Origin of the sequence: Halobacteriovorax sp. JY17, from assembly GCF_002753895.1 — a bacterium.
Taxonomy (GTDB): Bacteria; Bdellovibrionota; Bacteriovoracia; order Bacteriovoracales; family Bacteriovoracaceae; genus Halobacteriovorax.
Genome location: NZ_NJER01000002.1, coordinates 461,370 through 692,055 on the forward strand (window position 1 = coordinate 461,370; position 230,686 = coordinate 692,055).

Sequence of the window (230,686 nt, forward strand, 5' to 3'; positions counted from 1 at the left end):
AACACTTGGAAGGTTAGGTACTGTTGGTAATTTTGCAATAACGACAGCATTAAAGTCAGCTATGGTCGGAGGGTCATTCTGGGCAGGTACACAAGTTGGAAATATGTTTGGTGCTTGGGTGGATACTATGGCAGACAACAGCCCCAATTCATTCCTTAATGATATTGGGTTTGGTTCTGGAGATTTCAACTCTACACCTAAAGACACATTTTCAATAAGTGATACATTTGATTCGTACTTTGGTGGTGAAAATGAAGATAATTCAAGCTCTGGTGGCTTAAACTCAGATAATTATTCATTTGGAGATTATTCGTTTGATTAAGGAAATATTATGACTGATTCAATTTTACATAAACTTGGATTTTCTAAAAGGTTTTACACTGGTGCGTTTCTGGGCTTAACAAGCCTTATCTCTGCTTGGGTAATATGGAGTTACTTATCTTCGGGGTATCAGGGAATAACATTTATTTTAGTCTTATTCGGGATTCTAACACCTATTTTAGTCTTTAGATCAATTAAATGCCCAAAATGTAAGAACAGGTTTCTGTGGAATTTCTTCAATAACTCAAAGGTAACTCCTAAGGGCTTTAGTCCATTCAAATCCCCTTTTTGTCCTGAGTGTGGCCATAACCCATAAGGTAACTATGAATAAGATTAAATTTCACTTGATGTTCTTGGTTATAATTTACTTGGTTGGAGTAATTTTTTTATTCTTCTCAGGAAGTATGATCGGGATAGAGATAACTAAAAAGAACTGGCACTATTATCTAGTAATTTGGCCACTTGTTATTGGAGCACTTGAGTTGATATTATGTTTCTTTTGGGAAAAATTTGATAAAAGTGGTATTGGTAAACTTTATAACTCCTTACCATCCTTGGTTAAAGGAGCGTTACTTATTATCTTAGTTATGATAACTCTCTTTTTGATCATGTACATTGCAGACAAATTCAATATATCTATTTGATTCTTTAGTTGTATGGACTAACCATTTCCACATCACTCGCTTGAATCTGCCCATAGTAATTTACCGTCATAGTAATGCTTTTATGTCCTAGAAGGGCCTGCAGAGCTTACTTAATTATTTTTTAGAGAGTTGAGTTTAATCCAAGTTTAGGTAGAATAGAGTTAAAGAAGGTAAAAGAACTTGAGTCAAAACTCGTTTGGAGTTTTGCTCACCTTTTTGAAAATCCATTCTTATCAGGTGAAGGATTATACTTTTCTAGTTCTAGAACATTGAGCTCTCATCATGGTGAGTGGCTAACATTGCTCCACTTTCTTTTTTATACCTAGGTCCAATTGAATGAACTGTAGAATTTACATTTTAATGCGGTGCGCATGCGTTGTGTGATATGAACTCCTTAAATTAAATAAAGGAGCCCATATGAAAAAGACACTACTCGCCCTTTCTCTAGGATTTTGCACACTTACCTCACTTAACGCGCAAGCGGAGTCAAAAGCAGCATTTTGCGCGAATAAGAAATCTATAAAATCTCTTAAATTGCAAGTTGAGGATCGAGACAATCTCTTGGCCTTTAGAAATCAAGGTGGGCTTGTTAATGGTGGAGTTTGTTGGTGGCATAGTCGTTTTCAAAGAAATGCCATGGTTATTGCTAGGTTTAGACCAGAGCTTGATTATCCAAGTGAGAAGGAAGTTGTAAAAATCATTAAAGCAATAAGAAAGGGAAAGAAGGTTGTCGAAATCGGTGGCTATGAAAATATAAATGATTTCTCCTATGCTAACGCTGCTCATATTCAGGCCGAGCTTGAGAAATGGCAAAAAGGTGATGGATTCCTTAGACAGCAATGGGCGGTAGGCCTTTGGGGATCGAGTGAGATCTCTGAAGAAGAATTTAAAGAGAGAATGGATGACCTTTACACTTATGTTAAGAATGAAGGAAAGATCGCCTATCAAATGCTTCAGATTAAGGGTGTTACCTCTCATGCGTGGCTAGTTTTTGATATTGAAAAAACAACTCAGGGTTATGAAATTCAAGTTTTAGATAGTAATTATCAAACAGCTCAGACTTACTCTTATACAGAGGGAATGACATCTTTTCATCATGCTTATTATGGAAGTTTTGTTCCGTACACAGGTAAAAAAGGTGAGTATGAAACAGCACTTAAGGCCGTTTCAAAATATTGTAATAAGTAATTCTCTTAATAGAGTCTGCTAGGTAAAAGCCTAGCAGGCTTAATGAATCTCAAGCTCTTTAGCAGTTCTAATTGTTCCAATATCACTTTCAGTATAGGCGTTAAATGGATCGTCCTTTAGGTCCTCAGCTGTCATCCTCTTTATCCAAATGATATAACCGTCTTCAGTGTTCCAAGAATAGAAACCATCTTTCCTAACGTCAGCTACCTTTGTGAGTCCAAAAGTTTTCTTAGCGGCAGCTACGGCTTCTGCGAAGGCATTTTTTGAAGGTCTATACTCATAGGACATGTGCTGAACAAACGGCTTTCCACTCTCGTCGGTGAAAACTTGAGCATGGAAGTATCTCGTTCCTGGGAGTGAGTTATTTGTTCTAATAACAGTCATGCTACCCGTATAAGGATTTGAATCTTTGGTGGAGACTACTTCGAGCCCACTCTTGGTTAAAGTGTCTTTTAATGCGTCAACATCGACTTCTTTATTTGCAAAGCTAGAGGCAATTTCTCCAAGCTCTACTAGAGATTCTCCTGCCTGATCTCTTGGAATGTCTACAACTTCAACTTCAAACCCTTCGTCGTTGTTGCCATGATCGTGTCCATCGTGATTTGCAGACTTCGTTTGTTCTGAGTCTTTAGTCTTAGTTGTAGGGGAAGAACTTTGAGTGGACTTATCTTTAGTTTTCTTGACGGGGGCACTTGTGTGCTCATCGTGATCATGTTCATCTTCTTGAGTGTGATCAGAACGCAGAAAGGACTGGGTAAAGTAATAGCCCAGTCCTAGAATTATAATTATGAATGTAATTTTCTTCATTAAAACTTTCCAGATTCCCACTTTTGTAAGTAATGAGTTGGATCTAGTAAGTCACTTCGTCTTTGGAACTTATTTCCCTGTGAAGAGAGAGAACCAGACTTAGTACCTTTGAATAATTCAAAGTGCAGCATCGGGCGACAGCAGTTCGAATTCACTTTTCCCATGTATCCAACTCGTTGACCCATTTTAACCTTTTTTCCGTTAGAAACGCCACTTTCTTTTTTACCTGTCATTTCTCCGTATCTCACAACAAAACCGCCGCTATGTCTAACTTCTAGAGCGTAAGTACCCTGATAGAAGTAGTATAGGTCTCTAAGTACGACTCCTGGAGCAACCGAGAGAATCGGCTCGTCCTTATATCTATAAAGATCACAAGCTGCGTGAGATCTCGTTCCGCCACCTCTTCTGGCATTGAACATTCTCATTCCTGAAGTGTAGCTATGTGTTGGTGTTTTCACTGTTGGAAACTCGCAACATTTTGGATCATCTAAACCTGTAATTTCAATATCTCTTGCAACGTTAATATCAGATTCACTTCTTAAGTATTTGCAGTCAGATTTCTTTTGAACGTACTTACTTGCTACCCAACCAATTGTTTGGTCGGCTTCTTCTCTTTCTGAAAATTGAACTTTAATAAATGTGTAAACAACTCCATCAAGAGTGATTTCTTTTTCTTCTGGCTCAAAAGACTGAAACTTTTTAACTTTCTCTCCAGTGTGTGATTTGAAGATCACTTTATTTAAGTCTTCATTCCTAACATTTAAAGTATTACTTGGAACGCAGACAACATCTTCGAAAGAACCTTTCGATTCTATTGGAGTAGTCTTATTGATAATAGTACTTACGTCTTTATTATTTCCTGCGGCTTTTTCTATTTCATTATTTTTAATGACTTCCCTTTCGAACTCTTCAGTACTTGTAAGAATTTCTTCATTCTCAACAAATTGATTCTCATCATTTGAGAGTAGAGTTTCTAAATCGTAAGAAGTTTCTGCATCAACAAGATCTAATTTTAGTTTAGATATTGGAGTTGTTCTAATATCTGCTAAAATTTTAGATTCATCCCAGTAAACTCCAACGAAAGCAGAAGGTGTTTCTTCTTCTGATAGAGTTTTATAGACTCTAAAGAGAGTGTAATCTCTTCCTTCATTCTTACCAGGGCAATTAAGATTATAGTAACTACCTTGTGACTCTGCTAACCAGTATGATGAATTATGCTTTGAAATAATATTTCTTTGTTCAATTGGAAGATTAGAGTGTTCAACTTCAAGTATATAATCTTCAATTGGAAGAATTGATTTCTTAAATAGGTAACCTTGATCAAGTCTTTGAGAGAACCATCTATTAATGTGAGCATTTGTATTCTTGTTAACACCTACAACTTCAACTTTCTCGTAGTTATTCTTCTTCTTGCCATCAATTGATTTAATGATTGATCCATTAACTAAGTGTGACTGCCTTACACCATTATAGTTTCTTAGATTTTCAGTATTGCTACTCTTCCAACCCGTGAAGTTACTAATCTTGAATGGAGTAGATTTAGATGGAGAAATTTTACAACCTGCCGCAGGAATTAATCCTTCTTGATTATCCCAAAGGTAAATTGCTGGATTAGCAAAGGCCTGGGAGCTCAGAGTGGCGAGTATAGGGAGTAAGTAGAGTAATTTCTTGTTCATCATAGACGTTTCTCAGATTTAATTAATAATGCTCTTAGTATAAGGAAAATTGGGAGCTAGACGGGGGACTTTGAAATAATTGCAAAGGGTGTAAAAAGAATAGACAGTGGGGGATCCCATGTATTTTGGGCAGAGGATTTTCTAATCTTCACTCTTTAGATATTACCTTTTCCCCTCTATCTCATTGAAAATAAAAAAGAGAAAAGAATTAAATAGTAATTATTACTTTGCATATGTTATCTAGAGGCTCATTGGAGATATACTACTGATATGAAAGGAATATTAATCTTACTAACTATATTTATTAACCTCTCAATTTCTGCGCTAGAGGTGAATATTGGAGTTGAAAACTCTTGGCCTCCCTACGCTGATGAGAATGGGGAGGGTATATCTTCAAATATTGTGATTGAAGCTTTTAAAGAAGTAGGTGTAAAGGTGAAGCTCCACATTTTTCCCTATACTCGTATTATGGAGATGACAAAGAGGGGAGAGCTCGATGGTTGTTATAATGTAACTAGAGATAAGAGTACGAACACAAACTTCATCTTTGGAAAAGAGCCAATTCTAAGAACAACAGCTTCTTACTATCAACCAGTAAACACTCCTTATAAGAAAGAATTAATTGCTGGAGATAAGATTGCTCTTATGAGGGGATACCAATATGGTGATGAGTTTGAAAAAAATAAAGATAGCTACATTGAGACCAGAGTAAATACGCAAGAGCAAATTTTAAAATTACTTGAAAGAAATCGAGTAAATGTTGCAATTCTCGCCGATGGAAGTGCAAATTTTCATATAAAGAGATTGAATTTAGAAAATGTTATAAAGAAAGGAGCCGTTCATTTTAATTTGGAAGTCTTCCTTGCATTTTCTAAAGAAAGTAAGAATTCAAAAAAGTTGGCAGCGCTCTTAGATAAGGGAATTAGTAAATTAAAGAAGAAAGGTGTCTACGAAGACTTACTTCTTGGAAAGAAAAAGGGCCAAAAATCTTTGGCCCAAAATCCTTAAGAATTTTTAATTAAATCACTGACAAATTTTATTTGCTCTTCACTGGTAAAAGCACTAATTGGAAGGCAGAGAGTTCTTCCTGCAAATGCCTTTGCGTTCTCGTCTTCACCCTCATGACCTCTAAATGGAGTCATCTCACTTATGGCCTGGTCATAGAAAGGAGTTGTAGATACGCCATTGTCGGCTAAGACCTTTGCAAGATTAGCTCTTGTCTCTTTACTGTCACATTGAACAGGATAGAGGTGCCATGATGATGTTTCTAGAAAACTTACAGGAAGAAGTTTTACCTTCGATCCTTCTAAGTGCTTGTGATACATCTTCGCAATTTCTTTTCTTGATTTATTATATTCTTCAATCATTTCGAGTTTCTTGTAAAGAACAGCTGCTTGAATATGATCACAACGAGAATTTCTCCCGTACATATGCTCGTCGCCTCTTCCATGGTTTCCGATCGTTTTAATTTTCTTGTAGAGATCCTCTGTTGGAACTAGTACCGCTCCTGCATCGCCAAAAGCTGCAAGGTTCTTTGTAGGATAGAAAGAAAAAGTTGAAAGATTATTTGAAGAACCAACAGGACCAGAAGGAAGAAAAGTTCCTTGTGCTTGGGCAGCATCTTCAATAATTTTAACTCCTCTTGGATTACAAATATCTTCAATTTCTTTTATAGGAGCAGGTAGTCCGTAAATATGAACAGGAATAACTGCTTTTAGTGCGTGAGCTTCAATCATCCTCTCTACCGATTTAGGGCAAATTAAACCATTTTCTGGATTAATGTCGATATAGACAGGAGTTGCGCCTCTATTTAAAACTGCTTCAATTGTTGCGTAGAAAGTTATTCCTGGAACACCAACTTTATCACCGTGGCCGATACCTAAAACTTCTAATGCAATTTCAATCGCATCTGTTCCGTTGCCAACCAAGGCGCAGTAATTTGCTTTTTGCATAGATGCAAAATCTTTTTCGAATTTGTGGTTATACTCACCTTCTGCGAAGGCGTTGTTGTCAATGATTTCTCCGATGATATCTTTGACCTCTTTTCTAAATTTCTCATTGTGTAAATTTTGAAAGTCGTAAAATGAAATTTCCATCTCTATAGTCCTAGGATAAAGGTATATAAAATGGAGTATAACAGCGTTTTTTTCTAAGAGCTATATGCTTTCTAAGGCACAAAGTGTTAGTTCTTCTTTGTCCAGCTCTCTAATATTTGAGCGGCTTTCTTGGCCATTTGAGGATCTTTAAGTTTTGAATTAATAGATTTTATGTAGGCTTCTATTTCGGCCTTCTCATTCACTGATTGACTTTGACCTGTAGTTTTTGGTCTTTCTTGCTCAGCAGTTGCTAGGGATAGAGCAGGACGGGCCTGCTCTTTAACTTTCTTATCTTTGAATAGATTTTGTATTTTCTTTAGTCCCATAGTGTAACTTACGCCGCCACTTCAGGAGTTCTCTTAGATTTTTGGTAGAATTGAACAACTTTGTCCATATGGTCTTCAATGATTTCGTATAATTCTAATTTTGTTTCTCTAGGATCCATTCCTTCTGGCATGGCAGAGTAAATGACCTCTTCGTTAACTTCTGTAAAAACATACCAAGTGTTACCAAGTTTTTGGAATAGGACTTCTGATTGTGCTTGTACTTGTGTGTTTTGAGTTGTCATGTAGTGCCCTCCGTTCTGGACTGTAATAGATTCTCATCCTGAGACTCTTATTGTTTCTACATAACTTATCGATGTTCCCTGTCAAAACTTTAGACATTTTTTCATGAGGTAAGTTGTCGAAAATATTGACACTTTTGAAGTTTTTTTTTAGTTGAGTGGTTTAGTCTGCTTTAGTAATTAGCTTGGATACCCATATAGAGGCTGTAGGTAGCACTAAAACCAAAATCGACTTGATTAGATTCATTCCAAAAGCTCTCAATTTGCGCTTCACTCTTTGTTGTTAGGGAGTAGGGAAGATTGAAATTTGTTTCTGCACCAAAGACAAAATCAATTCCTGTCTCGGGAATAAAATCTCTAATATTGTAAGAGAATCCTAGCTTTGGTGTAATAGAATAACCGCTGAATAATCTCTCTTCAAAATTATCTGATCTTGTTGATTGCTCAACAGAGTAGCGGTGAAGATTGTAAGTAAATGCGCCGTAAGTAGATAGAGATCTATTTTCTGTTCTATAGACATCGTAAGATATGTAGGGACCAACTCCAATCTCTCCATGAGTTTCTTGGGCGGTTCTATCGTTAGTGATGAAGTAAACACTTCTCTGTCCATGTATTTGTAAAATCCCTCCAAAGTAGAGTCTGTCATACGAATCGAAATCAACCTTTCGTGTATAGGTTGTAACGAATGAGTAGCGACTTCCAATATCTTCTTCTAAAATATTTGACCCATAGTTAAATCCTGTCTTGCTCGCTGGACCCATTCCAAAACTCATAGAAGCTCTGGCCTTATTTTGCGCAACAAGTGGATAACCTTTCTCTAGAGGTTCTTCTATTCTATAGTCTGTAGGGTCGTAATCGGCGTAGGAATTCATCTGTACTTCTGATTCTCTCGCATCATTGTAAATGACTTTGACAAACTTCTTTGGAATCCAAGCATCTTGTCCAGCCGTCGTAAATGTTTTTAGAAATTCAACATCTTCTCTTTCTTCGTTGAGTGCTAAGCCTTCAGAGTTTACATTATAATTCACGGCCCAAGGGCTTCTAACAATACCTTGTCTATGAATAACTAAATTTCTTCCCTTTCTAACTCTTTGAAGAACTTGAGACTTTAGTGATGGCCGTTTTAAAAGAGGAGCTTCTAAGACAATCACTTGAGCTTCAAGAGCAAAGATATGGGAAGATAGAATAAAGAAGAAAAATATTTTTAAAGCATCCATGTATATTGATATCCCACTGTAAAAGCATTTTGGTTCATTGATTCTTTCTCATTTGAAAAGCTCGATTGACCTTGAAGCTCACCTTTTATTGAAGTCTTTATAAAAGAACTTTCAAAACCGAGAGAAAGGTTTCCATAATTTGTTTTATAAACGCCCTCAATTCCCGCAATCCATGCAAGACTTGAGAGCTGGGCATCGCCAAGTTCTGAGCTTGCATTAAAACTTAGCGACTTTTTCACAGCGAATTGAGTATTGAAATTAAAGTTAGTAGTTTTAAAAAAGTCATACTTTATTGTTGGGCCAATAGATATTGCCTTCCAGATAATAGATTCTGAATCGCTCTCGGCTTTTCCCGATTGATAGTCGAAGGCCATCCCAAAATCAATTGGGAGAAGTGAATTGAAATATCCTTTAAGGCTAATGGAATTTGATTTCGCAGCTTCAAGTTTACTACTGGCAAGAGTATTCAAAGATTTAAAGTCTGTGGTTTCACTTCTATAAAGTAAGTGAAATTCAACTGGGATAGTTCTATCAACTATGTGGTAGCGACTCTTCTTTGGATAAATTTTATTTCCAGGAATAGTTGATCTGATCTTTATTACTTCTTCTATGAACGCCAAGTTTTTCGTAAGTGTCTTGTACTTAATTTCATTTTTCTTATTATAAATATATGACCACTTTCCACCGTAGAAAACTTCTCTTGCAGAGACGAATAACTTTTCTTTATTCTTTAAAACCTTTTCTCCGTTCACTTCATATATAGGGGACTGCTTCATTAACACAGCATAGAGTTTTGTTGGAGTTTGTGGTGTTTTTCTAATAAACTCTTTAGGAATATATTTCTTATATTTTTGATCGTCGGTATCTAGAACATCTGAAAGAGAGTCTAGCGATTTGAAGTTAATATCTTCATCTAGGAATTGATCGAGAGCATCTGTCGAAGGTTCAACTATTGCAATCTCATTAGCAAAGCTTGCACTAGATAAGAGAAGAGAAATACAGAAACTAACAATTATCTTCAAGCCAATCCCTCGCTACTGAAAATGATTTCCAATTTGATTCGTATCCAAAACTCTCTCTTGTAACTTCTTTTAAGAGAAGCCATTTATAATCTTGGTGCTCTTCACGACTAATTTTTATTTCTATTTCTTCCTCTTCAACCTTTGCTAAAAAGACTTTCTCTAGAACATCTTTTTTCCATCTATCAGTAAACTCAAACTGAAGATTGAGTTCAACGAGGGTTGCAACGATTCCTGTCTCTTCTTCGAGTTCTCGCTTGGCCGCGCTATAAAAGGTCTCTCCTTCATCAACGGAGCCAGTAACATTTTGCCAATATTCATCTCGGTCTGTATTGGTTTGCAATAGGAGTAATTTATTTAGATTTTCTCCGCCAATGACTACAACTTGAATTTTTCTGTGAGTTAGATTTTCCATACTTTATTATAACCCATACGGGAAAGTAGTGAGTTAGCGGACAAAATGTTTTACGCATGGCAATGTAGGGATCATTTTTAAGTAGTATTTTCTACGCGTCATGGCCCTGTTTCATTGCTACTCAGTGAGCAAAATGATATGAATATAGAACTATGGCGGACATAAACACTTTTCTACACACACTAGCAACGTGTCTACCGGGATTTTTAATTGGAGTTGTATTCCACGAATACGCCCATGCTTACGTGGCCACAAAATTTGGTGACGATACTCCCGAGCGATACGGTCGACTAACACTGAACCCAGCATCTCACGCAGATATTATGGGGACTATTATCTTTCCTATTGGTTTGATGGTTTTTGGTATGACTCCTTTTGGGTGGGCAAAGCCAGTACCAGTGAACCCTGCTAGATTTAAAAAATATAAAATGGGATCGTTCTGGGTAGCTTTTGCTGGGCCTGGAGCAAATATTATTATTTCTATTCTTTGCTCATTTCTCTTTGTTCTAATTTCATTAAAAGTGCCGGCGACAATTGGATTTAAAGATGCCCTTGTACAAATGCTTAGATATTCAGTTCTAATAAACTTAGTTCTTGCAGTATTTAACCTCATTCCATTTCCTCCTCTTGATGGATCGAAAATGGTAATGGCCTACTTAGATTACAATGCAGCTAGAAAGTATGAAGAGCTTCAAAGGTTCACATTTATTTTCTTTATTTTATTATGGACGACAAATATATTCTCTTACATGTTGAGACCAGTTTTTGGACTATCTGACATGCTTACGGGAATGTTTTATATGCTTCTAAGCTAACGATCGGAGTATTTGATGCTGGATACAACTATTCAGGTTAAAACAGATAATTTTGATGGGCCCCTAGGGCTTCTGCTCTTACTCGTTCAAAAAGAAGAGATGAGTGTAAAGGACTTAGATCTAACTAAGATTACAAGTCAGTACTTAGGTTATATCGCTGAAATGCGCGAACTGAACTTTGACGTTGCTGGTGATTATCTCTACCTTGCAGCAACTCTTCTACTTTTAAAGTCAAAGAGCTGTATTACTGAAGAAGAGCAGGAAAGACTTAAGGATCAAATCGGAGACGGAGAAGGACTAAATATTACTTCTCAGTCTGAGTTAATTAGAAGACTGGAAGAACTTCAACACTTTCAAAAAATGGGTGAGAAGCTTTGGGGATTACCAAAGCAGAATGAAGATATTTTCGTAAAACCAAAAGTTAATCGTAAAGCAATTGTGAACTCAATACTTACTCCAATGGAGCTTGATAAGTTGACTCTATCGATGATGGACTTCTTATTTAGAGAAAAGAGAAAGTATACGGTTGTTAAAAGAGATAGACTCTCTATTAAAGAGAAGCTTGTTTTCTTAAAGCAACATTTGAGCGTCGGGCAAAAAACGACCCTGCAAGACCTTCTTGATAATGATGGTGGAGCAAATCTTGATAATAAGGTTATCACTTTCATTTCACTTCTTGAGCTTGCAAGGCTTCAGCGTCTTGAGGTTTTCCAAAATGAAGATCTAGGAAGTGTCTATGTTGATGTTGTTAGATCTTTAGAAGATTTTGATGTGACACAAGCAGATGGTTTTGAAGATGAAGACGAGCTAGCAGAGAAGGCCATTAGTGATGAAATTGCTAATACAATTGCTGCAAACGGTGTTGAAATTTCAGAAGAATTAAATGTTAAAGCAGAGCCTGAACAGGTAAATGAAGAAGTCATTCTTCAATAATATTTTGAGAGAGATATATGAACGAAACAAACGAAACAGAAATGATTAATGATGAAATTCTAAGTCAGATTGAAAATGTTGTCATAGAAGATGAATTATTAGAAGTATCGGACGTTGAAATTGAAGAGCAAGAATTAAGCCCTGTTCTTCCATCAGATCTAGATCTTGAATATCCTACAATGGAAATGAGCTCTGAAGAGACACATGAAGTGTTAGAAGAGCCTGAAGTTTTAGATGAAGAGCAAGAAGATAAGCTATGGCAGGCCAGGACAGGTCTAAACTTTGAAACTCTCTGTGGTGCTATTGAAACAATTATCTTCATGAGCGATAAGCCAGTTGCTCTTGCAAAAATAAGAAATCTAATCGACGAGGATCTTCCTCTTCGTGTCGTTCACGGATCTCTTGAAAGACTTCAAAATGAATATGAATTAAAGCATCACGGAATTCGTCTGCAAGAAGTTGCTGAAGGTTACCAGTTTAGAACAAAAGCTACTTACTCAAAATATGTTCAAGACCTCTTTAAAGTAAACTCTCTTGTACTTTCTCCAACAGCGTTAGAAGTACTGGCGGTAATTGCCTATAAGCAGCCAGTTTCTAAAATTGAAGTTGAAAAAATTAGAGGGGTAGACTCTTCTCATATTGTGAGAGGACTAATGGATAAGAGACTTGTAAGAGTTACGGGAAGATCCAATGAAGTTGGAAGACCTGTACTCTACGGAACAACTACAGAGTTCTTAGAAGTATTTAATCTCTCTAACCTAGATCAATTACCTCCTGAGCATGAGCTTGAAGAAATGAGCCAACAAGAAATTGGAAAGATTTCTGATATCAAAACAATTGTTCATAACGGAGAAAAGAATAAGTTTTCTTTCGATGAAATAGATGAGCTCGACGCTCTTTCTGAAAAGATTAAGAGTATTGATTCAGATACTAATTTTACAAGATCTTTAAAATTAGAAGAAAGAAAGCGTAAATCGGAAGAGGGTGAGGTTATTAAGTCTGCATTCGATCTTCTTGAAGAGCACTTAGATAATAGACTTGTCTCGAACGCTAATGAAGATTCACTAGCTTCGGAAATCTTTACTGCGATTACTGATCCTCAAGTCATTAAAGATCTAACTGCTGGTCCATTTAATATGCCAGAGCTGATCGATGAAGAAGAGGAAGATGACTTCCAAATGATTGATCTTGATACTGGTGAAGTTATCACAGACGACCTTGAAGATGATGGAAGTATTGCTGATCCTAATGAAATTGTTGAACTCGATGATGACTATGACATGCTTGTTGATATAGAGATGACTGAAGAAGAGATCAAAGAAATATCAGAGGCCACTGGCCTTCCAATTCTCCCTGCTGATGATGAGGTTGAACCAACTGTCGCAAAAGAAAATACAATGGCCGCTCAGGCAGAAGAGGCGGCGACAAACCTCTTTAGTGATAATAATGATGAAGCAGCTTCTCTAGCTGCGGCCTTAGATGCAGCTTTTGCAAATCTTACAGGCTCAAGCTTGGACGATAGTGACTTTGAAGAAAGCGGAGATGATGTAGAAGAGAAATCAAATGATATTGATAACTTGAGCTTCATGATTTCTGAAAAAGCAAAAGATCTAGACCTAGATCTAAGCTTCTTAAACGAAGATAGCGACACTAAGCACGAATAAATTTCTCACAATATTGACTTAAGTTTGGGGCGGTAGTAGATTGCCCCAAACTTATACAGGTCTCATCAGTGAGATCATATCTATTAATCTAAACGGCCGAGATGGCAGATTAGGAGTTCAAATGTCTGAATTAAGATTACAAAAGTACATTGCTGATTGCGGAATTACTTCAAGAAGAAAAGCGGAAGAGCTTATCGTTCAAGGTAGAGTTCAAGTAAATGGTGACACCGTTAGAGTTCTTGGAACTAAGGTTAACCCTGATATTGATGCTGTTATTGTTGATGGGCAAATTGCTGACCTTGGAAGTATTGATAAGGTTTACCTTGTTATGAATAAGCCAAGAGGTTACGTCACAACAGTAGAAGATCCTGAGGGAAGAAAGACTGTAATGGATCTCTGTAAAGAAGTTTCAGAAAGAATTTATCCAGTAGGAAGACTTGATTATCTCTCTGAAGGATTACTTCTTTTAACAAACGACGGTGAAGTGGCCAATATGGTTATGCACCCAAGTTTCAATATTACGAAAGTTTATGAAGTAAAAGTTTTTGGTTCTGTGACTGAGACAATACTTAAGAAACTCAGAAATGGTGTTCAGCTTGAAGAAGGTTTTGTTAAACCACTTTCAGTTAGAGTTATTAAGCAACTTCCAAATAAGACTTGGGTTGAATTTAGACTTGGTGAAGGTCGAAATAGAGAGATTAGAAAAATTTGTGAGGCGTGTGGTTTAACAGTTGATAAGCTTAAGCGTGTGGCAATTGAAGGTCTAACTGTTGAAGGAATAGCTCCAGGTAAATCTAGATATATTTCTAAGAAGCAACTTCTGAATTTAATTGGAGTTGATGCTGACGGAAAGAAATTGGAAGGTGACAGAGTTTGGATGTCTTCTAAGAAAACTGTAAACTTAAAAAAGAAAGGTGTTCAAGCGGGAACTGCTGCTGATGATGAAGCCTGGATTAAGTATAGAAAAGAAACGTACTTTAAGTCAGTCAAAGAGCTAGACGAAAGACGTAAGCAAGAAGAAGAGCAGGCTAGAGCGGCTTCACTTGCGGCAAGAGACGAGGCTCACTTTGCACGTAAGAAGAAGAAAGCTCTTCGTGAAAAGAAGAAAGCAGATGCTAACTATAAAGCTCCTCATGCCGTTATCGTAGATTAAATCATTGGGCTGTCTTAGGAAAACCTACGACAGCTCTGTCTTTACTTTATTTCATTATAAATTTTTTCAGCAAGTAATCGATAACCTAATGGAGTCAGGTGATCATCATCTTCTAGATATGTTTCTCGATCCTTCTTCTTTATCAACCGGCTAAAGTAAGTATTATTATCAATTAATTGTAATTGAAACTTTTTAGAGACCTGGTCAATAATTCTATTTGCACTACTATAGTCAGAAGGATAATTCATCGTGATTAGTTGAAAATTATACTTCTTGCTAAGATCTACAATCTGTTTCCAAGCTTCAAGTCGTAATTTGTCTGTTTGAGCAAATATTTCTTTTCTATTGTGAACTAGAGTATAAAACTCTTGGAAATATTTACTCTCTTTGATTGAGGGTTCATTTTTTGCCATTAAATCTAGCTGAGCCAAAATATCTTTAGATTCTAATTCACTCTGAAATTGAAATGTTTGAACAATTCTAAAGTAGGCATCATCATGTTCTCCATTCCAGAAATGTAGAGGATCAAAACTTGAAAAATCTAAAATCCACTTTAGAGCTTCGTCATGCTTAAGATCAGAAGTTAAAATTTTAGACATATAAAGAATGAGTAAGTGCATTGTTTGAGTACTATTGGCCTTATCAATATATGCCATATTATTATTAAAGTACTCTTTAAATTTTAAAGTAAATTGACTCTTAATTTTTTTAAGCTCCTTATCCTTAGTTTTTTGATCTATATCACTCCCTTTGAGAGTTTTGAGCTTAATGTAATTATTCTTAGCGGTATTAAATCCTTCCTTTTTATTTTCTCCGTTATTCTCTATCCCAGTCAGTCTTTTTTGAATAAAGTAGTGGCGGATATGGCGAACTACTTTGTAGATACTTAATGTTCTGTACCAAGGTGATAAATTTACTTCATACCAATTTTGTTTTTCAGTTGGATTATCTTTGTGGAATCTTTCAAAATTATCAGCAGCACCAATCAGTACGATTACTTTTGTTGGTTTAATATTTATATTATCTGGATCGGTAAAGAAGTTAGTAAGTCTTTTTAGAACTCCAAAAGTGCTGTCTTCACATATTCCCATATTAAGAACAGTTGAAGAACTATTGAAAAGACTATAAAGCTGGTGTGGATAGCTAAACTCTCTAAGGACGTTACCAGCATTTGTAAATGAATCTCCTATTGAGAGAATTATTTCATTACTTTTCTCTGCACTATAGTGTTCATAGACATCATCTCTTAGATAATCTCTACCTTCTTCTTTCGCTAAATATGTTGTTTGAAAGCTTAGGTTGTAGAAATGACCAATCGTCTTTAGTGAAACCTCAACAACGAAGAGTGTGATGCTTAAGCTAATTATTGAAAGCGAAATTTTAGCGAATAAATTATTTTCAAGTTTCTTTTTCATATATTTACCATATCTCTAATTACTAATTATTTAATTATAAAGGTAAGATAGAAAAAGTGAAACTTATATCTGATCTAGTACTTTCTGTATAAGCTTCTCTTGATTCTCAATAGATTCATTTTTTAAAATTTCTTTTTCAAAACAATCGGAACAGTCTTGATAGGCCTTCTTCAATTCTCTGCACTTTCCTGAATTACTTAAGCTATCTAGAATAGATGTCGTCTCCTTGACGGAAACTCCTTCTACTTCACGGTTGTCACCACTTATTTTTTTTCCAGCTATGAAGGCAAGAGCATTTTCCTTATCTAAGCTACAAGTAAAGTAGATTTCACTATAAAGTTTAGGATTGTATAGACTTTGAAGTTCTCTTAATCTCTCGTTTAACGCATTTGAATCGCTAAACTGATTAGTTGCGAGTTTCCATCTTATATCTTTGATTTCTTTGTCGTATAAACTATTTTGAGAGAATAAACTCTGCGCTTCCTTTTCAGAGTATTTACATGCACATCTCTGATTAGGACTTTTCACTGAACATCTTACGAGATAGTTAAAAAAGTAATGGGCAGGCATTCTCTGCTTACATAGTTTCTTATCATCTACACCATAGAGCGTGTATTCCGCAGTGGTGCTATTTCCTGGAGTTTTTCCCATCTCTGTACCAAGAGGAATATACATTCCTCGACTTGTTTCTAGACCAATAGACTTTGAAGTTGCCGCTGCATAGAGCTGACGATGATAAACTCTGATGGAGGACTTTCTACCATCACTATAACTAAGATGATCAATCTCTTCATACTTAGTAGAGGATTTGTCTCTTGGTATATTTGGTATTTTAATTGGTTCATCTTTAAGTTTTAAGTCTTTAGTTTTAGATTTATTAATACTTCCATCTTCGTTAAAAAATACATTCGCCCCATTGGCGAGCTTCATCGAAAATGATCCATCATCATTTGTGATAAGTTTTAATTGATGGTTATTGGGAAAGAGTTGGTATCCTTTATAGGATGTCCCCGAGCTGTCTGTTGGTCCAGTGCCATAGCTATTATGAATGAGTATTTTTCCATTCGTTTGAAAAATCCACTCTCTTGTTGCTTTGAATTCTTTGTCCGAGTAATTAAATTTTCTACTATCACTTGAAGTTTCTACTGAAAAGGAGCAGACACCATTTAAATTATTCACTTTAATCTTTGTTTGAGAGTTAATGCTGATCTCTCTTTCTTTTAATTCACTACAAGTAAATTCTTTTGAAAGAGCTAGGTTTGGAATAAGTAAGATTATTATAATAAGTAGTTTTTTCATATAACCTTGTCGGAATAAAAAAGGCCTTATTTAGAATAAGGCCTTTTTATATTAAGTATTTATTTGAGTTAATTGTCGTAATTGATAACCGACGAACTGGTGATGTGCTCTTGAAGAATATCCATAGAATATTCTAGGGCCTGTTGAGCGTAAGGAATATTATCTACTCCTTTTAGGTCCTCTGCAAAGTGGGCCTTCTTGATAATTGAGGCACACATTCTCATGAATTCTGCACTTCCAGTAAAGAACTCTTCTTCATCGTCTGTGATGAGTACGTGTTGTAACATCGTATTAATAGATTTTATTAATCTAATCTGAGAATGAGTTAACTCATTCGTATCAATTTCAATGAAGATCTTTTCTCTTTTTGAAGTGGCACCGCTCATAAATAATCCTTCTTTTCCAAGTTTATTGGTGTATCTACTTACTCTTCGCCAGATCTCTCAATATTTTTAGCATTTTAAGTTGGAGTAAAATACTTTTTTTGCCAGAGCAGATTAATGGTGGACAAAAGAAGTTATCTATTTTATTATGACCTCACTTTCGAAAGTTCCTACTTTCAATAATTTAACGCGGGATGGAGCAGTCAGGTAGCTCGTCGGGCTCATAACCCGAAGGTCGCAGGTTCGAATCCTGCTCCCGCAACCAATTTTCTTCACATATTAAAATCAAAGCAAAGAAATACAATTCACGTGTTTTCGGTGTGTTCTCTTTCCAATTCGCCTTCAATAGTTAATCATAGGGTTAGTTTAAGGAGAAACCATGCCTAAGAAAATTGAACATGAGCTAACTGCTCATGGTGAAACTAGAGTCGATGAATATTACTGGATGAGAAATCTAGAAGAAGACAAAGACGTTAAAGAGTTCCTTATAGATCAAAATAATACATTAGAAGAATACCTAGAAGATACAAAAGCTCTTCAACAAGAGCTTTATGATGAGATGAAGTCTAGAAAGAAAGAAGTAGATCAAACTGTTCCTGCAAAAGACGGTGATTACTATTATTATGACCGCTATGTAAAAGGTGGAGAGTATCCAATCTATTGCAGAAAACTTGGTGAGAATGGGACTGAGGAAATTCTTATAGACGTAAATGAACTGGCCAAAGGTCAGGAATATATGGATGTTGGCGCTTATAGCGTTTCTCCAGATGCGAAGCTCATCGCCTACACTGTAGATGATGAAGGTGATGAAGTTTATAAACTCTATATTAAAAACTTAGAAACTGGAGAACTCTTTAGCGAAGTAATTGAAGACTCTTATAGTTCTATTTGTTGGTTCAATGATAGTAAGAGTTTTTGCTACAATGTTTTAAATGAAAAGCTTCGCCCTTATGAAGTCCGCTTACATATAGTTGGAACTAAAGTTGAAACAGATATCGTTCTATACACTGAAGAAAGTGGAGAGTACTTCGTTCACTGTTCAAAGGGCAATGACGAGAAGTATATTTTCATGATGAGTGCGGGAAGTATCTCTAGTGAATACTCTTATATAAGTGCTGATGACTCTAGTGGTGAAGTTAAGCTTATTCAAAAAAAAAATGCTAGTTTTGAATATGATGTCGACCATCACAGTGGCTATTTCTATATTCTCACAAATGATGAACACCATAACTTTAGAGTTGTAAAATGCCCTGTTGAGGATTGCTCTAGAGAGAATTGGGAAGAAGTTATCTCCGGAAGCGATGAGCGCTATATCTTAAATTATGAGTCCTTTAAAGACTTTGCTGTAATGACTATTAAGGAAAATGGGTTAAAGAAATTTCAAATTATTCATCATGACACTGGTAAATCTGACTTTGTCGAATTTCCTCAATTGGCGTACTCCGCCTCCGAAGGGGACAATTTTGAATATAAAACGAATAAGTTTAGATTAAACTATTCATCTCTCAATACTCCTTGGTCTGTTCTTGAATACGACATTACTACAAAGAAAATTGCAGAACTTAAAAAACAGGAAATTCCAGACTTCAATTCAGATGATTATATTGTTGAGAGACTCTTCTTAGAAGTAAGAGATGGCTCAAGAGTTCCTGTCTCAACACTTAGAAAGAAATCAACTTCTTTAAATGGTGAAGCACCTCTATTTGTCTATGGCTATGGGTCTTATGGTCACTCTGTAGAGCCAGGCTTTAGAGACGATTATCTCTCATTAATTGAGAGAGGTTTCAACTTTGCGATTATTCATCCGCGCGGGAGTGCTACGCTTGGAAGATCTTGGTATGAGGAGGGGAAATTCTTAAAGAAGAAAAATACTTTCTTTGATTTTGTGGATTGTACAAAATCTCTCTGCGTTCTTGGTTACGCGCGAGAAGGAAACGTCTTTGCAATGGGTGGAAGTGCTGGAGGTCTTTTGATGGGTGCCATTACAAATATAGCACCTACTCTTTATAAGACCATCGTCGCCCAAGTTCCTTTTGTAGATGTATTAACAACCATGCTGGATAAAGATCTCCCGCTAACAGAGCTCGAATATAAAGAGTGGGGAAATCCTGAATATAAAGAGTATTATGATTACATTAAATCATATTCGCCTTACGACAATTTGGCCGAAACAAGTTACCCAAATATCTTAGCGACAGCAGGACTTAATGACCCGAGGGTGACTTATTGGGAGCCCGCAAAATGGGTGGCCAGAATCAGGGATAGAAATCTTGGAAATGCTCAGATCCATATGTATACAAATATGGATGCGGGACATGGAGGAGCAAGCGGTAGGTTTGAATACCTCAAAGAGGAGGCCATGGTTTTCTCATTTGTTTTAAAAAATTTCGAGTTAAACTAATTTTAAAACGGGTATTCAGTAGCTTAGCTAATATTAAACAGAGTTAAGTTATTGAATATTTTTCAATTCACTGGCCGTCTGCCGCATTTTGTCGTAAACAGTGTCCTAAGAATTAATATTCAGACGAATAGTGGCATCTCGGTGATTGTGAAAAATCAATCTTTCAGTAGGTGAGTAAGGGAATTACTCTTTGGGTAGCGCGCTAATGTCTGAGCTAACAACCAAAGGTGAAAAATGAACTTTACTGACTTTACTCTGCCAGAGTCGTTGCTTCGTGCACTCGAAGACAAGGGCTACAAGACTCCAACTGACATTCAAGAAAAAGCAATTCCTCTTCTTTTAGAAAAGGATACTGACTTTGTTGGACAGGCACAAACAGGAACAGGGAAAACTGCAGCTTTCTCTCTCCCTCTTCTAGCTAAAATTGATAGAAGCTGTGGGGATGTTCAAGCAATCGTACTAAGTCCTACGAGAGAGCTTGCAAACCAAATTACAGAAGAGATGAGATCTTTCTGTAAGCATGATTCTATTAAATTACTTTCTGTCTACGGTGGTGTCCCACTTGATGGACAAATTAGAACTCTTAAGAAAGGAAGACCACAAGTGATTGTTGGAACTCCTGGACGTGTACTAGATCTTATTAAAAGAGGTGTTTTAAAGCTAGAGAACGCAAAGCTTGCTGTTCTTGATGAAGCGGATGAAATGCTTGATATGGGGTTTATTGATGATGTGAAGACAATTCTTTCTGAACTTGGAGACAAGAAGAAGACTTGGATGTATTCAGCAACTATGCCAAAGCAAATTTTAAATCTAATTAAAACTTACTTAGATAATCCTGAAGTTATCAAGATTGATAAGAAAACTCTAAGTAATGAAGACATTGAGCAGAAGTATTTCTTAATTAAAAGAGGAAACTTAGGCGAAGCGGTTTGTAGAATTTTAGATTCTCTTTCTGATTACTATGGAATTGTTTTCTGTAGAACAAAAGTAGATGCAAAGAAACTATCTGATGAATTTAACTTTAGAGGTTTCCCATCAGATGCACTTCACGGTGATATGTCTCAAATGCAAAGAGATCTTACAATGAGAGCTTTCAAGAAGAAGAAAGTGAAACTTCTTGTTTGTACAGATGTTGCAGCTAGAGGAATTGATGTTGATAACCTAACTCACGTTATCAACTACGGTCTTCCACAGGATCTAGAGTCTTATGTTCATAGAATTGGACGTACAGGTCGTGCAGGACAAAAAGGATCAGCTTATACAATCATTGATAGTTCTGAGAAATTCAGAATTAGAATGCTTGAAAGACTAATGAATACAAAAATTGAGCAAGGAACACTTCCAACAGTTGCAGAGATTAAAAATACTCTTGTTAAGAATGAAGTTGTTAAGCTAGAAGCTGTTGCGGCGAAACTTTCTGAGTCAGAACATATTGATTCAAGCTTCTCTGTTTTTGAAGAATCTTTAAAAGATATGGAAAAAGATGCGCTTGTAAAAGTGATGTTTAACTATATGTTCAAAGAAAGTATGGATAGCTACTCTAAGAAGTCTAGTATTGAAATGGGAAGTGGCGATAGAAATGATCGCAATGACCGTAATTCAAGAGATCGTGGTGAAAGAAGAGAGAGACCAGAAAGAGGTGATAGACCTGAAAGAGCTCCAAGAGCTGCTCGCGGTGGAGCTGGTTTTGCAAGATTCTATGTCGGTGTAGGTAAGAAGCATGGAATAGATCTGAAAGAGTTCTTATCATCTGTTTCAGGAGCTACAGGAGTAGAAGAAAGAGAAATCAGAAGAGTAGACTTAAAAGATCAGTTCTCATTCTTTGAAGTTTCAGACCAGTATAAAGAAAAAGTTCTTCTTGTTGCTAAAGTTTCTGCTGGTGGACACACTGGTGTTCTTGAAGCAACAAAGGCCGGACCAGCGCCTAGAAGAGATTCTAGAGGTGGTGGACCGAGAAGAGACTCTAGATCTGGTGGCGGGAATAGAAGATCAGATCCAAGCAGTAGAAGAAACTCTTTTAGAACATCTTCAAATAATGGAGAAGGTTCTTCTAGGTCATATAATAGAGATTAATCTCTTATGAATAAAGATTACGACGTCATCATCATAGGTGGAGGAGCGGCTGGATTAATGGCCGCTTCTGTTTGTGCTAAGAGAGGAAAGAAGACTCTTCTCTTAGAAGCAAATAAAAACCTCGGTAAGAAAATTCTTATTTCTGGTGGTGGCAGATGTAATTTTACAAATCTATTTGCAACTCACGAAAATTTCTTAAGTCAAAACCCACATTTTTTTAAATCTGCTTTAAAGAGATATAGTCCCTATGATTTTCTAGACTTAGTTGAAAGCTATGGGATTGAATATGTAGAGAAGGCTCAAGGGCAGCTATTTTGTAAGAATTCTGCCAGAGACATTGTCAATATGCTTGAGAATGAGTGCAAGAAATATGAAGTAGAAATACTTTTAAATAGTCCAGCCCAAAGTATCCATAAAAGAGATAATTTATTTGAAGTGAGAACGTCGGGAGAAGAATTTAACTCGAAGAGCTTAATTATTGCAACAGGTGGTCTTCCAATTTCTCAAATTGGCGGTAACGACTTTGGTCTTAAACTAGCGAGGAATTTTGGTATGAGTACCACCTCGGTGGAGCCAGCACTTGTTCCTTATAAGCTAAGTGAGTCCCTTCTAAAAAAAACGAGTTTACTATCAGGAGTATCTCTTCCTGTTAGAATATCGAATTCCAAGATAAGCTTTGATGAAGACCTTCTCTTTACTCATAGAGGACTGAGTGGGCCTGCCATTTTGCAAATTTCACTTTATTGGAATAGTGGTGAAAGTGTTAATATTAACTTTCTTCCAAGCATAGACCTAGATGACTTACTCTCTTATAAGAGGTCACACCCTAAAAGGTCGATAGATACATTTTTGAAGGGACAACTTCCTAAGAAGTTTGTTGAGTTTTGGTGCGTGAAAGAGTCATTGTCACTAACTGATAAATTAGCGGATTATTCAAATGATTCATTAGGTGCAATTCTTGATAAATTAAAAAACTTTGAAATTACACCCGTGGGAACGGAAGGATATCGAAAAGCAGAGGTCATGAGAGGGGGAGTTTCAACTGAAGAGCTGTCTTCAAAGACTATGGAGTCTAAGACAGTATCGAATCTCTATTTTATAGGAGAGGTGGTTGATGTTACAGGACAGCTTGGCGGATATAACTTTCAATGGGCCTGGGCATCAGCGCATGCCGCAGGCCTAAGTGTTATTTGAGATAAATATAGATATACGGATTATCAACTTTCAAAGTTTCTGTTTCCGATTTTTCAAGCTCTTGAAAAAGTTTATTTTTAATATTTATAAAACTAGCTTTGGCAGTATCAACTTTAATAGAAACTCTCTTCTTATCTACTTCATAAAGAGACTTTCCAGCAATTGTAACATTAGCGCTAATTCCCATGTTGACTTTACCTTTAAAGGTAAAGGCATTTTTTTTGACTGCAAGAGTAGCATTGTTAACAGTAACTTCGCTTGCATTAATTCCTTCGAATCCTGGAACGTCTACAAATAGGTTATAGACCTCGGAGAGCTTACTACTTAAGAGTGACGAAACATTAAAGCTAGAATTCGTTAGGCAGGCATCTAATAATTGAAGACCATAATTTCCTGAATGTTCTCTATTTAATGTGCAATTTCCAATAAACTTTTTTATATTCATCTTTGAACCAGTAATTTCGCTATCAAACGTATTCAATGATGCACTCATCTTATTGAGATTGGTTTTATAATTAATACCATTCCATTTCGCTTCTTCAACATCATTTACAAAAGAAGGTGGATTTTTAAAATGAAATTCTTTATCTCCATATTGAAGAATATATCCGTCTTCTACACCCTTAAGTTCGATATTAATCGTCGAAGTAATTGACTCGGGTACTACTAACTTACTCGCAGTAGCTGTTCCATCAGGCTTCTTGTAGCTTCCAGTAAAGTTAGAGATCTCCACATTACTAAAGTCTGCGTATGCACTTGTCATGGCAAATATAGCCGTCCCTACGATGAGATTTCTCATTCTAACTCCTAATTAAATTTATACTTATCGACTGAATCGAAGACTTTGAGGGGATTCTTTATTATTTATCAACATTTAATTGTTGAAGGTAAAAAAGTTCTTTAATATAGAATTATAGATAGGAGATTAAAGTGAAGAAAATAATTTTTACTGGTGGAGGAAGTGGTGGTCATGTAATGCCTGCAATAACTTTACTTAAAGAATTAATTAATGATGAGAATTACTCTATCTATTATATAGGTGGACGCAATAGTATAGAGAGGAATTTAATAAGTGAATTCAATATTAAATACGTACCAATATTTACGGGAAAGCTTCGAAGATATCTTTCTTTAGAGAACTTCACTGACATTTTTAAAATCATTCTTGGAACAATTCAATCTTTCTTTTTTCTACTATTTAAATCTAGAGATACTCTCATTTTTTCAACAGGAGGATTTGTCTCTGTTCCCGTTGTTGTGGCTGGAAAACTTACAGGAAAGAAAATTTTTATTCACGAACAAACTAGTCGAGTGGGTCTAGCTAATAAAATTTGCTCTATTTTTGCTAACAAAGTTTTTGTAAGTTTTGAAGAATCATTGAAGTTTTTTCCAAAGGAGAAAACGATCCTATCTGGTTATCCAATACGTAGAGAATGTTTTGATACAAGTTTAAACTTTAGTGAATTTAAAGGAATAAGTTTAAGTCAGCCAGATCGACCAATTCTCTTTATTACGGGCGGTGGAAATGGGTCTCTTCTCTTAAATGATTTAATTAAAGAAGATATAAAGTACTTAGAAGATCATTATATTACTATTCATCAAGTTGGAAAAAAATTTATTTCTGAATTTGAAAAATTGAAAACGGATTCATATATTCCCGTTTCTTTTATTGGAAAAGAAATAATAGATATTATGAAATCTTCAGCGATCATTATTTCTAGAGCTGGCGCGGGGACAGTTTGTGAATTAATGGCATTACAGAAGAGAAGTATTTTTGTTCCTTTAAAGATAGCACAGCAAAATGAGCAGTATCATAATGCGATGGAAGCGAGTAGAAAGCTTGGCTCCCTTGTCATTTCTGAGGATGAGCTTCTAAATCTAAGTATAAAGACAATTCTTTCAACCTTTAATAACCAACAGTTTGAAAATAAAGGTGAATTTTCAATATCGGCAACGGACTTATTAGTCGAAGAAATTAGAAGGGCCTGAGAAAGTGTGAGACTTTATAAGAACTTTCTTTCACACTAGTTTCAGTGGTTTATAGAGAACTGTGAAAGAAAAGTATATGTAAATAATGCACCATGGTGTGCTTTCGGTGTTATTCATTCCTATAATTTAAATAAGAAATAGTTCTCACTAACAGGATGTGTACATGAGAATTTTAATTTTACTTCTCTCTCTTGCTCTCTTTACTTCGTGCTCGAAAGATTCCCCCTTAAGTAATTCTCTTCCAGGCTCTAACGATAAAGACCCAGGAGTTGAACCAATATCTGCATTAGCTTTTAAAGTTGTTGGAGACTATAGCGGAAATACTTGGAGGAGCGAGTGGACTCAGTTTATCTTTAATAGCTTAGATGAGCAGAGTTCAGGACTTCTCGAAAATGAAATTAATCTAGCTGATCTCTCTGTGATTAATTGCCTAAAGTTTAATTCTCTTTCTAGAAATGAAAAGAAAATGTTTTGGGCCCTCTTTATGTCTTCAATTTCTCATTTTGAATCAAGCTTTAATCCTAATGAAAGGTATTGGGAGAGATCAATGAGAAAGTATTCAGAGGGATTATTTCAATTGAGTACTAGTGATTCTAATTACTATTCATATTGTAATGTAGATAGTTCTAATATTTTAGACCCAGAGGAGAATATTAGTTGCGCGGTTTCTATTTTAGATATTCAAATTGAGGGGTCAAGTAGAAGAGAGCCTGGAAGACTATTTCCGACTTCCTATTTTTATTGGTCTGTTTTAACTAGAGATACTACAAGGGTAAAAGTTCAAAAATTCTTTAAAGAAAGAGTTTCTGAACATCTTCCTTTTTGTAGTTAATAGTAATAAGAGAAAGAGCCTTCTGATTGATAACTTCCTCTTTGCCTAGCATGATCAAGAGTTATTGCAGCAGACTTAGAGATTGAATATCTTAATCTAGATCCGTACTCATAAGTCTTTTTCACATGAGCGGGAAATCTCCACTTGTAATTACCAAAGAATCCAAATTTAAGACTTCTTTCAGAGTTAAAAATTAGTTCCGCTTCTGGGCCAATACCAAAGCGATACCCTTCTTTTGACAATTCCTTATGAAACTCAAGATCAGAAGACATAAAGAGATAAGTTTTAAAAAAGCTTCCCATAAGAGCTGCTCCTCCACCAACTTCTAAGTTTGGAGCCAAGCAGTTATCACAGGAGTTATCACGAATTGACTTTGCTCCTAAGTCGAATTTCCAGGAGATATTAGAGAAGAACTTTTGTATTGGGCTTAGAGAAATAACTTTTACTAAGCTTAATTTATCTAAGTAGAGTTTAGAAGATTTTCCTTCTAAATCATCTTTTGAAAAATACTTAAGCTTAAAATTCATCATTTCCATAGTTGCTTGTGGATTTTGTCCAATATCCGAATCATAGAAGTCATGAAGTGTTGATCTATGAGAGAAAGTTTGAAAGCTTCCTCTTTTGTTATCATCACCGTAACCAAGAGTGACTCTTCTTGAGTGATGACCTAGTTCAGGTCTTTCATTCTCTGGAGTGATGTAAACTTTTGCCATATTTTGAACTCCTGTCTCTGCTCTGCTAACTAAGAGTTCTTGTTTCCATTTCATTGCTTCTTTTTCTTCTAAAAGAATTTCTTTACTATTTTTATAGTCCAAATAATCAATGGCCGTATCTAAAACTTTTGCTTTTGTTTCATTTGATGAAGAATTTAAGGATTTAGCTGATTTACTTTCAATGACTTCTTTAAATAGCTTCTCTTCTTCATTTGTTAATTCTGAAACAGAGAGCTTGGCCTTTCTCATTTTTGAAGGTCTATACCCAATACGTCTTACAAGTCCTTTCGTTTTTGTAATAGTTTTGATTGTATCGACAGGAAGTACAAAAGTTGGATTTCTTTCAGAGAGATTCCACTTTTCATTAGCTACATCTAAAAGGCCTAGCATATGGTATGAACAATTTTCTGTGAGATAGAAGTAGTTAAAATAAGTTTTACCCATCTCCCAAATGTGAGCGACGATTGTATCGACTTCTTTTTGAGTAAGATTTAGATCATAACTCCAAAGGTCTCTTGACTCGTAGTCATTGTATTCTCTAACTTTATAGAAATAAGGCATGGCCGCAAACTCACCTTTGAAGCCTCCCGCAAATCCTAGGATAGCATAGAGTAGGGCGTTACTAGTTGTGACAGTTGCGGAGTAGTTGACAGCGTAGTCTAGTAGTTCTGAATTTTGATCTTCCTCAGCACTCGAGCGGATATCTTTATTTAGCCTCATAAAAGTATGACCAAAGGCAGAAGCCGGAGTATCTAAGTAGTAAGATGAAAAAATAATTGAAACTGATTTTGCAGAAACTCTCTTTCTGAACTGCTCAAACTTCTCACAGTTTGCACCGATATCTTTATTCGTGATGAGTCCTGTCTCTAGAAGGAAAATAGTTCTAGCGGGGAAGCGGCACTCAGGTCTTTCAGAGCTATCCTTGAATGAAGACTTATCCTTTTTAAAATTTTCAATATTAGCTTCTAGTTCTAGTTTTGGATTTCCTTTTCCGTCTTTATGAAAAAAGAAAGTAGGTTCATCTGCTTCACTTGTATAGCCAGAGAAAATATTTGGTTTATAGTGAAGAAGATTTAACCATCTCTTGCTGTGAGCAATTTCTTGATTTGAAATCGTAGCTTTGATAGTGAATGAAGTGAGAAGTAATATTAAGAGTAGTGCCTTTTTCATGGCAAAATAATATCACTGGAAGCGTGATGCTTCCAGTGAATTTGAATTATGATCTAATTAGATACAAGCTTTATTTGTTTCGATAACGTTTCTGATGCTCATGTCAATTGAAGAAGCTTCAGTGTTGTCAGCAGAAAAGATAGTCTTGTAGTTCTTTTGAAGAGCTGATCCAACTGCCTTAAGGTTTGTACAACCGTACATTCTTGATAGAGAAGCAAGAGTTGCACCTTGTCCACGAGCGATGTCGTTAGAAAGAGCTACTTTGTTTGCTTTGATAAATACAGCGTTTGCTTGTCCGCCCATACCGTCTAGTTCACAGTTAGATGTACCAGAAGTCATACCAAAAGTTGCGTTTCCTGAAGAACCATTTGTAGTTGCTCCAAGAACTTGGTGCATTAAGCTTGATCCGTCAGTAAAAAGAGTAGAACCTAGTCCACAACCTTGAGCTTGGTAAGAAGCTGCTGATGCAGAAACAGAAATTAAACCACCTGCTACTAAACCTAAAATAAGTTTTTTCATTCATTCCTCCGTGAAAAAAATTAGTTATTGAATGTTTTCAATTACATAAAAATGTAGCAGAGATCAGGCCCTGCTACAATAGGAAAATTAAAGAAATTTTATTAATACCTGACTAGATTCTTAAGATATAACCACGAGACTTTATCGTTTTAATATATTGAGAGAAAGGTTTAAGTTTCTTTCTAAGGTTAGAAAGGTGAGTATCAATATTTTGATTTTGTACGTGGACATTTGGCCATAATAAATTCGTAATATAGTCTCGACTAAAAATTTTATTTGGATTTTTTGAAAGCAGGTGAATAATTTTAAATTCAATTGGTGTAAGCTGAATTTTCTTTTCACCAATTTCTGCCATCTGAACTTCTGTGTGTAAAATAAAGCCATCAAAAGTTATTTTCTCTTCAACGGACTTTGTACCTTTCTTTGTCACAATTTTATTTTTAATTCTTGCGACTAATTCATTTAGAGAAACAGGTTTAACAATAAAATCATCAGCACCAAGTTCCATTCCTTGAACAACAACATCTTCAGAAGGATCACCTGTAAGAAAGATTACAGGGATTTCAGGATGAGTATCTTTAAACTTCCCGTAGAGTTCAAAGCCATTCATGTTTGGCATATGTAAATCAAGGATAACAAGATCAGTTTTCTTAGAGTTTAAGTAACCAATTAACTCAATAGGGTTTTGAATCAATTCAAGGTCAAAATTTGTTTCTAATAATTCTCTATAGCTTAAGAGGTTATCTTCTACATCATCAACTATGGTTACGTGCATTTTTTCACCCATAATTTACTCCGAGGTCATTCTTGTTGTATGCTAACTTTAGAAAGTATTTTTCTTAAGGTTAGTTATCTAAGTTACTTTATTTATATATAAATTTAAGACTCATATGTTTGAGTGTCAATGAATTTAGTTTTCTAAGGTAAATAAGTGGAGGCTTCTTTAGGTTGTGGAGAGTTTGATGAAACAAGTTGTTGATATTACAAAATGGCAAGAAAGACTACAGAGCTTCGCAGTAGAGAGAGATTGGGAGCAATTTCATAACCCAAAGAATTTGGCGATGGCATTGAGCGTGGAAACTTCAGAGCTGCTCGAAATATTTCAGTGGTTGAGTTTAGAGCAAAGTGAAAAATTAAGTGATGATTTAAAATTAAAAGTAGAGCATGAAGCCGCAGATATTCTTCTTTATTTAATGAGAATAACAGATCTCTTAGATATAGATCTTGCTGGAGCCTTGGAAGAAAAATTTAGACTAAACGGTGAGAAGTACCCCTTAGAATTATCACGAGGTACAGCTAAAAAATATAGTGAATTAAAGCCCGAGTAAACCTTTCTTGAGACCTTCATCGATTGCATTCACAAACCAAACTGAAAGCATTGCTTTTGAAAAGTCTCCACCTTCAATTTTTGTAAGTTTTTTTTCATTAATAGTTGATTCAACACCGTCAGCTAAAAAGTTAAATGTCATGACTTGTCCTTTTTTGATGTCGCTGAAGTAAGTATAGAAAGTGTTAATTCTCTCTTGTAGCTTTGGAAGGTCCTCTTTAGGAGTGGCATTTTTGAAAGCCTCTTTCCAGCCCCCGATTAAATCATCAGCATCAACATCTCTTACAAACTTCATTATTATTTGCTTTGGAGCTTTATCATTTAAGAAAGTGTTATAATCTGAGCTCTTCTTTTCCATGTAGAGCCCACCAACATAGACTTTGATTCCAAGCCATGTGGCCTTTCTTGTTCCTAGACCATTTAAGACAAGTTCTTTACCTGAGAGCTTAACTGTGTCTGGAAGTGTTACTCCGTCTTGAGTTGCAGAAAAAACATTTACACTAAGTAGTACGAGAATTGAAAAAATAATAGATTTCATGAAAATCTCCTTATGAATAGAATTTCTTATATTCTAACACTAATCGAGCTTTTCTAAAGAGAATAAAAAAGGCCACTATTTCTAGTGGCCCTTCTATTATAAAAATAAATTTTTGAAAATTACTTTCTTTCACCTCTAACAACAGATCTCTTGTTACAAGCAAGTTCTTTCTTTCTAACTCTGATGTTAATTGGAGTAACTTCTACCCACTCATCATCGTCAATCCAGTCCATTGCCCACTCAAGTGTCTTCTTAGGAACTGGAGGTAAAACAATATTTACATCTTTACCGGCAGTTCTCATACTTGAAAGGTGCTTCTCTCTGATACAGTTAACGTTTGTATCGTTAACTCTTGTGTGTTCACCAATAACCATTCCTTCGTAACACATATCACCTGGCTCAACGAACATCTTACCGTTGTTAAGAAGGTTAAATAGTGCATATGGAGTTATTTTTCCAGCACGGTCAGAAATAATAGCTCCATTTTGTCTTGAAAGCATAATTCCTGCAAATTCACCGTAACCAAGGTATTCAGAACTAATTAATCCTTCCCCTCTAGTATCAGTTAGGAAAGTTGATCTATATCCAATAAGTCCACGAGAAGGGATTCTAAACTCTACTCTTGTTCTATCTTCACCGATTGGCATCATATTACCCATGATACCTTTTCTTATCGAAAGCTTTTCAGTGATAGGACCTGTACAGTCACTTGGAATATCTACTACAACGTTTTCATATGGTTCAGTCTTTGCACCATTTTCATCAGTGCTAAAAAGAACTTCAGGTCTTGAGATCATTAGCTCGTAACCTTGTCTTCTAATTTCTTCAAAAACGATCGCAAGTTGAAGTTCCCCACGTCCTTTAAGTTTTAAAACCTTTGGGTCATCAGTACCTTCATATTGAAGAGCAACGTTTAATCTACAAGCTTCTTGAAGAAGTTCTTCAAGTTTTCTTGATGTAAGGTATTCACCCTCTTTACCAGAATTTGGAGAAGTGTTAACAGAAACGTTTACAGAAACTGTTGGTGGCTCAACTGTAATTCTTTCAAGTGGAGAGATATCTTGTGGAGAACAAATCGTGTCACCAATAGCGTTCTCTGAAGAACCTGCTACGATAACGATTTCACCAGCAGAAGCTGAGTCTACTTCTTTAAATCCAATTTTGTCATAGATTTGAATTGAGGAAACTTTAAATGATTTATTCTTTCCAGCTTCATCACAACGAATAAAGTTTTGGTTCTTTGTGATTGTTCCTCTACTGATTCTTCCTACTAGAAGTGCACCAAGGTACTCAGAGTAAGAAAGATTCGTCACTAGAAGTTGAAGGTTTTCACCTTGTTCAATTTGAGGTTCAGGGTAGAAGTCAGAAACGATGAAATCTAAGATAGGATTCATGTCACTTCTTTTTTCCGCAGGATCTAATGTTGCCCAACCTTCTTTTGCAGAAGAATAAATAATTGGAATATCTAAATCGTAATCTTCAAGTCCAAGTTGATCGGCCATTTCTAAGAATAGATCTTCAATCTCACCTTTAACTTCTTCGATTCTCTCGTCAGGTCTGTCGATTTTATTAATGATGACACCAATTTTAATTCCACGAGCTAATGCTTTTTGAAGAACGAATCTTGTTTGAGGAAGCGGTCCCTCGGCAGCGTCTACTAAAAGTAAAACACCATCAACCATCATAAGTGATCTTTCAACTTCTCCACCAAAGTCAGCATGGCCTGGAGTATCTAGAAGATTTACTCTGAAGCCTTTGTAGTCAAAAGCACAGTTCTTAGCTGTAATTGTAATACCTCTTTCTTTTTCGATATCACCTGAGTCCATAACTCTTTCAGAAACTTGTTCTCTTTCACCAAAAGTTCCAGACTGCTTTAATAGCTCATCTACTAGCGTTGTTTTTCCATGGTCAACGTGAGCGACGACGGCAATGTTTTTCAAATTAGACATACAATTTCCTATAGGCTATGATGCTTGTTGTTAAAATATTAATATTTTTCACCCATACTAATGGAAGTGATGGGCTTTGTAACTTAAAAGATTGCGCTATGATTCAATTGAATAACATTTCTAAGGCCTTTGGCGGGCAAACTCTTTATGAAGACATTTCATTTATATTAGGACCGAAAGAGAGGATAGGCCTTGTCGGTAGAAATGGAAGTGGTAAGTCCACACTTTTTAAAATTATAACTGGTGAGCTCTCTCACGATGGGGGCTCTATAAATGTCCCCAAATCCTATAAAATTGGTTACTTAAGGCAGCATCTTGAATTCTCAAAATCATCGGTTCTAGAGGAGTGTATCCAATCCCTCGCTAAGGAAGAGGAGTTTGATCACTATAAGGCCGAAAAGATTTTGTCAGGATTAGGTTTTAGTGAAGAGGATATGAGCGCTGATCCTTTGAGCTTCTCTGGCGGTTATCAGATTAGAATTAATCTCGCGAAATGCTTATTAGAGGCTCCTCATCTCTTACTTCTAGATGAGCCTACAAACTACTTAGATATTATTTCACTTAGATGGCTTAAGAATTTTTTAAAGAACTATCAAGGAGAAGTTATTCTCATTACCCATGATAGAGACTTTATGGACGATGTTGTTACTCACACAATGGGGATAAGTCGTGGTGGACTTAAGAAAATAAAAGGTGTTACTGCAAATTTCTATGAACGTCTTATTGAAGATGAACTTGTTTATGAGCAAACTAGGGCCAATCAAGAAAAGAAAAAGAAAGAGCTAATGTCTTTTGTCGATAGATTTAGGGCCAAAGCTTCTAAGGCAACACAAGCGCAATCCAGATTAAAGCAACTTGAAAAAATGGGAACGATGGATGAGTTGGCCAAAGAAGGAAACCTTGGCTTCTCCTTTCGTTACACGGAATGTCCCGGAAAAGTTATTTTAACTGCTGATGATCTTTCTTTTTCTTATTCTGGTAGTGACGATGAACTTCTCTTTAAGAATTTGAAACTTGATATTAAAAGAGAAGATTGCATTGGAATTATTGGTAAGAATGGTAAGGGAAAATCTACGCTTTTAAATGTTTTAACAGGTGAGCTAAAACAAAATTCTGGAGAAATAAAATATCATCCTTCTGCTCAAGTAGGACACTTTGGTCAAACGAATATTAATAGACTTTCGGAAGGTATGACTATTGCTTCTGAAGTAGCCTCTTCAAACACTGAACTTTCTTTTAGCGAGGTTCGTTCAATTTGTGGAAGTATGATGTTTGAAGGAGACCTTGCAGATAAGAAAATTAGCGTTCTATCTGGGGGAGAAAAATCGAGAGTAATGCTTGGAAAAATACTTGCCCATAAATCAAATATTCTCTACCTCGATGAGCCTACCAACCATTTGGATATGGAAGCTGTGGAAACTCTTTGTGAGAAGCTTGAAAAATTTCCAGGCGCTATTGTTCTTGTTACCCACAACGAAATGTTTCTTCGAAGACTTGCTAATAGACTTGTCGTTTTTAGAGAGGGAGGAGCAGAAGTTTTTGAAGGAAATTACGATGAGTTCTTAGAAAAAGTTGGATGGGATGAAGACATTGTTCAAACTGCAGAAGTGGTAAAAGAAGAAAAGTTTTCTAAGAAAGATTTAAAAAGACTTCGAGCAGAATTAGTATCTGAAAGAAGTAAGGAGTCTAAACCATTTAGAAAGAGAATGGATGAATTAGAAAAGGATATTTTTACGAAAGAAGAGAAGATCGATGAAATAAATAATTCACTTATTGAGGTAAGTTCATCGGGAGACGGCAGTAAGATAACTGAACTATCTAAGAATTTAGGTGTTTTACAAAAGCTTCTTGATATTGAGTATGATGAATTATCAGAACTCACAGACAAGTATGAGGAAATACAAAAGAGTTATGAAACTAGGCTAAATGAACTAGAGCTTTAACTTTTGTCTAAAGAAATTTAGTAAATCTTAAGAAGAATATTCTTGGAAGAGAGTGTGAAATAGTTGAAGATATCTCTATGAAAAAACTAAGCCAGAATAAGATTATTGAAAATTTCTCTAACAACTTTAATCTAACTCCAAGAGAGACAGAGATTGTTGGAGAACTTTTAAAACAAATGACGAGTACAAAGCAAATTTCTGAATCATTAGGAATTAGTACATCGACTGTTCGTAATCATTTTGAAAATATTTTTAGAAAAACAAATTGCGAAAATAAATGTGAAGTGGCTGTTCTTGTTTATAAAGAACTATTCTCTAAAATGAAAACATTTCAATCTCTTGCTAGAACTCCGAAGGTCCTTGTTGTGGAAGACAATGAAGTTATGTGCGAAGTCCTAGCGAACTCTATCGAAAATCTTGGAATGAGTGCAACGAGAGTAACTGACCCAGAAGAAGTTCTACCTCTTCTTGCGTCTGAACGATTTGATTGTGTTATTTCTGATATTAGGATGCCAAATAAAGATGGCGTCGAACTCTTATCTGAGATAAGAAAGTCTCATCCTATTTGGCCATTTGTTATTCTCGTTTCTGGGCATCATGATTACGATATTGATGAGCTTCTAAATTTTGGAGCAGTGGCTTATGTTCCAAAGCCTTTTAAAATTGATGAAATTTTTAAGTTAATTTCGGATTATTTTATTGATGACTTAATACAGAGAAATAAATCTATGGTTAAGAGTAAGGAAATCCTTAGAGACTTCGAAAAAGAGATCTTAGATTTAACAAAAGTTTCTGTCGGTACTGGTGGTGCTTTTATTTCTTTTTCTGATCTTCCTTGTATTGGGACAGCTGAGGTTGGAAAAATTTATGACTTTAATGTAAAGGTTGAAGAGCAAGTTGCAACAATTAAAATTGCAGCTGAAGTCGTTTGGAAAAAAGATATTGGAGAAATTAATCCTGGCGTTGGAGTACGCTTTGTTTCTCTAACTCCTGAGGTGGATAGTTTCATTAAGAAGTATATTAGCCAAAATAGTATTTCGAGTTTTATTCCAAATATCTAGTTTATTATTTTCTTTGCCAAGAATGGTACTTTCGAACAAACTCAAGAAGTTTCTTTGGCTTTCTCTCACTCTTCCAAGCTCCTGCGAGATATTTATTCGCTTCTCCCATCGTTGGATACATATGAATTGTTCCAAGAATCTTATTGAGACCATAGTTATTCTTCATCGCACTTATAAACTCCAGTAGTAAATCGCTTGCGTGGTTTCCAATAATGGTTGCACCTAGAATTTTATCACTACCTGGAATAGTTAAAACTTTTACAAATCCATAGTCTTCACTGTCGGCGATGGCCCTATCGAGATCGTCAATATTGTATTTCGTAATTTCATACGCAATTTCTTCCTCTATACACATCTTCTCATTCTTTCCAACAGTGGCAACTTCTGGATCAGTGTAAGTGGCCCAAGGAATAACAGAATAGTCGACCTTGAATTTCTTAAAGCGTCCAAAAAGCCCATTTACAGCGCAGTACCAAGCTTGATGAGCCGCTGTGTGAGTAAGCTGGAAAGGACCAGCAACATCACCGCAGGCAAATATATTTGGAAAATTTGTTTGGAGAAATTCATTTGTTTCAATTGTTCCATTCTTTCTAAGTTTTACGCCAATTTCTTTTAGTCCAAATCCATTTGTATTGGCCTTTCTTCCAATAGCGATAAGAACATCAGTGAATTGAACTTCTACGTCCTGACCTTGGTACTCACAGATAAGAGACATGGGCTTAAATTCCTTGGCCCTGTGACCAGTGAGAATATTGACTCCTTCTTTTGAGAGTCGCTCTTGCAGTGCTATCGAAACGTCAGAATCTTCTTTAGAGAGAAGAGTCTGAGACATTTCTACAAGAGTCACTTTAGACCCAAGTCTTGAAAAAGCTTGAGCTAACTCTACTCCTATTGGACCTCCTCCTAGAATGAGAAGATCTTTTGGCAATTTCTCAAGCTCCCAAATATTGTCAGAAGTTCTTATATGAGCAAGTTCTATACCTTTAATTGGAGGAACAAAGGGCCTAGCTCCTGTGGCGATGGTTATATTTCTCGTTGTCAGTATTCTTCCATTAACTTCTACTTCCCAGGGGGAAATAATATTGGCCTTACCCGTAATGCAGTCGACACCTAGTTGAGTATACCGCTCAATGGAATCATGGGGTTCAATCTTCTTTATAATAGATTTCACTCTATCCATAACGTCCTTGAAATTAAACTCTACTTTGATTTCTTTAATTCCAAAATCATTGGCCCTTTTAGCATGGTGAATGACACTTGCTGATTTAATTAGGGCCTTAGAGGGAACGCATCCAGTATTTAGACAATCTCCTCCCATCTTTCCTTGTTCTATGAGGGCTACTTTGGCATTGACTGTCGCTCCAATATAAGAGGTAACAAGACCTCCTGCTCCAGCTCCAATTGTTATCATATTATAGTCATAACTCTTTGGTCTTTTGAAAGGACCATAAACTCTTCTTGTCTTGTAGATTGTAATAATTTTCTTAGCGATAAGTGGGAAAATTGCAAGTAAGGAAAATGATAGAATTAGTTTTGAATTAAGAATTCCACTTACAGAATCTAGTTTTGATAATTGAACGCCTGCATTCACATAGACAATGGTACCAAGAAGCATACCTGCTTGAGAAATAAGAAAGTAGGTGGTCATTTTTATTTTGGTAAGCCCCATCGCTAAGTTTATTAAAAAGAATGGGAAGGCAGGAATTAACCTAAGAGTAAGAAGATAGAAGTGTCCATCTCTTTCAATACCTTGATTGATTACTTTAAGAGTTTTATTAAATTTTCTTTGAACGAAGTCTCTAAGTAGAAAGCGTGCCATGGCGAAGGAGAGTGTCGCTCCGATCGTGCTTGCAAAGGAGATGATAATTGTTCCTTTTACTAATCCAAAAATAGCTCCACCTGCTAACGTTAGAATAAGTGCTCCAGGTATAGAGAGTGCTGTTGCTAGAATATAGGTAATTGAATATATGATAATTGTTCTTAGAGAATTCTGCGCGTAGAAGTCATCTAAGAGTTCTTTATTTTCTTTTAGAAAATCTAATGTGAGATAGTGGGTGAGATTAAAATATTTAGCGCAAAGAAAAGCGGTAACTATTATCAGTAGTAGTAAAATCTTTGATATATTTTTTTTCATAAGTTTATTCTTTCTTATCAGGTATTAATATTAGTGAAACTGAATTCATACAATAACGCTTTCCTGTGGGTTCTGGACCGTCTGAGAAAACATGACCCAAGTGAGCTCCACATCTAGAGCAGATAATTTCAGTTCTAGTCATTCCAAATTTTGAATCATCAACTTCTGTTACAGCACTCTTAGTGATCGCTTGCCAAAAACTAGGCCAACCAGTTCCCGATTTATACTTTGTTTTTGAAGTGAATAAGTGTTGTCCACAATTTGAGCAAACATAGACTCCCGCTGTTTTAGAGTCCCAGTACTTTCCTGTGAATGCTCTCTCTGTTCCAGCTTCTCTCGTTACTTCATATTGAAGTGGACTTAGAACTTTCTTCCAATAGGTCTTATCCTTCGCCTTCCAGTTGATTGTATCTGGATTTAAGGAAGAGAGATGGCTGTCCTTATAGTCTTTACCTTCTCCCGCTGCAGATGTTTTGAAAATATTGAGCATACATCCCGAGAGGAGCACTGAGGCCATAATTAGTAGAATAATTTTCTTCATATGAGATCTCCTTATCGCTACTAATTAGTGTAAAAATAGAGCCTTTTGTGACAATTTATTTAAGTCGCTGTTTTCTATAGAACTTTATCGCTATCATTAAGAGAGCACTTAAAAGTAGTAGTCCAGAAACACCAATCCACATAGACATAATATTTTGCAAGATAACTAAGAAAACAATGGCAAAGAGAAGAACGGTTGCTACTTCATTCCACATTCTGAGTTTGGTCGAGCTAATTGTGTAAGTATCTCTTTGAAGATTTAAAAATATTCTATGGCTTAGAAGGTGATAAATATAGAGAAGAAGAACAAAGAATAATTTTGCTAGCAGCCATGGGTGGTCAGAAATTGGAAAGTAAACATGTATTAAACTAGGACCAAAAATCAGAGTTAAAATCGCTGAAGGCCATGTGATTCCATACCAGAGTCTTTTAGACATAATCTTAAACTGAGAAGTAAGGATATCTCTTTCAACTTGATTTCGCTCTTGCGCTTCAGTTTGATAAATAAAAAGTCTGACAATATAGAATAGACCTGCAAACCAAGTTACAATAAAAATAATATGTAGTGCTTTTAAATATGGGAAAGCTTCCAAGAGAAATCCTTTTTCTTCATATTTTAGCATAATTGTATAAGGGCGAGTAGGGGGAAGAGTGATGGAATTCTATATTTTTAGACACGGTCAAACTGACTGGAATAAAGTCAAAAAAGTTCAAGGAAAGACGGATATTCCATTAAATAATTTTGGGCGAAAAGAGGCGTTAGCACTGAAGGACTATTTCAAGAATATTAATATTGAAGCTGTCTATTCCTCAGACTTGCAAAGGGCCCATGAGACGGCAAAAATAGCATTTGATTCAAAAGAGATCGCAATTGAAACAACGAGTTCTCTACGTGAAGCAGACTTTGGAGAGGTTGAGGGAATGCTCCTCAATGATTTACTCGAAAAGTTTTCAACTAAATTTTGGGATATTCATATTGGTGGAGAAGAAGCAGATGACTTTTCATATCCTGGAGGCGAGTCAAGAAAAGAAGTAAGAGAGAGACTTATTTCCTTTATAGATAAATTAAGGGGAGAGGCAAAGTTTAAGCAAGTGGCCTTAAGTACTCATGGTGGAGCCCTTAGAAGTATTATTCATCACTATCTTCCTAACGAGAGTGAACTTGTAAAAATTCCTAATTGTGTAGTCTACAGAGTTAGCTTTAAAGGAGAGGAATTTAAAGTGGAAGGACCTTTTAATAATGAGGATGATAGTTGCTACAATTAAAAACTTTGGGCCACGACTGTGACCCAAGGTTGAAGTTACTTATGTGTCGGAGCGCCTGCTAAATTCTTTTGATAGAACTCACCAAAGTTTTCCATTTGCTTATGAAATGAGCTAGCTAACTCTTTAGCTTTCTCAGTATAAGCTGTCGAATTTTCCCAAGTTTGTTGCGGCATGAGAAGCTCTGTTGGAACTTCAGGAACCGCACAAGGAATTGCTAAATTGAAAATAGGATCATTCTCAAAAGCAACTTCGTTTAACTTATTTGCTTGAATTGATCTAATAATCTTTCTTGTAACCTTTAGAGGGAATCTCTGTCCTACACCGTAAGCTCCACCAGTCCAACCAGTGTTGATAAGCCATACTTTTATATCGTACTTATCAAGGTAGTGACCAAGAAGATCTGCGTAAACACTAGGGTGTCTAAGCATAAATGGTGCTCCAAAGAGAGGAGAGAAAGTTGCCTGTGGCTCTTGTACTCCAATTTCTGTTCCCGCTAATTTTGCTGTGTAACCAAGAACAAAGTAGAACATCGCCTGTTCTTTTGTAAGTTTAGATACTGGAGGAAGAACTCCAAAAGCATCCGCACAAAGAAAGAATATATCTTTTGGAATTTTTCCTTTAGACGATGTTTCAAGCTCTTTAATAAAACTTAGTGGGTAAGATGATCTACCATTTTCAGCAATAGACTTGTCATCAAAATCAACTTTTCCAGTTTCTTCATCTAGAACAACGTTCTCTAGCATTGCTCCAAATTTATTTGAAGCATCCCAGATTTCGGGTTCAGTGGCCTTAGAAAGCTGATAAGTCTTAGCGTAACAACCACCTTCAAAGTTGAAGATACCTTCATCACTAAGTCCGTGCTCGTCATCTCCTATTAGATAAGTTCCCTCATCTGTTGAAAGAGTTGTCTTACCTGTTCCAGAGAGACCAAAGAAAACTGATACGTCTTCATTTTCTAAACGAGATGCTCCCGAGTGCATTGGGAGGATTTTCTCTTCTGGTAGTCTGTAGTTCATTGCTGCGAACATACTTTTCTTGATTTCACCTGCGTAAAGAGTTCCACAAATAATTGTCGTATTAGTATCAAGACAAGTTACGATTGCCGTTTCAGTCTTTGTTTCAAACTCTGCTGGATCAAGCTTTAGTTCAGGAGCATGAAGAATTGTATAGTCAGTATTATTGAATTCTCTTACTTTTTCTCTGAATAAGTGCTTTGAAAAAAGTGCGTGCTGTGGGTGAGAAGTTATAAGTCTTGCCCCAATATTATATTTCTGATGAGCACCAACAGATCTCTCTGTAATGTATAAGTCTCCAGCAGCATTTAGATAATTGATCACTTTGGATTTAAGTGCTGCAAAAGTTTCAGCGCTCATTGGATTAAGATTATTTTCCCACCATACTGGACCAGTTGTCGTTTCAGTCTTTACTATATATCTATCTTGCGCTGATCTACCTGTGTGTTTTCCTGTGAGAACAGTGAGGGCCCCGTCAGAAGTAAGTCGTCCGTATCCTTTTCTGACTGCTTCAGCGACTAAGAAACTTCTTGGTGAGTCTAAGTGTATTTTATGCTCTCCGCGCTCAGTATTGATTCCTAATTCTTTGTAGAAATTATCCATTTTGAATCTCCTCTTGTTCTAATTCAGTGGTGGATAGATTTAGCAAAAGCTTTTGCTAATAATATGTATTAGATTGAATGTGAGATACTAAACTGGAATTATCTATTTGGCACCCCTAAAATATGGACCTAGAGGCATCTTTTTTCACATATTTCTCCTTGAATCTTTTGGCGAAGTGAGTAAGTTGTTATATAACTAAAACTATAAAAAATAACATCTTGCGCAAGGTTCTAAGTCAATGAAAAGTCTTACTTCTAGAGAGATCAGAGAAAAATTCCTCTCTTACTTTGAAAAACATAACCATTTAAAAATTAAAGCATCATCTGTTGTACCACAGAACGATCCGACTCTTCTCTTTATCAACTCGGGAATGGCACCTCTAAAGCCATACTTTCTTGGAAAAGAAGAGCCACCTAATAAGAGATTATGTAATTTTCAACCGTGTATTAGAACGAAAGATATTGATGATGTAGGGGACAGACACCATCTCACAATTTTTGAAATGATGGGATCGTGGTCTATTGGAGACTACTACAAAGACCTCGCCTGTTCACTTGCTTATGGATTATTAGTCGATGAATTAGGGTTTGACCCTAAGAGATTATACTTCACTGTCTATGGTGGAAATGAAAGTTTAGGAATTGAACCAGATAACGAATCAGTTGAAGCATGGAAGAAGTGTGGGGTTCCGGCCGATCATATCGTGATGCTTGGTGATGATAATTTCTGGGGACCTGCCGGAGAGACTGGGCCATGTGGTCCATGTACGGAAGTCTTCTTTGATTGTGGACCAGAGTATGGAATTGAGTATAAGCCAGGTGGGCACTTTGATGATGTTTCAAGATATATAGAAATTTGGAACGCAGGTGTTTTCATGGAGCTTAATAAGAAGAAAGATGGAAGTTTCATTCCTCTTCCTCTTAAGTCTGTTGATACAGGTTCTGGGTTAGAGAGACTTGCGATGGTGATGAATGGTCACGACTCAGTTTATGAGACTGACCTTATGCAACCATTAATGGATATTTCGCATAAACTTTTAAATTCTAATGGAAGCGAAGCTTCGATGAAGAAAGCGAGAATGCTAACGGATCATATTCGTGCAGCAGTTTTCATTTTAAGTGAAGGCGTTGCCCCATCTAATGAAGGTCAGGGTTATATCCCAAGACGATTAATTAGAAAGTGTGTCGCTGCTCTCATGGCAAAGAAAGTGGAGAAGATTGATTTCTCTGAAATGGTCGATGTGATTGTTTCGATGATGAGTGATTACTACCCACAAATTAAATCTGCAAAAGATATGATTTCTTATAACTTAAATAATGAAATTAATGACTTCATTCCTACTGTAAAAACAGGTTTAGAGTTAATTGAAAAAGAATTATCAGAAAATAAATCTTCAAATAAAATTTTTCCTGGAAAGATTGCATTTGAACTCGTAACAACTCACGGTCTTCCACTTGATGTTTTAAAGTCTGACCTATCAGACAGAGGAATTGAATTAGACGACGCTGAGTACGAAAAGTGCTATGAAGAACATAGAAAGACTTCCAGAGTTATTTCAAGAAAAGGTGGTTCTGCAGATCAAGAACAAATCGAAGCTCTAATCTCAAAACTTTCAACTACTGACTTCGTTGGATATGAAACAGAGAGTACGACCTCAAAAGTAAATATGCTAATTAGTGAGAATGAAGTTGTCGAATCTGTGAATGAAGGTGAGAGCTTTCTCTTTACAACTGTGAAGACTCCTTTCTATGGAGAGTCGGGTGGGCAAGTTGGAGATTCTGGAATCGCCAAGAATGATCACGCAAAAATTGAAATACTCGATACAATGAAAATTGGAAAGATCCACGTTCATGTAGCTAACGTTATGTCAGGTAAGTTAACTTCAGGTGAAGAAGTTGAATTAACTGTTGATAATGAAGTTCGTGCAGATATTAAGAGAAATCACTCTGCGACTCACTTACTTCACGCGGCCCTTCACAAAGTGGTTGGAAAGCACGCTGTCCAAAAAGGGTCACTAGTTAGATCTGATAGACTTCGTTTTGACTTTCAAAATCAGACATCTGTTTCTAAAGACGATTTAGATAAGATCGAAGCTCTTACTAATCAATGGATTATGAATAATACGGCGGGGGAAATTGATCTTCTCGATTATGACGCTGCTATTGAAAAAGGAGCTATCGCTCTCTTTGGTGAGAAGTATGATTCAAAAGTTAGGGTCATCGCATTTGGCGAGAACTCAGTAGAACTTTGTGGAGGAACTCACGTTTCTAGGACAGGTGATATTGGACTCATGCTTATAACGGGAGAATCTTCTGTTGCAAAAGGGATTAGAAGAATTGAAGCTGTGACAGGTAGAGAAGCTTATAAACTTTTACAAGAAAGAAATAATATTCTTAGAAAGACAAGTGAACTTCTAAGCGTTAAGCCAAATGAGTTTGAAACAAAAATTCAAGAGTTAAAAAAGAAGTCATCGGTGAAAAAAGAAGCACCTAAGAAAGTTTCAGCTAGTGAAGCAAAGTTTGAAAATGAAAGTAAGATTGAAATTTCAGGAGAGAAATTCTTTGTTGCTCAAATGAATGCTGATGCCCAAGTTTTAAAAGACCTTGGAGACCAGCTTTTAGCAAAGGGTGAGTATAAGATTATTTGCCTCGCAGGAAATGATGGGAAGACTATTAGAGCTTTTTCTTGGGTTGGCGATGGTCTAAATAAGAAAGTTAAAGCGGGAGATCTCTTAAAAGAACTCTTGAAACCAGTTGATGGAAAGGGCGGAGGAAAGCCTCACTTTGCTCAAGGTGGCTCACCGGATGTTGCAGGAATGGATAAGATTTTTTCAAATATTGCAGAGGTAGAGAGTTTTCTAAAAGGAAAATTATAAATGGCACTGAATAAGAAACCATATAAAGGGACTAGAGATTTTTTTCCTGCTGATAAGAGAGTTCAGGATTATATCTTTAATAAAATGAAATCTAGTGCTGAAGCTTTTTCTTTTGAAGCTTATGAAGGGCCAATGCTTGAAGAGGTCGCCCTTTACAAAGCGAAGTCTGGGGAAGAGCTAATTAACGAGCAGATTTACTCTTTTGAAGACCGAGGAGAGCGTTTCGTCGCAATTAGACCTGAGATGACTCCAACGGTTGCGAGAATGGTTGCTCAAGTACACCGAGAGATTCCTAAACCTATTAAATGGTATTCTATTCCAAATCTCATGCGCTATGAAAAGCCGCAAAGAGGGAGACTCAGAGAACACTGGCAACTCAATTGTGATATCTTTGGAGAGGTTGGTAGAAGTGGGGAAATTGAAATTCTTCAATTAATTACGCACTTATTTGAAAGCTTTGGAGCAAACTCAGAGCATTTTGAAATTCTCATCAATGATAGAGAGATAGTTAATATCGTCTTCAATGACTTAATGAAAATTGATGAAGAGACTTCCTATAAACTTTATAAAATAGTGGATAAAGCAAAGAAAGTGAAGCCAGAAGGCCTTCAGAAAATGATTTCAGAGTTGTCTCTTACTCAAGAGGCCGAAGATATTTTTAAGACGTATCTTGCGATTAAAAACTTTGATGAGCTCTTTTCATTCTTAGAGAAGTCTGGTTTTTCCGATAAAGGAGCAGGCTTTAAAGAGCTTTCTGATATCGCAACAGCTATTGGACTTAAAGATTACTTAGTCTATGACCCAACAATCGTTAGAGGTCTTGACTACTATACTGGAATAGTTTTTGAAGTCTTCGATAAGAACCCTGAAAATAGACGAGCACTGTGTGGAGGAGGGGCCTACGCAAACCTTCTTCAAATTTTTAATGAGAATCCAGTTCCTGGGGTTGGATTTGGACTTGGCGATGTGACTCTTACTGACTTCTTAACAACACACAAGCTTCTTCCTGACCTTTCAAAGAACGATGTAGATATTTATCTTACTTTTCAGTCAGAGAGTGCTCTTGCTAAGAATTTTGAGCTATCAGCTAAGGTTAGAGAGTTTGGTTTTAAATCTTTAAATTCTCTTGAGCCAGTTAAATTTAAGAAGGTTTTTTCTAACGGCGAAAAATTTGGAGCGAAATTTGCTTCAATTCTTGGAGAAAAAGAATTAGAAGAAGGATTCTTCCAAGTGAAAAACCTTGAGACAAAGGAATCTTTTGATATCAAGTTTACGGAGCTAGAGAAGTTAAGAGAAATTTTAAAAGCTTAGACTTATCCTATACAATTTCTAATTATTCGCTTTTTCGACTATAATGACTCCAAATCTAAAGGAGTCATTATGAATAAGTACCTAACCATTTTCTTTTTACTTTTTCTCGTTTCATGTGCGAGTTCAAATAAACTATCTTTCGATAGCGAGCTATCAGAATTTAAATACCCTCACGCAGTTGAAACATTTGAATTTTCTTCACAGAGACAAGATTTGAAAATGAGGTATATGGATATTGGTAAAGAGAATAAGAAAACTGTGATTCTTCTTCATGGAAAGAATTTCTCTGGATATTACTTTGAGAAAATAATGAACGAACTTGAGACTAAGGGTTATAGAGTAATTGTTCCAGATCAAATTGGATTTGGAAAAAGTACAAAACCAGAACACTACCAATATTCCTTTGCTCAACTTGCAAGAAATACTCATGCACTCTTAAGGAGTTTGAATATTGAAAAATATACGGTTGTGGGTCACTCCATGGGAGGAATGCTTGCGGTTCATATGTCTACGATGTTTAAACTAGAAGTTCAAAAGCTTGTTTTAGTTAATCCGATTGGGCTTGAGACTTACTTAGATCTTGTTGAATTTAAAGATCCAGAGTTCTTCTATGGAAATGAGAAGAAGAAAACAGTTGAGATGTTTAGAAATTATCAGAAAAAGAATTACTACGATGGTGCTTGGGATGAAAGCTATGAAGAGCTACTTACTCCATTTAAAGGGTGGAGAAATGGAAGTGATTGGGAGCTAGTTGCTTGGAATAATGCTCTAACATATTCACCAATTTTCTCTGACGATATAGTTGAGAAGTTTTCAAAAGTTAAGGCGCCGATCGTCTTAATCAATGGAACAAGAGATACCACTGGGCCAGGTAGAGGGTGGAAGCGTCCAGGTGTTACAAAGACTATGGGTGATTATAAGAAATTAGGGAAGGCCATTAAAAAGAAGAATAAGAAAGTCCAGCTCATAGAGCTGAACGGATTAGGGCATATGCCTCAATTTGAAGATTATGAGAGATTTTCAAAAGTATTCTATCCTCTCTTCTAATCCCTTGTTGCTTTAAAGAGAACCTTACCTTCTTTACTAAAGAGGGTGAGGTGGTTTCTCTCTGTCTCAAAGCGATGAACAAGTGGAAGAGATTGAAAGAATAAGAATTCATAATTATTTAATTTTCCAAAACAGAGTTTCTTCGTTGAGCCAGACTGTGAAATCATGACTTCACTTCCTTTCACTTTGTAGGTTGCAAAGTAATTATTACAGCTTGAGTTACCTCCAAGCTTATCTTCCATTTGAAAATTGAAATGGGAATCTACTTCTTTAGGAATTTCTACATTTTGAATATTAGTAACTTTCCACTTGCCTAAAATATTTTGATTCTTTGCTTCCTTGATCGTTGCACATGAGAATAGAAAAATTGAAGTAATAAATAGAATAGTTTTCATTATTAGTCCTTTCGTAGAAATGTGAGAACTATTCTATCACTTATAAAAAAGAGATCAAATGCTAATTATTTCCAGTTAGAATAAATGATGTGATGCTTGCCATCCTTAGAATCGTAAACGGCTTTTGAAGAGCTTCTAAGGTGATCTGAATCTAGCTCAGGAGAGATTCTTACTAATTGATAATTCCCAAAGTGTTTAACTTTAAAAGAAACTATTCGTTTTTCTAAATGAATGGAATTCTTTCCTAGAATTCCGATGGCCGACTCTTTATGGCCAGTTTGGGAATGATAAAGTATGTGAAGATTCTTAGGGTCTATTCCGTCTTTAAGCTTAAAACTAACTTCAAGTGGAGTGCCTTCTTTAAAATTGGTACTACCTTCTGTTGGGCGAATATTTAAAGGTGCTGAAATTGGAGAAGACTTTTCAATAATGCTAAAGTTCTGAGTAAATTTATCAGTTACTAAATCTTCTCCTCTATCAACTAAAATATCGATAGGGTCAGTCAGTAAGAATTGATGATGTTTAACTGAGGCTCCGGATGGTGCATCTGAAGTATACATAATTAAGCCAGCTTCTTCGCTATTTATATGATTCATATAATTCCTAACGAATACTGCAACTACAATAATGAGAGCTAAAGTTATGTACTTACTTTTATTATTAAAAATTTGAATGAAGTCACTTACCATTAGTTAATTCTATTAGATATTCCTAAGAGTAATGTGCCCACAGTCTTAATTCTTTATCCAAATTGTGTCAAAATATCTGACTAAAGTGCTTTAAACCAATTTTCCCATACTCTATCTGGAGAAGAGACATCGAATTTAATTGATTGATGTTCACCCCTTAGAACATCTCGAGGAAGTTGATTGAAGAATTTCTTAAAGGCCCTTGAAAAACTAGATTCACTTTCAAATCCTGATTCGTAAGAAATTTGAGAAATAGTTTTATTTCCTCCATTTTTCATGGAGAGAGTTCTAAAAGCTTTTATGAGTCTTCTCTCTTTTACATAGCTCATTATCCCACCATTCTGTGTAGGAAATAACCTATAAAGAGTAGACTTTGTAAGATTAAACTCAACAAGTATCAAAGGAATACTTAGGTTTGAATTTCCTAGATTGTCCTCAATATAATTTTTAATTTTAAAAATGAGAGCGACATTCTTACTAGGAGCATAGCTGTCTGTGACTTCATTTGGATTATAAGAAATTGCTGCACAAACCATGTCCACGCTAGGGCTAACTATTGAGTGGGCAGAGTCATTTGTAATTTTACTTATATTAGCCTGAAGAGAGAGCATATGAGACTGAAGTAAGGAAGCAAATGGATTGAGCTTAGTATCCAAGATTTTTCCATGAAGAATATCTTCATTTGGAACCTTTTCTCTTAAGAGTCTTCTAGGAATTACTAACGTTAGATTTCTAAATTTCCTATTAAAGGCCTTCCATGGTCTGGAAGTATCTATAACAATTAGTGATCCTGGACTACAGTTAAAGTGATCGTTATTTAACTCTCTCGTTGTATCTCCTTCTATAAACATTTGAATGAGAATATGATCAAGACCATCATTGGCAATTTTAGATTTTGTTCTCTCAAAATATTGGTCTAGCGTTGTGCAATCGATGAGCATAATTTCACTTAGAAGAAAGCTGTGAATTTGAGCTTCAAAGAGGTCTTTATTTGTTTGATCTGTATTTGTGTCAAAGACAACGCCCATGCTTTCTTTATAAGCTTCTATCTTCTCTTTGTCTGAGTAGGTAGAAGTCTTAAAAGTAGAATAGGGAACATTCTTGGACAAGATGGTGCCTTTTCGTGAGTAATTATTTATCTAAAGTGAATTTTTTCTCTTAATTTGTTGCTTGGCTACTTAAGAAAACATAAAGTTTTTATAGCTAAGTAAGTACTGTTATTATAAGAATGTAATTCAGCTATTTAGGGGAAGTTATATGAGTGATGCAAATAGAGATTACGTAATTTTGGCCGGAGGATGCTTTTGGGGGATGGAGCAACTTTTTCAAAAATTCGAAGGTGTCATTGATACGGATGTTGGTTATACGGGCGGAAAGCTAATAAATCCAACATACAAAGACGTTAAAACTGGTGAAACAGATCATGCTGAGGCAATAAAAATTACCTTTGATACAGATAGAACTAATTTAAAGAATATACTCCACTTCTTTTTCAAAGTTCACGACCCGACAACAGTTAATAGGCAAGGAAATGATGTAGGAACTCAATACCGTTCAGCAATTTTTGTTCGTAATAATGAGCAACGCATTACTTCAGAAGAAGTGATTAAAGAAGTTGAAGAACTAGAAAGATTTAAAGGATCAGTTCAAACAAACCTAGAAGATGAACGTGAGTTCTATTTGGCAGAAGACTTTCATCAAGATTATCTCTTGAAGAACCCAATGGGTTATACTTGTCATTTTGTAAGAAAATAAAAACTATGGGAGGTGTCTATGCTACGTAGGTTCCTGTTCGTCGAGTCAAACTCTTAGATTGTTAATGAACTTATATATGTCTATAATTTCAGTCTATGAAAAAACTAATTCTTACCTCTCTCGTTTTATTTAATATCAATACTCATGCATCAGTAGAAGATTTATTTCTAAAGTCTCTTAAGAGCTCTAATGAAGTAAATGTAATTAACCTACAGGAAAAGAAAACACTTTCAGAGTTAGATAGCACAGTCTCCACTCTCTATCCTTCTATCAATCTCGTTAATTCAAATAAGTATGGAAATAATTCTTATCAGACAAAGTCTGGACTTAAGAAATTTGATAGCAGCGTAGCTCTCTCTTTTGAGCAAGACCTTTTTCAAGGTGGAGCAGAGTTCTCTATTTATAAATTAAATAAAATAATTCCTAAAAAAGCTATGGCCTTAAAAGAGCAGAGACTTGCTGAGTACTTTGCTCTTTTTAGTACATACTATTTTCAACTTTCTTCAGCATTAGAAGAGAAGAGAGAAGTCACTAAACTCCTGGTTAACCTAGAGAGAAGAGTTAAGCTTGTAAAGAAGAGAACGAAAATTGGTAGAGATCGTAAGGCAGATTTCTTGGCCCTTGAGTCTCAACATGACAGATTGAAAGCGGACCTATTTGCGACAGACAGTAGGCTAGAAGAAGCAAAAACAAACTTCTTGAATTTTTCAGGACTAAAGAGCGCAGGGAACTTTGAAAATAGAATTGATCCTCTCACGCTTTCTCTACAAGAAGAAGTTGATCTTGGAAAAAGACCTGAACTGAAGAGTCTTGAACTTGAATATGAAACATCAAAAGCAAGAGCACAAATTGAGAAATCAAATTATTTTCCACAAGTTTCTCTTGGATCAAATTACTACTTAGATAAGACGTACACTGGGAGAGATAACTGGGACGTTACTCTAAAACTTACGATGAATATTTTTGATTTTGGAAAAACATCATCTTCAGTTGAAACACAAAATATTCAGGCGATGATAGATAGATCTAGATTTGAGTATAAAAAAGTAAATTCTAATCGTGATTGGGATAACTTTGTAAAAGTATTTAATCACAAAAAGAGTCAGCTTATCTCTCTTAAGAGATCTCTAGCGCAAATTAAAAAATCCTATGCTGAACAAGTTAAAGATTTAGATAAAGGTCTCGTTGCTCAAATTGATGTAATTAGATCTCTTGATGATGTGATTAATTTAGAAAAACTTTATATAAATGCAGCTCTTGAGCTCAAATCATTATACTACCAATCGAAAGCGTACTTGGGTGATTATCCTAAAAACTAAAAAGGTTTAAAATGAATATTTCAGAAATTTCAATAAAGAATCCTGTCTTTTCATGGATGATAATGTTCTCCCTTATTTTATTTGGAATTCTTGGATTTAAAAATTTAGGAATAAATGAAAATCCGGATGTGGATTATCCATCTGTTTCTATTTCTTATTCTTATGATGGAGCAACCCCAGAGGTTGTTGAAAAAGATATTTTAGAGCCTGTTGAGTCTGTACTTGTATCAATGCAAGGTGTGAAGGATATGACTTCTACTGCAAATAGGGGCTCAGGACGAATCGAACTTGAATTTACGTTAGATAAAGATATTGATTTTGCTCTTCAGGAAGTTCAGACACTACTTGGACGAGCTCAGAGACAACTTCCTGATTCAGTAGAGACTCCAACGGTAACAAAGTCAAATGCGGCAGATGATCCGATTCTCTATCTCGCAATTACTTCAAAAACATTGAAAGAGAGAGAGCTTAATATTCTCTTCAAAGATGGAATTGTGGATAGGCTTACAACAATTGAAGGCGTTTCTGAAGTACGAGCTTTTGGTTCAAGAGAGCCAATGATGAGAATTGATGTCGATGCGAAGAAGTTAAGAAATTATCAGCTAACTCTTACTGATATTATTGATACTCTTGCTAGAGAGCATGTAGAGCTTCCTGCTGGAAAGTTTGAAACTTCTGAAAAAGAAGAGAGCTTAAGAGTATTAGGAGAAGGAAGAACTGAGAAAGAATTTAGAGAAATGATCATTAGTAAGAGGGGAGGGAGAGCGAACTACGTTCCTATTACTCTGTCTGATGTGGCAAATATTTATCAAGGCGTTGAAAATAGAACACGAATATCTAGAGTTGATGGGATTCCATCACTATCAATGCCAATTTATAAGCAACGTGGGGCCAATGCTGTAGATGTTGCAGATAGAGTTAAGGAAAGAGTTAAAGAGATTAGTGAGTCTCTTCCGGAGGGAACAAATCTAACAGTGAACTTTGACCGAACTCAATTTGTAAGGCTCTCAATTGATGAATTAATCCAAAACTTAATTATTTCAGCACTACTAACATCATTTGTGTGTTGGATTTTTCTAAATTCATTATCAGCAACATTTAATATCCTACTTGCAATTCCTACAGCAATTATTGGAACTTTTGCTTTCATGCATATGTTTGGGTTTACGTTAAATACTTTTTCTTTCTTAGGATTAACATTGGCCATTGGGATAGTGGTCGATGATGCGATTGTGATGCTTGAAAATATTGTTCGTTACGCTAAGATGGGTCATGATAAGGTTCAAGCTTCATTTAAAGGAAGTAGAGAAATTACCTTTGCCGTTCTTGCAACAACAGCGGTTCTTATCGCTATCTTTGCTCCTATTTCACTCATGCCAGGTATTGAGGGACGATTCTTTAGGGAGTTTGCTCTCACTCTCTGTGTTGCAGTTGCCCTCTCGTCTCTAGAAGCACTTACCCTTGCTCCGATGAGGTGTTCACAATTTCTAAATGTGAAATCAAAAGGAATCTTCATCCACCACTGGGTTGATAGAGCGGTAGAGAGTTCAAAGACTCTCTATGTAAAATGTTTGAAGGGAGCCCTTAAGCATAGAATTCTAGTTCTAAGTATTTCTACGATTGTATTTCTATTATCACTACTATCTTTAAACCATATTAATAAAGAGTTCGCACCAGAGGCCGATAGAGGCTTTATGTTCGTTGTCTTTATGGCGCCCGATGGGAAGAGTTTGGATTATACAAATGAGAAAGTTAAGCAATATGAAAAGATTGTAATGGCCAATGAGAATGTTCAAAGAGTAATTATCTCCGTTGGTGGAGGCCGAGGGATTTCATCTGGAAATAGAGGTTTTGGAGTAATTATTCTAAAAGATCAGGATAAGAGAAAGAAGAGCCAGTTTGAAGTTGCTTCAGATATTAGAAAAGAGTTGAAGGCGATTGAAGGAATTAGAATTATTGTTAGAGACCGCCTAGGTTCAGCTATTAGTGGAAGAAGAGGGAGTCCTGTTGAGTTTACTATTACAGGGCCTAACCTTGCTGTGCAAAGAGAGTTATTTGGAAAGTTTCAAAAGGAAATGAGTGACTCAGGACTGATGGTTGGAATTAGATCTGATGATACAGGTGAACTTCCAGAAGTACATATTGTACCTAATAGATTAAAGGCCCAAGAAAGAGGAGTTGAGATTAATACAATTGCTCAAACTCTAAATGTTGGAGTCGGTGGTGTGACAGGTGGTAAGTATACAGAGGGTGGAAGAAGATACGATATCTTTGTTCAACTTAAAGAAGAAGATAGGTTACCTGAAACAATTTCTTCTCTTCTATTGCAAAATAACCGTGGAGAATTTGTAACACTAACAGATGTTGTCGATATTGTCCCGGCCTTTGGACCGCAAAGTATCTACCGAGAGAATCGTACGAGAGGTGTGAGAGTTGATGCAAACTTAGGTGATAATGTCACTCAGAGTGAGGCCTTTGCTTTTATCAAGAAAATCGCACCCACAATTCTTCCAGCAAAGTACAATATAAATTTCTCCAAAGATCTAAATGAATCTTTAATCAGTATTGTACTAATTATGGTTTTAGGCCTTGTGATTGCTTACATGGTTCTTGGAAGTCAGTTTAACTCTTTCCTTGACCCTATAACTGTTTTTCTAGCCGTTCCATTTGGACTAACGGGATCATTCTTAGCATTACTCGTTACAGGTCAAACGTTAAATATTTATTCAATGATTGGTATACTTCTGACTATGGGAATCGTGAAGAAGACTTCAATTCTCATTGTAGAGTTTTCAAACCATTTGAGAGACGGTGGGATGACTGTAGAAGAAGCTGTTCTTTCAGCTTGTACGACGAGATTTAGACCAATTATTATGACTACATTTACCACACTTGCTTCTGCTGTTCCTGCTGCCGTTTTAACAGGAGCAGGATCGGAGACTAGAATGCCAATGGCATTAGTGATATTAGGCGGAGTATCACTGTCGACAGTATTTACATTAATAGTTATCCCAACTTTCTACACTATGATTGCTAGAGAGAGACGTAAGATTCTAGTAGAGGAGTAAGAATGACTAAGTACTTTAAAGATGAAGAAAAAGTTAGGGCGCTTACTCCTTCTCAATTTGAAGTCACACAGAGAGATGGTACGGAGAGGGCCTTTACTGGAGAGTTTTGGGACTCTAAAGAAGAAGGACTCTATGTTGATATTGTTTCAGGTGAACCACTCTTTACTTCATTAGATAAGTTTGACTCTGGATGTGGTTGGCCTAGCTTTACAAAGCCTGTAAATGAAGAATTTATTACTGAGCATAGTGACGATAAATTCTCTATGAGAAGAGTTGAGGTGAGATCGAAGTATGGAGACTCTCACTTAGGTCACGTTTTTCCTGACGGTCCGGGGCCAGATGGTCTTCGCTATTGTATAAATTCAGCTTCTCTTAGATTTATTGCCAAGAGTGATTTAGAAAGAGAAGGTTATTCAGAATTTTTAGAACTTTTCAAATAGCTATATTAAATCTTTTATTTTGTAGTCTTTTAGTTCTTTTAGAAATGCCTTTGTTGCTTTAGATAGCATAAATTTAAGCTTACAGCTTGGAGAAAGGTTACATGTATTAGTTTCTTGATTGAAGCATTCTACAATTTCCAGATTCTCAACTCTTTTAACTAAATTTCCTACAGATGTATTTTTCATTTTCTTGTTAAATTCAATACCACCCTTTGGTCCTGGTACAGTTATGATATAGTCAAGTTCTGACAGAAGATTGACTGCAACACTTAGATGGTTCTTAGAAATACGATAAGTATCTGCTATTTCTTGAATTTTAGCCCTTCTATTTACTGTTTGTAGATAGATTAAGGTTCTTAGGCAGTAGTCTGTTTTAGTTGTCAATTTCATAAAATCTTCCTTCTTTATTCTTTACATTAATATATTTAATATGTATTGATATATTTTATATATATGAATATAGTGTTCTTATAAATTTAATTGGAGTAACAAATGAAGAAGTACTGGTGGGGTCTACTAAGTGTTCTAGTAGTAACATTTACAATTTTAGGATTTTACGGAAGTGAGATATATAGGCAAGCACCACCTATATATAAGAATATTCAAACGATAACAGGAAAAACTCTTTATACTGAAAAAGATATTTTAGATGGCCAAGTCGTTTGGCAATCAATTGGTGGACAACAAATTGGTTCAATATGGGGGCATGGTGCATATCAAGCTCCAGATTGGACTGCTGATTGGCTTCATAGAGAACTTGTTAGCTTTCAGTCAATAACTTCTTTAGAAAAATTTGGTAAGGAATTTGAAAAATTGAATGATCTTGAGAAAGCTCAAGTTAAATCTATTACTCTTGATGAGTATAGAAAATCAAAAGTTGTTAATGGGATTGTAACAATTTCTGAAAATAGAGGAAAAGCTTTTGAGGAGACTAAGAAGTATTATATGTCTCTTTTTAGTAATTCTGAAGAACTTAGAGCAACAAGAATTGCCTATGCAATTCATGAGGAAGTATTACCATCAGTTCTAAATAGAGAGAAGATGATGTCTTTCTTTCATTGGTCAACTTGGGCCGCTTCAGCAAATAGACCTGAGAAAAATTATACTTATACAAATAATTGGCCACACGAACCAATTATTAATAACGTTCCTACTTCTGAAAATATCTTCTGGTCTATTTTAAGCGTTGTTATTCTTATCTTGGCCCTTGGTCTTCTTATTTGGTTTTATGCTTTTCAAAAAGATGGAGATGAATTAGAGGCAGAACTACCTAAGAAAGATCCTCTTAAGAATTTTAATGTAACGCCATCAATGAGGGCCCTTTGGAAATATTGGGCAACGGTTATTCTTCTCTTTATTTTACAAATTGGATTGGGGGGAATTCTTGCTCATTACACAGTTGAGGGGCAGGACTTCTATGGAATTCCTATTTCTACAGTGCTTCCTTATTCTGTCGCTAGAACTTGGCATATTCAAATAGCTCTTTTTTGGATTGCTACTTCATTTCTTGCTTCGGGACTATTCCTTGCTCCAATTGTTAATGGAGGAAAGGATCCAAAGTATCAAAAACTGGGAGTAAATATACTTTTTGGAGCTCTTCTCGTTGTTGTATTTGGTTCTTTGACTGGAGAGTGGCTAGCGATTCATCAGAAAATGGATTTGGGGCTTAGTTTTTGGTTTGGACACCAAGGTTATGAGTATGTAGATCTTGGACGATTTTGGCAGATATTATTATTGGTCGGTCTTGGTATATGGCTTTTATTAATGCTTAGATGTATTGCACCTGCTCTTAAAGTTGCAAAAGACTCAAAGCAATTATTACTTTTATTTACAGCATCAACTGTTGCAATCGCTCTCTTCTATGGTGGAGGTTTGTTCTACGGGGCAAGAACTCATATAAGTATAATGGAATTTTGGAGATGGTGGGTTGTTCACCTTTGGGTAGAAGGATTCTTTGAAGTTTTTGCTACAGTTGCTATTGCATTTATTTTTGTAACACTTGGATTAATTAAGCCTAAGTCAGCAACAAAGGCTTCATTACTTTCAACTTCTATCTTTTTAGTCGGTGGAATTCCCGGAACATTTCACCACTTATACTTCAGTGGGACACCGATTTCTGTAAGTGCTATTGGAGCATGTTTCTCGGCCCTTGAAGTTGTTCCTCTCGTTCTTGTAGGTTTTGAAGCATTTCATAATTTCAAACTACAAAGTGTTACAAGTTGGATGCAGAATTATAAGTGGCCAATTACTTTCTTCGTTGGAGTTGCATTCTGGAATTTGGTAGGAGCAGGAGTTTTTGGATTCTTAATTAATCCTCCGATTGCCCTCTACTATCTACAGGGGTTAAATACGACTGCGGTACATGCTCATGGAGCTACATTTGGTGTGTATGGAATGCTATCTTTAGGTTTAGTTCTTTTGATTGTTCAAACTTGTTTTCAAGAAAAAGAATGGAACTCTAAACTAATGAATTATTCTTTTTGGGGATTGAATTTAGGATTAGGATTAATGATCGTTATGAGCTTGTTGCCGATTGGGCTTATTCAATTTCAAGCTTCTCTTGAGCATGGTCTTTGGTTTGCTAGAAGTTCCGAAGTAATGCAAACAGATTTAATTCAGAACTTACGTTGGATGAGAGCAGTTGGAGATACTATCTTTGCGATGGGTGGAATATGCTTTGCTCTTGCAGTCATTGAAAGAACAGGGATCTTAAAGCAAATAAAGTCGTAAAAAATTAAAATGCCATCTCTTACTTTGTATTAGATGGCATTTCAATTGTTCTAATAGGGAATGGAATTGTAATACCATTTTGATCGTAGATTTTTTTTATATTAATTATTGCTTGATGTCTGGCATTTAAAAAGGTTTGATTCTTTGGGTAGTACACCCATACTTTAGCAGTTAAATTAATTGAGCTATCTCCAAATTCTTCAAAATGTACTTCAACTTCATTCCCTTCAACTCTTCCTTCTATTGATGAAAGTGCCTCTTTCGTTACTTCTGTGACTTTTTCTAGGTCATCAGAATAGGAGACTCCTACTTTTATATCTAATCTTCTCTTTGGTGTTGTGGTTAAATTAGTAAAAGGCTTAGTGAACATATCTTTATTAGGGATAAGAACCTCTAACCCCTGAAAAGTCATAATACTTGTTGTTCTAAGGCTTATCTTGATAACTTCTCCGAAGTAATTTTCGATCTCTACAATATCTCCAACTTGATAGGGTTCCTTGAAAGCAATGAAAACTCCCGAGACAAAGTTAGATGCAATTTCTTGAAAAGCGAAACCAAGAGCAAGTCCAATGACCCCAGCTCCGGCAAGTAGGGATGTGACAGTCTTATCTAGGTGCAGTATTTCAAGAGAAATAAAGAGACCAATAGTTAAAATTGTTAAATAGATGATAGAACCAAAGAGGTCTCTTATTGTTTGGCTTTTAGAAATTCTTTTAATAACTTTTGTAAAAGCTTTTTTTACAAAGTGAGCAAGTACCAGAAAGAGAATGAAAATGAAAATAGAAACAATAAGGTTTGGGATTACTTTTATTGCCGAGTTTGTCCACGTTCCAATTTTTGTTTGAAGTATGGACGCTATCTTTTCTAAATTTAAGTAATCTAACATTTTAAATTCCTTTTAAAATTCTAGTGAAGTTGCTGTGTAAACTTCGCCTAAGTTATTTCCTGCTTTAAGTTTATGAACGTATCTTGCTCCAAAACTTATTGGTAGTATTCTAAAGAACTTAGACTCTAGCTCAAGTTCTAAACCAGTACTATTGTAGGTATCATTTTTGAGGTTAGACTCTAATTTAGTACTATCGAAGAAAGTATTTATTGTCGCTCTTCTTAGGTAGTAAATTCCCCAGAGATCAAAGTCAGGAGTGGCCAAGGGAAAAGCATAATTTGCAGTCACTTTCTGATAGTGAGGGATGCTTTCATATTTATAACCTCTAGAAAAGACATTTCCTAGGCGATTGAATTGAGTTGGAAGAAAGCGGTAGGAGTTGATATCATTTTTTTGCTTTTCTTCACTATAAGTAAATTTAAAACCATCATGATTAAAGAATCCTGGTACTTGAACTTTTCCTGAATGAAAGAATCGATAAGAAGAGTCTCTATCCTTAATGTTTCCTTCTGCATTTTCATATTTCGCAAAGTATCCAAAAGACCAAGGAGACATTATTGATCTTGCTGTCAGATCTTTAGAGAGATCAGTATAGAATTCGACAGAAGAGTTTTTGAAGTATCTATTGCCATAAGTAGGTCTTGAAACAGTTGCCTTGTACTTTCTTGTGTCGACATACTTTCCTGAGAAAGTAAGAGCATTGGTGAATGTGTATAAGTTCTTTTTATAAGTGTAAGGAAGTGTCATGGAGAGACCCGCCTGTTTTTCTTTCCACACAAGTATGTCTTCACTATTGAAGAAGTCCACTTCTCTATTTCTTATTTCTCCACTTATTTGAAAAACTGGATAGAACTCACTGTAACTCATGCTAAATTGAGTATAGTTTTGATCTTCATTCCCATCTTTACCAACTTGAGCAAAAATCCCCATTGTGTTTAAGTAGTTATTTGTATTGGCAGAAAGTCCAAAACCATTTCCTGCAAAGAAGCTCCACGAATGGGGCGTGACTAAGGCCTTATCAAGGTCACCGTAGTTTTCACTACTATATTTCTTAGGAGAACTTTGTCTTAGACTTACTTGATCTTTAAAAAGAACAGGAGCGAAATTATTATAATTATCTGAAGGATTTTGACCAAGGTAATTATAATCTACAAGTTCAGAAGATTTAATGGGAGAACACTTTGTAATCGGAGTCACTTTAATGTGTGAACCATAGGCATCTTCATTACTATAGAAAATATTCTGATTGTTTGCAGATGGAGATGTTGCATTGAAGTCTACATCCGTACATTTTGAAATCATCTTATCTGCGGTAATCTTGAAGATTTCAGTAACACCTTTATATTGAGCTTCAAAGAATGTTTCATTTCTTTCATTTATATATAAAGAACTTATATTATTTCTAGATTTAGGGAGAATCGTATTTGATTTCTTAGTCTTTAGATTCATTTTGGAAATATATTTATAACCGGCAGGATCTGCTAAAATGGCCATGACCTCATCTGAGTTTAATGGGTAAACTTCGACAAGAGTGTCTTTATCAAAACTCGTAGAGAAAATCTTCTCTCCTTTTAAATCATATTCGGATAAAGTCCATTTTAAGTCATCATTAAATTCTGAAACCAAAATACTCTTATTGTCTCTGCTAAAGCGAGGATTATAGAGTCTTTTTCCTGATGTGATTTTACTTTGTTCACCAGTCTTAAGGTCGATAAGAACTAGGTCAGAACTTCCTTTGTAGCCGTATCTTGCATTCGGTAAGAACTGTGAATAAATTGCTTGTTCTCCTCGTATATCAATTTTACTCATGCCTTTAGAAAAAGGTATTTCTGCAACGACTTCTTTCTTTACTCCTGTCTTCTTATAAAGTGTCCAGTAAGTATCCATAGAGTAGTGGAGATAGTAGGTTGATTTCCCATCATTGAATGGTGAAGTATTTTCTCGGTAATCGACTCTATTTTCAGAATGACCTTTAATATCTTTAGACCAAGTGGTCTTTAATTCATTCATCGTTTCATCGTAAAATTTGAAAAAGTCTTGTCCAGATACATGTTTAAATGCGTGGTAAAGTCTGTATGGATGAGGGAAATAAGAGATTTCTTCAGCGACTTTCTTCCAGAAATCTTCTCCAAACTTCTTAGTCGCGCTTGAGATGAGAATGTATCCAAAAGGGTAATGATTTGGAAGTCTGGTATTATAAGAGCCGTTGACGAGTTCATCATAGGTTGGAATTTGATCACTTGTAACAAGAGCTTTTAGCCTAGAGAGAAATTGCGGTGCTCTACCACGGCCAGTATCTGTATACTTTGTTTCTGCCCAGACAGCATCACCTTCAAAGAGCCACGGTTGAGTTCCAATGAATGTCCCAATCATCTGACCTGTGTCACCAAATAGCCAGCTCAAGAACTTAATAGTCTTCATATTAAAATGGTCAAATTGTTGAACATGTCTATATTCGTGAATTGCTAGAGTTTGATACCATTCTGCAGAGCCAAGACTTGTGGAGAACATGGATGAACTAAACCACTCACTTCTTCTTGGAGCGAGGCCCACAAAGCCATTGGGTTGGGCGACTTCAGGGCGAATGATAATTGGAACTTTCTTGGGATTTGTTATTCCGTAAGTTAGTCCAACGACTTTTGAATAGTGTTCAATGAGGTTGGCAATATAGTCAGAGTCTCTTCCGAGATAGTCAGGATAAATCAATTTCACATGATCGTTTTCAATAGTTTTCCAGTTAATAGAGCTTGAGCTCTGCCCTAGATCAGCTTCTTGAAAAGCTTGAGAGAAAGCATGTCCGGAAAATAGAATACTTAAAAGTAAAACGAACTTTGTCACTTGGGTCTACCTTGGTAAGGGTTTAATTTTAAATAATTTTTAGAATAGTTGAGAACCTTTTGCAAGTTTTACGCCTAGTGTTGTCATCGTGGTTTTATTTTGGGTGTCAGCTTCATTTTATGATAGAATTTCCTATATAATAGTTTAAAACGAGGAAGAGTATGAACGTATCAGAATTCATGACTAAGGATGTAATCTCTTGTACTGAAGATAATACAGTAGAAGAAGCTGCAAAAATAATGTGTGAAAAAGGTTTCAGTGTGATGCCTGTTGTAGACTCTAGTGGAGATTTGGTTGGTATACTTACTGAATCGGACTTTATTGGAAGAGATGCTAATATACCGCATGCACTAGCTTCGATTAAGACCTTATTTGGACAAAATTTCTATTTTAGTGATGTTGAAGATATTTACAAAAAATCCAAGCAAAAAAAGTTATCAGAAATAATGACTACAAATGTGAAAACAGTTAAGGCTGAGCAAACTCTTTCAGATGTTGTTTCTTTAATGTCCCACAATCATCTAAAGAGAATTCCTGTTCTTGATGGGAAGAAACTTGTAGGAATGATTACAAGAAAAGATCTATTAAAAGCTTATAATAAATTAGTTTAAATATTTTGAACTCCCTCTCATTATTTTTTGAGAGGGAGTTCAGTCTAAGAATTATACTTGTGATTGAGTCTTTATAGGTTTAAATAATTCGATTAAGTAGATTAATGTGAAACCTACTACCTGTGAAATCATAATCGCAATCAGAATGAGAAGAAGTATTCCCGGTCTAGAGCGAACTCTATCGAGTCTTTCAAATTCAAGAATATCAATTTTATTTTGAATATAAGTCTTTTGAAGGCCAATCTTTGCGAGCTTATCTCTCAGGCCCTCGTAAATTTTAAATTCAAAGTGATAGTTAGCCTTTATCTTCTCCATTTCTTGTTCAAATGGAACTAACTCTAGCTTTTGATTACTTATTTTCTTTAAGTATCTTTTACTAGTAGATATTTTGATACGAAGAGCAGAGTTCTCATCATTAAGTTGCATAATTCTCGCCTTAACTCCAAATTTTGACTGGTTCTTAGAGTCAGTTCTTTCCTTTTTTTTAAGCTTTTTTATTGTTGAATTATTCTCTGATATCTTTATTTGAGAATCATTAATTTGTTTTTTTAGACCACTTAGGTACTTTGTCCCTTCACCTTTTTCTTCGTTTAGTGAGATAACATTTCTTTGCTGCATTTTCTGTATGGAAGAGTGTTTTAAATCATTTAGGTTATTAAGAGTGTGGTCAATTTCACTTTGAAAGTATAGTTCCGCTTCATTGTATTCCTTCATTTCTCGAACTGTTAGATAATTCTTCGCAACGATGAGGCCTTGGTTAACGATAGTAGTGGATAGTATTCTTCTATTAGAGTTCACATTAAAGAAAATCTGCCCACCTTTATTAAGGCGAAACTTCAGCTTTGATCTTAAGTTACTTGCTAGGCCTTGGTTATTATCTTTAAAGGAATTAATGTAGTTACTTATCTCGGAGTCTTCTTGCTTATTTGTCTTAAAATGATCTGCTAACTCTAGAAAGAAATCATTTGTTTCAAGAAGGATTATGGCCCTTTCTGCAGGATTTATATTCTGTTGGCTCCCTACAATTGTGTCTAGAAATGATCTTAATTGACTATTTTCAGAGGTTTTTATAAGGAGTTTCCCTTGAGCTGGGTAGGTTGGAAATCTCTTATGTCTGACAACGGCAATTAGAATACAGCAAAGAGCAAGAATAAGTAGAAACTTCCATTTTGAAAGGAATATTTGTAATATTTCATACATTGAAATTTCATCATTCATCTTAAGAGCCATATCTTCTAAGTTATTGTTAGTTTATTATCGACACTAAAAAAAAATAACTTAGAAGAAGGTTTTATTTAGGAAAAAAATTGGTAGGATATTTAATCAATAACTTATAATGGGAATTATTTATGAAATATATTCGTTCTTTTTTAATAGTGTATTCATTATTCTTAAGTTCTAGTCAGGTATTTGCTCAGAGCTTTAATGCAGGGGTGGGTTTTGGAAAACCATCTGAGTTTGTATTTCAGTCATATAAGAATCAAGAGCTTATTTCTCTTCGTCTTTTGGGAGCAGTTAATAAAGCTGGGCTCTATCATGTTCCTAAAGATATTAAACTCATTACTCTCTTATCTCTTGCTGGAGGAACAAGTAAGGATGCAGAAGTCGAACAGATCATGATCGGGAGTGAGTCTCGAAAAGAAGTCATTAAGGTGAATTTATACGAGGCCATTAATGAGCAAGCTCATAGAGAATATGAATTTAATTCGAATGACACGATTTTTGTAAAGCATAAGAAACCTTTCATTAGTAACGACTCATGGAAAATTATCTCAGTAATAAGTGTTCTTCTAACTACTGCTTTAACAGCTATTGCTATTGATGATAAAATTTGAGTCACTAAATTATCCAGCGAGTAAGGTATCTGAAAAACTTTGTATATTCTTACTCGGGCTGATATTTGTTTCTAAAATTTCTCTAAAGTATCTCAAGGTTCCGCGAAATGTTCCCTACCTTATCTTTCAGCATGGATTACATCCTTATATAAATTTCGCTTTAAACTTCTTTGTAGGTGCTTTGATTTTATTTTACTTTGTTAGGAGAAAGAGGCATCACAAATTTAAACATCAGTATATATTCTTATTGATAATAACAGCTTCTGTTTTATTAATTCAGACATTATTTCAAATTGCTTTCGTCCACCCATTTAATTCATGGGTTCTACAATTTGGAGGACTTGTTATAGCCTTAGCATTGATTCAAATATATGGTGTGATGATTCCAGACATTTTCTCTGTTGATAAATTTGTAAAAACGATAAGAAATATTGCTGTACCTCTTGTTATTATTTCAGTGTGCTTGATTCCTGTGTTTAATATACAACTCTTTAGAGGGGGGCGTTTCATTGGAGTTTTCAAGCATATTCCTCATATGGTTTCAGCTTCAACCTTTGCTTTTATATTTTACTTTCCTCAAATTTTTAATCCTAAGATAAATATTTTAAAGCGCTATCTTACAATATTTATTCTCTTTATAGCTGTTTTCTTAACAGCAACGAAGGCCGCCATGATAACAATTCTCATTGTCTCGGGAGTTGGGGTATTGACCTTTGGAAATAAAGACAAGAATACTCGCATTTTTAAATTTGTCTTTGTTGTTCTAGGGGCGCTCTTCTTTCTCCTCTTTGGTGCTCAGCTGACAACCTTTCTCTATGAGGTTGCTTCTGGTCAAACTGGATTTCTGATGAGACCGGCTCAAGATGGAATAGCTACTCGAATGGAGGAGGTTACTCGTGGACTCCAGATGTTTATGGAGCATCCAAATTTCGGGCAGGGGATCCTCTATAAATTTATGAGTAAGTCAGGTATCGACGTTGGGGGCTATAACTCATTTAAAGATCCACATAATATCTTTGTATCTGCAGGAGTTATTGGGGGATGGCCATTTATGGGAGTGATCATAATAGGCTTTATCCTTATGATTGTAGGGAGTTTTCGAGGAATATTAAAAGGGGATCAAAGTACGCAGGTTGCAGCTATCTTTCTACTCTCTCACATTCCTGTTTTCGTCATTTATCATGTACATTTATCCCTTGGGGGAATGGGAGATCGGATGTATTGGCTTATTTTCGGCTACTTAGCTCTCAAGCTAGGGGAGAGTAATAAAAAAAGCGTGTAAAACTTTTAATTTTTTCTTCTAAATTTCACAATTGTGCTATAAGTTCCACGAAATCAAACCAAGGAACGACCATGAAAGCTGTTAGCAAGATTGACTACGCAATCATCTCTTTAATCTGTATTATTTTTATAATGAGTGTTCAGGCGCAACTATAAAAGTTGCGCTTTTCTCATTTTCCAATTATTTGAATTCAAGCTGTAAAAAATACTTTTAAAATCCAATGTCGCTCATGAGTCTTAATCTTGGACTCTATTCTTCAAACTAGTAAATTTAAAAATTTGAGATTCGGAAGATGGTTGAACCAAGTTTAAGAAAGGTGGAAGGATATAGCAGAAAAAAGCTTACTGAACACTTTTTAAAACCTATTAACACAATTAATTTTTGTTAAAAAGGCGACCATTTAAAAAGTTCAATAAGGGTTACCGCCTTTGAGTTCTTTCACTCAAAAATTAGCTGAGAGAAATTAGCCTCATTTTTTCAGACCAATTTTTCTGCGATTAGGTGCAAGCTTTGGAGAAATTTGTACTTCAATATCATCAAGTCTTTCAAAGACGATTTTGAAAAGTTTATGAGTGCCTTGTTCAAGTTTATCAACTCTGCCTTCGACTGAATTTTCCATAGCAAGAAAGCTTCTGAGCTTGGTAAAAGTTCTCATGATGGCGATATTCACTTGGATGGCCTGTTTACTATTTAAGACGGTTGATAACATTGCTACACCATTTTCAGTAAACATCATTGGCTTGCTTCTTCTTTTGTAACTCCAGCTATTTATGTTGTTTGAGGTCGCAAATTGCGACCGCAAAACGTCTAAGTCATCAGAATTACATTCAAGCATGAAGTCCTCTGGAAAACGCTCAATATTTCTTCTAACTTGCTCATTTAGCCTTTTGGTTTCAACTCCATAGAGTTTGGCCAAATCGCTGTCGAGTATAACTCGCTGGCCTCTAATTTCATAAATCATGTTTTGAATTTGATCGATTGGAAAATCCATAAAGCTTCCTCCTGTGCAAAGCAGGAGAGAGTATTAAGAAAATTATTGAGAGGCTATTTTTGTATGGGCTACAGGACGAGTTTTTCCATTTTTGAAATGAAGCTATTCTTTAAATACTTAAGTGAATAATTCTATAAAATCTGTCTCAACTATATAAGGGGTTAGAAAGCTTTGATGGTTCGAATAATTTGACAGATGGTGGCCCGGGCCGGACTTGAACCGGCACGCCCGAAAGCAACGGATTTTGAATCCGTCGTGTCTACCATTTCACCACCGGGCCATTTGTATTGGTATAGTAGGAACTATGGCCATAATAGTCAATAATTTACTCGCGTATTTTACATTGATGCGAGGAGTAAGACTTCTGAATCGCCTTACTCTTTCTCTCAACTATGGGCCTTTTTGTAATGAATAAGCACTCTTTTTTTAAGTAAATTATATTTGTATTCCGAATAGATCTTATGAAGAAGAAATCACTTTTAGAGATAAATAGAGAAGTCATAGAGTTAGTCCAAGGGATAAAGATCTTAGATAAAATAAGTTGGCCTAAGGAAGTTGAGAGAGATTTCTTCGATAGTCGTCTAAGAAAATCAAAATTTAAAATAGATTTCAAATATCCTAAATATGATTTCCATGATCAAAGAGAGAGATTAGAAAAGTTAAAAAAACTAGTTTCTAGCGAAGATCCATTATATCAATTTACTGCTTCTACTATAGAGAGCTATTGTAAATCTTTCGATATGATACATTCTGTGGGCTCAAAAGATTTTGAGGATTTAAGTATTGAAGTCTATGGTAAGCCGACTCACTTACTCTTTGGAAGTAAATACTCTCATCTTGAAACAGCGAAGATATTTATTAAGTCCTTAGAAGATTATGAACATCCTTATATGAAAGATGTTCAAAATCTTATTTCAGCTAAAGATCTTAGAAAGAAGTTGCAAAGTGAGTCGACAAAGTTCTTTGGAGAATATTCTCCTTCAGTAACCTTGAGTGACACTCTTGTTTCTAAGGCCGCGGCAGGAAAGAGTTATGTTAGATTAAGAAAAGGAGAGATGTTCACCGGCTATGACCATGATCAGCTTCTTGTTCACGAAATTATGACCCACTCACTTACTGCTATTAATGGATCTCTCCAAGAGAAGCTCCCTCTTCTTTCAATGGGAGCCGCTAGAACAACTAAGACCCAAGAAGGGCTTGCTACATTTTCAGAGATCATTACAGGCTCGTTGGATTTAAGCCGTCTAAAGAGAATTTGTCTGCGAGTAATTGCTCTAGATATGGCCTTAAATGGGGCAGACTTCTACGAACTCTTTAATTTCTTTCTAAGTCATAATAGTGGTAATGAAAAAGATTGTTATTTATCGGCATCTCGAATTCTTAGAGGTGGCTATGCTTCTGGTGGAATTTGTTTTACTAAGGATGGTGTTTATTTAGAAGGACTCATTCGAGTGCATAGCTTTTTTAGGTGGGCGTTTAAGTCTGGTAATTTAGATTTAGTTCACCTCTTATTTTGTGGAAGATTGGATATCAATGATATTTTTCTATTAAGCCCTTCTTTAGAAAATGGAGATATTTCAGCACCTAAGTTTTTACCAACTTGGTATACGAATATAGATCTCTTCGCAGGAAAGCTTGCTTTCTCTCTAATCTTAAATGGGATTGACTTAGATTTAGTTGAGAAGCATTTCTCAACTAAAAATCTAAAAGCAGCTGCTTAGTACTTATCTCTTAATTTATTTTTTAAATGTGAAAATTTTTCTATAATATTTTTTAGCTCGTATCTATTGATTCCTGGAACTTCATGATTATCTAAGCCTGTCATAGTATCAGAGTAGCTTAGGGAATTTAAAATAGCTTCCTCTGTAGCTTCGATAACTGCTCTATAGGCACCATTCATATGATCTTCCATAATGACATTGAGTTTTGAGTGAGGTTTCTTATTATCGTGTTTTAAAATATTTCCTGTCGAAAATCCAACGACAATTTCTCCACTACCATGTGCCGCAATTGTCCCAACTCTTCCAATTCCTAGAGCCGCACGCTTACAGAGTCTATTGATCTGATTTACAGTACAAGGTATATCGGTTGCAACGACAACAATAATTGATCCATAATTATCAACTCTCTTCTTGTAGTCTCCTTGTAGTGGCTCTAGAATTTGTCCAACAGGGTACCCGTCAATTTTCATATCCTTCATGTAACCAAAATTTGACATCACAAGCACTCCGACTGTGTAGTCAATTCCTTCAATGCTGACAATTCGGCTAGAGCTTCCAATTCCACCTTTTAGATCACAGCAGACCATTCCTGTTCCGCCGCCAACTGAGCCCTGAGGGAATTTACCACTCTTGCAATCTTTGATGGCAGAGAGGACATGCTTTTCTTCAATATGAAAGTTAATGCTATCATTTAAAAAACTATCATCACATTCCCCAACAACGGGAATGATGACGTATCTCTGATCCCAGATTTTATTAAATTTCTTACTCATCCATTTACTTATGCCTTGGCCTACGTGACCAACTGACATTGTATTAGTTAAAGCGATGGGGGTTTCTAGAATTCCCCATTCTTTTATTTGAGTGATTCCTGAAAGTTCTCCGGCACCATTTAGGATGAAGCTTCCAGCAATCAATTTCTTATTGAAAATATTCTCGTTTGGCATAATGACTGTTACACCAGTTTTAATATTTTCTTCTTGATCGAGAGTGCAATGACCAACCTTAACGCCTTTAACATCTGTGATTGAGTTGAACTTTCCCGTAGGCATTTCTCCAATCTTTACACCTAATTCGCGCACTCCTTGTGGAGGAATATAATTTTTCATTGTTGTGCACTCTTTCTCCAGCGTCTTATTGCTGGCTTTAAAATTTGATCGATTAATTTGTTGTAATTAAGTCCATTCTTATTAGCAATAATAGGAAGGTCGCTGAAGTCGGGGCTTAACCCTGGTAGAGGATTCACTTCAATAAAGTAAATCTTCTCATCGCTAGTAATTCTAAAATCAATGCGAGCAACATCACGACACCCTGTTGCTTTAAAGATTCCCTTTGATGTCTTTAAAAGTGCTTTCTTCAGTTTATCATTAAGTTCAGGAGGACTGATCACTTGAAATTCACTATTATTAAGAGGGTCATCAATTTGTTTTAATTCATAGGAATATACTGGGAATTCACTATTTCCTTTGAAAACAATCTCACTAATACCTATTACTTTAACTGTAGAATTTTCAAGTAAACCAACTGTTACTTCTCTTCCTGTAATATATTCTTCTGCAAGTAGTAGAGAACTAAAGTCGCTGAATCTTTCATTAATAAATGATTTAAGTTCTTCGTCACTATTAACAACAGAGTTATTATATATTCCTTTGGATGAACCTTCTTGGTTAGGCTTTACAATTATTGGATAGGTTAAATCGTGGACATACTTCTGAGATCTAGGATTAATGAGGGCCGATCTTGGAACGTAGAATCCTGATTGAGCAACAATTTTTGAAGCGATTGACTTATTGAGGGTAAGGCATAAGCAAGTAGCGTCACTTCCAGTGTGTTCAATACTCAAGAGGTCACATAGGGCAGGGACCTGGGCCTCTCTTGAGGACTTGTTAATTCCTTCGGCAATATTAAAGACAACATTGATATTCTCTCTTTCAAGATTTGTTGCAAGGTCTTTATTCGCTTCAATCATCTTACAATCAAAACCATTAAAATCAATAGCTTCCTTTATTGCGTTAACGGTATCTTGAGAGTCAAACTCTGCTTCAATCTCATAACCATCTTCACCTGCTTTCTTTCTTTTAAGATTGTAAACAAGAGCAACATTTGGTTTCGCTTTCTTTAATGGTCGAACTTTCTTTATTCCAGAGTTATTAGAACGATTTGTAGCAGCTTCAAGAATTTTACTTATAGTCTGTCCATAGTCTAATCCAAGTAGTGAGGTTGCTGCAAAGATTCCAGCGCCTTCTTGTAAGCTTGGAAGAGCGTTGACTTCGATAAAGTAAATATCCCCTGTGGGGGTGACTCTAAAGTCTGCTCTCGCCATATCATTAATTCCAAGAGATGAGACGACTACTTTCATATATTCTTTAATTTTTAGATTTGCATCTTCTGAAATTTCAGCTGGACAGAGAACACTAATGAGATCGTCGTCACCATTTTTCATTTCATAGTCATAAATATTTGACCCGTTCACAGCGGTTCCAACATATTCAATAGGCTCTAAAACCCCATCATGACCTAGACCTGAAATATAGGGAATTGTGATATCCTTTCCCTCTATATAGTCTTCTACAATTAATCCATGAGAGAATTCTTTTAGAGATGCTTTTGCATACTTTAGAAAAGATGTCTTATCTTTACACTTTGAATCTTGCGTAATTCCTTTTGAGGAGCCTTCAAAGTTTGGTTTAACAAATACAGGGTAGTTTAACTCATCTGCAATTAGATCTATTTCCTGTGAACTTGAAATAAAGTATCCCTTAGGGGCGGGAACACCTTTGGCCATCACGACACTTTTACAAAGAAATTTATCTAGAGTTAGAAAACACGCATAAGGTCCTGAGCCAACATATTTTAGATTAAGTTGTTCAAAGACTGTAGGTGCATAGGCTTCTCTTCCCATGCCAATATAGCCCTCAGCTGTATTAAAAATAATATCAGGATTTGAGTTCTTTAAGAGATCTATCCATTTACCATCTTTCGTCATTTCTACAGGAACTACTGTATGAGTTTCACCTTTCAAACCCTCTGTTATTGATGCGATAACGTCTTGAGTGTCGAATTCAGCCTCTTCCATGGAAGTGGATCTTTTTAGGTTGTAGACAAACGCAATTTTCATAAGCAACTCACTATTTAGTAAAAGTGTTGATTTAGACGAATAATAGCTGATGTTTAAATTGAAAGAAAGAAAAAGGAGCTTCTCTTAGAAGGGGAGCTGTTTCAGAAGGCTCCCTACTTACTTTCTAGGTTTGACTAATAAATAGACAATTACTTGTAAATCTTTCAAGTACTTAAAATATGGTTGATGCGCGACGCGTTTGTTGGTACTTTTTCATATAATTTATTGAGGATAAGTACTATGGATAGAAGACCACTGAAAACAAGGGGCGCTAGTTGGGCCAAGAATCTTGCTGCAAGTTTAGCACAGCTTGGATTAACTCCAAATCTCATCTCTCTATTGAGTGTGGTCTTTGCATTTCTCGTTTTATTTGCAGGTAGTTTGGCCAAGTCAAATCCGTCTTACTTCTTAATTTGTGCGGGATTAATACAGCTTCGACTTTTGTGTAATCTTCTTGATGGAATGGTTGCTGTTGAGCACGGGAAATCTTCTGCTAACGGAGAGTTATTTAATGATGTTCCAGACCGATTCGCAGATATTTTCATTATAGTAGGAGCAAGCTTTTCAATTGTTGATGATGGTTACGTTATAAGTCCATTAAACCTTGCTTGGATTGCTTCGAGTCTGGCAGTGATCACTGCTTATATTAGAGTTCTTGGGAAATCTCTTGGAACAAGTTCATACTTTATAGGGCCAATGGCAAAACAGCATAGAATGTTTTTGTTAACGCTTGCTCTGATCATTGAATTCTTTCTCATAGGAAGCTCATTTTCAACGAAGATCCTCTATATCGCATTAGTGATTATTGCTACTGGAAGTTTAGTGACTACTTTTAGAAGGCTGAGAATAATTTCTTCTGATCTCTTAAAGGGAAATCTTAAATGACACAATCAATTTCTGAACTGACTGGGTTCACTTCCTTATTTTCTGAAATTATTATTGGGATATATGCTCTCTTGGTTATGTTCACTCTCATCTTTATCCCTTGGGAGAAGATGAAACCTTCTAAGGGGATGCACGAGATAGTTTTAAGAGTGTATTCTTGGTGGGCGATTTTAATTCTTGCTACTGTTATGTTTCTACTACCCGGAACAATTGCTCTTATATTAATTATACTTCTAACATATATTTCACTAAGAGAATTTCTCACAAAACTCTCAGTCACAAATCACTTTAGAAGCACACTCTTCTTTGTTTATTTGGCAATACCAATTCAATACTACCTTGCTAAGAACGGAACAACTTATAGTTTCAATTCTTTTATTCCGGTTTATATGTTCTTCTTAATCCCTATTGTTAATATATTAAATGGCGAGTATGAGAAATATTTAGAGTTTAATGGAAAGGTTTTTTGGGCCACGATGTTAATCGTCTATGGTTTTTCTAATATTACATTCCTTATTCATCAAGGTGAAATAAGGGGATATATAGGTGAGCAAAACCTCCTGATACTACTAATTGTCTTTCTTACTCAAATTAATGACGTTCTTCAATTCCTTTGGGGAAAAACAATTGGTAAGCATAAGCTAAGTCCAACAATAAGCCCAAATAAGACAATTGAAGGATTTCTCGGAGGAGCAATAACATTAAGTGCTCTGAGTTTTTCTTTATCAAGTTACTTGCCTTTTGATAGCTCCCTTGAGGCTGCCGGCTTTGGATTTCTCTTAAGTGTCTTTGGATTGCTTGGGGATTTAAATATGTCTGCTGTTAAAAGAGATTTAGGAGTTAAAGATATGGATGATCTTATTCCTGGTCATGGTGGAATCCTAGATCGTCTAGATTCTCTTTCTTTTACGCTACCGTTTACTGTGCATTATCTACTTTTAAGAGGATATTTATAATGGAAAATTTAGCATTTATTATTAGAGTCATTCTTTTTAAAGGGATACTCGCTCCTTTTGTGAAAATCATTCTCGGAGTTAAATTTCGCTATGACGAAAAACCATCATTTGATAAGTCTAAAATTATTGTAGCTAATCATAGTAGCCATGTTGATGCGATAGCAATCCTTTGTAGTCTTTCAATTAGAGACTTAAAAAGAGTTCACCCTGTTGTGGCGAGAGATTATTTTTACCGTAATTCTGTTACGAAGGTATTTGCCAAACTTTGCTTAAATTCAGTGGCAGTTTCAAGAGATAGACAATTTGAAAATCCTCTTCATCAATGTGAGAAGCTTTTAGAAAAGGGGCATTCTCTGATAATTTTTCCCGAAGGTACAAGAGGAAGCTCAGATGAAATGAAAGAGTTTAAAAAAGGTGTTTCAATTCTTTTAAAGAAATATCCAGATGTTGAATTTGTTCCAGCTTTCTGTGAAGGGTTTGGAAGGATTCTTCCAAAAGGGCAATGGCTTATTTTACCATCTAATTCATCACTGAAAATTGGAAAGAGTAAGAGAGTTGATCAGGAACTAGAGATAAATGATATAACTAGTTTCATTAGAAAAAGCATTTTAGATTTAAAATTTTAGGAGAGTTTCTTGAAAGATCAACTTGTTCCAGCTTTACTTTATCTCGTTGCCGCCTTTATTGGAGCAATTGGACAATATGCTTATAAACTTGGTGGAAATAAGCTAAGTGAAGTTCCTGTCTATATGAACTTTCCTCTTATTCTAGGTATTCTTTTATTTTGTTTGGTAATGGTATTGTTTGTAGTTTCTTTTAAGTTAGGTGGAAGACTAAGTGTTGTCTATCCGATCTATGCAACAACATTTATATGGGGAACACTTATTGGAGTCTTTGTTGATAAGGAAGTTGTATCTGTAAATCAGATACTTTGCACTCTACTTGTTGTTCTTGGTTCTGCTGGAGTGGCTTACTTCGCTCCAGCAACAAATTAAGCTATCTCTTTACGTAACTAGTCGGGTCTTGCTTGTAAAAACCTTGGAGCTGATCGTATAGGTCTGGATGCTTTCTCTTGAAAGTTATTGGTTTCTCAAAGAAAGACTCGGTGATAACAGCAAAGAACTCAGCTCCGCTTGTTGCTCCGTACTGGTCTATAAAAGTCTTATGATGGTGTTTAATATCATCTTTTAAGTGATTAAACTCCGAAGACATAATATTTGCCCAGGCTCGGTAAGAGGAGTTTGATGAAAGTCTAGGTGCTCCATTGACTATTCCTGTTTCTGAGTCGAGTTGATGGGCAAACTCATGCAAGACAACATTTCTTCCACTGTGAGGGTTAAGCGCTTGTCCTTTAACGCTGTCCCATGCGAGCACAACTGTTTTTGTATGATGGTTTGATTCTCCAATTCTTGCTTCTTTTTTTGAAAGAGAAAAACCGCCCGCAAGAGGTTGGCGAATTTCGGAGCAAAAAGTTGTTTCATATATTACAATTGTATTAACGTTTGGGAAATAGTCTTTGGGCCTATGTAGAAGTAAGAGAGATGCTTCTGCACAGATAAGAACCTTCATTTCTTCTGTTACCAATAATCCATGAGCACCAATAAACTCTTTCTCATGATAGAGAATCTTTAAAGTTGCTTCTAGTTCTCTCTTATCTTGCTCATTGAGAGTTATATAAAGAGGCATTTCTTTATTTAGTATATCAAGCCATTCTTTAGAAAACTCCATTTCTAGATATTTCTTTCTTCTTCTATTTTTAAACCAATTAAACATTTTCTTCTCGCTTGCTTTACGAAGTAGATATTAGTTTCTATATTTTATAGAAAGTACTGGCTTATTCAAGACTCAAATGGAGAATACATGGAAATTCATTCGCTAGCTTATTTATTTCTGATGACTCTTTTCTTAGTTATTCTATTTTCTAAGAGAGTTATGAGAAATAGAGTGTGGACTGCGACGATGACTCCTCTAGCATCTATTATCGGGAGTGGATTTTTAATTGCTGCTCCTCTTTTAAATGAGCTAAGTGGGGATAATGCTCCATACCTCATGTTGATCCTCTGTATTGCTTCTTTCTGTGTAGGAGAAGTTATAAGATGGAATATTATGAGTGTTGAATCTATTGTTGAAAAAGGGGCTGGAAGTAAGAAAATACTTCTAAGTGAAAAAGTAGGTGAGTGGGCACTTGCTTTTGCTTACATTTTATCGATTACTTACTATCTCTATTTATTTTCTTCCTTCTTTCTTAGAATGACTCACATTTATAATCCTGTAATTGAAAAAGGTGTCGTAACTTTACTCTTTGTAGGGATTTCATTCTTCGGGCATCAGCATGGGCTAAATTCTTTAGAAAAGATTGAGTCAATTTCAGTTAATGTAAAACTTTCTATTATCCTAACGATATTAGTTGCTCTAGGTGTTTACCATTTTTCTCCAGAAGCCTCAATTGAAGTGATGAAAGAAACAAAAGATTTTAACTTTGATACCCTATTTATTTCTTTAGGATTATTAATAATGGTACAAGGCTTTGAGACTAGTCGATATCTATCTGAAAAATACTCTGGTGCTCTTAGAGTAAAGAGCATGAGAAATTCTCAAATAATAAGTTCCATGATTTATATGCTTTTGATTATATTATTTATTCCCGTTTTTGATCATCATCCTTTAGGGGAAAAAATAAGTGAAACATCTGTCATTGATATTGGGAAGTTTGTCTTTGTCTTAGCTCCTACTTTTCTCTTTGCTGCAGCAATGTCTAGTCAGCTAAGCGCAGCTATTGCTGATATGGGAGGAGGCGGAGGTCTTTTTAGTGAATTATCAAATAAGAGAATAAACTCTAAAAATGCCTATCTTCTCATTGCAGCATCTGGAATATTTCTTGTTTGGACGTTTGATATATTTAAAATTATTTCGTTTGCCTCAAAGGCATTTGCACTTTATTACTCTTTTCAGTGCCTGAGCTCAACTCTTTATCAATTTAGAAAGAATCACGTGAAGTTTGTATTCTCCATCCTTGTCGGAACTCTTTGTTTAGGAATATTTATTCTAGGTAGACCTTTTGAGTAGAAATTATAATTTTAACTTTAATAACTCAAGGGCTTCTTTAGTTGAAAACCTAAGGAAATCATCTTTTAGGTGTTTTTTTAACTCTGCATTATCGATCACGCAGCTAAATTTTATGTACTCAATGAGGTAGTCTGGAAAGTTCCAGATTTTCTTTACAGCAAGAGTCATAGGGGAGAGAGTTATGAGTGGAATCTTAAAAGTAGGAAGACCAATGATTTCCTTTGCTTTCTTTATGCTTACAACTTCATCTGGCGCAACATTATAAATTCCTGTCGGAACTTCCTTTAGTGATCTTGCAAGAATATTTGCCATATCGAACTCATGTATGAATTGAAACATTGGATTAAAGTCAACCCCTAGTGGTACATACTTTGTTGTGAGGTATTGGCTCATAGAGTTTCTTATTTGTGGCCCAATAATACTACATGGCCTAAGTACTACGGTTTCAATTCTATGTTGATTCTTCCACATCCAGTTAGTGGCAAGTTGATCCATTTCAGTCACATCACGAAGTTCTGGATGTTTAATGCTTGCTTTTAGAGGAGCATCTTCCGCAATGAAGGTTGGGTTGTCGGATAAAGCACCATAGACATGATAAGTACTAAGAATAATCATTTTCTTTACATCAAATTTCAGAGCGAGCTCTAAGATTCTATTCGTTCCCATAATATTTAAATCTAATCTTTGTGCGAGATTTGATTTATTAGAGTAGGCGTGACTCATTCTTGCTAAGTGGTATACTGCGTGAAATTCATTATCTCTAAAAAGTTTTTCGAAATTCCCACGTGTGTATCTAATCTTTAGGAATTGAACATTCTCTCTTTTAAATTCTTCAACCTGAGGTCTTGAGTCTACACCAATAATTTGATCTTCAGGGTTAGCCTTAGATAAGATACTAGTAAGTATTCTAGCAAGCCCGCCAGCAGCTCCAACGATTAATATCTTTCTAGATTTATTTAGCATTTGCCCAAAAGTTCCTTCTCTTTTTAAGTCCATCATTAGTCATTTTTTGAATAATACTTTCAATTTCAAAAATATGTAGGTCAATATCTTTATCTGTTGAATCCGAATTCAAATGACTTGGTGGCATATAAGCCTCTCCAATATAAATATCAATCGGTGAGGGGAGTGGTATATAGTTCGCACTTATTGGCAGTGCTGGAAGACCAAACTTCTTTGCAATCGACTTTGCCTGATAAACGTAAGGGAAGAACTCTTCCGCTCCAATAACAGCGATAGGAAGAATTGGAACGCCTGAACTTAAGGCAATCCTAAAAAATCCTCTTGTAAAATTTTGAACTTTATAAAAGTCTTTTGTGCTCTTTGATATCCCTTTCACGCCTTCAGGGAAAACTAATACTGACTGATTTCTCTCAAGAAGCTTTTCACAATTTTGTCTGTCACCTAGGACTGCTCCACCTTGTGCTGCCCATGTTCCAATAAAAGGAAGGCCAGTAAAGAATCTTTCTACCATGGCACGAAGAATTCTTGGAGGGCCAATCTCCATAGCGAAAGCAGTGGAGATAAGCATTCCGTCTATCGCTATCTGACCAGTGTGATTTGAAGTGATCATATAAGGCCTATCTTCAACGTTTTCTTTTCCAAAAACTCGTACTTTGAAATATTTCTTATAGAGGGGCCAAACATATTCAATACTATTCTTCGTTTTATGAAGGTCAAGTCCCCAAGGGTCCTCACTTTCTCCGTAGATGGAATAGAGTTTTGAAAATACTTGATCAAATTTCTTTCTGTCTTCAGAACTAGTCTTTAAATTTATCGTTTTAAGAATATCTTTTAACATAATTCTTTAATTGTAGTGGTTTAGAAGAATTTTAGGGAGGGGACAGTCTTTACCACATTTGAAGAAATGAACCACTTTCAAAGTAATTTATAAATGGTATAATTCATAACTAGATAATGACTGAAATAGTCTGGAGACATATATGCAAAAACAACCTCAATGGAAAGATCGCTTTAGTGAAATGGTTCAAGTTTGCCAAGAAGAGTTAAAGAGAACTACAGAAATTGGTAAGAAGATGCTTTCTGCTTCTAAAACTAATACAACTTTGCATGAAGCTTATGAAGAACTTGGACATCTAACTTTCAAAGCAGTAGAAGAAGGGAAGCTTGAGTTCGATGATGCTAGAGTTAAAGAGCTTGTGAATACGATTAAGTCTTGTGAGTTCGATTTAGAGAAAATTGAAAATGATGTAAATGATATTAAGAAAAATTCTAAAGAATAATAATACTATTAAAATATCTAAGAATGCAGGTCATGAATCCTAGAAATGCACTACTGACAAAAAGCAGTAGTGCAAATAAACATCTAATTTGAAAATTTCCATAATTAAAAGAAAAACGTTTTAGGAAATCTGGTCTTGCAAAGAAGACCAGAGTGATATTTAGCATCGCTACATAGTAGAAAAAAATAGTAAGAAAAATTAAAATTAATTTAGAATCCATTACATTGATTCTAATAGGTCTCGCTGTCTTAATAAATAGGAGATAATTGCTTCTTCCACTTGATCAATCCCATTTTTCTTCTCGGCAGAAGTGAAATAGATTTGTCTTACCCATTTAAATTCTTTGGAGAGAATTGGTTTTAACTTATTTAAAGCAGATCTTTCTTTTTGAGTTTTTAATTTATCAATTTTATTGAAGAGAAGAAATGTTTCAAAATTAAATCCTTTAAGGAAGTGGTGAAACTCCTGATCTGATTTTTGATTTGGATGTCTCGCATCTTGAATATTTACCATAAGTGTATGGAGAGAAATACTTCCAAAGAAAGTGGACATAAGGGCTTCCCAGTTCTTTGACATCTCTTTTGAAACTTCAGCGTGCCCATAACCAGGAAGGTCATAGAAGAAAAATTCTGGAATTTCCTCAAGAATCTTTCCATCACTCTTTATTTTAAATGAGAAAATATTGATTTCTCTTGTTCTTCCTGGTGTTTTAGAAGTTTTGGCAATTTTATTTCCAAAGAGGCTATTTATAGTACTCGACTTGCCAACATTTGATCTTCCAACAAAGCTTAATCCAATGGCATGAGGATTTTCCTTTAACCACTCTTGTAGCTGTTCTGGGTTACTCATCCCGTATCTAAAAGTTGATGTTTCTCTTGCAATCTCAAATGCCATGATTTTATTCCTTCCAGGTGGTTTATTTATTGAACCGGCCTTTAATCTAATTTATTGAAATGACTTTATATAGTATGGCACAAAATATGGAAATGGCAGGGTTGAAAAAAGTTCTCGATATTAGGATAAAAGGAGTCATTATGAAGGATTTTAGTCAAGATTTACAGGAAAGCTCAAAGTATCACTCTAAATTTATGCTTAAGCCCCTTTATGGAATAAGCAAAGAAATCATTCTCAATAGAACAGAATATAAGATTATAAAGTCTAAAAACGATCTATTTAGCCAAGAGCATTTCATTATTCAGTTACCAACCTTGGAAAATGACAGAATTGATTTATCTTTAAAATGGAAAAGTTCGGAAGGTGATAGTTACTATGTCTTAGAAAGTTTAAATGATGTTCCTTTTAGACTTAATGGAAATATTGTTCTTAGCGCGATTGTTACAAATGGAGATAAAGTAGATATCGCACACAATAGACTTGAATTTAATTGCGCAAATAAAGTTTTTGAATCTAATTATGGAGTTTGCCAAAGAGTAATAAATTCCAACCTCAATATACTCTTAGAAGGAGAGACTGGGACAGGAAAATCATTTCTAGCGAAGAAGATTCATGAAGAGAGTGGTCGCCTTGGAGCTTTTGTTCATTTAAATTTATCATCATTTTCAAAGAACCTTATCGAGTCTGAAATATTTGGACATGTAAAAGGGTCCTTTACTGGAGCCGTTAATAATAAGACTGGTGCATTGAAAGAAGCAGATTATGGAACATTATTTCTCGATGAAGTGGACTCCCTTCCTTTGGATATACAAACAAAGTTATTACTCTTTTTAGATTCTAAGAAATTTAGAAGCGTAGGAGATCACAAGGAGACTTCAACGGATGTTAGAATTATTTTTGCCTCAGGAAGATCTTTAGAGGAAATGGTTGGAAAGGGAGAATTTAGAAAAGATATGTTCTTTAGAGTTTCAAGTGGAGCCGTAAAAAAAATACAACCTCTTAGAAGAGACAAGCAGAGAGTTGGAGAACTCTTGAAAAAATTTGAACAAGATAAGGACTGTGTTATTTCAAAGAGGCTTACTAACTTCTACCTAAACCTCGAATGGCCAGGTAATATTCGACAACTTCTAGGGCATTTAGAAAAGAAAGTTGTCATGACTAATGGACGAAAGCTGGATTATGATTCTTTAGATGAGTCCTTAATATTATCACCTTTTACTTTAACAGATGATCTTACTGAAGAATACATTACTTATAGAGAATTGAAGTTAAACTACTTTAATAAAGTCTTTACACGTGTGAATGGGGACTACCGAGTTGCTGCAAAGAAATTAGATGTTTCAATAAATACAGTGAAGAATGTTCTGAGAAAGGCTGGGTAAATTTTAACCCGCAAGAATTGAATTGATATGAACTTCTTTGATCTCTCCCTTTATTCCTAGGTCTTGAATCAATTGATTAAGTTCATATTTGATTTTTTCTTTTATAATTAACTTTCCTTCAATCTCAAGTGGAAATTCTGGGATGAGAGGTTCAATGGTGGTGTTGAGTTTATCTTTTATTAAGTGTCTATTATTTTCAAAATAACTTTTAATATATTTATTAGAACTAATGAAGGTAAGGTCAATACTCAGGGTTTTTAAATTGGTAGAGTTTCCGATATAAACGGGCATGATGACATGATTAATACTGAAGCGTTTCTCATCTAATTTGTAATACCCTTTTCTCTTACTTACTTCTGTTGCATTTTCTACTTGAGACGCAGGTTCTCTCATTGAGCTATCGCTAGCTTTCTCGGAGATCTTCTGACTTTCCTTGTATATTGTTATTGATGATAGAGTCACTGCAGTTAAAGCAAAAGTTGAACCTAGGATAAACTTTGGACTTAGATTTATTAACCACGTCTTAAGTTTTAAAATAATAGGAGAGAAAATAAGAAGAGCGCTTAAAAGCAGTTTTCCATATTCAACTCTTCTATAGTCTACTTCTTTTGCCTTAATAATAATTTCTACACTTTTATTTTGAATTTTATTTGCAGTTTTAAGAGTTTTATCTTTTACAATGACTGCGCTTGTTATCGCTTTTGCACCTTGGTGGCCAATTGACTTCTTTGCATTGTCTCTTGTTTTAATAAATTGGTCTTGTCCTGAGCCAATAGTTTTCTTAATTTTATTTGGTGTTATTTTTGAAATAGCTCTGCCTAGAGCAGAAAGAATCTGTTCTATAATTGTATTTAAAAATGCTTCTATTTTGATCCAAAATTTCAAAGAAGCCTCCTTAGGTACCTATCGGTATATTTTCAATTACTTTTAGGGTCTTTATTTTCTTATATGGCAGACTGTTATAGTCGGTTACTGAAAGAAAATTCCCCCTAGGGATTTATAGGTCAAAATACTTAGATCTGCCCCCTGAAATCCGATGAGTGATATGTATTCAGAGTTTTGAATACTTAGATAACTTTAGATATGGATCGAATTATGTGGGCGATAAAATCAATACTTGTTATTTCTCTTTTACTCAACCTCTCTGGATGTGCAGAACTTCTTACAAGCAGGAGTTTTATCGATGAAATGGATAGAGAGTCGGATTCTTTTTGGGTCGCAGGTGAAGACTTTAATGTAACGGCTGGTGATAGTGGTAGAGCTCATCGAACTAGAGCAGAGATTATGAAGAGAACTCCATTAGATGGTCTCACAAAAGAAGAGATTCAAGAAAAGACTTTGCTGAGTAAAGAGCTAACAAGAAAAGTTAATGCTATGACAGATGAGGAGTACACTCAATATGTAAGTATCAGAGATAAGTTAGAAACAGACTCTGAAAAAGCTTATTACCTAAATCTTTCTAAGCACGACAGAGGTGAGTATTTGAGAACTAAGTTCTTTACTGCCTATCAAAAAGACAGTCGCTCGCCAGCGAGTCACGATTTTGGATTTAGAAGAACAAAGACTACGAAAGTCGATATGGGAATGAATAAGAATGACATTATGAAAATTTGGGGACGTCCAATGCAAGTTGATGTGGCCGGAGATCCACGCTACGAAAATGAGCGCTGGTCATTCTATGATGGTAGCCATGTGAAGCAAATTTACTTCGAAAATGGTGTTGTAAGTGGTTGGATTCTCGAATAGTTATTTAAGTGAAATTTGAATGCGCAATGCGTATAATATTAAAGAGGCTTTGGGCCTCTTTTTTTTGCTCTAAACTTTCCAAATGCCTCGAATTTTCCTAAGATTGGGAACCAAAAATAACGGTCAAATACATAGAATTATTCAAACAAGTTGGTGAGGTAGAATATGAGTGATTTACTCAATAATTACACATTAGAATTTGAAAAACCTGTAAGAGATTTAGAAAATCAAATTAAAGAATTACAGGAAGCTTCTCTTCGTCCCGAAATTGATATTAGCAAAGAGATCAAGGCACTCCAAAAGAAAGTAAGTACGCTCATTAAAGATATTTATGCCAACCTGAGTCCTTGGGAGAGAGTGCAACTTTCAAGACACCCAAATCGTCCCCATACAATTGATTATATCAGTGAGATGGTTGAGGACTTTAAAGAACTTTGCGGTGATAGACATTTCGCCGACGATCCAGCCATCATTACAGGCTTTGGTCGAATTGATGGTAGGCAAGTTGCCATTGTTGGAATTGAAAAGGGTAGAAAGACAAAAGAAAAGGTTCACCATAATTTTGGAATGCCAAGACCGGAAGGTTATAGAAAGGCCCTTCGAATTATGCAAACGGCAGGTAGATTTGGAATTCCTATTGTGACATTCATTGATACTCCAGGCGCTTATCCAGGTATAGGCGCTGAAGAAAGAGGTCAGGCCTGTGCTATCGCAGAAAACCTAGCAGAAATGTTTGATATAAAATCTCCAATTGTTTCAGTTGTCATTGGTGAAGGTGGATCGGGCGGAGCTCTTGGAATCGCCATTGCAGATAAAGTGATGATGATGGAGTACTCAATTTATTCAGTAATTTCACCAGAGTCATGCGCTTCAATTCTTTGGGCAGATCCAAAGAAAGCAGAAGAGGCGGCGAACTCTTTAAAGCTCGTCCCTTCAAAAGCATTAGAGCTTGAAGTTGTTGATTCAGTAATTGAAGAGCCAATCGGTGGTGCCCATAAAGACAAGACGGCAGCATTTGAAATGGTTAAGAAGTCTATTTCTAAAGAACTAAAGGCACTATCGAAAGTAAGTACTGAAAAGTTATTAGAGCAGAGATTTGAAAAATTTAGAAAAATGGGTAATCAGACAATTACTCAAGTTCAATAGGGAGCTAGCGTGGCCATTCAGTCAATGACAGGATTTGGAAAAGGTGAGGCAAGTGGTGACGATTGGGTTATCACTGCTGAGATAAAGAGTGTGAATCACCGATTTAAAGATTTGCGTTTTAAGATGTCATCTCTCTTTGCTCCGATTGAAATTGATTTAAAGAATAGGCTGACAGAAGTTTTTAAACGTGGAAGCTTTGATATTTATATCAATTACAAAAAGGCCGAAGGAAAAACCAAGTTTGATGATATTGATGAGGAGAAGGTTTCTCTTTTTCTTGGGAAAATTTCAAAAATAGTGAAGAATCAGGGGTTGGATTTAGCTATTTCTCCGAGCGAGTTTCTAAGACAAGATTTTTATAAGGATCTAGATGACTCTAGTGAAGAGAGTTTTGATCTAGCGAGAACGGCCTTTGTTAATGCAATGGAGTCTCTTAAGGAATCTAGATTATCTGAGGGAGATAAGATGTTAAAAGTCATCAAGTCTCACAAGGAACAATTTGAGAAGCATTATTCTGTGATTGTCGGTCTAGCTGATACTTTTCAGGAGAATGTCGAAGAGAGGCTTAGAAAGAGGTTTCAGGACTTTTCAGAAGAGCTAGGAGTTGATGAACCAAGATTTCTTCAGGAAGTCGTTTATTATTTAGAGAAAATGGATGTTCATGAGGAAATAAATAGAATTGCGGCTCACCTTGAGAAGTTAGATTCTATTTTGGTTAATGGCGGAGAGATTGGAAGACAGCTTGATTTTCTTATTCAGGAGCTGAATAGGGAAACAAATACCATAGGTTCAAAATCTTCTCTAAAGGAAATCTCTGATAATGTCGTTCAGATGAAAGTACAATTAGAAAAAATTAGAGAACAGGGCTTAAATTTAGAGTAAGTATGAGTATTGGTAAGATTATTGTTATTGTTGCACCTTCGGGAACTGGAAAATCTACTTTAATTAAAAAAGTTAAAGCAGAATTTTCTGAATTATTAGAGTCTGTCTCTTATACCACTCGTGGAATACGAGAAGGTGAAGAGAATGGTGTTGCTTATAATTTTATTGATGAGAAAACTTTTTTAAAAATGAAAGATGATAATGAGTTTTTGGAGTGGGCCAAGGTTCATTCTAATTACTACGGGACCTCTAAGAAATTTGTGGAAGGGGAACTTGAGAAAGGAAAGAAGCTCTTGTTTGATCTTGATGTTCAAGGGGCCGATTCCTTTAAAGCCTATTTTGGAGATAGGGCGCAGATTATCTTTATTGCGCCACCATCTATTTTGGAGCTTGAAAAAAGGTTACGTGGACGAGGAACAGATAGTACTGGTGTTATTAATCTCAGACTTGAAAATGCAAAGAGAGAAGTTCTTAGAAAAGATGATTACGACTTCTGTGTAAAAAACGAAGAACTCGATGTGGCATTCGAAGATCTTAAAAATACGATTACAAAAATATTAAATTCATAAGGTACTAAAACAAATGTTTCACCGCTTAGACTTCTCACATGAAAGAGACTTAAATATTGATGAATTAGCAAAGAGGATGGAAGCCTATTATCCTGATGCTGACTTTGCTTTACTTAAGAAAGCTTATTACTTTGCTGAGAAATCACACAAGGGACAAATGAGAAGCTCTGGAGAAGAGTATATCATTCATCCACTTAATGTTGCTGGAACACTTGTTAAGCTTAGAATGGATATGGAAAGTGTTATTGCAGGTCTTTTACACGATGTCGTAGAAGATTGTGATGTGACACCAGAGGAAATAGAGAAAGAATTCTCTCCTGAGATCGCTCAAATTGTTGTAGGTCTTACAAAAATTTCAAAAATCAAATTTAAAACTAAAGAAGAGTCTCAAGCTGAAAACTTTCGTAAGATGGTTGTCGCTATGGCGAAAGACTTACGAGTTATTATCGTAAAACTTTCGGATAGAATGCATAATATGAGAACTCTTCAATATGTTTCTGATGAGAAGCAAAGAAAGATTGCAACAGAAACGTTGGAAATCTATGTTCCTCTTGCAAGTCGTTTAGGTATTAACTCTGTAAAGGGTGAGCTTGAAGATCTCTGCCTTAGGTTTATGAAGCCTGAGATTTACTATCGTCTCGCTGAAAAAGTTGCGATGAAGAAGTCTGAAAGAGATATCTACATCAGAGAAACAATTGATGTAATTAAAGAAAAACTTCTAGAATACTCAGTAAAAAGTGATGTTAAGGGACGCTCAAAGCACTTCTATTCTATCTATAAGAAAATGAATGCAAGGGGAGTGGATTTTGAACAAATTCAAGATGTCCTTGCTTTTAGATTAATTGTTGGAAATATCACTGAGTGCTACAAGTCTCTTGGTATTATCCATTCTTCTTTCACGCCAATTCCAGGTAGATTTAAAGACTACATAGCTATTCCAAAAGTAAATAATTACCAATCACTTCATACTACTGTGATTGGGCCAAAGGCCGAGAGGATTGAGATTCAAATTAGAACTCAAGAGATGGATGAAATTGCTGAAAGAGGTATTGCTGCTCACTGGAAGTATAAAGAAGGAAAGAATGCCTTCGCTAAGAAGCTTGATTGGGTTCAAGAGCTCTTAGAATTCAATTCAAGTGTCGATAATAATGACGACTTCATGGACGTTATTAAGAATGATCTAGATGTCGGTGGGGTCTTTGTTTTTACTCCTGACGGAGATGTACGTGAATTAAGATATGGGGCAACTCCACTTGATTTTGCTTACGCTGTTCACACTGAAATTGGGCATAAGTGCGTAGGAGCTAAGGTTAATAGCCGAATGGTTCCTCTTCGCTATACTCTTAAGTCTGGTGATACTGTTGAAATTCTAACGAGTAAGTCTCAAACACCAAATAAAGATTGGATTAATGTTGTTAAGTCTTCAAAAGCAAAACAGAAGATTAAGCAGTGGTTATTAAAAGTTGAAAGAGATAAGAATAAAGAAGTTGGAAAAGAGATCTTAGAAAAGGCCTTCAGAGTTGTGGGAACATCGATGAAGAATGCTTTTAAACTTAATGAAGTATCAAAAGTTTTAAAGTCTCTAGGTGTTTCAAATGAAGACGATCTGATTATAAATGTTGGGGCAGGTAAGTTTACGGCCAAGCAAGTTGTTGAAGAGTTTCCTTCTTTAAAGAAAAATGAAGACGATAAAGCAATTAGTGAGCTAGATGAAATTGATAGCTTCTCTCAAAAGCTTTCAAAAACAGCTAGAAAGAAATCTAATAAAGATAATGCTGTCATTGTCGATGGCATGAACGATGTCATGGTGAGAATGGCCCGTTGTTGTAATCCAATTCCAGGTGATCCAATCACTGGATATATTACTAGGGGTAGAGGGATCACTGTTCACACGACTAAGTGTAATAGAGTTGACTCTGCAGAAATCGGAAGAAGTGTCCAAGTTGAGTGGAATTCAGAGTTTTCATTTAAACATCCTGTAAATATCAGAGTGATAACTCATGACAAGCCGGGGATACTATCTCAAATCTCTAAGAATATTAATAATATAGGTGTCAATATTAGATCAGCTTTGGCTAAATCATTACCTGACAGGAAGGGTAGCTTTATCTTTGAAGTAGAGGTAAGAGACTTTTCTGAATTAATAAAAACAATTAATTGTGTAGAATCTGTGGAAGAAGTGATTTCTGTGGATAGGGTATAAGAGAAGAATTTTCCGGAGATAATTCCTTATCGTTTTCATGTAGAATATTTCTATGGAAAATGTTGATAATCCAAATTCATTAAAAATATCTAAAAGAAAACTTCGAGGAAGAGAGCTCTTTGCAACTCTTCCAAACTCTAGTTTGGAAGAAGGATTATCTAAAACGGCAAATGAATCTCTAGTAAAAGAATCAGCAATTAGTGTCCAGGAAGAGACTATTGAAGGGTTGAGTAGTGATATTAGCCAACTTGAAGAAATTAGAGAAAAAGAACTAGCATACTCAATGAAGCTTAAGAATAAAATTCAAGAAAATAAAGAGCAAATTGAAATTTTGCAATTCAAATTTGATAAAATTAAAGAAAGTTATATAAATCTTGAAAAAGTTAATCAAGATTATCAGAAAGAACTTATTGTTCTTGAGGCCACTAGATCTAAGAAAGAAAGTAGTTTAAGATTGCTTGAAAATCAGCACAAGGACTTGAGTGCATCTATCATATCGCTTCGAAATAGAAAAAGAAAAATAACTGATGAAAAGAATAATATTAGTTTGAAACTAGTAAAAGAAGAGAAGTCCGTACAGAAACTGATGCTTGTTATTGATGAGGATGAAGAGCAAAATGTCTTAAGTTTCCTTCCTCCTGTTCCTGGATTATAGCCTCCTTTATACCCGATAAATATTGCCCGTACTGTTTTTTTACAGCATGAAATGAGAAAATAAATAGAGGATTTTTCCTTGTGTATAAACTCGTTTTCTTGAGAGAAGAAATGAAAAGTATAAAAATTATTGTAGCTAAGAAATGTCTCGATTCAATTATGAAGTCTCACCTTGACTCGAGGGAGAAAGAAGCTCAACGGAGAGTGGTTGGCCTACAGGGAAAGGATAGACTAACTGAAACGTATAGAGCTATTTCTAGTGATATTGTATCTCTCAGGGAAGAAATCAATAAATTACTTACGAGTAATAATAATTTAAGAGAAGCAAACTTTAGTTTAGAAGGAAAGGTAAATAGAGTATTTGATCAACTAATTGTTGAAAATAAAAAGCTGGAAGTAGAGAAAGAAAGTTCAAGAACCTTAAGCAGTAGAGAAGCTGAGCTCATTCGAGAAAAGGCTAATGTTGAAAATGAAATTAAAAAAATAACTAATGAAAGATCAGATCTTTTAGATTTAAAAAGACAACTTGAGAGCAATATTAAAACTATCGAAGAAGAAACAAAAGAGCTTGAAAAGCATTCTTTAACCATTCAAAAAGATAGCAATTTTGCAAGAGAGACTTTTAATAAAGTAGAAAGTCGCTTCGAACAGAAAAGAACAATACTGGAAGTGAAAAGAAAAGAAAGAGAAGCTCAGAATCTATACCTATCTGAAATTGAAAAGGAATTAGCATCTCTTGAAAGTCGGTATGAAGAAATAGAGGATCAGTCAGTAGAAGCCAAGCTTGATCTTGAAAGAATTATCGAATCACAAGAGAAAGTCTCCAGTGATTTAAAAGCAATCAAAATCGACGCTTTGAAGGTTGAGGTGGAGATTGAAGATTGTTTAGAATTGATTTCAAACCAAAGTAAGAAAGAAGAAAATTTAAAGAGCGAATATTTAAAAAATAAAAATGATCTTGAAGAAAGAAGAGAGACTCTAAGAGCGGATAGAGAAAAACTAGATGATGTGAAAAAAATAGTCGAAGAAAAAAATAGTGAACTGTCACAGCTTCAGGTTGAGCTTGAAGGGTTGAAAGCTGACGGAGTTAAAGTTAATAATGATCTTAGAAAAAAACGAAAAGAGCTTGAAGAAGTTGAGAATGCCAAGACGTTGTTAGTTTCCAAAATAAATGATCAAGATAAATTCATTAGGGTACTGAAGGAAGAATCTTCTAAAGTTTTAAGTGAAGTTGAAAATACTCAGGAGATATATAATTCTAAGCTTGAAAAGTATGAGGAAAATGAAAAACTCTTGATTGACCTTCGTAAAATTAAGGATTGCGCTAGATCGAAAATAGAAAAAGAGAAGCAATCATTAGAGAAGATGGAAGTAAGGGGCTTGAAGACCTCTAGAGCGATTGAAAGCTTAGAGCAGGAGAATATTCTATTAGAGGGGAAGTTAGATTCACTGAGAAATACTAAAATATCATTGGAGACAAAAGTTCATAGTGTTACGGCGAGCTATGAAGAAGAGAGAGCTCAAAAATCAAAGAATCAGAAAGATATAACTATTTATGAAATAGAGATCGCTGAACTTAAGTCATCATTAAAATCAATAGAAGAGCAAAGGAATGCTTTTCAAGAGGAATATGAAAGAACTTGTGATGAATTGAATTCTTCAGTTTATTCTGTTGATATGATTAAAAATAGTATTGAAGAGAGAAAAGCTGATGTTGAATGCTTACAGCAAAGGACTAATGGGGCAGAAGAAGAAATTAAGTTGAAAGAGAATGAGTTGAAAAGAATGAAGAGAGATCATTGTTCAACAGAAATTAGCCTTAAAGAGATGGAAGAGAATTACGGTAAAGTTGAGAAGGACTTAGTCGCACTTGAGAAAAGTGTGGAGAGAGAAGCTGGAAAATATAAAAATATAAAGAATATCTATGTAGAAAAGAAGAGAATGTTTGAAAAGGCTCAAGAGCGAAAGACGTCTCTAGATAAGCTTCTTTCGAGGACTCGGAAAGTTGTAGTGACTGCAAATGACACTATTGTTGAGTTGCAAGAGCGAAACAATGCTGTCCTTGCCGAAAATGAAGCTAATGCCAAAGTTTATTCTGAAATGAATAAATCTCTAGCAAGGAAAAAGAGAGAGTTTAAAAATCTTACAGAAGAAAGTGAAGCTAATAACTTAAGAAAGCAAGAGCTTGAAATTAAGAATAAGAAAGTGAGAGAAGAGCTTGCTGAAATTGATGTTTATCTCGCTGTTGAGAAGACAAAGACCTCTAGGAATAACGATACTTCTAAGCTTGAAAAAAATAATGGCGAGCTTAGAAGAGAATTAGAGCGAAAAGAGAGAGAGCTTGCTGACTTGATAGAGTCTCGTGGACCTCAGAAAGTGATTAGAAGAAAATCTGGAATATGTTAAAAAAAGGACCTTTTAAAGGTCCTTTGGAAGCTTGTCTATCCCTCTTAGGCAGTCAAGAGATAAGAGTTGAGAAGTTATAATATAGGTTTTCCACTCGTGATTTGGTCTAAAACTTTTTGATAATTTAAAAGATTCCTCGCACCTCTTGGAGAATACTAAGTTTTTAAGTCGTCTTAGATCAACCATTTCTTTTTCATTCTCTGTTGTGTTCTTGTTGATTTTCTTTGCTTCTGAGTCAAGATAGGTTTTGGCGTCATCTCTTAAATAGTTCCAGTGACTTTGTACTTCCGAAGTTAGGTCGTAGCTTCCATCTTTAAAGTTAATGTTCCAAATTGTGTGCATGATGTCTAGTTTTTCTCCAGTGAGATTTCGAGGAATCCAGTATCTATCAATTTTATTCTTGTAAATAGTAAGAGTTTTTTCAAATAAGTTTGAAAAGTTTTTAACTGTAAGAGAATTTCGAAGTAGCGGAAATGTAATTGCTAAGGCATCAGATTCATTCATTGCAATATTCTGTAGCAATGAGAGCCTTGAGTCTTCTCTATTTGTTTTTAAGATGACAAAGAGAAGTAATACCACAATCGCGCCTATCTTTATGAAATCTAAAAAGGAGGAGAGGAAGGCCGTGAAGACAATTTTCTTCTTTTGGGTATTGAGAATGTCAATCTTATCAAGCTTGTTTAGTTGGTTGAGAGTTCCATCTGTAGACATTGTCTCAAGTTTGTTAATTTTGCTTAAGTATTCCAAGCTGGCAAGATTTTCAAGTTTATTAAGACTTTCAAGTTTAGATAGGTGATCAAGTTTTGATAATTCTCCTAATTCTTTTAACCCATCAATCTTGTCTAAATTTGATAAATTCTCTAGTCGATCTAGATATTGTAGGTCTTTTAAATTATCTAGTCCTCGTAGTTGATTTAGGGATTCAAGATGATCTAATTTTTCTAGATTATTAAGTAAGTCTAGCTTTTGAAGATTTTGTAGGTCATTACCTTTTTCCTTTAGGATTTGTAAGAAGGAGTCCAGGCGGTCTAGTTCTTTTAAGTTTTCTAGTTTCTTTAATTCTGTAAGATCATCTAACTTGTTAAGAGATTTAAGTTCATCAAGCTTATTTAATGAGGTTAGGTTATCAAGTTTAGAAAGGATCTCTAACTTTTCAAGCTTAGAGAGAGAGTCTAGTCTATCTAGTGATTTTAAGTTATCTAGCTCTTTAAGTTTTGATACATTACTTTCAAAATGTCTATTTACAAGTTCAAGATTCTTTAAAAGGTCAAGCTTATCTAAGGAGCTCAAATATTCTAGATTAGTTAAATCTTTTAAGTTATCAAGTTTTGTGAGCTTCGATAAGCTTTCTAATTGCGTAAGTTGAGAAAGGGATTGCAAGTTGTTTAACTTCTCAAGATTGTCGAGAGAAGACAGTTTACTCAATTCTCGTAATTCATCAAGCATCGAAAGGTTTTTAATAAGACCTGAGTCAATTAAATTATTTAATTTTGTGATTTGATCTACGAGATAGTCAGTACTCGAAAGATTAGGGTCTTTAATAACATCTTGATTTTCTGAGATCTCTGTATTACTCATTTTTGGCCCTTGTTAAACTAATTTTATAGGTTAGGAATTTATTTATTTCTTTCTTTGTTTGTGTTGAAAGGGTCTCATTTGTTTCATTCTTATACCTCATTACTTTGTTTTGAGAAGAAGTAAGATCTCTTTGTAATGAGTATTTAATGATAGGAAGTATAGTAACTTGAAAGAAGTGAAGACGATCAGTTTGAAGATAAAAAGAATTTAAATTATCAAGAATTAAATTCCAGTTCTTTGTGTACTGATAAAAATTCGATTCTACCTCTCCGCTTATTCTTGTTGATCTATTCATGATTTCATTGTTTGTATTGATAATATGATAAATCATGATAGGGGTGGCTTCTGAAAAAATATTACCAATTTTCTTTTGAAAGCAATAAAGTTCTGTCTCATTATTCAGTTGGCAAAGACTTTCTGTGTTTCCACTCTTAAAAAGCTTTAATTCTTTTGGATTATTGATGTCGTTGAAATTTAGTTCATATAGAATAGCTAAGACAATAAAAATTGAAAAAATACTGAAGAATTTTATTATCTTAAATATGGAGCTATTCATCTAAGTAGACTCCAAGACCTAATTTTATTTTCTTCTGTCCTTCATTAACTGGTTTAGCCACTTTTATTACAACTCTTCTGTTTTGAAGAATATTCCTCATGATTGGTTGACCTTTGTCGTCAGTATTCTCTGCCACAGGTTTTGATTCACCTTTTGAGATTGCTACTAAATTCTTTGCAGAGAAACCTAGGTATTCAAATCTTTCTAAGACTTTACTTGCTCTTATGGCCGCAAGTTCCCAAGAGGAAGTAACACTCTTGTTCTTTCTATGCTCAAATGGATCACTATGTCCTTCAATGATAACTTGATAGTTCGCATTCTTAGTTCTGATGATATCGACGAGCGTATCTAAAGAATCTACAAGTTCTTTTGGAAGTTTTGTTTGCCCCTCTGGAAATAAAACACTTCCTGAAAAAGTAATTGCAAGTTCAGAATTATTTAAAGTTATTTTAGACATTTTTTTAAGTGTAGGGTGGCGAGCAATTTCCTCATTGATTTCATTGAGCTTAATGTCAGAGCTTTTCCACTTTCCCTTGTTGAAACTTTTTGATAGCTCCTCTGCTTTTTGATTAAAGCCTACGGGATCGAAATTAGCAAAGGCCATCATGAGTATAAAGAAACACGCAATAAGTGTCATCATGTCGGCGTAACTTACTAGCCAACCTGAACTATCATCTTCAGCTTGTTCTTCTTGAAAATCTTGCATATCTTTCCTTAGGCTACAGTTTTCCAGTCAAGTCTATCTTTCGGGTCTAGGTATGAATTCAGATCTTCAGCAACAAATATAGGATTTGATTTCAACATTATATGTTTTATACCTTCAAGAATAATTTTATCTTTAGTATTCATTTGTCGTTGGATTTCTTCAAGGTTTTCAGATATTGGAATAAAGACTAGGTTTGCAATAATAACTCCATAGAGTGTCGTAATAAGACAAACTCCCATGGCCGGACCAATGGTTTTCATAGCATCTGCTCCACTTAAGTTTGCAAGGAGAACAACCATACCAATAGTTGTTCCCATCATTCCAAATGCTGGTGGGAATTTTCCAAGTGCCTTAATCTTTCTTGTTTGTTCTGATCTAATATAGGCCATCTGTTTTGCTCTTTTTTCAAGAACTTCGACGAGGGCAACCTTATCTAAAATTCCATCTGAAATAAGAGAAATACCCTCTTCAAGAAATTCATCTGATGCTTTTGAAGAGATTGATTCTAAAGATTCACCTCCTCTTAGTGCTGAACATATACTCATAACATTCTCGATGAGTTTTGTGTTATCAACCATTTTACCCATTAAGAAGTTTCTAAAAAATATTTTAAAAATAGCTCCTAATTTATTGAGCTGAAAGGCAATGCAGGTCGCTGCAAAAGTTCCCCCGATAACAATAAATAAACTTGGTCCATCAAAGAAGATTTTAAGATTGTCAGAGGACATTTTTAAGCCTGCCATGAGCACGACAGTGGCGATAATTAGTCCAATTAAAGAGAAAATATTCATAGATTTTAGTTCCTTCTTAAACTTTAAATTAGTTATTTAACTACGTTTCAAATTATATTTTATTGGACATTTTACTTACTGCAACTAGCGGAAAATATTAACTATTGCCTATTGTTTGACTCAAATAGTTGCCTATTGGGGTTGGGAGTGTCGTAAGGTTCGTGGGGTAAGCACAAGGAATATTTATCCATCTTAAGAAAATTAACACAAAGTGTTAAGATTGTCAGACACTTTAACGAAAAGTTATTGAGAATTATATTGCGCGAAATATCTTTCATTTAAAGGATTAATTTTGAAGAATTTCTTATCACTATTTCTTTCTATCTGCGTTGCCTCCTGTGTGGGGACGGTAGATGACAAAAATTTAGATACGACTAAGACAGCTATCTCCACAGAGAAGAAGCTAGATTTTAATGGTATTGTAGATGCTCAGGCAATTTCTGATTCTAGAGTTGCCGTATTCTTTAATGCTGTTGCAGGTGACCCAGCTGATTTTTCTTACCAAATTGTTGTTAATAATTCTCAAAATCCAATTAATGTCAGAGGAGATAGTTTAGAAGTAAATTCAGCAGGGCAATATACCTATATTGTAACAGATCTCTCTCCAGCAACTAAGTATGCATTCAATGTTAACGTAAGTGGTGCAGATGGTTCTAGTGGGGAAGGTTCACTAAATATTTATGCGACGACGTTTTCTAATAAGACGTGCGACTTTGAAGGGGTTTCTTCTGTTGATGTTCCTGCAGGTTCTGGAGGAAAAACATCCTTGGTTGTACGCTGGGTCCCTGCGGTTACAAGATCTACAAGTGTGGTTTATAAGAATATTCAAGATCCTTATAAGTATGTCATTTATAAAATTGATGCTTATGGAGGATCTGGAAATCTTTTTAATGACTCTTACAACAGTCCTGATAAAGAGGTTGTTGAAATTCCTGCAGGTGGAACAACAGAGTATCGTTTTCCTGGTCTCGATTCTGGAAAGAAGTATTACTTTGGAGTTAGATGTCTTCATGAAGGATATAAATCAAATCCATCATTATTAGTTGAGAAGAACTTAAAAATTATTTCTCAAACAACGAGGGATAATACAGCTATTTTTGATTGGCAACCAACAAGTGTGAATATTATTACTCCGAGTGGGAAAAATGGTGAGAAGAGTAGAATCTTTACTTGGGAATCAGCGGCGGGTGATTTCTTTAATTATAGATTGTACTACCAAGGTTATACAACTGACCCTTCTCTTGTTCCTGATCCATTTACCGATGTAACTTTGGCCGACCCAGAATCAAAGATATATAGAACAATTAATGCTGAAGATGTTTCTTATGAATTGAATTTAACAGATGGAGATAAGTATAAGTATTATCATATGAAGCTTATAGCATGTGCTACATCTCAGTGCTTAAGTGGTCAAAGAATTGGTATTGATTCGACTTATTTAATTACGAAGCAAATAATTCCTAAAATTGCTCCTTTTCAAGGGATCCAGAAAATAGAAAACCCAAAATCTGCTACGGCTGTTGATTCTATTTGGATTAAAGCTGAAGCGCCTGCGATGACGGAAGGACATGCTCATAGGTTAAATCTTTATTGCTTAAAGGATGGTGCTGACAAGTCTACTAGGTTCTTAAAAAGAGCGGATGGAACTTTTGGAACTGGTGCTGACGATAGAGGAAGTTGTGCAGATCTTACAGTTGCTGGAACAGTTCCAGCAACAGAAGCTCAACTCTATGCCTTTACGGAGCTGGAGATTAGTGGAGCTAAAACGGATGGAACAACTTATTGCTTAATGATGGTACCTGTTTTAGAAAATATAACACCAGCATATTACTATGAAGATATTGGTGGTGCCTCTATAAGATGTATTACACCTGAAATTGTTACTCCAAAAATTTATGAGTTTGCAGGAAAAGATTCTTGTAGTCTCATTGGATCAAGTAGTTCTCAGTTGGATGTTAACTGGTCTCAGCCTGGGGGGGGGATTTATAGTGGATACTATGTTTACTATAAGGATGAAGAAGTAGGAACTAAGTTTAATTTTGCTGCAGCTCTTCAAGCACAAGAAGATGTAGACGATTCTGAATATTTTACACCAGTTGATATCGCAAACCGGACAACGTATACAAGTCGACTTTCTAATCTCATCCCAGGGCATTCTTATGAGATTGGAGTTCTGACATATGTTGATGTTGGTGGTGTAAAAAAGTTTTCAGAAGGAAACCTAAATACCTATTCTTGTACTGTTCCAATTCCTGAATACTCATTTCAAGAGTGGACAGGTGTAATGGCCCTCGGTCCTAAAACAAATGAGCTCTATCCAAAGAATATGAATGCATACTTTGTTCAAGAGTCATTAGATGCAATGAATAGACCATTTGAAGTTTTAATGAAGGAGATAGGAACTCCTGCTGACTTTGATGAAGAAGCTGCCGATTCAACACCAACTTTTGGACTAGATAATGAATATGTAAAGACAGATCTCTACGGCAGTGCAAGTGAGTTCAATGGTACTTATGGTTCAACAACAAATTCTGAATTCATGAGTACTGCTTTAAAATATTCAAATACAGGGGTTATTAAATTCGCTTTTAAAGACGTCTTGATAAATATTGATGGAACAAGTGTAAATCTTTCCGATTATGCTATTAATACCATAGGACTTCCTGCTGCGAAGAAAGATAGAAAGTATGGTTATAAAATCTTAAGATCAGAAGATAATGGAACTTCTTGGGTTGATATTACGAAGGGGAATTTTGCATATCAGAATGCAACGAATGAAGGACTTGTTGTCGCTTCAAATATTCCTAAGGTTAGGCCTCATGCGGGAGAGGATTTACCGGCTGGTAATGAATGGATTATTAACTTTACGGACTATTCAGTAAAAGCTGAGAAATTATCATCGACTTATACTGAGAGAGCGAGAATCTATCAGTATAAAGTTGTTCCTATTTTTGATGGGAAAGAGTTAACGATGGTATCATCTTCCAATAATCCTACTCATAATATTATTAAGATTACTCTTCCGCCGCCGAATATGGCACTTGTTCATAGATGGATGGCGAATAGAACTTGGTGTCGTGAGATCGGAAGAAATCCAAATACTGCTGAAGGTGTAAACTACTCTTGCTCTTATTCTGGGCTTGGCTCTCAGGGGGTAACTCTTCCATGGAGACTAGGACAGACTGTTATTGACTTGGGAGGAGATTTACTTGTTGATAGATTTGAGCTTGGTTGTGGATTTTCAAGAGGAGATACTACTCAAGATCAGTCTTTAAATAAGAGTTCGTTTTCAGGTTCTCAATTAGACTTTGAAGGATTGAATGATCTTACTAGTCCGAGTGAGTTTAAAGGTTGTTATTACGATGAAGGCAGTGCTGCCTCTGATAATAATTTAGCTTCTCAGTTTAGTCGAGAGAATGGTGGGCAAACAGGTTCGAGATATTCTCAAATGGTAAGAGGAGACTGTCTTGGTGACGGGAAGAATCTAGTTATTCCAAGAGAGTATTGTGATTCACCGATTAAATCTTTTGATGAAAACGTTTATTACCCAGGAAATGTTAATACGCCGGGAAGTTGTTCGACAGTTACTCATGCTGGAGATGGAGGAACAACCGCTTATAACTATGAAGAAAATAGTGTGCAGAGTCTATTTGCTTCAGTTTTCTATCAACGTTCTAAATATTCTTCTAGGCACTATGGTTTAGTAAATCCTCATTATACAGCACCAGACAGTGCAAGACTTACCATAAATGGTGATGGGTTTATGAATAACTGTATGATTAATCTCCCTTATATAAATGGATCTGGAAAGTATAGACCTAGATGGTTTGGTACTTCGGCCTTAATGTCGGGAGTTAGAAATTCAATCACAGCTGTAAATAGTATTCTCTATAATAAAACGGTAGGTGAAGTTCTTGCGAATACAAATCTCTACAATTTATCTGATGTCGCCGCCCCTTCTCTTCCTGAGGGGATGAATTCAGATACTCCAATGGGAAGAGTCTTTTCAAGCAATGGGTCAGGGCTTCCTCCATTGGATGGAATGGATCAGGAGGATACTCATAACCTTTGCAGTACGTTTAATGTGGAAGTTGGGATAAAGGTTGGGAGTGACCCTTTTGCTTCCTTTGGGCAGAAAAAACCTAAGAGACTTTTAAGAAGAAAAGAATTTATTGCATCCTCTGCTTGGAGTGAATCCTTGGCCGCAAGAAATACTGCAAGTCCTTATAACGATGCGTCTAATGACGGTACAATTCTTCAAATTGAAGCTGAAGAATGCAATAGTAATTATAAAGGAGTCGATGCTGTTAGTGGTGGAGCTGACTATAATCAAATTGGAGAAGATATAAGGTCTAATTTTGGTTTTGTTGGAGCTACTTCGACTCGAGTACCACTTCTTACTGGAAGTGGTGTAAGTACGGGAGTAAATAGCAGTTCTGCAAAGTGTGTTAGTAAGTATGGAATTCAAGATTTAGTTGGAAATGTTGTAGAAAGTGTAAGTGATCAACTCTTTTGTTTTACTGGTGAAAGAATAATGTTCAATAAGACAAGTGCTGGCTTAGGTTCAGGTGATGCAGAGTGGACAGAGTATCCAGGATCTAGTTTTATAGAAGAAAATGAGTTTAACTCTCTCTTTCAGACTCCTTTTCTCGATACGATAAATACTGGAAGGTGTTCAGTTAATGAAGAAGGTGCGTCGAGAGCTTATGATGCATTAATTCCTGGTTCAAGTATCATTAATTCTATATTTACTGAGATAGGTTCAACTACAGTAAATCCTTTAGTTGTTCCAAAAGTAAAAAACTTTGATATTGAATCTCTTAATCAGGCAAGAAATGGAGATGGAAGCTTCTTAGACTTTGGAAATGATAGACTAGGTCCTAATTTGTCTAATTCTAATAATTTAAGTTCCGGAGGATACTTTAGTCATCTGCTGGGGCTACCTCTCTCCTGCTCGGGGACAGCTTGTAATGACTCTCTTGATAATGAAGTCATAAATATTGATGCAGCATTTGATACATCCGGAAGAACGCTCTCGTCAGTGAATGATGTTTCATTTGCAGATGGAATGATTTACAAATTCTCTCTTGGGAATTCTAGATTTACTAATTCGGGTACATTAGATGTTAGTGTTGAGACTAGAACTTTTGACCCTGCGACTATGGAAGATAATCAATCTTTTAATTATATTACAGACCTAGACTATAGTGGGGGAACTTGGACTGCAACAACTGCTGATGCAAAAGATAATGGAGGAGTTGTGGTGGCGAAGAGATCTCTTTTCTCAATTCCAAGAAGTGGAGCAGTACTCTCTATTCCTTCTGGCGGAAGCGTTTATGAGCAAAAAAGTGGTAGGTATACGGCAAATATTAAAAGAGTTAGTGGAAATATTAAGAGAGTTCTAAGTTCTGGAATGGCCGGGAGATGCTCTATTTTAATCAATGAAAATTAAATAAAAAATTAAATAAAGAATTAAATTGGACGTTAGTGATGAAATTCTTAAATTTTAAAATTTTTAAAAAGCAAAGCTTTCTATTGCAGATTCTTTGCCTCTTTGTTTTGGTTTCCTGTAATGGAGCAGGTGAATCTGGCGATGGGGTGACTATTCGCACCGGTGAAATCTTTAATAAAGCGAAGGTTTCGGTTGATAAACCTCTTGAGATTGGAGATATTATCACCGGTAGTGAAGCTGTTAAATATCTTATTACAATTAGAAACGATTCAAATTTTGAGTACACAGATATTGGTGTTGATTTTAAAGTCAATGGAGATGGCTTTAGTTATAGTAAAGACGAAGAAGGAGCCGATAATGGATTTCCTGGATACGGTGGAACATGTGGTAAGAAACTTTCTAGTAAATCAACCTGCTTAATTCGTTTAGAGTACTCTCCTCTTAGATCAGGTGAATTTGAATTTCCTTTCGTTGTAACATTCAAAAACCTTGTTGATGTTGAAAAGTATGACTTTAAAATCACTGCCACAGCAGGACTTCCTGCAAACTTAGTTTTTGAATCAGGGACAACTGTAAATAGTCTTGGACCAACAGAGCAGACGGATTCAAGTGTGAGATCAGCGCTCTTTATCGTAAAAAACACCGGTGGTTTAAGTGCTAAGAATATTAGTATTGAACTTATTGAGGATATTCCAAACTCAGAGAAGGGATACTCTCTAAATAATATAGACTGTCCTGATTACATGGGACCATCTGAGAGCTGTCAGGTTAGGGTAGACTTTTCTCCTAAAAATAATGGAGATAATGATGCTCCCGTTGACTATAGTTCAAATTTAAAGTTTAGCTATAACAATGAGCCCAATAGTGCACGAGTGGCATATCTAAATGCTTACTTCTCTGCCCTTTCAACTAAAATCCAGGGAGTGTTAACTGCTCCAGCGAGTATAAAGAATGTCTCATATTTAGATAAAGATGGTTATGCTGAAATTACTGTAGGTAAAACATTAACTAATACTTTCAAAGTGACCAATACAGGATATAAAAAAGCTCAAGTTAGAGAGATTCTGATTTATGATAAGGACGCTAATAACGACTACTCAGATGATTTATTGCTCGCAAGATGCCTGTTAGATTCGGGAACATTTAAATGCTTTAATCCTGACTTCTCTGGAGGACAAGTTGAAATATCTAAGACTGATGATAAATTTCCTTGGGAGATATTAGATACGAACAACTGTCTTGGTGGAGAGATTGCTGGACCTCCTCCGGGGGCGACCCTTGGAGGGTCGTGTATTTTTGACTTAAAATTTCACCCATCTGTAATGACTTACTATGATAAAGAGTTAGTTAGTGGGAATATGGAATATAATAAAACAGTTTCAGCTGAGAATTTAAAACTTAAAACTAGTTATGAAAATATTAGACTTGAGTTTCTCTATGATAGTTACTGGAAGTCTTTTGTTTGTGATGATATGAGTACTTACTTAACACCTTCTAAAAGCCTTTCATGTGTAAATGATAAAGACATGTTTAAGGTTTCAGCTGTAACTCAGTCTGCAGGACTTTTGGGGATTAAGAATAATGAGCTTGCTTATGGATTAGAAAAATTAACATTTTTTGAAACAGATAGAATAAACCCAATAGAAGTCGAAGATAATTATTATTTCTATGATATTGGAAGGAGAGCCTTAATTCTTGATGAAGACTACTTCACGAAAATTTCTTTCTTAGTAGAAAATAAAGGCTCAACAGGACTTAGGGTTACTAAGGTTTATATGTATGATGAATCTAATAATGAAATAGCTCTCCTCGCTGACAATTCTTATAATAATTTAGGAAGCTATTTTAAGAATGTAAAAACTTCCTGTAATAAAGACCTTGTCATGGCCTTAGGCGAAACTTGCCAGTTTTCTGCTGATTTTGTTCCTCTCTATATAAATGAACCGGGATTTGATTATACAAGTTATTTCTATGATGACGGAAAAAACTATCGTTCTATTTTCTTTGAGTATGAGGATGGAACTTGTATCGAAGATAAGGGCGATGGAGCAGGTTATGTAGACGATGCAAATCATGATTATTGTTCTGAGGAAAAGTCTGGCGTCAAGAGAACGAAGAGAAGTATAGAGTTTAGAGTAAAAGGAACTCTTATTCAAAAGGGAATGCTTGCTTTTTCTAAAGATGCCTCAGCTGTTAATGCAAACCTTATGCATTATGACTTTGCTGAAGATGGGGTAAGAATCGGAAAGAATCCGAATCGTGTTGTCGTGGGGGATAGTACAAAATACCATGAAGTTAAAATAACAAATGTAGGAACAGGTCCTATTCCATATATTAAATTTAAGCAATTTAATCCTCTCTTTCCAAATGATGAAGAAACATATCTTCTAAAGCAAACCGACGAAAGGTTTCCTTATGAATTGGTAAGTATGCCTCCAGGTCCTAAGAAGGATTGCTTGACAATATTTGATAAGAGGAATTTTAGTGTCGAAACACTTGATGGAAGCAGTAACCCGACATCTTATTTATTTGATACCTTCTTGTATATGAAAGAAGGGGGAGCGATACCTGCAAGAAATCAAGGGGCTGATATAAGTTTAATTAGTGACATTCAAAATCTTACTAATTCAACCCATCTTAATTCTGGAGAATCCTGTTATCTTAGAATTCATCTTTCGCAGAAGGAGGAGGCAAGAAGAGTTCAAATTGACCCTGATGCAACAGAGACTTTGCTTTTTAGGCTAGAGAAGGAAAAAGCTTCGGGTATTAATCCTGCCGTAAAGGCGTACGACTTAAAAGACTTCTCCCCTTGGGGCGTTGGGTGGGCACCCAGTGAACTTTCGTTTGAGTACTTTAATGGAGATTCATCTGCGCCTAATGATGAGCAAACAGTGGTGGGATTAGGGTCTTTAGAGACAATTACTGGGCCAGAGGGAAATGATAACTATAAAGTGCATGTTAATTATACTTCAAAGGGTGAAATAAGACCTCTGAGCGTAGGGCCTTTTCAAAGTGCAGTTATGTATAGGCCAGACTACTATATTACAGAAGTTCCATATGACTCATCTTTCTTTAGTCCCGAGCCAGCCGATTATGAGAATTTGGCGCAACTTGATAATAATGCTTTTGGGCTAGACTTTATAGATGAGCTCTTCATTTTCTTCCAATTTAATTCAGCATCTCCTCTTGATAGAGATTCAAATGTTATAAAAAGGTTTCCTAATATAAAGAATAAAGCTAAGTCATTAAAGCTTAGTAATCAGGATGGAGATGGAACTCCACATTTTGAGTACTATGTGCATTTTGGAACTTTTGAAGCAGGGAGTACTCATAGCGGGTTGAATCTAGCTCTTAGCTCTCGTGGTTTATTAACGGGTGTATCAATAGATTATGATAGTGATGCTGGAACTCTCGATGATCCTAGTTGTGGAATTTCTGAAGTTTCGCCACTGAACAGTACTCTTAATGAGTTCACTTATACTCCGAATTTTTCTGCAGGAGATGTTTCTATTTGCGTAAGAGTCTTAAAGATTTCCTATGAAAATGGAGTGATTCTTCCAAATCTTTCAAAAGAAGTTGAAACTTACAAGGTTATGTTAGTGGCTGAATCAAGAAGAAATAGTTCTGTCCCGAACACTGCATTTAAGTATAGGGATTATAATGCAGATGGAACAGAGATACTTCCTGAGTCTTGGGCTCCATTTACTGTAGGAATGAATAATGATTCTTCTCTTGCTGCAGATTTGAATTTTGTTTCAATTGTAGAAACTGAAGAAGCTCCAGGGACAAAGGGTCTTTTTTACGCAAAGAAAAAAATAGAAATAGAAAATTTGGCGGGAAGTGCAGACTTAAGAAATATTAGAATTTATTTAAAAGATAAGATTGGGCCTGAGGATTATGGTGCATATGTTATGACAGATTCTACTGTTGTAAATAATGGGCTAAAAATTGAAAATGGTAATAATTGTACAGGTGGTGGAGTTATTTTATCGGCTGGAGGGAAGTGTAGCTTTGATGTCACTTATAATCCGACAGGAGCTTCTGGAAGTACTGCGGACTTCTTCTTGGTAATAGCTTATGACCTATTTTCTGGAACAGAAAATGGTCTTCCTGTAACTCAAAGGGTTGAGAAAATTGTAAACTTAGAGCTAGCAGCAAATTTTCCTGCTCATGCAAGTGCTGTGGCCTCCGCGGATTATGAAGTTCAAACTGCTGCCAATGGGGTAGACCAAACAATAAAGGTTGATTATGGTAATATTCAATTAACTTCTTTCGAAGCCACTAAAATCTCTTCTGCTAAAAGTATATTTATTAAAAACACAAAGAGTTTAAATGCTTCATTATGCAGACAATGGCAAATTTATCAATATGATGATTTTAGTATTAATGCAGATGTTTCAGGTTATCTCCAAAATAAAAAGACTTTTGTTAATGGTATTTCAGAGTTATCAGCTCCAGGAGATTATTCTGTTGATACTAATAGAGGCTATATTTATACAAAAGATATTGTAGGAGGCGGAGATATTGTAGATATTAGTGTCACTTATAAAGACGAGCCGGCTCGGAATATAACCTTTATTACAGGTGAAAATAAGCATAATATCTCTTTCGATAATACGAAGTGCCTTCCGGTTCTTTCTGATGATTATGCTATTATTCTTGATACAAGTAAGATGAGGATTGAAGCTCATAAATCTTGCTTGTATGGAAGTGCGACTCCAAATGAAACAAATATAACTTTAGGTTTTCCACAGAATTTTACTTGTGAGTTGCGAACCTACTATAAGGCTGATTTTAGAGATATTTATTTCTCTGAGAGAAATCAAAAATACGGTTATGAGATTCGTTCAAATATGGAAGGTCAGTGCGAAGCTATTCAGTACTTTTCCTATAATAGGGAAATAAAAAGTTCAAAGGATATTGAAATATGCTCTAATGCATTTGTTTATCCCGAAGTTAATCTAACGGCTAATGGTGCAAATAATTGGATTAATATTGAGTCTGAAAATATTGGAGGATCTTTAAAAATTAAATTAAAAGTGGAAGAAGCATCATATGATCCAGGTACTGTTTGGGGGCCAATTACAAGTTATGCTCTTTATATTAAGCCAAAGGCAAGTACTTTAGAAAAAATTTATAAGAATGAATTTCAAACAATTACGACAACTGAAATAAAAGATGCTAGTAATATCTCATACTTTAAAGTTTTAGAGCCAACGTATGATACTCCTGGTTATTTAACCGCGGAAATCACAAGTCTTCCTGATGGTAGTCCGTTAATTCCTGGGTTCTATTATCAATTTAGAGTTTTTTCTATTCGAGAATTAAATGGAGTGAAGTATCTATCTGATATGGGTTATGATGTTATTGATATTTTAGTTCCACCATCTAGTACATTCTACGATTTTGCAAACAAGAGACTGGTAGATACCGAACCAGTAAAAGATATTTCCGGAAGTGTGTACGAAACGTATACTCGTTCAGATGCTATTGCTAAGTGTGCTTCAACTAAGTATACACTTACAAAAAATGGTCTACCTTCAGTTGTAAATAAGAAATTATTCACTTCATCAGAAATTAAACTTATAAAAGAAAATGCTGAATTAGCTAATGATTATAATTATTGGGAGTTTGCTCACTGGTTGGGAGATAGTAAGAGAGATATTGAGACCATTTGGAACTCCCATACTTTAGACCCGTTTGACTCTAGTGTCTTTTCTTATTCTGGCTGTATTGGTCCATTTGATGGAATTTGTGGACAGAGATCATATTTACCGACAGATCCGACTCCTGAACCTGCCAATTTAATGTATAACCGTGCGTGTGGAGATGATTCTGAATGCAATAAGCTCTATTCAATATATGGTGCTATTGAGTTATTGAATCAAGATTTCTATACCTATGACGACTCGCTGGAGCTCAATGCAAGATGCTGGGCAACATTACCTTAGGTGTTAATATTTGTAATCATTTTGCCGATATGTAGTATGAAGGATTATTATGAGAGTAGATGGATTTAAAAGAAATATAATTAAACTTAAGAGTATTTATATTCTCCTGTTCTTATTGGTACTAACATCTTGTGTTGGAACGGTTGAAGATAAGAATGAGAAGACAACATTTTCAAGCGCGGGAAAAACATTAGAAATAAACTTCTCTGGTATTGAAGATGCTAAAGCAATTTCTCATGATAAGGCAGAGGTTTCTTTCTTTCCTGCATCTGGAGGTAGTGGAGACTATACTTATCTTATCTACAGAGATGGTGTTGTTGCTCCAATTACATACCTCGACGAATCTTTGGAAACAAATTACAAAGGGCTTTATAAAGTTACTATTAATGGACTCAAAGCGGATACTAATTATAATTTTGAAGTTCAGGTTCTTGATAATGAAACAACAGCTAGAAGTTTATCTACAGAACTTAGGGCAACTACAACCTATACCAAGCAGTCTTGTGACTTCTATGGTATTGCCAATGTTAAACTACCTCCAGGGTTAGATTCAACTTCAAGTATTATTGTAAATTGGCCAGAAGCTACAGTCGTAGGTACGCCAACAAAGCCATTTGATGGAGACCCTTATCAGTATGTTATCACGCTTCTTGACAGTGATTTACTTAGTGCAGATGATATGAATGATGTAAGTTTGAATGACTCAGATGGGCGCTTTCAATATTATCAACAAAGTGGGAATTCCAAGACTATTTATGGTCTTCAGCCAAATAAGAAATACTTTGTTCAAGTTCGATGTGAGCACGTAGGTTATACAAATAATAAAGGAGACCTTACCTATAAGGTCGAATCTAATACAAATATCTTAGATATTACAACTTCATCTGGGTCTGCAGGTGATCTTGTATTTGAAGATGGACTCTTTAACGTTAAATTAAATTCAGGTGATCTTGGGAAACAGAGTTTTATTGCGAGCTGGAAGGCTGCTGCAGGAACGTTTGATCATTATCGTCTTTATTATAGAGCAGGGGCATTGACAACGGGAACGGTTCCGCCTTTGTGTGTATATGACGGTACAACAGGAACGTATTGTTCAAAAATAGCATTTGATCAAACGACAGCTGTTGTTAGTGGATTAGTGCAAGATGCAACTTATAATGTTCAATTACTTGTTTGTGTTGATGCAAACTGTACCCCAGAAAATAAGAAATCAAGTTCTATAATACCTATTACAATGAAGCCATCTCTAGGTGTTTTTGGGGGAATTACTGGAATTCTTCGAGGTCAAAACACTAATGAAGTTAATAAAATGAAATTTAAGTTTGATACTCCAGATTTTTCAACAGGAGTCATTGATGGCCTAATTGTAGAATGGGTAGATAATAGTGCTGGTAAGATATTAAATGACCCTGATATATTAAATAATACGGGGATTAGTGTTAATGAAGATATTGATTTAACAACTGATACAGAAATTGAAATAGATGGCTTTAATCCATTTGCATCAAATGATTACTGTTTTAACTTATATCCATACATTTTAAATAATAGTGGTGTTCGTGAGTATACACCGGAAGGAAATCCGGATGTTACAAGCTATTGTATATCAACAGATCTAAATACAGGCGTTCATATTAAAATGCCTGATGATTTGGGGGCTACTTGTCTTCCAACATCTTCGTACTCTATAAGGGTCGATTTTTTATCACCACTTTCGGGTGTGTTCTCTCATTATGAAGTCTTCTGGAAGAAAGGGAATTTGGCTTCATTTAATTTAAATGATGCCATTGCAGAAACTGCAGGATATTCTAGAATATTAGTTCCAAATACAGATTCATCAGTTGAGCTTGCACCACTTCTTTCAGGTCAAAATTACACGATTGGAGTTGTCGGTTACTATTTCGGAGCAGACGGTAATGTATATCGAACAGCGCTGAATAGTTCAACAGTTTCTGAATGCACGACATATTGAGAAATGTAGCCCGGAAAAGTAAAATTTCTTACCTTTGCTGTCTTTTCTTGGGCAAATTTTCCTAATCTAATCATATTTGCCGACTACTAATAAATTCCTATTTTAGATAGAATTTATTCAGCATGGTATACGTTAAGAAAATAACCACATTCTTTCTTCTCTCTTTTTTCTGTCTTTCTCCAGTCTTTGCGCAGAAGTATGGGAAAATATTTCTCAATGAAGATGGAATACATTTACTTAATGGACAGGAGAGAAATTACGTCAAAAAAAGTGTTTATGAAGTGGTTTATTATACAGGCGTCTTTGATTTAATAATCGGTAAGTATAAGAAGAGCTTAAGCAAGGAAGAGTCTTTCTCCATTGATATTAATATAAATGCAACTTCTAAGGATCAGCAATTTGCCAATGTGAAGCTTGGGCTTAGAGAGATGAAGACAAATAAGCCTATTAATATTGTTGAATCAAAAAAAGTTCCAAGAATTAAGCTTCAATATACAGTACGAAAACTCCTCTTTAAGCTATTTTATGAAGAGAACTATGATGAAGAGAATGATCGGGTAATAAATAATAAGGTTATTCCTGTGACAAGTCAGATCACTCATCCTTCTGAACCAGACTCGGTCAGTAAAGATCCTGAGCAAGAGACTAGTGAGGGATCACCTGTAGAGGGGATGGAGGAAGCAATTGTTGCTGAAGAAAGTGCTAATGATCCAATTGAAGAAGAGGAAGAGGATAAAGCTAAGAAGGTAAAGAAAGATAAAGATAAAGAAGTTAAGATATCAAAGTTTGATTCTCCAGATATTGATGTCACGGTAGAGCAGGAAGTAAAAATTTTTAAGCCTACATCTTTTGAAGTTCATTCTAAGTTTTATGTAAATTTGGGGCAAAGTACGGATGCAACGGAGTCTTCCACAATTATTGAAACAAGAACAGATACCAAGCAATTGAGATTCGAAATTGGAAGTCGGTTTCAAATAGGTGACCGTAGCGACTATTACGATATAGGGTTAAGTGTCGGACAATTATTGGGTGAAAATAAGTACCAGTTGAGTGCAGGATTTAAATTTCATCTTGAGTATGCTCTAAATCTTTATAAGAGAAATTTATATATTATTCCATCTATAGAGTACGAAACTCTTTCATTTGCCGATCTTAGTACAAAAGGGGATGGTATTGTACCATGGAATAATAAATTAATGTGGTTTGGTGCAAAAGGAAGAGTAAGTCTTTTCAATGATAGATTGGAAATTTCTGGTGGCTATGCAAAAAGTTTTATTGGTGATTCAGATCTTGGAAAAAAGAGTGAAACTTTTCCAATTGAAGGATCTAAAGTAATGGTTGGAGCGATGACCAAGGTTTACAAGAAATTAGGTATAGGTGCTGCTTATAATATCGTTAGCTTAACAAGTAGTGCTAGTAGTTCATTTAAAGCAGATTATGAATCTTTTCAAGTATTATTAACATATAGGTAATTGATGGAACTAAAAGAAAAATTTGAATTTATTGAACGAGTCGCAGATGTAAAAGTATGGGAAGAAAAAACTACTCATATTTTATATCTTGGAGAAAAGCCAAAACTTGTTGCAATGAAAGAGAAAGTTAATGATACATTCTTCGAAGTAAAGAAGTTTCTTAAGATGGTTTCAAAGTCTGAAGTTGAAATTGATTTTACTTGTTCACCTGTAGACTCAATAGATGATTTGAATGAAATAACGGCAGATCTTTTTGAGCTAATGAAAAAGTGTACTAAATTAATGTCCATTGAAGGAATAAGTTATCTTGTAGAAGTGAATCTATCTTATGATCTGGAACTCTTCATTTCTGGTGAAGTTAAAGAAGGATTAAAGAGCGTGAAGTCTTTACAGGAAAAGGTTCCTGTAAGCGATCGACTAAGAACAACTCCAAGACTTTATGGAAAGAATGGAATGTGGAAGAATTTTGTTGTTAAATGTGAGTTAGAAAAATTTAAAATATCTGAAAAAACAAAAAGTAGAGGACTAGAGTTATGATTATGATAAATAAAATCCTAAACAATTCATTGAAAACATTTATTGTTTTAGCTCTTATTCTTTCAAGTTCGTTAGCTGACGTGAAGACTCAGAGGATAGATAAAGTTTTAAATAATACGATGACTATCTCGATGGAAAAGTTTTTATCACTAACAAATTATCTCGAAAGACATAATTATATTTATAGGCATGACGCTAGAGAAATTCTAGCCGTTTTTAATACGGTAGATCGGGTTGATATTGATCGCTTAAATGAGTTTGGAACAACGATTGATAGTCTTAGAGAGGAGATCAATAGGAATCCAAGAGTTAAAATTGATGTAAAGGAAAGAGTTGAAACGCAGGTTAATGAAATTCTGGCCATGATTCAGCTCGCCCTAAGTAAAAGGGATTCAATTTTTAATGTTGATAGGATTAATCAGCAAATTGCAGTCGCAGAGCGTAAGCTGGCAGATGCTAAAAAAGTTCGAGAATCTTCAGCTAAAGTGATTGTAAAAAAAGAAAAAGCAAGTGCTACTCTTCCAATTGGTCTTGGGGCTTTACTAATTATTTCATTTGCCATCTTTGTGTACGATCGCAGAAGATTGGGCGTAAAAATAAAAAGAATGAAAAAACAATTATCATTATCTTTTAAGAAAATTAAGAGTGTTGAAAAAGGAAATACTTTAAGTTCAAGTTTTGTGAAAGTTGTTGAAGCTTTAGATTGTCCCATATCAGTTGTAGTAGATTTAAAAGGAAATATACTAAGCTCAAGTAAATCATTTGAAAGAATGTTCTCTAGCTATTTTAATTTAAAGAGTGATAATTGGGATACTTTTTTTGAAAACAACTTCTATTTAAGTAAAAACAATGACAATAAACCAGGTAATTATAAGTTTAGAAAAAATGGTTTTCTAAATATTAGTGTAACATCTCAACTTATCGCTTCTGAAGAAATCAGATTTTTAACTTTTTCTCTAATTGATTCTGAAGAGTTAATGGCGATAAAATCTTCTGATTTGTCTAGGTTAAATAATGGTGTTTCATCGGCAAATGAAGTATTTGAAAATGCACTAACTAAATTTTCTAAAGTACATCAACTAAATAATATCGTAATAGATCAAAAATCTTTTGAAGGTGAGATTGCAACCTATTCTCATGTTGAAAATCTTCAAGAGATGTTCTATCGAATGCTTCAGTTTGCACAAGTTTTTGATTCTGAAATGAATAATGAGAGAAGAATTAACATGAAATTAGAGAGAGTCGAAAGTGTTCTAAAGCTCTCTGCCGTAGTTGAAAATACAGAATTCAATTTAGATTCAAATAGCAGAATCAAAGATGGGATTAGAGAGCTTTCTAAGTTTGTATCGGAAGCTGATGGAGAATTTAGAGTCTATAAAGAAAGTATTAGAGAAAAGACAAATGTTGTTTTTGAGTTAAACGTATATGATTCCGAAGTTGCTTTTGAAAATAGAATAACAACTGTGGTGGAAAATGAAAGTCTTAATTAGTCTATTTCTTTTGATTATTTCGAGTAATTCTTTTGGGAAAGACTTTTCCGGAATTACATCCTATTCAATAGGGATGGTAAATATTGGAGTTACTGAGAATGAGAGTTCTTTAGAATCCACTGATGAGAATGTTACTCCTGGAGAGGAGAAGAAAAGTTCGGCTAAAGCAGTATCAGCAATAAGTTTTAACTTAAATTATGAATTTAGCTTTAAACAGAAGAGATCTTACTTTGTAAAGGCAACAGTCCCTATGATGACTGCAGATGGTGCAGGTCTCTTTCTTGGAGGCGTAGGTTTTAATTGGTATTTAAATGATTTAGGGTCTATTTACAGAGCAAATATCGGCGGTAGTGAAATTGTTATGGTTCCAAAGTTTAGATACTGGTGGGGAGCTAATGCTGGAGTGGGTTACTTATTATACAATACAGAGTCGGCTAAAAAAAGTGATATCATTTTTGATTTAGGTATTCATGGTGGGGCTGGTTATAACTTTGGTGAGAAGTGGGGAATGAAGGGGGAGGCTATTGTTGGTCGTGGGACTGGTGTAGCATCCACTACTATGAATATTAGAATGTTCTTCGGTGTGACTTATTTTATTTAGAGGAAATATGAAAATTATCTACTTATTAATAATCTCTTTTCTTAGTGGGAATGTATTCGCTGGAAAGGTAAATTTAACTTCTACACCTGAAGGTGCTGAAATTTTTGTTATCAATCAGAAAGCAGGAAATAAAAGGGCCATAGGTAAGACTCCTTATGTTGCTGACTTTAATGCTTTTATGACAGAAGTGGGACCTAATGAATCAATTCAGGTAAGTATCTGGAAGCCTGGTTTTGAAGAATTTAATATTATTGTTCCTCCAATAACAGGATCAGATGTACGAATTAATGCAAACCTGAGAGTCGAGAAGAATATTAAACTTACTACAGACTTTGATTTTCTTGTTTCAGACCTTTTTGATGCTTTAAGGATGACTAGATTGAAGGATTTTCAGTCCTCTAACGAAAAGCTTGATTTACTTATTAAAAAATTTCCTCACTTTAGTGTTGTTTACGAAATGAAAGGAATGAACTTTTATTTAAATAAAGATTTTAAAAGATCTTTGAACTTTTATAAAAAGGCTTTTTCTGTAAATCCAAAAAATAGAGAAGCTTATAGAATGATGACTTACTTAGAAAAGAAATTTAATATCAAAAGCCAGGGAATATAGCATGTTTAAAAGACTTTTTGCTTTAACAGTAATCTTGATTTGCGGACTTAGTTTTGCTAATTCAAATGATTTGCAGCTAATGCCCAGCCTTGAATGGCAAAAACAAAATCTAGAAGAAAATATTCATTCTAAAATAGATCGTATTTTAAAAAGCGTAATCAAAAAAGATCAATATAATATTGATGTTGAAGTATTAACAAAGTCTCAATCTGAACCTCAATTCTATGACTCTCAAAAAAAGAATAAACCTCTTGGAGGCTTAAGTCGTTCTGGAGATATTACGAAATCAGAGGCCATTGAAAAGAAGAAAGAAGAGGAAAATCCTGAGTTAGAGAAGGTTACCTCAAAAGCACAGATTAAATTTGACGATGTAAATCCAGCAGAAGAGTCGGAAGATATTGTGACTTTTTCCAAATTTGGTATTCAGGCGCCTTTAGTCGATGATTTTAAAGATTTTCAGCCTGATGGAAAAATTGTTCTTACAATGCAGAGCTCTGATGATGGTTCTAGAATAAAAAAATTAAAAGAAGAATTTCAAAGAAAAGAAGATGATTTCAAGCATAAGTTAAGAGAGATCCAGTCTGCAAATAATATATCTCCAGTAGAACAAATGTGGAAATACAATAATAGTGTTGATGTATTTAAAAATCTAAAGGCAGTTAATATAACAATCAGGCTTAGTACTGCACTTAGCTTAGAAGTAAAGCAAGCTGTTAAAAACTATGTAAACTCTATAAGATTTAATCTAGGAAAAGTAATTCCAGTGATTAAGTTCGAAAATGCTCTCTTAGGTGCTGACACAAATATTCCTACTCGAGAAGACAAGATTAAAGAAATACTTAATTACTTTGGTAAATTTAGTACTTTAATTGGAGTTTTAGTTGGAATGATACTACTTGGATTCATTGGTAAGAGTCTTATTAATAAGTTCTTTGAATTGAGTGCGGCACAAAGCAATGCTCAAACGGTAAAGCTTGAAGGACAGCAGGATCATAATAAAGATGATGACGATTCAAGTGAACCAGGGGCTCCTGTTATTGGAGGTGAAGCTGGTGGTGCAGGAGATTTGACTGGTGAATATTGTGGGGTTGAAAGATTTAAATCTTATTCAAAAACCTCAGCCAAGGATGCAGCTCTTTTAGTGAAAGGATGGTTACAGCTAAATACGAAACAGTCACAGTCTGCTCTGAGAGCTCTTGTCCAACAATTAGAAAATGTTGATTTGTCTGAAGTGTTTTCCATGTTAACAGATCGAGAAAGAAATGAGTGGAAAGACTTATTGAATAAGCCATTAAGTACTGCAGAACTAGCTTCAGCTAATAAATATATTTCAAATGAAGTTGTACAGAGAATAATTATTCCTAATGTTATTACGGACCCTGAAACATATGACTTAATTATTAGAATTAGACCTGAGCAGGTATCAGAACTAATTGAGAAAAAACCAGAGATTAGTAGTGTATTGTTAAACGTTTTAAATACAACATTCTTAAATAAAGTCTTGAGTCACTGCGATGAAGAAAAGAGAGGGAAGATCGTTGACTCCGCCTTTGAAGTCAGAGAGCAAGATATTATCAACTCTCAGGATAAGTTAAAGGAAGTATTACAAGAGTATGTACAGACATTTGATAAAATACCTTTCATTGATAAGGTTATTACTATCTTGCCAGATGCAAGTCTTGATATAGAATTGTCCCTTTATGAGAAGCTGCATAAGAATACTTCCGTAAAAAGAATTAAAGAAGTTGGTATGCTTTCTTTCCCCTCTTTTTTAATAGAGAGATTTGACGAAAAGAATTTAAAGGCAATATTAAGCGAGTATGATCTTGAGAAGAAAGTGAAGATGCTTTTAACAGCAGATGAAGATATTAAGAAGAAGTTCATGGATATTTATGCTCCGAGTGGATCAAAAGCAAACGATTTATTGAGTCTCGAATTTGAAAACTACGAGAAAGATGAAAGAGAGCTTGAGAAACTTATGAATGATAAAGATGCTCATTGGAAGTCTTTCGTTGACTATGTAAGAAAGAGAATAGTGAAAGATAAAGAATTATTAAACGCAGCAGAAGAAGCTATTGACACGTGGACTCATTCACTGGGTGGGGATTCTAGTTACGATAATGTTGAAGAGCTTAAAGTTGCTTAGTTTTTAAATTTAATAAACTATCTATATGGCAAGAGGAACTCAAAAGTAGTTCCTTTTCCATTTTGGGAGAATAGATTAACTTTTCCACCTAGCTCTTCAGCTCTCTTTTTAACATCTGAAAGTCCTACTCCACGTCCTGATATTTCAGTTACAACCTCGGCTGTACTTAGTTCCATATCGAATATGTGATAGATTATTTCCTCGTCAGATTCAGATAGAGAAGCTTCATCGTAGCCAATACTTTTCATTTTCTCTCTTACTTTGCTAGGGTTTATTCCTCCTCCATCATCTTTAACGGAAAACTTAATAAGAGATTTCTCTTCTTCTTTTAGGTATTCAAAGTTAATACTTACTCTACCCCCGCGAGGCTTTCCTAGGCTTTCTCGTAAGTCAGGAACTTCAATTCCATGGTCAATACCATTTCTAAAAAGATGCACGCAAGAAGAAAAAAAGTATTCATAGAATTCTTTGTCTACGAGTAATTCACTTCCTTGAATCTCTACTTCGCGAATCTCTTTGCCTAAATCTATCGCGAGAGTTTTCATCATTGGTATATAAGAATTAATATAGGACTTGATTGGTGTTTTTTGAAAGAGTGCTTTGAATTGTCTTGATATGCTTTTAAAACCTTTAGAGGCCAATGTTTTTTCGAAGTGTTCTACCGCAGCAAGGCTAAGTTCAATCGACTCGATCTCTTCTTTATCTGATTGTGTAAGAGAGTTAAGCTTATCAATATCTGAGTCAATTATTGTATTAAATTCTTTAAATTGTTCAATGAGATCTTCAGTTACTATCTCATTATTTCCCGCAAAGGTTTCGTAGTTATGAATGCTATCTGTTAATTTTGTCATTTTGAAAAGTGAGAAGCCACCCTTTAGAGAATGAAGTAGCATAAGAAGATCATCTTTAGATTCTTTTTCTTCCCAGTTCTTATTAGAGCTAGTCTCTATATCATGAAATTTTTCTTTGAAGAATTTAACAAGATTGTTAAATTCTTTTCTATTCGATAAAACACTTGATAGAAATTTAATATAATCGTTTTGTTCCTTTACTTTTTCATTAGCAAGAAATTCTTTCGTTTTATCTGTGGCAACAAGTACAACATTTGACACTTTTTCTTGGGAATCTCTCATTGGGTAATAGTTAAGAGTAATATGCTTAAAGCCCTCTTGAGTTGGTTGTTGTTCTGTAGGAATAAATTTGGGGCCAAGTTCTATTAAGCTCTTGAATGGAATAGGTTCTAAAAAGAGATTTTTAACCCATTCATCAAAAAGGTTTTTATCTTCTGGGTTTATAAGGTCTTTAACTCTTTCTCCTTTTGGCGACTTTTTAAAAAACTCTTCACATGGCTTGGTAAAAGTATCTTGACACTTTCCAAGCTCATTGAAAACGAGAAGGCCCTGATCTAAACTATTTATCATCGTGTTGATAAAGTCGTTGGCACTATTTAAATCAGCGGTTCTTTCATTGACCTTATCTTCTAGTGTCCTATTGTACTCTTGAAGTTGGTTGTTATATTCAATAATTTTATCGCCCATCTCATTAAAGGAGTTCGCAAGTTGTCTAAATTCGTCTTTTGAGTTAATTTCAATCTTTGTCTCGTAATTTCCTTCTGAGATCTTTTGAATACCTTCGAGTAGGGTACTTAAAGGGTTGGTTATTGATTTTGACAGGAAGAGAGATAGAATATTAAAAAATCCAATTAAGATAATAGCATAGGATAGGGTCTTCATTGCGAGAGTCGTGGTAACACTATAGGCTTGTTTGTTGTTGATTTCACTCACGATATAAAAGTTGGGAAAACTCTTTAATTGCTTATAGGCAATCATGTAATCGCCATTTTTCTTTTCTTCTTCTTTGAGACCTAGTTTCTTGGCCCCTTCACTAAGAGTTTGTATTTGTGTGAAAAACTTTAGGTAGAAGCTCATCTCTTGATCTTCAAATAAGTAAGGAATATTCTTATAAACAATATCCCCGGAAGTCCTTATTAAGGCATTTTCATATCCTTTCTTGGAAAAAATTTCTTCAAAAATAGAATCTAGAACATAAGTGTAAACTAGTGTCTTGTGATGCTCTTTATGAAAAATTGCAATATTAAAAAATGGCATCTTTCCTTTAACAAAAGATATATCTGTAACGATTTTACTTTTAGTAGACTTAAACGAAAGACTCATAAGTTCATTCTCGTCTTGACTTAAGAAATCTCTATTCTTTCTATACTTTTCTTCATGAGAGTTATTCTTGTATATTTCTTTGTATTGATCCCCTACAAGTTCTCTTACTTTGTAAAGATCTTTGTCTAGGCTTAAGGTGTGTTCTATCTCTTCCCTAGTTAGGCTCTCCGTCATATTTTGAGTTTGAGAATTTAATAATTTAGATTCAAAAAATCTTTCGAGTAATTGATTACTTGTTTTAACGTTGGAGAATACTGCATCATATAAGTAAGCTTTCTTATCTTCAAAGACCATATTTGTAGATATGGATAATAGAATGATGACAATTAATAAGCTGACAATTGTTTGTAACGCAACAATTTTGGTTCTCAAGGGAAGGTTTACTTCTTTCAATATTTTTTTCACAAAAATCTCAATGTTTGCTTATAGAGTCTTAAAATGATCTATGCTATCATTATAGTTAACATTAAGATTTTATGTTGGTAAAAATGAAGAAACAAGAAAAGTTAGTTCTCTATATTTCAATTTTCTGTGTCGTCTTGGGAATCTTGGTAAGTATTATACTCTCAGAACTTGATTTGACGGGAAATGAAGATAATTTAAATTATATCGGTACTACCGTTGAAACAAATGGTGAGGTAAAGATACGATATGGAGAATCTATCAATTGGAAGACTCTGGGGGCAAATGATAATATTTACTCTAAGTCTTATCTCTTTACTGGAGACGGAGCTACTGGGAAATTTGTTTTCTTAGATGGTTCGATAATTAAACTTGATCCCAATTCACTTATTTACTTAGACTTTATGTTTGATATTAAAGATATCAATAAGAATAAAAATTTAAAAAATTCTTTGAAAATTGACTTTGTTGACGGTGAAATTAGCTTTGACTTAAAAGAAGAATCATCGGTAAAGAAAATTGCCATGAACGATACAACTATTTCTATTAATAAGAAAGAAACAATGATTAAGCTTCAAAACGACAAGAAAACTCAGGAAATGCAAGTTTCTGTTTTTGAAGGAGATGTATCCTTAAATAAGAGAAATAAAGAATTTCAAATTAAATCAGGTGAGAAATTAAAGATATCGGAAAGTAAAGATATGGATAGGGAAGAGATTTCATCTGAGGTGATAGACTCTATGAGAGAGTCTGCTGAGAGATTAAATGAAGATGGAGCACCTATTGAGTATAAGAGAAGAACAATTACAAAGTTCTTGAAAGAGTTCTTTCATTTTATTGTTGATTAATTTCTAGTTGTTATCGTCTTTACTGGAGAAAGAGTCTGGAAAGTACTCTTTCTTTAGCGCCATTATTTCCTTGGCATAAAGAGCAGAATTAGATTGTGTATCAAGATTGGCAACACTATTGACAAATCTTCTTAGTCTCGCCTTATTATGCTCCTTCATTTGAAATATAATTCCTCTAGAGCAATTTTTTAATTCATTCTCTGCGCTATCTATAATATGCGGAACAACTACTATGTAAATAGTAAAGGGATGAGTGATTTTAAAACAAGTTCCTAGTGACGGCTGCCTACTTCCTCTGAAAATGATTTCATGTTCAGTTATTGAGATGAGCTCTGAAGAAGTTTCTATAAAGAATGTATCTTGTATATTTAAAGACTCTGGAAAAACCTTATAATTATAGAAGTCGTCATCGACGAATTCGTCAAAAATAACAGGATGGGCTTTTTGCACCTTCTTCTTCATTCGATTAGATTTATTCGTTTCTGACTCAATCATCTTCTTTTCAAATAGATTTCGAACCTTTTCGATAAAGTCTAAATTAATCTTCTCCCCAACAGAGATGAGGAAGTGGTATTCAAGCTTATGTTGATATTCAACGACATCAGCGATAGGGTTATTAAAAATCAAAAAGTATGGAAGATAGTTCCTATAGTTAATGAAAGATGCAATGGCCCTTTTTATATCTTCTACAGTATTAACATCGTCGCATTGAAGAACAATTAGAGAAGGCTTGAATTTATCAATATCTTTCTCAATTTCTACAGCATCAGCTTTTAAGTAAATTCTTTTAGCATTGGTTTCATCAATTTGAAAAATATCGTTAGCAATTGAAAGCTTAGAATCGTAGACGAGAATAGTCTGTTGTATACCTAGTACTTTTGAACTATTTTGATGGACCCAGTTGGTAATAAATGTTTTAGCTAAGTTGATAATTTCTGTCGGGGGAACGCGGTAGTAGTCCTCTTCCTCCACTTCTTTAATAACTTCCTTTTTTTCTGTATTACCTGTGGTTGCAATAACAATTGAGCTTGTTTTAATTTGCTCTTCCCATGTATTAATTAAGTCAGGGGGAAGTTTGGCATCACTACTTTTTTCTTTTAAGTTGAGTATGATACTATCTTTTTCTGATTTCTTTATAGGAGCATTGGCATAGTCAAATTCCATTTTATAACTGTAACTAAATTGAGCACTCGTTCCGTCTGTAATTCCTGTTGAGATCTTATACTTATGAGAAAGAAAAACATCTTTGTGAATAGGGAAGTCAAGTTTGATCACTCCCGTTGCTAGTTCCGCATTAGTCTCAATTTTTGCATGGTCTCTTGCTAGGTAAGTAATCTTTGCAAGATTCTTAAGAGGAAGTGATTCTGTATATATGGCCTTGGCCACATTAGACTTTTCCACTAAATCTGAGGCTGTCATACTTACTATAAAATTAAATACATCACTATGATCAATTCCCTTGTAGAAGAATATTATTTCACCTGTAAGGCTATCTGATTCATTAATTTTATAGTTATGTCCAGCGTTTAGAAGAGAAATATAATTTGTATGTCTATTTTCTCCAATAATACCTAGGTGGCGAACAACTTTTTTTTCAATTTCTTTTGTTTCATCATCGGTAAATATAACTATCTGTGGTGATTGTTTTCGAATATATTCAGAAAGAGAGAATGTAGTAAAATTATTGTAGTCAATGAAGTCTATTACTAAAGATTTCTTACCTTGAAAAAAAGAGGTAAGCTCTTTTTCTAAAGAGGAAGTAAAATTTAATCTCTGGCCTACAAACAAAAATTTATACATAATATATTAAGATAACATATATTTTTAAAAAATAGGGTGGAAAATATGGATGGAAGTACTCGCTTTTTAGTTGTAGATGACTATTCTAATATAAGAAATATGCTCAAGCTTCAAATTGGTGAATTTGGTTTTTCTAGTCCGGTCCAAGAAGCAGAAGATGTAGATAAGGGAATTGCAAAGCTCGAAGAATTACATGGTACTTCTGAGCAGATTCAGTTTATTGTGTCAGATTGGAATATGCCTAATAAGACAGGTTTGGATTTCCTTAATTTTGTGCGATCAAGTGATAAGTTTAAAGATTTACCATTTCTCATATTAACTACAGAGAGCGAACAGGCTAAGGTGATGAGTGCTATTTCTGCTGGAGTCTCTAATTTTCTTTTAAAGCCTTGGGAGCAAGAAGAGCTAAGCGAAAAGATCAAGCAATGTTGGGATAAGCATCATAAGTAGATTTTCTGTTATTCAGGCGACCAAAGAAGTAGAAATCCATAAGTTCTAATCCACTTATAAACTTCTTTGGCTATTATTTTTATATTTCTCAAACTACTGAAGTCCGTTTCGACACTATAAAAATAAATCTTATAATCATCTGACTCTTCCATTAATTTATTAAAAATTAACTTTATTCTCATCACATGGTAGTCGTGAGAGATGACGATAATCTTCTTATTTCCCTTTCTTTCACGCAGATGTCTTAGAGTTGATAGAACGTTCTCGACTGTATTTCTAGCTAGGTAATCAATTGTTAGAAGATTAGGATCAAAGTCCTGTCCTAGATGAAGAGGCTTAAGAAGGCTATCCACAGAATTCTTAGAGTAGACTCCTGTGATGAAAATATTTGATTGTTTATACTTTTTTGCGAGTTTTACTGCGAGGGGAATTCTTCCTGAGTCTCCAGTAAAGACAACGATCAGATCAGGGGATCGATTGTAGAAAGTTTGAAGAGTCTCTTGGCTCAGGTTCCTGGCCAAGAGTATAAAGATAAGTGATGTTATAGCGTAGAGAATAATTGAAACGAGTGAGATGAAGCTGATATTTTGTAAATACCTTAAAATCTTCGTCCTCTTCGTTTCAAATATATATCTCTTTTTAAACATCTTATCTCGCTGCTATGACTTCTATTTCTACAACGGCACCTTTTGGAAGGTTTGGAACTTCAACACAGCTTCTTGCTGGGTAAGGCTCCGCAAAGTAGTTAACATAGGCTTCATTAACTAAATTAAACTTCCCTAAGTCAGTAAGAAAGATACTTGTCTTAATAATATGAGTTCTATCGATTCCACGAGACTCTAGGAGACCGTCAATATTCTTCATTACTTGGTCTAGCTGAGCTTGAAAGCCTTCTTGAAGTACCGAAGTCTTTGGGTCAATACCAATTTGTCCTGAGAAGTAGAACACACCATTGTGCTCAACTCCTTGAGAGTAAGTACCAACAGCTGCAGGAGCAAGTTCTGTATTTATTATATCTTTTATGAACGCCATTTCTTAATCCTTATTTTCTTCTTCTGCGAGTAGAGCAGTAATATTGGACATATTTACAATTTCAGATACTGAAGCCGTTCTTTGAATAATATTAACAGTGTCGTTCATACTAACAAGAATTGGACCAATAGCATCTGCTTCACTTAGTTGCTGAAGAAGTTTGTAACTTATATTTGCAGAGTTGAGGTCTGGGAAAATTAATATATCCGCAGGTCCTTTCATATCTGAAAAGCTAAAGAGCTTCTCTCTAATATAAGCGTTCACTGCAACATCCGCCTGCATTTCACCTTCAACATTAAGAGAAGGGTATCTTTCATGGCAAAGTTTTACAGCTTTCTTCATTTTCTTAGCACCAGGATGAGTATTTGATCCAAAGTTTGAATAACTTACAAAAGCAATATTTGGATCTCTATTCATTAGTTGCTTAAAGAGCTTAGCAGTTGATTTTGCGATATCACATAGATCTTCTGGACTTGGGTCAACCTGTGCTGTTGTGTCGGCTAAGAATAGAATTCTATTCTTAAAGATTAAAATATAAACACCAGCAGCTTTCGTTGAAGCCTGTGTTCCTACAACATTAATAATTGGTTTAAAGCACTCAGGGTAGCTAAGAGTTGGACCAGATAACATTGTATCGGCCATTCCTTTTCTCACCATCATCGCTCCAAAGTAATTCTCCTGTGCCATCTTATCTTCTGCGTGATAAATACTGACTCCATTTCTCTGTCTCATTGAGCAGTACTCTCTGTAGAACTCTTTAAATCTTTCGTGCTTTGTAGGTTGAATAATTTCTAGATCTTTTAGAGATGATAAACCAAGTTTTTCCATTCTACTTAAAATAACTTCTTTCTTACCAAGTAGGATCGGCTCTATTCTTCCTTCGTCTTGAAGAAGTTTTACAGCTTCTAGGATTCTAGAGTTTGAACCTTCAGCAAAGACAACTCTTGTTTTCTTTCCTTTTTTCTCTACAACAGAACTTAGTCTATCTCTAAGAGACTTTAGGAACCTAGCGGAACTTCCAAGTCTTTCTTCAAGTTGCTTTGCATATTCATTTAAATCTTTTATTTGATGTTTCGCTACACCTGAGTCCATCGCTGCTTTGGCAACAGCTGGGGAAACTCTTGTAAGAACTCTTGTATCAAATGGTTTTGGAATTAAATACTCACGTCCAAACTTAAAGCTTTGTCCTGCGTAGGCCATCTTAACTTCTTCAGGAACTTCTTCTTTAGCAAGACTTGCTAAGGCCTTCACTGCTGCAAGTTTCATTTCATCATTTATTTTAGTAGCTCTAACATCAAGAGCTCCTCTGAAAATAAATGGGAAACCTAGAACGTTATTAACTTGGTTAGGAAAGTCAGATCTTCCTGTCGCCATGATAACATCGCTTCTAACTTCGTGAGCTTCGTGAGGATAAATTTCCGGTTCAGGGTTTGCCATAGCAAAAATGATAGGATCTTTTGCCATTGTTCTAACCATGTCTCCTGAGAGAACACCTCTGGCAGAACAACCAATAAAGGCATCAGCACCATCAAGTGCGTCTGCTAAAGTTCTACAGTCTGTTTCAACTGCAAATTCTTCTTTGTAGACATTCATTCCATCTGGACGACCTTTATAGATAACACCTTTAGAGTCACACATCAGGAGATTTTCATTCTTTACACCAAGGTTAAAGAATAGTTTGGCACAGGCCATTGCTGCAGCACCTGCTCCGCTAAAAACGACTTTAACTTGATCCATTTTCTTTTCTGCAATTTCTATCGCATTGATAAACCCGGCAGAAGCAATAATCGCAGTTCCATGTTGGTCATCGTGGAAAACTGGAATATTCATTTTTTCAATTAATTGTTTTTCAATTTCAAAACATTCAGGTGCTTTAATATCTTCTAAGTTGATACCACCGAAAGTAGGTTCAAGTGATTGAACCACACGGACCATTCCCTCAACAGTGTTCTCGTTTACTTCGATATCGAAAACATCAACATCGGCAAACCTCTTAAAGAGAACGCCTTTTCCTTCCATTACTGGCTTACTTGCAAGGGCCCCAATATCACCAAGGCCAAGAACTGCGGTTCCGTTTGAAATAACACCGACAAGATTCCCTTTGCTTGTATACTTAAATGCATCTTCTGGATTCTTCGCAATTTCGAGACAAGGTGCCGCTACTCCTGGAGTGTAGGCCAGTGAAAGGTCCTCAGCTGTGAGGCAGGCCTTAGTTGGAACTACTTCGATTTTTCCTGGTCTTTCACCATTATGGTAGGCTAGTGCCTGTTTATTTCTTTCTTCATTTGTTGGTTTCGTGCTCATCGAAACATCCTTTTTTTATTCTTGATTTAAAGTGTACAAGAATAATTCAAAGATATTGAAATGGCACGAAATCAGAGCGTTTTTCTATCCTTTGCGCGGTGAAGTAAGTGCCTTATTTTTTGAGGTAAAATAGAAAAATAATAGCATTGAAGCGGTTGTAAAAACCCCGATATATAGCTCGTCAACATTTTGCCAGAAGCCTGGGGGAGAAGCGTTGCGCCAATATGAAGTTGTAACAACCCCAGATAAGCAAGTTATGACAAATTGCTTGTCCCCAATTCGTCCTGGAAAAATGTAACCAAATACTACCGGAAAGAGTAAGCATGCTGCGGAAAGGCTACCAAGGGTTTTCCAAACAGTTTTTATATCTCCATTGAATACTTGGGACATGATAACGGCTAAGATTCCAACAACTAAAATACCTAAGTGGTGAATCATTGGGTTAGATCTAAATCTTTTGGGAGCAAGGTCGTAGGCAAGAGTTGTTCCTGCTAGAAATAAGTAAGAGTCGATAGTTGAGAGAATCGTTGCAAGGACTCCTGCAAGCATTAGCCCGCGAAGGCCATTGGGAAGAATTTGAGCAGCATAGAGTAGGTAAGCGTGAGAAGAGTCAGCTTCTGGTATAACAGCTTTAGCGTACATCGCTCCAAAGGTTGTACAAATATCAAAACAAAACCAAATGAAAGTCGAGATAAGAATTCCCTTCTTTGCAGTTTTTGAAGAGTTTGCGGCAAAGCATCTTTGATAGAAGTTTGGGTCGACGAGAGTGGAGAGCGCGATAAACCCCCAAACAAAGGTTGTTCCAATTCCAACAGTTCCTGTTAAAGAAAAGTAACTTGCAGGTAGATTTGATTTTAGAAATCCTAGTCCTCCAAAGGTCGTAACACTTAGAATGAGAACAAGTAGAACGGCAGAGCACATGACAAAGAATTGAACTAAATCCGAAAATACAACTGCTCTAAATCCTCCCCACATAGAATAGAGAAGAACAAAGCTAACTCCTATCGCTGTGTTAATCCAGAGCTCTCCTCCAAATAGCATTTTAGAAAAAATACCAAGGCTAATAGCATAGGCAATAGGAAGAACATTAAAGAAGTTGAAGATAGCGCTTAGTTTTGCAGAATTTGGCCCAAACATTTTCCCAATAAGATCAGGGAGAGTGACGGCTTCTTTATCTTTTATTTTATCAATAATGAAGAAGGCAAATATAATATAGGCAATATACCAAAAAGCTCCTTGGGTAACGAAGTTAAAAATGCCTTGGTTAAAAGCAATCTCTGTTACTCCAAATATTCCTCCGTACCAAGTTGCCACTAATGTTGCTATAAAGAGTGGAAGAGTGAGCTGTCTTCCCATGAGAAGGAGGTCTAGATAAGTCGTCTCATTATCACTCTTAGTGTAGGATTTTTCTCTTTTCTTCATTCCCCAGATCACGCTGAATATTGTAATGATGATGACAATTGTAAAAATCATCCAGTCAAGAGTTGTGATTGTGTCAATTAAACTAAGGTTAGGATTTAAGCTCTTCATTGGTCTCCTTACGGCAGCATTACCTGCATCAAGTTAAAGGGTCGAGTTTTAAACTCCTCTCAGCCGAAGCTCCCCTGATTATTTAAGGTTTATTGTCGTGAATAATCATTTTTATTATACTAGTATTACTTATGTAATGGGAGAATAAATATGACTTTAACTCAACTTGAGTATGTAGTTGCTGTAAATAAACATAGACACTTTAAAAAAGCAGCAACTGAATGCAACGTAACTCAACCAACATTAAGTATGCAGCTACAGAAGCTTGAAGATGAACTTGGTGTAATTCTCTTTGATAGATCTAAGTCACCTATTCTTCCTACTGCGCAGGGTGAGAAAGTTATTAAACAGGCCCAAGTCGTTATAAAAGAATATAATAGAATTTTTCATATACTTGAAAACTCTCAAGGGGAAGTTTCTGGAAAGTTTAGACTTGCAGTAATTCCAACTCTGGCTCCTTATATTATTCCTTTATTTGCAAAGAAGTTTGCAGACAAGTATCCGCGAGTTGAACTTGTTATTGAAGAATTCAAAACGGAAGAAATTATAGAACTTCTCGATAAAGAAGAGATTGATGCTGCTATTTTGGTAACACCTCTTCAAGAGCCTGCTCTTATAGAGCGAGTTCTCTTTTATGAACCGTTCTTCTTATTTACTTCTCCTGATCAAGAACTCTATAAGAAGAAGAAAGTGAGAGAGTCTGATCTTTCAAGGAATAGTCTTTGGCTTTTAAATGAGGGACATTGCTTAAGAACACAAGTTTTAAAAGTTTGTACTATGAATTTAGAAGTTAGTAGCTATAAGAATCTAAGATTTGAATCGGGAAGTCTCGAAACATTGAAGAACTTAGTTGTTCAAAGTTCTGGTTATACACTCCTTCCTTATCTTGCAACACTTGATCTAAGTGCACCAAGGAAGAAAATGATAAGAGAGTTTTACAAGCCAGCTCCAACTAGAGAAGTTTCAATAGTATATGGAAGAACTTTTTTGAAAGAGAGAATTATAGATGCTCTTGAGGAAACAATTGTTTCTGTTCTCCCTAAAGATATTCGTTCTCTAAAGGATGGAGATCTCTCAATCGTCGATCTTTATTAGTTTCTTGGTGTCAAACTGACTTGAGGTTTTCTAACATACTAGAAAATGGTTAAGTTAAGAGGCAAAAACTTGAAAGAAGTTGTTAGGAAAAAAAAGGGGTCATCTTAAAATCATCTGGGTATATTCTTTCCAACTTTTTCAGAATCTAATTCTGAAAATTTCATACTTAGGAAAGGGAGTCCTTATTATGATGATCACCTCGTTACAAAGTCTAAAAAAGCAGTCAGTACTACTAATCTTAATCTCAATTTTCTTTATTTCGTGTGGTAAAAAAGATGCAACAAGTGCAGGAGTCGCACAATTAGTTGATTCGCAAATTATTGTTGGAAGCCTTGATTGGAAAGAGATTTCGGACTTATCCGAAAGTAATTTAATTAGAAAGGCATCCTCTCCAATAGCTGATGTTACTCTTCCTGCTATGCAGTCGAGATGTACAGGTTTTCTAATTTCGGAAGATGTTCTGATGACTAATGAGCATTGTATTCCTTCAGCATCCGATGCTGAAGGTGTAACAGCGAGTTTTAGACATTTAAAGGGAGTAAGTGAGGGAGCATGGGAAAAGTATGACTGTAGTACGTTTCTAATGAATAATTCTCAACACGACTTCGCTCTTTTAAAGTGTGCAGGAAAGCCCGGACGAAAGTTTGGATTTGTTAAACTAGATTCTAGTGTCAAGAGAAGCGGAGCCTCTATTTATATTGTTCAGCAAAATTGTGATTATTACTCAAGCAGAAGCTGTGACTGGAGTAAGAAGTACTCGAAGGGAACAATTACTGACGTTCTAGATGAGTATACTCATAGTGCAGATACTCTTGGAGGATCTTCTGGGTCTCCAATGTTTGATGCAAGTTCTCATAAAGTTGTAGGGCTACATCATGCTGGATATGGAAATGATGGAATGGGAAGAGGCTATGAGAACTACGCTGTTAAGATGAGTGAAATTGTCCCTGTTATCGAATCTCGCTTTCCAGACCTACTCGTCGGTGGCGATTCTTCTGATACGCCAAGTAGTTCTCAAGATGATAATGGTACTTTGTCTAAGGCCTTCAAGTTAAGTGGAAAGAATCAAAGTATTACAGGGCTAGAGGTTTCTAGTGGAAGTGACCTCGATTACTATTCTATTAAAGCGGATGATGGCTCAGAAGTTACTGTGAGGGTTATATTTGATCATTCAGATGGAGATTTAGATATTTTTCAAGTTAGTCGTTCGGGTTCTGTGATAAAGAAAGTAGAGTCTTCAACAGATAATGAAGAATTCTCTTTTGTATCTAATGGTGAAGAAGTTTTCTTTGTAGTCTTTGGATATAAGGGAGCAGTTAATGATTATTCAATGTCTGTTACATCTATATCGAATGAAGAAGAAGAGAATAATACTTTTGATTCAGCTCAAGTGATTTCTTTTTCTGGAGAAAAAGATTTTTCTCTAGAGAAGAATGATACAGATTTCTTTAAGTTTGATCTTTCAAAAACAACGACTGTTCTAATCAAGGCGAGTTTTTCGCATGGGAAAGGAGATCTTGATATGAAGGTATTTGATAAGGATAGAAAGGTTATTGCTAGCTCTTTAAGTACAAAGAATATCGAGGAAGTGTCTAAGACTCTTTCAAAGGGAACTTACTATATCCAAGTCTATGGTTACAAAGGTGTAGGAAATTCTTATAAATTAAGCGTACAGAAATAAGAAGAAAAGGGTCGTATTAATCGACCCTTTTTAATTCATCATCTAAGAGAAAGGCCTGTGCTCTTTGTTCTGACCAAAGGGCTCCTTTTCGAAAAGATTCTAAAAAACCAACATGGCCACCAGAGTGAGGTATTTCCAAATAGAAATTCTTGTTCAGTTTTGCTTCGTGAGTGGGGTAGCAATCATCGCCTAGAAAAGGATCGTTCTTCGCATTTACCATAAGTGTTGGGATGACAATATGTTGAATTTTATTTTTGCAACTTCCCTTCTCATAGTAATCGTTAGCATCTTTAAAACCATGAAGAGGAGCGGTGAAGCGATTATCAAAATCTTGAAACGTTTTAATTTTTCTAAGATCTCTAATATCAACTTTATTTAGACCAATCTTATGGTGCTTTTCTAAAATTTTATTTCTCATCGTACTTAAGAAATTTTCAAGATACATTTTATTAATTGGGCGAGAGAGTTCTTTTATTGAGGACTTTAGATCACATGGAGCAGAGAAGACAGCAGCTTTCTTTATTCGTGGATCGATGTCTCTTCCTTTATCTCCAAGATAATTTGTCGTAAGTGCTGCCCCTAAGCTAAAACCTAGGAGAAAAACTTCTTGATATTCTTTACTGGCCAAGGCGTATTCTATAACAAGGTCGAGGTCAGAGATTGTGGTAGCATGGTAGAATTTCTCTGTCCAATTGAGCTCTCCTGAGCAACTCCTCATATTCCAAGAAATAACATCGATACCAATATTATTAAAATGCTTCGTCATGCCTCTGATGTATTGAGTGTCCGATGAACCTTCTAGTCCATGCGAGAGAATAAGTAGTTTATTAGAGCCTACATCGCTAATATCAACATCGATAAAGTCATTGTCGACTGTAAAAAGTCTCTTTCTTGAAAAGATGACATCTCTAACTTTTCTAAAGAAGTATGGGTACAAGGTTTGAATATGACCATTCTTTAAAAGCTTAGTTGGCTTATGACTTGATTCTGAAATTATAGGCATTTCTAGAGCGCTCCGTAGGATTATCCTTTAGATTATACCTTAACTTATTCAAATTGGATTAAAATTAGAAGGATTTCTACTCATTCTTTGAGTCGACATCAAAGTTTTCTACTAGAGAGCTCTTGATGAGAGACTGTGCGCTTTCTTTTTCTGGAATATTTCCAAAGTGACTTTTATTATTTGAAATATTTAAGCACCTCTTTGCTTGAAGGAGATAGGAGATACAGAGCAAGAGGAGACATGTTAAAAAGGAGATAATGTACTTTCCTTCGTCTGTTGTGAAAGTGATGATGAAGTATGAACAAGAAAGTATCGCAAAGTACATAAGAGAGATTTGAGTCGCATACCTTGTACTTAGTGAAGATTTTTCCTTAGAAAGAAAGTGCTTAAAGATATCCTCATTTTGAGTATCTTTGTAGCTTCTTGAAAATAACTTTTTTGCAATATTAAAGAAGACTTCTCCCATAGGTATAGAGAGAGGAATTAAGACAATGCAAAGAGCGTTCATATGACTCACAGAGCTCGTTAAATTTAAATAGAGCTGAGTAGATAAAAAGAGATAACTTACAGCTAGTACATTAGGACCAATCTCTCCTAGGAGAATATTCTTTTTAAACTTACTAAATATCCAGTAACAAAGAATAGGTATCCATATCAAAGCTGAAATATAGCTTAGATGATATAGGTTGAAGTGATAAGAGATTAGAGAATAGTAGAGCAGTATGATTGTTGAGGTCTTAACACTCATTGTTTTAACAGTATCTATTATATGTGACCCGTTAATTGCTCCGAGTCCCCAAACGAGAGAGAGTAGTGAATAGAGCAGAAGGCTTTCTATTGGAAAAGCAAAGTATAGAAAGAGGCCGTAAGTTAGAATCGCAAAAACTTGGCTAGAGAGCTTTGCTTTGATTGAGAGTTCAAATTTATCATCTAGATAACCTTGAATTGTTAAGATAAAAACTCCAAGTATGTAACCAAGGGCAGAGAATTTATCACTGGTATTAACTATATCGCTTGAATAGATATTGTGCATAACTATTATATTTGAAAATGCCATTCCAAGCCCACCGAGAAGTATAGTCTTCTTTTCAGAGTCTCTTGATGGAATATGAATTAAATCTTTTATTAAAGGGCTTTTAACTGAGCTAGAAATATAGACTAAGAATAAGAAGGCAAAGTTTAGTATCAGAACTAAAAATAAGAAGCCTGTATTTCCTAAAATGAATTGATTCAGCTCTATACTTGTCATCTCTATCCTAGAATAAGAGTAGGTTAAGAAAGTTAAGATCAATAAATTAACTTTATTAACTTTCCCTGTATATCAATAAGTTATACCATGTATTCGTACTGGGATCCACTATTTATAAGGAGAGTTAGGGATAAGTGATGAAGAGGCTACTTAACTCTTTGAATTTAGAATTAGCTTTTCTGGGATAAAAAAAGGCCCTTCGAAAAGGGCCTATTATTTGATTGGTTTATTACTCTTGTAAAAGCTCTTTAGGGACGCCTTTTGGGATCGCGCTGAGCAGTTTTTGAGTGTATGGATCTTTAGGATTTTTGTAGATTTCGTCAGAGGACGCATACTCAACAATTTGGCCTTTATTCATTACACAGATCTCATCAGAGATGTATTTAACAACAGAGAGGTCGTGAGAAATGAAAATATAAGTCAAATCAAACTCGTCCTGAAGGTCCTGTAGTAGATTTAGAACCTGAGCTTGTACCGAAACGTCTAGAGCAGAAACTGATTCATCACAAATGATGAATTCAGGCTTTAGCCCAAGTGCTCTTGCGATACAGATTCTTTGTCTTTGACCACCAGAGAACTCATGAGGGTATCTATTTAAGTGATCGCCCTTTAGTCCTACCTTCTCTAGTAAATCAGCAGCAACTTGGTATCTTTCTTTCTTAGAGTTACCAATATTATGAATAACCATTGGCTCTGTAATGATATCTCCAATCGTCATTCTTGGATTAAGAGAAGAGTAAGGATCTTGGAAGATGATCTGCATCTTTCTTCTAAGCAGTCTCATTTCTTCTGGTGAAATCTTAGTGATATCCTGACCGTGATAGAGAACTTCTCCACCTGTCGGTTCGATTAGTCTTAAAATAGCTCTTCCTAATGTTGTTTTTCCACAACCAGATTCACCAACAAGACCAAGAGTTCTACCTTTTCTCACTTTAATATTAATATCATCTACGGCTTTGAATTGATCAACAGTTCTTCCAAAAAGTCCGCCCTTGATAGGGAAGTATTTCTTAAAGTTTTTAATTTCAAGAATTACTGGATTTTCTTCTTCGCTGATTGGTCTCGCCACTTTAATTTCTTTCTTAAGAGGCTCTAGGTCAGCTTCATTAGTAGCAACTCCACCCACAAAGTCTTCAACAGTGAGAAGTCTTTTTGTATTTTCAACGAGAGAAGGTCTACAGGCAAGCAGCCCTTTAGTATATGGATGCTGTGGGTTTTCAAACAGTTTCTTTGTCGTATTCTTTTCAACAAGGTCACCACGGAACATAACAGCTACTTCGTCAGCGATATCTGCGATTACTGCAAGGTCGTGCGTAATAAAGAGCATCGACATTCCATGCTTTCTTTGAAGATCAAACATGAGCTCGAGAACTTGCTTTTGAATTGTTACATCAAGAGCTGTCGTAGGTTCATCACAAATAAGTAATTCTGGTTCACAGGCCATGGCCATGGCAATCATGACTCTTTGTTTTTGACCACCAGACATTTGGTGAGGATATTTATTTACTGACTCTGATGGTGAAGGAATTCCAACTTCATCTAAGAGTTCAATGGTTCTCTTTCTTGCTTCTTTCTTGGACTTCCCTTGGTGAAGTACTAGAACTTCATCAATTTGATTCCCAACAGTGTAAACAGGATTTAGAGAAGTCATCGGTTCTTGAAAAATCATTCCGATTTTATTTCCACGAATTTTTCTCATTTGATCTTGGCTCATTTTAGTGAGGTCTTGACCGTGAAAGAGTATTTCGCCTTCTGAAATTCTACCTGGAGGATTAGGAATAAGACCCATGATTGCAAGAGAGGTTACAGACTTCCCTGAACCTGACTCACCAACGAGTCCTACAGTCTTTCCTTTTGGGATATCTAAACTGAGGCTTTTTACAGCGCGAATTGTTTCGTCCTCAGATTTAAATTCAATAGTTAAATTTTTAATACTTAAAATGTTTTCTGACATAGATCTACCGGTTTCGTTAATATAATCAGTAAATTAAGTTTTTATATTAAAGAGAGGCAATAGACAACCGTTCTTCTTTTTGCTACGTGTCTATAGGCGGTCTATCTCATTGAAATAAGGCAATTTGTAAGTGAGCATAGAAAAAGATTTTATAGAAAATTAAAGTTTGTGCTCATTGTCTATTGCATCTGGTGATACAATTTTTCTTGAGGTTAATATGAAAAGTATCTTAATTGTTGATGATGAAGTTCAAATTTGTGAAATGATGGCCGATCTACTTGAGTCTAGGGGTTACTCGATTCAAATGGCTCATAGCGGTAATGAGGGAGTAAAGCTTTTTCAGCAGTCGTCATTCGATTTAATTGTGAGTGATGTTCGTATGCCTGATGGCGATGGTTTTGAGTTGGCGAGACAGATAGGTGAAATAGATGAAAATTTTAAGAAAATAATTTTTGTCACAGGCTATCTTGATGTGGAAACAACACCGATTCCAGGCAATGTGAAAAAATATTTTAAAAAACCTGTTCGTTTTAAAGAGTTGATAAGTTTTATAGAAGAGCTTTTAGACGAAGATTAGTCCCCAAGGGAGAAATTCCCTCGGGGTATCTTTGTAAATTAAATGTCAGAATCAGAGTCAGCAGAATTAATTACTGAAGTATCTTCTTCTTCTTCGATTGTAGTAGTTGTAGAAGGTGCTTCTTCTTCATCGCTGATATAAGCTGGCGAAGAAGTCGTGCTTGTATCTTCTATTGTAGAAGTCTCTGAATCATCAGCGAACGTTGGTAAGCTTACGAACATTGCAAGTAGGCTTAGGATCATAAAGATTGTAACTGAATTCTTTCTTTGGTTTTTCATAAAATCTCCTTAATTATTTCTTTCTCATTTTTCTTGGAACAGATTGGCAAATTTTTACTTTCTTTGACTCTGTCAGTTTGTCTTTCTTTGCGATCTTTAGACAGAATCCTTCTCTCTTGTGCCCAGAGACATCGCTACATGAAATCTCAAGATGTTTCTTGGGATTGCATTTTGCCTTGGCAAAAGTGTTTGTTGATACTGCTATCATTAGAATAATAGTTGCAAGAATCGTCTTCATTTATCTCTCCATCGTCATAGACTGGTCTAATTATCGTGTAGTTCAAAAAATAATAAAAATCGTTTTAATTGCTGAAATAATTAGTTTAAAGTTAATTGAGGTCAATTATGGAAAGATTAAATTTTAACCACTTATACTACTTCTATATTGTGGCAAAAGAGGGCTCAATAAAGGCAGCTTCAGAGAAGCTCTTCGTGTCTCAGCCGACAATTAGTGATCAGATAAAACTGCTTGAGGACTATTTTGATTGCCAGCTGTTTGAGAGAAGAAATAGAAGTCTATTTCTATCAACGGAAGGAGAGTTTGCCCTTAATTATGCTGAGGGGATCTTCTCTCAAGGTAGAGAGTTGACTAGGCGACTTCGTAATCAGATACAGATTCCTAAAAAGTCTATTGATATTGGTGTGACACACTTCATGTCGCATCACTTTCTTTATGAAACAATTCTACCTCTCTTTAATCAAGAGGAGATTGTTGTCAACGTGAAAGAGGGACAAAAGCATTTGCTATTAGCAGACTTAGAAGAAGAAAATTTGGATATGGTTTTCACTGATGGGCAAGACTTAACATCAAGTTCTATGAGTTCTTATCGGATAGGGGTCAATAAGACTTATGTCGTGGCCCATAAGAAATATCAAAAGTACAAGAAAGGCTTTCCCGAATCTTTGGCAAAACTTCCTTTTTTTAACTATACAAAAAACTCTTACTTAAAATATGAAATAGAGTTATTCTTTTCAAAAAATTCCATTACTCCAAAAGTTATTGGAGAAGGGGATGATAGAGACTTAATGGAGATGGTTACGGTTCAAGGACTTGCTTTTACGATTGTTCCTGAAGCCGCAAAACAGAAGTTTTGTACCAACAAAAATTTGATTGTTCTGGGAGAGATTGCAGAGCTTCAAACCTCTGTTTGGGGAATTATCAAAAAGAATTATACTGGATATGGGTACCAGTTATTGAAAAATAAGCTTTAGTGGTTTGGAGTTATAATGAAAAATGAAATAGAAGTATTTAAGCCAGATGGATTTGAGGTAGAAAAGCACTTTTATCCAAAATCATTAAATTCACATTTACATTCAATGGTTGGGCATTTCTTTACTTTAAATCATTCCCGTATTGTAAATCGTTACGTTCATCTAAATCCTCAAGTTTGCCCTGAAGCCTTAGATAAATTGTTAAAGTATCAATCGAGTAATTTTCACTGGGGTGGAGCCGATTTATTCTATGTTGCAACTGAAACTGGAAATAGGAAAATGGTTGTTCTAGAGACAAATTCATGTCCATCGGGACAAAAGTCCATGCCTGCTGCATCTGAGTCAGACGAGTACCGAGGGTATAAGTCTCTAATTGAAAATTCTTTTATTCCTCTCTTGAAAAAGAGAAGGCTTCCGACAGGAAAGATTGCTGTTATTTATGATAAAAACCATATGGAAACATCTGGCTATGCGGCAACCATCGCAGATTTAACAGGGGAAGAAGTTCTATTAGTGTCTCATTATAACGGAAGTGATTCCCTAATTAGTTTTAATGATGGGGTCATGCATGTTCTTCACGAGGGCAAGCAGGTTCCTATTAAAGCGGCTTTTAGATATGTGACACAAAAGCCTTGGAATAGAATTCCTATAGAAACAAAGACTCTGATCTATAACCCAACGCTTATTTGCTTATCAGGAGGAAGAAATAAGCTTTTGGCAAATAAGGCCTATGAACTTTTTAATTCAGAGATTGCTGAGTCTGGCTTGAAGATTCTTATGCCTGAAACGATTAAAGATGTTTCTAGATTAGAAATTCCTCTTTGGGTGAAAAAGTTTGGTGGTAAGGCCGTTATTAAAAACCCTTATTCAAATGCAGGGCAAGGTGTTTACACAATAACTTCTGAATATGAACTAGATGAATTTATGAAGCTAGATCATGATTATGATCAATTCATTGTTCAGAGCTTAATTGGTCACTATAACTGGAGTTCTACAACTCAATCAGGAAAGTACTTTCATATTGGAACAATTCCAAATAAGAAAGGAAAGACATTCATTGCAGATCTTCGGGTCTTAGTTTACTCAACACCAAAAGGCTTCTATCCGTGTGCCATTTATGCTCGTAGGGCGAAGAGCCCTCTGGAATCAAGTATAGAGGGAAATAGTTGGGAAGTTCTAGGAACAAATCTTTCTGAAAAATTAGGTGATAATAAATGGTCTTCTGATACTTCAAGGCTACTTCTTATGGATAGAAAAGATTTTAACACCTTAGGTATTGGAACAGATGATCTTATTGAGGCTTATATACAAACAGTGCTTACAATTATTGCAATAGATAAAATGTCTCTTAATCTTGTTAATAAGAAGGGCAACTTTAGAAAGAAGTTATTTAGGTCTCTTGATAATGATAAATCCCTTATGAATGAGATTATGATTTAGAGGAAAATATGGAAAAAATTTTAACAGTAAAAACGAAAGAAGATTTAAAAATAGCCTCATTGAAAAGAGGGCAAGTTCATAGATTGCAAATTCACGTTGCAGATAATTCATTAGGAGTTCCTTGGAAGGTACCTATTGTGATTATTCGTGGAATGGAAAAAGGGGCAACTCTAGGAGTTACCGCTGCTCTACACGGAGATGAGTTAAATGGAATATCGACAATCTTTAAATTGATAGAGAATGTTAATCCTAAGAAACTCAAGGGAACTCTAGTTCTTGTGCCTATATGTAATACTCCAGGATATCTTCTTAATCAGAGACAATTTTCTGACAATGTAGATCTTAACCGGATTATGCCAGGTCAGCCAGAGGGAAGCCCGAGTAAAATTTATGCCCACCATTTTATCAATAAAATTGTTTCTAAATTTGATTACTTATTAGATCTGCATACTGCAAGTCATGGACGTGTTAATAGTCTCTATATAAGAGCAGATATTGAAGATGAGGAGTGTCAACGTTTAGCTTATCTACAAAATCCTCAAATCATTGTAAAAAAATATGATGAAGAGGGAACTCTTAGAAGCTGGGCAAATAAGAACGGTATTCCAGCAATTACTATTGAAATTGGAAACCCTAACGCCTTTCAACACACTCTGATTGATGAGACTTTGGAAGGAATTCTAAATACAATGAAATTTCTTAAAATGGTTGAAGGGGAGGTTCAGGACTTAGTCACTAATGCAGTTGTCTGTGATGAGTCTTACTGGATCAATTCTACCAAGGGAGGAGTTGTAGATGTTCTTCCAGGGCTAACGGATACAGTGAAGAAGGGACAATTAATTGCTATCGTCTATGATGTATTTGGACAAATAAAAGAAGAGATCGTTGCTGATCGTGCAGGAATTGTTATCGGTAAGAATACAAGGCCAAATTGCGATGCAGGTACTAGGCTTGTGCATTTAGGAATTGGATTTATTGATCCATTACCAGAAGAGATCCCAGGCCACGACGAGTATGAAGAGCATGCATAGTGAAGCTCTTCTTTTTCTCGTTAATATTTCTTAGTCAAATATCAGTCACTGCAAAAGTTCCAACTATTGCAGTGGCCACTAACTTTAATCATGCGATGAACTCTATCGTCGAAAAGTTCGAAAGAAAATATAAGAAGAAAATTCAAGTGAGTTATGGATCAACTGGAAGTCTTTATTCTCAGATAATATTGGGGGCTCCTTTTGATGCTTTCTTTTCTGCTGATACAAAGACTATTGATCTTCTAATTAAAGAAGATATTGGAATTAAGGAAACAAAGATCTCTTATGCTTTGGGCTCACTTGTTTTTCTCTGTGAAAAGTGTCCAAGGCCCTTTGATTGGCGAGAGATTATAACTAAGAGTGATTCAAAAATAGCTATAGCAAATCCAAAGCTTGCTCCTTATGGGCAAGCCGCGAATGAGGTAGTAGAGAGTTTAGGGGACTCTAGTAGTGTTAGAGAGAGATTTGTTTTCGGTTCAAGTATTGGACAAGCATTTCAATTCATAAGAACTGGAAATATTCCTTTTGGTTTTGTTGCAAAGTCTTTAGTTATTGCTGATCATCTGGATAAGTCTAAGTATCAAGAAGTTTCAATGAAATTATACACTCCTATAGAGCAGGGAGCCGTTATTTTAAAGAAAACGAAACTTCTTAATGAAGTAGAACTCTTCTTTTCATTTTTAAAATCAAAAGAAGTAAGAGAAATTATTTTAAATAATGGATACTTATTAAAAGAGATTGCTGATGCCAAGTAGTGAATCAATTATTCTCACTTTAAAAGTTGCTCTTTGTACAACTTTTCTTCTTCTTCTCATTTCAACTCCACTTGCTTGGTGGGTTATTGGACTTAAGAAGAAATACCGAATTCTTATCGAATCCCTCTTGGCGCTGCCTTTAATACTCCCTCCAACTGTTCTAGGCTTTTACTTACTAATCATTCTAAATCCAAATGGAATGATTGCGACTTTTTTTAAAGCATTAGGACATTCAGGACAATTAACTTTTAATTTTACAGGTCTTGTTATCGGTTCAGTGATTTACTCTCTACCATTCACTGTGCAACCTTTAATTAATTCCTTTTCAAAAGTCCCTAAGATTTATCTTGATTCAGCAAGATTAATGGGGGCGAGTGGACTTGATCGCTTTAGAAGTATAGTAATTCCTTTAAGCAAGAGTGGCTTTGTTCTTGGGGGAATTTTGAGCTTTGCTCATACCATTGGTGAGTTTGGCGTGGTGATGATGATTGGAGGGAATATCCCAGGAGTAACTAGAGTTGTCTCTATTGATATTTTTAATCATGTGGAGGCCCTTGAGTTTAAAGAGGCACATCAGCTCTCTTTGATTATGCTGCTCTTTTCTTTAATTATCTTAATTGTTATTTATTCAATCAATTCTTCAAAGAGAGTTACTAATGATTGAAGGTAACTTTACTGTAAATTATCCCGGATTTAGTTTATCAACTGGTAATTTCAAAATTAGAGAAAATGAAATCACTATAATTTACGGTGACTCGGGAAGTGGGAAATCAACATTTCTAAATTGCATTGCTGGAATTGAAAAAGGCTATAGTGGTGAGATAAGTTTGAAAGAAGAGTCTGTAATAGGTTACGTCTTTCAGAGAAGCTCTCTCTTTCCTCATCTCAATGTTAGAGAGAATTTAGAATATTCCTATCGAAGATGTATTGAGCCTCAATATAGTTTTGAAGAAATTGTGAATCTCCTAAGTATGAGAGAATTACTTGATAAAGACATTGAGGATCTTTCGGGGGGAGAAATTCAAAGAGTCTCAATTGGAAGGTCTATTCTCTCTTCTCCTGATATTCTTTTAATGGATGAGCCTTTGAGCGCTCTTCACTCAGACGCGAAGTCTGAAATTATTCAATTGATTCTCAGTATTAGAAAGAGAATTAAAATTCCTATTTTAATTGTAACTCATTCTAGGAGTGAGTTAGTTTCACTTTGTGATAGCGCAATCTATATTAAGAGAAATTCTCCAATAGAGCAGTTAAGTAGAGAAGAGGTCCTCTTAAGAATTGATAGTAGAGGACCTATTAATTTTATCCCTAATGAAATGGTGAAAAAATTTAATCTAAAAATAGCACTTAATAGCTTTGAAGGTTTAATCATTCACTCTGCAAATATTCTAGTAATGAAAGCTAACTTCGAAGGCCCTATTTTTTCAAATCATTTAAGATGTTTTCTTTCTAGTGTTAGTGATTTTGATGAGTCGTTTGTTATTTTGGAATTAGAATATTTTGAAAACAATTTTCTCTATTCAAAATTAAGCAAAGAAAATTTTAAATCACTCTCTATCTCAATAGGAGAGGGGCTTGTGGCGCTTTTTGGCCCCGAATCACATATCGTTTAAGTCGGACTTTGCGCACTGCTCGTTTAAAGTTGACAAAAACTTGATCACTTTTGACACTGATTTTCCAAGACGACTCCAGATTTTCTTACATTGTCGTACCGGGCCGAGGCCCTTTGTTAGTCTTATGTAAGAGACTTTCTTACTCTGATTATCATATGCTTTATGTGAGGATAAGCAGGAAGCTTAGACTCTTACACACACAACTCAACTGACAGGAAGTTTATTGAGTAAATGACCATTAGGGTCACTACCTTCAAGGAGGGAGATATGTACATGGCAATCGCTGTAGAAAACTCACACCATCCTGCTAACCAGTCCAACTATCGCGTTTGGCACTTGGAACTCGACAGCAACGGAAGTGTTGTCTCAATTGGCGCTATGACGCGAGAAGAGCTTGTGAAGGATTTATTCCAGAATTACAGGAATAAGGGAGAGTCGAATTGGAGGGCGTTCCTTCAAGACCGAGAAGACTCCACCGTGATCGAGTTGTATGACTTTATTTCAAAGAACCCGAATGAGAACACTCATTTTGGTAACTTACCAACCTTATCGGAGTTTCAGAAAACTCTAGAGCAGCTACAGCTTAGAATGGAGCTTCAACCCATAGCAGCTTAAACAAAATTCTGGTTTTAACACTTATTAGCCCGCCCAGGCAAAAAAAGGGGCCTTTGGGCCCCTTTTTCCTTTTAGGACTTTCGAAAACTTTCTATAATCCAGTTGTCGTAAACTTTCTAACTCAGACCCTCGGGAGGGATCATGAAACCATTTATTGTAGTAGCTGACGGCTTTGATAAAAATCTATTTGAAGACCTAAAGAATACAACTGGATTTGATGTACATCCATCATCAAAAATTACTCAAGATGAACTAAAGGAATTACTGCCAAAGATTAATGGATTAGTAATTAGATCTGCGACAACTGTAACAAAAGAATACTTAGCACTTGCCCCAAATTTAAAATACGTTATTAGAGCGGGAGCTGGGACTGATAATATTGATAAAGCTTCATGCCAAGAAGTAGGAGTGAAAGTTTCAAATACTCCAGGTGCCAATAATAATTCAGCTGCTGAACATGCAGTTGCACTTATGATGACAGTTCTAAGAAAGACTGCTTGGGCACATCAAACAATGAGTAATGGTGGTTGGGATAAGTCTAAATTTACTGGAAATGAATTAGCGAATAAGAAAGTTGGAATTTTAGGATTTGGGCAAATCGGACAAATCGTAGCAAAGAGAATAGGTGGTTTTGAACCAGAAGTAGAGTTCTTTGATCCATTTCAAGAAGGAAGCGACCTCTCATACGTTTCTAAATGTGATGATTTAAAAAAGCTTTTCAGCGAAAGCGATATTATTACAATTCACACTCCTTTGATGGACGCGACAAGAGGAATTGTAAATAAAGAGCTTCTTTCATTAATGAAGCCTAATGCAATTCTAATTAATGCTGCTAGAGGTGGAATTGTTAATGAAGATGACCTTTACGAGACTTTGAAGGCCGGTAAAATTAGGGGAGCTGGTTTTGATGTTTTTGCAACTGAACCTCTTGAAGAAGATTCTAAACTTAGAACTTTAGATAATTTAGTTATGACTCCACACCTTGGAGCTTCAACAGATGAAGCTCAATTTAGAGTTGGAGAAATGGCCGTTCATCAACTTAAAGAATTTTTCTTAAATGAAAACCTATTAAATGAGGTCAGAGTATAATGAAATCTCTAGCTATTATTGGTTCTCAGTGGGGCGATGAAGGTAAGGGGAAGATTACAGATCTTCTAAGCCAAAAGTGTGATGTTGTTGTTCGCTTTCAAGGTGGTAACAACGCTGGCCACACAATCATCGTTAAAGATAAGAAGATTGTTCTTCACTTAATTCCTTCGGGGATTTTACATGATCATTGCGTTTCTGTAGTAGGCCACGGAGTTGTTTTTGATCCTGAAGCATTTAAGACAGAGCTTGAAAATGTTACGAGCAATGGAATTACTGTAAATAGTAAGAAACTTAAGATTTCTGGTAATGCTAGTGTCATCACTATGTATAATAGGTTGATCGATGCGCAGAGAGAGTCTAAAGGGCCATTAAAGATTGGAACAACTGGAAAAGGAATCGGCCCTGCTTACGAAGATAAGATTTCTAGAAAAGGAATTAAATTAAAAGATCTCTTAGATAGAGACCTTTTGATAGATAAATTAAAAGCAAATCTTATCGAAAAAGAGTTTCTTCTAAAAAACCTCTATCAAGTTGAGTATCCAAGTGTTGAAGAAGAAGCTTCAAGGCTCTTTGAACTTGGGAAAATGATTGAACCATTTATTTGCGATACATTTAGTTTCTTAGATCACGCAGTTAAAGAAAATAAGAATATTCTCTTTGAAGGTGCTCAAGGAATTCTCTTAGATATTGATTACGGCTCTTATCCATTTGTGACTTCTTCAAGCACAAGTTATGGTGGGATCTTCACTGGTGCAGGGATGCCTTCTGGAAAAGTTGATGAAGTCTTAGGGATTACAAAGGCCTATACAACAAGAGTTGGAGAGGGACCTTTTCCTACAGAGCTCTTCTCTGATGTTGGAGAATTTATCCAGCAAAAAGGTGGAGAGTTCGGGGCAACAACTGGAAGAAAGAGAAGATGTGGTTGGTTAGACCTTCCTCTTCTTAAGTACGCAGTAAAATGTTCAAGCCTAACAAGTATTGCGCTTACTAAAGTCGATGTACTAAGTGGAATGGATGAGCTTAAAGTGTGTAAGTCATATAAGTATAATGGTGAAGAAATTGATTGCGCTTATCCTGGGATTGATCTTTCAAAAGTTGAGCCAATCTTTACTGATATCGCTCCATTTGATGATGATTTCAAAGGGGAGCTCTCTGATAATTTAAAGTCATATATTGAAATGATTGAAAAGGAATTAGGAATACCTGTTTCTATTTTGGCATTTGGACCAGAGAGAAGTGAAATTGTATTTAGAAAAGAATTTTTTAATTAATAAAAAGAGGGAGTGGGTCTAGTCACTCCCTCTCTTTTCCAAGGAAGGAAGAAAAAGGAATGCTCCTTTTATTAAATTTTTTCTCTATGAATCTCTAATATTTTTTCTTGAAATAAATCTAGAGAATTAACTCTTTTAGAATCCTCTTTATTAACCTGTAGTTCTTGTGAACATTCATCTATTACAGATACTGAATCATCAGCTTTAGATGAGAAACTAGCGGCGCTAATTAGTAAGAAAAATAATAGAGCAAGATGTCGTTTGTAAGGCATAATCGATCTCCTGTTATACTTACAAGATTAATTATGCCTACGTTGAAATGTCTTTGTGTCAGTTGAATGTAAAGTAATGGTGATTATTGGATTAGTTCTGCGAATACTTTACCGTCTTTGTATTCTTTTAAGTACACATTGCGAATCTGATTCTTTAACTCAAGTTCTGTTTGAACATAGACTTTTACATAGTTTGTTGTGTAGCCAGTGTAAAGTCCATCTCTAGTTCTTCTTTCAAATAGAACTTCACTCTGTGAACCAATTTGATCTTCAGAAAATAATGAGAGCTTGGCTTCTCCTAAGTGTAGAAGTGATTTAACTCTCTCTTTCTTAGTGGCATTATGAATATGATTATCTAATTTAGAAGCAGTTGTTCCCTTTCTCTTTGAGTATGGAAAAACATGAAAGTGAGTAATAGGCAGCTCTTTAACTAGATTGTAAGTATTTTCAAATTGCTCTTTAGTCTCACCAGGAAAACCACAAATTAGATCAGCTCCAATTCCCGCATTTGGAAAAGCTGTAATGATTTTATTAATCACTTTCTTATAGTCAGCAACAGTGTACTTTCTTCTCATATTCTTGAGGATTTCATCATCACCTGATTGAAGAGGAATGTGAAAGTGATCTTTAAATTTTGGAGAGCTCTTAAATACTTCTAGGAGTTCGTCAGTAATTGTATTGGGCTCAACGCTTGATAGTCTCAGTCTTTCAAGTCCATCTAGGTCTAGGAGCGCGCGAACCATATCTGTTAATTTTTCGCCCGATGAAGTTTCATACTCACCGATATTTACGCCCGTTAGAACAATTTCTTTAAATCCGTTTGCAAGTAGCTCTCTTGCATTCTCTAATGCTCCATCAATACTAATGGCCTTAGATCTTCCTCTTGCAAATGGAATAATACAAAATGAACAAACGTAATTACATCCATCTTGTATTTTTAGGAATGCTCTCGTGTGAGAGTCGGAAGTTGTGGTCGCTGCTCCATAGAAGTCTGTTGTTTTGTCTACGTGAATAGCTGTTGTCTCTTCTTCGTTTAGGTAATCGAAGACTTTATATTTTTCAGATGTTCCAAGAACGAGGTCAACACCTTGCATATTTGCAATAGTCTCAGGCTCCATCTGAGCGTAGCAACCGGCCACGACAATTTTGCCTTCTGGAGATGATTTATGAGCCTTTCTAATAAGGTTTCTACATGTAGAGTCAGCAGCATCAGTTACTGTACAAGTGTTGATGAACATAACATCAGCTTTCTCACCAAATTCAACAATCTCATAACCACGATCGGTAAAGCCCTTGGCCACAGAGCCAGTTTCTGAGAAATTAAGCCTACAACCTAGTGTATGTAGGGCAACTTTTTTTGTTGGATTATTTTCAGTATTTTCCACTTCTTAAACCTATTTTCAATTATTCCTGCACAACATAGTTAATGACGCGCTTTCAGACAAGTAGCAAAGTATATTTTTTATATTATTTACTCAATTTATCCAACTTTTTGTTTGACAGAAAAGCAGATAATCTTTATTCTCATTTTCACGTTCAAAGATGAATTTATGGTCTCGTAGCTCAGTTGGTTAGAGCATCTCCCTTTTAAGGAGAATGTCCTGTGTTCGAGTCACAGCGAGATCACCATTTTTACTTTTAATGTGCTCCCATCGTCTAGCCTGGTCTAGGACACCGCCTTTTCACGGCGGTAACAGGGGTTCGAATCCCCTTGGGAGTACCATTAAAAAGCAAAAAAAGCCCAGAACTAAGTCTGGGCTTTTTTGTGTCCAGTTAATATGACTCTCTCTAGTAATTCCAGTTGTTTAGGTTGTCTTGACCTCTTTATACAAATTAATTTTAATTAATACTATCGCGTGGAAAGCCGATAAATAGACATATGAAAAATATATTAAGCAGTCTAAATATTGAGCTCTTCGAGGCCCTAGAGATAGGTCTTGCGATTAATGATTTAGATGGGAACCTCTTATATGTAAACAAGGCTTACTCAAACCTTATTGGGTACACACAGGCCGAGGTTGCAGAGCTTAGTTATTGGGAAATTACTCCAAAGAAATATACTTCAATGGAAGAGAAGCAACTAGAACTACTTGAGAGTCAAAAGGCCTACGGTCCATATGATAAAGAGTATATTCACAAAAATGGTTCCTTGATCCCTGTTAGACTTAATGGAAAGGTTATAGAGATAGCTGGTAAGAGCTATATTTGGTCGACAGTTGAAGATGTTAGCTTTTCAAAATCAAAAGAAATTTCTGCCAACCTAGAGAGCACTGCGGATCTAATAGAGAAGGCCGTGACCGAGATTTTTATTTTAGATTTCGCGAATTTTAAATTTTTATATGTGAATGAAGCTGCCCGTGAAAATATAGGCTACTTAATGAGTGAACTTACTTCGCTTACTCTTGAGGATGTAGGGCATGAGTTAAGAGGTGAGAAGTTTTCTCAATCAATTGCTACATTGAAGACTCATGAAGTAGATCAGTTAGAAATTGAATCAAAGATAGTAAGAAAAGATGGCACAAAATACGACTCTGTCATTAAGCTTAAAATTGCTAGTTATCAAGGAAAGCCATGCTACGTAGCTTATATCAACGATGTAACAACGATTAAGTCTATTGAGAGGAAGAGAAATGAGGCGCTAGTAGAACTTGATAAATCTTTACAGTTTCAAAAAGTAATTCAGCAAGGTGCTGCTTATGCCATTATTGCAACTACGGTAGATGGTATTATTAATAGCTTTAATCCAGCAGCAGAAAGACTGCTAGGGTATAAGCAAGAAGACCTTATAGGCAAAGAGACTCCAGCCCTGTTTCATGACTTAGAGGAAGTGGTTGAGAGAAGTGAGAAATATGGAAAGATTATCAATGAATCGATAGAACCAGGATTTAAAACTTTCAAATGTCTTACTGATGCGAGAATTCCGAATGAAGATGAATGGACCTATATTAACAAAAGTGGAAAAAGAATTCCTGTCTTACTCTCTATAACAGCTTTGAAGGATAGTAAGAGTGTCACAACAGGCTACCTAGGTATTGCAAAGGACATAACAGAGAGAAAACTTAAAGAGGTTGCACTCCAAAATGCGATAGAAGAAGCAGAGAGAGCTCTAGAGATAAAGAGTGAATTCTTGGCAAATATGTCTCATGAGGTGAGAACTCCAATGAATGGTATTCTTGGCATGACCTCTCTTTTAATGAATGATGTGAAAGATAAAGAAGTTCTTGAGGGCCTAGAAATAATTAATAAGAGTGCCTTATCTTTATTGGGGATTATAAATGATATATTAGATCTATCTAAGATAGAGTCAGGTAAGTTTAAAATTAATCCTATTCACTTTAGTTTCAAAAATTTAATTTCTGATAGAATCAAAGTAAATAAGGCTGCATTAAGTGGAAAGTCTATAAAGCTAGAGTCTAGCTACAATAGAGATGTTCCTGATGAGATTTATGCAGATGAACTAAGGTTAGAGCAGGTTATCAACAACCTATTAAGTAATGCAATTAAATTTACCTTCTCTGGAGAGATCAGGATTACTGTCGACATTGAGAAAGGGACTGATAGCAAGAACTATATTATTTGCTCTGTTGAGGATTCAGGCATTGGTATATCAAAGGATCAACAAGAAAATATATTTGATAGTTTCACACAGGCTGATAGTACGACCACTAGAAGGTTTGGTGGGACTGGACTTGGACTCGCAATAACAAGAAACTTAGTAGAATTGATGGGTGGAAGTATATGGTTAGAGAGCACAGAAGGCGAGGGTTCCCTATTTACTTTTAAAGTACCAGTAGAGGTATCTAGCCAAGCTAAGATTAGAAAAAACGAAACTAAAGGGCTTCCTTATGAGGCGACTCCAATAAAGACTCTAGTAGTAGAGGATAATCTCGTAAATCAGAAAGTAGTTTGTAGACTCTTGAGTAAGCTGGGAATTACTGCTGAGGTTGCCGCTAATGGCCAGGAGTGTTTAGAGGCATTAAGGAAGCAGAAGTTCGACTTAGTTTTAATGGATTGTCATATGCCAGTTCTTGATGGTTTTGAAGCTACAAGGGCAATTCTTAAAGAGTACAAAGAAGATCGTCCATATATTATTGCTGTAACAGCAAGTGCTATGTCTGAGGATGTTGCAAGGTGTCATGAGGTTGGAATGGATAGCTTTGTTTCTAAGCCTGTTTCAATCAACTCTATCAGAGAAGCTCTTGTAAAGTTCAAGAAAAGCTTGAAGTAGACCGTTCTTATTTCTCTTTATTATCGTTTACAAATAACTCATTCAATGAAAAACACTATAGTGTTTAAACTTGAATGGAGAGAAAATGAAGAGTTGTTGCGAAAGTAAGAGTACGGAGTTAGATCAGCTTAGAGAGAAGCAGAAGAATGTTCTAATTATTGTACTTATTATTAATTTTTCAATGTTCTTAGTTGAATTCTTTTATGGACTACTCTCAAATTCTACAGCACTACTATCTGACTCGTTAGATATGCTTGGAGACGCCACAGTTTACGCCTTTAGCCTTTATGTAATTAATAAGAGTGTGAAGTGGAAGGCAAAAGCGGCGATCTTAAAAGGGGTAATAATCACTCTATTTGGTCTTTATGTATTTGGTGAAGCTCTTTATAAGGCAATGTCAGATGTATTACCTGCGGCAAAGACTATGGGGGCCGTTGGACTACTTGCACTAACAGCTAATGCAAGTTGCCTATTTCTTCTCCTAAGACATCGAGAAGATGACATTAATATGAAGTCTACTTGGATTTGTTCAAGGAATGACATTATTGCTAATGTAGGAATACTTCTAGCGGCAGGTCTCGTTTACCTACTAGAGAGCAAATGGCCTGATATTATAATTGGGATGATCATTGCTGGAGTATTTTTAAGGTCTGCCTTTGCTATCTTAGGAGAGTCTCTTAGAATCTTTAAGAACGCCCCAGAAAATCCACAATAAAGTCATAGAATAAGCAGTACAGGGCAACCGGGACCGGTAGTCCAAGTACTGTGCCTAGAAAATAGTCTTTAAATTTTACTCTAGACATTGATAATGTGTAGTTTAGGGCCGGATTGGTCTGCATTAATACTCTTAGAATGAATATCGTTCTGATTGGGTGAGCTTCAAGCTGTCTAAGAGCTTTATTCGCATACTTATTCTTAAGCTCATTTAAGAGACCTTTCCCAAAGAAGCTAATGAGAAAAAAACTCGAGCAACAAGCTGTAATTGCACCAGTTAGGATGAGAATATATGCAATATGTGTTGGAAATACTAGAATAGGGGCGCTTATTATAATCCAGCCTGGGATGTAGAATAGATTTGCGACACAGAAGAGGGCGATAAAAATTAGTGATGAAAGAAGTAGATTCCCTTCTAGTAAAAGGGTTAACTTCTGTGTTGTTGCAAAATCTGCGAGTCCAAATTGCTTTGCCAAGAAAATAATGGCACAGATAGATAGGATTAATATAATTAATTTCTTATTTGCTTTCATTAATTCATTGTAGTGACCAACAGATAATATTGTAAAAGAGTTTCTCTTAATATATCCAATTGACTTTCTTGAGCTAAAAAATTATAAATGCCATTCGAAATAATTATGGTCTCGTAGCTCAGTTGGTTAGAGCATCTCCCTTTTAAGGAGAATGTCCTGTGTTCGAGTCACAGCGAGATCACCATTTTTATTTTTAATGTGCTCCCATCGTCTAGCCTGGTCTAGGACACCGCCTTTTCACGGCGGTAACAGGGGTTCGAATCCCCTTGGGAGTACCATTAAAAAGTAAAAAAAGCCCAGACTTAGTTCTGGGCTTTTTTGTGTCTACTTTAACAAAGCAAGGTTGAGATCATTTAACTTTAAAATATAATTAAAAAGATATTTATTTCTTTTAGCGAAAAAGAATATTATTTTCCTTGTAAATGGAGACTTACTCATCAAAAGGGCTAAATGAGTCCAGATCCAGTAATTCATATAGAGAAAATTTATTTTAAGTTTTTCTTTGATTCCGAAGTTGTCAAAATTATCAGTAATAATATTACTCGCTTTGATACCGAGTGATATACCTTCTCCTGTAATTCCGTCTAGGAAATGATAGGCGTCTCCTAGAAAGAAAAGGTTCTTATGACTTATTGAAGAGCTAACTTCGTCAAATGGTCCATATCCCTTAAAGTCATTTAGAGATTTCTCTTCAATAAGCTTTTCTCTCAGTAATGGGAAGTGAGAAAGCAGTTTACTCTTTAAGTTGGCTCCCGATTCAATGGAGTCTTTAAACCAAAGGAAGGCCACTTCTATTGTCTTATTTGAAATAGGGGTGACGTAGGCCTCTATAGAGTCGCTCCAATAAACTTGTACGCTATTTGACCATGGAGCAATATCATAATGAATACGTGCGCCAATTCTCGAGGGAATTATTCTCTTCTTAGAATGTCCCGTGTTCTTTCGCGTCCAAGAGTTAAGTCCATCGCAAGCAAAGATAAAGTCAAATTCTAATATATTAGGACCTATTGTTAATGTGTAACTGTCTTCTTTCTCATTAATGCTATCAATCTTTGTTTCTGGACATAAAGTGATATGTGGGTTTTGGGAAGCTATGTTGAAAAGTTGCTCTGAGAGCTCAGTTCTCTTTGTTCCAACGGCCGGGCCATGTAGGTTACCACGAAGTATAGAGTTTCTTTCAATATACTCAATTGAGTTGAGGGTGAAGCTGTTGAAAGGAGTGAAAGTCATTCCAATATTTATAAGGTTATCCACTCCACTTGGCATAATTCCTTGACCGCAGACTTTATCGATCGGCCATGACCTCTTCTCAAAGAGAGTCACTTTGTGTCCTCTCTTTGCGAGTTTTATTGCTGTATAAAGGCCTATGGGACCTCCGCCAATTATTGCTAAGTTTTTCATAACTCTTAATTTTATATGTTGAAGATTGTGGAATACTTATTATATTTTTTTAAGTTTCTCTCTTCTAGTCGTATTCTAAAAAAGAGTATAACAAAGTTTAAAAATGAGAAAATAGTTGAAACTTCAAATAGAGATGCCATTAGGGGAAGACTTAGTAGTTCTAAGGTAACTCCTAGGTAGTTTGGATGTCGAAACCATTTGAAGATACCACTTCTAACGGCTGGAGCCTCTGGAAGAATGACAACTCTAGTTGACCATCTCTTTCCAAGGGTTCCGATTGCTGTAATTCTTAAAGCTTGTCCCATTAGAAAAACTATAAGGGAGGGCCAAAAAATATAAGAACTAAATTGTATATTTTTATAAAAAGAAAAATAAGCAAGGCAGATAAGCCAAATCGTATGTAGAAGAACCATGAAAATATAATTTCTTTCTTTTATAATCATTCCGCCTTTTGAAAGAATGAACTTCTCATTACTTCTAGAGAGAAATAGCTCCGCTATTCTTTGCAAAATAGTAAAGACTATAATGATTCTAAAAATTAAAAGATAATTTATTTCCACTTTAATAATCCTAGCTCTGCACTAAATGCCGGCCCCATAGCGACACTTATGATATTTTTACCTGAAAGCTCAGGTGTTTGGGCATCCATATTTCTTTTGAAAATATCTAAGACTGAGACGGAGCTCATATTTCCATTTTTTGCTAAACTATCCCAACTATGCTTCAAGCCTTTTTCCGGAAGGTCCAAAACTTTCTCAAGTGCGAGAAGAACTTTCGGTCCTCCAGGATGAGCGAAGAAAGAATCAATCTTACTGAGGTCTAAATTGTTTTCAGATAAGAATTCATTAAGAGGGCCTGGAAGAGATTTTTCAGTTAGGTCTGGAACACTTTTACTTAGGACAATATTTAGACCTTTCTCACCGACTTTCCAACCCATTACATCTTGTGTATCTGGAAAGAAAATACTTCTAGAAGATTTCCATTCAATAGGGGCTACTCTAGACAGTGGATGATTGTCGCCGACCATTAGTACAGAAGCTGCACCATCTCCAAATAAACCTATAGAAATTAAATTTGCAACGCTTATGTCACTCATTTGAACGGTTAATGAGCACAGCTCTACTGAAGAGAAAATAACGGCTTCATCTGGATACGCCTTTAAATAATCGGCAACTCTATTTATGCCTGCAACGCCGGCCATACAGCCTAGCCCCATAAGAGGAACTCTCTTTGTTTTAGGGGAGAAAGGAAGTTTGTTCATTACTCTTGATTCGATACTTGGGATCGCGAACCCTGTAACAGTATTACTCCAGAGAGAGCTTATATCCTTTGCCTCTAGGTTGTTGTTTTTTAATATTTTTGAAATGGCTTCTGTTGATAAGTCGACTGCCTTTTCAATGAAGAGGCTATTTTTCTCGTCAAAGCTACCTAGTTGAAAATACTTCTCTAGGGGAACAGCGAGGTGTCTACCTTCTACTAACACATTTGAGTGAATTGTTTCTATTCTTGATGTATTTCGAATTTTTCCCTCAAGAGCTTCTGTAATACTTTTGATTAATTCCTTTTGAGAGTAGTAATTCTCAGGGAAACTGGTTTGAATGTCTACGATATATGGCATACTTCCTCTCTTATTTTATGGATTCATTTATTAAAATATTTATTTTAATTTCGTCTGATAATTTAGCTATAAATATACTAGGGTCTGGAATTCCCATTTCTTTCAAACTCCATGTCGAACTCCCTTTAATTTGATATGTATCATTTGAGGCTCGAGTTGTAGAAAGTTCAATTTGAAACTTCTTTTCTTTTCCTCTTATCTTAACAGTTCCATTATAAGATCTTTTTCTTGAATCCTTTAGAAAGAGGGGGCCTCCAACTGAGATTTCTACTTTAGGAAACTTACTTACATCCATACATAGATTGTGGAGCTTTTCGTCTCTGCTTCCGCCGTCAGTATCCATTGAGCTTGCTTTGAAATTAATTTTCATATTTCTTAGTATTAAATTTTTACTATCAAACTCTGACTGATATGAAAAAGTCTTAACATAGCCATCGACATCGGAAGAAAACATTCCAGCCTTGGTACTAACAACAATAAATTGTAGTCTTGATTTTTTTTCTTTTGCCTCGTGAAAAGTTTTAGAAGAAACTTCTCCTTGAAAATTTTCAGCAAATATATTTGTCGAAAGTAAAATGTATAGAATTAAGATGGTATTTTTCATTTTTAAACACTCCAGATTTTCTTTGATATGAAATTATCCAGCTTTTTGGGAAATAAAGGAAATGCTGGTACTTTTTTTGAATATTCCCTATATACGTTACTTTTGCTCAGTCTCATTTCTTTGAATGTCGCACCTATGAAGATATAGGCACTCCAAAATAGAGATAAATAGAGCCTATCCTCGCTCATATTTGGTGTGAACCAAATCATTCCGAGAAATGCGACATAAATAGGATGGCGACAAATTTTATAAGGGCCATGTTGAACAAGCGCTCCCTTAAGTCTCTTTTTTCTCACGGCCTTCCACCACTCCTCGATACCACTCTGTTTGAAAAGCCCTATGGAGCTCATTGTCCAAAACATAAAGAGCCAGCTTAGTGTGTAGAAGACGAGTATAATAGTACTTGATAATCCTGTAGAAATAATGAGATTAGTCCCGATACTAGTCCAAAATTCATCTAAAAGTATTATGGCAATGCATGAGTGCAGTGAGTAAATTGTGGAATATAGCTTCCCTGGAATGTACGATAAGAGTTTTCTTTTGATGTTTGAGTTTAATAGTAGACTGTGTGGGATACTAAAAAAGCAAAGAAGTGTGGTATTTATGGTCCATGGGTAAGGTACTGAGTTTGCGTCATATCTACCTGTACTGTCTAATAAGAAGAACCAAAGTCTAATAATCGCATAATGGAAAAGAACGATATTGATTATACCAATAGTTATAAATACATACCTTTTCTCTAAAAACTGTTTTACTTCCACAATTGTCCCTCTACTTTTTATTATTTTAGTGAACTTTTCTTTCCGTTGATATAGGGAACATTACCTATTAGAATATATTTACGGTCACTTAGGCTATGACATAGGTTAGTTTTATTATGAAAAAAGAACGTTTATTCAATGGAATATTATTGTTTTCTGTAGGGGTAATGACCACCTTAGATATCTATAAAGATCATGAAGAAGGGGCATCTCTAGGACATTTAGCTATTGAGGTTGTGACCGTTCTTCTGTCTCTGAGTGCATTGGCGTATATCTTAAGAGAATTTATCAAAGAAAAAAGGCATAATGAGAAGCTTGAAGGTGAGAAGGAGCTACTTCGAGAAATTACTGAGAGCTTTAAACAAAAGTCAGAAGTTTTCATTGAAGGGTTGAGTATACAAATTGATAGAACATTTAATATATGGAAGTTTTCAGATGCGGAACGGGATATTGCCCTCTTTCTTTTAAAAGGTTTATCTCCGAAAAGAATTGCTGAGATTCGTGGAAGTAGTGAGAAAACTGTTCGTCACCAAATAGCTTCAATTTATAAAAAGGCTGGTCTTAATGGAAGAGAGGAACTGACGGCTTATTTCTTAGAAGATCTATTGGCACCGGCGTCTCTATGATTTTGAATAAGAACTTATCAAGAGTAATCACTTTATCACTAATCGTTTTAGGTTTTTTGGGAATCATTTATTCGAATGATTTAGTTCAAAATAATAAAGAAACAGTATTTCTAACAGAGCAGGGAGTTTTGAGCTACCTTGACTTTAAAGATAAGTTTAATGAAAAAAGTTTTGTTATTTTAAAAAAAGACTTTAAAAATATTGTGAGCCCAAATCAAAAAGAGGAATTTAAAAAAAAGTCTAAAACTTTAATTGAAGGCTGTGCAGGGGAGTGCGAAGTTATAACAGAAGAAGAGCTCCCTTCTAATTTTTCAGATATAATAAGAATTGAGGGGGAGCACTATCTAGGTCTTATCATAATTTCTGAGCAAGTTCATATTCAAGATATTTTAGCGAAAGTTGAGTCTGACCGTTATTGGGGAAAGATAAACCAAAACCTACATTTAGTAGGTGTTCCATATACAAATAAGCTCTTAAACAAATATTCTAAGAGTATTAAAGAGAAGCTCTTTCCTGCTCTATTTGCAGGAGTATTTATCATACTACTTATTCTCACAAAAAGTGTTAAAAGAGCATTGTTCTTATTTTTTCCATGTCTTCTTGCCGCTTCTATTAGTTTATCAATAACTAAGTTTTTATTTAATGAATCAAATTTAGTCATTTCAATTATACCTCTATTAATGTTTGTAATTAACTTTTCATTAGTGTTCCATATTTATTACACAAGTGTTGAGATGAAGAGTGTTTACCGTGGAGTCTTATTGAAGAAAAAACCAATTCTTTTAATGGTTTTAACGACATTTGTAGGGTTTCTTTCTCTCTATTTTTCACACTTAAGAGCGATTAGTGTCTTTGGACTTTTATCTTCAGGACTAATTCTGAGTTCATCTATTATGACTATTCTTTGGGTTTTGACTGCGTCGAATAGCTTTAATATTTTATCTGAAGAAGATGTGCCAGTCTTGGTTGAAAAAAACTTCTTAGGAAAGATATTAAGTGGTTTTCTTTCAATTAAAAAAGTTGTGATCTTATCTATCACTGGTCTTGTTTTGGGTAGTATTAGCTTTAAAGGAATTAGGGTTCTAACAGACGCAACAGAGTACTTCCCAAAGAGTTCCTTTATTAAAGAGAGTATTCTAGAAGTTTCAACTCAAATTTTAGGACCTCCTGTCTTAGATATTGTTTTAAAATTTAAAAATGATCTAACAATTAGTGAGTTAAAAGAGATAGAGAAGCTTGAAAATAAACTATTAAGCCGAATGAGAGAGCGAAACCCTCACTATAATCTACTATCCGCAAATTTACTAACGAGAAAGGCCAATGAGGTCTATACAGGAGAGAGTCGATTGCCAGATTACAGGCTCTCTTATTTAACAGTTTTTTCAAGAGTTCCTAACTCTCTTCGTGAAGGCTTTCCTCTGGAGAATGATTATCGGATTAATATATTAGCGCCTCCTATGAATGTTCATGATTATGAAGACCTACTAAAAGATGTACAAGTCGTTTTTAAAGATTATGATAAATCTTTTAATGGCCTATACTATCATTTAATGATTGCTCAAAAGGAGATGATCTATACTCTCTTCAAGAGCTTTTCTATAAGTTTAGTTGTAATAGCCTTTATCGCATTTATAGCATTTCGAAAGGTGAAGGTTTTCTTTATTTTTCTTTTTGTAAATATAATCCCTGTCTTTATTTCATTTGTTTTCTTGAAGATCTTTGGTCTCTCTTTTAATATTGCAACAGTTATGACATATAGTATTTCATTGGGGCTTATTGTCGATAGCTCATTTCATATTATCGATGCGTTAGACAAAAAACATTTAACTGATAATTTTTTCTATAATACGATTGTTAAACCTGTGAGCGGCTCAAGTTTAATTTTAACCTTTTGTTTTTTGTTCTTCATAATGAATGATTTCCTTCCTATAAGAGAATTTGGAATATGCTTATCCATAATAATCTTTTTAGGAATGATATTTGATTTAAAGGTTCTACCAACACTCTACTTAAAGAATCGAGACCTACTATGAAATTTTCTGTTTTTATTTTCAGCTTATTATTATCGGGGAATATTATCAGCAAAGAACTAGAGTTTAATCTGGAAAATGATATTTATTCCAACTCTTTAATTAAATTTATTCCTCACCATGGTAGTGGACCTTATGGCAGTTATTTAACTATGCAGGTGAACTATGAAGTAGTTTCAAAACTTTGGAAAGACTTGGAGAAGAAGATCGGAAAGAAGCTTAAAAATAGAGGAGAGGCCCATGTCACAGTAATCACTCCTATAGAGTACAATGAGGTCTTGAAAAATAAAATATCTATTAATGAAATTGATAAAATCGCATTAGATTATAAGATACAGTCTTCGTCTTTTAGAGTTGAATGTCTTGGAAAATTTGGAAAAAATATTTCAGGTAAGTTGGAGGAGACTTTTTTTCTAGTGATATCTTCAGAAGATATTTTAAAAATAAGAAAAAAAATTGCAGAGAGATTCTACACTCTCGGTGGAGATAAAAGTAAGTTTAGGGCAACTCATTTTTTTCCACATATAACTGTCGGCTTTTCAAAAAGAGACCTACATGAGAGTGATGGAGCAATTAAAGATAGGCGCTCATGTTTTGCTAGTATTATTTAGTAACTTTTAAGTAAAACCCTATTTTCTAGGCAAGCTTCTGAAAGTGTAAGGTGTTGATAATACCAAAATAGGGCTAGGCAATAAATTTTTTCTTAGAGAATTTTATAAGTAAGGGTAAAATACCGGGAGTACTCGGTAGGCAGTGGAAAGTGAACCAAACCCTCGATCTAGAAATAGCTTGAAGCATTCATAAAATCTAAATCTTTTTTGTAAGAACTTATTTACATCTAGAGTTAGATAAAGAGCTGCGTAACATTTTACTAAATGGATTAGTATAAAAAACATTTTCAGTTAGGACTTTAATTTGGAAAGTTTCGTTTTTACATATGATATAGTATGAAACTTCAATATTTTGAGTTGAATCTTTTTTTGTGTATATGTATCCCGCTGAGAAAATTGTTGTTTGAGTTTTATTTTTAAAGCTATCGAACTCTAGATAAGAGTCAATTTTAAATCCTCGTTTTTTTGCCCAATTCTTTCTTCCAATTTTATATTTATCATAATTCTTTTGTAGTAACATTGGATTTAAGTCAAGACTCTTTAGCCCTGTTGGCGTAATTGATATTGAAGTTTTTTTTGAACGTTGTTCTTTTTTTATTAAAACGTATGGTAAGCCTAAGAAGTTCTTATATGTTTTAAATTGGTTCGAAAAACTAATATTCAAAGCTCCTTCTTTCCCTTTGAAGTTTGCAGCAAAAACACTTGAGTAAGTTATGAGAAGGAGAGTGCCAATTATTTTCATCATTCAATTCTATCAAATATCATAATCTTTTCAAGCTAACTTGCTTAAATTACGTAAAATCAAGTTGTTATGAGTTATAGCCGACAAGTATCATGTGATAATAGTTTATGGGGTTTTATGTTTGAGAGAAAAGCTAAGCAGTTGATATTAATAGTTTGTTTATTTACTGCTTCTTATGAGGTCATTGGTGAGTCGTTCTCTTTGCCAAAATACAAATTTTCAGAATTGACGAAAATTCAAAAGTCCCAAGTCATTCAAGCAATCAAGCAGTTTCATAAAGATATTTCCATTGTTGATAAGAAAAAAATTGTTAAATCTGACTTTATAAATCTCAACTTGAACTTTGTCTTTATTTCTACTGCCTATGCTTCTGATGGGCAAACAAATTGTTTGTATGGAGGGTGGGGAAGTAACTTAGGCAGTAATAGTTACTGCATCCGTCCAATGGATAACCCTAATTCTTCTTATAATAAGGGAAGTTGTTCTAATAATCAGCTACATTGTAACCCTGCTCTATTTGGAAAAAACATTTGTGTGGATTTTAGTACAAGATCAGCTCGAATTAATGCTTATGGAAACTGTAATAAGAAATTTAAAGAAGAAGGAAGAAATATAGAAGATATAATTGGGGAAATGTCTGACCATGAGTTTTATAAAGCGATTGGAACAGTTGAGAATGTCTGTCGTAATGAAGACCTTAGGCAATCTAAAACTGTGATGTGTAAATCAATCTTAAAAAAGTTCGAAACATACGTTCCTAGCGTTAGACCGAAGAGTCAACCAAAAGCATTAGAGGCATTAAGGTCGAATGATTCTGACGAATTAGCTAATTCTTTGGAGGATATTACTAATGAAATTGAGCAAGATCAAAGTCAGCTTAATGAAAAATGTTCAGACGAACCAATAAAATTAGAAAATGAAGCATTTTGTGAAAATGTAGCAAAGAGGATTCTTGAGGCAGAGAATCTCGCATCTAGGGTTGTAGAAGAGATAGAAATTCAACTACAAAATGAAAATATAAGCTGTGGAGGTGTAAATACACAACCTGACTTTGGACGACCTCGTAGTCTTAGTGAAGATGTAAATAATGCTTTAATAGCTCAGTGTACAAAAGAAGACATAGATGCAAGAAAAAAATCTTGTGGAAAAGAAATTGCTTGCAGCATTACATCGACATTAATGGGTCCTGTAGTGGCAGGGTATTTGACATTAACAGGAAGTAATTCAAATAGTAATGAGAGGAAATGTTTATCTTCTGAAAATGATTGTTTAACAAATGTATTAACATCGTTGGTCGATTATTTAATTTCATCTGTTAAAGCAGTATGGGATTTATTGGGAATGGGTGTCGATTGGATTACAGAAAAGGGAGGAGGATTTTGGGGATGGGTCACAAATGCAGAAGATGAAACTTCAAAAACTCAGGAAGTAATTCAAAACTTAAGTGACCAAGATATCAAAGAGATTGAAAAAGACTCTGAGGGATGGTTTAAAAAGACACTGAAAGGTGTTACCACAATGTTAAATGAGTGGATAAAGACAGAAGTTTTTTGTGAGAAGTGGTCAGGTGCTCCAAACTTTAGTACTTGTGAGCAGCCTATGAAAGGGTGGGGATGCCTTGGCTGTGGGACAATGATAAATGGCATGTGTCGAATGGTTGGCCCTGCAATTGGATTAATTGCAGAAACAGTTTTAACTGGTGGAGCACTTGCACTTATTTCTAAAGGTTCTAAAGGAGTTAGAGCAGGAATTGTTGCAATGAAATCATCACCAAAATATATGACCACAATGAATAAAGTTAAAAGTACTGGGTTTGCTCAAAAATATTCAAAAGCAAAAGATGCAGTAATTACTTCTTCAAGGCTTCCTAAAGGACAACCATTAAAATATACAAGAGAAGTATTGGAAAAAGTAGTTCAAATATCAAAAGATAAGTTTACAAAAATTAAAGATTCAGGAGTTGTTTCTAAGGCAAAAGATATTTTAAGGAAGCTATCTGATACGAAACTAACTAAAGCGATAAAAGAAGTTGATAACATTGACACAAAGGCGTTTGAAGCAGGGTATAATACAGTCGATCAAGGTCTTCAATCGTCAGTGAAAAATATTGGCAGAGTTTCGAAGTCGAGTAAGATTACGACTTCAAATAATACATCTCTACCCAGTCAGAGTAATAAAAGTAAAGAAACAAATACTGCTGGTAAGACTAATAAACAAGCTAAGATGATAGAAAATGCAAGAGACAAATTTGTAAATCCAAAGCCTAAAACAGAAAGGCAGCAACTTGAAAATGAGCTCAGAGAGGCTAGAGAAAAAGCATTAAAGGCTAAGAGTGGAGACAGTACACCAACAAGTAAAGAGCTTGAAGAAGGCCTAGAAAATGCAAGAGACAAATTNGCTCAGAGAGGCTAGAGAAAAAGCATTAAAGGCTAAGAGTGGAGACAGTACACCAACAAGTAAAGAGCTTGAAGAAGGCCTAGAAAATGCAAGAGACAAATTTGTAAATACAAAGCCTAAAACAGAAAGGCAGCAACTTGAAAATGAGCTCAGAGAGGCTAGAGAAAAAGCATTAAAGGCTAAGAGTGGAGACAGTACACCAACAAGTAAAGAGCTTGAAGAAGGCCTCGAAAATGCAAGAGACAAATTTGTAAATTCAAAGCCTAAAACAGAAAGGCAGCAACTTGAAAATGAGCTCAGAGAGGCTAGAGAAAAAGCATTAAAGGCTAAGAGTGGAGACAGTACACCAACAAGTAAAGAGCTTGAAGAAGGCCTAGAAAATGCAAGAGACAAATTTGTAAATCCAAAGCCTAAAACAGAAAGGCAGCAACTTGAAAATGAGCTCAGAGAGGCTAGAGAAAAAGCATTAAAGGCTAAGAGTGGAGACAGTTCACCAACAAGTAAAGAGCTTGAAGAAGGCCTCGAAAATGCAAGAGACAAATTTGTAAATTCAAAGCCTAAAACAGAAAGGCAGCAACTTGAAAATGAGCTCAGAGAGGCTAGAGAAAAAGCTTTGTCAGACGGCAGACCTTGAAAAGTAATAGAAGAGCTTCTATCCACATATAACTATCGGCTTTTCAAAAAGAGACCTACACAAAAGTGATGGAGCAATTAAAGATAAGCGCTCATGTTTTTGCTAGTATTAATTAGTAGTTGCACTTACTCTACTTAATTTCTTTATATGTTTTAATGAGCTTCGTTTCTAGATCTAAAAAGTCTGTATAAACAGTAGAGTCTCCCTCACAGAAGAGAGTTTTATACTTCTCTCCACTAAGATCATGGGAGATCACACGACAAGTTTTATTTTTAATTTTTGATTTTGTTACAGAAGTAATTTCAGTAAACTTGGAGCACCCACTTACTTCGTGAGGAATATTTTCTCCAGAGAATGAATTAACTCGAATAAAAGTATCATTCTTTAAACCTCTTCTAAGGGATTTTCCAAAGAACCCTTCACCTTTGAATTGTTGAGTATAGTCACCTTCTAAACTACTTGAGTAGGCCTTCGATGTTAAAGTTGCCGCGTAGAGAAGACCTATTTCATTTGGAGAATCTTTCTGTTTCTGGATTGCAGCTTGAACTACATCAATACATTCTTGTTCGTTACTACTATGAGCAATACTTACAGATTGGTTATTTCCAAATTGTATATTTGAAGCATTACTTAATAATCTATTGGCCGAAGGATGACTTTGTAGAAAATCAAATAGAGAGGCCTGTGATGTAATAGAAAAGAGGGTAACTGATAGTAGTAGAATGATTCTCATTTAATAAACTCCTAGATTGTGTAGCGATTTTACACAATCTAAGGAGAGAATAGGTTATTTTAAAGAAATTACATAAGGTGTATAGATCTTAAACACATCCTAAGTATTTAGAATCTATAGCTTGCTTTCATGCCATACATTCTTGGAAGTCCTGGTGAAGAGACTTCCTTATCAAAGGCAGAGTAGTAGTAAGCTTGACTCTCATAGACTTTATCAAAGAGATTATTAACATAGGCCGAAATGGTATAAGCTTCTTTTTCAAAAGAAACTCTTGCCCCAACTAGGCCGTAGCTTCCCATTCTTGTATGGTTAATATTGTCTCCAAATCTTTGGCCAATATACTTATAGCTTGTTCTAAAGTTTAAGTATCCATTTACGTTATTTAGAAAGTATGAGTATTGAGCAAAAGTACTTCCTGTCCAGTAAGGAATATTTGCTAGGCGAGCACCTTTCTTATTGAGTACAGTACTTCCAGTTCCGGATACTGTTTCTTCTTTAAATTTAGAATTTGTATACCCAAGATTTGAGCCAAAAGTCAGATCTTGCGTGGCCTTAAGTTTGGCTTCAAGTTCTCCACCAAAAACATCGGTATCAATATTGGCATAGAAACTCTGATTTGTTGTTGTATCTTTTACTCTCACTTGCTTGTCTTTAATATCATTAAAGAAGAGAGCTGAGTTTAGTGTAAGTCTTTGCTTAAAAAATGACATTTTTGATCCAATCTCATAAGAGAGAGAGGTTGAGTCTTCGTAAGCGGGTTGATCTTTAGATATTCCGTTGTAGTTATTAAAGTGATAGGAAGGATATCCACCTGATTGATAACCTCTTGCTACACTCGCGTAGAGGTTTTTTGTACTACTTACTTTTGCCGCTAGAGTTAACTTTGAGCTGAAGTTTGTATAGTCCTCTTCACTACTTTGTCTGTAGTCAGCAATCGTCGTTGATTGATGAATTGATTTAAATTCTTTTCTGTCGTGGTTTACTCTTGTTCCAAATGACAGAGAGTAAATACTTGAAAGGTTTTTCGTTGCTTCTCCGAAGACAGAGAAAGTATCGGAAATAAGATTAATATTTTGTTTCTTAAAAACAAAGCCTCCGCTAAAGGTCCTGATATGACTTTGGAGTCTATAATTATTTCTTGAAAGATTTATACCTGCTGTCCAAGAGAGATCGCTAGAGTCTTTATTTGTAAGTCTAAATTCAGTGTAATACTGTCTCTGGTGTTCTCTGATAGATCTAAATAGCTCGTTTGAGTTATTGATATATTGATTAGCAAGGGCCGTTCCTACTTGGCTTCTAAGGTAGTCATAAGTGATATAGTAATCAGCTTCATCGTACTTTATATTAAAGTCGTAATAATTGAAGGCTCCGATAATGGTTAGAAGAACATCATCAAAATCTTTTTCTAGCTTTAGTGACGTTGTCACTAAATTAGTCTTATAAATCGGATCAATATTTTGATGAGACTTTGGATATCCCGGCTCATTTCTTGAGATGATAAGAGGATCAGAACCTTCTTTCTTTTGTAATCCAACTTTAAAAGTAGATTTAAAAGTATTAGATGGCTTAAATTGAAGTGTATTTCCAAGAGAGTAAGTTTCACTATCTCCTAGGTCTTTATTTAGGAAAGTATCGTGAATATATCCACCTTGTTCCTTATACTTTAATGAGAGTCTATTCTGTAATTTCTCAGAACCTAGTTTGAAATTAGTTGTACCAATAACAGACTTAGTGTCTAGATTTCCAGCTTCAAGAGTGATTTTACTTCCATCTTTATAATTAGGCTCTTTTGTATAAATATTGATTGCACCGGCCTGGGTATTCTTTCCAAATAAATTTCCCTGAGGTCCACGAAGAACTTCGATACTTTGGATATCTATGAGGTCGTTGTCCATTGCATATCTAGGCATTGGGATTTCATCTAAGTTAAAGCCGACAGAAATTTCTTCTGGAAGGTTTAGATCTTGATTTCCTTGGCCTCTAATATATGGAGTAGAGTAACGGCCAGAATTTGATCCAATAAGTGTTACATTGGGAGTAGTGTCAGTGAGATCTCTGATTGTATTTATTCCCGCTTCTTCAATTTGGTACTCATCGTATGTTGTAATACTAATTGGAACTTCTTGAATATTCTCTTTTCTCTTTCTGGCTATAATGTATATCGCTTCATTTTCTTGGCCTTCGCTACTTTCTTGCGAGTAAGCGATGTCGTTAGCAAGAAGAGCGGTCATTAATAATAGAAATTTCATTTATAAACCTTTAGTTATTATAGGCGCTAAGTAAATTCTTGATCCACTCTCTAGCGTCTTCATTATTTGTAACAACATTGTACGGGCATGGCATAGCTAATTGCATGGCCTTACTTGTAAATTTTCCTGCTTTTGATTGCGATGTATTTACTCTCGCAAATCCGATGCATCTTTCTTTTAGGTTTGGTTTATTTGCTTTAAACCAAGTAGACATTGCTTTCTTTGCATCTTGTGAAAAGCCGGCCTTCCCTTCGGTGGAGAAAATTAGACCAAAGTAATCTTTTACGATGAGATCGTCTAAGAGCCCAAGAAAACTTTCTTCGTCCTCAGTAACTCTTGGTGAAGTTATTTCAACTTCAAATATATTCGTTTCTATTTCATCAATTCTAATCATATATTCCTCTTATTCTTCACCGTAGTCGATGAAGTTAGGTCTAAAGCTATTGGTTGGAAAAATTTCTTCGGCGCAAAGAGAGTTTATAACATTTGCAGATCTCCAGGCCATTAAGCTTAGTTGTGGTTCTGAAATCCCATGTCCATATCTACTAAAGTTGAAAGCAAAAATCTTATTTGTACTCTCTCCGTCCCATTTTAGAGAATAGTCTTTATTAAATATAAAGCGCCCTCTTTCACAGAGAGGGATATGTTCTTCTAGTAAGTCTAGAATTGGTGGAGTCGACTTTTGAAAACCTGTCGCCAATATAATGACATCTGCTTGATCACTTTCTAGGCGATCTCTAAAATCATTCCTATAGGTCAAGTTATATGAACCTTGGTTTTCTTCGACTTTATCCAGCCAGCGGTAAGGAAGAATTTCTATGGCCCTTTCATCTTTGTGAATATTTTTTACAAGATAGAGTTCATTGTAGAGTTCTTCCAAATATTCTGGAGTATTTCCATCACTGGCAAGAAGCTGATAGTTTACAATACTTTCCTTTTTATCATTTTCTAAAGAAAAGAATTGCTTAACATAACCAGGTGTAAAATACTCATCAGTAAATGGTGAGGACTCAAGAGGCTCTAGATTTGCTCTTGTTGTTAAAAGCTTTATAGAGTTTGGTTTTCCCCATTTTTCATTAAGCGCATTTCTAAAAACTTCCACACCTGTTTGTCCACCACCAACTACAACAAGATTCTTTCCTTCTAAATTAGCAGAAGCTAATTGCTTAGATTTTGCGTGAAAGACATTATCTCCAATGAAGTCTCTCGCACACTTTGGAACGCTAGGGATAAGTCCCGTACCTAGACAAATATTCTTAGCCGTAAAAGTCGCTTTGTTAGTTTCAATTATAAAGAGATCATTCTTATGGGTGATATTTTTAACGTTATTACCAAAAGCAATCCTATCACCTAGAGATTCCGCTACCCAGCGACAGTAAACTTCAAATTCTTTTCTTGTAATACTCTTTCTTCCTGTATTCATAAAAGAATAGAAGAGACCATTTTTTACTAAGTAATTTAGGAAGGTATATGGATTGGTTGGATCGGAGCCCGTCACTAGATCTTTTAGAAATGATGTTTGCATATAAGAATCTTGAAAAATTAACTCTCTATGCCACTCAAAAGATGGTTTTTGTTCGAGGAAGAGGCTGTCTAATTTATCAACTTGTGAAGAGTGGGCCGCAAGGCTTAAGTTGAATGGTCCGACACCTATTCCAATTAAATCGTAAATTTTTTCACTACTCATACTTAATCCTTACTGCCTAGACTTATATCCTAGGAAAATGGGGTTATCTAGATCTGTTCCTAATTTAGGAATAGGTCGCTCAGATGAATCCCCGTAACCAATTTGAAAACGCACAGTGTTTATAATGACTCGTTCAAATTTTTCTCTTAAAAGATTAATTTCTTTCGGTGGAGGGTTGTTAGTATTATATTCTTCTACTTCTTTAGCGAGTAAAGAATAGAAATCAATTTCTTCAATCTTGTGTGAATCTCTTAAAATACCGGAGACAAATCTAAGTAGTGTAACCATATGTCCAGTGTAGAGATCGTGAATGAGATGAGCCGCAGGAAGATTGCCAAGGTTTTCAATGCCTGGAATATCTTTATACTTGCTCTTATGTTCATCACTAATTCTTAGGTCTCCTCCAAAGTCTTTTATGGCCACTCCATATGGAAGGGAGTTCTTTGTCCTAAGAATAATATTTTGTCCGTGAGAAACTAAGCTAAAACCATACTTGTTTTGAAGGTGATAAAGTGGAATCACAACATTCTTAAAATAAAGTGAAAGCCAATATGAAGTATCTACTCTAGATTTTTCAATAAGAGCTGAGATGAGAGAGTTCCCATCATCGTCAACAAAGAGGAGATTTCCCGTCATTAGAGAAGAGATTTCTTTTTCTTCATTATTAAGAGTCTCAATACTTTCTCTCCAAGTGACACCTAAGTACTCATGATATCTATATGGAGCCTCTTCTATTTGAGAGAAGAATGGGCTCTTAAAACTTGCTCCTGCTCTCTCTTTGATTACTGCAACATTTGCTTCTTTTAAAATAGGGTCGCTAGTAACTACTTCTTCTAAGTAATCTGAAATTGTAACGCCAATTTTAATATACTTACTTGGTAGTCCTCTAATTGCTGATGTGTTTAAGATTGTAAGAGGAACTTTTATATCTATATTTGATGGACGAGTTATATTCGATAAAGTTCTAAGAGAGACCTGAGGTCTATAAGTATCTCCAAATATACCTAGAGGAATAATTGATTTATTAGCGATCTCAAAGAGAAATTGAGTTTGAATGATATTTTCCCACTGCCATGGATGTGCAGGTATTATGAGGTAATCTCTTCGGCTTACATTATTCTCTTCTAAGAAAGAGAGTAGTCTCTGCATTTCTTTTGAATCAAGAGATTCGCTTAAGATTTCATCTTCAGAAGTTGTCTCTGAGAATAGGTAAAGAGACTCATCTCTCTTTACGGCCAACCAGTGAAGTTTAAAACCTTCGGATTCTTCGGGGGAATAAAGTTGGTTTTCTTTTATATTCCAACCTATGCGTCCTTTATTTAGAAGAGCTTTGGGATGACCATTAAGATATGATTCTCTTTCTACTTCACTCATTTTTAAAAGTGTCGCAGCTCTTACTCCATTTCTCTTTTTTAGGAGGTGTATATCTCTGATTAGCGTATTATTCATTTCTTCAATAAAATTTGCGAGAACAATATCTGTAAGAAGAAGTTCTTTCTTTGCGTCGATAAAGAATTGAGCTGCACTCTTTACTTCTTCAGAGTTACCATTTTGAACTCTTATAACTGAACTTGCGTTTACAGTGAGAGATGTCCAAATACTCTTGATCGCTTTGAATTCATATTTTACACCTGAGTCTAGTGGTAATACGAAAGTATCATTTTCCATTGGTTGAATGTTTTCTTCGTAAGATAATTCACCAATGGCCTTTGCCACTAAATTCTTATTAGCAGTTAGGTAGAGAGTGCTTATATCCATGGATAACCTTCTTTGAAATAGGTCTCTCTGTCACAAAGTAGAAGAGCTGCTCTCTTATGAGGAAAATCGAATTCTTTTTCATTTCTCCAACATTCAAAGTGATCAGTATATCTAATGATTCTCTTATTATCACTTCTAGGCTCTCCTGCCAGAAGTTTTGTTCTAGTGTCATTTAAAAAAGCATAGTGAGATGTTGCCTTGAGAATTGAATCGACGTTCTTTATACCAAGGCAGGACTCCTCTCCAATTAGAAAGTGGAAGCCTCTGTCGTGATCAGAAAAGTTAAAGAAAGGTCCAAGACGATCTTCTTTAACCCAGTAGAATTCAAAGTATCCAACAGGTTCATTGTTAAACTCTAAGATTGCAGGAATACTATGAGGGTCTTTAAGAGCGTTCTCTAGATATTGAGATAATTCTTCTTTTGATTTATTCAATTCCCAGAAATTGTAGATAAACTCTTTATTATGCCATTGGTGAAAGTTATCTAAATCTTTTTCTAGATCTATCACACGAAAAGAAATGGTCTTGTTAATTAGAGGAAAGTATTTCTTGTAGAGTAACTCCCCTGAAAAGTAGGTTGGCCTCTTTGGATGAGAGATATTGCCTGTTTTAATTATTTCTTCTTGAATACAGCTATTTCTTTTTGCCCATACATCTCCTAGAGAGCTAAAAGACATTCTTGGTAGAGTTGTGAATTCTCCCTCTGTGTATTCTTTGAGATCATTTCTGTTTCTTATTGAAGATTGATTGAATGAGATTTCAGTTATCTCTTCTGGGAAGAAGCTAAAGCTTGCTTCAATTGCAATAAGAGTAATCTCATCGTTTACGTAATCAAGTTCTTTAATCTTTAAAGAGTTACCTCTTTTATCAAATTTAAATTGATACTGATTATTGTCTACTGAGATTTCTATCGTAGAATCTGTTATTAATTCTATATCGTAAAATTTATTTGTCTTAAATGATTGTAAGGTGATTTTTCTATTCATAGCTAACTCCTGCGATAGGGTTATTCATAGGAATATAAATATCTGTTGGATTCTTCATTGTATTTTCATTGATCTCTTTCAAACAGCACTTGTAATTTCCTTTTACCCATAAGTATTGTTCATTTAGAAGATAGTCTATACAGCTTGAATCTTTTACTCCATTCTCTTTAAGATTTTTAAGGGATTTACCTAAAATCTCCATAAAACTTACTTCTTTTATTCCACTAATTTTAGCTAGATGAGTAGCTGTATCAAAAGCGGTGTTGATGATGAGGTAGTAGCAAAATATTTTCTGCCCCATCTCCTTATTTAATATATTTCCATTGTCTAAAGTCAGACCTGCGCAGTATGGACTATATTGCTTATATCCCTCTTCACTGTACCCAGTTCCTTGGCAATCTCTAAAGTAGAGTTTGATTGGAAAGCCTTTAGCATTGAGCTTTAAAATAATATTCTGTTGATGAGCTCCAAAGAAAATTCCAAAATTTGCTTGAGCATCCATAAGTGGAATAATTGCAACTTTTGTAAACTCTTGAAACCAATTTAAGTAGTAGTCAGTATTTTCTCTTGAGTTAAATCTATCAAGTAGAGAAGTTCCTCTAGGTGAGAGTTGGTTAAGAGTTGCAAGGAGAATGGCCTCTTCTTTTTCTGGGCCAGTAAACGGATTTATACGGCAGGATACAATTGTTTCAACACTTGTCGTTCCGTCTCTGTTTATTAGTGCGGAGTAGGCCGGCTCATGTAAGACTTCAAAGTCTGGCCACTTCTGTATTAACTTCTTTCCTTCTGTCGTGTTAAATACATCACAGACCTGTATCCCTCTTTCAACCTCTTCCTGCTGAAGATGTCTTATTGAATTTGTAAGTCTTAAGCTCATAGAGAATTTGAGCATATATTTGCAGTCTTTAGAATAGATACTTCTTACAGATGAGGTGCTAAACCATTCTACTTTTGAATCTTGATGAATAAAGTGCAGTCGTCCTTCATTTTCAAGATATTTGATATATTCACTACTTCTTATATGAGTCATTTGCCATGGATGAATAGGAAGTAGAACTTTATTCTCTTCAAGGAGTTCTCTTGTAAGAGATTCTCCTAAGCAGAGTATCGCAATTTCGTTCATCCAATTAGAGTTGAAACGACTTTCTTTCTTTGTCACGAGAATGTCTTTATCGGCTACGGCCCACGCAAGTGAAAAGCTTCTTCTATATTCAGGAGAATATTTCTTGAAGTCCTCTTCGTTGAAGCCGTCTCTTGCCTTTGGGTAAGGGTGAAATGAGTGTCCTAGAATTAAGAGACTCTCGGCTTGGATAAAACTTAGAGATTTTGCATATTCTTCTTCAAGAGAACCTTCAAGGTCATTTAGAAATTTTTCAATATTAATCTGGCTCTGAGCGACTCTACTTTTGAAATCATTAACTTCTTTCGCATTCTTCTGATTAAGAAGGTCGCAGGAGAAGTTAATTACCCAATCAAGAGAATCTTGGATACTGATATTTTTTCCATCTAGCCGATGAATATTTCCGTAGCTATGTCTTCCAAGTGAAGAGTAGAAAGAGAGTTCTATTTTTAAGGTATTCTTTGTCTTATTAGTTAATTCAAGTTTTCTTTGATCATCACTAAACTTGATAGACTCAAGACCTGCAGCTTCTCTTAAAAGAGAATTAAGCAATGCTTCGAATGTATAAAGTAGTGACTTCTCTTTCAAATTTAACTCTCTTTAACACTTAGATTAATTGATGGTTTTCTCTCTCTATTTATTAAGACAAAGACGAGTGCCAAAATTGTAAAAGAAACAAAGAAGACGACTGCTTTCTCTGGTATTAAATGTAGTTTCATTGAAAGGGCTATTAATCCAGCGCCTACTGCATATCCGAATGAATGAGCGACACTAGCAAGTCCTAGCTTCTTTCCAAAAACTGATTCTTTCGTTTTTTCTTTCTTTGAATTACTTATTAACGATAAGTAAACTGGAGGAATTAGCGCCGTCGCAAAAGATATAAAGAAAATAGAAATCCAAATAGATTGCTCATCCTTAGAGTACATGAGGACGATCGATCCAGTGACTAAACTTCCTGCGCCAATTAGAACTCTTGGAATCCATTTTGATTTTAAGAGCCAGATACTTACTTGTTGAACAAGTAGAGCGAGAACACTTAGGACAAGAATAATTTTTGCAAATAATATAGTTGCATCTTTTCCGTCAATATGGAGAACCTCTTTTAAATGATGCCCTAGGAATGTATGAAGAATTCCAATAAAGCTTGTAAAAATCATTGCAAGGAGTATTGGATAAAGAGCCTCTTTAATGCTCTCTTTCCAATTATTAATGATATCTTTAATTTTAATTTCATTTTGTGGGTCGATTAATTTTTTTTCCGACTCTGATGTTAGGAAACAACTTGTAGCGAGAGTTAGAATCCAAATGGTTGCTCCGTAAATAATAAGCTCAAAATTTACTTGTTTAAATAATATTAAAATAGGACCGAGTATACGACCTAGATTTAGGCACATGGAATTTCTTGTTAGGACTTTGATATGTTCTGTTTCACTTATTAAATCTAATTGCCATGCTTGAGAGACTGGGACAATGGCCGAAGCAAGAAGTCCGTAAATGATTCTACTCGCAAATACCATGGCGATCTTTATGCTTAAAGGAATTGATGAATTGAAAATAAAAAGTGAAGCAATAAGAATAAATGAAATCGACATTCCAAGCATACCAAAACTTAAAACTCTCTTTCTTCCTAGCTTATCACTCTTTGCTGCCCAAAATGGTCCCATGAATGCAAAAATAAGTGAACCGACACTTATCGCTCCAATAATATTCGCTGTCACAACACCTGTTTTTTCTGCAATATAGGGAATTGTTGTATAGAGAATCATCTGAACACAGCTAAAAGTGAGAGTATTTAAGTAAGCTATATAGAGTTTTGACTTATTTTTATTCATTTTTTCTTATCTTCTAAAATGTAAAAAGAGGCGTTCAAAATTAATTGTCGGCCCCTCAGTATTTAAATAAAATTATTGTTACTAAATTAACTTATTGAACTCTTCCAGAAAGAACAAAGTTAACACCAATAGTTGATCCATTATTTGGACAAATATTGTCTGCATCAGTAAGTGGAACCATGATTGCTAGGTTGTGTGGATGACCATAGTAAAGGTAATCATTTGGACCTCTAAATGCATTATCAAGAATTTCCTTACCTTCAGTACATTCAGTATCACCATTAACCGCGTAAGCTTTAGAATCAACTAAGCTAATTGAAGCAATTAAGTTATCAGCAAGTAAAAGTGCACTATATCTACAAACTTTTCCATTCTCTTCAAATGTTGCTTTAATTAATCCGTTATCAAGAGAGAAGTCTGTTGTAGCAGTTTCGAACTTCGCATTAATTGCAGTAAATTCTCTTGGTGCTGCAACTTCACCGCTTCTATTATTACAAACGTAATCTTTAAAAGTTGTAATCCATCTTTCTCCAGGTAGGTTTAAGTCTGCATCTTGAGCAAAAGTAAACGCTGAAGCTGTTAAAAGTAATAATGATACGATAGCTTTTTTCATATTCTACTCCTATTTGTAGTTGTCTAAATTATGAAATAGTTTGTATCATCAAACTTTTGTTGGGGCAAGGTCTTCTTGTGAGAATTTTGGAATGTTAAAAGAAGGGAAGTATGTCTAACTTCCACTAGGGAATTTATTGAGTTCTATTCTCTTTTTAGGTGCTTAGCAAGTGCTTGCTGACCCCCCGGAGATGTTTCATGCTTAACTTCTAATCCATAATTAGTGTGTAGGTAGCTTTCAATTGGAACCCATTTACCATCAGATGTTTTAATTCTCTTCGTGTAGCTACAAATCATTTGGAGGCCAGTATGGGTTCTAGAGAGAAAGTGAACTAGTACGATGAAAAGGGTTATGAAAAATAATCCCAGCATTGAAAATGAAAGGAAGATTTTAAAGTGATCTTCGGGCTGAATCTGAACGTTCTTTAGGAGAATGATAAAGAAGAGTGGGAGAGCTAGGTAGCCTAGAAGGTACAGAGTGATATATTTCTTTGTCCAGTCGACAGTGTTAAATAATTTCTTTGTGTAGATGATTTTATCATTTTTAAGGAGCAGCCCAATATATAAAAGAAAGGAAATTGCTGTCGGGAGACTTAGGCCAATTTGGGTGTCATTATTTATGCCTGTGAGAACAATCTCTCCGAAGATGTGCCCGCAAATAGAGAGGTAGACCCAGAAAAGTGATAGGAGAAAAATAGCATCTGCAACAAGATTACTTTCTTCAGATTCATTAGACATAATTTCAAAAATGCAGATTAAGAAGAACGTGAGAATTGTTGAAATGGAGCTTATAGGAAAGCTAAAAATTTCTCTACCTTTATGGGCGTGAATAGCGAGCTCTAAAAAGAGCACGGAAGTAATAATTCCAAGAGAGATAACACTCACATAGTTATATGTCGTTTTTGAAAAACTAAAATTAGGAAGAATGAGTTTATTAACGAATAAAATGATAAAGACTAACGAAGTATAGGGGCTAATAATAGGGGCATTAGCAATCGGTCTATAGGTTATCTCCCAGCCTTGAAACCAGCCAATAATGGAAATGATAAAAGGAGTAATAATAGCCCAGCCAATAGCCTGCTTTTGGAGTGTTTTCATAAAAGAATAATAACATGAATAAATTTTATTACGTAAACTTTAACCTAAAGAAATATTGATATTGAGGTGTTAGCTAAAGGACTTGTTCTAGAAGTGTTTGAAAGTGTTGGTGCATGGAATCTACGGTAAAGTCTTTGATTTCAAGTTGGCGAAATTTAATGCCTGCAAGGGCAAAAATTTTCTTTGAAATTCTATTAGATTCTGTTTCTCGGTGCTTATCACTTAGGTAGATAACTTCCGAAACTTTGGAGCTTGCCAATAATTTGGCGCACTCATGGCATGGAAAGAGAGTCACGTAGGCCTTGGTTCCTTCAAGGCTATCTTTTGAGTGTAGAATTGCATTGGCTTCCGCGTGAACAACGTAGCCGTACTTTTGAAATTCAAGAGGAGCGAGAGGGTCTTTTCCCCATGGGAGTTGACTCTCGTCAATACCGGCAACAAATCCATTATAGCCCATTGTTACTTGGTGATTATTCTTATCAACAAATACTGCACCGACTTTAGTAGAAGGGTCTTTAGACTTAAAGCTTGCCATCATCGCTTGTAGCATAAAGTACTCATCCCAAATGATTGGAGACTTTGCAGGAATAAAGTTAATGTCGTGGTTTTCTTGGTGTGGCATAGACTAAAAATATCTGAACTATTTTCATTTGCATAGACTTTATGGCTTGAAATTCATAATTTATTACTAAACTTATTTAGATTCTGGAGTCTTATGAGAAATCTTCTTTTTATAACTTTCATTGTATTAGCTTTCTTATCATGCGCTAGGATGGAACTCAGCGCTGAGCAGTGTATGTCTCTTAATTGGAAAGAAAAGGGAAGAGAAGATGGTGCTAAGGCAGATTTTTCTTTTTCATCCTATAGAGCAGCTTGCGAAGAAAGCCAGTTTATTGTCGATAGTGAAAGTCGTGCTCTCTATGAGAAGGGTTATGGAGAGAAGTATTGCACTGTTGAAACGGCCTTCATGTTAGGGATGTCTGTTGAGAGTTTTGATATTGATAAATGTCACTTAAATAAGAAGAAGATCTTAAAATACTACGTTGAAGGAAAAAAGAGAGGAACTTTAAAGAAGCAAATCTCTGAATTGAAGCAGAAGAAGAAAGAGATAGAAAGTGATCTTATTGCTGGGGATAATCCAAACTTAACAGACGAAGAAAGTCGAAACTTAACACTTCAAAAATTAGCCTACGAAAAAGAAATACGTGAATTAGAGAGAGAGCTCTCCTCACTCTCTGATGTATATGTGGAATAAAATGTTTCAGAATCAGAACAGGCTCAATAAACTCAGCTAGTTAATACCTTTCAAAAATGGCCCTCCCCTTGCATTTATCAGTGCAAATAGCGGAGGGTATTATGAATAAGATTGCATTAATTCTATTAACATTTTCTTTAGTTAGTTGCGGCAAAGGTGAAGGTTCGGGCGTATTGTCAAAGGGCTTGAGCGACGAATCAGTTTCTAACTCTTCTTTGATCGACTCTTCAAAGGTGATGCTTTCTCCGAAGTTTTATGAATTAGATATTCAAAAATTCTTCTATAAGAAGGAAGTTCTTCCAAGTACAGATAAGAGATATGTCGAAATTCAAACTGATCATGTGAAGGAGGAAACAAAGTTAAATAATCTTACTCACTCCAAAGGTTTGAAGGAAATTCTCATAAAAGGAAAGAATTTAATATTTTCTCCAGGCAATTCTCAGGGATTATATGAGCAGTTAAACAATATGACAGATATTGTAAAAGTTACGATTGAAGCTGAGACTGTAGATATTTTAGAAAGCATGAAAATTCCAAACGCTAGTCTGCATATATCATCAAAAGAATTAAATTTTTTAAATCATGCCAGCATTGATTTAACCCCTTTGGGCTTTTCTCAAAGAGCAACTCATCCATCGAATGGAGAGGTGGGAAGAGATGCTGGAGAGATCATCTTAGCTATTAAGAAGCTAAATTTTGATCCTCAGAGAAAGTCTGCTCTCTTTATTTTAAATGGTGGAAAAGGACAAGCGGGTTCATCTGGAATTAAGGGAGCTAACGGTTCAAGGATGAGAGATTTGGGCGGAGGTGTTGTTTTTAAAAGAGAAGAGATTGAAAGTTGTGAAGTTATTGATAACCCAAGGTTTGATAGGGTCAAAGTAAATAAGAGGCTACACTGTAGTACTACTATAAGAACAGAAGGTACGAACTCTAGACCTACTAACGGCGGAAACGCTGTCGCTGGCTCTAGGCCAGGACTTGGTGGAAAGGGAGGGGAATTTATAAGTTACATCGATATTCCTCGATCATTAGTTCTGCTTCAAGGCGGAAAATCTGGTCAAAGCGCAGGAACTATTCGTGGGGGAAATGCTGGAAGTCCTACGATCTCATTTCATCAAGATATTTTTGTTAATCGAAATGGTCATCGTGTCGTAAGAAGTAGTGTTAGAGGAGTATCTTCTAAGGGGGCAGATGTGATTTCACCTTCGGCCCTAAAAGAGAGTGGTGAAGATGGCTTCTTCGATATATCTCCTCTTATTAAAAACTGGGAAGGTTTAGGGTATTTAGAAAAAGAATTACTCTATGCTAATGATCTCTATATAAATAATCATATTGAAAGAGCAAAGGAGTCCTTTGCAAAAGTTGATAAAGGATTAAGTTTCTTAGACGTGAGAAAGGTGGGAGTTAAATCTACTTTTTTGAAAGGAGCTCTTAGTGAAAAACTTCTGAAAATAAACTCTCAAAGAGATTACTATGGGCATTCAATAAACTGGGTTCCTAACTACTCACTTGAAGCAAACTTCTCTAAATTTAAAACTGACTTAGATTATTCATTAAAAACTCTATATCTTACTTATTGGATAAAGAATTCTCAAAAATCTATTGAGAGCAAAGTTGAGGCCCTTGAATCTTTTCAAGATAGTCTGACAGAGGGGATAGAAAAGGATAAGGAGAAATATGAAAACCTTATTTCAAAGATTCCTCTACTAAAAGAAAAGATTGATGAGTTTAGAGTTGAAGAAGAATATTTTGCGTCTGAAGTGAAAAGAGTTGAAGCTGAAATAGAGAGAATGGCGAAAGATAATATTGTTGATCGAAATAAAGTCCCTTTCCTTAAGAAAGCTCTTGGAACAGTTGCAGCTCTTTCAAATGTTATCCCTGCAGGAAAACCTGCTTTGGGATTAATCGGCTCAAGTCTTTCTATCATATCTAATAATATAGGAAGTAAGCGTCCCCTTATGGATACGATCAAAGATGCTTCAAGCATTTACAATAACTTTAGTAATTTAAAGTTAGAAGAATCTAGCAAGAATTGGAATGAGGCTTGGTCTAAAGTAAAGATTAGTAGAGTTAGAGAAATTAAAGATAAGAAAGAATTAAAGGAATACTTATCAGCTGTAACAGACTTCTCTGCACCAATTTTAGAGAGTCTAAAAGAGCAGGCAAAGAATTGGAAAAGGAGAGAGGTTTCATCTTCCGAAATTTCAGCGGAAATAGAAAAAATTAAAAGTACTCATGAAGTTTTCAAGAAAATAGTTAAGAGTTTAGAGAAGTTTATGAATAAAAAGAATGCCCTTGTTCGTGAAGTGAATATGATACAGGGGAATATTTCGAAGACTCTCGCTTCTATCTATAGCAGCTTTGATAAGATCTCTCAAATGAGTTATCAAAAAGATAAATTAATCAATGGAGGAGATATAAATATAACTCCACTTTTAGAAAGTCTTGAAGAAGAGACTAAAAGTAGAATCCTAAAGTATCACTATGAAGTGGCAAGGGCCTATGAATATAGATTATTAAGGCCTTACCTTAGAAGTATTAATTTAGATATTGTACTAGAAAAAATGAAGTCAATTGTAAGCAGCGATCAAAGCGCTCATCTCTCATCTGGAGACTACGAGTCTTTAAGTGGTCTCTATACTTCTGAGCTCTCTTCTATAGTGGATGAAACTCTCTCTGAACTAAGTCGAGAAGGATTACCTCTACAAAGAGAAAAAGTTCTGCAGCTAAATAAGCAAGAAGTATTGGCATTAAATAGAGGAGAAGATATTTATTTAGATTTAATTTCAGAAGATGTTTTCTCCCGAGAGATGGAGGATATTAGAATAAATAATATTCTTGTTGAAGATATGAACGTATCAAATAGTGGTGAATTAGGTCGAAGTGCAGAAATTTCTTTAGAGCTAGCATATTCTGGAGAGAGTTATATTCGAAAGGGGGATAGGACTTATATTTTTGAAAAGGATACCAATGCTGAAAAGACAAAGTGGGGGGCGACTCTAGATCTCATTAGCGGAGAGATCTCCTCCATTGGAGCGAGTCCTACAGCTGAATCTCTAGTCGGTTCTCTTATTGGGACGGGTAATATAGAAGATTTAATGCTTCTTTCTAGACCCGGTGGATTAACACAGTTAAAAGTGAGGCTTAGAAAAAGCTTATCTCCAGGGGTTAAATCAACATTTGAAGGAGCGAGAATAAGATTAATTTATGATTATAATATTTTTTAAATCGTGATATATAAGAGGGAAAGGATGATTTGTGAAACGTTTGATCTTCTCTCTTATTATTTTAATTTCTCTTGTGTTGATATTCTTTTTCTATAAAAAGAAAGAGATAAATAACCCTCTAGAAACCACTTCTTCAAAAAGTAAAACCAGTCTTAAGGTAGGAGAAGTGAGTGATCAGAAATCCAATCTGAATGAAAGGTCGAATACTGATGAGTGTGATACCTATAAGAAAGTCTTATCTGATCCAAAGCTTGAAAATTTAGAAAATAGAAGATGGTCTAATTTCCATATTAAGCATACTGATGGAGAAGTTTATCGAATCAGATACTTCTATGATGATGGCCCTAATGGCGAATATAAGAAAACTATTTTATATAAAGAAGATGAAACGGAATTTCCTCATATTGTTAAGACTTATAGAGGATTTGAGTCTGAAGAACTAAAAGGTTATTTCAGCCAAGGAGAAATCATTTGGCAAGAACAAGCTTATGAGACTATTTACGAAGGCAAGGCGGTCTACTGGCGGAAAATCAATGATGAATTTGTAGATTTAAACATTGATGAAGGACTCAGTTGTCTTTAGTATTAAAGTAGTATCAGAAATTATCTAAATGTTATGGAGTGACATGGGGCAATCAAGTTCAACCAAGAGGGTTCTCTTATCATCTGTTAAAATGGCCATCGCGACATTTTCCAGCAGAATTCTAGGGCTTGTTAGAGAGCAGGCTATTGCTGCTGTCTTCGGTGCATCTGGTATTACTGATGCTTTCACAATTGCTTATCGCATTCCTAACATGCTTAGAGATCTATTTGCTGAAGGGGCCTTCTCATCAGCATTCGTACCTACTTTTACAGGCGTTAGAATTAAGAATGAAAAATTGGCCAAGGGCTTACTGTGGTCAATGGCGGCCCTTTTAACATTAATTACGGGAGCAATCTCTATTGGAATAATGGTTTATGCTAGAGAAATAGTATTGGCCCTTACCAATGAAGTTTTTAATTCAGATTTAGAAAGACTTAATATAACAATAGGCCTTGTTCGTATCATGGCGCCTTTTCTTGTTCTTATTTCATTAGCAGCATTATTTATGGGGACTTTGAATACTTTAAAAGTGTTCTTTGTTCCCTCCTTTGCACCCGCTCTTTTTAATATTGCTATGATTGGCTGTATTTTTATTTTACCCGATCATTTAAAAGTTTGGGGGCATCACCCAGTCTATTCCTTAGGAATTGGTGTGATGCTAGGTGGTTTTGTTCAAATGATTGTTCAAGTTCCACTTCTCCTTAAGAAAGGTTATGGTCCTCAAGGCCCTTTTAAATTAGTCAGCACAGATTCAAAAGTCATATTAAATAGAATTGGAATCGGAACTATTGGGATAGCTGCGACTCAGATCAATGTTATCGTGACGACAATTCTAGCGACAGGAACGGTTGTTGGTGCTGTTTCTTGGCTTACATTTGCCTTTAGACTATTTCAATTTCCAGTGGGAATTTTAAGTGTTTCAATCGCAGGTTCAAACTTAGTTCATTTCAGTGAAGCTTGGAAGAATGGCGATAGAGAGAAAGCGATTAGTTACCTTTCGACAAGTTACTTCCTCTCATTTTTGACTATCGTTCCTGCAATGGCCTTATTATTTGCTTTGGCAAAGGAGAGTGTCCATCTCGTTTTTGAGAGAGGGGCCTTTGACGGTAATGATACGGCAATGACTTATCTTGCTTTAAAATTTTACTTAATTGGTCTCCCTTCATATGGCCTTTATAAAATATTTGCACCAACATTCTTTACTTTGGATAAGCCTAAGATTCCTGTGATGATTTCAGTCTTTGCTATTCTTTGTAATATTGTATTCTGTGTTTATTTTACTCCAAAGTATGGTTATTGGATTCTCGCCCTTGGAACAAGTCTTTCAATGATTTTGAATTCAGCGATTCAGGCAACTTATTTGAAAAAGCTTTTAGAAATTCCTTGGACTTTCTTTTTTAAACTAAGAATTTTAAAAATCATCATTGCGGGGCTTATAACTTATGTCGCAACGCTGCAACTAAATGGTTATTTATTTGTTTATTCGGACCCATTTTTTAAGAAGTCATTTATGTTCTGTCTCTCGGGAGCCGTTGGTGCTCTATGTTATGCGGGAATCTTGGCTATTTTTGGAGAGGGGAGAGAGCTTGTAAAATTACTTAAAAGAAAATAAAGCTATAAGAAATTCAATAAGTTTCTTGTTTTATGACTTTTAAATAGGTTAAACTTATAGAGAATATTGACTCATGGAGTATGAATGAGAACTGATTTTGAAACACTCAAAACATTAGCGAGTTATTCAATAAATAACTTAAAAGAAAATAAAGTCATCGAATTCGATATAGAGAAGAGAGAAGCGCTTATCGATGCGATGGCAACTGAATATGGTGTGAGCTTTGCAACTGATGAAGATGTGAGAGACCAGGCCATTGAAGAAGTAGAAGAAAAGATGGGAGACATGGTTCCAGAAGACATTACTGAATCAGAAATGTTTAACCATGCTAGAAAAGAAATTATCAAGTCTTTCAATGGTGAAAATATTGGTGGTTTATACTTAGTAGAGTCTCTTCACCAAATTGCAACAAGAATGGCAAACTTCCTTTTAAACTGTGATCTTATTGATGATGTGTTTGGAACAGATGAAGATATTCATGCATTTCTTGTTAAGAAGATTAGAAACTTCTCTCCTAAGAAAAACTAAATTAATTAGATTAAAGAAGTATAGTGTTAAGCCGCTCATTGAGCGGCTTTCTTGTATGCACTTTTCTCATTGATGTAGAAATTCAAAAGTCCGAAGGACCTCTTCAAAGTATGGACCTTCGATTGCACCATTTAAAATACTGCTTCTACTCTTGGCCAATAGGTAGGCATCATTAATATTGTCTTTTATGAGGTAGCAATCAAAGTAGACTCGCTCGCTAACGTTTTCTGTTGCGGTACCTTCAATATGAATAATATCTATTCTTCCCTCTTTATAAGGGATAAATTCTTCAAAGACTGAAGGGATATCGATGACTGTTTCTTCGGGATCAAAGATTAACTTTAGCTCTTCTAGTTTTGATACAATGATTTCGTCAAGTGTTTTACTACTTAACGCCTTAGTTCCATCAAACCATTCAAAGTCAGCTCGCCAGTCATATCTTGTATCAGTTCTCTCAAAGACGGCCTGAGTAGATTCATCTTTAGAGTGAGCTTGAGTTGTATTGGTCCACCAGCTTGGTAGGAAGAAGAGGAAGTTCTTTAATTCAAATTCTTTCGCATTTTCGACGTAAGCTTGGTTTTCCTCTTTGATCGCTATCATGGAATAGATTGCATAGAGCAAAATACCACCAAAAATTAGCCATTCTATGAGTCTTGAAAATTCCATACGAAGAAAATACTGAAGGTTTCTTCCTCTGTAAACGTGATTTTAGTCTTATTTATCTCGTAATTTCAGACATTTATTGAGTTTAAAACTATTCCGCTAAAGTTTTAAATAAAGATTCCCGATAAACCAGTGAGATATAATAAATGCAGGTGTAGTGACCTGTAATTTGGAGAAGTAGAGATGAATTACTCAAAATCAAAGACAACATGGAAGCACTATCTTATTGTAGCGGGCTTTTCTTTGACTCAATCATTAGTGGCCTCGGCAGATCAAGGTGTATTCAATGATTGCCAATATGCTGGCGAGAGTAAAGAGATGTGTTACAAAATGGTCATGGCTTCAGAATATGGTGGTGAAATTGACTGTGTTGAGTGTTTATTCTACGAAGCACCAGAGCAAAATAAGTTAGCTGAAACTCTAGGGGTTGTTGCTGGGCCATTAGCCTTTTTAGGAGCATCATACTTCGGAGCAAAGTATCAGTATAAAGGTCAGAAAGCTTGGGCCAATGCTTACGAGTCAGGGCATACAGCTTGTACGACAAGATTTAATTCATATTTAAATTATTCGACTGAAAGAGGGGCAACTCCTATTTCTCCTGGTGATGCGGAATCATTTGCTAGTTCTTGTGGAGCTGGCGGATCTCTTGGTATCGGTGGAGGCTACGGTGGTTACGGTGGTTACGCCGGTAACGGTTTTGGTGGATTCGGAAATTCATTTGGAGCAGCAGGCTATTCGCCTGGTTTCATGGGTGGAATGATGGGGCCTAACTTTGGTGGCGGAATCTCAGGTGGATTTGGTTATCCTGGAATGGGTGGCGGCAGTATGGGCTTTGGCGGAGGACTAGGTTTTGGCCTTGGTCTTGGTGCAATGAATGGTCTCTTCGGTGGCGGAAACGGCATGGGCGGAGGTCTAGGCGGTGGAATTAATATTGGAATCGGTGGCGGATTAGGAAGCGGAATGGGTGGCGGAATGTACCCTGGCGGATTCGGCATGGGTGGAAATCCATATGGTGGAATTTACGGCGGAATGGGTGGTGGATTCGGTTATCCAGGAATGGGTGGCGGAATGTACGGTGCAGGAATGGGAATGCCAGGTTTAGGCGGTGGAATTAATATCGGCTTAGGCGGAGGTCTAGGTGGAGGTCCCGGTGGTTATATGGGCGCTGGTTACCCTGGAATGGGTGGTTACCCAGGAATGGGCGGTGGAATTAATATCGGTCTAGGTGGCGGTCTAGGTGGCGGAATGGGTTACCCAGGAATGGGTGGCGGAGTTAATTTCGGTGTTGGAAATCCATACACTAGTGGAATGTACAATGGTGGCCTTGGAGGCGGTGGTTTCACTGGCGGAATGGGTGGATATCCAGGAATGTACGGAAATGGAATGTATAATAATGGCATGGGTGGAATTTATGGACCGGGAACTGTTCCTGGGTCTATGGGATTAAATCCATGGGGTAACGGTGGAGCTAATGGTTCTTACTGGAATAATTCAGGTGGTTGGAACGGTGGACTTAATAGCCAGTATCAACAACAACAGCAACAGCTGCAACAACAGTATCAGCAAAGGGCAGATGTTCAAGGACAGGTGCAAGCTGGTTATGCAAGAGCGCAAGGAAATCAGATAACAGGACAGGCAGCAAGCTCTGCTCTTTATCAGAATTACCAAAATGCAGCTCAGGATCTCTACTCTAATTCATACTATGGTGGAGGAAATACAGTTAATCCATATGCAAATGGATCAATGTATTCTGCTGGAAACTTAGGTCTAAACTTTGGTGTTAGTGCCGGAGGATATGTAGGCTTCTAAATTAAGTCCAAATAAATTTATAAATATATGTGCCTCCCTAGTGGAGGCATTTATTTATCTCTAGCGAGATGGATATTATTGGAGAAGAGTTGAAAGTAGTACTTGTTACAAGTCAACTTAACTACATGCCTAAGAATTACTCAAAGACCATTGAGGGGATTCTTGCGTCTTCTGATGGGAGAATTACTAGTCTCATTGAAATTGAAAATCTTGATTATAGTTATATTAAAAGTGGCTTAGGTCTTATTTTCTATGGAGCAAGAAATTTTGGTTCACAGCTTTTAAAAAACCTTATTAGAGCGAGGTTCTCTTCTAAAAAATCTCTCTGTGATAAATATGAAGTTGAACATAGAATGTTTAAAAGTATTAATAATAAAGAAGCTGTCTCTTATTTGAATTCAGAAAAATTTGATTTACTCATCAATCTTCGGACTAGATGTATTTATAAACGTAAGGCCCTCGAATCAACAAGGCTTGGGTGTTTAAATATTCACCATGGACTTCTTCCTAAGTACAGAGGAACTATGTGTGATCTAAATGCTCTTAGTGCAGGCCGAAGTGCAGGATTCTCCATTCATATGATGGATGAGAAAATTGATAACGGTGACATTATAAGAGTTGTTGAAGTTTCATCAAGTGAAAGAGATTACTTTAAGTACTTAGAGCAAACTAGAGATTTTGAAGTAGATGCGATTAAAGAGTTATTGGATTATATTTCAGAACATAATTCTCTTCCAAAAGGCTTAGTTAATAAAAGTGAAGATAGTATCTATACAAAAACTCCCGATATAAGTGCTGTAAGAGATTATATAAGAAAAGGAATGATTTTATGAAGTCGTACGTTGTCTATCATGGTTCCCCTGGAACGGCAGAAGATTTTGAATTTCTAAAAGAGAAACTTGGCGATGTAACAGTATTAAAAAGAGGTGAGAAAAAAGACTCTGATATATATATTGGCTACTCTTTTGGAAGCTATTTTGCACTCAGAGATTTTGCAAATAATCCAAAAGCAAAGAAGTTGATTCTAGTCGCTCCATATCTATATTCAGAAGCTCTTGGGTTTGGAAAGAAGTTACTTATTGGAAACTCTTTTCTCGCAAATTTAATTATTCCAAAGATGTCTGAAAAAATTATCGAGAGCTTACTCGTAAAGTCCTCTTCTCCAAAGAGTGTTCCCGATGAATTTCGCTCTATTGCAAGTAAGTACAGAAATGTTGAAGTATTGAGAGAAGCGGCCCTTGAAAAAGATATTACTTCCAGACAATTAAAAGAGTTAGCAGACAAAGTCAAAGGAAGAGAAATTCATATTATTTGGGGAGATAGTGATGAGTCCCTAACTTCTGATCATAGAAGTAAGATAAAGAGTCTCTTAAAGGCAAATGAAATCGTACTAGAAAAGACTGGTCATGCAATTCCTTGGACTGATCGTGAAGAGTTAGTGAAGAACTTGGAATGCTTTTCAAAAGATTCTACTGAGCAGAAAACTGGTTACTATGACGGAGAAGATAGTCGCAATAATGTGGCAACATTTCTAAAAGAACATGTAAGAGAAAATCCAGATAAAAGTGTTCTTGCTTGGGTTGATTTATCAAAGATTGGAAGTTGGAGTGGAAACTTAAATGAACCTCTACCTCATGAAACAATTAGCGTAAAAGACTTAGATCATCTTGTTTCAAAAATATCAAACGGTTTAATAGATTTAGGAATAGAAAAGGGTGATAGAGTTATTATCTTTATTCCAATGTCTCTACAGCTTTACGCTGCAATGTTTGCACTTCAAAAGATTGGAGGAATTGCTGTATTTCTTGATAGCTGGGCCAGAAGAGATCAAATGGGAGTCAGTGCTGAGACTGCTGATCCTAAGGCCATTATTTCCCTTGAAAAAGCGTTCCAATATTTAAGTGATGTAAGAGAAATTGGAAATATTCCTATTAAGGTCTCGGTAGGACCTACTGAAGGAGAGTATACTTCATCGCTAGAGAAGCTAATGAGTTTTGAAGCGAATGAAGAGGTTACTCCTGTTGAAAAAGAGCATACAGCTCTTATTACATTTACGACAGGAAGTTCTGGTAAGCCTAAGGGAGCAGATAGATCACATCGCTTTCTTTCGGCACAACACTACGCTTTAAATCGTCATATTCCTTATGTGGATTCTGATGTTGATCTTCCTGTATTTCCTATTTTCTCTTTAAATAATTTGGCCGCAGGGGTAACTACTGTCATTCCTGCAATTGATGTAGGGGCGCCATCTGAAAAAGATCCATTGGTTTTGATTGCTCAATTTCTAACTATGAAAGTTACATGTACAACTTTGTCTCCTTCATTATTGAATGCAGTTAGTGCTTTCTGTTTGAAGAATAATTTAAAACTTAATGGATTAAAGAGAGTTGTAACAGGTGGAGCGCCTGTATCGCGAGATGATGTAAAGAGAATTAAAGAAGCAGCTCCTAATGCTGAGATTCTCGTCCTCTACGGCTCTACAGAGGTTGAGCCTATGGCCCATATCGAAGCAAAAGATATGCTCGCACAAAAAGGGAGTAGCGATCCTGAGATTGTCGAACCCGGTGTGAATGTAGGAAAGTTTGATACAGGCTTAGAAGTTAAGTATATCAAAATTAAAAATGAAAACCTTTCTATTTCTAAGAATGAGGATTGGGCCGACTTAGAAGTTTCAAAAGGAAGTCCTGGTGAAATCATAGTTTCAGGGGAACATGTTTGTCGAAATTACTTCAATAATGAAGAAGCTTTTAAGAAATCTAAGATTGTTGATGATAAAGGTCGTGTCTGGCACAGAACAGGAGACCTTGGATTTGAAGACGAAAAAGGTGATCTCTGGTTAGTTGGACGTGTCCATAATGCAATTAATAGGGGTGGTGAGTATTGCTTTCCTGTGAGAGCAGAAATCATTATGAAGAAAATTTCCTTGATTAAGCATGCTGCCTATCTTGGAGTTGAAGACTCTAAGTTGGGAGAGAAACCTATAGCAGTATTTTCTGTAAAAGATGGGGCGAGTGAGGCTGAGGCCATAAGTGAAGTCTCTAGAATGCTTAAAAAGAATAAAATTACATTTGATGATGTCATTGTTGTTGATCATATTCCGATGGATCCGCGACATCACTCCAAGGTGGAGTATCACGTTCTAAGGGCAACTCTTAAGGAAGCGGGAAAAATTTAGTGAAAAGGTTTAACTCAAATTATTCTGACAGAGAATATCTAAAAGATAGGTTTAAATGGGTGAGATTCTTTATTGAAAGATTTGATCCTATTAGTCATGTCTTGATGATATCGCTCTTTATTGCTGGTCATATTGTTTTAGTGAAAAATGATCTTTCAGGTAACTTCGTTTTAATCTTTCTTGGTACAACTATTTTCTTTTTTAAGCTTAGATGTTTTGATGAAGTTAAAGACCTAGATCTTGATATGAAAATAAATCCAACAAGGCCACTGCCACGAGGACTTCTCTCCGTCTTTGATATGAAAGATGCAATTATACTGTGTTTGATCTTTGAAAATGCCATCTTTTATTCCATTGGATTGAATGCTGGAGTTGCTATGAGTATAGCGTCAGTATATTCCCTTATAATGTATAAAGAATTCTTTCTAGGGGATTGGTTCAGAGATAAGCTGACAAGTTATGCAACAGCTCATACGCTCGTTACTATTCTTCTAAGCTTGAGTGTCTTTAGCGCTCTCGTTAATAAACCTCTCTACTTACTAGATAAGGAGTTGTATTTCTTTTCTATAATTAGTTGGCTTCTCTTTAATATATTTGAACTTGGAAGAAAGACTTTCTTACAGAGTGAAGAAAGGGATCAAGTTGAATCATACTCAAAAGTTTGGGGAAAGGGTGGAGCTGTTATTCTTGTCCTAGTACACGCTTGTATTGCTGAAGTGATTCTCGCTTTAGGTGTTGGGCTCACTTCCTTTTTTGCAAAGGTCTATTTTACGAGCTCTTTTGCCATCTTTACTTTAATAGGAGTGTTCTTTCTATTTAAAAAGACTGGAAAGAGTGGGGCTTTATTTAGAGGCTACTCTTCATTTTATATTATTCTTATTTATTCTGGTATTATCATTGAGAAATTACTCTAGGAAATATTATGCTTTTAATTAATAAAAAGACGACAAAGAATTTCGCTAAGAAACAGGCCGGAGGGAAGGGGTATAATCTCTACTTACTGGCAAGAAAGGGAATAAATATACCTAGTTTCTCAGTTATACCGTCTTATCTCTTTGAGGAATTTGTAAAAAGAAATGCCTTAGGAGATAAGATAACAAATGCCCTAAGTAATCTTTCTTTTAAAGAAGCTGCCGCTGAAATTGAAAAAGTTATTCTAAGTGGAAACTTTATAGGTCCTGAAGAAGAGGTTATCTATACGTTGATTAAATCATTTAAAAGTTCTCACTTCTCTGTGAGATCTAGTGCTGGTGATGAAGATGGTGGAGAACATTCTTACGCTGGGCAATTATCTTCTTATCTCTATGTCTCATCATTGGAGAAATGCTTGGAGTCGGTCAAGAAGTGCTGGGCATCAGCTTTTTCAGAGAGATGCTTAGTCTATAGAAAAGAAAACTCAATTGAGCTAGAGAAGATACTTGTTTCTGTTGTTATTCAGGAAATGATTGATCCGGATGCTAGTGGGGTTGTCTTTACCTGTAACCCAGTGACAAATAACATAGATGAGTTGATGATTAATTCCGTTTACGGAGTTGGTGAAGGACTCGTTTCAGGATTACTTGAAGGGGATACTTACCTTATAAGTAAGGTGGATCAGTCTCTAGTGAGTAAGGAGATTGTAGAAAAAGAAAAGGCCTTGAAAGGGGATTTTGAGAATGAAAGAATAGTTGAAGTTGAAGTAAGTGAAGATAAGAGAAATATAGATTCTTTAAGTATTGAAGAGCTTAACCAGTTATCAAAAATCTCTATTCAGATTGAAGAACTCTACCAATGTGCACAAGATATTGAATGGGCCTTAAAGGATGGAGTTTTCTATATTCTTCAAACAAGGCCTGTGACAACACTAACTGCTACAACTAAGGGGATATTAAATCTCTGGGATAATTCAAATATTGTTGAAAGCTATGGTGGAATAACAAAACCTCTCACTTATGGTTTTGCTCGCTACGTTTATAATCAGGTTTATATTCAGTTCTGTGAAGTGCTAATGGTTCCGCAGAATCATATTAAAGAAATGAACTTCTTTTTAAAGAATATGCTTGGACTCTTCTATGGGAGAGTTTATTACAATCTCTTCAATTGGTATAAATTAACAAGTATTCTTCCTGGCTATAAGTTTAATCGTCAATTTATGGAAACTATGATGGGAACTAGTGAATCACTTGGAGATGAGATTGCTGAGAGAATAAAGCCCCCTAAGTTTCATGATAGCTTCGGTTCAAGAATTCGAAAGTTTCTAACAGGGTTTAAGTTCTTTTACTTTCATTTAAATATTCAAAGTATTGTAGATAAGTTTCTTACCGACTTTCACCGTATTTACGATGTTTATCGAAGTAAAGATTATTACTCAATGACTGCAGATCAGATTTACGATGAATATATGGGGCTTGAGAAAGATATTCTTTGGAAGTGGCATGCACCAATTATTAATGATTTTCTCTGTATGGTTCACTTTGGAGTTTATAAGAAATTAACTGAAAAGTGGCTCGATCATTTAGGGCAAAACTTTCATAATGATCTCTTGGCCGGAAATGGGAATCTTGAGTCTGCAGAACCAACAAAGCAGTTAATTAGACTCTCTGGCATAGTTGTAAAAACAGAAGGGTTGAGAGAATTTATCTTTAAAAATGAAAATGACTACTTACTTGAAGCTCTTAATCAATCAGAGTATCAAGAATTTTATGAACTCGTTTCTACTTATTTAGATAAGTATGGGTTTAGATGTATGAGTGAAATGAAGTTAGAGCAAAAAGACATGCACTTAGAGCCTAAGCTCTTCTTTGTCTTTCTAAAGAATATCATTAACTCAGGACAAGTTGACTTAGAAGAATTTGAAAAGAGAGAGCACGAGATTCGTGCTAATGCTGAAAAGCTTTTAAAAGATAATATAAGTGGTATTAAGGGTATTATCTATTCTTGGTCTCTAAAACATGCAAGAAAAGCTGTTATGAATAGAGAGAATACGAGATTTTGTAGAACACGTATCTATGGTGTTGTTCGCTCTATGTTCTATGCTATGGGAGAGAATTTCGCAAAGAACGGAATTATTGATAGAGATGAAGATATTTTCTTTCTAGATTTAGAGGAGTTGAAAGGAGCTTTTGAAGGAACTAATTCAGTTCAAAACTTTAAGAGAATCATCGAAACTAGAAAACTTGAGTACGCTAGTTATGAAGAAAGTGAGCCTGAGAGCCGGTTTATGACTAGAGGTCCGGTCTATTGGAAGAATAATCACTTTCCTGCACCAGTGGTTCTAGATCAAAATATTGAATTAAAAGAAAATGAAATGCTTGGTCTGGGTTGTTGTCCTGGAATAGTTGAGGGAGTAGTGAAGGTGATTATATCTCCCGACGATAATCTAGAACTAAATGGAGAAATTCTTGTTACCCATAGAACTGATCCAGGTTGGATTCCTCTTTATCCATCTGCAAGTGCTCTCTTAGTTGAAAGAGGTGGATTACTTTCTCATTCAGCAATTGTGGCCAGAGAAATGGGGCTTCCAACGATTGTCTCTATTAAAGGACTCACAAAGAGACTTGAAACAGGAATGAGGATACGAATTAATGGAGAATCTGGATTAATTGAAATTTTAGAATAAAAAAGGCTCCGATTGGAGCCTTTAGTTTTAAATTTTGAATTATTCTATTTATTGTGGATAAGCGTTTTAATTTGATGACGGAAGATAACTTCTATCTTGTCTTGATCAATTGTCTTATCAACAACACCTGGACCAAATTTTACGTGGTCAATAATATCGCCTTGAGCAAATTGTCCACGAATAGAGTAAGGTTGAGACTTTGCAGTAGCAGAGTTTATTGCCTCCATCCAAAGATCAGCAACAGAAGTTGTTGTTTTAGATGTCTTTCTAGTAGTTTTCTTTCTCGTTGCCGCCTTCATTTTTACTGCTGAAGGATCTTTGTAAGCATGTGTATTCTTACACGTTCTACATTCAACTCTATGAATTGTCTGTGCGTCTTTCATCGCAACGATTGTATGTGCTAAAGTAAGCTTACACTTAGAGCAATAGGAAAGAACTTCTTTTCCTACGTTTAAATCAGACATTCTGATACCTTTGTTTTGGATTTGTTATAATGAATTGTTAGTATAATAGGATATAAAGATCTTTGAACAAAGTAAAGACGGAACGCAATGCAAATATGCACAATAATCTACTAGAAAAAGCTAAAACACTACCTAATAAAGCCGGTTGCTATCTAATGAAGAGAATTAGAGCGGGCGAAGAGACTGTTTTATATGTAGGTAAAGCAAAAAACTTGAGAAATAGAGTCTCAAGCTATTTCAATAACTCATCAAAGTCTCCCAAAACGGAGATATTAGTCTCTCATATAAATGATTTTGATTTCATTATGACTGATTCAGATGCAGAAGCATTTGTTCTAGAAAATAACTTAATTAAGAAATTTTCTCCAAAATATAATATTCGTTTAAAAGACGATAAATCTTACCCCTACGTTTGTGTGAACTCAAATGAAGAGTTTCCAAGAATTATGTATGAGAGAAGACCGAAGAAACAGAAAAACGTAGAAGTCTTTGGTCCCTTTGTCGTAGGTAGTAATATTTCTGAGGTTATTCGAATTCTCACAAAGTCATTTAATCTTAGAGACTGTACTCTTAAAGACTTTAATTCAAGAAAGGAGCCTTGCTTACTCTATCAAATGAAGCAATGTTCAGCACCTTGTGTGAACTATATTTCTAATGAAGAATATAAGAAAGACCTAGATCTTGCCCTTAGTTTTTTTAGAGGAGCAGGAACAAAAGGATTGAAGGAATTAGAAAGACGAATGTTTCAATTTGCTGAAGGTGAACATTTCGAAAGGGCCGCAATTCTTAGGGATCATATTTCTGTTTTAAATGAATTTTTAAACTTCTCAAAACAAAATAATGCCGAAGTCTCTCATACGGTTAGAAACGTAGATATTCTTGCTTATCATGTCGGAGATATAGAAGTAGATATTTCTCTCTATATGATGAGAGAGGGAGTACTTCTTGGTCATAAGAGTTTTCACTTTCCTTCCATAGACTGTAGTGATGATTTTGACGATGAAGTCGCTCAATACATCTTTCAATACTACACCACAACTTTTGATAAGCTTCCTGATCGAGTGATTACAAGCTTTCCTAAGAGCTTAAATGAAACTCTACATATTGCATTTAAACAAGTTCATGAACTTGATATTAAATGTTCAGCTCCGGGGAAGAAATTTGAGTCTTTAATGAAGCTAACTAAAGACCATGCCTTTGAACACCAAAGAGTAAGAATTTTAAATGAAGAAAGTACCTATGTCGGTCTTAATAAACTTAAAGAACTCTTAGGATTAAAAGAAAGACCCGTTACTCTTGAGTGTTATGACGTAGCTATCTTTCAAGGAAAGTCTCCCACTGCCTCTCAAATTGTTTTCAATGATGGGCGAGCAGATAAGAAGTCTTATAGACATTATCATCTAGAAGAAAGACCTGAAGGGAATAATGACTTTGCGATGATGAGTGAAGTTATTAATAGAAGAGTAAAAAAAGGCTCACTTCCTGATGTCTTTATTGTCGATGGTGGAATAGGACAGGTCAATATTTTCTTAGAGGCCCTCAAAGATCATGATATCTCTATACCTGTTGTTGGAATTGCAAAATCTAAAGTAGATAAGAAATCTAATTTCAAATCAAAAGAAGTTGTGAGAAGTGAAGAGCGCTTAATTATTCCAGGAAGATCAAACCCGTACTTGCTGGCAAAGTGTAAATCTTTATTTCGAATTATTGTTCAAATGAGAGATGAGGCCCACAGGTTCTCTAGACGTCTTCATCATAAAGAAGAAAGAAAGAAGCTGATTACAAGTTGGGTAGATCATGTGGAAGGAGTAGGTCCTGTCGCTAAGAAAAAGATTCTATCTAATTTGGATTTATCTATAAAAGAATTGAAATTAATGAGTGAAGTAGAAATTCAAGAATACTTTGTTGTTTCAAAGAAAATTGCAAAGGCCATCGTAAAAACGCTGGCCCTGTATTAATGGATGCTAATTTATAATATGAATCATCTTCTTGTTGCCTTGCCCGCACTCTGGACATCTCGCCGTTTCTTGCACGATTAGATTTTTAAAATCTGATAAATGAGTTTGAACTAATTTTGCATTACATATATTGCAGTTATCCATGTGTTTCTTTACTTGATCTATATCACCATAATACTCTTCAAATTTTTCAAAGCGGAAGTCTAGTTCTTGTGACATTTAGTCATCTCCTTGCAGGTATTAAATGTACTAATATATTTTTCGGGATATTTTGGACTTGGCTTAATTTGTGATATGTTTATTTCAATTTAGGGACCAATTTACCTAGTAAGCCCTTAAAATTAGATGAGATTAATTGAGCGAAATGAGTAAATACCAAGAAATTAGAAGTAAAATCAGCAAGATAGATAATGGAGAGGGCATTGCAAAGTTCTACTCAGGAGCTATTTTTGATCAAACGAGCTGGTATACATCTAGATTTGAAGAGCCTGAAGTCTCTAGCAAAGTCTCTCAAAAGGTCGAATCGTCTCCTCGTGCTATAGAGAGACCTAGTGCAGAAGCATCACCAATGAAGAAGGAAGTGTTAGATTCTTTGGCCAAGAAAGTTGAAGAGAGTGGCGCTGTTCAATCAAAGTTTGGGAATATTATTAAGGATGTTCGAACCTCTCTTTCTGGAAGTCAGCTTAAATTAACTCAAGATGTGAATACATATAAAGAAATGATTGAAAGAACTTATACAGATTTTAAATTTGATGATTTTAAAGAGGTCACAACTTTAATTGTAGGAGAGAGAACTCTCTCTGAAATTAGTTTAGAAGATAAGCACTTTAAAACTAATCATGATACTTCTGAGCTCCTAGGAAAGATGATAATTCCAATGAAGTTAGTGGAGGGAGAGTTTGTTCGAACTTCTCTTGTTGGAAAAGATGAGGGCGAAATTTTTCAAAACCTTCTCTGCGAAATTTCGCTTTTTAAACCACAAGTGGTTATCTCTTTGGGAGCAGTTTCTACAAACTTTCTGTACGGAAGAAAAGAGAAGCTATCTAAGATCCATGGAAGCGAAATTGAAAGAGCGATTGAAAGTGATGGAAGTGATGTTAAATTTACACTCTTTCCAATTTTTCATCCTGATTTATTAGAAATTAATCCTTCAATGAAGAGAACAGCATGGATGGATCTTCAAAAAGTCATGAAATACTTAGGTAAATTATAATATTACATTGAGACCTTTTTAAAATAAGCATACAATAATGAAGTGATAACTCAGGATGGAGTTTACTTGCATAGGAAATGCTTCTTTTTAATTATTTTATCTCTTGTATCTTTCTATTCATTTGGAGAGATAACTCCTGTATTAATCGCAGGAAGCCCTGAACCAACTATTAGAGTTCGTGTTAGTAAGTCACTTAAAAATGTCATCATTTCTGGAACAGATTTAAATAGAACATTTCATATTGGAAATCAGAAGAAGTCTTTTTCAGGCCGAAAGAAGATAAAGTTCAACTGCAATCTCTTTGGAAAGAACGAAAGATTTAAAGATCGTGGCCCAACTCTTCTTGCTTCACTTAACTCAATGACTGGACTTGTAACTGTTGGCGACAAGAAATATATGGGAACAGTTGATATCGTAAGTTCTGTTGGTAACGATAGTTGTGATGTTGTTCAAGAAACAAAATTAGAAGACTATATTAGTGGGTTATTGGCAAAAGAAATGAATAGTGCGTGGCCCATTGAAGCACTTAAAGCGCAAGCTGTTGCCGCGAGATCCTACGCTCTTCACAAAATGGAAACAGATCATGTTTCAAAAAACCTTGGGCGAGTAGCACATTACGATCTTGAGAGTTCTGAAAAACATCAAGTCTCGGGGACATTTTTTGACATTACTAGGAATACTGACCTTGCAACTTCTGAGACGATGGGAGAGGTTCTTATCACTCCCAGCGGTAAGTTGACTCCAATATTTTTTCACGCAAAGTGTGGAGGAAAAATACTGAGGCCAGACCAGGTATGGAGTAATGCTGTTAGCGGCTACGATGCAAATCCTAAAGGAGATTACTGTCATGGTCATGGACTTAAGGACTGGGAAAAAGAGGTAACGTATGAGCGCTTTGTCTCTTTTATAAAATGGCTACAAAAGAAGAAGTTAATTAAAGTTTCAAATAAAATTACAGGTCATAAGAAAATCAAAATTCTAAAAGATGATAAAGATAAGAACCATATGCGACTTTACTGGGGCGACTTACATATCGTAATCAAGAAGCCTCTCTTTAGAAGATATTTTGGAAGGGTACTATTTCCATCGAATAATTTTGAAATGAATTGGAGTAGTCCTAAAAAGGCCTTTTTAGTAAGTGGAAGTGGATTAGGGCATGGTGTAGGGATGTGTCAGCTTGGGGCTCTAGATCTAGCGAAGAAAGGCTGGGGTTATCGTAAAATTCTCGCCCATTACTTTCCGGGTCATAGATTAGAAAAAGCATATTAAAAAAGGCTTCTTTCGAAGCCTTTTTGCTATTTAAATTTTTTAGGTAATTAGAATGAAATACACCCAACTTTTGTAAACCAAGTGTCTACTTGGAATACTGGGAGGTAAGGGTAGTTAGGATCAACTTGTGACTGCATTGAAGTCTGAGAAGAATCAACCATTCCGTGCCCACAGCTTACTTCATCATCTAAAACAATCTTACCTGCAAAATTCGTAAGTTGTCTTGTATCACTAATATAAGGAGCTCCATTATTTGAACTCATCGAACACATAGATAATAGAACATTGTATCCTATAACTTGAGAACCATTTGTTACTTTTTGAACAATCATCACATCACCGTAGTAGCCAACACCTACATACTCTCTAGCAACTTGAGTTCCGCCGATTCCACCTTGATTGAATGTCCCTTGAATTGTTGTCTGTGAATTTCCAGAAAAGCTACTCGAGCTAAAGCTATAGACATTCTGTAGTCTTTGTCCAGATCTACATTGGATCTGACTTAGGAGACCAGAGTAGTTACCTGCACCTATTTGTGCTGTACCCTGAGTCGGCAAAGTTACTCCCGTGGAAGTAGAGCTGACCGTATTTTTCTTTTTATCGTCACCACATGACCAAAACAGAGTCGCAGCTAGAGTGAAAATAAATACCTTTTTTAATGAATGCGTCTTCATTTGTTTCTCCTCGAAGGCCTTAAGACCCAAGCGATTAGACTTTTCTCTATACATTTCGGGTATTGGATCAAATTACTTTAGGAAAAATAAACCTATTACAATTTTTCTTAATGAATATTCTGTAATTTGGTAAACTTACAGTACATCTATAAAGAGAGATCATTTTGAATTTTTTAGCTATTTTAAAAAATGCATTTAATTATAAGGCCCTAAGGGATGATGAAGAGGTAAGATTTCGTCTTACTAATGGGTTAAAAATAGCCTCTATTCCAGTCTTTACTAGTTGTGTCCTCATTATATTTCTTTGGATATTTCTTTCAATGGACTTAGTTTTTTTCAAATCAAATGGTTATGCAAACTTTGAACAGTTTAACGAAGTCTTCTATGACTTCATTGTGTCTAAAGTATTAGAGTTCTCAGTTGTATTTATAGGGCTTGTCTCTTGTACACTACTCTTTGGTATCTATATTTCAGAATTACTGCTAAGACCGTTTCGTGTTATTGGAGATTACTGTGAGAATTTTCTAGAAGATAGAACTTCTTCCTATGACCCTGACTTTTTTAGTGATTTAAAACTATTAACAAGATTTAGTGAGTGGTTTTTTAATACTGTTTATATTGCCGATCAAAATGGTGTGTTAAAGCCTATAGAGGTTCCACAGAAGTTTACTAGAATACATAAGCCCGTTTTCGAAACAGGCTTCTTCTTACAGTTTTCATTTTTAATTTTAGCGACTTCAATTGTTTCAGGGCTTCTCTTCTATGAAGTAATTAGTGGGGTTCATGAGCAGGTTGTGCAAATGGCCTTTGATATTCTCCCTAATAAATATGAAATACAATACTTCCTTCTTTATCAAAGTTCAGTTTTGAGTAGTATCATTATTGGAACTTTAATTGTGCAAGTTTTTGCCTATATGCTGATGGCGATGAATTTGTATCGAAAGGTATCAACTCCGGCATTTGGGGTTTTTGCAACAATGAGATCGTTCATAAAGGGGCGCTATGATTCACGTGTTCACCTTATTGGCTATTCGTATTTAAGGCCACAATGCAGAAAATTAAATAAATATTTAGCTGAAATGCAAAAGTCTTTACATAAAGCTGACAAAAATAGCATTCAGGATTAGTATAATAACGACGAGAATAGAATAACTGAATAGAATAATCAATTCGACTATAAATAACAAAGGAAGAGGAATGTTGAAGAAATTAATTAAAACTAGCTTACTGCTAGTGACGGTAGTAGGTCTTTCAAGCTGTGTGTCTGACAAGCAGGTTGTAGAGGCTCTTAAGAAAAATCCAAAAGCATTATTTGAAATAATTGAAGAAAATCCGGCGGATTTTATGGAAGCAGTTCAAAAGGCTGCTAAATCTGCTCAATCTGAAATGGGTAAGAGAAGAGAACAAGAAGAAGCAAAGAAATTTGAAGAAGCATTTGATAAGCCTCTTCAGGCTGAGATTAGAAAAGATGAGTCATTTAGAGGATCAAAAGATGCTCCATTAACGCTTGTAGAATACTCTGACTTTCAATGTCCATTTTGTGTAAGAGGATTTAATACTGTTAAGGAATTATTACAGAAGTATGATGGTAAAATTAGATTTGTCTATAAGCATTTACCATTAAGTTTCCATAAAGAAGCTCTTCCAGCTGCGCACTATTACGAAGCAATTAGACTTCAAAGTGCTGAGAAAGCATTTAAATTTCATGATGCTATCTTTGATAATCAGAGAAAATTATCTCTTGGTGATTCTTTCTTAAAGAAAATGGCGAAGCAAGTTGGTGCGGACATGGGAAGATTAGCAAAAGATGTAAAATCTAAAGCCGTTATTGCAAGAGTTGAAGAGGATATTAAAGAAGCCGCGAAGTTTGGTTTTCAAGGTACTCCAGGTTTCCTATTAAATGGTATCCCTGTTAGAGGAGCTTACCCAATCGATCACTTTGAAAAGATTATTGCAAAGTTGAAAGAGAAAGGGAAAGTTGATTTATAATTAGTAAATTAAATACTTTTAAGGGCCCCTGATTGGGGCCTTTTTTATTTCGTAAATTTAAAGGTAAATTTAAGTTTGTCTAATTTGTTTATTTTTTGAATTTGAATTAAACTAAATTCATGGAAGAGAATACTTATAGTAAATTTAATCGTCCAAAAGTTCTCAAGTCTAGCTTGAACTCTCTTGATTATGAAGACTCTAAACGCATTGAAACCCTTGTGAATGATGTAAAAAAAGGGGGGGTTTTAGAGTCTGATGAGTTTTTTCGTTCCTATATCTTTGAGTTAAAATTAATATTAGATGAAGATTCTCCAAAAGTGGCATTAGATTCATTTTTTCGGTTAGAAAATAATTTAGAAAAATTCTATTCGCTATTAGCATTAGATGAATCCTTTCCTGATCTTCTGACTTTTCATCGAAATTTTTCACCAACAGTTCTTCGTATTTTTTGGGAATCGATTTCCCTAGATGATGATGAGTCTTTAATAGAGAGAGTTCTAGAAGCTTTCAGAATTGCCTTAGAGGAAGAGCTCTATTTCTGGCATCAAAACCTTCATTAAATTAAATTAAAGTAGGAAAATAATGCCTGAGTGAAATACTTTAACTCGAAAAGTGGCATTATTTTGACACTACCTCTTCCAGCGATCAGCTAGTTATAAAAAAAATGGGAAAGAATTTCCTATAAATGTAATGCAGCCTTGATGCTTGGCCTTTAAAAATGTATAATTTTTGACAGAGCGGAAAGTATTTCTTCTTAGAAGAAAAACATCCGATTATAAAACCAGGAAGGTAATGAAATGGCAGACGGAGATGCTAACTTAGGCAAACCCGCCAACTCAGGCAGTGGAAAAAATCCTCTTCTTACAATAGTAATGATTCTTCAATTAGTTTTGATGGGTTCAATTGCATATTTTCAATACTTATCACATCAAAAGCTAGCGGCTACAGAGTCAGTGATGGACGTAGTTAAGAGCGATATGAAGAGTGCTAGTCTTGATGAGAGTAGTGAGACAGGTGAAGCTAGAGAGCAAGATGGAGTTTTATTTCCACTCGATAATTTTACAGCTAACCTTGCTCAAGGTGATGGGCCAAGAAGATTTGTAAGATTAAATGCTGTTTTAAAATTTAATAAAGACTCTAGTGAAGAAGAGTTTAAGGCTAGAAAGCCACAAATTAGAGATACGATAATTAGTATTTTAAATTCTAAAAGAGCTGAAGACCTTCTAAAAGTAGAAGGGAAGAGCTATTTAAAAGAAGAAGTTAAAGCCGCTATTAATAGTTTCTTAGTAGACGGAAAAGTTATAGACGTTTTTTACGTCAGTTTTCAAATTAACTAGTTTTTCGGCAAAATGATTTTGCCATTTAACAACTTGTAAAATGATCCCAGGAGGGGAGAATGGCCCAGGTCCTAAGTCAAGACGAAGTCGACGCGTTATTAAATGCAGTAAATGATGGTGATTCAGATGATCTGATGGGTGGTGGAGACTCTGGTGATTTCGACGGTGGAGATGAAACCGATGATAATATCCAGGCCTACGATCTAACCAATCAAGACCGTGTTATTCGTGGGCGAATGCCTATCCTTGAAATTATTTATGAAAGATTTATTAGATCTTTTCGAGTAAGTCTTTCTAATTCACTTAGAAAAATTTCTACAATCTCTATGATTTCTACTGACCTTCTTAAGTTTGGTGAATTTGTTAATACACTACCGATTCCAAGTTGCATGTGTATTATGAGATTCAATGAATTAAGAGGTCCTGCTCTTCTAGTATTTGAATCAAAACTTGCTTACGCAATTATTGATTCATATTTTGGTGGGACGGATAGACCATTCACAAAAATAGAAGGAAAAGAATTTACTATGATCGAACTTTCTTTCATGAAGAAAGTTATGGATATGGCGATTAACGATCTTGAAGAAGCATGGGCACCTGTTCATAGAATTGATGCTCAGTATTTAAGAACAGAAATTAATCCTCAATTCGTAGGAGTTGTTCCTCCATCAGATGTTATTATCGCAACGACTTTAGAAGTTGAATTTGAATCAGCTTCTGGAACAATTATGATCGTTGTTCCTTACTCTACAATTGAACCAATTAAGCAAAAGTTAAGCTCAAGTTTTCAAACTGATAATGATATGGCCGATAGTATCTGGACTCAGGCAATGAATGAACATATCAAACAAGCTCATGCAACAATGGTTGTGAAGCTTGGGGAAACTAGCATCACTGTTGGAGATCTCGTAACACTTGAAAAGGGAGATATCGTTCCTTTAAATCAAGAAGCTTCTGGAGAAGTTACTATTGAGGTCGAAGGTGTTGAGAAAATGAAATGCCTTATTGGAACACATAAGGGAAATCGAGCTGTTCAAATTACAAAAGTTGATAAAACAATAAGAAGAGAAATGTCCACTACGGAGGAGCAATAATGTCTAATGATTTAGAAAACCAATCTAACCCAATGGGTAATGTTGAAGACATTAACACGGCTAGAGTAAGTAACCTATCTGATGAAATTAAAGCGGGAGATGATGCGCTAAATAAGTTGAAGGTGCAAAACCTTGACTTTATTTTAGATATCCCACTGAAGGTTACAGTCGAGCTAGGACGTACTGAGGTCATGATTAAAGATCTTCTACAACTTGGTCAAGGTTCAGTGTTAGAACTAGATAAACTTGCTGGAGAGCCTCTTGAGATTCTCGTTAATGGCAAGCTAGTTGCTAAAGGCGAGGTTGTAGTTGTTAATGAGAAATTTGGTATTAGATTAACAGATATTATCAGTCCGATAGAAAGAATCGAAACACTTAAGTAATGGTAATGGAGCTAGGTATGAAGAAGATCTTAACAATTTTAACTATACTCTTTTCTGTGAGTTCGCTACAGGCTGGAGAGAATATTAAAGTAAAGAGCTTAAAGTACTCTGCTATTAATAACTCAACAGGAGAGATTTCAATTCAAATTGAAGGGAATCTTGAATCGGCTCCAGAGCTTACGATCAAAGATAGTATGATTCAAGTAGCGCTTAAAGATGCTGTTGTATGGCCAAAGATTGAGAAGAAAATAACTCTGAATAAGAACTTAGACTCAACTATTATGGCCTATCAGTTCAATAAAGAAGTTGCTAGGGTAAGAGCAATGCTTCCTTACTCTATTAAAGGTCTCGAAGACAGAGTAAGTATTACTATTAGTGGTGATAATATCAATCTTCAGTTCCCAAGAGTTATGAGTGCAGCTCCTGCATTTAAGAAGACCTCTGTCGCTAAGGCAAAGCAGAATATTGAACAATATGATGAAAGTTATTTAGATAAGCTTATAAAGGAAAAAGAGCAATCTAAAGCACCTATAAATAAACTTTCTGAAGTAGCTAAAGCGGCTCCAGTAATTGCAACTGACAAGGTCAATGTGGCCCTGTCTGGTATCGAAAAAGACTCTTTAAATGAGGGTAAGTCTTCGTTTTCACTCACTGGCTACATTGGCAAATTTGTTGCTTTTCTAGGTGTAGTACTTCTTCTCTTCTACGGAGTAGTGGCCTTAATGAAAAAGGGTGTTCTAAAGAAAGGAAAATTAGGATTCTTAAATAGCACTAAGGTAATAGAAGTCATCAATACAACATATGTTGGTCCAAAAAGAAGCTTGATGCTAGTGAAGGCCCATAAGCAAGTTTTCTTAGTTGCTAATACTGAAAAGGGGATGGAGTTCTTGTCAGAAGTAAACGATATTTCAGGATTAATTAAAGATGGTGAAAAATCTCTTTCGGGAAACAACTTTGACTCAGATTTAGGATCTGCAAACTTAATAGAAAAATCATTTAACTTAAAAGAAGATATTGAAAAAACTGCAGACCAAAATGTAGAGCTGAATACTGATGTAGTGAAAGATAGTGTTAAATTATCTCAGAAAATTAAAGAAAAAGTAAAAACACTTAAACCATTACAATAAGGTTGGGAAGAAGTTGGAAGCCCTTTTAAAGATGAAAAATATTATTAAACTTATCCTCGGATTTATGCTTCTTAATACAGAAGCATTTGCTCAATCATCAGGGGTTAATCTTCCTGGAATGGCAATAAACTTTGGTAACGGAACAAACTTAGTAGATACAATCCAAGTTTTAGTTCTGTTTACAGTTTTAACGATGGCACCGGCGATTCTAATTCTATGTACATGTTTTACAAGAATTATTGTCGTACTAAGTTTTATGAGGCAGGCCATCGGAACTCAAAGTATGCCACCTAATCAAGTTCTAATTGGTTTTGCACTTTTCTTATCAATCTTTGTTATGCAACCAACTGGTGAGCAAATTTATAAGAATGCTATTACACCTTATGTTGAAAAGAGAATCACTACAACAGTTGCTCTTGATAGAATTGAATTCTCTCTTCGCGGATTTATGACTAAGCAAGTGAGAAAGGCAGATATTGGTCTCTTTTATGATGTAACAGGAAGAAAAGCTCCTAACACAATTGCAGATGTTCCAATTCACTTTCTTATTCCTGCATTTATTATTTCGGAGTTAAAGACAGCTTTTCAAATAGGCTTTCTCTTATATATTCCATTTCTAATTCTAGATATGGTTGTCGCATCAGTATTAATGGCGATGGGGATGATGATGTTACCTCCTGTGGTTGTATCACTACCATTTAAGTTATTACTCTTTGTGTTAGTTGATGGTTGGCAGTTAGTAACGGGCTCAATACTGAGATCGTTTCATTAAGAAGAGGTAGAAAATGGGTTTTGATGGAATATCAGATATAACAAACCAAGCAGTCAAAATCGCTTTGATGATTTCTGCTCCTATGTTGGTCGGAGCACTCGTTATGGGTATTCTCGTATCAATCTTTCAAGCAGTAACTCAAATCAATGAGCAGACACTTTCTTTTATTCCAAAGATTTTGGTTATTGTTGGTGCATTAGTTATTTTTGCTCCATGGATGTCGGATACGCTTACAACTTTTACTAAGGAATTAATTATTAGTATTCCTCAGGTGGTAGCTGGTAGATGATAAATATTCAGGTTGTTGATATTCATTCAGTAATTGCATTTTGGTTATGTTTTACCAGATTTATTGCTGTAAGTTTTCAACTTCCTATTTTCGATAATGGAGCAGTTCCAAATATCGTTAAGATTTTAGCAACATTGGTTATTACTTATGCTTTCTTTCCGTTCTTAGAAGCGGAAATTCTAAAAGATGTTGTTCACTATGGAGTTGATGGGTTTTGGTATCTAACAATTTTTAATACAGTTGTAGGGTTACTTGTAGGATTCTTTGTGAAAATTATTATGAGTATCTATACTGCGGCAGGAGCTTTGATTACTCAACAAGTTGGTTTTGGAGCTGTTAGTTATTTCGATCCAACAAGTTCACAACAGATTGGTCCTTTTGAGCAATTAATTAAATGGACAGTTCTTATTATTATTTTATCTTCTGGAGCTTTGCTTCCAATGTTTAAAGGTTTGTATTCTTCATTTTTCTCGATCACAGCTCTTGATATGGGGAAGTTTGCAGCGAGCCCAGAGTTTTACTTAAGGTTATTTAAGAATATGTTTCTTTCTGCCTTAATGCTTTCATCTCCAATGATCTTTACGAATATGTTGATTATGACAATTCTTGGAATCATTGCGAGAACAGTTCCTCAGATGAATGTTATTATGGTGAGTTTCGCCGTAAATATAGGGTTAGGACTTTTAGTCTTTGTTGCAACCTCTCAAGAGTTTTTCCGTGTAGCAATTAAAATGTACACAGAGAACTTAGGAGATTGGTTTCAATTTATAATATAGGATAGTTGATGGCCGACGAAAACGACAGCGACGCAGAAAAAACGGAAGACCCTTCCGCGCATAGAATTGAAGAATTCAGAAAGCGTGGAGAGGTTGCTTCGTCAAAAGAATTAACGAGTGTGTTAGTTCTTGCTGCATCTTTGATGACGCTGGGACTTTCTATGGTCTATATGTATGAAGTTCTATCTGAATTTATAGAATGGTTATATAGACTTGATGTTGCCTCAGCTTATACAGAGAAGTCTATGAATACAATCGTTCATAAGCTCATAACTGTTTCTCTTAAGAGTGTAGCACCTATATTTTTAGTTACTCTTGCTATTGGAGTTACTGCAAATGTAGCTCAAGTAGGACTTCTTTTCTCACCTGAAGTCTTGGAGTGGAAGCCAGATAGAATTAACCCTCTACAAGGAGTGAAGAAACTCTTTTCAATGAAGTCTTTAGTAGAGGCAATAAAAGGTGTTTTGAAATTCATTTTTGTTTTAGGAATTGTTTATTATTTCCTTAAAGATGAAATGCATACATTTGGTGGCTTCTTTCATTTAGATTTTTTTCAGTCTTTTCTGTATGGAAAGGGATTTTTAATTAAACTTGGGTTTGCAATTGTCCTTGGACTCGTAGTTATTGCAATCGGTGATTTTGCTTATCAGAAATTCTCTTATAAGAAGAAATTGATGATGACAAAAGAAGAAGCTAAGCAAGAGCACAAGCAACAAGACGGTAATCCTGAGATTAAGCAAAGAATTAGAGCTGTTCAAAGAGAGATGTCACAAAGAAGAGTGATGAGTGAAGTTCCAAAGGCAGATGTCATTGTGACGAACCCGACTCACATTTCAATAGCTCTTAAATATGATCCAGAAACGATGGTTTCGCCTGAGGTTATTGCTAAGGGAGCCGATGTGTTGGCCCTTAAAATTAGAGAAATTGCAAAAGGTCACGATATCCCAATTGTAGAAAATGTGCCTCTAGCAAGAGGTTTATATAAAACTGTTAAGGAAGGGCAAGGAGTGCCTCGAAACCTTTATAAAGCAGTTGCTGAAGTTTTAGCATTTACTTATAAATTAAAAAGACAAAAGAAAGCGTTAAGCTAATAGGAAAAATCCATGGAAGGAAGTTTCATCGACAAATTTAAAGCACTAAGTAAGAACTCTGATCTTGTGGTTGCTGTAGGTTTATTGCTCATCTTAAGTGTAATGATCATACCTGTTCCTCCATTCTTATTGGACTTACTCTTTGCTCTGACTCTTTCTGGATCAGTCATTATTTTATTGATAGCAGTTTACTCTAAGAAAGCTTTAGACTTTTCAACTTTCCCTTCTGTTCTTCTTGTTTCAACTCTTTTTAGGCTTTCTCTAAACGTTGCCTCTACGAAGAATATTTTAATTCGTGGTGGAACTGATGGAGTTAGCGCTGCGGGTGAGATTATTCGTGCCTTTGGAGAGTTCGTTGTAGGTGGTAATTACGTTGTTGGTATAATTGTTTTTATCATTTTAGTTATTATTAACTTTATGGTTATTACTAAAGGTGCCGGTCGAGTTGCTGAAGTTGGTGCTAGGTTCACTTTAGATGCAATGCCTGGTAAGCAAATGGCCATTGATGCAGACTTAAATGCAGGTCTTATTGACGACACTATGGCGAAGAAACGTAGACAAGAAGTTGCTGAAGAAGCTGACTTCTACGGTTCTATGGATGGTGCTTCGAAGTTCGTAAGAGGGGATGCTATTGCAGGTATCTTAATTACATTTATCAACGTTCTAGCGGGTATCGCTATCGGTGTAATGCAGTACGATCTAAGTGCTGGAGATGCGGCTCAAGTATTTACTCTTTTAACTGTAGGAGATGGTCTTATCTCTCAAATTCCAGCACTAATAATTTCAACTGCCGCTGGTATTATAATCACGAGAAACACCTCAGAAGACTCATTAGGGTCACAGATTACTAATCAATTTAAAGTACACCCAAAGGCCTTATATATAGCAAGTGGGACCTTATTTATCTTTGCAGTAATACCTGGACTTCCAAAAGCTCCTTTTATGATGATTGGCTCTCTTCTTGCCTTTGTTGGTTGGAGAATGGAGAAAGGAAATGCTGAAGAAAAAATTGTTGCGGCAGCTCAGGCAAGTAGTGAAGAGAAGAAAGCAACACCAGATAGCCTTGAAGATCTATTAAATCTAGAACTTGTAGAGCTAGAGGTAGGTTATGGACTTGTTAGTCTTGTAGATGCCGAGCAAAACGGTGATCTCCTTGAAAGAATTACACATATTAGAAAACAATTCGCTTTAGACTGGGGCGTAATCATTCCTTCTGTTAGAATTAAAGACAACTTAGAGTTGAAGCCAGGAGGGTACAGCATTAAGGTCAAAGGAATTGAAGTGGCAAGTGGGGACTTAATGTCTGATCACTTTTTGGCCATGGATCCAGGTTCAGTTATTGAAAAAATTGATGGGGTTGAAACTGTTGAACCAGTTTTTGGACTACCAGCTGTTTGGATATCTGAAGATCAAAAAGACGATGCTCAATACAATGGTTATACAGTTGTAGATTTATCAACAGTTATGGCCACACATATTACAGAAGTTCTAAAAACTAATTTACATGAATTATTTGGAAGACAAGAGCTTGTAAGAGTTGTTGATAATTTTAAAGAGCAATATCCAAAAATTGTTTCAGATCTAATTCCTGAAATTCTACCTCTTGGTACAGTTTTAAAAGTAATGCAAAATCTTTTAAGAGAAGGGGTTTCGGTAAGAGATCTTAGAACGATTCTCGAAACACTTGCAGAATATGGAACTACAGTTAAGGACTCAGACTCTTTGACGGAATTTTCTAGGCAGTCACTTTATAGAACGATTACAGAGTCAATTAGAGGTGATCAAGGTGATGTTCCTCTCTTTACGCTCGATAGAAATATCGAAGAGAATATAGCGAATAATATAATTCAAACAGAGCAAGGGCAGCAGCTAAGTTTAGATCCAAAAATTACCCAGCATATTCTTGCTAGTCTTAATGAGAAAATTGAGGAAGCAACAAGTATGGGGGAGAAGATGGTTATCTTGTGTAGCCCTGTAATTAGAAATCATTTTAAAAAATTAACAGAGAAATTCATTCCGAACCTTGTTGTGATCAGTCACAATGAGTTGAGTTCGGAAGCTAATATTAGATCACTTGGTACGGTGAGGTTGTAGATGTATGTAAGAAAATTTGAAGCAGATTCTTTAGATGAGGCATTAAAAAACATTAAGTTGGAGCTAGGTCCAGATGCGATAATTCTAAAGACAATTACGAACAAGGGCCTTAAGGGTGCTTTCAAGAAAAAGAAAATTGAAATTACTGCTGCAATCAGTGAGAAGAATTATTCTAAGAAGGCGAAGGTTGATCATGTCTTAAATGATGGGCAAAAGAGTCAGTTCTATTCGAATAATTCAAGTTATGTTTCTAATATGATTGATGATTATGAAGAGAAATCTAGTCATAATTCAAGATCTACTGTCGCCAGTCCAAGTGGATCTGGAGGTTATGGAAAACTGGGTCTAAATAAGGCCGTAAATACAAATGAGAATCAAGTGGCAAAGAACTCTGACTTAGACGATTTCCTTTCAGACGCTGTTCATAAAGTTAAAGCTGTAACAAATAATATAGTTCACTCTACAAAGGTCAACATGGATAGCTTCTTCAATGACACTGAAGAAGATGAAGTAATGGAAGACGAAAACTTTGCGAATGAAATTCACATCGCATCTCAAGCTGAATACGACGTACCACGTAGTCAGGAAAGAAGAGAGAGAGTGGAGAATCGTAGTGAAGTTAACTATGACGATAGCGTTGTTGTTGAGCAGAGAAAGAAAATTGATGATCTTGAGAAGAAATTATTTGAACTTACAAAGAATGTTGAAAGACTAGATAAGAAAGAGCCAAATGGTATTTATGAATTAAGGGCAACTCTTAGAAGCTTAGATATTTCTGAGAAATATATTCATAATCTTGTTAAGAAGGCTATTTTTGAAATGAGTCGTGATGAGCTTGAAGACTCAGAAGTAGTCTTTGAATTTGCCCTTAGAGAAATGCTTGAATGTGTGAATACTGAAATGCCTCTTTTCTCATCTTCTAGTTCTGAAGAAGGTGTTGTCACAGTAGTTCTTTCTGAAACTTCTACAGGGCAAACCTCAATGGCCTATAAGATCGGCGCTTTAAAACCTGATTCGACTATTGTTAAGAGTAGTTTGAATGGTGCCCATAGCGAAGGGAAAGAATTTAGTAGAAAACTATTTGGTTTAAACGTTTCAGAAACAACAAATGTTGCAGAGACAGTTTCACTATGTAGAAAGACTATTGAAGAAGGTAAGTGCGCGTTTATTGATTATAAGAATAACTCTGATGATATCAATGAAACGAAGAAGTTTATCGATGGATTAAGAAGATCATTTGGCAAGGTGGAAGTATTGATCTCTCTTTCCGCAATTCATTCTGAAATCTATAATAGAAAAGTCGTTTCTAGATATAAAGGTCTTGCAAACGGGATTGTTATTTCAAATTTAGACCTATGTTTAAACTTTGGAGCGCTATTTAACATTTCTGAGGAAAATACTGACCTTCCTTTAAAGTTTTATGGAACAGGTGAAGTGGTTCCTGACGATTTAGAAGCAGCGACAGCAGAGAGATTATTAGCAGGTATTTTTCAGTTCTAGGAAGAAACTAACTTCGACATAGGATTTGTCAAAGTTAAAATATAGGAGACAGGATGTCGACAAAGAGCGCCGCTCAATGGCTTGTAGGCCATAACCGTTTTGAACAAAAGAAATCACCAGGTTCTATTAAAAAGAATTTTGGAAATGCAAAAACAATTTCTATCACTTCTGGAAAAGGGGGTGTTGGAAAGACGTCTATCTCATTAAAACTAGCAAAAATATTATCTGACAAAGGTTATAAAACTCTCGTTATCGACTGTGATTATAATCTTTCAAATACATCAGTAAAATTAGGCCTTCCTCTCACCGATAATTTCTACTCCCTGCTTTCTGCGCAGAAGTCTTTTGATGACTGTCTTGTGATGCATGAAGGGTATTACTTATTATCAGGCTGCAATGGAAGTATGGACTTATTAAATGAGTCTCTTAGTATTGAAAAATTCATAATAGATATATTAGTGAGTCATGAAAGTGAATTTGACTATATTCTCCTTGATAGCCCTGCAGGGATAGGTAAAGAGAATTTAACGTTGAATGCTTACAGCGATCATAGGTTTGTTGTTGTGACTCCTGATCGGTCATCTTTAACAGACTCGTACTCTTTGATGAAAATCTTGAGTAATAAGTACGGCGTAAGTGAAAATCACCTAATAGTGAATAAAACTTCCAGTGATAAGCAATATAAGAGGATTGTTAAAACTCTTGGAGATACTGTCGATAAATTCCTAAATACTAGGCTGAAAGTGCTTGGTGGAATTGATCGTAAAAATGTATCTGTAGATCAGTTTGATAAAGTCTTATTTGGTGGGGAAGATTTTGCCCTTCACCAGAATTTCATTAATATCGTTGAAATGTTCTCCGAAGAGAATGTTGGTACCTTGCTACCAATCTCTGAACATGGACAAGAGGTCCACCTAAACGTTTGCTAAGGAGTGCATGAATGTCTTCAATCTCTAAGAAGTTAAAAAATTTAAAAGACTATAGATCAACAGTTGATCCAAAAGTGAAAGATGAAATTATCATCGAATACGCTCCACTTATTAAGTATATTGCTCAGAGAATTGCTTCAAGACTTCCTTCTAATGTTGAATTAGATGATTTAATTTCTTGTGGTGTAATTGGTTTGATGGATGCTATTGAGAAGTTCGATCCAAGTAGAGATAATAAATTTAAGACATATGCTGAATTTAGAATTAGAGGCTCAATTCTTGATGAGTTAAGAGCGCAGGATTGGGTTCCAAGGTCTGTTAGAGAGAAAGCAAAGCTTGTTGAAAGAGCTTATGCTAAGATTGAAGCAGCTGAAGGAAGACCGGCTACAGACGAAGAGATGTGTGAAGAGCTTGGAGTTAACCAAGAGGAATTCTACGACTTGCTCAATAAGGCAAAGTCCGTTTCAGTTCTAAATATTGATGATTCTGCATCTTTTAATAAAGGTGATAAAAGACTCATCGCTGGTATTGAAGATAATAGAAATAGTAATCCTTTTAATGCTGTTGCAAATAAAGGGTCTAGAGATAAGATTAAAGAGGGGATTGCTCAACTTCCTGAGAAGCAGAGACTTGTTCTATCTTTATATTATTATGAAGATTTAAACCTAAAGGAAATTGGACAAGTTTTAAATGTAACTGAATCCAGAGTTTCTCAACTTCATACACAAGCAATTATGAAGCTAAAAGTTAAACTAAAGACAACTTTCGACTCACCTGAGGATATGGCGAGCTAGAAAGAATTGTTGGAGAACTATGGCGAATAATGTAACTAAAGAATTTGAACAGGGGATGCAAACGCTTGAAGATATTCAGGCCCTCTCAGACTTTAGTCTTTCGCCATTAGTAGATAGAGCGGCCTTTCATTTTTCTGAAATTCATCGGAAGGCCGAGTTTTCATTTGAGAACTTAAATTCATTCAGCAAAATTCAAAGTTTCTTAGAAAAAACAATCGATAATTTACTTACTCACTATATTTTGAGAGATGCAGTCACACATCAAGTACTTCTTCAAAAAAAGTATGATGATATGTCGCTTGAAAGTTGGAATAAATTATTGGAAGTTCTTCCAACCAGTTTGCAGATATTAAGTATTTTTAAATTTGTTGGTACGCAGAATATTCAAGTTTCTAAAGAGGGAATCAACGTTCGCGGTTTAATTAAAACTGATGAATCAATTACAAGGTTTAGGGAAGTTGTTTATAGAGCTTCTCGTAAATTACTTGAGCATAAAACTATACTTACTTATAAAATTGAAGAACTAGAAGACGAGAGAATCTGTTGGCTAGAGCTAAGTGTTGACATGGAACATAGTGAGAAGTTGAGCTATAATGTCGACTTTTTGGAAACACTAGGAATGAAGCTAGGTTTTTCAAGTATTTTTAGTAAGTATAGAATAAGTAAGGAAGATGCTTTTGAACTTCCACGGCATTTAATAATTGAGATAACATCTAATTTAGAAATTAGAAAATATTATAGAGTACCTGATCACTACACTAGGGATTTAGATAGTAAAGAAATGTTGCACTTTTCCTTTTTATTTCGTCCCGTTTCGATCATAATACCTAAGACAGGCTTTCTAGAGAGAAGGCCTACCAACGCAAATTTTGAAGACACAGGAAGTGGCTTAGGACAACAGGAAGTTAAAAATCAGATAAATTCTAATTATAGATATATCGATTTCTTCTCCCTGATAAATCAATCTTAGCTGCTCAATTGAATGTAACTTTTTTATTCTTTTGAGGTGAGTAAATGAATGTCAGATTCGGCAGATCTCTACAAACGTATTACGCAGTAACTTTTTTCGCTCTAATTTCTATTGTGGGTTATGGGATATTTTATTTTTGGAATTATGGTCCAGTAAATATCAATAACGTTTCAACAGTTTTTGAAGCAACTCTTCAATTAGACGAGTTTAAGAAGAGAGATGATATTAAATCTATTTGGTCTCAAGTAGATAATGATAGAGTCAGAGACGCTGTAACATCTATGGACGAAGTTCAGTCTTATACAAAGAGGCTAAATTCAATTTCTTCAATCGACAGTTACGATAAGTTAGAAACTTCTCTGCAAAAATCTAAAAAGTCTTTAAATGCTCTAATTTCATTTTCGGAAGTTTCGACAATTGTAAATGTTCTCCACAATAAGGTCTCAAACTTTGAAGCCTTTGTTGAAGCGAATAGTTGGAGAACTCTGACAAGAGTTTCTAAGAGAATTAACGCAAAAATCAAACCGAGTAGAACCAGAGGCCCGGGTTACTATACTTATTCTAAGCTTCATAGGCTTTGGTCTAGTGTTCAGGATGATGTGATTCTAATGGAAAGAGTTACAGAGGGATCTGTTCTTTCGAGAGAAGATAAGAACTTAATTCTCACTAAAACAAAGACCTTGAAAACTGAAATTACGATGTTAGAAAATTACTTGAAAGAGTTTAAGAATTTTAGAACAGACTTTGCTGAGACTGAAGTAAATTTTAAATTATGGCTTAAAAATATAGAACCAGAAATAAGTTTAAAGAAAATTCAATTTGAAAGAAATTCTCAGAATATGCTCTTTTCCTTAATTGGACTTGTTGTTGTTATGTTTGCAATGGGGCTTATTGGTTTCTTTATGTATAAGAAGAGTGAGAGATCTAATAAAGATGAAGTTGAAAAAATTGTTATCCATGCAATTAAAGAGGGTGTTCTCCCTACTGAAACTAGCTTTGATCAATCACTTTCAATGAAAACGAGAGAAGAATTTGATAAGTATAGAGAATATATTCATAAGAGAATGAGTTTTGGATCTATCTTTCAAGATGCGATGCCTTTTTCATCTCTGCTTCTTGACTCAAACTTAAATCTTGTCTGGGCCAATGGTTTATTCTATGAGCATTGGGGATTGTCTGAATATAAGAACTCTGATGATAATGTTACATGGGACTTTTTACAGAGATTTACTAATCTAGGTGAAAACGATCCTGTGATTACGGCTGTAAAAGATGATGTTGCAGGAATTTATAATATTCAAGTAAAAACAAAACAAGATGAAGAGTCTCTTCCTTTTGAAATGTATGTCTCTCCTGTTGAGTATGCCAATCAAAGAAGAATTATGATTTCATTCTATCCTTTGAGATCTATTGAGGAAACTTTATCAAATCAATCGAAGTCTTTGGTTGGTCCTGTTGCAAGAACTTTGGAAGCGCTTACTTCTGGAACATTTAATGGGGAATTTAAAGAGAGAACTGAAAAAGATTTTGATATTGCAGGAATCACTGAGGTTTGGAGTAAGTTTCAGAAGTATCATGATTTTGTAACAGGTCAAAAGAATGGACTATTGCAAGAGATTGAAAGACTTGAAAATGATTTATTTGATCAATACAAATTAGTTAACGATATTCAAACGACTCTTAATGAAAATACTGAAATTCAAAAAGTTGCGATTTCAAAATTTAAAGATACGAAATCTAGTATTATAGGGATCGTCGAACTTAGAAATGAAATGGAAACTCTCTATCAAAATACTGTCGCAACTTCAAAAGGGTTGTTTCAAGATGAGGTAACACTTCTTTCTCAGTCTCAAAAAATTGCTGAGACTCTCGTTGATCAGAATAAAGCATTAGAGAACGTAGATAAGGTTAGAAAAGAATATAAATCCCTAAAGAGTAATGTTGATCAATTCAGAGGTCGTATGATGCAACTTCTAGATCAATCTCTAATTTTTCAAAAGACTGATTCTGCCAGTTACAAAGTAGAGCAGAGTTTATCAAAGATAAAGAATGAAGTTAAGGCCTTTGAAAAAGTACTTACCGACTTCTCTAAGGTTTCAACAGCATTAGATGTTAACCTTTCAAAAGTTCAGCTTATCATGCAACAATCTGAGATTCCAAACTTCTCTCAACTTCAATTTAGAATGGAAGAGGCAAGGGACTTGATTGAGTCAGATATGTTCAATGTGAGTAGACTTTCAAGAACAGGACAGACAAAAGATGATGAAATGATTTCTTCAATGAAAGGATTATTTCAAGCATTTAAAGAAGGTTTCTTAAAATTAACTGAGTCTATCGAGTTATCAACAACAAATGCAGCTTTAGAAGTAGATGTTGAACTAGAGGAAGATCTTCCCGCTCCGTATAAGCCTGAAGCATCAGCATAGTTTTAATTTGAGGAAAATAGTGAATAAAATCTCTACTCTCTTACTACTCTGCCTTCTAACATCATGTGCGACAGATATTGACTTTCATATTCCCCTCAATAGATTTGAGGGGCCAGAGACAAATGGCGGCTTCTTGAAAGGAGATGTCGGAATAAAGTATGGGAGATCACATAAGGTTACAACTGCTGAAGTTGTGGAGTATATGTTTCCTTCTATTTTTGATCCTACTGTATCAAGTGATGCTGCAATAGAGGCAAGTGGTCATCTTAGCTCAAATTTTTCACTTGGGCTCCATAAGAGATTTGATTTTGTTTTTAAAAGTTATGGAGATGGTGCAGATGTATGGGGAGTTAAGTTTCAATTTCTTGGAGAAAGTGCAGCGGAAGAGAAAGAGGGATGGAAGGGCTCTATTCAGGCAACTAAAGGAAGTATGAATGAAGATGAAGGAAGTTTAAATGTCTCTCTCGCCTCAGGAGGCTCCCGAAATTACAATGGAAGAATTGAACTTGAAACATACGATTTGTCTTTAAATTTTGGATATAGATTTAATAAATATTTAATTACTTATTTAAATAGTATCTATAGTTACTATGATACTACTTCAACGTTAACTTCTAATACTTTCACGACAATTAATGTTCTAGGTGTTGCTAGAACTTATGGTGGTTTACTTGGCCTGAAGTTTGGTCAGATGGGACAACATGTAAGCTTCACTCTTGAAACAGGTCTAATGCATACGTCCTGGGAAGGATCTTTAAGTGAAACAACTATCCCTATTGGATTTGGCGTGGATTTTAATTGGTAATTAATTCTCTGTTAAAATAGTAACAAGTGCCTCAAATTCATTTTCAAGATTTTCTAAAGTTGAACTATTTTTAATACAAAAATCACTAAGTTCCTTTTTCTTATCTATTGGAAGCTGATTTTCTAGAATTTTTTCAGCGAGCTCTCTTGATGAGTTATCTCTTCTTATTATTCTCTCTATTTGAACTTCTCTCTTGGTATACACGCAAATGGTTAAATCAAATAGACCTTGCATATTCTTTTCAAAAAGTAGGGGAACATCATAAATTAAAAGTTCTGGCGTTTTTATTTTTTCAAATTGTTCTTTAAAGACAATTGGGAGCCTTTGATAAATGAACTTTTCTAATTCTTCTTTATTTTCTTTTTTAGAGAAAGCTATTTCACGAAGTAGCTTAAAGTTAATCTCTCCCTTTGAAACTACTTGTGGAAAATGTGACGTTATAAAATTGATAGTTGTCTGTTCTTGGTAAACTGCCTTGACTAACTTATCGGCACAGATGACATTGATTCCTTTTTCTTGGAAGAGGTTGGAGACGGAACTCTTTCCCGTTGCAATTCCTCCTGTTAGACCAATGACTGGGCAAGGAACTTGATAAAGTCTTTGTTCTTTTGTCTTAGTGACAAAAATCTCTTTTAGCTTCACAGGTATCCTTTTTCTTTCTTCTTGGCCTTATCCCAATAGACATCCATTTCAGTTTGATTCATATCGCTGACTTTCTTTGAATCTTCTTTAATGAGAGACTCCATACTATTGAAGCGATTGATAAATTTCTTATTTGCCTCTCTTAAAGCGTCTTCAGGGTCAATTTCTAAATGTCTTGCAAGTTGCGCTGCTGAGAATAGGAAATCGCCAAGCTCTTCTTTAATTCTTTCATGACTGAGCTTACTTGCTGCTAGTTCTTCTTTTAGTTCTTGCCATTCTTCTTCGACTTTATACATAACTTGATTGGCATTCTCCCAATCGAAGTTTATCTTATTTGTTTTCTTACCAATTTTATTGGCACTAAATAGAGCTGGAAAATGTAAGTAGCTTTCATCGAAGTACTTCTTGTCTTTGGAATTGGATTCTTCAGATTTAATTTTTTCCCAGTTGGACTTAACTTCTTCATCATTTTGTGCGAGAGAAGGATCTTCAAAAACATGAGGATGTCTTCTAATCATTTTCTCGGCCAAAACTTTAGAGACTGATTCAATATCAAACTTGCCGGATTGCTTCGCTATGACGCAGTGGAGAACAACTTGTAATAGTACATCTCCAATTTCTTCTTCCATTGCCTCATAGTCTTCCATTTCTGTTGCATGGATAAATTCATAAGACTCTTCTGTCAGAAACTTTAGTAGGGATTGATGAGTTTGTTTTAGGTCCCATGGACAGCCTCCATCTGGATCTCTAAGCTTAGAGATGACTTCGACCATTTTTTCAAAATTTGGGTAACTCATGATGACTCCATGATTTTAATTAGCTACTATAGGTTATCACTTAAATAATGAATATATAATGAAAAATAAAACCATTGAAGCTGAAAACTTCGCCATTTACATTTCTGACTCAACCGAATCAAATGATTTGGATAACTCTACTTTAATAAAGTACCTAAATGAGACAGTAAGTGTTCTCTTTAAATTTATTCAAGGAGTTGATTTAGATGGAAGGGTGAAGAATTGTGAGAATTTTGAAGTTGATTTAAGTCTTTGTAACGAAGAAGAGATTCAAGCTTTAAATTTAGAACACAGAGACAAGGATAAAGTCACAGATGTTCTCTCCTTTCCTGGTTACGATAGCCTCAGGGCCGGAGCAGAAGATCTCTTTATTTTTGAAGAGAATATTCACTTTGGTGATATTGTCATCTGCCGCGAAGTTTGTGAAAGGCAGGGCAAAGAATTTGAAATAACTTATGAACAAGAGCTAGTTCATCTCTTTGTTCACGGTTTTCTTCACTTATGTGGCTATGACCACGAAATTTCAGATGAAGAAGACAAGATACACTTTTCTTTAGAAGAGAAGATAGTAAAAGAAATTTATGAAAACATGGGATTAGATAATGGAAGAGTCTATTAAGATAAGTTTAAATGAAAAAGTTTCTGCTCTCAAAGGTTACGATCAGAAGCTAGAAAATTTACGGAGGTCACTTTGAGGTAGAGAAGAAAGAAGCTCGCCTTAGTGAAATATCTGATATGGAAGCAATGGAAGGCTTCTGGGACGACTCAGATAATGCTGCCAAAATTCAAAAAGAAAAGTCTGTCCTCGCAGATGTTGTAGATACCTATAATACGTTAAAAGAATTATTTGATGAATTTGAAGTGCTCGTTGAGTTTGCAAACTCTGAAGATGATGAAGAATCGGCCAAAGAGGCCCTTGAGAGTTATACAAACTTTCTAAAACAATTTAATTCCGCAGAACTTAAAGTTCTTCTTTCCGGTGAAGTCGATCCAAATAATGCTATAGTTTCTATTAACGCAGGAGCTGGAGGAACAGAGTCTTGTGATTGGGCCAGTATGCTTTTTAGAATGGTTAATCGCTGGGCGGAGTCTAAAGGTTTTAAAGTTCAAGTTTTAGATGTTCAAGACGGTGATAGTGCTGGGATAAAGTCAGCGACAATGACGATTACAGGTAACTATGCTTATGGCTATCTAAAGTCTGAAATTGGAGTGCATCGATTAGTTCGCATTTCTCCATTTGATTCTGCTAGTAGAAGGCATACATCATTCTCTTCAATCTTTGTTTCTCCTGAAATTGATGACAATATTGAAATTGAAATCCTAGATAAAGATTTAAAAATCGATGTTTACCGCTCGGGTGGAGCAGGTGGACAGTCAGTAAATACCACTGACTCTGCTGTAAGGATGACACACTTGCCGACTAATACGGTTGTGACCTGTCAGAATGAAAGAAGTCAGCTGCAAAATAAAATTCAGGCCATGAAAGTTCTTCGCTCAAGACTATATGAATTAGAGATGGAAAAGAGACGAGCTGAAAATGCTGAAACAGAGGCCAATAAGCAAGAGATAGGATGGGGGGCCCAGATTAGATCTTACGTTCTTCACCCTTATAAACTTGTAAAAGACGCTAGAACAAGTTTTGAGTCTGGTAACGCTGAGAAAGTTTTAGATGGAGACCTTGATGGTTTCATGGATGCTTTCTTACGATGGTCAGTAAGTACAAAAATAGAAGCGGAGAAATCTTAGTTGTTTCAATCTACACTTTTAAAACTATTCTTAAGTGATAAGGGAACGAGAAGATTTGCTGTTGGTGTAATCTTCGGTTTTGCTTTTTCCATCGCTGTTATTCTTGGAAATATAGGAATAATGGATGGTTTTGAAAGCTCGCTTCGAATTGGCCTTAAGAAATCAAATGGAGATTTAACTATTCATTCTCGCTATGGCTTCTTTGATTTTGAAAGCTATCTGAAACATGAATTAGAAATTGCCAATATAAATACTTTCTCGAGCATTGTTCAGACGGAAGGCTTTATCATTAAGAATGAAGTATCTAAAGGTGTGATGATAAAAGGGATTGAAGAATCCTCGTATAAGAAAGTTACAGGACTTGATTTAAAACTTAAGAACGATGAAGTTATTCTAGGTAGTGAGCTAGCCAAGTTTTTAAAAGTGAGTATTGGCGACCCAATTGTTTTGGCCTTCGCTAATGGTAACTCTCAGGTTTCAGGACTACCTTCTCTTAAGAGATATCATGTCTCTGGATTTGTCGAACATGGAATTTATCAAAGAGACCTTAGAACTCTTTATATAAAGAAAAGCGTTTTGCAAAAGGATCTTGATGTTGAAAATAGAGTTAATTTAATCTCTTTAAATATTAGCGACAATCAAGATGAATTCTTAAGTAATCCTGTTGATTATTCATTAAAAATAGAAAAAGTGATCGATGGCTTTAAAGGATCAATCGGTCGTTCTTATATCGTTAAACCATATTGGAAAGAATTTTCTACGCTGATTACAGCAGTGAAAGAAGAGAAATTCTTTATCAGTATTATTCTTCAAATTATTGTTGTGATTTCCATCTTTAATGTCTTGGCATTTGTGGTTTTCTTAAATGAGAAGAGGTCGAGAGAACTCTTTCTTTTTAAAGCTCTTGGTATGAGTCAGAAGAAAGTAAGACAAGGGTGGATGTATCTAATGTCGATCATTTGGATTGCATCTTGCTTTCTTGCAGCAGCTTTTGTTCAAGTATTTAACTGGGGTCTTGTGAACTTGCCTTACTTTAAATTGCCTGGAGATGTGTACACTCTTGGAAGTTTATCTATAAACTTGGATTTATTTGATTATTCAATTGTTTTTTTCATATCGTATCTTTGGTTATTTTTAATTTCTTGGTTTGCACTTCTAGTAATGAGTAAGAAGTCAGTCCTAACTGGACTTAGAAAGGAGTTCGCTTAATGTCTTTTGTAACAGTTAAGAATGTCACAAAAACTTTTGCTAAGGCACATGCATTGAATGGCGTCGATGTCGATTTTGAAGCTGGTGAGCAATATGTAATAAGAGGCGCTTCAGGATCTGGGAAGTCGACTCTTCTCTACCTTATTGGAGGATTAGATAGAGGAAGTTCTGGAGAAATTTCTGTCGGAGGAAAAAATCTCTTTGCTCTTGGTGATGAGTCTCTTGCTCTCTATCGAAATAATTTTGTTGGATTCATTTTTCAATTTCACTTTCTTCTTCCTTCAATGAATTGTATGGATAATATTTTACTCCCTGCTAAGATTGGGGGCAAAGATAGTGAGAAAGCAAAAGAGCTCTCTCTAAAACTGGCCGAACACCTAAAAGTCACACATTGCTTAAATAAGTATCCTTATGAGCTCTCTGGCGGAGAGCAGCAGAGAATAAATATTATTCGCGCTCTCTCCCTTAGACCTAACCTTCTTCTTTGTGATGAGCCGACAGGGAATTTAGATTCGGAAAACTCACTGATTGTGACAAAGCTGTTAAAGTCCTTGGCTAAAGAGTTTAACGCCACGCTCATCGTTGTGACTCATGATGAAAGCGTTGCAGAACATTTTGAAAAGAAGCTTGTAATGAGTGATGGCTGCATTGTGTCCAAATAAAACTCCCTGTTTTTGATACGTCCCGTTATAAATGGGGGTAAATTCTTTTTGTAAGATCGTGAGAATATTGATAATTTTCTATACTAGAGTTTTTTAATCCAGTTGTATTTGGAGAATGGATGTCTCAAAATTTTTTTGACACGGAGAAGCTGATGCCACGTCATACACTTGTCAGTTTTCTGGTCTTATTTATATTATTTCTTAGTACTAATGTTTTCGCCATAGATGACATTGGTCCTAAGAAAAACCTTTTTAAAATCGATGAAATTCAAATTGAAGGAATAAAGAAGGTTGAAAAAGAGGCCATCCTTGAGAGAATTCATTCTCGTAAAGGAATGATGCTAGATAACTATCTTCTGCGAAAAGATATTCAACGTGTTTATAGTTTAAAGTACTTTGACTGGGTAGAGTCTCATCATAGAAAGGTTAAGGGAAGAGATATCCTTATCTTTAAGGTGAAAGAGAAGCCTATCGTTACTAAAATTATTTTTGAAGGTAACGACGAAATTGATGAAGATGATCTTACTTCACAGCTAAAGACAAAAGAATTTTCAATTCTAGATGTTAATACAATTAAGCTTGATCTTGCAGCACTTCAAAAATTCTATGAAGAAAAAGGCTTCTATCTTGCTTCAGTAGATTATGAACTTAGAAATAGAAACGCTGAGAATTTAGATCTTGTTTTCAAAATACGAGAATATGAAAAAGTCCTTGTTAAGAAAATTTCTTTCTTTGGAAATAAGGCTTTCTCTGATGATGAAATAAAAGGAATCATGGAGACTAGAGAAGAGAGCTTATTCTCTTTCATGTCAGGTTCTGGAAACTTTAAAGAGTTTAATTTCAATATTGATATTGAAAGAATTAAAGATTTTTATAAGACCAAAGGTTACCTTCTTGTAAACGTTGGAACTCCTGATATTACAGTGTCGGAAGACAGAAAGTGGGTCTTCATATCAGTTAAAGTAAATGAGGGACCACTCTTCACTGTTAGAGATATTACTTTCCAAGGGGAAGTTCTCTTTGCAGACGATGAGCTTCATACGAAACTTCAATTAAAGTCAGATGAGACTTATTCGGAAGCGCTCCTAAGACAAGATGTTCAGATGTTAACTGAAATGTATCAGGATAAGGGTTATGCCTTTGCAAACGTTCTTAGAACGCTTCATCCAGTGCCTGGGGAAAATAAGGTTGATGTGGAATTTTCTTTTGAGAAAGGGAAGATTGCTTATTTTGGAAAGATTATTGTTAAAGGAAATACAAAGACGAGAGATAAGGTTATTCGTAGAGAGCTCAAAATTCACGAAGGAACTATGTTCTCTGGTTCAAGCCTTAGAGAGTCTAAAGAAAACGTAAATCGTCTAGGTTTCTTTGAACCTGGAAGTGTTGTCTTTAATACAGTTTCTCCACAAGGTCGAGATGATGTCCTAGATGTTGAGATTCAAGTTAAAGAGAGAAATACGGGACAAATCTCATTAGGTGCAGGTTACTCAACAGCAACAGGAGCTTTTTTACAGGCTTCAATAGCGCAGAATAACTTTAGAGGGCTTGGGCAAAACTTATCGTTCTCTCTAAACATTGCTGACAGTAATAAGACTTTCAACGTTGGCTTTACTGAGCCGTATCTCTTCGATACGAAGTGGACAGCTGGTGGAGATATTTTCGTTACAAGTAACTCTCAGTCGACTTCATATGACTACAAGAGGAAAGGTTTTGATATAAGAGTAGGGTATCCTATTTTTGATTATACGAGACTCTTCGTGACTTATAAATTTGAAGACACTCAGCTTGAGAATGTCGTTGACCCTACAGTTGATCCTGAAACTGAAAATGGTCTCGCCTCGTCTGTTAAAACAACAATCCTTAGAGATAAGAGGGACAATAGAATGGAGCCTACTAAAGGTTACTATCTTTCTCTTTCTGCTGAGTATGCTGGAGTTGGTGGCGAAAAGAGATGGTTTAGAAATGAATTCGATGGAAGATTATTTCATAGAGTTGTGGGAGACTTAATTTTTAGATCAAGAGTTTACGCAGGTAAGATTGAAAGAGACGGAAGAGCTATTCCTAGAACTGAAAAGTATACTTTAGGTGGATCTCGAAATCTTAGAGGTTATTCATATGAAGATATTGGCCCTAAGAAAACCGTTAATGCGACTATAGATGGTGTAAATAGAGATTATACATTTAACTCGGGATCACTATTTTCAGCTTATACACAAATCGAATTTGAGCATCCTCTAGCAAGAGAAGCAGGACTTAAGTGGGTTCTTTTCTTTGACGCAGGTGATGCCTCGAATCTTGATCAATTTGATCTGAAAATGGATTATGGTTTTGGATTTAGATGGTTCTCTCCAATCGGTGTACTTAGGTTCGAGTTTGGATATCCTTTAGGGGATGATGAACAAGCTGGTAGCCAATTCCATTTTGATATAGGACAATTATTTTAATTAAGTATAACTTTTAAGGAGTTTTCAATGAAGAAAATATTAATTTTAGCAGCAGCAATGATGATGTCTGCCCAAACAATGGCAATTGTTGTTGGAAAGGTTGATGTGCAAAAAGTTATTCTTTCAGTTAATGAAGGAAAGAAAATTAAAGAAACACTAAAGAAGACTTTTGATGAGAAACAAAAAATCTTAAAGAAAGAAGAAGATAAGATTAGAAAAATGCAAGAAGACTTCAAAAAGCAAAGTCTTGTAATGAATGAAAAAGCAAAAGAAACGAAGCAGAGAGAAATTCAAGAAAATATCATTAAGCTTCAACAGAAAACAGCAGGATACCAAAGAGAGATTCAAGAGCTAGAGCAAAAGCATAAGAAGCCACTCTTTGAAAAAATCAAAGATGTTATCAATACTGTTTCTAAGGGAGCAGGAGTTGATATCACTATTGAGTCGGCCACTGCACCAATCATTTATGCTAAGTCTGAGAAAGATTTAACTAATGATGTTATTGCTGCTTACAATAAGAAGCATAAGTAGATTCAAATAAGTTCTAATAGCAAATAATTTAAGGGAACAAGGTCAATTTGGCATTGTTCCCTTTCTTAGTATAAGGGGGGACTGTGTTTTCTCTAGTCGATTTAAAAGAGTTTGATTCGTCATTAGAAGTCATTAATGGTGATGTAAATTTAAAATTCAAAAGTATTACAGATAGTCGAGAGCTTCGCAAAGACTGCCTCTTATTTTTAAAGAATAGGAAACATTTACTGAAATTAAAAGAGTCTCTTACTGCTAAGAAGGACTTAGGCGCCTTAATTGTTGAAAAGAAGTTATTCGAAAATCTTGAAGCAGAAGATTTAACTTCTCTAAAAGATAGTTTCTCACTAATTGCAACGTGCCTAGATGCTTCTATTTCCATGTCCTTTTTATCTAAACCATTTTGGGACTCTAAGTTCTTGCCATTAAATGAAGTTGTTGATGGAAGACAGATGGGCTCAGGAAGTGTTCATCCAACAGCATGGATCGCTCAAGGAGTCTTTATTGCTGAGGATGTTGTCATCGGTGAAGGAGTGAAAATTCACTCGGGAGCACGAATCCTTTCTGGTTGTGTGATCGGTGATAATTGCGAAATCTTTCCAAATGTTGTTCTCTATCCATTTACGAGTCTTGGAAAGAATTGTCGCATCCATGGTGGAACAGTTATTGGAGCCGATGGGTTTGGCTATAACTTTCATCAAGGTAAGCACTTAAAGGTTTGGCATATTGGTGATGTAAATATTGGCGACGATGTTGAAATCGGAGCGAATAGCTGTGTTGATAGAGGAACATTCTCCGCTACAAATATTGGTAGTGGAACAAAAATAGATAATCACGTACAAGTTGGGCATAATGTTCAGCTTGGCGTGGGAGTTATTATCTGTGGTCATGTGGCCATTGGTGGAAGTGCCGTTCTCGGAGACTTCTGTGTCATGGGTGGTAAGGCAGCTATGGGAGACAACTTTACCTTAGGTAAAGGTGTACAAGTTGCTGGAGGCGGAATGGTGAACTGTGATTGGCCAGATGGTGCAATCGTAGGAGGTCACCCTGCTAGACCTGTGAAGGAGTGGATGAAAGGCCTTGCCTTTGTTCGTAAAGAATCTTTAAAAAAGTGAGAGAAGAATGAAAGTATCAAATGAATTAGTATTAAAGTTTTTACCACACAGAGATCCATTCCTCTTCGTGGACACAGTCCAAGACGTTATTGCTCCTAGAGAGCTGGCCACAGGAGAGTTACTTCCGCTGAAGGAACTTGTGGGGACTAAAGTGATCGCTAACTTTCATATGAGAGAAGATCATCCAATTTTTGCAGGACATTTTCCTGGAAACCCTATTTTCCCTGGTGTTGCACAGGTTGAAATGATGGCGCAAGCTTCAAGTTTTATCTATGTTCACGCTTATGAAAATCCTTATATTCAAAATATGGATGTTGCTCTGGTATCCATTAGTAACGCTAAGTTTAGAAAGCCAGTTTTTCCTGGGATGGACTTAGTTATAGAAACTGAGTGTGCAAAAGTGAGAGGGCCAATGGTTGAAAGTCATTGCCGACTACTTCACGATGGGCAGCTCGTATCTGAGTGCACAGTAATGGCCTCGGTGAAAATGTAGGAGAAGTTATGGAAAACTTAATTCATGAAACAGCAATTATTTCATCAAGTGCTAAGATTGGTAAGAATGTTTCTATTGGGGCATATTCTGTAATTGGTGACAATGTAACGATAGGGGATGATACAAAGGTTCATCACCATGTAACGATAGTGGGTCATACAACTATTGGAAAGAATAATCACTTCTTTCAATACTGCTCTATTGGAGAGGCGCCACAAGATCTCTCATATAAAGGAGAGCCTACAAGAGTTGTTATCGGCGATAATAATGTCTTTAGAGAATTCAACTCAGTCCATAGAGGAACATTAAAAGATAGAGAGGAGACTACAATTGGTAGTGATAACTTCTTTATGTCTTATGTTCATTTAGGTCACGATGTAGTTTTTGGAAGTAATTGTATAATTGCAAACTCTACTAACTTTGCTGGTCACGTAAAAGTAGGCAGTAGAGTAATCATTGGTGGTGGAACAAATATTTCTCAATTCGTCTCCTTGGGACGTGGGGCTTATATTGGTGGAGCTTCCGCAATTGATAGAGATGTTCCAATCTTTGCAACTGCCTATGGTAATAGATGTAAGTTAAAAGGAATCAATATTATTGGTCTTAGAAGACAGGGCTATGAGAAGAAAGATATTTCAGAACTTGTAGACTTCTACAGAACGATGGAATCTTCTCCTTTATCACCTAGAGCATTTGTAGATCATCCAGAGCTTATTGAAGAGTTCTCTGGTAATCCACTTATTGATGAAATGTGTGATGGGATAAGAAAGAGTGAAATTGGTATAGCACCATTTATTTAATGGAGATATTTTGAAGAAATTAAAAGTTGCAGTTGTTGGTTTTGGTCACCTCGGAAGATGGCATGCTGATAAAGTCGAGGCTTTAGAGGCAAGTGAACTAACTTACATTGTAGAGCCTTTTGAGTTTGCCCAAGCCAAGGCCAAGGAAGCTCACCCTAAGAGTACAGTTACTGGAGAGGTTAGTGATATTCTTGGAAAAGTAGATGCTGCTATTGTTGTAACTCCAACATCTTTTCATTTTGAAGTTGTTAAAGAATTACTATTAAACGATATACATGTTTTCTGCGAAAAACCTATGACATCGACTACGGAGCAAGCTCTTGAGATAGGTGAAATTCTAAAAGAGAAAAAACTTATCTTTCAAGTTGGCCATAGCGAAAGGTGCCATCAGATTTGGGAGAGAAGAGACGAATTCTCTGAGTATTTTGAAAAGGCTCCGACAGCAAGGTTGAACAGAGTCGCTGCGTTCAAAGGAAGAGCGACCGATGTTGATGTGGTTCAAGACTTGATGATTCACGATATAGATCTCTTGTTATATTTATTTAGAGAGAAGCCGATTTCTTTAAGCTCAAAAGGCTATAAAGTAAGAACAGATAAATGGGATCATGTTAGTACTGATTTTAAATTTAAAAGTGGACTTAAGGCCAATATCACTGTCAGCCGAAATCATGTTAAAGAGATGAGAAATTTAGAAGTGACAAATGAATGTGGAACTCTATTCTTTGACCTCTTTGAGAATAAGCTTCTTGTAGGATCGGGCAAGGCCACTGAAGAGTTTGTACAAGAAATACCTTATGAGAGAAGGGATCATCTTCTTATAGAGCAAGATAAGTTCTATAGATCTATTTTAAATGGAGAAGAAGTATTTGTTAATTATCAGGATGGTTTTAATGCTGTTGAGATAATAGATAAAGTTCTCCTTAGTTTAGATAATGGTGAGGAGATCTCCTTATAATGAAAAATTGCCTAATAATTGCAGGAGAAAAATCAGGAGAAGAGCACGCTCTAAGCTTTTTGAAAAGTTTGAAAGATTCTTGTCCTGACTGTAGTTTTTGGGGAGTCGGCGGAGATGAACTCAAAGCTGAAGGTATGGAATTAATATACCATTTAAGAGATTTCTCCTCTTGGGGAGTGAGCGAAGTGATTGGGAAAATTCCATTTTACTTTAATGCTCTTAAGAATATTGAATCCCTCGTTGATGAGAGAAATTGCAAAGTTGCCATCTTAATTGACTTTCAAGATTTCAATCTTCGCCTTGCAAAGAGGCTTAAGAAGAGAGGAGTTAAGGTTCTCTACTATGTTGCCCCACAAGCTTGGGCCTGGAAGGCCTATAGAGCAACAGTTCTAGAAAAGACAGTTCATTCTCTTTTTACAATTATTCCTTTTGAAAAGAAGTGGTTTGAAGATAGGGGAGTAACTAGAGTAAAAAGCATTAGTCATCCTCTATGGCTTAATTACGAAAATGAAATTAAAACCCTTGCAGCGCCTAAGAAATTTAGCGAACTGAAAAAAGGTGTTAATATTTTACTCTTACCTGGCAGTAGAAGTTTCGAAGTGAAGAGTTTACTCCCTGACTTTATAGAGAGTGTGAGGACTTTGAAGAGAACTCACAATATTAATGTTGGTCTCGTTGCCTCTGGAAATATCAATAGAGATTTTATCAATCCCTATCTATCGGACTTAGATCTTATTTGGGAAAATGAAGAGCTAAGTAAGGCCTTGAAGTGGGCGGACTTTTCTTTAGCCGCTAGTGGAACTGTGACCTTAGCGACAGCTCTATTTAATATACCTACAATTGTTGCGTATAAGGGTTCTCTTCTAAATGAGTTTATCTTTAAAACATTTCTCTCTTACGATGGTTTTATATCTCTCGCAAATATCGTTCATGAAGAGGAAGTTTTTCCTGAATTACTTCAAGAGAGAGTTTCTCCTTTTAATCTTGTAAAAGAGCTTATTAATATTATTGATAATGAAGAAATATATTCTAAGAAAATTTCAACGCTGGAAATGACAGCTCCTCTTATTAGTGGAGGAGAGTTTGATGCCGGAAAATATATGGGACAAGTTATAGAGGATTCCTACAGTGAATAGTTTACTTTCGAACTTACTTCAATGGTCGCTCTCTCCACTCACTTTTATTTGGGAGTGGGTTTATAGAATCAGAAGATTCATGTTTAATTACGGCCTTCTAAAAAAGAATTACTTTCAAGTTCCAATCATCTCTATTGGGAATTTAACTTTTGGAGGAACAGGGAAAACTCCTTTCACTCTTTGGTTATCGGACTATCTTGGACGAGAAAGACATAAGAGAGTTCTTGTTTTGATGAGAGGGTATAAAGGAAACTTAGAGCATGGGAGTGGACTTCTAAAAAGTGGTGCAAGACTGGGCTATAATCCTTTTGAGTATGGTGATGAAGCACTTCTATTGGCCAGAAGACTTCAAAATACTTATATCGCGGTCGGGAAAAAGAGAAGCGAGAATCTTGCCCATTACTTCGATGAAGTTTCTCCAGATGTTGTGCTATTAGATGACGGGCATCAACACTTAAAGTTAGATAGAAATTTAAATATCGTTCTCTTTGATAGTTTAATGTCACTTGATAAGTATAAAGTAGCGCCTCAAGGTTATATGAGAGAAGGTTTTACTGCGCTGAAAGACGCAGAAATAGTAATTCTAGGAAGGGCCGATCTGGTAACAGAACAAAAGCTATCCTCACTAAAGACGATAGTTTTAAAATATAATCCAAGAATCAAGTTTGCTGAAATATGTTATCGGCCAACAGGACTCTTTAATATCTCATGTGAAAAAGTCTTTGATGTAAGTCATCTGGTTGGAAAAAGAGTAATCTGTATTGCAGGAATTGCTTCTCCGAGCGCTTTCTTCAAGTATGTTGAAACTCTTGGAATCGAGATTATTCATAAAGTATCTTTTCCAGACCATCACTACTTTAAAGCAGATGAAATTACTCGGCTAATAGAACTTTCAGAAAGCGAAGATGCCTATATATTAACAACTGAGAAAGATATAGTGAAAATGAGAAGGGTCGTTGATACTGATAGACTGCTCTATCTTGAAATAAAAGTAGAGTTTATTAGTGGTGAACAAGAAGTGAAAGATGCCATTAATTCGGCGTTTGATTAAGCTTTCCCTCTTCCTTTAGATGACCCAAGCGGATAAAATAAAAGCTAAATAATCTTAAAAACTTAGCTCTCTAAATTGGGTCATTACTATGAATAAGCAATATATATTTTTTCTCCTATTTTCGTTAATTCTCTGGAGTTGCTCCTCTACAAAAGATCGAAAGTTTAGAGACCAAGTTTCAACTGAGTTAGTAGAGGCCTTTGACCTAAAGGATGACCGTTTTGAAAAATTTAAGGTGCATGATGTTTCAGAGAATGATGAAGAAGTTTCACAAATAAAGAAAGATATTGATGAGAAGAAACCATTAAAAGAAATTTCTAAGAAAGTTGAAAAAAAGAAAGTCGTACCAAAAAAGAAAATTGTAAAAAAGAAAATCGAAGTAAAAGAAAAAGTAAGTAAGGAAGAAACTCCTGAAGATATTCCCGTTGAAAAAACAAAAGACTATCCAAAGAAATTTAAAGAATACAATAAGAAGTATAAGTATGTCTGGGATAATGTGAAGCCTGTCTTTTTTCCTAATGAGAAATTTGTCCTTAGAGCAAGTTACTTAGGCATAACTGTCGGTCATGCTAAGTTAGAAACTTTACCCGTTGTAAATGTCGCGGGAAGAAAAGCATTTCATTTTAAAGGTTCTTTAAAAAGCGCAAGCTTCTACGATTATATTTATGAAGTTGAAGACTGGATTGAGAGTTATGTAGATGCTCGCACATTTCTTCCTGTTAAATATACTCTTGTTCAGAGAGAGTCTGGACAAGATGTTGATGACCTTCAATTATTTGATCCTGAAACTCTTAAAACTTATTTTTGGTATAAGAGACTGAAGAAGGGAAAGATTAAGAAAATTGAGAAGAATGAATATACACCAAAGTATTTTCAAGATTCATTTTCTGCGCTCTATTTCGTAAGGGGGCTCGATCTTAAAATTGGTAATAAGTTTGAATTCCCAATTATTACAAGAACAAAAATTTGGTTAATGAAAATGGAAGTCGAAAAGATTGAAGAAATTAAGATCATGGGCAAGTGGATCAATGCTTATAAAATAAAAGCTGAAACAAGATTTCCAGGGGTTCTCTCTAAGAGGGGCGATATAAACTTCTGGTTTAGTACTGATAAGTTTAGAAAAATTCTTAAGTTTAAAGCAAACGTTAAAATTGGAGCAATAGAGGGAGAACTCGTCGAATACACTCAAGGCGATAAGAGAGTGACGATGAGTGATATATTTCCCGGAGAATACTAGTGGCAAATATATTTCGAGATCAACAAAATATTCTCTATGTATGCCTTGGTTCAAAATGGGGAACAAGAGAAAGAATGGCGCTTAAAGATTGCTTGATTGCAAGAGAGACTGGTCACAACGTTTTTCTCTACTGCCTTAGAGATTCAATTGTGAACTTAAAGGCGAAAGCGTTGGGGATTGATTGCCTTTACCATGTTGGAAGTATTTCTTTAAACTTTCTAAAATGGCATAGACTAAATGCTTTTGTTCAGTACTTAACAAAATTTAATATATCCCTTGTTCACTGTTATGATCTGTCGTTTCTTTGGCCGGCCAGTTTTTACCTAAAAAGAAAGACCAAGATATCTCTAGTTTTTACTTTTAATCATGAAATTAAAAAGTTTTATAAGAAATTCTGGCATCGGAACTTGATTAGAAGAATTGATCAAGTCTTCCTTCCTATTAAAGAAATGGCCGATGGTGTGCACGGGCATTTAGAAGTTCCAATTAGAAAATTTGAATACACCGGTCTTGGAGTTGGGAGAGATATAAGAATTTCTACTTCTGATAAAAGCACTGGCGCCTGGTTTGTTGGATGCGCTGTCGGAGGGCATGAAAAAGATATTGATTTTCTAAGACCTGCAATAAACGCGATTAGTTCCCTGAATACTAAGGCGAGCTTATCAAAGAAAGTTAAGCTTCTTATTTACTCTGAAATATCTTGGGATAAGTTTCTTCTTCAAGATAGCGTGAGAGAGTTGATTTCTGATATAGGGGCCAATGATCATATCTTTTTAGAATTTACAGATGATCTTACCGAGGCCTGTTTAAAGGTCGATGCTTGGATTGGTTTAGATGCTAAAGTTCCTATTGAGGATTTATTAGTAAATTCTCTATTAAATAATATTCCTTCTCTTGCTCCTAGAACATATGCGACGAAAGAGCTGTTTAGGAAAAGAGGAAGACTAGGCGAGACCTATAAGTCTGGTGATGCGAGAGAAATTCGAGAGAAGTTAGAGAAAATATTTAATACCTATGCCGGCTATATCGATCGCTTAGAAAGTGGGAGAGATGAGTTAGTCTCTGATTTTGGTATTGAATTTTATAAAAATCAGCTACTTATGGGGTACGAGAAAATTCTCACCAAGCGTGAGCGTCTCATTCGACATAAGAGACCTAAAGGCCTGTAAACTCACAAGAATATCTAAGAATTAACTGTACATTAGACGGTGCATCAGTTATCTTCTGGCAAACTAAATTTCTCTCATGTCGCAGTAGCGAATACAGGGACGCGGGCATTGCCAGCGCTATCAAAAATTATGGTAAAGAATTGGGAGTATCCAAGCCTTTTTCTGAACCTAGGGAGGTCAATATGACTACTCAAGAATTAAAACAAAAATGGATGACAGATTTTGAGGTTGTTTACGGTGAAGACGTAGAAGTTGTTGAAGCAACAGAATTCTCAAAATTACTAGACACAACTACTACTAAGAACTTCGAAGAAGGTGAAGTTTTTATGGGGAACGTTGTTTCTATTGGACCAGACTACGTTATGATCGATATCGGTTATAAGCAAGAAGGTCTAGTTTCAGTTAGAGAATTCCAAAACTATGATGGTTCTCTAAAGATTAAAGAAGGTGACGATATTGAAGTTTATTTAGATAAGCTTGAGTCATCTATGGGTAACCTTGTTCTTTCTAAAGACAAAGCCGAAATCCTTAAAGCTTGGGATAAAATTTCTGAAGCTTGTGAAAAAGGTACTCCTCTTGAGGGGACTGTTATCGCTAAGGTTAAAGGTGGACTTTCTGTAGATATCGGCGTTAAGGCGTTCTTACCAGGTTCTCAAATTGATCTTAGACCAACTAGATACCTTGATAAGTACATCGGTAAGAAGATGGAATTCAAAGTAATCAAGTTCAATAAGAAAAGAGGAAACATTGTTCTTTCTAGAAGAGCTATTCTTCAAGAAGAACGTGGAAAAATGAGACAAGAAATTCTTGATCAAATTCAAGAAGGAATGATTGTTAAAGGTATCGTTAAAAACATCACTGATTACGGTGCATTCATCGATCTTGGTGGTATTGACGGTCTTCTACACATTACTGATATGTCTTGGGGAAGAGTTAAGCATCCTTCTAACCTACTTAATATGGGTGACGAAATTGATGTTAAAATTCTTAAGTTTGATTCTGATAAAGAAAGAGTTTCTCTTGGACTTAAGCAAGTTCAGCCAAACCCTTGGGAAAAAGCTAAAGAAACTTACACTGCAGGAACTAAAGTTGGTGGAGAAGTTGTATCTGTTAAAGATTACGGTGTATTCATTGAACTTGACGATGGGATCGAAGGTCTTATCCACGTTTCTGAAATGTCTTGGACTGGAAAAATTAAAAACCCAGCGAAGCATTTCAATGTTGGTGAAAGAATCGAAGCTCAAGTACTTGACGTTGATGTTGAGAACAAGAGAATTTCTCTTGGACTTAAGCAACTTCAAGACAATCCATGGGAAGCAATTGAAGCTAAGTACCCTGTAGGGACTAAAGTAACTGGTAAAGTTAAGTCAATTGTTGAATTTGGAATGTTTATTGATCTTGGAGAAGAAGTTGATGCTTTAATCCACGTATCAGATCTTTCTTGGACTAAGAAGAATGTAAATATCAACGAAGAATACAAAGAAGAATCTGAGCTTGAAGCTGTAGTTCTTTCTGTAGACAAAGAGAACTCTAAGTTCTGTCTTGGTATTAAGCAACTTCACGAAGATCCTTGGAAGAAAATCGAAACTAGATTTCCTGTTGGAACTGTAGTTGAAGCAGAAGTAGTTAGAGTTACTGACTTTGGTGCTTTCGTTGAGCTAGAGACTGGAATTGAAGGTCTAGTACATATTTCTGAACTTTCTGAAGAGAGAGTTGATAAGCCTGAAGACGTTATCAAAAAAGGTGACGTTGCAAAAGCAATGGTAATTTCAATTGATAAAGATGCGAAGAAGATCGCTCTTTCAATTAAAGCTGCCGCTTCTGCTGCTGCAAACGGTTCTTACTCAGCTGCAACTGTTAAAGCTGCAACGCTTGCTGATAAGTTCAAAGGTTTCTCAATCGATAAAGACGAAGAATAAAATAAAATTTAAAATTTGTTTTTATACGAGGGCCCGCATTAACTGCGGGCCTTTTTTTTGGAGGCGTCATATGCCAGGAAGGCATATGACGCCGAACAACCCAGGCGAGCACAGGAGGTGCGAGATCGGGGGCCGGCTTTGAAGCGCGAAGCTATTAAACGCCGAACAACGCGTAGGTGAGCAGGATGCGAACCGAAGAGGTGGATAATCTTTGATTTTCTTGCAAGTAAGTTAGAGCACAGGAAGTGCGAGATCGGGTGAATATGCCAGGAAAATATATAGCAACGCGTTAGTTTTGAATAATATCGAATTCTCCTTTTATGTACGAATTTTCAGTACGTTATCTCCATGATTGCTCTCGCAGATTGCCTAATTACTCTAGTTTCTTACACTGGCTAAAGTGGGACCCTGCTCTTTAATTAGCTGGTTTTACGTAAGGATTTGACAGTCCTGACATATTCTTACATTTGCATGTAGGAATTACAGAGTGTCTGGGTTCTTTCTGACATGCTGTTTTAGCGGTGTTAGTTTTCAGTATCGAAAAAAGGGGAAAAGAATGAAGACAGTATTAGCATTAGCAGTTCTATGTGTAAGCGCCAACGTAGCAGCAGCTCAACCAAAAGTGGCCTACGGTGAAGATAATAGAATTGATATAGTAGATAGTAGAAATAGCATGAGAAAGAATCTTGCTTCATCTACAGCAACTCAAGTTAAAAACGGAAACCTTACTTTGTCTGAAGATAAGGCATCATACGCTTTAAAGAATGAAACATTAGAAGATTTCATGCTGAAAATTTCTAGAACATGGTGGGACCCACAAGGTAAGCCACTTTGTAAGGGTGAGAAATTTGCAAAGCAACTTTCAATCGGAAATTGTTCAGGATTCTTGGTTGGTAATAAGTATTTAGTAACAGCTGGTCACTGTATGACTTCTGAGAGTGATTGTTCAGGTGCTAAGTGGGTATTTGATTTCAAAAAAGGTGAAGTAGAAGATCTAAGCCTAGAAGCTGACAAAGTTTATTCTTGTAAAACAATTGTTAGTCAAAAGCTATCAAATAGTGATCAGATGGATTATGCACTAATCGAACTTGATAGAGTTGTTGAGGGAAGAGAGCCATTACAGTTTAGAAAAGAAGGTAAGATTGGTTTAGGTGAAGGTGTATTTGTTATTGGTTCACCGTCAGGTCTTCCTTTAAAAATATCTGGAGACTCAACTGTTCAAGCAAATGGGAACTCTGTTTACTTCGATGCTGATTTAGATACATTTGGTGGAAACTCTGGTTCAGCAGTATTTAATGCAAGAAGTGGAGAAGTTGAAGGAATCTTAGTTCGTGGAGCAAAAGATTATACAACTTACACAAGAAAAGACGAAGATGGAAATAGCTATGAGTGCCAAGGTGTTAACTTCTGTGAAGAAGGTGTTACTGGTGGAGCATGTGGTGGAGAAGCCGTTACTCGTATAACAAATGTAGAAATCGAAAAGAAAATTGCTGAATTTGAAGCACAGACGGAGAGCGAAGTAGATAATACTGTTGAAAATGTTCTAAGTGATAGTGAAGTTGATCAAGCAATTAGTGAAGCTTTAGCAGCATTAGATGCAGCAGAGCTTCAGTAAAAAAAAAGAGAGTTATCAGGTGAAGCGAACTTTCGTAAATGTGTCGTGACCTTTTAATTATATAAGGCCTATCTTTTGATAGGCCTTTATTATTGGGAATGAAATGAAGGTATACTTAATTTTAATATTCTTAATAACATCTAGCGAAGCCTTCTCTAAAGGGCGAAATTGTTTTTCTACACACATTAAAGATGCCATTGAAGAAAACAAGTATAGAAAACCTCTTTACGCTAAGCTTACGAATGGAAGAACAAAGATCCTAAGTAATCTCTTAATTAATTCTGAAAGAATTACTTTTCTATTAGCAAAAGCTTATGATCAAAGAGCTAAGAAGTATCAACAGAAAAATTTACCAATACTTTGTTTAGATTATATTGATATGAATCTCACACCAGCATTCTCATCATATCTTGACTATCCTGATCTGAGATATAGAGAAGTTCCAAAAATAAATATTAAAGAAGTAAAAAAAGAATTAAAGAAGTCGTTAAAGAGAAACTATGAAGAAGTTTTAGTGACAAGTGAGAGACTCATAGAGGAGTATAAGAACTCAGGACACTATAATTGTATGGTTGTTCATGTTCTAGAGTCGATTAGGAGAGCAGCATTTCTAGCTCCTCACTATATTCTTTCTGCAAAAATGAAAGAGCTAAATTCACCTAAAAGAATAATTTCAAGTAATATAAAACTTCAAATTAATTCTCTTGGGGTTTGGTACTACTTAGATCGAAAGGCGTCTGAGTTTCAAGAAGAAGGGGTGAGAATTCTTTGTCAGGATATCCCAAAAATTGACTTACCAACAAGTATGGAAGTGGACTCTATTTATAACTAGGTTAGAAGATGAATTATTTTTATCACTTACTTCCTGAGCCATTTATAGGAAGTAAATTAATTCCATTAAATGAAATGAATCCTGAAGGCGAACTCTACAAGTCTCACAATAGAAAATATCTTGGTCGAGAAGAGCTGACGGAAGAAATTATTCCAATATTAAATTGCAAATGGAATGATGTGGTTCAATTCTCAGCTCTTAATCCACAACTTATAATTAATGAACTACGAAAAATTCAGTCTGATTTTCAGCTCTTTAGAACGAAGTGCTTTAAAGTTTCTGTAGTAGAAGTTGAAGAGCTCTATGAAGGAGTAATATTCAATAGGAATATAAATCAGAAAAAAGGAGACTTTTCTATTTCAGACGAAGAGGTTATGGCCCTTAACTCAAAGAATTATACTGAGCTAAAATCAGTTCCACCTGAAACAATGAATTATTGGAATAGTGTTAAAAGAGATGGTGGAAAATTTCTTTGGTTTCCTTATATCACTCATATTTTCTTAAAAGGTGCTATAGATACGACTAATTTTGAAGTGATTAATTTAAAATAAATTATTGCTTTGGAAGATTTGGGTCTTCAGGCATACAAACTACACATCCGTG

General features: G+C 35.5%; 196 protein-coding genes, 6 tRNA genes, 1 pseudogene and 1 riboswitch (2 of these 204 only partly in view). Of the genes and pseudogenes, 124 read left to right on the top strand and 79 right to left on the bottom strand.

The annotated features are described in order from the left end of the window. A protein-coding gene (locus CES88_RS10470; RefSeq protein WP_290734096.1) for a hypothetical protein crosses the window boundary here: on the top strand, positions 1–322 show its 3' portion. It extends 317 nt beyond the left edge of the window; only the last 322 of its 639 coding nucleotides appear in the window; the start codon falls outside the window, past its left edge; it ends in the stop codon at positions 320–322. 1,060 nt (positions 323–1,382) lie between these two features. Beyond that, the gene (locus CES88_RS10475) at positions 1,383–2,153 is read left to right on the top strand and encodes a hypothetical protein (RefSeq protein WP_290734098.1); all 771 of its coding nucleotides are present in this window, start codon (positions 1,383–1,385) and stop codon (positions 2,151–2,153) included. A 39-nt stretch (positions 2,154–2,192) separates the two neighbouring features. On the opposite strand, the gene CES88_RS10480 is transcribed toward CES88_RS10475, so the two are convergent. After that, positions 2,193–2,960: a hypothetical protein gene (locus CES88_RS10480; RefSeq protein ID WP_290734100.1), complete on the bottom strand. Its 768-nt coding sequence runs from the start codon at positions 2,958–2,960 to the stop codon at positions 2,193–2,195. After that, positions 2,960–4,636 carry a M23 family metallopeptidase gene (locus CES88_RS10485; protein ID WP_290734102.1) on the bottom strand — a complete coding sequence of 559 codons (1,677 nt, stop codon included), beginning with the start codon at positions 4,634–4,636 and terminating at the stop codon, positions 2,960–2,962. Before CES88_RS10485 ends, CES88_RS10480 begins: the two co-directional genes overlap by 1 nt. A 270-nt stretch (positions 4,637–4,906) precedes the next feature. Between CES88_RS10485 and CES88_RS10490 the strand changes: the two genes are divergently transcribed. Then, positions 4,907–5,644 carry a transporter substrate-binding domain-containing protein gene (locus CES88_RS10490; RefSeq protein ID WP_290734104.1) on the top strand — a complete coding sequence of 246 codons (738 nt, stop codon included), beginning with the start codon at positions 4,907–4,909 and terminating at the stop codon, positions 5,642–5,644. Here the strand turns inward: CES88_RS10490 and CES88_RS10495 are convergent. From CES88_RS10495 to CES88_RS10520, 6 genes are all read right to left on the bottom strand, one after another. Further along, the gene (locus CES88_RS10495) at positions 5,641–6,732 is read right to left on the bottom strand and encodes a DegT/DnrJ/EryC1/StrS family aminotransferase (protein ID WP_290734106.1); all 1,092 of its coding nucleotides are present in this window, start codon (positions 6,730–6,732) and stop codon (positions 5,641–5,643) included. The two genes, CES88_RS10490 and CES88_RS10495, sit on opposite strands and share 4 nt — an antisense overlap. 86 nt (positions 6,733–6,818) lie before the next feature. Then, complete coding sequence (locus tag CES88_RS10500) at positions 6,819–7,058, bottom strand: hypothetical protein (RefSeq protein WP_290734108.1); 240 nt, start codon at positions 7,056–7,058, stop codon at positions 6,819–6,821. Between the two features lie 8 nt (positions 7,059–7,066). Then, on the bottom strand, positions 7,067–7,300 hold the full coding sequence (locus CES88_RS10505) for a hypothetical protein (protein ID WP_290734110.1): 234 nt from the start codon (positions 7,298–7,300) through the stop codon (positions 7,067–7,069). 170 nt (positions 7,301–7,470) lie between these two features. Then, positions 7,471–8,514 (bottom strand): hypothetical protein, encoded by a 1,044-nt coding sequence (locus tag CES88_RS10510; protein ID WP_290734112.1) that lies wholly within the window; start codon positions 8,512–8,514, stop codon positions 7,471–7,473. After that, on the bottom strand, positions 8,502–9,536 hold the full coding sequence (locus tag CES88_RS10515) for a hypothetical protein (RefSeq protein ID WP_290734113.1): 1,035 nt from the start codon (positions 9,534–9,536) through the stop codon (positions 8,502–8,504). The genes CES88_RS10510 and CES88_RS10515 overlap by 13 nt, the downstream gene beginning before the upstream one ends. Next, positions 9,520–9,948, bottom strand: a complete 429-nt coding sequence (locus CES88_RS10520; protein ID WP_290734114.1) for an NUDIX domain-containing protein — start codon at positions 9,946–9,948, stop codon at positions 9,520–9,522. Before CES88_RS10520 ends, CES88_RS10515 begins: the two co-directional genes overlap by 17 nt. Positions 9,949–10,100: 152 nt before the next feature. On the opposite strand from CES88_RS10520, the gene CES88_RS10525 reads away from it, so the two are divergent. From CES88_RS10525 to CES88_RS10540, 4 genes are all read left to right on the top strand, one after another. Continuing rightward, positions 10,101–10,763 (top strand): site-2 protease family protein, encoded by a 663-nt coding sequence (locus CES88_RS10525; protein ID WP_290734116.1) that lies wholly within the window; start codon positions 10,101–10,103, stop codon positions 10,761–10,763. Positions 10,764–10,778: 15 nt separating this feature from the next. After that, positions 10,779–11,696: a segregation/condensation protein A gene (locus CES88_RS10530; RefSeq protein WP_290734118.1), complete on the top strand. Its 918-nt coding sequence runs from the start codon at positions 10,779–10,781 to the stop codon at positions 11,694–11,696. Positions 11,697–11,713: 17 nt separating this feature from the next. Further along, the gene (gene scpB / locus CES88_RS10535) at positions 11,714–13,360 is read left to right on the top strand and encodes an SMC-Scp complex subunit ScpB (protein WP_290734120.1); all 1,647 of its coding nucleotides are present in this window, start codon (positions 11,714–11,716) and stop codon (positions 13,358–13,360) included. 121 nt (positions 13,361–13,481) lie between these two features. Further along, on the top strand, positions 13,482–14,513 hold the full coding sequence (locus CES88_RS10540) for a pseudouridine synthase (RefSeq protein WP_290734122.1): 1,032 nt from the start codon (positions 13,482–13,484) through the stop codon (positions 14,511–14,513). Positions 14,514–14,554: 41 nt separating this feature from the next. Here the strand turns inward: CES88_RS10540 and CES88_RS10545 are convergent, their stop codons facing one another. The 3 genes from CES88_RS10545 to CES88_RS10555 form a co-directional block, all read right to left on the bottom strand. Beyond that, positions 14,555–15,928 carry a hypothetical protein gene (locus CES88_RS10545; RefSeq protein ID WP_290734124.1) on the bottom strand — a complete coding sequence of 458 codons (1,374 nt, stop codon included), beginning with the start codon at positions 15,926–15,928 and terminating at the stop codon, positions 14,555–14,557. Positions 15,929–15,991: 63 nt separating this feature from the next. Then, positions 15,992–17,227, bottom strand: a complete 1,236-nt coding sequence (locus CES88_RS10550) for a hypothetical protein (protein ID WP_290734126.1) — start codon at positions 17,225–17,227, stop codon at positions 15,992–15,994. Positions 17,228–17,295: 68 nt separating this feature from the next. Next, positions 17,296–17,613, bottom strand: coding sequence for a hypothetical protein (locus tag CES88_RS10555; RefSeq protein WP_290734128.1), 318 nt, complete (start codon positions 17,611–17,613; stop codon positions 17,296–17,298). A gap of 185 nt (positions 17,614–17,798) precedes the next feature. On the opposite strand from CES88_RS10555, the gene CES88_RS10560 reads away from it, so the two are divergent. The 4 genes from CES88_RS10560 to CES88_RS10575 all read left to right on the top strand — a co-directional run bounded on the left by CES88_RS10560 (position 17,799) and on the right by CES88_RS10575 (position 23,278). Beyond that, positions 17,799–17,875 (top strand) — tRNA-Met (locus tag CES88_RS10560). A gap of 114 nt (positions 17,876–17,989) precedes the next feature. After that, positions 17,990–20,011 (top strand): S9 family peptidase, encoded by a 2,022-nt coding sequence (locus tag CES88_RS10565; RefSeq protein ID WP_290734130.1) that lies wholly within the window; start codon positions 17,990–17,992, stop codon positions 20,009–20,011. A 234-nt stretch (positions 20,012–20,245) separates the two neighbouring features. Continuing rightward, on the top strand, positions 20,246–22,084 hold the full coding sequence (locus CES88_RS10570; protein WP_290734132.1) for a DEAD/DEAH box helicase: 1,839 nt from the start codon (positions 20,246–20,248) through the stop codon (positions 22,082–22,084). Between the two features lie 6 nt (positions 22,085–22,090). Then, on the top strand, positions 22,091–23,278 hold the full coding sequence (locus tag CES88_RS10575) for an NAD(P)/FAD-dependent oxidoreductase (protein ID WP_290734134.1): 1,188 nt from the start codon (positions 22,091–22,093) through the stop codon (positions 23,276–23,278). Here the strand turns inward: CES88_RS10575 and CES88_RS10580 are convergent. Continuing rightward, on the bottom strand, positions 23,271–24,077 hold the full coding sequence (locus tag CES88_RS10580) for a hypothetical protein (RefSeq protein WP_290734136.1): 807 nt from the start codon (positions 24,075–24,077) through the stop codon (positions 23,271–23,273). The two genes, CES88_RS10575 and CES88_RS10580, sit on opposite strands and share 8 nt — an antisense overlap. A 131-nt stretch (positions 24,078–24,208) precedes the next feature. Between CES88_RS10580 and CES88_RS10585 the strand changes: the two genes are divergently transcribed. Then, positions 24,209–25,267 carry a UDP-N-acetylglucosamine--N-acetylmuramyl-(pentapeptide) pyrophosphoryl-undecaprenol N-acetylglucosamine transferase gene (locus tag CES88_RS10585; protein ID WP_290734138.1) on the top strand — a complete coding sequence of 353 codons (1,059 nt, stop codon included), beginning with the start codon at positions 24,209–24,211 and terminating at the stop codon, positions 25,265–25,267. 163 nt (positions 25,268–25,430) lie between these two features. Next, a complete protein-coding gene (locus CES88_RS10590) occupies positions 25,431–26,099 on the top strand; it encodes a transglycosylase SLT domain-containing protein (RefSeq protein WP_290734140.1) in 669 nt (222 codons plus the stop codon). On the opposite strand, the gene CES88_RS10595 is transcribed toward CES88_RS10590, so the two are convergent. From CES88_RS10595 to CES88_RS10605, 3 genes are all read right to left on the bottom strand, one after another. Then, positions 26,096–27,982: a DUF4105 domain-containing protein gene (locus tag CES88_RS10595; protein WP_290734142.1), complete on the bottom strand. Its 1,887-nt coding sequence runs from the start codon at positions 27,980–27,982 to the stop codon at positions 26,096–26,098. The genes CES88_RS10590 and CES88_RS10595 overlap by 4 nt on opposite strands. 57 nt (positions 27,983–28,039) lie before the next feature. Beyond that, positions 28,040–28,501, bottom strand: coding sequence for a DUF3015 family protein (locus CES88_RS10600; RefSeq protein WP_290734144.1), 462 nt, complete (start codon positions 28,499–28,501; stop codon positions 28,040–28,042). 112 nt (positions 28,502–28,613) lie between these two features. Continuing rightward, positions 28,614–29,276 (bottom strand): response regulator transcription factor, encoded by a 663-nt coding sequence (locus CES88_RS10605; protein WP_290734146.1) that lies wholly within the window; start codon positions 29,274–29,276, stop codon positions 28,614–28,616. Positions 29,277–29,463: 187 nt separating this feature from the next. Here CES88_RS10605 and CES88_RS10610 point away from each other — a divergent pair, with 187 nt between their 5' ends. Continuing rightward, on the top strand, positions 29,464–29,829 hold the full coding sequence (locus CES88_RS10610; protein WP_290734148.1) for a nucleotide pyrophosphohydrolase: 366 nt from the start codon (positions 29,464–29,466) through the stop codon (positions 29,827–29,829). Here CES88_RS10610 and CES88_RS10615 read toward each other — a convergent pair. Together CES88_RS10615 and CES88_RS10620 are read right to left on the bottom strand one after the other, a co-directional pair. Further along, positions 29,815–30,366 (bottom strand): chalcone isomerase family protein, encoded by a 552-nt coding sequence (locus tag CES88_RS10615; protein WP_290734150.1) that lies wholly within the window; start codon positions 30,364–30,366, stop codon positions 29,815–29,817. The two genes, CES88_RS10610 and CES88_RS10615, sit on opposite strands and share 15 nt — an antisense overlap. 119 nt (positions 30,367–30,485) lie before the next feature. Then, complete coding sequence (locus CES88_RS10620; protein WP_290734152.1) at positions 30,486–32,315, bottom strand: GTP-binding protein; 1,830 nt, start codon at positions 32,313–32,315, stop codon at positions 30,486–30,488. Positions 32,316–32,332: 17 nt separating this feature from the next. Between CES88_RS10620 and CES88_RS10625 the strand changes: the two genes are divergently transcribed. Next, positions 32,333–34,258 (top strand): ABC-F family ATP-binding cassette domain-containing protein, encoded by a 1,926-nt coding sequence (locus CES88_RS10625; RefSeq protein WP_290734154.1) that lies wholly within the window; start codon positions 32,333–32,335, stop codon positions 34,256–34,258. A gap of 77 nt (positions 34,259–34,335) precedes the next feature. Next, positions 34,336–35,319, top strand: coding sequence for a response regulator (locus CES88_RS10630; protein ID WP_290734156.1), 984 nt, complete (start codon positions 34,336–34,338; stop codon positions 35,317–35,319). A gap of 4 nt (positions 35,320–35,323) precedes the next feature. Here CES88_RS10630 and CES88_RS10635 read toward each other — a convergent pair whose 3' ends face one another. Genes CES88_RS10635 through CES88_RS10645 form a run of 3 tightly spaced genes read right to left on the bottom strand, consistent with a single transcriptional unit; the run spans position 35,324 to position 38,616 of the window. Further along, positions 35,324–37,453: a bifunctional TVP38/TMEM64 family protein/FAD-dependent oxidoreductase gene (locus CES88_RS10635; protein ID WP_290734158.1), complete on the bottom strand. Its 2,130-nt coding sequence runs from the start codon at positions 37,451–37,453 to the stop codon at positions 35,324–35,326. Between the two features lie 4 nt (positions 37,454–37,457). Next, entirely contained in the window at positions 37,458–37,994 is a 537-nt protein-coding gene (msrB, locus tag CES88_RS10640; protein ID WP_290734160.1) for a peptide-methionine (R)-S-oxide reductase MsrB, read from the bottom strand. A gap of 55 nt (positions 37,995–38,049) precedes the next feature. Next, entirely contained in the window at positions 38,050–38,616 is a 567-nt protein-coding gene (locus CES88_RS10645) for a CopD family protein (protein ID WP_290734162.1), read from the bottom strand. Positions 38,617–38,647: 31 nt separating this feature from the next. On the opposite strand from CES88_RS10645, the gene CES88_RS10650 reads away from it, so the two are divergent. Continuing rightward, entirely contained in the window at positions 38,648–39,259 is a 612-nt protein-coding gene (locus CES88_RS10650) for a histidine phosphatase family protein (protein ID WP_290734164.1), read from the top strand. A 35-nt stretch (positions 39,260–39,294) separates the two neighbouring features. Here CES88_RS10650 and CES88_RS10655 read toward each other — a convergent pair whose 3' ends face one another. Continuing rightward, positions 39,295–40,875, bottom strand: a complete 1,581-nt coding sequence (locus CES88_RS10655; RefSeq protein ID WP_290734165.1) for a phosphoenolpyruvate carboxykinase (ATP) — start codon at positions 40,873–40,875, stop codon at positions 39,295–39,297. Positions 40,876–41,113: 238 nt separating this feature from the next. Here CES88_RS10655 and alaS point away from each other — a divergent pair, with 238 nt between their 5' ends. The 3 genes from alaS (at position 41,114) to CES88_RS10670 (ending at position 46,108) form a co-directional block, all read left to right on the top strand. After that, on the top strand, positions 41,114–43,750 hold the full coding sequence (gene alaS / locus CES88_RS10660; RefSeq protein ID WP_290734168.1) for an alanine--tRNA ligase: 2,637 nt from the start codon (positions 41,114–41,116) through the stop codon (positions 43,748–43,750). Further along, positions 43,751–45,061 (top strand): histidine--tRNA ligase, encoded by a 1,311-nt coding sequence (gene hisS / locus CES88_RS10665; RefSeq protein WP_290734170.1) that lies wholly within the window; start codon positions 43,751–43,753, stop codon positions 45,059–45,061. Between the two features lie 69 nt (positions 45,062–45,130). After that, positions 45,131–46,108, top strand: a complete 978-nt coding sequence (locus CES88_RS10670) for an alpha/beta hydrolase (RefSeq protein WP_290734172.1) — start codon at positions 45,131–45,133, stop codon at positions 46,106–46,108. Here CES88_RS10670 and CES88_RS10675 read toward each other — a convergent pair. The 3 genes from CES88_RS10675 to CES88_RS10685 form a co-directional block, all read right to left on the bottom strand. Further along, positions 46,105–46,503, bottom strand: a complete 399-nt coding sequence (locus CES88_RS10675) for an META domain-containing protein (RefSeq protein ID WP_290734174.1) — start codon at positions 46,501–46,503, stop codon at positions 46,105–46,107. The genes CES88_RS10670 and CES88_RS10675 overlap by 4 nt on opposite strands. Before the next feature lie 65 nt (positions 46,504–46,568). Beyond that, positions 46,569–47,192: a hypothetical protein gene (locus CES88_RS10680; protein ID WP_290734176.1), complete on the bottom strand. Its 624-nt coding sequence runs from the start codon at positions 47,190–47,192 to the stop codon at positions 46,569–46,571. An 80-nt stretch (positions 47,193–47,272) separates the two neighbouring features. After that, complete coding sequence (locus tag CES88_RS10685; protein ID WP_290734178.1) at positions 47,273–48,301, bottom strand: helix-turn-helix domain-containing protein; 1,029 nt, start codon at positions 48,299–48,301, stop codon at positions 47,273–47,275. Positions 48,302–48,449: 148 nt separating this feature from the next. Between CES88_RS10685 and msrA the strand changes: the two genes are divergently transcribed. From msrA to msrB (CES88_RS10705), 4 genes and pseudogenes are all read left to right on the top strand, one after another. Further along, positions 48,450–48,947, top strand: a complete 498-nt coding sequence (msrA, locus tag CES88_RS10690) for a peptide-methionine (S)-S-oxide reductase MsrA (protein ID WP_290734180.1) — start codon at positions 48,450–48,452, stop codon at positions 48,945–48,947. A gap of 95 nt (positions 48,948–49,042) precedes the next feature. After that, a complete protein-coding gene (locus tag CES88_RS10695) occupies positions 49,043–50,266 on the top strand; it encodes a TolC family protein (RefSeq protein WP_290734182.1) in 1,224 nt (407 codons plus the stop codon). 11 nt (positions 50,267–50,277) lie between these two features. After that, positions 50,278–53,334: an efflux RND transporter permease subunit gene (locus tag CES88_RS10700; protein ID WP_290734184.1), complete on the top strand. Its 3,057-nt coding sequence runs from the start codon at positions 50,278–50,280 to the stop codon at positions 53,332–53,334. A 17-nt stretch (positions 53,335–53,351) separates the two neighbouring features. After that, positions 53,352–53,774: pseudogene (gene msrB / locus CES88_RS10705) on the top strand (peptide-methionine (R)-S-oxide reductase MsrB); the annotation flags it as partial. Here the strand turns inward: msrB (CES88_RS10705) and CES88_RS10710 are convergent. Continuing rightward, on the bottom strand, positions 53,775–54,164 hold the full coding sequence (locus CES88_RS10710) for an Rrf2 family transcriptional regulator (RefSeq protein ID WP_290734188.1): 390 nt from the start codon (positions 54,162–54,164) through the stop codon (positions 53,775–53,777). Positions 54,165–54,266: 102 nt separating this feature from the next. On the opposite strand from CES88_RS10710, the gene CES88_RS10715 reads away from it, so the two are divergent. Beyond that, the gene (locus CES88_RS10715; RefSeq protein ID WP_290734189.1) at positions 54,267–56,504 is read left to right on the top strand and encodes a nitric-oxide reductase large subunit; all 2,238 of its coding nucleotides are present in this window, start codon (positions 54,267–54,269) and stop codon (positions 56,502–56,504) included. Positions 56,505–56,523: 19 nt separating this feature from the next. On the opposite strand, the gene CES88_RS10720 is transcribed toward CES88_RS10715, so the two are convergent. Both CES88_RS10720 and CES88_RS10725 read right to left on the bottom strand, forming a co-directional pair. Continuing rightward, positions 56,524–57,390, bottom strand: coding sequence for a mechanosensitive ion channel family protein (locus CES88_RS10720; protein ID WP_290734191.1), 867 nt, complete (start codon positions 57,388–57,390; stop codon positions 56,524–56,526). 12 nt (positions 57,391–57,402) lie between these two features. Beyond that, a complete protein-coding gene (locus CES88_RS10725) occupies positions 57,403–60,228 on the bottom strand; it encodes a hypothetical protein (RefSeq protein ID WP_290734193.1) in 2,826 nt (941 codons plus the stop codon). 161 nt (positions 60,229–60,389) lie between these two features. On the opposite strand from CES88_RS10725, the gene CES88_RS10730 reads away from it, so the two are divergent. Beyond that, positions 60,390–60,839, top strand: coding sequence for a CBS domain-containing protein (locus tag CES88_RS10730; RefSeq protein WP_290734195.1), 450 nt, complete (start codon positions 60,390–60,392; stop codon positions 60,837–60,839). Between the two features lie 51 nt (positions 60,840–60,890). On the opposite strand, the gene CES88_RS10735 is transcribed toward CES88_RS10730, so the two are convergent. Then, positions 60,891–62,057: a hypothetical protein gene (locus CES88_RS10735; protein ID WP_290734197.1), complete on the bottom strand. Its 1,167-nt coding sequence runs from the start codon at positions 62,055–62,057 to the stop codon at positions 60,891–60,893. A gap of 131 nt (positions 62,058–62,188) precedes the next feature. On the opposite strand from CES88_RS10735, the gene CES88_RS10740 reads away from it, so the two are divergent. Together CES88_RS10740 and CES88_RS10745 are read left to right on the top strand one after the other, a co-directional pair. Beyond that, positions 62,189–62,674, top strand: a complete 486-nt coding sequence (locus tag CES88_RS10740) for a hypothetical protein (protein ID WP_290734199.1) — start codon at positions 62,189–62,191, stop codon at positions 62,672–62,674. Next, the gene (locus tag CES88_RS10745) at positions 62,661–63,956 is read left to right on the top strand and encodes an O-antigen ligase family protein (RefSeq protein ID WP_290734201.1); all 1,296 of its coding nucleotides are present in this window, start codon (positions 62,661–62,663) and stop codon (positions 63,954–63,956) included. The genes CES88_RS10740 and CES88_RS10745 overlap by 14 nt, the downstream gene beginning before the upstream one ends. Before the next feature lie 469 nt (positions 63,957–64,425). Here the strand turns inward: CES88_RS10745 and CES88_RS10750 are convergent, their stop codons facing one another. Both CES88_RS10750 and CES88_RS10755 read right to left on the bottom strand, forming a co-directional pair. Further along, entirely contained in the window at positions 64,426–64,947 is a 522-nt protein-coding gene (locus tag CES88_RS10750; RefSeq protein ID WP_290734202.1) for an ORF6N domain-containing protein, read from the bottom strand. 196 nt (positions 64,948–65,143) lie between these two features. Continuing rightward, a tRNA-Leu gene (locus CES88_RS10755) sits at positions 65,144–65,227 on the bottom strand. Between the two features lie 181 nt (positions 65,228–65,408). Between CES88_RS10755 and CES88_RS10760 the strand changes: the two genes are divergently transcribed. Then, the gene (locus CES88_RS10760; RefSeq protein ID WP_290734204.1) at positions 65,409–66,668 is read left to right on the top strand and encodes a tyrosine/phenylalanine carboxypeptidase domain-containing protein; all 1,260 of its coding nucleotides are present in this window, start codon (positions 65,409–65,411) and stop codon (positions 66,666–66,668) included. Here the strand turns inward: CES88_RS10760 and CES88_RS10765 are convergent. Both CES88_RS10765 and CES88_RS10770 read right to left on the bottom strand, forming a co-directional pair. Next, positions 66,665–67,777, bottom strand: a complete 1,113-nt coding sequence (locus CES88_RS10765) for a P1 family peptidase (protein WP_290734206.1) — start codon at positions 67,775–67,777, stop codon at positions 66,665–66,667. The two genes, CES88_RS10760 and CES88_RS10765, sit on opposite strands and share 4 nt — an antisense overlap. After that, the gene (locus CES88_RS10770) at positions 67,774–69,786 is read right to left on the bottom strand and encodes an ATP-grasp domain-containing protein (RefSeq protein ID WP_290734208.1); all 2,013 of its coding nucleotides are present in this window, start codon (positions 69,784–69,786) and stop codon (positions 67,774–67,776) included. Before CES88_RS10770 ends, CES88_RS10765 begins: the two co-directional genes overlap by 4 nt. Positions 69,787–70,026: 240 nt before the next feature. On the opposite strand from CES88_RS10770, the gene CES88_RS10775 reads away from it, so the two are divergent. Genes CES88_RS10775 through CES88_RS10790 form a run of 4 tightly spaced genes read left to right on the top strand, consistent with a single transcriptional unit; the run spans position 70,027 to position 72,622 of the window. Next, positions 70,027–70,671: a CDP-alcohol phosphatidyltransferase family protein gene (locus CES88_RS10775; protein WP_290734210.1), complete on the top strand. Its 645-nt coding sequence runs from the start codon at positions 70,027–70,029 to the stop codon at positions 70,669–70,671. Further along, complete coding sequence (locus tag CES88_RS10780) at positions 70,668–71,627, top strand: phosphatidate cytidylyltransferase (protein WP_290734212.1); 960 nt, start codon at positions 70,668–70,670, stop codon at positions 71,625–71,627. The genes CES88_RS10775 and CES88_RS10780 overlap by 4 nt, the downstream gene beginning before the upstream one ends. Continuing rightward, positions 71,627–72,253 (top strand): lysophospholipid acyltransferase family protein, encoded by a 627-nt coding sequence (locus CES88_RS10785; protein ID WP_290734214.1) that lies wholly within the window; start codon positions 71,627–71,629, stop codon positions 72,251–72,253. Before CES88_RS10780 ends, CES88_RS10785 begins: the two co-directional genes overlap by 1 nt. Before the next feature lie 9 nt (positions 72,254–72,262). Beyond that, positions 72,263–72,622, top strand: coding sequence for a hypothetical protein (locus CES88_RS10790; RefSeq protein WP_290734216.1), 360 nt, complete (start codon positions 72,263–72,265; stop codon positions 72,620–72,622). A 1-nt stretch (position 72,623) separates the two neighbouring features. Here CES88_RS10790 and CES88_RS10795 read toward each other — a convergent pair whose 3' ends face one another. Further along, positions 72,624–73,400: a M90 family metallopeptidase gene (locus tag CES88_RS10795; protein ID WP_290734218.1), complete on the bottom strand. Its 777-nt coding sequence runs from the start codon at positions 73,398–73,400 to the stop codon at positions 72,624–72,626. Positions 73,401–73,487: 87 nt separating this feature from the next. Between CES88_RS10795 and CES88_RS10800 the strand changes: the two genes are divergently transcribed. Beyond that, a complete protein-coding gene (locus CES88_RS10800; RefSeq protein ID WP_290734220.1) occupies positions 73,488–74,693 on the top strand; it encodes a hypothetical protein in 1,206 nt (401 codons plus the stop codon). Between the two features lie 3 nt (positions 74,694–74,696). Here the strand turns inward: CES88_RS10800 and CES88_RS10805 are convergent, their stop codons facing one another. Then, a complete protein-coding gene (locus CES88_RS10805) occupies positions 74,697–75,692 on the bottom strand; it encodes an NAD-dependent epimerase/dehydratase family protein (RefSeq protein ID WP_290734222.1) in 996 nt (331 codons plus the stop codon). Then, complete coding sequence (locus CES88_RS10810) at positions 75,646–76,494, bottom strand: lysophospholipid acyltransferase family protein (RefSeq protein WP_290734224.1); 849 nt, start codon at positions 76,492–76,494, stop codon at positions 75,646–75,648. Before CES88_RS10810 ends, CES88_RS10805 begins: the two co-directional genes overlap by 47 nt. A 142-nt stretch (positions 76,495–76,636) precedes the next feature. Between CES88_RS10810 and CES88_RS10815 the strand changes: the two genes are divergently transcribed. Beyond that, positions 76,637–76,936 carry a hypothetical protein gene (locus CES88_RS10815; RefSeq protein WP_290734226.1) on the top strand — a complete coding sequence of 100 codons (300 nt, stop codon included), beginning with the start codon at positions 76,637–76,639 and terminating at the stop codon, positions 76,934–76,936. A gap of 219 nt (positions 76,937–77,155) precedes the next feature. Here the strand turns inward: CES88_RS10815 and yihA are convergent, their stop codons facing one another. After that, positions 77,156–77,830 (bottom strand): ribosome biogenesis GTP-binding protein YihA/YsxC, encoded by a 675-nt coding sequence (yihA, locus tag CES88_RS10820; protein ID WP_290734228.1) that lies wholly within the window; start codon positions 77,828–77,830, stop codon positions 77,156–77,158. Positions 77,831–77,970: 140 nt separating this feature from the next. Between yihA and CES88_RS10825 the strand changes: the two genes are divergently transcribed. Continuing rightward, the gene (locus CES88_RS10825; RefSeq protein ID WP_290734230.1) at positions 77,971–79,212 is read left to right on the top strand and encodes a sigma 54-interacting transcriptional regulator; all 1,242 of its coding nucleotides are present in this window, start codon (positions 77,971–77,973) and stop codon (positions 79,210–79,212) included. A gap of 3 nt (positions 79,213–79,215) precedes the next feature. Here CES88_RS10825 and CES88_RS10830 read toward each other — a convergent pair whose 3' ends face one another. After that, positions 79,216–80,097, bottom strand: a complete 882-nt coding sequence (locus CES88_RS10830; RefSeq protein WP_290734232.1) for a hypothetical protein — start codon at positions 80,095–80,097, stop codon at positions 79,216–79,218. Between the two features lie 198 nt (positions 80,098–80,295). Here CES88_RS10830 and CES88_RS10835 point away from each other — a divergent pair, with 198 nt between their 5' ends. The 7 genes from CES88_RS10835 to CES88_RS10865 all read left to right on the top strand — a co-directional run bounded on the left by CES88_RS10835 (position 80,296) and on the right by CES88_RS10865 (position 88,818). Beyond that, on the top strand, positions 80,296–80,958 hold the full coding sequence (locus CES88_RS10835) for a hypothetical protein (protein WP_290734234.1): 663 nt from the start codon (positions 80,296–80,298) through the stop codon (positions 80,956–80,958). Between the two features lie 165 nt (positions 80,959–81,123). Then, a complete protein-coding gene (locus CES88_RS10840; RefSeq protein WP_290734237.1) occupies positions 81,124–82,104 on the top strand; it encodes an acetyl-CoA carboxylase carboxyltransferase subunit alpha in 981 nt (326 codons plus the stop codon). 9 nt (positions 82,105–82,113) lie between these two features. Beyond that, a complete protein-coding gene (locus tag CES88_RS10845) occupies positions 82,114–82,986 on the top strand; it encodes a YicC/YloC family endoribonuclease (RefSeq protein WP_290734239.1) in 873 nt (290 codons plus the stop codon). Between the two features lie 2 nt (positions 82,987–82,988). After that, a complete protein-coding gene (gmk, locus tag CES88_RS10850) occupies positions 82,989–83,555 on the top strand; it encodes a guanylate kinase (protein ID WP_290734241.1) in 567 nt (188 codons plus the stop codon). Positions 83,556–83,568: 13 nt separating this feature from the next. After that, entirely contained in the window at positions 83,569–85,758 is a 2,190-nt protein-coding gene (locus CES88_RS10855; RefSeq protein ID WP_290734243.1) for a bifunctional (p)ppGpp synthetase/guanosine-3',5'-bis(diphosphate) 3'-pyrophosphohydrolase, read from the top strand. A 52-nt stretch (positions 85,759–85,810) separates the two neighbouring features. Beyond that, positions 85,811–86,413 carry a hypothetical protein gene (locus CES88_RS10860; protein ID WP_290734245.1) on the top strand — a complete coding sequence of 201 codons (603 nt, stop codon included), beginning with the start codon at positions 85,811–85,813 and terminating at the stop codon, positions 86,411–86,413. Between the two features lie 110 nt (positions 86,414–86,523). Further along, positions 86,524–88,818: a hypothetical protein gene (locus CES88_RS10865; protein ID WP_290734247.1), complete on the top strand. Its 2,295-nt coding sequence runs from the start codon at positions 86,524–86,526 to the stop codon at positions 88,816–88,818. A 12-nt stretch (positions 88,819–88,830) separates the two neighbouring features. On the opposite strand, the gene CES88_RS10870 is transcribed toward CES88_RS10865, so the two are convergent. From CES88_RS10870 to CES88_RS10885, 4 genes are read right to left on the bottom strand one after another with little or no spacing between them, the layout of a single operon-like run. Next, positions 88,831–90,396 carry a hypothetical protein gene (locus CES88_RS10870; protein ID WP_290734249.1) on the bottom strand — a complete coding sequence of 522 codons (1,566 nt, stop codon included), beginning with the start codon at positions 90,394–90,396 and terminating at the stop codon, positions 88,831–88,833. Beyond that, positions 90,389–90,952, bottom strand: a complete 564-nt coding sequence (locus CES88_RS10875) for a hypothetical protein (RefSeq protein WP_290734251.1) — start codon at positions 90,950–90,952, stop codon at positions 90,389–90,391. The genes CES88_RS10870 and CES88_RS10875 overlap by 8 nt, the downstream gene beginning before the upstream one ends. Beyond that, on the bottom strand, positions 90,945–91,658 hold the full coding sequence (locus CES88_RS10880) for a flagellar motor protein MotB (RefSeq protein ID WP_290734253.1): 714 nt from the start codon (positions 91,656–91,658) through the stop codon (positions 90,945–90,947). The genes CES88_RS10875 and CES88_RS10880 overlap by 8 nt, the downstream gene beginning before the upstream one ends. A gap of 8 nt (positions 91,659–91,666) precedes the next feature. Further along, a complete protein-coding gene (locus CES88_RS10885; protein ID WP_290734255.1) occupies positions 91,667–92,449 on the bottom strand; it encodes a MotA/TolQ/ExbB proton channel family protein in 783 nt (260 codons plus the stop codon). A gap of 292 nt (positions 92,450–92,741) precedes the next feature. On the opposite strand from CES88_RS10885, the gene CES88_RS10890 reads away from it, so the two are divergent. From CES88_RS10890 to CES88_RS10930, 9 genes are all read left to right on the top strand, one after another. Continuing rightward, entirely contained in the window at positions 92,742–97,901 is a 5,160-nt protein-coding gene (locus tag CES88_RS10890) for a fibronectin type III domain-containing protein (RefSeq protein WP_290734257.1), read from the top strand. Positions 97,902–97,939: 38 nt separating this feature from the next. Continuing rightward, a complete protein-coding gene (locus tag CES88_RS10895; protein WP_290734259.1) occupies positions 97,940–103,852 on the top strand; it encodes a hypothetical protein in 5,913 nt (1,970 codons plus the stop codon). Between the two features lie 49 nt (positions 103,853–103,901). Continuing rightward, entirely contained in the window at positions 103,902–105,824 is a 1,923-nt protein-coding gene (locus tag CES88_RS10900) for a hypothetical protein (protein WP_290734260.1), read from the top strand. Positions 105,825–105,946: 122 nt separating this feature from the next. Continuing rightward, positions 105,947–107,296: a hypothetical protein gene (locus tag CES88_RS10905; protein WP_290734262.1), complete on the top strand. Its 1,350-nt coding sequence runs from the start codon at positions 105,947–105,949 to the stop codon at positions 107,294–107,296. A 3-nt stretch (positions 107,297–107,299) separates the two neighbouring features. Then, on the top strand, positions 107,300–107,833 hold the full coding sequence (locus CES88_RS10910; RefSeq protein WP_290734264.1) for a hypothetical protein: 534 nt from the start codon (positions 107,300–107,302) through the stop codon (positions 107,831–107,833). Between the two features lie 2 nt (positions 107,834–107,835). Further along, positions 107,836–109,323 carry a hypothetical protein gene (locus tag CES88_RS10915; RefSeq protein ID WP_290734266.1) on the top strand — a complete coding sequence of 496 codons (1,488 nt, stop codon included), beginning with the start codon at positions 107,836–107,838 and terminating at the stop codon, positions 109,321–109,323. Further along, complete coding sequence (locus tag CES88_RS10920; RefSeq protein ID WP_290734268.1) at positions 109,307–109,924, top strand: hypothetical protein; 618 nt, start codon at positions 109,307–109,309, stop codon at positions 109,922–109,924. Before CES88_RS10915 ends, CES88_RS10920 begins: the two co-directional genes overlap by 17 nt. A gap of 7 nt (positions 109,925–109,931) precedes the next feature. Beyond that, positions 109,932–110,534 (top strand): hypothetical protein, encoded by a 603-nt coding sequence (locus tag CES88_RS10925; protein ID WP_290734270.1) that lies wholly within the window; start codon positions 109,932–109,934, stop codon positions 110,532–110,534. Between the two features lies 1 nt (position 110,535). Further along, on the top strand, positions 110,536–112,680 hold the full coding sequence (locus tag CES88_RS10930) for a hypothetical protein (protein WP_290734272.1): 2,145 nt from the start codon (positions 110,536–110,538) through the stop codon (positions 112,678–112,680). Between the two features lie 17 nt (positions 112,681–112,697). On the opposite strand, the gene CES88_RS10935 is transcribed toward CES88_RS10930, so the two are convergent. Beyond that, on the bottom strand, positions 112,698–115,259 hold the full coding sequence (locus tag CES88_RS10935; protein WP_290734274.1) for an ATP-binding protein: 2,562 nt from the start codon (positions 115,257–115,259) through the stop codon (positions 112,698–112,700). An 83-nt stretch (positions 115,260–115,342) separates the two neighbouring features. Here CES88_RS10935 and CES88_RS10940 point away from each other — a divergent pair, with 83 nt between their 5' ends. After that, positions 115,343–116,104, top strand: coding sequence for a FecR domain-containing protein (locus CES88_RS10940; RefSeq protein WP_290734276.1), 762 nt, complete (start codon positions 115,343–115,345; stop codon positions 116,102–116,104). Positions 116,105–116,107: 3 nt separating this feature from the next. Here CES88_RS10940 and CES88_RS10945 read toward each other — a convergent pair whose 3' ends face one another. Next, entirely contained in the window at positions 116,108–117,904 is a 1,797-nt protein-coding gene (locus CES88_RS10945; RefSeq protein WP_290734278.1) for a hypothetical protein, read from the bottom strand. Positions 117,905–117,949: 45 nt separating this feature from the next. Here CES88_RS10945 and CES88_RS10950 point away from each other — a divergent pair, with 45 nt between their 5' ends. Then, positions 117,950–118,354 (top strand): response regulator, encoded by a 405-nt coding sequence (locus CES88_RS10950; RefSeq protein WP_290734280.1) that lies wholly within the window; start codon positions 117,950–117,952, stop codon positions 118,352–118,354. A gap of 8 nt (positions 118,355–118,362) precedes the next feature. Here CES88_RS10950 and CES88_RS10955 read toward each other — a convergent pair whose 3' ends face one another. From CES88_RS10955 to CES88_RS10970, 4 genes are all read right to left on the bottom strand, one after another. After that, the gene (locus CES88_RS10955) at positions 118,363–119,001 is read right to left on the bottom strand and encodes a YdcF family protein (RefSeq protein WP_290734282.1); all 639 of its coding nucleotides are present in this window, start codon (positions 118,999–119,001) and stop codon (positions 118,363–118,365) included. A gap of 1 nt (position 119,002) precedes the next feature. Continuing rightward, entirely contained in the window at positions 119,003–119,386 is a 384-nt protein-coding gene (locus CES88_RS10960; RefSeq protein ID WP_290734284.1) for a Rid family detoxifying hydrolase, read from the bottom strand. Positions 119,387–119,389: 3 nt separating this feature from the next. After that, the gene (locus tag CES88_RS10965; protein ID WP_290734286.1) at positions 119,390–121,690 is read right to left on the bottom strand and encodes an NADP-dependent malic enzyme; all 2,301 of its coding nucleotides are present in this window, start codon (positions 121,688–121,690) and stop codon (positions 119,390–119,392) included. A gap of 84 nt (positions 121,691–121,774) precedes the next feature. Continuing rightward, the gene (locus CES88_RS10970) at positions 121,775–123,220 is read right to left on the bottom strand and encodes a sodium:solute symporter family protein (RefSeq protein WP_290734289.1); all 1,446 of its coding nucleotides are present in this window, start codon (positions 123,218–123,220) and stop codon (positions 121,775–121,777) included. Continuing rightward, positions 123,209–123,306, bottom strand: a riboswitch (TPP riboswitch). Its footprint overlaps the gene before it by 12 nt. A 64-nt stretch (positions 123,307–123,370) precedes the next feature. Between CES88_RS10970 and CES88_RS10975 the strand changes: the two genes are divergently transcribed. Together CES88_RS10975 and CES88_RS10980 are read left to right on the top strand one after the other, a co-directional pair. Further along, entirely contained in the window at positions 123,371–124,315 is a 945-nt protein-coding gene (locus tag CES88_RS10975; RefSeq protein ID WP_290734292.1) for a LysR substrate-binding domain-containing protein, read from the top strand. A gap of 187 nt (positions 124,316–124,502) precedes the next feature. Continuing rightward, entirely contained in the window at positions 124,503–125,996 is a 1,494-nt protein-coding gene (locus CES88_RS10980) for a serine protease (protein ID WP_290734294.1), read from the top strand. Positions 125,997–126,012: 16 nt separating this feature from the next. Here the strand turns inward: CES88_RS10980 and CES88_RS10985 are convergent, their stop codons facing one another. The 3 genes from CES88_RS10985 to CES88_RS10995 all read right to left on the bottom strand — a co-directional run bounded on the left by CES88_RS10985 (position 126,013) and on the right by CES88_RS10995 (position 130,202). After that, positions 126,013–126,999: an alpha/beta fold hydrolase gene (locus tag CES88_RS10985; protein ID WP_290734295.1), complete on the bottom strand. Its 987-nt coding sequence runs from the start codon at positions 126,997–126,999 to the stop codon at positions 126,013–126,015. Between the two features lie 76 nt (positions 127,000–127,075). Beyond that, the gene (locus tag CES88_RS10990; RefSeq protein WP_290734296.1) at positions 127,076–128,248 is read right to left on the bottom strand and encodes a hypothetical protein; all 1,173 of its coding nucleotides are present in this window, start codon (positions 128,246–128,248) and stop codon (positions 127,076–127,078) included. Positions 128,249–128,477: 229 nt separating this feature from the next. After that, positions 128,478–130,202 carry an ABC transporter ATP-binding protein gene (locus CES88_RS10995; protein WP_290734298.1) on the bottom strand — a complete coding sequence of 575 codons (1,725 nt, stop codon included), beginning with the start codon at positions 130,200–130,202 and terminating at the stop codon, positions 128,478–128,480. 217 nt (positions 130,203–130,419) lie between these two features. Here CES88_RS10995 and CES88_RS11000 point away from each other — a divergent pair, with 217 nt between their 5' ends. Then, positions 130,420–130,779, top strand: a complete 360-nt coding sequence (locus CES88_RS11000; protein ID WP_290734300.1) for a response regulator — start codon at positions 130,420–130,422, stop codon at positions 130,777–130,779. 38 nt (positions 130,780–130,817) lie between these two features. On the opposite strand, the gene CES88_RS11005 is transcribed toward CES88_RS11000, so the two are convergent. Together CES88_RS11005 and CES88_RS11010 are read right to left on the bottom strand one after the other, a co-directional pair. Then, positions 130,818–131,057: a hypothetical protein gene (locus CES88_RS11005; protein ID WP_290734302.1), complete on the bottom strand. Its 240-nt coding sequence runs from the start codon at positions 131,055–131,057 to the stop codon at positions 130,818–130,820. 13 nt (positions 131,058–131,070) lie between these two features. Next, positions 131,071–131,295, bottom strand: coding sequence for a hypothetical protein (locus tag CES88_RS11010; RefSeq protein WP_290734304.1), 225 nt, complete (start codon positions 131,293–131,295; stop codon positions 131,071–131,073). Positions 131,296–131,402: 107 nt separating this feature from the next. Between CES88_RS11010 and CES88_RS11015 the strand changes: the two genes are divergently transcribed. From CES88_RS11015 to CES88_RS11055, 9 genes are all read left to right on the top strand, one after another. After that, positions 131,403–132,269, top strand: coding sequence for a LysR family transcriptional regulator (locus tag CES88_RS11015; RefSeq protein WP_290734306.1), 867 nt, complete (start codon positions 131,403–131,405; stop codon positions 132,267–132,269). A gap of 15 nt (positions 132,270–132,284) precedes the next feature. Beyond that, the gene (locus CES88_RS11020) at positions 132,285–133,709 is read left to right on the top strand and encodes a hypothetical protein (protein WP_290734308.1); all 1,425 of its coding nucleotides are present in this window, start codon (positions 132,285–132,287) and stop codon (positions 133,707–133,709) included. Between the two features lie 8 nt (positions 133,710–133,717). Continuing rightward, positions 133,718–134,740, top strand: coding sequence for a succinylglutamate desuccinylase/aspartoacylase family protein (locus CES88_RS11025; RefSeq protein ID WP_290734309.1), 1,023 nt, complete (start codon positions 133,718–133,720; stop codon positions 134,738–134,740). Further along, a complete protein-coding gene (gene modA, locus CES88_RS11030; RefSeq protein WP_290734311.1) occupies positions 134,740–135,495 on the top strand; it encodes a molybdate ABC transporter substrate-binding protein in 756 nt (251 codons plus the stop codon). Before CES88_RS11025 ends, modA begins: the two co-directional genes overlap by 1 nt. Beyond that, positions 135,485–136,159: a molybdate ABC transporter permease subunit gene (gene modB / locus CES88_RS11035; protein ID WP_290734313.1), complete on the top strand. Its 675-nt coding sequence runs from the start codon at positions 135,485–135,487 to the stop codon at positions 136,157–136,159. The genes modA and modB overlap by 11 nt, the downstream gene beginning before the upstream one ends. Next, positions 136,152–137,108 carry an ATP-binding cassette domain-containing protein gene (locus CES88_RS11040; protein WP_290734314.1) on the top strand — a complete coding sequence of 319 codons (957 nt, stop codon included), beginning with the start codon at positions 136,152–136,154 and terminating at the stop codon, positions 137,106–137,108. Before modB ends, CES88_RS11040 begins: the two co-directional genes overlap by 8 nt. A gap of 267 nt (positions 137,109–137,375) precedes the next feature. Further along, positions 137,376–137,723, top strand: coding sequence for a hypothetical protein (locus CES88_RS11045; RefSeq protein ID WP_290734315.1), 348 nt, complete (start codon positions 137,376–137,378; stop codon positions 137,721–137,723). Between the two features lie 141 nt (positions 137,724–137,864). Beyond that, positions 137,865–138,812: a hydroxyacid dehydrogenase gene (locus CES88_RS11050; protein ID WP_290734317.1), complete on the top strand. Its 948-nt coding sequence runs from the start codon at positions 137,865–137,867 to the stop codon at positions 138,810–138,812. After that, complete coding sequence (locus CES88_RS11055; RefSeq protein WP_290734319.1) at positions 138,812–140,083, top strand: adenylosuccinate synthase; 1,272 nt, start codon at positions 138,812–138,814, stop codon at positions 140,081–140,083. The genes CES88_RS11050 and CES88_RS11055 overlap by 1 nt, the downstream gene beginning before the upstream one ends. A gap of 71 nt (positions 140,084–140,154) precedes the next feature. On the opposite strand, the gene CES88_RS11060 is transcribed toward CES88_RS11055, so the two are convergent. After that, positions 140,155–140,355 (bottom strand): hypothetical protein, encoded by a 201-nt coding sequence (locus tag CES88_RS11060; protein ID WP_290734321.1) that lies wholly within the window; start codon positions 140,353–140,355, stop codon positions 140,155–140,157. Between the two features lie 83 nt (positions 140,356–140,438). After that, on the bottom strand, positions 140,439–141,740 hold the full coding sequence (mtaB, locus tag CES88_RS11065; RefSeq protein ID WP_290734322.1) for a tRNA (N(6)-L-threonylcarbamoyladenosine(37)-C(2))-methylthiotransferase MtaB: 1,302 nt from the start codon (positions 141,738–141,740) through the stop codon (positions 140,439–140,441). Between the two features lie 167 nt (positions 141,741–141,907). Here mtaB and CES88_RS11070 point away from each other — a divergent pair. From CES88_RS11070 to CES88_RS11085, 4 genes are all read left to right on the top strand, one after another. Further along, positions 141,908–141,984: transfer RNA gene (locus tag CES88_RS11070), tRNA-Lys, on the top strand. 16 nt (positions 141,985–142,000) lie between these two features. Then, a tRNA-Glu gene (locus tag CES88_RS11075) sits at positions 142,001–142,078 on the top strand. Between the two features lie 156 nt (positions 142,079–142,234). After that, on the top strand, positions 142,235–144,583 hold the full coding sequence (locus CES88_RS11080) for a PAS domain S-box protein (RefSeq protein WP_290734324.1): 2,349 nt from the start codon (positions 142,235–142,237) through the stop codon (positions 144,581–144,583). 85 nt (positions 144,584–144,668) lie between these two features. Beyond that, the gene (locus CES88_RS11085) at positions 144,669–145,298 is read left to right on the top strand and encodes a cation diffusion facilitator family transporter (protein ID WP_290734326.1); all 630 of its coding nucleotides are present in this window, start codon (positions 144,669–144,671) and stop codon (positions 145,296–145,298) included. Here CES88_RS11085 and CES88_RS11090 read toward each other — a convergent pair. Beyond that, positions 145,270–145,830: a VTT domain-containing protein gene (locus tag CES88_RS11090; RefSeq protein ID WP_290734328.1), complete on the bottom strand. Its 561-nt coding sequence runs from the start codon at positions 145,828–145,830 to the stop codon at positions 145,270–145,272. The two genes, CES88_RS11085 and CES88_RS11090, sit on opposite strands and share 29 nt — an antisense overlap. Before the next feature lie 107 nt (positions 145,831–145,937). Here CES88_RS11090 and CES88_RS11095 point away from each other — a divergent pair. Both CES88_RS11095 and CES88_RS11100 read left to right on the top strand, forming a co-directional pair. Continuing rightward, positions 145,938–146,014, top strand: a tRNA-Lys gene (locus tag CES88_RS11095). A gap of 16 nt (positions 146,015–146,030) precedes the next feature. Next, positions 146,031–146,108 (top strand) — tRNA-Glu (locus CES88_RS11100). Between the two features lie 46 nt (positions 146,109–146,154). Here the strand turns inward: CES88_RS11100 and CES88_RS11105 are convergent. Genes CES88_RS11105 through CES88_RS11125 form a run of 5 tightly spaced genes read right to left on the bottom strand, consistent with a single transcriptional unit; the run spans position 146,155 to position 150,214 of the window. Then, entirely contained in the window at positions 146,155–147,231 is a 1,077-nt protein-coding gene (locus CES88_RS11105) for an NAD(P)/FAD-dependent oxidoreductase (protein WP_290734329.1), read from the bottom strand. Positions 147,232–147,242: 11 nt separating this feature from the next. Continuing rightward, positions 147,243–147,791 (bottom strand): isoprenylcysteine carboxylmethyltransferase family protein, encoded by a 549-nt coding sequence (locus CES88_RS11110; protein WP_290734331.1) that lies wholly within the window; start codon positions 147,789–147,791, stop codon positions 147,243–147,245. Continuing rightward, entirely contained in the window at positions 147,782–148,849 is a 1,068-nt protein-coding gene (locus CES88_RS11115) for a hypothetical protein (protein ID WP_290734333.1), read from the bottom strand. The genes CES88_RS11110 and CES88_RS11115 overlap by 10 nt, the downstream gene beginning before the upstream one ends. Positions 148,850–148,859: 10 nt before the next feature. Continuing rightward, complete coding sequence (locus CES88_RS11120) at positions 148,860–149,453, bottom strand: YceI family protein (protein WP_290734335.1); 594 nt, start codon at positions 149,451–149,453, stop codon at positions 148,860–148,862. Between the two features lie 2 nt (positions 149,454–149,455). Further along, positions 149,456–150,214: a hypothetical protein gene (locus CES88_RS11125; RefSeq protein WP_290734337.1), complete on the bottom strand. Its 759-nt coding sequence runs from the start codon at positions 150,212–150,214 to the stop codon at positions 149,456–149,458. 116 nt (positions 150,215–150,330) lie between these two features. On the opposite strand from CES88_RS11125, the gene CES88_RS11130 reads away from it, so the two are divergent. The 3 genes from CES88_RS11130 to CES88_RS11140 are packed head-to-tail and all read left to right on the top strand — an operon-like array spanning position 150,331 to position 153,481. Next, positions 150,331–150,840: a LuxR C-terminal-related transcriptional regulator gene (locus CES88_RS11130; protein WP_290734339.1), complete on the top strand. Its 510-nt coding sequence runs from the start codon at positions 150,331–150,333 to the stop codon at positions 150,838–150,840. Continuing rightward, entirely contained in the window at positions 150,837–152,873 is a 2,037-nt protein-coding gene (locus CES88_RS11135) for a hypothetical protein (protein ID WP_290734341.1), read from the top strand. The genes CES88_RS11130 and CES88_RS11135 overlap by 4 nt, the downstream gene beginning before the upstream one ends. Then, a complete protein-coding gene (locus CES88_RS11140) occupies positions 152,870–153,481 on the top strand; it encodes a 2'-5' RNA ligase family protein (RefSeq protein WP_290734342.1) in 612 nt (203 codons plus the stop codon). Before CES88_RS11135 ends, CES88_RS11140 begins: the two co-directional genes overlap by 4 nt. 217 nt (positions 153,482–153,698) lie before the next feature. On the opposite strand, the gene CES88_RS11145 is transcribed toward CES88_RS11140, so the two are convergent. The 12 genes from CES88_RS11145 to CES88_RS11200 form a co-directional block, all read right to left on the bottom strand. Further along, positions 153,699–154,226, bottom strand: a complete 528-nt coding sequence (locus CES88_RS11145; protein WP_290734343.1) for a hypothetical protein — start codon at positions 154,224–154,226, stop codon at positions 153,699–153,701. Between the two features lie 3,158 nt (positions 154,227–157,384). Further along, a complete protein-coding gene (locus CES88_RS11150) occupies positions 157,385–157,987 on the bottom strand; it encodes a hypothetical protein (RefSeq protein ID WP_290734344.1) in 603 nt (200 codons plus the stop codon). A 107-nt stretch (positions 157,988–158,094) separates the two neighbouring features. Further along, positions 158,095–160,236: a TonB-dependent receptor plug domain-containing protein gene (locus CES88_RS11155; RefSeq protein WP_290734346.1), complete on the bottom strand. Its 2,142-nt coding sequence runs from the start codon at positions 160,234–160,236 to the stop codon at positions 158,095–158,097. 10 nt (positions 160,237–160,246) lie between these two features. Continuing rightward, on the bottom strand, positions 160,247–160,630 hold the full coding sequence (locus CES88_RS11160) for a hypothetical protein (RefSeq protein ID WP_290734348.1): 384 nt from the start codon (positions 160,628–160,630) through the stop codon (positions 160,247–160,249). Between the two features lie 9 nt (positions 160,631–160,639). Continuing rightward, positions 160,640–161,923: a SidA/IucD/PvdA family monooxygenase gene (locus CES88_RS11165; protein WP_290734349.1), complete on the bottom strand. Its 1,284-nt coding sequence runs from the start codon at positions 161,921–161,923 to the stop codon at positions 160,640–160,642. Positions 161,924–161,932: 9 nt separating this feature from the next. Continuing rightward, complete coding sequence (locus tag CES88_RS11170; RefSeq protein ID WP_290734351.1) at positions 161,933–163,681, bottom strand: IucA/IucC family protein; 1,749 nt, start codon at positions 163,679–163,681, stop codon at positions 161,933–161,935. After that, entirely contained in the window at positions 163,672–164,667 is a 996-nt protein-coding gene (locus CES88_RS11175; protein WP_290734352.1) for a GNAT family N-acetyltransferase, read from the bottom strand. Before CES88_RS11175 ends, CES88_RS11170 begins: the two co-directional genes overlap by 10 nt. Next, positions 164,660–166,375, bottom strand: coding sequence for an IucA/IucC family protein (locus CES88_RS11180; protein ID WP_290734354.1), 1,716 nt, complete (start codon positions 166,373–166,375; stop codon positions 164,660–164,662). The genes CES88_RS11175 and CES88_RS11180 overlap by 8 nt, the downstream gene beginning before the upstream one ends. Before the next feature lie 2 nt (positions 166,376–166,377). Further along, on the bottom strand, positions 166,378–167,619 hold the full coding sequence (locus CES88_RS11185; RefSeq protein ID WP_290734356.1) for an MFS transporter: 1,242 nt from the start codon (positions 167,617–167,619) through the stop codon (positions 166,378–166,380). 91 nt (positions 167,620–167,710) lie between these two features. After that, positions 167,711–168,232: a hypothetical protein gene (locus tag CES88_RS11190; RefSeq protein WP_290734358.1), complete on the bottom strand. Its 522-nt coding sequence runs from the start codon at positions 168,230–168,232 to the stop codon at positions 167,711–167,713. A 143-nt stretch (positions 168,233–168,375) separates the two neighbouring features. Continuing rightward, entirely contained in the window at positions 168,376–169,329 is a 954-nt protein-coding gene (locus CES88_RS11195; RefSeq protein WP_290734360.1) for a hypothetical protein, read from the bottom strand. A 73-nt stretch (positions 169,330–169,402) separates the two neighbouring features. Next, the gene (locus CES88_RS11200; RefSeq protein WP_290734362.1) at positions 169,403–169,951 is read right to left on the bottom strand and encodes a dCMP deaminase family protein; all 549 of its coding nucleotides are present in this window, start codon (positions 169,949–169,951) and stop codon (positions 169,403–169,405) included. Between the two features lie 93 nt (positions 169,952–170,044). Between CES88_RS11200 and CES88_RS11205 the strand changes: the two genes are divergently transcribed. From CES88_RS11205 to CES88_RS11225, 5 genes are all read left to right on the top strand, one after another. After that, the gene (locus CES88_RS11205) at positions 170,045–170,584 is read left to right on the top strand and encodes a DUF2799 domain-containing protein (protein WP_290734364.1); all 540 of its coding nucleotides are present in this window, start codon (positions 170,045–170,047) and stop codon (positions 170,582–170,584) included. A gap of 101 nt (positions 170,585–170,685) precedes the next feature. After that, the gene (locus tag CES88_RS11210) at positions 170,686–173,811 is read left to right on the top strand and encodes a hypothetical protein (RefSeq protein WP_290734366.1); all 3,126 of its coding nucleotides are present in this window, start codon (positions 170,686–170,688) and stop codon (positions 173,809–173,811) included. A 31-nt stretch (positions 173,812–173,842) separates the two neighbouring features. After that, the gene (locus CES88_RS11215; protein WP_290734368.1) at positions 173,843–174,394 is read left to right on the top strand and encodes a hypothetical protein; all 552 of its coding nucleotides are present in this window, start codon (positions 173,843–173,845) and stop codon (positions 174,392–174,394) included. 28 nt (positions 174,395–174,422) lie between these two features. Further along, a complete protein-coding gene (murJ, locus tag CES88_RS11220) occupies positions 174,423–176,006 on the top strand; it encodes a murein biosynthesis integral membrane protein MurJ (RefSeq protein WP_290734370.1) in 1,584 nt (527 codons plus the stop codon). 84 nt (positions 176,007–176,090) lie between these two features. Next, a complete protein-coding gene (locus CES88_RS11225; RefSeq protein WP_290734372.1) occupies positions 176,091–176,534 on the top strand; it encodes a DUF507 family protein in 444 nt (147 codons plus the stop codon). Between the two features lie 66 nt (positions 176,535–176,600). On the opposite strand, the gene CES88_RS11230 is transcribed toward CES88_RS11225, so the two are convergent. Further along, positions 176,601–177,200: a hypothetical protein gene (locus CES88_RS11230; protein ID WP_290734374.1), complete on the bottom strand. Its 600-nt coding sequence runs from the start codon at positions 177,198–177,200 to the stop codon at positions 176,601–176,603. A gap of 180 nt (positions 177,201–177,380) precedes the next feature. Between CES88_RS11230 and CES88_RS11235 the strand changes: the two genes are divergently transcribed. The 5 genes from CES88_RS11235 (at position 177,381) to CES88_RS11255 (ending at position 185,779) form a co-directional block, all read left to right on the top strand. After that, positions 177,381–179,006 (top strand): hypothetical protein, encoded by a 1,626-nt coding sequence (locus CES88_RS11235; RefSeq protein ID WP_290734376.1) that lies wholly within the window; start codon positions 177,381–177,383, stop codon positions 179,004–179,006. Between the two features lie 89 nt (positions 179,007–179,095). Further along, positions 179,096–179,839, top strand: a complete 744-nt coding sequence (locus CES88_RS11240; RefSeq protein WP_290734377.1) for a formyltransferase family protein — start codon at positions 179,096–179,098, stop codon at positions 179,837–179,839. After that, complete coding sequence (locus CES88_RS11245) at positions 179,836–182,181, top strand: AMP-binding protein (RefSeq protein ID WP_290734379.1); 2,346 nt, start codon at positions 179,836–179,838, stop codon at positions 182,179–182,181. Before CES88_RS11240 ends, CES88_RS11245 begins: the two co-directional genes overlap by 4 nt. Beyond that, the gene (locus CES88_RS11250) at positions 182,181–183,095 is read left to right on the top strand and encodes a hypothetical protein (RefSeq protein WP_290734381.1); all 915 of its coding nucleotides are present in this window, start codon (positions 182,181–182,183) and stop codon (positions 183,093–183,095) included. The genes CES88_RS11245 and CES88_RS11250 overlap by 1 nt, the downstream gene beginning before the upstream one ends. Before the next feature lie 8 nt (positions 183,096–183,103). Then, positions 183,104–185,779 carry a phosphoenolpyruvate synthase gene (locus CES88_RS11255; RefSeq protein ID WP_290734382.1) on the top strand — a complete coding sequence of 892 codons (2,676 nt, stop codon included), beginning with the start codon at positions 183,104–183,106 and terminating at the stop codon, positions 185,777–185,779. A 44-nt stretch (positions 185,780–185,823) separates the two neighbouring features. Here CES88_RS11255 and CES88_RS11260 read toward each other — a convergent pair whose 3' ends face one another. Then, positions 185,824–186,243 carry a hypothetical protein gene (locus CES88_RS11260; protein ID WP_290734384.1) on the bottom strand — a complete coding sequence of 140 codons (420 nt, stop codon included), beginning with the start codon at positions 186,241–186,243 and terminating at the stop codon, positions 185,824–185,826. A gap of 62 nt (positions 186,244–186,305) precedes the next feature. Between CES88_RS11260 and uvrC the strand changes: the two genes are divergently transcribed. After that, positions 186,306–188,201: an excinuclease ABC subunit UvrC gene (gene uvrC, locus CES88_RS11265; RefSeq protein ID WP_290734386.1), complete on the top strand. Its 1,896-nt coding sequence runs from the start codon at positions 186,306–186,308 to the stop codon at positions 188,199–188,201. A gap of 6 nt (positions 188,202–188,207) precedes the next feature. On the opposite strand, the gene CES88_RS11270 is transcribed toward uvrC, so the two are convergent. Further along, positions 188,208–188,420, bottom strand: coding sequence for a hypothetical protein (locus CES88_RS11270; protein ID WP_014243245.1), 213 nt, complete (start codon positions 188,418–188,420; stop codon positions 188,208–188,210). 145 nt (positions 188,421–188,565) lie between these two features. On the opposite strand from CES88_RS11270, the gene CES88_RS11275 reads away from it, so the two are divergent. Continuing rightward, positions 188,566–189,414 carry a hypothetical protein gene (locus CES88_RS11275; RefSeq protein ID WP_290734391.1) on the top strand — a complete coding sequence of 283 codons (849 nt, stop codon included), beginning with the start codon at positions 188,566–188,568 and terminating at the stop codon, positions 189,412–189,414. Between the two features lie 66 nt (positions 189,415–189,480). Continuing rightward, positions 189,481–190,683, top strand: coding sequence for a SpoIID/LytB domain-containing protein (locus tag CES88_RS11280; RefSeq protein ID WP_290734393.1), 1,203 nt, complete (start codon positions 189,481–189,483; stop codon positions 190,681–190,683). A gap of 47 nt (positions 190,684–190,730) precedes the next feature. Here CES88_RS11280 and CES88_RS11285 read toward each other — a convergent pair whose 3' ends face one another. Further along, entirely contained in the window at positions 190,731–191,357 is a 627-nt protein-coding gene (locus CES88_RS11285; RefSeq protein ID WP_290734395.1) for a hypothetical protein, read from the bottom strand. 164 nt (positions 191,358–191,521) lie between these two features. Between CES88_RS11285 and CES88_RS11290 the strand changes: the two genes are divergently transcribed. From CES88_RS11290 to CES88_RS11375, 18 genes are all read left to right on the top strand, one after another. Continuing rightward, positions 191,522–192,484, top strand: coding sequence for a hypothetical protein (locus tag CES88_RS11290; RefSeq protein ID WP_290734397.1), 963 nt, complete (start codon positions 191,522–191,524; stop codon positions 192,482–192,484). A 70-nt stretch (positions 192,485–192,554) separates the two neighbouring features. Continuing rightward, on the top strand, positions 192,555–193,346 hold the full coding sequence (locus CES88_RS11295) for a thioredoxin domain-containing protein (RefSeq protein WP_290734398.1): 792 nt from the start codon (positions 192,555–192,557) through the stop codon (positions 193,344–193,346). Positions 193,347–193,465: 119 nt separating this feature from the next. Continuing rightward, positions 193,466–193,906, top strand: coding sequence for a hypothetical protein (locus CES88_RS11300; protein WP_290734400.1), 441 nt, complete (start codon positions 193,466–193,468; stop codon positions 193,904–193,906). Between the two features lie 237 nt (positions 193,907–194,143). After that, on the top strand, positions 194,144–194,683 hold the full coding sequence (locus CES88_RS11305; RefSeq protein ID WP_290734402.1) for a flagellar basal body-associated FliL family protein: 540 nt from the start codon (positions 194,144–194,146) through the stop codon (positions 194,681–194,683). A gap of 59 nt (positions 194,684–194,742) precedes the next feature. Next, positions 194,743–195,777: a flagellar motor switch protein FliM gene (gene fliM / locus CES88_RS11310; protein ID WP_290734404.1), complete on the top strand. Its 1,035-nt coding sequence runs from the start codon at positions 194,743–194,745 to the stop codon at positions 195,775–195,777. Beyond that, positions 195,777–196,160 (top strand): flagellar motor switch protein FliN, encoded by a 384-nt coding sequence (fliN, locus tag CES88_RS11315; protein ID WP_290734406.1) that lies wholly within the window; start codon positions 195,777–195,779, stop codon positions 196,158–196,160. Before fliM ends, fliN begins: the two co-directional genes overlap by 1 nt. A gap of 17 nt (positions 196,161–196,177) precedes the next feature. Then, on the top strand, positions 196,178–197,287 hold the full coding sequence (locus tag CES88_RS11320) for a flagellar biosynthetic protein FliO (protein WP_290734408.1): 1,110 nt from the start codon (positions 196,178–196,180) through the stop codon (positions 197,285–197,287). A 31-nt stretch (positions 197,288–197,318) separates the two neighbouring features. Next, entirely contained in the window at positions 197,319–198,059 is a 741-nt protein-coding gene (gene fliP / locus CES88_RS11325; protein WP_290734409.1) for a flagellar type III secretion system pore protein FliP, read from the top strand. A 13-nt stretch (positions 198,060–198,072) separates the two neighbouring features. Then, on the top strand, positions 198,073–198,348 hold the full coding sequence (gene fliQ / locus CES88_RS11330) for a flagellar biosynthesis protein FliQ (protein WP_290734411.1): 276 nt from the start codon (positions 198,073–198,075) through the stop codon (positions 198,346–198,348). After that, the gene (locus CES88_RS11335) at positions 198,345–199,124 is read left to right on the top strand and encodes a flagellar biosynthetic protein FliR (protein ID WP_290734412.1); all 780 of its coding nucleotides are present in this window, start codon (positions 198,345–198,347) and stop codon (positions 199,122–199,124) included. The genes fliQ and CES88_RS11335 overlap by 4 nt, the downstream gene beginning before the upstream one ends. Positions 199,125–199,132: 8 nt before the next feature. Continuing rightward, positions 199,133–200,215 carry a flagellar biosynthesis protein FlhB gene (gene flhB, locus CES88_RS11340; RefSeq protein ID WP_290734414.1) on the top strand — a complete coding sequence of 361 codons (1,083 nt, stop codon included), beginning with the start codon at positions 199,133–199,135 and terminating at the stop codon, positions 200,213–200,215. 12 nt (positions 200,216–200,227) lie between these two features. Continuing rightward, positions 200,228–202,309: a flagellar biosynthesis protein FlhA gene (flhA, locus tag CES88_RS11345; RefSeq protein ID WP_290734416.1), complete on the top strand. Its 2,082-nt coding sequence runs from the start codon at positions 200,228–200,230 to the stop codon at positions 202,307–202,309. Continuing rightward, positions 202,310–203,809, top strand: a complete 1,500-nt coding sequence (locus CES88_RS11350; protein WP_290734418.1) for a hypothetical protein — start codon at positions 202,310–202,312, stop codon at positions 203,807–203,809. It abuts the gene before it with no gap. Positions 203,810–203,862: 53 nt separating this feature from the next. Then, positions 203,863–204,738, top strand: coding sequence for an AAA family ATPase (locus tag CES88_RS11355; protein ID WP_290734420.1), 876 nt, complete (start codon positions 203,863–203,865; stop codon positions 204,736–204,738). 11 nt (positions 204,739–204,749) lie between these two features. Continuing rightward, positions 204,750–205,532: a FliA/WhiG family RNA polymerase sigma factor gene (locus CES88_RS11360; protein WP_290734422.1), complete on the top strand. Its 783-nt coding sequence runs from the start codon at positions 204,750–204,752 to the stop codon at positions 205,530–205,532. A gap of 19 nt (positions 205,533–205,551) precedes the next feature. After that, the gene (locus CES88_RS11365) at positions 205,552–206,502 is read left to right on the top strand and encodes a hypothetical protein (RefSeq protein WP_290734424.1); all 951 of its coding nucleotides are present in this window, start codon (positions 205,552–205,554) and stop codon (positions 206,500–206,502) included. A 44-nt stretch (positions 206,503–206,546) separates the two neighbouring features. Beyond that, complete coding sequence (locus CES88_RS11370) at positions 206,547–208,928, top strand: hypothetical protein (RefSeq protein WP_290734426.1); 2,382 nt, start codon at positions 206,547–206,549, stop codon at positions 208,926–208,928. 19 nt (positions 208,929–208,947) lie between these two features. Then, on the top strand, positions 208,948–209,733 hold the full coding sequence (locus tag CES88_RS11375; RefSeq protein ID WP_290734428.1) for a hypothetical protein: 786 nt from the start codon (positions 208,948–208,950) through the stop codon (positions 209,731–209,733). Here the strand turns inward: CES88_RS11375 and coaE are convergent, their stop codons facing one another. Continuing rightward, entirely contained in the window at positions 209,734–210,375 is a 642-nt protein-coding gene (gene coaE, locus CES88_RS11380; RefSeq protein ID WP_290734430.1) for a dephospho-CoA kinase, read from the bottom strand. It lies immediately after the preceding gene. Continuing rightward, a complete protein-coding gene (gene mazG, locus CES88_RS11385; protein ID WP_290734431.1) occupies positions 210,372–211,172 on the bottom strand; it encodes a nucleoside triphosphate pyrophosphohydrolase in 801 nt (266 codons plus the stop codon). The genes coaE and mazG overlap by 4 nt, the downstream gene beginning before the upstream one ends. 58 nt (positions 211,173–211,230) lie before the next feature. On the opposite strand from mazG, the gene ybeY reads away from it, so the two are divergent. From ybeY to CES88_RS11475, 18 genes are all read left to right on the top strand, one after another. After that, entirely contained in the window at positions 211,231–211,791 is a 561-nt protein-coding gene (ybeY, locus tag CES88_RS11390; RefSeq protein ID WP_290734433.1) for an rRNA maturation RNase YbeY, read from the top strand. Next, a protein-coding gene (gene prfB / locus CES88_RS11395; RefSeq protein ID WP_365993005.1) for a peptide chain release factor 2 occupies positions 211,775–212,918 on the top strand; the annotation gives its coding sequence in 2 pieces (ribosomal slippage) (positions 211,775–211,846 and positions 211,848–212,918; 1,143 coding nt in all). The genes ybeY and prfB overlap by 17 nt, the downstream gene beginning before the upstream one ends. Next, a complete protein-coding gene (locus CES88_RS11400) occupies positions 212,919–214,127 on the top strand; it encodes an FtsX-like permease family protein (protein ID WP_290734435.1) in 1,209 nt (402 codons plus the stop codon). Then, entirely contained in the window at positions 214,127–214,789 is a 663-nt protein-coding gene (locus tag CES88_RS11405; RefSeq protein ID WP_290734437.1) for an ABC transporter ATP-binding protein, read from the top strand. The genes CES88_RS11400 and CES88_RS11405 overlap by 1 nt, the downstream gene beginning before the upstream one ends. 152 nt (positions 214,790–214,941) lie before the next feature. Next, on the top strand, positions 214,942–217,233 hold the full coding sequence (gene bamA / locus CES88_RS11410) for an outer membrane protein assembly factor BamA (RefSeq protein WP_290734439.1): 2,292 nt from the start codon (positions 214,942–214,944) through the stop codon (positions 217,231–217,233). A gap of 27 nt (positions 217,234–217,260) precedes the next feature. Continuing rightward, complete coding sequence (locus CES88_RS11415; RefSeq protein WP_290734441.1) at positions 217,261–217,764, top strand: OmpH family outer membrane protein; 504 nt, start codon at positions 217,261–217,263, stop codon at positions 217,762–217,764. Positions 217,765–217,847: 83 nt separating this feature from the next. Further along, a complete protein-coding gene (gene lpxD / locus CES88_RS11420; RefSeq protein WP_290734443.1) occupies positions 217,848–218,876 on the top strand; it encodes a UDP-3-O-(3-hydroxymyristoyl)glucosamine N-acyltransferase in 1,029 nt (342 codons plus the stop codon). A gap of 7 nt (positions 218,877–218,883) precedes the next feature. After that, positions 218,884–219,369, top strand: coding sequence for a hypothetical protein (locus tag CES88_RS11425; RefSeq protein ID WP_290734445.1), 486 nt, complete (start codon positions 218,884–218,886; stop codon positions 219,367–219,369). 8 nt (positions 219,370–219,377) lie between these two features. Next, on the top strand, positions 219,378–220,169 hold the full coding sequence (gene lpxA, locus CES88_RS11430; RefSeq protein WP_290734447.1) for an acyl-ACP--UDP-N-acetylglucosamine O-acyltransferase: 792 nt from the start codon (positions 219,378–219,380) through the stop codon (positions 220,167–220,169). A gap of 10 nt (positions 220,170–220,179) precedes the next feature. Beyond that, complete coding sequence (locus CES88_RS11435; RefSeq protein ID WP_290734449.1) at positions 220,180–221,124, top strand: Gfo/Idh/MocA family oxidoreductase; 945 nt, start codon at positions 220,180–220,182, stop codon at positions 221,122–221,124. After that, positions 221,124–222,260: a lipid-A-disaccharide synthase gene (gene lpxB / locus CES88_RS11440; protein ID WP_290734451.1), complete on the top strand. Its 1,137-nt coding sequence runs from the start codon at positions 221,124–221,126 to the stop codon at positions 222,258–222,260. Before CES88_RS11435 ends, lpxB begins: the two co-directional genes overlap by 1 nt. Continuing rightward, positions 222,253–223,311 (top strand): tetraacyldisaccharide 4'-kinase, encoded by a 1,059-nt coding sequence (lpxK, locus tag CES88_RS11445; RefSeq protein ID WP_290734453.1) that lies wholly within the window; start codon positions 222,253–222,255, stop codon positions 223,309–223,311. Before lpxB ends, lpxK begins: the two co-directional genes overlap by 8 nt. 88 nt (positions 223,312–223,399) lie before the next feature. Continuing rightward, positions 223,400–224,548, top strand: coding sequence for a DUF3108 domain-containing protein (locus CES88_RS11450; protein WP_290734455.1), 1,149 nt, complete (start codon positions 223,400–223,402; stop codon positions 224,546–224,548). Next, positions 224,548–225,717: a glycosyltransferase gene (locus CES88_RS11455; protein WP_290734457.1), complete on the top strand. Its 1,170-nt coding sequence runs from the start codon at positions 224,548–224,550 to the stop codon at positions 225,715–225,717. The genes CES88_RS11450 and CES88_RS11455 overlap by 1 nt, the downstream gene beginning before the upstream one ends. Before the next feature lie 182 nt (positions 225,718–225,899). Beyond that, positions 225,900–227,636: a 30S ribosomal protein S1 gene (locus CES88_RS11460; RefSeq protein ID WP_290734459.1), complete on the top strand. Its 1,737-nt coding sequence runs from the start codon at positions 225,900–225,902 to the stop codon at positions 227,634–227,636. A 556-nt stretch (positions 227,637–228,192) separates the two neighbouring features. Next, positions 228,193–229,251 (top strand): serine protease, encoded by a 1,059-nt coding sequence (locus CES88_RS11465; protein ID WP_290734460.1) that lies wholly within the window; start codon positions 228,193–228,195, stop codon positions 229,249–229,251. Between the two features lie 103 nt (positions 229,252–229,354). After that, positions 229,355–230,083: a hypothetical protein gene (locus CES88_RS11470; protein WP_290734462.1), complete on the top strand. Its 729-nt coding sequence runs from the start codon at positions 229,355–229,357 to the stop codon at positions 230,081–230,083. 8 nt (positions 230,084–230,091) lie between these two features. Further along, entirely contained in the window at positions 230,092–230,634 is a 543-nt protein-coding gene (locus CES88_RS11475; protein ID WP_290734464.1) for a hypothetical protein, read from the top strand. 1 nt (position 230,635) lies between these two features. Here the strand turns inward: CES88_RS11475 and CES88_RS11480 are convergent, their stop codons facing one another. Next, a protein-coding gene (locus CES88_RS11480) for a hypothetical protein (RefSeq protein ID WP_290734466.1) crosses the window boundary here: on the bottom strand, positions 230,636–230,686 show its final stretch. 249 nt of this gene lie beyond the right edge of the window; only the last 51 of its 300 coding nucleotides appear in the window; the start codon falls outside the window, past its right edge; it ends in the stop codon at positions 230,636–230,638.

What these genes read in the sequence shown, in the direction of transcription:
- CES88_RS10475 (WP_290734098.1), top strand. Translation starts at nt 1,383, where the DNA reads ATGAAAAAGACACTACTCGCCCTTTCTCTAGGATTTTGCACACTTACC.
- CES88_RS10480 (WP_290734100.1), bottom strand. Translation starts at nt 2,960, where the DNA reads ATGAAGAAAATTACATTCATAATTATAATTCTAGGACTGGGCTATTAC.
- CES88_RS10485 (WP_290734102.1), bottom strand. Translation starts at nt 4,636, where the DNA reads ATGAACAAGAAATTACTCTACTTACTCCCTATACTCGCCACTCTGAGC.
- CES88_RS10490 (WP_290734104.1), top strand. Translation starts at nt 4,907, where the DNA reads ATGAAAGGAATATTAATCTTACTAACTATATTTATTAACCTCTCAATT.
- CES88_RS10495 (WP_290734106.1), bottom strand. Translation starts at nt 6,732, where the DNA reads ATGGAAATTTCATTTTACGACTTTCAAAATTTACACAATGAGAAATTT.
- CES88_RS10500 (WP_290734108.1), bottom strand. Translation starts at nt 7,058, where the DNA reads ATGGGACTAAAGAAAATACAAAATCTATTCAAAGATAAGAAAGTTAAA.
- CES88_RS10505 (WP_290734110.1), bottom strand. Translation starts at nt 7,300, where the DNA reads ATGACAACTCAAAACACACAAGTACAAGCACAATCAGAAGTCCTATTC.
- CES88_RS10510 (WP_290734112.1), bottom strand. Translation starts at nt 8,514, where the DNA reads ATGGATGCTTTAAAAATATTTTTCTTCTTTATTCTATCTTCCCATATC.
- CES88_RS10520 (WP_290734114.1), bottom strand. Translation starts at nt 9,948, where the DNA reads ATGGAAAATCTAACTCACAGAAAAATTCAAGTTGTAGTCATTGGCGGA.
- CES88_RS10525 (WP_290734116.1), top strand. Translation starts at nt 10,101, where the DNA reads ATGGCGGACATAAACACTTTTCTACACACACTAGCAACGTGTCTACCG.
- CES88_RS10530 (WP_290734118.1), top strand. Translation starts at nt 10,779, where the DNA reads ATGCTGGATACAACTATTCAGGTTAAAACAGATAATTTTGATGGGCCC.
- scpB (WP_290734120.1), top strand. Translation starts at nt 11,714, where the DNA reads ATGAACGAAACAAACGAAACAGAAATGATTAATGATGAAATTCTAAGT.
- CES88_RS10540 (WP_290734122.1), top strand. Translation starts at nt 13,482, where the DNA reads ATGTCTGAATTAAGATTACAAAAGTACATTGCTGATTGCGGAATTACT.
- CES88_RS10545 (WP_290734124.1), bottom strand. Translation starts at nt 15,928, where the DNA reads ATGAAAAAGAAACTTGAAAATAATTTATTCGCTAAAATTTCGCTTTCA.
- CES88_RS10550 (WP_290734126.1), bottom strand. Translation starts at nt 17,227, where the DNA reads ATGAAAAAACTACTTATTATAATAATCTTACTTATTCCAAACCTAGCT.
- CES88_RS10555 (WP_290734128.1), bottom strand. Translation starts at nt 17,613, where the DNA reads ATGAGCGGTGCCACTTCAAAAAGAGAAAAGATCTTCATTGAAATTGAT.
- CES88_RS10565 (WP_290734130.1), top strand. Translation starts at nt 17,990, where the DNA reads ATGCCTAAGAAAATTGAACATGAGCTAACTGCTCATGGTGAAACTAGA.
- CES88_RS10570 (WP_290734132.1), top strand. Translation starts at nt 20,246, where the DNA reads ATGAACTTTACTGACTTTACTCTGCCAGAGTCGTTGCTTCGTGCACTC.
- CES88_RS10575 (WP_290734134.1), top strand. Translation starts at nt 22,091, where the DNA reads ATGAATAAAGATTACGACGTCATCATCATAGGTGGAGGAGCGGCTGGA.
- CES88_RS10580 (WP_290734136.1), bottom strand. Translation starts at nt 24,077, where the DNA reads ATGAGAAATCTCATCGTAGGGACGGCTATATTTGCCATGACAAGTGCA.
- CES88_RS10590 (WP_290734140.1), top strand. Translation starts at nt 25,431, where the DNA reads ATGAGAATTTTAATTTTACTTCTCTCTCTTGCTCTCTTTACTTCGTGC.
- CES88_RS10595 (WP_290734142.1), bottom strand. Translation starts at nt 27,982, where the DNA reads ATGAAAAAGGCACTACTCTTAATATTACTTCTCACTTCATTCACTATC.
- CES88_RS10600 (WP_290734144.1), bottom strand. Translation starts at nt 28,501, where the DNA reads ATGAAAAAACTTATTTTAGGTTTAGTAGCAGGTGGTTTAATTTCTGTT.
- CES88_RS10605 (WP_290734146.1), bottom strand. Translation starts at nt 29,276, where the DNA reads ATGCACGTAACCATAGTTGATGATGTAGAAGATAACCTCTTAAGCTAT.
- CES88_RS10610 (WP_290734148.1), top strand. Translation starts at nt 29,464, where the DNA reads ATGAAACAAGTTGTTGATATTACAAAATGGCAAGAAAGACTACAGAGC.
- CES88_RS10615 (WP_290734150.1), bottom strand. Translation starts at nt 30,366, where the DNA reads ATGAAATCTATTATTTTTTCAATTCTCGTACTACTTAGTGTAAATGTT.
- CES88_RS10620 (WP_290734152.1), bottom strand. Translation starts at nt 32,315, where the DNA reads ATGTCTAATTTGAAAAACATTGCCGTCGTCGCTCACGTTGACCATGGA.
- CES88_RS10625 (WP_290734154.1), top strand. Translation starts at nt 32,333, where the DNA reads ATGATGCTTGTTGTTAAAATATTAATATTTTTCACCCATACTAATGGA.
- CES88_RS10630 (WP_290734156.1), top strand. Translation starts at nt 34,336, where the DNA reads ATGAAAAAACTAAGCCAGAATAAGATTATTGAAAATTTCTCTAACAAC.
- CES88_RS10635 (WP_290734158.1), bottom strand. Translation starts at nt 37,453, where the DNA reads ATGAAAAAAAATATATCAAAGATTTTACTACTACTGATAATAGTTACC.
- msrB (WP_290734160.1), bottom strand. Translation starts at nt 37,994, where the DNA reads ATGAAGAAAATTATTCTACTAATTATGGCCTCAGTGCTCCTCTCGGGA.
- CES88_RS10645 (WP_290734162.1), bottom strand. Translation starts at nt 38,616, where the DNA reads ATGCTAAAATATGAAGAAAAAGGATTTCTCTTGGAAGCTTTCCCATAT.
- CES88_RS10650 (WP_290734164.1), top strand. Translation starts at nt 38,648, where the DNA reads ATGGAATTCTATATTTTTAGACACGGTCAAACTGACTGGAATAAAGTC.
- CES88_RS10655 (WP_290734165.1), bottom strand. Translation starts at nt 40,875, where the DNA reads ATGGATAATTTCTACAAAGAATTAGGAATCAATACTGAGCGCGGAGAG.
- alaS (WP_290734168.1), top strand. Translation starts at nt 41,114, where the DNA reads ATGAAAAGTCTTACTTCTAGAGAGATCAGAGAAAAATTCCTCTCTTAC.
- hisS (WP_290734170.1), top strand. Translation starts at nt 43,751, where the DNA reads ATGGCACTGAATAAGAAACCATATAAAGGGACTAGAGATTTTTTTCCT.
- CES88_RS10670 (WP_290734172.1), top strand. Translation starts at nt 45,131, where the DNA reads ATGAATAAGTACCTAACCATTTTCTTTTTACTTTTTCTCGTTTCATGT.
- CES88_RS10675 (WP_290734174.1), bottom strand. Translation starts at nt 46,503, where the DNA reads ATGAAAACTATTCTATTTATTACTTCAATTTTTCTATTCTCATGTGCA.
- CES88_RS10680 (WP_290734176.1), bottom strand. Translation starts at nt 47,192, where the DNA reads ATGGTAAGTGACTTCATTCAAATTTTTAATAATAAAAGTAAGTACATA.
- msrA (WP_290734180.1), top strand. Translation starts at nt 48,450, where the DNA reads ATGAGTGATGCAAATAGAGATTACGTAATTTTGGCCGGAGGATGCTTT.
- CES88_RS10695 (WP_290734182.1), top strand. Translation starts at nt 49,043, where the DNA reads ATGAAAAAACTAATTCTTACCTCTCTCGTTTTATTTAATATCAATACT.
- CES88_RS10700 (WP_290734184.1), top strand. Translation starts at nt 50,278, where the DNA reads ATGAATATTTCAGAAATTTCAATAAAGAATCCTGTCTTTTCATGGATG.
- CES88_RS10710 (WP_290734188.1), bottom strand. Translation starts at nt 54,164, where the DNA reads ATGAAATTGACAACTAAAACAGACTACTGCCTAAGAACCTTAATCTAT.
- CES88_RS10715 (WP_290734189.1), top strand. Translation starts at nt 54,267, where the DNA reads ATGAAGAAGTACTGGTGGGGTCTACTAAGTGTTCTAGTAGTAACATTT.
- CES88_RS10720 (WP_290734191.1), bottom strand. Translation starts at nt 57,390, where the DNA reads ATGTTAGATTACTTAAATTTAGAAAAGATAGCGTCCATACTTCAAACA.
- CES88_RS10730 (WP_290734195.1), top strand. Translation starts at nt 60,390, where the DNA reads ATGAACGTATCAGAATTCATGACTAAGGATGTAATCTCTTGTACTGAA.
- CES88_RS10735 (WP_290734197.1), bottom strand. Translation starts at nt 62,057, where the DNA reads ATGAATGATGAAATTTCAATGTATGAAATATTACAAATATTCCTTTCA.
- CES88_RS10740 (WP_290734199.1), top strand. Translation starts at nt 62,189, where the DNA reads ATGAAATATATTCGTTCTTTTTTAATAGTGTATTCATTATTCTTAAGT.
- CES88_RS10745 (WP_290734201.1), top strand. Translation starts at nt 62,661, where the DNA reads ATGATAAAATTTGAGTCACTAAATTATCCAGCGAGTAAGGTATCTGAA.
- CES88_RS10750 (WP_290734202.1), bottom strand. Translation starts at nt 64,947, where the DNA reads ATGGATTTTCCAATCGATCAAATTCAAAACATGATTTATGAAATTAGA.
- CES88_RS10760 (WP_290734204.1), top strand. Translation starts at nt 65,409, where the DNA reads ATGAAGAAGAAATCACTTTTAGAGATAAATAGAGAAGTCATAGAGTTA.
- CES88_RS10765 (WP_290734206.1), bottom strand. Translation starts at nt 67,777, where the DNA reads ATGAAAAATTATATTCCTCCACAAGGAGTGCGCGAATTAGGTGTAAAG.
- CES88_RS10770 (WP_290734208.1), bottom strand. Translation starts at nt 69,786, where the DNA reads ATGAAAATTGCGTTTGTCTACAACCTAAAAAGATCCACTTCCATGGAA.
- CES88_RS10775 (WP_290734210.1), top strand. Translation starts at nt 70,027, where the DNA reads ATGGATAGAAGACCACTGAAAACAAGGGGCGCTAGTTGGGCCAAGAAT.
- CES88_RS10780 (WP_290734212.1), top strand. Translation starts at nt 70,668, where the DNA reads ATGACACAATCAATTTCTGAACTGACTGGGTTCACTTCCTTATTTTCT.
- CES88_RS10785 (WP_290734214.1), top strand. Translation starts at nt 71,627, where the DNA reads ATGGAAAATTTAGCATTTATTATTAGAGTCATTCTTTTTAAAGGGATA.
- CES88_RS10795 (WP_290734218.1), bottom strand. Translation starts at nt 73,400, where the DNA reads ATGTTTAATTGGTTTAAAAATAGAAGAAGAAAGAAATATCTAGAAATG.
- CES88_RS10800 (WP_290734220.1), top strand. Translation starts at nt 73,488, where the DNA reads ATGGAAATTCATTCGCTAGCTTATTTATTTCTGATGACTCTTTTCTTA.
- CES88_RS10805 (WP_290734222.1), bottom strand. Translation starts at nt 75,692, where the DNA reads ATGATGGACTTAAAAAGAGAAGGAACTTTTGGGCAAATGCTAAATAAA.
- CES88_RS10810 (WP_290734224.1), bottom strand. Translation starts at nt 76,494, where the DNA reads ATGTTAAAAGATATTCTTAAAACGATAAATTTAAAGACTAGTTCTGAA.
- CES88_RS10815 (WP_290734226.1), top strand. Translation starts at nt 76,637, where the DNA reads ATGCAAAAACAACCTCAATGGAAAGATCGCTTTAGTGAAATGGTTCAA.
- yihA (WP_290734228.1), bottom strand. Translation starts at nt 77,830, where the DNA reads ATGGCATTTGAGATTGCAAGAGAAACATCAACTTTTAGATACGGGATG.
- CES88_RS10825 (WP_290734230.1), top strand. Translation starts at nt 77,971, where the DNA reads ATGAAGGATTTTAGTCAAGATTTACAGGAAAGCTCAAAGTATCACTCT.
- CES88_RS10835 (WP_290734234.1), top strand. Translation starts at nt 80,296, where the DNA reads ATGGATCGAATTATGTGGGCGATAAAATCAATACTTGTTATTTCTCTT.
- CES88_RS10840 (WP_290734237.1), top strand. Translation starts at nt 81,124, where the DNA reads ATGAGTGATTTACTCAATAATTACACATTAGAATTTGAAAAACCTGTA.
- gmk (WP_290734241.1), top strand. Translation starts at nt 82,989, where the DNA reads ATGAGTATTGGTAAGATTATTGTTATTGTTGCACCTTCGGGAACTGGA.
- CES88_RS10855 (WP_290734243.1), top strand. Translation starts at nt 83,569, where the DNA reads ATGTTTCACCGCTTAGACTTCTCACATGAAAGAGACTTAAATATTGAT.
- CES88_RS10860 (WP_290734245.1), top strand. Translation starts at nt 85,811, where the DNA reads ATGGAAAATGTTGATAATCCAAATTCATTAAAAATATCTAAAAGAAAA.
- CES88_RS10865 (WP_290734247.1), top strand. Translation starts at nt 86,524, where the DNA reads ATGAAAAGTATAAAAATTATTGTAGCTAAGAAATGTCTCGATTCAATT.
- CES88_RS10870 (WP_290734249.1), bottom strand. Translation starts at nt 90,396, where the DNA reads ATGAGTAATACAGAGATCTCAGAAAATCAAGATGTTATTAAAGACCCT.
- CES88_RS10875 (WP_290734251.1), bottom strand. Translation starts at nt 90,952, where the DNA reads ATGAATAGCTCCATATTTAAGATAATAAAATTCTTCAGTATTTTTTCA.
- CES88_RS10880 (WP_290734253.1), bottom strand. Translation starts at nt 91,658, where the DNA reads ATGCAAGATTTTCAAGAAGAACAAGCTGAAGATGATAGTTCAGGTTGG.
- CES88_RS10885 (WP_290734255.1), bottom strand. Translation starts at nt 92,449, where the DNA reads ATGAATATTTTCTCTTTAATTGGACTAATTATCGCCACTGTCGTGCTC.
- CES88_RS10895 (WP_290734259.1), top strand. Translation starts at nt 97,940, where the DNA reads ATGAAATTCTTAAATTTTAAAATTTTTAAAAAGCAAAGCTTTCTATTG.
- CES88_RS10900 (WP_290734260.1), top strand. Translation starts at nt 103,902, where the DNA reads ATGAGAGTAGATGGATTTAAAAGAAATATAATTAAACTTAAGAGTATT.
- CES88_RS10905 (WP_290734262.1), top strand. Translation starts at nt 105,947, where the DNA reads ATGGTATACGTTAAGAAAATAACCACATTCTTTCTTCTCTCTTTTTTC.
- CES88_RS10910 (WP_290734264.1), top strand. Translation starts at nt 107,300, where the DNA reads ATGGAACTAAAAGAAAAATTTGAATTTATTGAACGAGTCGCAGATGTA.
- CES88_RS10915 (WP_290734266.1), top strand. Translation starts at nt 107,836, where the DNA reads ATGATAAATAAAATCCTAAACAATTCATTGAAAACATTTATTGTTTTA.
- CES88_RS10920 (WP_290734268.1), top strand. Translation starts at nt 109,307, where the DNA reads ATGAAAGTCTTAATTAGTCTATTTCTTTTGATTATTTCGAGTAATTCT.
- CES88_RS10925 (WP_290734270.1), top strand. Translation starts at nt 109,932, where the DNA reads ATGAAAATTATCTACTTATTAATAATCTCTTTTCTTAGTGGGAATGTA.
- CES88_RS10930 (WP_290734272.1), top strand. Translation starts at nt 110,536, where the DNA reads ATGTTTAAAAGACTTTTTGCTTTAACAGTAATCTTGATTTGCGGACTT.
- CES88_RS10940 (WP_290734276.1), top strand. Translation starts at nt 115,343, where the DNA reads ATGAAGAAACAAGAAAAGTTAGTTCTCTATATTTCAATTTTCTGTGTC.
- CES88_RS10945 (WP_290734278.1), bottom strand. Translation starts at nt 117,904, where the DNA reads ATGTATAAATTTTTGTTTGTAGGCCAGAGATTAAATTTTACTTCCTCT.
- CES88_RS10950 (WP_290734280.1), top strand. Translation starts at nt 117,950, where the DNA reads ATGGATGGAAGTACTCGCTTTTTAGTTGTAGATGACTATTCTAATATA.
- CES88_RS10955 (WP_290734282.1), bottom strand. Translation starts at nt 119,001, where the DNA reads ATGTTTAAAAAGAGATATATATTTGAAACGAAGAGGACGAAGATTTTA.
- CES88_RS10960 (WP_290734284.1), bottom strand. Translation starts at nt 119,386, where the DNA reads ATGGCGTTCATAAAAGATATAATAAATACAGAACTTGCTCCTGCAGCT.
- CES88_RS10965 (WP_290734286.1), bottom strand. Translation starts at nt 121,690, where the DNA reads ATGAGCACGAAACCAACAAATGAAGAAAGAAATAAACAGGCACTAGCC.
- CES88_RS10970 (WP_290734289.1), bottom strand. Translation starts at nt 123,220, where the DNA reads ATGAAGAGCTTAAATCCTAACCTTAGTTTAATTGACACAATCACAACT.
- CES88_RS10975 (WP_290734292.1), top strand. Translation starts at nt 123,371, where the DNA reads ATGACTTTAACTCAACTTGAGTATGTAGTTGCTGTAAATAAACATAGA.
- CES88_RS10980 (WP_290734294.1), top strand. Translation starts at nt 124,503, where the DNA reads ATGATGATCACCTCGTTACAAAGTCTAAAAAAGCAGTCAGTACTACTA.
- CES88_RS10985 (WP_290734295.1), bottom strand. Translation starts at nt 126,999, where the DNA reads ATGCCTATAATTTCAGAATCAAGTCATAAGCCAACTAAGCTTTTAAAG.
- CES88_RS10990 (WP_290734296.1), bottom strand. Translation starts at nt 128,248, where the DNA reads ATGACAAGTATAGAGCTGAATCAATTCATTTTAGGAAATACAGGCTTC.
- CES88_RS10995 (WP_290734298.1), bottom strand. Translation starts at nt 130,202, where the DNA reads ATGTCAGAAAACATTTTAAGTATTAAAAATTTAACTATTGAATTTAAA.
- CES88_RS11000 (WP_290734300.1), top strand. Translation starts at nt 130,420, where the DNA reads ATGAAAAGTATCTTAATTGTTGATGATGAAGTTCAAATTTGTGAAATG.
- CES88_RS11005 (WP_290734302.1), bottom strand. Translation starts at nt 131,057, where the DNA reads ATGAAAAACCAAAGAAAGAATTCAGTTACAATCTTTATGATCCTAAGC.
- CES88_RS11010 (WP_290734304.1), bottom strand. Translation starts at nt 131,295, where the DNA reads ATGAAGACGATTCTTGCAACTATTATTCTAATGATAGCAGTATCAACA.
- CES88_RS11015 (WP_290734306.1), top strand. Translation starts at nt 131,403, where the DNA reads ATGGAAAGATTAAATTTTAACCACTTATACTACTTCTATATTGTGGCA.
- CES88_RS11020 (WP_290734308.1), top strand. Translation starts at nt 132,285, where the DNA reads ATGAAAAATGAAATAGAAGTATTTAAGCCAGATGGATTTGAGGTAGAA.
- CES88_RS11025 (WP_290734309.1), top strand. Translation starts at nt 133,718, where the DNA reads ATGGAAAAAATTTTAACAGTAAAAACGAAAGAAGATTTAAAAATAGCC.
- modB (WP_290734313.1), top strand. Translation starts at nt 135,485, where the DNA reads ATGCCAAGTAGTGAATCAATTATTCTCACTTTAAAAGTTGCTCTTTGT.
- CES88_RS11040 (WP_290734314.1), top strand. Translation starts at nt 136,152, where the DNA reads ATGATTGAAGGTAACTTTACTGTAAATTATCCCGGATTTAGTTTATCA.
- CES88_RS11045 (WP_290734315.1), top strand. Translation starts at nt 137,376, where the DNA reads ATGTACATGGCAATCGCTGTAGAAAACTCACACCATCCTGCTAACCAG.
- CES88_RS11050 (WP_290734317.1), top strand. Translation starts at nt 137,865, where the DNA reads ATGAAACCATTTATTGTAGTAGCTGACGGCTTTGATAAAAATCTATTT.
- CES88_RS11055 (WP_290734319.1), top strand. Translation starts at nt 138,812, where the DNA reads ATGAAATCTCTAGCTATTATTGGTTCTCAGTGGGGCGATGAAGGTAAG.
- CES88_RS11060 (WP_290734321.1), bottom strand. Translation starts at nt 140,355, where the DNA reads ATGCCTTACAAACGACATCTTGCTCTATTATTTTTCTTACTAATTAGC.
- CES88_RS11080 (WP_290734324.1), top strand. Translation starts at nt 142,235, where the DNA reads ATGAAAAATATATTAAGCAGTCTAAATATTGAGCTCTTCGAGGCCCTA.
- CES88_RS11085 (WP_290734326.1), top strand. Translation starts at nt 144,669, where the DNA reads ATGAAGAGTTGTTGCGAAAGTAAGAGTACGGAGTTAGATCAGCTTAGA.
- CES88_RS11090 (WP_290734328.1), bottom strand. Translation starts at nt 145,830, where the DNA reads ATGAAAGCAAATAAGAAATTAATTATATTAATCCTATCTATCTGTGCC.
- CES88_RS11105 (WP_290734329.1), bottom strand. Translation starts at nt 147,231, where the DNA reads ATGAAAAACTTAGCAATAATTGGCGGAGGTCCCATAGGCCTTTATACA.
- CES88_RS11115 (WP_290734333.1), bottom strand. Translation starts at nt 148,849, where the DNA reads ATGCCATATATCGTAGACATTCAAACCAGTTTCCCTGAGAATTACTAC.
- CES88_RS11120 (WP_290734335.1), bottom strand. Translation starts at nt 149,453, where the DNA reads ATGAAAAATACCATCTTAATTCTATACATTTTACTTTCGACAAATATA.
- CES88_RS11130 (WP_290734339.1), top strand. Translation starts at nt 150,331, where the DNA reads ATGAAAAAAGAACGTTTATTCAATGGAATATTATTGTTTTCTGTAGGG.
- CES88_RS11135 (WP_290734341.1), top strand. Translation starts at nt 150,837, where the DNA reads ATGATTTTGAATAAGAACTTATCAAGAGTAATCACTTTATCACTAATC.
- CES88_RS11140 (WP_290734342.1), top strand. Translation starts at nt 152,870, where the DNA reads ATGAAATTTTCTGTTTTTATTTTCAGCTTATTATTATCGGGGAATATT.
- CES88_RS11145 (WP_290734343.1), bottom strand. Translation starts at nt 154,226, where the DNA reads ATGATGAAAATAATTGGCACTCTCCTTCTCATAACTTACTCAAGTGTT.
- CES88_RS11150 (WP_290734344.1), bottom strand. Translation starts at nt 157,987, where the DNA reads ATGAGAATCATTCTACTACTATCAGTTACCCTCTTTTCTATTACATCA.
- CES88_RS11155 (WP_290734346.1), bottom strand. Translation starts at nt 160,236, where the DNA reads ATGAAATTTCTATTATTAATGACCGCTCTTCTTGCTAACGACATCGCT.
- CES88_RS11160 (WP_290734348.1), bottom strand. Translation starts at nt 160,630, where the DNA reads ATGATTAGAATTGATGAAATAGAAACGAATATATTTGAAGTTGAAATA.
- CES88_RS11165 (WP_290734349.1), bottom strand. Translation starts at nt 161,923, where the DNA reads ATGAGTAGTGAAAAAATTTACGATTTAATTGGAATAGGTGTCGGACCA.
- CES88_RS11170 (WP_290734351.1), bottom strand. Translation starts at nt 163,681, where the DNA reads ATGGATATAAGCACTCTCTACCTAACTGCTAATAAGAATTTAGTGGCA.
- CES88_RS11175 (WP_290734352.1), bottom strand. Translation starts at nt 164,667, where the DNA reads ATGAATAGAAAAATCACCTTACAATCATTTAAGACAAATAAATTTTAC.
- CES88_RS11185 (WP_290734356.1), bottom strand. Translation starts at nt 167,619, where the DNA reads ATGAATAAAAATAAGTCAAAACTCTATATAGCTTACTTAAATACTCTC.
- CES88_RS11190 (WP_290734358.1), bottom strand. Translation starts at nt 168,232, where the DNA reads ATGAAAAAAGCTATCGTATCATTATTACTTTTAACAGCTTCAGCGTTT.
- CES88_RS11195 (WP_290734360.1), bottom strand. Translation starts at nt 169,329, where the DNA reads ATGAAAACACTCCAAAAGCAGGCTATTGGCTGGGCTATTATTACTCCT.
- CES88_RS11200 (WP_290734362.1), bottom strand. Translation starts at nt 169,951, where the DNA reads ATGCCACACCAAGAAAACCACGACATTAACTTTATTCCTGCAAAGTCT.
- CES88_RS11205 (WP_290734364.1), top strand. Translation starts at nt 170,045, where the DNA reads ATGAGAAATCTTCTTTTTATAACTTTCATTGTATTAGCTTTCTTATCA.
- CES88_RS11210 (WP_290734366.1), top strand. Translation starts at nt 170,686, where the DNA reads ATGAATAAGATTGCATTAATTCTATTAACATTTTCTTTAGTTAGTTGC.
- murJ (WP_290734370.1), top strand. Translation starts at nt 174,423, where the DNA reads ATGTTATGGAGTGACATGGGGCAATCAAGTTCAACCAAGAGGGTTCTC.
- CES88_RS11225 (WP_290734372.1), top strand. Translation starts at nt 176,091, where the DNA reads ATGAGAACTGATTTTGAAACACTCAAAACATTAGCGAGTTATTCAATA.
- CES88_RS11230 (WP_290734374.1), bottom strand. Translation starts at nt 177,200, where the DNA reads ATGGAATTTTCAAGACTCATAGAATGGCTAATTTTTGGTGGTATTTTG.
- CES88_RS11235 (WP_290734376.1), top strand. Translation starts at nt 177,381, where the DNA reads ATGAATTACTCAAAATCAAAGACAACATGGAAGCACTATCTTATTGTA.
- CES88_RS11245 (WP_290734379.1), top strand. Translation starts at nt 179,836, where the DNA reads ATGAAGTCGTACGTTGTCTATCATGGTTCCCCTGGAACGGCAGAAGAT.
- CES88_RS11255 (WP_290734382.1), top strand. Translation starts at nt 183,104, where the DNA reads ATGCTTTTAATTAATAAAAAGACGACAAAGAATTTCGCTAAGAAACAG.
- CES88_RS11260 (WP_290734384.1), bottom strand. Translation starts at nt 186,243, where the DNA reads ATGTCTGATTTAAACGTAGGAAAAGAAGTTCTTTCCTATTGCTCTAAG.
- CES88_RS11270 (WP_014243245.1), bottom strand. Translation starts at nt 188,420, where the DNA reads ATGTCACAAGAACTAGACTTCCGCTTTGAAAAATTTGAAGAGTATTAT.
- CES88_RS11275 (WP_290734391.1), top strand. Translation starts at nt 188,566, where the DNA reads ATGAGTAAATACCAAGAAATTAGAAGTAAAATCAGCAAGATAGATAAT.
- CES88_RS11285 (WP_290734395.1), bottom strand. Translation starts at nt 191,357, where the DNA reads ATGAAGACGCATTCATTAAAAAAGGTATTTATTTTCACTCTAGCTGCG.
- CES88_RS11295 (WP_290734398.1), top strand. Translation starts at nt 192,555, where the DNA reads ATGTTGAAGAAATTAATTAAAACTAGCTTACTGCTAGTGACGGTAGTA.
- CES88_RS11300 (WP_290734400.1), top strand. Translation starts at nt 193,466, where the DNA reads ATGGAAGAGAATACTTATAGTAAATTTAATCGTCCAAAAGTTCTCAAG.
- CES88_RS11305 (WP_290734402.1), top strand. Translation starts at nt 194,144, where the DNA reads ATGGCAGACGGAGATGCTAACTTAGGCAAACCCGCCAACTCAGGCAGT.
- fliM (WP_290734404.1), top strand. Translation starts at nt 194,743, where the DNA reads ATGGCCCAGGTCCTAAGTCAAGACGAAGTCGACGCGTTATTAAATGCA.
- fliN (WP_290734406.1), top strand. Translation starts at nt 195,777, where the DNA reads ATGTCTAATGATTTAGAAAACCAATCTAACCCAATGGGTAATGTTGAA.
- CES88_RS11320 (WP_290734408.1), top strand. Translation starts at nt 196,178, where the DNA reads ATGAAGAAGATCTTAACAATTTTAACTATACTCTTTTCTGTGAGTTCG.
- fliP (WP_290734409.1), top strand. Translation starts at nt 197,319, where the DNA reads ATGAAAAATATTATTAAACTTATCCTCGGATTTATGCTTCTTAATACA.
- fliQ (WP_290734411.1), top strand. Translation starts at nt 198,073, where the DNA reads ATGGGTTTTGATGGAATATCAGATATAACAAACCAAGCAGTCAAAATC.
- CES88_RS11335 (WP_290734412.1), top strand. Translation starts at nt 198,345, where the DNA reads ATGATAAATATTCAGGTTGTTGATATTCATTCAGTAATTGCATTTTGG.
- flhB (WP_290734414.1), top strand. Translation starts at nt 199,133, where the DNA reads ATGGCCGACGAAAACGACAGCGACGCAGAAAAAACGGAAGACCCTTCC.
- flhA (WP_290734416.1), top strand. Translation starts at nt 200,228, where the DNA reads ATGGAAGGAAGTTTCATCGACAAATTTAAAGCACTAAGTAAGAACTCT.
- CES88_RS11350 (WP_290734418.1), top strand. Translation starts at nt 202,310, where the DNA reads ATGTATGTAAGAAAATTTGAAGCAGATTCTTTAGATGAGGCATTAAAA.
- CES88_RS11355 (WP_290734420.1), top strand. Translation starts at nt 203,863, where the DNA reads ATGTCGACAAAGAGCGCCGCTCAATGGCTTGTAGGCCATAACCGTTTT.
- CES88_RS11360 (WP_290734422.1), top strand. Translation starts at nt 204,750, where the DNA reads ATGTCTTCAATCTCTAAGAAGTTAAAAAATTTAAAAGACTATAGATCA.
- CES88_RS11365 (WP_290734424.1), top strand. Translation starts at nt 205,552, where the DNA reads ATGGCGAATAATGTAACTAAAGAATTTGAACAGGGGATGCAAACGCTT.
- CES88_RS11370 (WP_290734426.1), top strand. Translation starts at nt 206,547, where the DNA reads ATGAATGTCAGATTCGGCAGATCTCTACAAACGTATTACGCAGTAACT.
- mazG (WP_290734431.1), bottom strand. Translation starts at nt 211,172, where the DNA reads ATGAGTTACCCAAATTTTGAAAAAATGGTCGAAGTCATCTCTAAGCTT.
- ybeY (WP_290734433.1), top strand. Translation starts at nt 211,231, where the DNA reads ATGAAAAATAAAACCATTGAAGCTGAAAACTTCGCCATTTACATTTCT.
- CES88_RS11405 (WP_290734437.1), top strand. Translation starts at nt 214,127, where the DNA reads ATGTCTTTTGTAACAGTTAAGAATGTCACAAAAACTTTTGCTAAGGCA.
- bamA (WP_290734439.1), top strand. Translation starts at nt 214,942, where the DNA reads ATGCCACGTCATACACTTGTCAGTTTTCTGGTCTTATTTATATTATTT.
- CES88_RS11415 (WP_290734441.1), top strand. Translation starts at nt 217,261, where the DNA reads ATGAAGAAAATATTAATTTTAGCAGCAGCAATGATGATGTCTGCCCAA.
- CES88_RS11425 (WP_290734445.1), top strand. Translation starts at nt 218,884, where the DNA reads ATGAAAGTATCAAATGAATTAGTATTAAAGTTTTTACCACACAGAGAT.
- lpxA (WP_290734447.1), top strand. Translation starts at nt 219,378, where the DNA reads ATGGAAAACTTAATTCATGAAACAGCAATTATTTCATCAAGTGCTAAG.
- lpxB (WP_290734451.1), top strand. Translation starts at nt 221,124, where the DNA reads ATGAAAAATTGCCTAATAATTGCAGGAGAAAAATCAGGAGAAGAGCAC.
- CES88_RS11450 (WP_290734455.1), top strand. Translation starts at nt 223,400, where the DNA reads ATGAATAAGCAATATATATTTTTTCTCCTATTTTCGTTAATTCTCTGG.
- CES88_RS11460 (WP_290734459.1), top strand. Translation starts at nt 225,900, where the DNA reads ATGACTACTCAAGAATTAAAACAAAAATGGATGACAGATTTTGAGGTT.
- CES88_RS11465 (WP_290734460.1), top strand. Translation starts at nt 228,193, where the DNA reads ATGAAGACAGTATTAGCATTAGCAGTTCTATGTGTAAGCGCCAACGTA.
- CES88_RS11470 (WP_290734462.1), top strand. Translation starts at nt 229,355, where the DNA reads ATGAAGGTATACTTAATTTTAATATTCTTAATAACATCTAGCGAAGCC.
- CES88_RS11475 (WP_290734464.1), top strand. Translation starts at nt 230,092, where the DNA reads ATGAATTATTTTTATCACTTACTTCCTGAGCCATTTATAGGAAGTAAA.